Origin of the sequence: Streptomyces sp. NPDC048420, assembly GCF_040651535.1 — a bacterium.
Taxonomy (GTDB): Bacteria; Actinomycetota; Actinomycetes; order Streptomycetales; family Streptomycetaceae; genus Streptomyces.
Genome location: NZ_JBEZKG010000006.1, coordinates 232360 through 427492, shown reverse-complemented (window position 1 = coordinate 427492; position 195133 = coordinate 232360). Strand labels below are relative to the sequence as shown.

Sequence of the window (195133 nt, the reverse complement as noted above, 5' to 3'; positions counted from 1 at the left end):
AGGTGGTTGGCGGTCCGTTGTGGTGCAGGCCGGCTGCAACCCCTTAGGGGCGCGGGGAACTGCGCGACCAGCCCCCCACCGGGCCGCGGCCGCCATACGACATCGCGAGGCACTTCCCTGGGCGCCCGGCCCAAGCCCAGCGCAGCTGTCCGCGGGGAACTGCGCGACCAGCCCCCACCGACCCGCACTCGCCACACGACCTCGCGAGGCATTTCCCTGGGCGCCCGGCCCAAGCCCAGCGCAGCTGCCCGCGGGGAACTGCGCGACCAGCCCCCACTGACCCGCCCCCGCCCAACAACCAGACCCGGCACCCTCATAGGCGCCCCGCCCGAGCCCAGCGCAGCTGCCCTCACGCGCCGTCCCGCCCCACCGGCACCTTTGACGTACTCTCCGGTGCCCCGGGGGCGCTGCCGCGTCGGGCAGTGAACCTTGTTGCCAGTGGTTCCGTGTAGCGGGCCGTCAAGGGGCCCAGGATGACCAGGATGAGGACGTAGGCCGTGGCCAGGGGGCCGAGGGAGGGTTCGATGCCGGCCGAGACCGCCAGGCCCGCTATGACGATCGAGAACTCGCCGCGGGCCACCAGCGCGCCGCCCGCGCGCCAGCGGCCCCTGGGGGAGATCCCGGCTCGGCGGGCCGCCCAGTAGCCGGTGGCGATCTTCGTGGCCGCGGTGATCAGGGCGAGGGCCAGGGCGGGGAGCAGGACCGGGGGGATGCTCGCCGGGTCCGTGTGGAGGCCGAAGAAGACGAAGAAGACCGCGGCGAACAGGTCGCGGAGGGGGCTCAGGAGGGTGTGGGCGCCCTCGGCCACCTCTCCCGAGAGGGCTATGCCTACGAGGAACGCGCCCACCGCTGCTGAGACTTGGAGTTGTTGGGCCACGCCCGCTACGAGGATCGTCAGGCCAAGGACCACGAGGAGTAGCTTCTCCGGGTCGTCGCTGGAGACGAAGCGGGAGATGAGGCGGCCGTAGCGGACCGCGATGAACAGGACCAGGCCTGCTGCGCCGAGGGCGATGGCGAGGGTCACGCTGCCGGCCAGGAGGCCTGCTCCGGCCACGAGGGCGGTGACTATGGGCAGGTACACCGCCATCGCCAGGTCCTCCAGGACCAGGACGCTCAGGATGACCGGGGTCTCCCTGTTGCCGACTCTGCCCAGGTCGCCCAGGACCTTCGCTATGACGCCCGAGGAGGAGATCCAGGTGACGCCCGCCAGGACGACCGCCGCCACCGGGCCCCAGCCCAGGAGGAGGGCGGCCGCGGCGCCGGGGAGGGCGTTGAGGGCGCCGTCGACCAGGCCTGCGGGGTAGTGGGCCTTGAGGTTGGTGACCAGGTCGCCGGCCGTGTACTCCAGGCCGAGCATCAGCAGGAGGAGGATTACGCCTATTTCGGCGCCTATGGATACGAACTCCTCGCTCGCGCCCAGAGGGAGCAGGCCGCCCTCACCGAAGGCCAGGCCGGCCAGGAGGTAGAGGGGGATCGGGGAGAGGCGGAAACGGGCGGCGAAGCGGCCCAGGAGGCCCAGGCCGAGGATGATCGAGCCGAACTCGATCAGGAGGACCGCGGAGTGCATGCTTCCTACTCCCGACCGAGGATCGCTGCTGCCGCGTCCACGCCCTCGCGGGTGCCCACGACGATGAGGATGTCGCCGCCCGCCAGGCGGAAGTCCGGCGCGGGGGACGGGATCGCCTCGGCGCGGCGCAGGGCCGCCACGACGGAGGCTCCCGTGTCGGTGCGCATCTTCGTGTCGCCCAGGACCCGGCCGTTCCAGCGGGAGCCGGCCGCCACCTCGATGCGTTCGGCCACCAGGCCCAGGTCGGAGGTGTAAAGGAGGCTCGCGCTGTGGTGGGAGGGCTTCAGGGCGTCGATCAGGGCGCCCGCCTCCGAGCCCGTCAGGCGCAGCGACTGGGCGCAGGAGTCGGGGTCGTCGGCCCGGTACACGCTCACCGTGCGGGCGCCGTCGCGGTGCGCCACCACGGAGAGATGGCGGTCCTCCCGGGTCATGAGGTCGTACTGGACCCCGATCCCCGGCAGCGGCGTCGCCCTCAGGCGTGGAGCAGACACGTTTCTCCCTTGTGTTTCGCGTGATCACGGATGCGGTTTGCATGGTGCCAGTACCCCGTACGGTGGCGATATGGGTGACGTGACGGATATACGCGAGCGGCCGGACCCGGCGACGCTGGCTGCGGAGACGTCGTGCGGGGCAGAAGAGGGGAGCGGAGGTCGGGCCGTGTCGTTGTTCTGGCGGATCTTCTCGCTCAACGCCGCGGGCCTCGTCGTCGCCGCCGCGCTGCTGCTCGGGCCCGTCACCGTGTCCACGCCCGTCCGGCGGGGGGAGGTCGTGGTCGTCCTCGGGGGGCTGGTTCTGTTGCTGGCCGCCAACGCCGTCGTACTGCGGGTCGGGCTCGTTCCGTTGCAGCGGCTGGGGCGGGCCATGGCCGCCGCGGACCTGCTGCGCCCCGGGGTGCGTGCGCCCGTCTCCGGTCCTTCCGAGACGGCCGCGCTGATCACGACGTACAACACGATGCTGGACCGGCTGGAGGCCGAGCGCGCGACCGGCGCGGCCCACGCGCTCTCCGCCCAGGAGCGGGAGCGGCACCGCATCGCGCGTGAGCTGCACGACGAGGTCGGGCAGACGCTGACGGCCGTGCTGCTGCAGCTCAAGAGGGTCGCCGACCGGGCGCCCGAGGAGTTGCGGGAGGAGGTCGGGCAGGCGCAGGAGGCCACCCGGGCGGGGCTCGACGAGATCCGCCGGATCGCGCGCCGGCTGCGGCCCGGGGTGCTGGAGGAGCTCGGACTGCCCAGTGCCCTGCGGTCCCTCGCGGCGGAGTTCACCACGCACGGGCTGACCGTGCGTCATCACGTGGGCGGCGAACTGCCCCGGTTGACCGAGGAGTCGGAGCTGGTCGTCTACCGGGTGGCCCAGGAGGGGCTCACGAACACCGCGCGGCACTCCGCCGCCGACCGTGCCGAAGTGCGGCTCCAACCGGTCGCGGGGGGTGTCGAGCTGCTCGTGCGGGACAACGGGAGCGGTCTGCGCGGGGCGGCCGAGGGGGCCGGGATACAGGGCATGCGGGAGCGGGCGCTGCTGGTGGGGGCCGCGTTCTCGGTGGAGGCCGGGCCCGGGCGGGGGACCGATGTGCGGTTGCGGATACCGGTCGTGGCGGGGGTGCGGTGATGGCGGGGCCGACCCGGGTGCTGCTCGCCGACGACCACACGCTCGTACGGCGGGGAGTGCGGCTGATCCTGGAGGGGGAGCCGGATCTCACGGTGGTGGCCGAGGCCGGGGATGGCGCGGAGGCCGTGGAGATGGCACGCGCGCGTGAGGTCGATCTGGCCGTGCTGGACATCGCGATGCCCCGGATGACGGGGTTGCAGGCCGCGCGTGAGCTGTCCCGGCGGCTGCCTGACCTGCGGATACTGATCCTGACGATGTACGACAACGAGCAGTACTTCTTCGAGGCGCTCAAGGCCGGGGCCAGCGGGTACGTGCTCAAGTCCGTCGCCGACCGCGATCTCGTCGAGGCGTGCCGGGCCGCCGTTCGCGACGAGTCCTTCGTCTATCCCGGCGCCGAGCGGGCCCTGGTGCGCTCCTACCTCGACCGGCTGCACCGTGGCGAGGACCTGCCCGCTCGGGCCGTCACCGAGCGCGAGGAGGAGATCCTCAAGCTCGTCGCCGAGGGGCACACCACGAAGGAGATCGGGGAGCTGCTGTTCATCAGCGCGAAGACGGTCGAGCGGCATCGGGCGAACCTGCTGGCCAAGCTGGGTATGCGGGACCGGCTGGAGCTGACCCGCTACGCGATCAGGGCCGGGCTCATCGACCCCTGAGGCGTGAGTGCGAGTGGGGGTGCGTGCCGCGTCGCCGCCTCACGACATACGCACCCGCCAGGCCGAGCCCGCCGAGTGCCAGCGCCACTCCCACCGCCCGTTCGAAGGCGGCCGGGCCCACGCTGCCCCCGCTGCCGCCCTGGACGCCGAGCGTCGGAGCGACCGTCGCCACGCTCGCGACGGAGGTGTCCCTGCGGGGCAGCACCTCGCAGGCGAGGCCGTCGTCCACGCCCTGGTCCTCGTCGAGCCGGTTGGGGTCGGAGCGGTCGAGGTCGAACCTCGCCTGCGCGTCTTCCTGGTAGACGAAGTCGGCGCAGTCCAAGTCGTCTCCGGCGTGGGCGACGCCGGTCAGCGGTCCGGTGGCCAGGATGACCACCGCCGCGCCGGTGAGTGCGGTGCGTATTGCCATGGGTCGTGCCTTTCGGTGGGGCCTGAACAGCCGTCACCGCGACCCTAGGAACGCGCCCGGCGTTCGGCCCGTGGTGCTGGGCCGAACGGGCGCGCCTCGTCACAGAAGGGTGTCCCAGTCCTCGTCGAAGTCAGCGGCGTCCAGGAACAGCACGTCCGACGGCTGCTCCGATCCCCGCAGGGACTGTTCCGTCCAGATGCACTTGCCCGTGGGCGTGAAACGGGCGCCCCAGCGGGTCGACAGAGCCGAGATGAGCTGGAGGCCCCGGCCGCCCTCGTCGGTCTCCGTGGCGCGGCGGATCCGGGGCATGGTCTGGCTGCCGTCGTAGACCTCGCAGATCAGCTCGGCGGTGTGCAGGAGACGGAGGCGGACCGGGCCCCGGGCGTGCCGGACGACGTTGCCCACCAGTTCGCTGACCAGGAGTTCAGCGGTGGGGATCAACTCCTCCAGGTCCCAGGCCGCCAGCTGCTCACGGACATGGCGGCGGGCCAGGCTCGCGGCCTTCGGGTCCTCGGGCAGCGGCCAGGAGGCCATCCGGTCCGCGGGCAGCGCGTGCAGCCGGGCGACCAGGAACGCCGCGTCGTCGGCGGCCTGCTGGTCCGTCGGCAGCAGATCGGCCGTCAACGTGTCGCACAGGCGTTCAAGGTCTACGGCGGTCCCGTCGGCGTGGGCCGCGCCGAGCAGTCGCGCCAGATCCGCCATCCCCTCGTCCATCTCCCGCTTCGCCGACTCCACGAGGCCGTCGGTGTAGAGCACGAGCAGACTGCCCTCGGGCACCTCCAGTTCGACCGTCTCGAACGGCGGCTCGGCGGCGCCCAGCGGTGGATCGGCGTCCGGCTCCGGGAAGTGCACGGTGCCGTCGGGACGGACCAGGGCGGGCGGTGGATGGCCGGCCCGGGCGATGGAGCAGACCTGGGTCGTCGGGTCGTAGAGCGCGTACAGGCAGGTGGCGTACGACGCCTCGCCCATGCCGCCGACGATGTCGTTGAGGTGGCCCAGGATCTCGCCGGGCGGCAGCTCCAGGTCGGCCAGGGTGTGCACGGCGGTGCGCAGCCGGCCCATCGTGGCCGCCTCCGGCAGACCGTGGCCCATCACGTCACCGACGACGAGGGCGACCTGGCCGCCGGACAGCGGGATGAGGTCGTACCAGTCGCCGCCCACGTCCGCGCCTGGCCCGGCCGGCAGATAGCGGGCGGCCGCCGTGCACGCGGGCAGGTCGGGCAGCGCCTGGGGGAGCAGACTGCGCTGGAGTTCCCGGGACCGGGTGTGTTCGGCGTCGTAGAGCCGGGCCCGCTCCAGGGACTGGGCGACGAGCGCGGTGATCGTGGTGAGCAGGGCGCGTTCCTCGTCGTCGAGGACCCGCGGCCGGTCGAAGGAGACGACGCACACGCCGAAGGTGTGACCGGACGCCGTCAGCGGCAGGAACGCCCAGGACCGCTTGCCGCCGCGGGCCGGGAAGTCGGCCATCTCGGGGTAGAGCCGCGCGTACTCCTCGGCCGAGGACAGGAACAGCGGGACGTCGGAGGTGATGGTGTCCCAGGCGGGGTGGCCGGCGGCCGAGCGCGGGCGGCTGTCGAGCAGGGCGACGAACTCGTCGGGGTAGCCCACCGCGCCGACATGGTGGAGCCGGTCGCCCTCGACGGCCTGGACCATCAGCCCCGAGGCGGCGAACGGCGGCAGCACCCGCCGGGCGACCGCGTCCACCACGTCCCGCGAGGTCGTCGCCTTGGCGAGCTCCGTGGTCAACTCGGCGATCCGCACCGCGCGTTCGGCCGCGGCCCGCTCGGCGGCCTGCCGCTCCTCGGCCAGCCTGCGCTTCTCGGTGACGTCCTGGAAGTACAGGGTGCGCCCGTCGGGGCCCGGCACCAGCCGCACATGGAGCCGGGCGGGGCAGCTGTCGACGCGTACGTCGAAACCGGCGGGCTTCTCCTCGGCCGCCGCCTCAAGACAGCGGCGCTTGAGGTCCGGCACCTCGCGCGCGGCGGGCAGGTCCCACAGCAGCCGACCGAACAACTCCTCCTCGGAGAAGCCGAGGAAGCGTTCCGCCTCCAGGTTGGCGAAGGTGATCCGCCACTCGTCGTTCACGGCGAGGAAGCCGTCGCTCATGTTCCTGAGGGCACGGCTGAGCGCGTCCCGGGCGGTGCGCGACTCGTTGCTCTCCCAGCCGACGCCGATCATCCGCAGCGGCTCGCCCTGCTCGTCGTAGGTCGCCCGGCCGCGCGCCTGCGTCCAGCCCCAGGTGCCGTCCAGGCGCCGTACGCGGTACTCGGCCTCGTAGACCGAGTGGTCGAGGATCGCCTGCTGGGCCGCCGCGAGGGTGGGGGCCAGGTCGTCGGGGTGGACGATCCGCATCCAGTTGTCGATGCGACCGGTGAAGTCCGCGCGCCGGGTGCCGTACAGCTCCAGCGCCGCCTCGTCCCAGATCAGGTCGCCGCTGCGGATGTCCCAGTCCCACGAACCGACCTGGACCTCCTTCAGGGCCTGCCGCAGCCGCTCCCCGCTCAGCTCCGCCTGGGTGGGGCCCGACGGCGGCGGTGCCTGGGCAATCCGGTCCTCGGTCCAGGCGACGACGTCCCGCAGGAAGTCCCAGTGCTCCGGGGTGGGCTCGCCTCGCTCACCGGCGAGGACGGTCAGCGCGCCGATGCTGCGGCGGCCGCTGAACACCGGGAGGGCGGCGAGGCCGGTGCCGGGCCAGGCGACCTCCTCCGAGGTGTCCTGGGACAGCGGCACCCAGACGCCCTTGCCCTGCTGGAGCGCGCGGGCCGGGGCCAGCGGGCCCTCCTGGTCGACGATCTCCCAGGAGCGGGTGAGGGCGGGCGGCAGGCCGACGGACGACACCAGCCGCAGGGCGGACATCGGGCCGCGCAGATGCATGGTCCCGCCGAGCGCGCTCAACTCCCCCACCGCATGCCCGAGCGCCAGCCGGAAGACCTCGCTCTCCGTCGCACCAGGGGCCACCGTGCCGAGAAGAGTGAGCCGCGCGTTCATGGAGGGAACCTATCGTTCCCGTTTGTGTTCGAAACCTGCTTCACAGTTTCCGACCGGCCCGCCCCGTCACTTCCGCACTTCAACTGCCTGTGGAGCACGGCAAGTTGCTGACATCTCGGACGTGTACCGTGCCGTCGGACGGACAGTCTCCGATCATGAGGAGCGGCATGGACATCGGTGTCTTCATCCCCATCGGCAACAACGGCTGGCTCATCTCGAAGAGTTCCCCGCAGTACATGCCGACGTTCGAGCTCAACAAGGCGGTCGTCCAGAAGGCCGAGGAACACGGGTTCGACTTCGCCCTGTCGATGATCAAACTCAAGGGTTTCGGCGGTGAGACCGAGTTCTGGGACCACTGCCTGGAGTCGTTCACGCTGATGGCGGGCCTGGCCGCGGTGACCGAGCGGATCAAGCTCTACGCCTCGACACCGATCCTCGCCCTGCCGCCGGCGATCGTCGCGCGCATGGCGGTCACCGTCGACTCCATCGCCCCCGGCCGCTTCGGCATCAACATCGTCACCGGCTGGGCGCCCGGCGAGTACACGCAGATGGGCGTGTGGCCGGGCGACGAGCACTTCGGCAACCGGTACGCCCGGGCCGAGGAGTACGTGACCGTGATGAAGGAGCTGTGGAGCGAGGGCGTCAGCAACTTCAAGGGCGAGTTCTACGAGATGGACGACTGCGTGCTCTCACCGCGCCCGGCGGACGGGCACATCGACATCGTTGCCGCGGGGCAGAGCGGCACCGGCATGCGGTTCGCCGCGGAACACGCCGACTACAGCTTCATCCTGGGCAGCGGCGTCAACACCCCGCTCGCCTTCTCGGACAGCGCGGCCACGCTGGCGGACGCGGCGCGGGAGACCGGGCGGGACGTCGGGGCGCTGTCGCTGTTCATGGTCATCGCCGACGAGACCGACGAGGCCGCCCGCGCGAAGTGGCAGGACTACCACGACAACGCGGACCGCGCGGCGCTGGCCTACATGGCGGGGGAGTCGGCCACGGACACCACCGCCGACGACTCCTCCACGGCCCGCACCATCGTGCTCCCCGAGGGCGCCGTGAACTTCAACATGGGGACGCTGGTGGGGTCGTACGAGAGCGTCGCGGGGATGCTCGACGAGATCGCGGAGGTGCCGGGCACCAAGGGGATCATGCTGGTGTTCGACGACTTCATCGAGGGCGTGGAGAACTTCGGGACACGGATCCAGCCGTTGATGCGGTCGCGGGAGGGGCGGGTGGGGGTGGGCTGAGGGGGTGGGGTCGGGGGCGGTTCGGTGGGGTCGGGTGTGGGTGCTGGTTCGGTGGAGTGGGTGTGGCTGGGGCTGCGGCTGCGGCTTGCTGAGGTGAGGAGCGTCTTCGGCTGAGGGCCGGTGCGGGGGGCGGGCAGGGCTGGCCGTGCCTGTGGGCCGGTGAGGGGGCGGGGCTGGTGCCGTGCCTGAGTGCCGTGGCGACGGCGACGGTGTAGGCGCCTGTGCTGTACGACCGGGCTCACCGGCGGCGGGCTCGTACACGTGCCTGTGCGGCGAGGCAGGGGCGGGCCGGCGGCGGGCTTGGGTACGCGCCTTTCCGTACGGCCGGGGTATCGGCGCCTGCTCGTGCGCATGCCTGTGACCAGGCAGGGGCGGGCTCGTACACGTGCCTTTCCGTACGGCCGGGTCTCGGCGCTCCGCTCATGCGCATGCCTGTGCGGCGAGGCAGGGGGGCGGCGGGCTCGTGTGCAGGCCTTTCTGTACGGCCGGGGTTTCGGTGCCCGCTCATGTACATGGCTGTCCCCCCAGGCGGGGCGGACCGGCGGCGGGCTCGTACACGTGCCTCGCCGTACGGCCGAGTCTCGGCGTCCCGTTCGGGCACGCGCGTGTGCCGTACGGCCGGGGCTCACCGGTGCCCCGCTCGCGCACACGGCCGCGCCTGTGCATGCGGCGGAGCCGCAGGTGGCCGTGCCCCGCCGGCGGGCGGGCGCGCATCAAGCCCCTCGGTCGGTCGAGGCGCCGGTCCGACGCCCAGGTGGCTCGTCTCCACGGCCGAGAGGCCGTTCCCGTGCCTGGCGGCGGCACCGGAGCGGCCTCTCGGTCATGGACCACCCGCAGGGGCGTCAGTCCGTACCGAACTCCATCGCCGCCCGGTCCAGCAGGGCCTCGTCCTCCGAGACCTCGCCGCGGGACGCGATCGCCTCGGCGCCGCCCTCGGGGAGCTCCGGCATGGTGCCGATCAGCCCGGTAGCGGCGGCCTGGGAGGCGCCGATCGTGGGGCTGCCGGTGCCGATCAGGCCGAGGCCCGCGTACTGCTCCAGCTTGGCGCGGGAGTCGGCGATGTCGAGGTTGCGCATGGTGAGCTGGCCGATCCGGTCGACCGGCCCGAAGGCCGAGTCCTCGGTGCGCTCCATCGACAGCTTGTCCGGGTGGTACGAGAACGCCGGACCCGTGGTGTCGAGGATCGAGTAGTCCTCGCCCCGCCGCAGCCGCAGGGTGACCTCACCCGTGACCGCCGCGCCGACCCAGCGCTGGAGCGACTCGCGGATCATCAGGGCCTGCGGGTCCAGCCAGCGGCCCTCGTACATCAGACGGCCCAGGCGCCGGCCCTCGTTGTGGTACTGGGCGACCGTGTCCTCGTTGTGGATGGCGTTGACGAGACGCTCGTAGGCCGCGTGGAGCAGGGCCATGCCGGGCGCCTCGTAGATGCCGCGGCTCTTCGCCTCGATGATCCGGTTCTCGATCTGGTCGGACATGCCGAGGCCGTGCCGGCCGCCGATCGCGTTGGCCTCCATGACCAGGTCGACGGCGGAGCCGAACTCCTTGCCGTTGATGGTCACCGGGCGGCCCTGGTCGAAGCCGACCGTCACGTCCTCGGGGGCGATCTCGACCGACGGGTCCCAGAACTTGACGCCCATGATCGGCTCGACGGTCTCGATACCGGTGTTGAGGTGCTCCAGGGTCTTGGCCTCGTGCGTGGCGCCCCAGATGTTGGCGTCGGTGGAGTACGCCTTCTCCGTGGAGTCCCGGTACGGCAGCTGGTGGGCGACCAGCCACTCCGACATCTCCTTGCGGCCGCCGAGCTCGGTCACGAAGTCCGCGTCCAGCCACGGCTTGTAGATCCGCAGGTTCGGGTTGGCGAGCAGGCCGTAGCGGTAGAACCGCTCGATGTCGTTGCCCTTGAAGGTGGAGCCGTCGCCCCAGATCTGGACGTTGTCCTCCAGCATCGCCCGCACCAGGAGCGTGCCGGTGACGGCGCGGCCCAGCGGGGTGGTGTTGAAGTACGCCCGCCCGCCCGAGCGGATGTGGAACGCCCCGCAGGTGAGCGCGGCCAGTCCCTCCTCGACGAGCGCGGCACGGCAGTCGACCAGACGCGCGATCTCGGCACCGTAGGCCTGCGCGCGGCCGGGCACCGAGTCGATGTCGGGCTCGTCGTACTGGCCGATGTTCGCGGTGTAGGTGCAGGGGATGGCGCCCTTGTCGCGCATCCACGCGACCGCGACGGAGGTGTCGAGACCGCCGGAGAAGGCGATGCCGACGCGCTCGCCGGCGGGGAGGGACGTGAGGACCTTGGACATAGGAAGATTATGCATCAGAACGCATGGTCATGCAAAGCCCCTGATTGCCGCCCCTGACGTGATTCAGGTCATCCATGTTCAGGTCACCCGTCGGCCCCGCATGCCATCTTGCTCCTGCCTTCACGCGGCGCTTGCAACTTGCCGCAGCCTGCGTAGCGGCTGGTCCTGTCGGTGATGCGGTGCGTTCGTAAAGGTTCGGTGGGTGGGGTGCGTCCGCTGTCGCGCCGGCATGTGTGGCTGGCCGTGGTTCCGTTGCTGTTGTCCTTCTGGGCCCAGGAGGGAGCGGCGGCCTACGGGGCGACGCGGCCGTCGCCCTCGCTGGGCACCGGGCTGGACCACGTGTGGAAGTGGCTGTCGGGCTCGGACGGCCCGGGCCCGCGCTCGAAGACCGGCTCGGCGCACGCCGTCCGTGTCGCGAAGACGTGGCAGGGACATCCCGCAGGCAAGGCGCCCGGAAAGGGCAAGGGGCATCCGGCCGCCTGGAAGGCGCCCGACGGCACCCGGGCCGAGCGGTCGCGGTCCGGCACGGCGCGGTCTCCTGGACGCCCGTGCTACGTAGGCTCGGACGACAAGCTGCACGGCCACTGGTGGAACGTGAGCGGTTCGGGCAGCGCCGACTTCGGCTCCACGGCACGGCCACCGACAACGCCTGGCACGACGCGGTGCTCCGTTCCGACGGCTCCACCCAGACCCTGCACCTGGACGGTGCCCCGGCCGACCAGTCCAACACGCTCACCTACCTCGGCGCCGGCTTCGCCAAGGCCTGGATCGACTCGCCGGGCGAGGTCAGTCCCTGGGTCGCACCCACACCACGTCCGATACCAGCAACGACCTGCGCGACGACGTCATCAGGACGCTCCTGCCGGGCCAGACCGCGCAGACGGCCGGCTACGACGCGGCCGGCCGCCGTACGGCCACAGCGAAACTGGACTCCAGTGGCGCCATGCTGTCCTCGACCTCAGCGACGTACGACTACGACAACGACGGCCGGACGAAGACCGTCACCGACGCCCGCCGGCACACCACGAGCTACGACCACAACGCCCTCGGCGACCTGACCCGGCAGACCGAACCGGTCAGCGACACCGCCTCGATCACCACCGACTTCGGCTACGACGCCGCCGGGCACCAGACCGCGTAGACCGACGGCAACCGGGACACCACCTACTGCGGCTACAACTCCCTGGGCCTGCGGGCCACCAAGGAGGTCCCGGCCGTCACCTGCTACACCGGCTACACCGGCGCGGCGGACCGGACCACCGCGTACACCTACGACGAGCGCGGCCGCCTGGTGACGCAGACCGACCCCGGCGGCGTCACCGTCACCAGCCACTACGACGCCCTGGACGACCTGACCGCACAGACCGGCACCGGCGCCGCCACCGCCGACCGTCACTTCGCGTACTCCCTCATCGGACACCTGTTCGCCTCCGCCTTCGGCGGCACCTGGGAGTACTACGACACCGACGGCCGGCTGACCACCGACACCCTGTCCACATCCGCCGACGGCACGGTCGCCAAGGTCGCCTACGACTGGGACGAGAACGGCAACCTGGCCTGTTCCCCGGCCCGGACCAGGAGATCGCCGTGACCGGCCGAGCCGTCGTGGGTTCACGCCGAGGACGGAGGAGCCGCTCACCCCGGGACGGGCGCTCCCCGCAAGCGCCTACCCTTGACCCATGACCATCAGCAGCGACCGGAGCCCGGCAGTGGACGTTTCATCTCCGAAAACGTACGAAGTGCGCACCTACGGGTGCCAGATGAACGTCCACGATTCCGAGCGATTGTCCGGGCTGCTGGAGGAGGCCGGGTACGTGCCCGCCCCCGACGGCTCCGACGGGGACGCGGACGTCGTCGTCTTCAACACCTGCGCGGTGCGGGAGAACGCCGACAACCGGCTCTACGGCAACCTCGGCCGGCTCGCGCCGCGCAAGGCCTCGCGGCCCGGCATGCAGATCGCCGTCGGTGGCTGTCTCGCCCAGAAGGACCGCGACACCATCGTGAAGAAGGCGCCCTGGGTGGACGTCGTCTTCGGCACGCACAACATCGGCAAGCTGCCCGTCCTGCTGGAACGCGCGCGCGTGCAGGAGGAGGCGCAGGTCGAGATCGCCGAGTCCCTCGAGGCGTTCCCGTCCACGCTGCCGACCCGCCGCGAGAGCGCCTACGCGGCCTGGGTGTCGATCTCCGTCGGCTGCAACAACACCTGCACCTTCTGCATCGTCCCGGCCCTGCGCGGCAAGGAGAAGGACCGCCGCACCGGCGACATCCTCGCCGAGATCGAGGCCCTGGTCGGCGAGGGTGTCTCCGAGATCACCCTGCTCGGCCAGAACGTCAACGCGTACGGCTCCGACATCGGCGACCGCGAGGCCTTCAGCAAGCTGCTACGCGCGTGTGGCTCGATCGAGGGGCTGGAGCGCGTCCGCTTCACCTCGCCCCACCCCCGCGACTTCACGGACGACGTGATCGCCGCGATGGCGGAGACCCCGAACGTCATGCCGCAGCTGCACATGCCCCTGCAGTCCGGCTCGGACACGGTCCTCAAGGCGATGCGCCGCTCGTACCGCCAGGACCGCTACCTGGGGATCATCGAGAAGGTCCGCGCCGCCATGCCGGACGCCGCGATCTCGACCGACATCATCGTGGGCTTCCCGGGCGAGACCGAGGAGGACTTCGAGCAGACCATGCACGTGGTCCGCGAGGCCCGCTTCACGAACGCCTTCACCTTCCAGTACTCCAAGCGCCCCGGAACCCCCGCGGCGACCATGGACGGGCAGATCCCCAAGGAGGTCGTGCAGTCGCGCTACGAGCGTCTCGTCGCCCTCCAGGAGGAGATCTCCTGGGACGAGAACAAGAAGCAGGTCGGCCGCACCCTGGAGCTGATGGTCGCCGAGGGCGAGGGCCGCAAGGACGGCGCCACCCACCGCCTCTCCGGCCGCGCCCCCGACAACCGCCTGGTCCACTTCACCAAGCCCGACCAGGACGTCCGCCCCGGCGACGTGGTCACTGTCGAGATCACCTACGCTGCCCCTCACCACCTCCTCGCCGAGGGCGCCGTACTCGACGTGCGCCGCACGCGCGCGGGGGACGCGTGGGAGAAGCGGAACGCGGCCGAGGCCGCCCAGCCCGCGGGTGTCATGCTGGGCCTCCCGAAGATCGGGGTTCCCGAGCCGCTGCCGGCGGCCACGGGCGGCTGCGCGGCGCACTGAGCGACGCCGGGACTCAAGGGGCGGGGCATGGGGCGCTGGGTGGTGGTCGTCGACCGCAACATCGGCAATCAGAACGACGTCGACGAGGTGGCGCATTTCGAGGGCACCCAGGACGAGGCCCGGGCCCGCCTTTACGAGATCGCCTGCACCCACCGCCCGGGCGTCGCCCTGCGCCAGAAGCGCCGACAGGTCTACCGGATCGGCGACGGAGACGCCTACTACGTGAGCGTCGAAGGCGCGATGACCACGCACCGCCTGATGTACCGGCTCGCCGAGCTGGCGTGGAGCACCCATCCGGAGGCCTGGCCCTGGGCGTGGAAGTAGGCTCCCGACCATGCTTGTCGCCGCCGCCGTCTGCCCCTGCCCGCCACTCCTCGTACCCGAGGTCGCCGCGGGTGCCGCGCCGGAGATGGACGTCGCGCGAGCCGCGTGCACGGACGCACTAGGGGTGCTGGCCGCCGCCCGGCCCGACCTCCTCGTGGTCGTCGGACCCGCCGAGCGCAGCGGGCGCGGTGTGCTGCCGGAGGGCACCCGGGGGTCGTTCCACGGTTTCGGTGTGGATCTCGACGTACGGCTGGGTCGGGACGCGGAGTCCGAGCGCGAACTCCCGGCCTCGCTCGCCGTGGCCGCTTGGCTGCTGGACCACACCGGCTGGTCCGACGCCCCGATCGAGGGACTCGGAGTGGGGGAACCTCTGGAGCCCGAGCGGTGTATTGAGACCGGAAGGGGAATCGCCGCCCGGGCCGAGCGGGTGGCGCTGCTGGTGATGGGCGACGCCAGCGCCTGCCGCACGCTCAAGGCACCCGGTTATCTCGACGAGCGCGCGGCCCCCTTCGACGCGGAGGTCGCGCGTGCGCTGGGCACGGCGGACGTGGCGGCGCTGCAATCGCTGGACGCCGAGCTGGCGTACGAACTGAAGGCCTCCGGCCGGGCCTGCTGGCAGGTCCTCGCGGGCGCGGCCGAGGGCGCGGGCCTGGGCGGCTCGCTGCTGTACGAGGACGCGCCCTACGGCGTGGGGTACTTGGTCACGACCTGGTCCTGAGGACCGTAGGAAAGTCGTTTCGCACCCGGAAACGGCGGACGGCCGGGGGCGTCCTGCCCCGCGGCCGTCCGTCGGTGTGCCGTGCTGCCGTTCAGGAAGCGGGCGGCGGTGGGGCCGGTGGCGTGGTGCCGCCAGTCGGTCCCTCCGAGCCGTCCTTGTGCGCGAGTCGGTCCATGGCGTCCTTGGCCTTGCCCGTGCCCGTCTGGATCCTGTCGCTGTACTTGCCCTTGGTCTTCTCGTCCACGACCTTCGCGGCCTTGTCGAGGCCGTGCTGGATCTTGCCCCCGTGCTGCTGAGCAAGTCCGGAGACCTTGTCCTTGGCTGGGCTGAGCTTGGATTTCAGATTGTCCAGGAGACCCATCGTTCACCTTCCCACGCGGGGGCAGTTACGTGCGGGCGCCCTCGTCGGCCTCACGGTCGGCAGCCTCCTCGGTGGACTGCTGCTTGGGGATCTCGACGCCCTCGGCGGCGGCCTCCTCGACGGCCACCGTCGCCGTCGATCCGTCCGCGTCCTCGGCTGCGGCCTTCTCCGTGACGTCGGCCTCGGTCTCGTCCTTGTTCGTGGCCTCGGTCTCCGCCTCGCCCTCGGGCCCGGCCGCCCCCTTCGCGTCTGCCGCCTCGTCCGCCGCGGGCTCGGCCGTCGGGGTGGCGGCCTGTGTCTCGGCGGTTGACGCGTCCTCCGTAGCCTTCGACCTGCGGAGAAGTCGTGCGAAAACGCCCATATCCACTCCATACGTTACTCGTGCGGGGGAAATCCCGCGTCGTCCGGTGCGCCCGTTTGAGTCGGCCGGATCGCCGCCTCCAGGAACAGGGCGGCGGAAACCACGCAACTGGCAACGACCCCGGACGCGGGCCGTCACGTAACTCGTTCGAGGTGGCGCCCCGAGGTTTGCGAGACTGGGGCGGTGAGCAGCGCACCCCCCACCCCCCGCGTCATCGCCGTCGTCGGACCCACCGCGGCCGGAAAGTCCGATCTGGGTGTCTTCCTCGCCCAGCGCCTGGGCGGTGAGGTCGTCAACGCCGACTCCATGCAGTTGTACCGAGGGATGGACATCGGCACCGCCAAGCTGACGCCCGAAGAGCGCGACGGCGTCCCGCACCACCTCCTGGACATCTGGGACGTGACCGTCACGGCATCCGTCGCCGAGTACCAGAAGCTGGCCCGCGCCCGCATCGACGCACTGCTCGCCGAGGGCCGCTGGCCGATCCTCGTCGGCGGCTCCGGGCTCTACGTCCGCGGGGCCGTCGACAACCTGGAGTTCCCCGGCACCGACCCCGAGGTCAGGGCCCGCCTGGAGGAGGAGCTCGTGCTGCGCGGCTCCGGCGCGCTGCACGCCCGGCTGGCCGCCGCCGACCCCGAGGCCGGGCAGGCGATCCTGCCCAGCAACGGCCGCCGTATCGTCCGGGCCCTGGAAGTGATCGAGATCACCGGCAAGCCCTTCACCGCCAACCTCCCCGGCCACGACTCCGTCTACGACACCCTCCAGCTCGGCGTCGACGTCGCCCGGCCCGAGCTCGACGAGCGCATCGCCCGCCGGGTCGACCGGATGTGGGACGCGGGCCTTGTGGGCGAGGTCCGGGAGCTGGAGGCGCGCGGGCTCAGCGAGGGGCGCACGGCCTCGCGCGCACTCGGGTACCAGCAGGTGCTCGCGGCGCTGGCGGGGGAGTGCACGCTGGAGGAGGCGCGGACCGAGACCGTCCGTGCCACGAAGCGCTTCGCGCGCCGCCAGGATTCATGGTTCAGGCGCGACCCGCGGGTGCATTGGTTGAGTGGGGCTGCGGCACATCTCACAGAACTTCCGCAGCTCGCGCTGGCGTTGGTCGAACGACCGGTTACAGCCTGATCACGTCATGGCATCGGGACGCTCAGGCCGTCATCCCGGCCTCCGGTGCCGTGCCATCATCGAGCTTCGATCGACCAAGTGGAGTCCGAGTTGGGAGGGCGCGTGGCGATGGAGGCCGGCCCTCGCGACACCGCACAAGGCACCGAGCCCCTCACCGTCGAGAGCGGTGAACCGGAGCAGGACGGCGACCGCCTGAGCTCCGACGGGCCCGACGAGGTGCACGGCGGTGTGACCGACGACGGCCCCGAACCCGAGGAGATGTTCGCGGGCGGGGAAGAGGTCGAGGTCGAGCTGCGCCCACAGCGCCGCCTGCGCATCTGGCAGCTCGCTCCCATCGTGTCCCTCGCCGCGGTCGGCTCCCTGATGTTCGCCTTCCCGCTCGCCTTCGACTTCGGCGACAGCGGAGCGGTGATCGCGATGCTGGGCCTGCTGATCTGCTCCTGCGCGGCGGGCTCGGGAATGATGGCCGCGCGCCGGGTTGGTTACACGTGGCCGGGACTGCCGCAGCGGGGCTCCGAGCGTCGCGCGGACTGGCGCGTCGTACTGGCGTACGTGCTGCTGGTGGCAGTGGTGGTGGTTCTTGCCGTGTGGCGCGTAGCAAGGTTGCGCTGAGGGCTTTCCGCTTGTGAGGGGCGCGGGGCTGTGTCGGCATGAGGCTCCGCAGCGTGGGTGCGACCAGCCCCCTCCGGCGCGCGCCGTACGATCGATACATGAGCACCCGGATCGCCTTTCTCAAGGGCCAGGGCACCGAGAACGACTTCGTGATCGTCCCGGACCCCGAGAACACCCTCGACATCACGTCGGCCACCGTCGCCGCCCTCTGCGACCGCAGGGCAGGCATCGGTGGTGACGGCCTCCTGCACGTCGTGCGATCCGCGTCACACCCCGAGGCCAAGCACCTGGCCGAAGAGGCCGAGTGGTTCATGGACTACCGCAACGGCGACGGCTCGATCGCCGAGATGTGCGGCAACGGCGTCCGCGTCTTCGCCCGCTACCTCCAGCACGCCGGCCACGTCACCGAGGGCGACCTCACGGTGGCCACGCGCGGAGGTGTGAAGACCGTGCACATCGACAAGACCGGCGACGTCACCGTAGGCATGGGCAGGGCGCTGCTCCCCGAGGGCGACGTCACGGTGAGCGTCGGCGACCGCAGCTGGCCCGCGCGGAACGTGAACATGGGCAACCCGCACGCCGTCGCCTTCGTGGACGACCTCGCGCACGCCGGCGACCTGTACTCCCCGCCGCCCTTCAGCCCGGCCGCCACCTACCCGGACGGGGTCAACGTCGAGTTCGTGGTCGACCGCGGCCCCCGCCACGTCGCCCTGCGCGTACACGAGCGCGGTGCCGGTGAGACCCGCTCGTGCGGCACGGGCGCGTGCGCCGTCGCCGTCGCCGCGGCCCGCAGGGACGGCACCGACCCGGCGGCCACCGGCACCCCGGTGACGTACACCGTCGACGTGCCCGGCGGCACCCTCGTGATCACCGAGCGGCCCGACGGCGAGATCGAGATGACCGGCCCCGCGGTGATCGTCGCCGAGGGCGAGATCGACGCCGACTGGCTTGAAAACGCGGTTCGTTGACCATATGAATCACAGCGCTCGGAGCGTCGGAGGCGTGGAACCACAGCCTCCGGCCCGCGGCGCGATGCAAAACCACGGATGTCCGCAGTTCAGACGGCGCGAAATCGTAAACCTACAAACCTTCGCTCGAATGGGTGATCCGTTTCACGCTCGCCGAGAGGCGGTCTGCCGGAGGTGATGGGCTCGGTAGCATCAATTACCGGCCCGGACGGGGGACAGATGCCATCCCCTGAGCCGTGTCCGCCATGGGGCACCCCGTCCGCCGGTCCACAGCCGGAGGTGCCCATGAGTGCGGAGGCCACGAACCCCGCGACCCCAGGTCCGGTAACAGGTGCGGCCGCCCGCTGGCGGGCGCGGATCGACCTGCGCCGCCTGGGCCGCGCCGCGCTGCTCGGCCCCACCGCGCGCGACCGGCTGCCCGACGCCATCGGCCATGTCGCCGAGGCCCACCGCGCCCACCACCCCGACGCCGACCTCGAACCCCTGCGCCGCGCCTGGGTCCTGGCCGAGTCCTCGCACCGCGGCCAGATGCGCAAGAGCGGTGAGCCGTACATCACACATCCGCTCGCTGTGACGTTGATCCTGGCCGAACTGGGCGCCGAGACCACGACCTTGACGGCCTCTCTGCTCCACGACACCGTCGAGGACACCGAGGTGACGCTCGATCAGGTCGGCGAGGAGTTCGGCGCTGAGGTCCGCTTCCTCGTCGACGGCGTCACCAAACTGGAGAAGGTCGACTACGGCGCCGCCGCCGAACCCGAGACCTTCCGCAAGATGCTCGTCGCCACCGGCAACGACGTCCGCGTGATGTCGATCAAACTCGCCGACCGGCTGCACAACATGCGCACCCTCGGCGTGATGCGCCCCGAGAAACAGGCCCGCATCGCCAAGGTCACCCGTGACGTCCTCATCCCGCTCGCCGAGCGGCTCGGCGTCCAGGCCCTCAAGACCGAGCTGGAGGACCTGGTCTTCGCGATCCTCCACCCCGAGGAGTACGAGCACACCCGCGAGCTGATCGTCGACAACGCCTCCCGCGCGGACGACCCGCTCGCCGAGATCGCCGAAGAGGTACGGGGAGTGCTGCGCGAGGCCGGCATCCAGGCCGAAGTCGTCATCCGGCCGCGGCACTTCGTCTCCGTGCACCGCACCGCCCGCAAGCGCGGCCGACTGCGCGGCGCGGACTTCGGCCGGCTGCTGGTCCTGGTCGGCGAGGACGCGGACTGCTACGGCGTCCTGGGCGAGCTGCACACCTGTATGACGCCTGTCGTCTCGGAGTTCAAGGACTTCATCGCCGTACCGAAGTTCAACCTGTACCAGTCGCTGCACACCGCCGTGGCCCGTGGCGACGGCCAGGTCGTCGAAGTCCTCATCCGCACCCACCAGATGCACAAGGTCGCCGAGGCGGGCGTGGTCGCGCTGGGCAATCCGTATGTGAGCCCTCCCGAGGAGCCGAGCGCGGTCGACGGCGAGCGCGTGGACCCCACCCGGCCCGGCTGGCTCTCCCGGCTCCTTGACTGGCAGGCGGCCGCGCCCGACGCCGACACCTTCTGGTCCACCCTGCGCGAGGACCTCGCCCAGGACCGCGAGATCACCGTCTTCCGGCCCGACGGCGGCACCCTGGGCCTGCCCGAGGGCGCGACCTGTGTGGACGCCGCGTACGCGCAGTACGGCGAGGACGCGCACGCGTGCCTGGGCGCTCGCGTCAACGGCCGTCTGGCGACCCTGAGCACCGTCCTGAAGGACGGCGACACCGTCCAGCTCCTCATGGGGCAGGACCCGGCCGCCGAGCCCTCCAAGGAGTGGCTCGAGCACGCGCACACGCCCGCGGCCCGTATCGCCATCCAGCGGTGGATCGCGACACATCCGTCGCCCGAGGTGGCGCAGGAGACCCAGGAGCGATCCGGGGCGCTCGGGATGCCTGCCGAGGACATGCGGACCGCGCGGGACGAGGCGAAACCCCTTCAGCCGTCCGTCGTCGCCGAACCGGCCGCCGATGTGGACGACACACCCGACAGCGCGGGTCGGACCGCCGCCGAGTCGTCGGCTCCCGACGACCCAGCCGACCGCTCCGGCACCGCCAACGCCCTCGTCGACGAGCCCGGCGCGACCGTACGGCTGGCCGGCTGCTGCACGCCCGTACCGCCCGACGAGATCACCGGGTTCGCCGTGCGCGGGGGAGTGGTCACCGTGCACCGCGTCGAGTGCGCCGCGGTGGCGCGCATGAAGGGCGTGGGGCGCAGGGAGGTCGGCGTGCGCTGGGGCGACAGCGCCGAGTGCCGGGTCACGCTGTTCGCGGAATCGTTCGGCCGCCCGCATCTGCTGGCCGACCTCACCGAGGCCATGGCCGTCGAGGGCGCCGAGATCGTCTCCGCGACCGTCGAACCCCCGAGCCAGCAGCGCGTCCGCCACACCTACACCGTCCAGCTGCCGGACGCGGCCCTGCTGCCTTCGCTGATGCGGGCCATGCGGAACGTGGCCGGGGTGTACGACGTGAGCAGGGCCCAGACACCGGGAGCCTGAAACGGCGTTCCGGGGTCCGGGGCTGGGGCTCCGGGTTCGGACGATCGCGGTTGCGGTCGCGTCGAGGAACAGCCTTGACGTCCACCCGACCGGGTCGCCAGGCCGCCACGCGCGTGTGGTCGCTCACAGGGCCGCACGCGTCGTCCCGGCGAGACCGGAGGACCCCGTTCGAGTGGGCCGGTCGCGCGTCGTCGCTGTCGCGCACGCGCGCGCTGGTAGCGGTGGTGCATGCCGCTCACCTCCCACACCCACGCCAGCCCCGCCGACGCCGGCCGGCCCGGCTCCGACGCCTCCCGTCGCCGTACCGGAAGCGCCCGACGACGTAGGGCGGCCGCACTGCTCGCCTCCGCCGTCTCCGTCTGCCTGCTCGCCGCGAGCGCCCCGGCGGAGCCGCTCGGCGTGGGTGACCGCCTCTTCCCGTACCTGGGCAACCCGGGCTACGACGTGGCGTCGTACGACCTCTCCTTCACCTATCCCGGCAGCAACAGCAAGCCGCTGACGGCCGTCACCACGATCGACGCCTGGACGACGACCGAACTGGACCGCGTCAACCTCGACTTCGCGCACGGCAAGGTCGATTCGGTGGAGGTCGACGGACGGTCCGCGGCGTTCACCAGTGTCGGCGAGGACCTTGTCGTCACGCCGGACGAGCCGCTGTCCGGCGGCAGCTGGATGCGGATCACCGTCCGGCACACCAGCGACCCCGTCTCCGCCGACGGCCGCGACGGCGGCTGGGTACGCACCGCGGACGGCCTCGCCATGGCCAACCAGGCGGACGCCGCCCACCTGGTGTTCCCCTGCAACGACCACCCCTCCGACAAGGCCATGTTCACCATCCGGGTCACCGCCCCCGACGGCTACACGGCCGTCGCGGGCGGCCTGCCGACCGACGTGGACCGCGCGGGCCGGGCCACGACATGGACGTACCGCACCCAGCACCCCATGGCCACCGAACTCGCCCAGGTCTCCATCGGCCGCTCCACCGTGCTGCACCGCAGCGGCCCGCACGGACTGCCCGTCCGGGACGTGGTGCCGACGAAGGACCGCGCCGCCCTCGAACCGTGGCTCGAGAAGACTCCCGGCCAGATCGCGTGGATGGAGGACAAGGTCGGGCCGTACCCCTTCGAGACGTACGGCGTCCTCATGGCCGCCGCCGACACCGGCTTCGAGTTGGAAACCCAAACCCTCTCCCTCTTCGAGAAGGACCTGTTCACCGAGCCGGCCTACCCCAAGTGGTACGTCGAGTCGATCATGGTCCATGAGCTCGCCCACCAGTGGTTCGGCGACAGCGTCAGCCCCGCCGCCTGGTCCGACCTGTGGCTCAACGAGGGACACGCCACCTGGTACGAGGCCCTGTACGCGGAGGAGAAGGCGGGCCGCACCCTTGAGGCACGTATGAAGGCCGCGTACGGCGCCTCCGACCGCTGGCGGGCCGCCGGTGGACCGCCGGCCGCTCCGAAGCCGCCCAAGGCCGGCCAGAAGATCGGCATCTTCCGCCCCAACGTCTACGACGGCGCCGCACTCGTCCTGTACGCCCTGCGCCAGGAGATCGGCCGCAAGTCCTTCGACAGCCTGGAGCGGGCCTGGGTGCGCGAGCACCGGGACTCCACGGCGACCACCGACGACTTCGTCCGGCTGGCCTCCGAGATCTCCGGACGCGACCTCCGCGACTTCCTCCAGGACTGGCTCTACGGCGAGAAGACCCCGGCGATGCCCGGCCACCCGGAGTGGAAGGCCGTGGCACCGGTGAAATAAGGCGATGACGAGACGCCCCGTGCCGTGCGACCATCTTCAGGTCGGCGCGGCACGGGTCACGGGAATCTCCCGGGGCACTCGTGCGTTGAGCAAGATGACCGCGGTGGGGTTGTGACCACCACGGACCCGAGGCCGCCGTATCGGACTCCCCAACGACGTAAGGACCCAATGACCTCCTCTTCATCCCCTTCCCAGGACACGCAGCGCCTCGCGCACACATACGCCGAAGGTCTTCGGGCCGATGCCCTGATGGAAGAGGACGTCGCCTGGAGCCACGAGATCGACGGAGAGCGGGACGGCGAACAGTTCGACCGCTCCGAGCGCGCGGCCCTGCGCCGCGTCGTCGGCCTCTCCACCGAACTCGAGGACGTCACCGAGGTCGAGTACCGCCAGCTCCGTCTGGAGCGGGTCGTCCTCGTCGGCGTCTGGACCTCGGGGACCGTGCAGGACGCGGACAACTCCCTCGCGGAGCTCGCCGCCCTCGCGGAGACCGCAGGCGCCCTCGTGCTCGACGGCGTGACCCAGCGCCGCGACAAGCCCGACGCGGCCACTTACATCGGTTCCGGCAAGGCCGACGAGTTGCGGGACATCGTCCTGGAGACCGGCGCGGACACCGTCATCTGCGACGGTGAGCTCAGCCCCGGCCAGCTCATCCACCTCGAAGACGTCGTCAAGGTCAAGGTCATCGACCGTACGGCCCTGATCCTCGACATCTTCGCCCAGCACGCCAAGTCCCGCGAGGGCAAGGCGCAGGTCGCGCTCGCGCAGATGCAGTACATGCTGCCGAGGCTGCGAGGCTGGGGTCAGTCGCTGTCCCGTCAGATGGGCGGCGGCAAGGGCGGCGGCCTCGCCACCCGTGGTCCCGGTGAGACCAAGATCGAGACGGACCGGCGTCGGATCCGCGAGAAGATGGCGAAGATGCGCCGGGAGATCGCGGACATGAAGACCGGCCGCGAGATCAAGCGCCAGGAACGCAAGCGCCACAAGGTGCCGTCCGTCGCCATCGCGGGCTACACCAACGCCGGAAAGTCGTCCCTGCTCAACCGCCTCACGGGCGCGGGCGTCCTGGTCGAGAACTCCCTGTTCGCGACCCTGGACCCCACCGTTCGGCGGGCGGAGACCCCGAGCGGCCGTCTGTACACGCTGGCCGACACCGTCGGTTTTGTACGGCACCTGCCGCACCACCTGGTCGAGGCGTTCCGCTCCACCATGGAGGAGGTCGGCGAGTCCGACCTGATCCTGCACGTGGTGGACGGCTCACACCCGAACCCGGAGGAGCAGCTGGCCGCCGTACGCGAGGTGATCAGGGACGTCGGTGCCACCGACCTGCCCGAGATCGTCGTGATCAACAAGGCCGACGCGGCCGACCCGCTGACGCTCCAGCGGCTGATGCGGATCGAGAAGCGCTCCATCGCCGTCTCCGCCCGTACCGGCCAGGGCATCGCCGAGCTGCTCGCCCTGATCGACAACGAGCTGCCGAGGCCCTCCGTCGAGGTCGAGGCGCTCGTGCCGTACACCCACGGCAAGCTGGTCGCCCGCGCCCACGACGAGGGTGAGGTGATCTCCGAGGAGCACACGGCGGAGGGCACCCTGCTCAAGGTCCGGGTGCACGAGGAGCTGGCGGCGGACCTGGCGCCGTATGCGCCGGTGCCGGTTTCGGTGGCCTGAGTGCGGTAGCTCTTGCAGCAGCGCCGTAGTTCTGCTCAGGCTGAGGCCCGTCCCTTTCACGAGGGGCGGGCCTCAGGCGTGTATGGGCCACCGGCCGCCCCGTCCACTGCCGCTGTCGACCGGTTGATCGGTCGACCGAGGAGTCTCACTGCTCCGTGAACTTCGCGCTGACCGAGTCGTACACGCCCCGGGCCACGTCACCCAGCCGCGGTCCGGCCAGCCACCCCGCGTTCACCGGGCCGATCGAGGTGTTGGACACCAATGCGGCCTGGCCGTCCGCCCCCGTCGCGACCCAGCCGCCACCGGACGAACCACCGGTCATGGTGCAGCCGATGCGGTACATCGTCGGGTCCGAGGCGTTGATCGACAGCCGTCCCGGCCTGTCCTGGCACTGGTACAGGGTCTCCCCGTCGAAGGGCGCCGCCGCCGGATAACCGCTGGCTGTCATGCTCTCCACCTGCGGCACCGCCGGAGCGGCGAAGTTCACCGGCAGAGCCGAACCGACGGTCTCCTCCAGCGACTTGCCCGTGCCACCCTCCTCCGGCGTCACATGGATGACGGCGAAGTCGTACGGCGCACCGGCCCCGCCGGTCGGACCGCCCTGCGCGATCCACTGGTCAGAGGTCTGCGCCCAGTCGGCCCACCAGACACCGTAGGGAGCGAGCTCGTCCTCGGTGGCGGCCGCCAACTCCCCGTCCGACAAAGCCTGGTCGTTGTACGACGGCACGAACGCGATGTTGCGATACCAGCCACCGCTCCTGCCCGCGTGCACGCAATGCCCCGCCGTCCACACCATGTTGGACTTGCCGGGGTGAGCCGGGTCCTCCACGACCGTCGCCGAGCAGACCATCGTGCCTTCGGGGGAGTCGAAGAACACCTTGCCCGCCTCGGGCACGTTGTCGTGGTACGTAGGCGATACGGCCTTCGCGTCCACCGGCGCCGGCTCCGGGTCGGTCACACCCTGGTCACCCGAGAGGTCGCTCTCCTGGACCGCACGGTCGGGATCCTCGGCCTCCCGCATCCGGTCCGGGTCCCACAACCCCTCGATGATCGGGTTGATGTAGTCCTGCGCCTCGCGCAGCCAGTCGTCCTTGTCCCAGTCCTTCCAGGCGCCGTCCTTCCACTCGTCGACATCGATCCCATGCTCCTTGAGCCGGTCCCGGATGTCGTCCGGGATCGTGATCTTGCCGTCTCCCTCGGCCCCGGACGCGGAGGCCTGCGCATTCGCGTCAGTGCCCGCGTCGCCCGAGCCGCAGCCGGTGGCGGTCAGTGCCAGCACCGACGCGAGGGCCAAGGCGGCCAGCACAGGGGAGGTTCTGCGGCGCGCGCCCCTCTCGCCTTCGCCGCGAGCGGTCAACGACAGCGGTTCGGATCGCATGCTCTGCCTCCCCCTGGTGTGGACGAACCGGGTGCCGGAGCCGGCAAACTCCCGCAGACGTCCCGCGAGTTCGCCTTCAGGCACCGCGTCTTGGAACGGCATCACACACTATGCGCCCGCTGTGGGCTACTTCCGACGGAATCGCAACAGTTCCGTCACGCCAAAGATCTTCAGGAAACCCGTAACCCGGTGAACGGACCGGGGTTGGTAGCGGTGGGGGACCTGCTGCAGGCGGACGGTTCGGTCCCCCGCGCCCCAATCCCGGGAGATCTCCAGACATCGGTGCGTCGATGTGCCGAGATGTCGAGCAAAGGTTCCCGGGGTTCCGTATGTCGGGGCGGGCGAGTCCGCGATGGAACCGCTTGCCCCTGCGCAGCGCGACGACGGGAGAACCATGGCCGTGACGGAGACCGCACCCGGGGAAGCCATGGCGGGGTCCCCCGCTGTCGAGGAACCGTCGCAAGCCCGAACCGGGCGATCCGGGCAGGACGCGACGGCCCGCGCCGTGCAGCAGTCGGCGGCTCGCTCCGCGCACGAAGGGATCCTGCGCCGGCAGTCGGCCCGCGAGTCGGCCGCCCGCACCTACGCCCGAGCCCTCCCGATCGTTCCCGTACGCGCACGCGGCCTGACCATCGAGGGTGCCGACGGCCGCCGTTACCTGGACTGCCTTTCGGGCGCCGGCACCTTGGCCCTCGGGCACAACCACCCCGTCGTCCTGGAAGCGATCCGCAAGGTCCTCGACTCGGGCGCCCCTCTCCACGTCCTCGACCTCGCCACACCCGTCAAGGACGCCTTCACCACCGAACTGTTCCGCACCCTGCCGCCCGGTCTCGCCGACCGCGCACGCGTCCAGTTCTGCGGGCCGGCCGGTACCGACGCGGTGGAGGCCGCCTTCAAACTCGTACGGGCCGCGACCGGCCGCAACGGCATGCTCTCCTTCGCCGGCGCCTACCACGGGATGACCTCCGGCGCGCTCGAAGCGTCCGGCGACGCCTTCGACGTACGGGTCGCCCGGCTGCCCTATCCGCAGGACTACCGCTGTCCCTTCGGCGTCGGCGGCGCGCACGGCGCCGAACTCGCCGCCCGCTGGACCGAATCCGTTCTCGACGACCCCAAGTCGGGGGTGCCGCTGCCCGCTGGCATGATCCTTGAACCCGTCCAGGGCGAAGGCGGGGTCCTCCCGGCCCCGGACGAGTGGATGCGGCGCATGCGGCAGATCACGGCCGACCGCTCGGTCCCGCTCATCGCCGACGAGGTCCAGACGGGGGTCGGCCGCACCGGCGCCTTCTGGGCCGTGGAGCACAGCGGCATCACCCCCGATGTGATGGTCCTCTCCAAGGCCATCGGCGGCAGCCTGCCTCTCGCCGTCGTGGTCTACCGCGACGACCTCGACGTCTGGGAACCCGGCGCCCACGCGGGCACCTTCCGCGGCAACCAACTCGCCATGGCGGCAGGCACGGCCACGATGACCTACGTCCGCGAAAACGCCCTCACCGAACGCGCGGCGACGCTGGGTGCGCGGATGCTGGATCAACTCCGCGAGCTGGCTCGGGAGTTCCCTGTGATCGGTGATGTGCGAGGGCGGGGGTTGATGATCGGGGTGGAGATGGTGGAGCTGGAGGGGGAGGGGTGGGGGGTTGATGGAGTGGGTGGGGTACGTGAGCGTGGTGGGGCTGAGGGCGCCGATGGGGCCGAGGGCTGTGGTGGGCGTGGGGGGTTCGGTGATCCTGGCGGGCTCGGGCTCGGGCTCGGGCTTGGGCTCGGGCTTGGGCTCGGGCTCGAACTCAAGGCCGGTGGGCTTGAGGGTTCCGTTGGGCTGGGTAGCGACGCGGCTGTTGCGCCCGGCTCTGCGGGGCCGGGCACGGTTGCCTCCCCTCGGCCTGCCTCGCCGGAGCTTGCTGCCGCCGTCCAGAGGGAGTGCCTCCGGCGTGGTCTGATCGTCGAACTCGGTGGTCGACACGCGAGTGTCATCCGTCTGCTTCCACCCTTGACGATCACCGACGAACAGGCGACCGCCGTCCTGGACCGACTCGCCGATGCCGTGGCAGCGGTGGCGCGGAGTCATGGTCCAGAGGACGGGAGGCGACAGCAGCACGGTCGTCGGATCCAGGGTGAGCGGGCGAAGCGGACGGGGTAGCAGCCCGAGCCGAAGGGCCTGCGGCAACCGGTGTGTTGGCTGGAGATGCGTTGGGAACGGGAGCCGCGGCCTGACTCTCTGGCGTCGTGGCAGCGCTACCCGAAGCCGACGCGATGGCCTCACCCGGAGCCGGAGCCGGAGCCGGAGCCCAGCGCGAGTTCGTTGCCGGGCCCCGCGCCCGCGACCGAGCAGTGTCCTGCTTGCCTGTCCGTGCGAACGAGTGCCGCTGTCAAGCCGATTGCTCACCGAATCCCACCCGACGACCACCCACCTCCATCCGACTCGACTCCTCCACCAACCCGGCTCACGGCCAGCCAGCCCTAACCCAGTCACCCTGCTGATCAACCGGCCGACCAGACACCGACCCCCGGACACCAGACTCCCCTCCCGCCTCCCGCCTCCCGAGACCGACACCTAAAAGAACCACCCCCCGAGGCAGAACCACCCCCGAGGAACCCCGAACTTGAACACCACCTCCACCCCCACCCCCGACGGCCGCACGTCCACGCCCCCACAAATCTCATCCGCCACAGCCTCCTCCCCGCAGCGCCGCCCTCGTCACGACCGCACCCCGGCCCAAGGCGGCCTGCCCGAACGGGAACGCCTGAGCGGCGCCACCATCGACCTCCTCGACCACCCAGATCCACGCACCGCCGCCGAAGCAGCCACGGTGGAGAACCTGCTGCGCTGCTGGGTCCGAGAATCCAACCTCCCCGCTCCCGAAAACGGGATCCTCCTCATCCCCCTGCCCGCCAGCGGAACCTCCCTCCTCGTTCCCGTCCGCTACTGGTCCCCCACCGGATGGCACCGCTTCGGCCTCCCTCACCTCGTGGGCGCCCCGGAACAGGCCCCGCCTGCCGACGCGGTCACCGTCGCGTCACTGCTCACGCGCGAGTCGTTGCCCGCGGAAACGCCCGCCTCCGCAACCGGTGCCGAACTCGTGGCTCGTGTGGCCGACTCCGTCCGCCGTACTGCCACCTTCGTCCACGAGCGCCGCAGGCACAGCGACGACGGCCTGGACCTCTTCCTCTCCGCCGAACAGGCACTCGTCCTCGGCCACCCGTTGCACCCGGCCGCGAAGAGCCGTGAAGGTCTCACCGAGGCCGAAGCTGCCTCCTACTCACCCGAACTGCGCGGCTCCTTCCCTCTGCACTGGCTCGCTGTCGACCCCTCTCTTCTCGCCACGGACTCGGCCTGGACCGAACGTGGCCGCTCCGTCACCGCCCACCAACTCACCCAGCGCCTGGCCGGTCCCGACCTCCCCCTGCCCGACGGCCACACGGCCCTGCCGCTGCACCCCTGGCAGCTCCGCGAGATCTGGCACCGCCCAGAGACCGCCCCGCTGTTGGAAGCCGGCCTGCTCCGCGACCTCGGACCCCATGGCTCCCCGTGGTGTCCCACCTCCTCCGTACGCACCGTTCACCGGACCGATGCCCCCGCCATGCTCAAGCTCTCGCTGGGCCTGCGCATCACCAACTCTCGCCGTGAGAACCTCCGCAAGGAACTCCATCGGGGCGTCGAGGTGCACCGGCTCCTGCGCAGTGGGCTGTCCATGGAGTGGCAGGCCGCTCATCCGGCGTTCGACATCGTTCGCGACCCTGCCTGGCTAGCCGTCGACGGACCCGACGGCAGCGCCGTCCCGGGCGTCGACGTGGTGATCAGGCACAACCCGTTCGGTCCCTCGGACGACGTTTCCTGTATCGCCGGGCTCGTCTCACCTCGCCCTCACGCCCGGGCTGGCGCAACCTGGGACCGTCCGAACTCGGGCCGCCCGAATGTGGACCACACGAACCTGGACCACAGGAACCTGGACCACCCGAACCGGAGTCGGCCGGCCTGGCGTTCCCGCCTGGCCGAGGTCGTCACCCGTCTCGCCGCACGCACCGGCCGTCCCCGGGGGGCAGTCTCCGCCGAGTGGTTCCTGCGCTATCTCAAACACGTCGTCCGCCCGGTGTTGTGGCTCGACGGGGAGGCAGGTATCGCGTTGGAGGCACACCAGCAGAACACCCTGGTTCTGCTGGACGCCGACGGCTGGCCCGTCGGCGGTCGCTACCGCGACAACCAGGGCTACTACTTCCGTGAGTCCCGACGGGCGGAACTCGACGCCCGGATGCCCGGCATCGGCGTGCACAGCGACACCTTCGTCTCCGACGAGGTCACCGACGAGCGCTTCGCCTACTACCTCGCGATCAACAACGTTCTCGGTCTCATCGGTGCCTTCGGCTCACAGCACCTGGCCGACGAGCGGCTGTTGCTCGCCGCCTTCCGCCGTTTCCTCGACGACGTCGCCTCCGGACCCGCCCGACTACGCACGACCCTCCCCGGTCACTTGCTCGACTCACCCGTCCTGCGGTGCAAGGCCAACCTCCTGACCCGCGTACACGGCCTCGACGAACTCGTCGGTCCGGTCGACACCCAGTCCGTCTACGTCACCATCGCCAACCCCCTTCACACCTGAGGAACATGCCCCATCCCGCTCTCTGAGAGGAACGCCCCGATGTCTCCCACCGACGCGAGCGCCCACGCCGTTTCCACCCCCATGACCGATGTCGGAACCGGTACCTGTTCCGACACGAGCGAGGACAGCGCGGCCCGGGGCAACTGCCGGGGCACCGACAGCGAGGACACGCTGGATCTACACCTGCCTGAGGAACTCCTCGCACTCTTGGACGCGGGAGGAGCCGAGCAAGGCAGAGGCAAAGATGGGGACAGGCAAGAGCGCCAGAGCAACGGCACCGCACTGCCCGCCTTCGGCACCTCGACCGGCGATGACCTGCTCGACGACGTCGCAGGCTGTGGGCCCACCCCCACCCCGGCAGGTGTGTTCCAACTCGTGCCCGTACGCGTCGAGCGGGACCTTCCCCTCGTCTGCCGCTGGATGAATGACCCAGCCGTCACCGCGTTCTGGGAACTGGCCGGGCCCCAGAACGTGACGGAGGCGCACCTGCGATCCCAGCTCAACGGTGACGGACGCAGTGTTCCCTGTCTCGGGGTGCTGGAGGGCACGCCGATGAGCTACTGGGAGATCTACCGGGCGGACCTGGACCCGTTGGCCCGCCACTATCCGGTCAGACCACACGACACCGGTATCCATCTCCTCATCGGCGCCGTCACCGATCGCGGGCGCGGTCTCGGCAGCACTCTGCTCAAAGCCGTCGCCGATCTCGTGCTCGACCAGCGACCCGCCTGTGCACGCGTCGTCGCGGAACCCGACCTACGCAACATCCCGTCCGTCACCGCCTTTCTGAGCGCAGGTTTCCGCTTCTCCGCCGAGATCGACCTGCCCGCCAAGCGGGCGGCCCTCGTGATCCGAGACCGGTCCCTGCGCGACCTGCTGTAGCAGCGCGTCATCGCGCAATCACTTTTGGTACACCGCTCGTGCCGAACCGGTTCCCACTCGCACCGAGAATTTTTCCCGCTGCTTCCTCGGGCACCACGAGTCCACTCCGGACCCCCGAGTCCACGGACAAGTTCTTCAGTCAGTTCCGACCGTGGATGGGCGGAAGTCGCATCCGCTGGGATCGCACCCGACCGAAGCCGAACCGAACCGAGCGGATTCGACGGTCACCCCCTATTCCCCCGAGGAGCTCCAGGTCTTGATCCCGACCCTCGTCCTCGCCTTGATCACCCCTTTGTCAGTGTCGGGTCGTAGGGTGGTCGCGCTATGACGAAGCCCTCACTCCCCGAACTCCTGCATGCTGCCGTCACTGCCGTCGGCGGTACGGAGCGCCCCGGCCAGGTGACCATGGCCGAATCCGTCGCGGACGCGATCGACGACGGCTCCCACCTGTTGGTGCAGGCCGGCACCGGCACCGGAAAGTCGCTCGGCTATCTCGTGCCCGCACTCGCGCACGGGGAGCGGGTCGTCGTCGCGACGGCCACCCTGGCCCTGCAGAGACAGCTCGTCGAGCGGGATCTGCCCCGCACGGTCGAGGCGCTGCACCCGCTGCTGCGCCGCCGCCCGGAGTTCGCGATGCTCAAGGGCCGGTCGAACTACCTGTGCCTGCACCGGCTGCATGAAGGAGTACCGCAGGACGAGGAGGAGGGCCTCTTCGACCAGTTCGAGGCTGCGGCTCCCACCAGCAAACTGGGCCAGGACCTGCTGCGGCTGCGGGACTGGTCGCAGGACACCGAGACCGGCGACCGCGACGACCTCACACCGGGTGTCTCGGACCGCGCGTGGGCACAGATCTCCGTTTCCTCCCGTGAGTGCCTGGGAGCCACGAAGTGCGCCTACGGCGCCGAGTGCTTCGCCGAGATGGCCCGTGAGCGTGCCAAGCTCGCGGAGGTCGTCGTCACCAACCACGCCCTGCTCGCGATCGACTCCATCGAAGGGGCCCCTGTGCTCCCGCAGCACGAGGTGCTGATCGTCGACGAGGCGCACGAGTTGGTGTCCCGGGTCACCGGCGTTGCCACCGGCGAGCTCACCCCGGGCCAGGTCAACCGCGCGGTACGCCGCGCCGCGAAGCTCGTCAACGAAAAGGCGGCCGACCAGCTCCAGACCGCAGCCGAGGGCTTCGAGCGGCTGATGGAGCTCGCCCTGCCCGGCCGGCTGGAGGAGATCCCAGAGGACCTCGGCTACGCGCTGATGGCCCTGCGTGACGCCGCTCGCACGGTCATCTCCGCGATCGGTGCGACCCGCGACAAGTCGGTCCAGGACGAGGACGCGGTCCGCAAACAGGCCCTGGCCTCCGTGGAGTCGGTGCACGACGTGGCGGAGCGGATCACCAACGGCTCGGAGTGGGACGTCGTCTGGTACGAGCGTCACGACCGCTTCGGCGCCTCATTGCGCGTGGCTCCCATGTCTGTCTCGGGCCTGCTGAGGGAGAAGCTGTTCACGGACCGTTCCGTGGTCCTGACCTCGGCGACCCTGAAACTGGGCGGCGACTTCAACGGCGTGGGGGCGTCCCTGGGGCTTGCCCCGGAGGGAACCGAGGGCGAGGAGTTCCCCAAGTGGAAGGGTGTCGACGTAGGTTCGCCCTTCGACTACCCGAGGCAGGGCATCCTCTACGTCGCCAAGCATCTGTCGCGCCCCGCGCGCGACGGCGACCGCGTGGACATGCTCGACGAGCTGACCGAGCTCATCCAGGCGGCGGGCGGCCGCACCCTGGGGCTGTTCTCCTCGATGAGAGCCGCCCAGCTGGCCGCCGAGGAACTTCGCTCCCGCATCCCGGAGTTCCCGATCCTCCTCCAGGGCGAGGAGACCCTCGGCGAACTGATCAAGAACTTCGCGGCCGACCCCAAGACCTGCCTCTTCGGCACGCTGTCGCTGTGGCAGGGCGTCGACGTCCCCGGCCCCAGCTGCCAGCTTGTCGTCATGGACAAGATCCCGTTCCCGCGCCCCGACGACCCACTGATGAGCGCCCGCCAGAAGGCGGTGGAGGACGCCGGGGGCAACGGCTTCATGGCGGTCGCGGCCACGCATGCCGCGCTGCTCATGGCCCAGGGCGCCGGCCGCCTCGTACGGGCCTCGGGGGACCGTGGCGTGGTCGCCGTACTGGATCAACGGCTGGCCACGGCGCGGTACGGCAGCTATCTGAAGGCATCACTGCCGGACTTCTGGTACACCACGGACCGTAACCAGGTCCGGAGGTCGCTGGCGGCGATCGACGCCGCGGCGAAGGCCACGGAAGCGGCGGAGCTCGTGGCCGAAGCAGAGAAAGCGCAGGTAGAAGCCGGATGATGGCGGGGTTGGTCTGTCCCGGCCGCCGGGACAGACCAACCCCGCCACGCCGGGCACCCGGAGCTGGACAGCACAGGGCCCCGGAACCGGCGCAGGGGTTCCGGGGCCCGGTCGGATCGGCGAGGCCTGTCGCGGTGCTCAGACGCGCCGCAGAACCGCCACTACCTTGCCGAGGATGGTCGCGTCGTCGCCGGGGATGGGCTCGTACGCGGAGTTGTGGGGGAGCAGCCAGACATGGCCGTCCTCGCGCTTGAAGCGCTTGACGGTGGCCTCGCCCTCGAGCATCGCGGCCACGATGTCGCCGTTCTCGGCGACGGGCTGACGGCGGACGGTGACCCAGTCGCCGTCACAGATCGCGGCCTCGATCATCGAGTCGCCGACGACCTTCAGGACGAACAGCTCGCCGTCACCGACGAGCTGGCGGGGCAGAGGAAAGACGTCCTCGACGGATTCCTCGGCGAGGATCGGGCCACCGGCGGCGATCCGGCCGACGAGCGGGACGTACGATGCGGCGGGCTTGCCCGCGGTGTCCGTGGGCTGCGCCGAGGTGCCCTGGTCGGAGCCGCGGACCTCGTACGCGCGCGGGCGGTGCGGGTCGCGGCGCAAGAAGCCCTTGCGCTCCAGTGCCATCAGCTGGTGTGCGACGGAGGACGTGCTGGACAGGCCGACCGCCTGGCCGATCTCCCGCATGGACGGCGGGTAGCCGCGCCGCTGCACGGAGTCCCTGATGACCTCGATCACCCGGCGCTGGCGGTCTGTGAGTCCCGAGCTGTCCGCGCGGATGCCTGGAGGTCGGCCCGGCAGGGAGCGCTTGTGCCCCTCGGGATTCACGGCTTCGTTCATCGCATGCACCGGCTCGAGTCGGCCCTGGGAACGGTCCTGGGCAGTGATGGAAGCACTGTCTGCGGTCGTGGTCACGTCGGCCCCTCTCGATGGTCTCCCTGCTGGACAACGGTAGTTGCTTTCGAAAGGTTGCGCCAAACACACGTTCGAGTGAAAAATCGCGGATCGCCTGTCGCGATCGTGTGTCTGGGTGTATGGCTAACGCGCCGCCCGCCGAACATAAGGGTGCATTGCTGTACTCTTCACCGCCGGTGGCGACCTCGCGGGTTGTTGCCCCAGTCTGCCACCCGGTGCCCCGTCAGCCGGGCACCGGCTCTCATCTCTGCGGGAACCCCACGTCCCCTCCTTGTGGCGCCCACGGTATCTCCGCATGGGTGGCGGCGATACGGCTGCGCCTGGTGTTGGCCCGCGGACGGTATGGCCGTATGGCACATGCCAATACGCGCGCGACATGCGTGTACGGCGTGTATGTCGTGCCGATCCCTACATGTAGTGCTTGGATTGCTACAGCGGCCCAGAAGTTGTGGTCCCCCGGGTCTCCACGCCCGCTGCGATCGCCTATGCTTGGGGCTGCTTCGAGGGGCCCATGGGGCTCAGCGAGGCTATTGAGTCTGCTGTGAGGAGGGTTGGGAGTTCATGCACTGCCCCTTCTGCAGGCACCCCGACAGCCGCGTCGTCGACAGTCGTACGACCGACGACGGCACGTCGATCCGCAGGCGCCGCCAGTGTCCGGACTGCTCCCGTCGTTTCACGACGGTGGAGACGTGCTCGCTGATGGTGGTCAAGCGGTCCGGAGTCACCGAGCCTTTCAGTCGTACCAAGGTCATCAACGGTGTGCGCAAGGCATGCCAGGGACGGCCTGTCACCGAGGACGCGCTCGCCCAGCTCGGCCAACGGGTCGAGGAGGCGGTGCGGGCCACCGGAAGCGCCGAGCTGACCACCCATGACGTGGGGCTGGCCATACTCGGCCCGTTGCAGGAACTCGATCTCGTCGCGTATCTGCGATTCGCCTCCGTCTACCGGGCGTTCGACTCGCTCGAGGACTTCGATGCGGCCATCGCGGAACTGAGGGAACAGACGGGACCCCCCGCCGCGGACGACGAGGACCGTGGAGGGGCTGTGGGCGGCGAAGAGGCCGTCGTGGGGAGCCAGGAAGACGATCGCGGACCCGGAGGGACTGCTCAAGTCCCCGAGCCCGCCCGCGCCGCCGACTGATCGGCGGGCCGGACCGGGACTTTCACAACCCGGCCCGGTCGTACGGCGGCGATTCAAGACCTGTTGCGGGCGGAGCGAGTGGGCGCCCGCAACACCAGACAGAACACCGTGCCACGGGAACATCGGGGCACTTCAGGGCGTTTTAGCCCGTACAGGGAGGCGGCATGACAGAGACGGCGAGCGGTCCGGCACGGAGTTCCCGCGCCAAGGGCACCAAGGCGGCAGCGAACAAGGGCCTGCGCGTCGAGCGCATCCACACCACTCCCGGCGTACACCCGTACGACGAGGTGGCCTGGGAGCGCCGTGACGTCGTCATGACCAACTGGCGCGACGGCTCGGTGAACTTCGAGCAGCGCGGCGTCGAGTTCCCCGACTTCTGGTCGGTGAACGCGGTCAACATCGTCACCAGCAAGTACTTCCGCGGTGCCGTCGGCACCCCGCAGCGAGAGACCGGCCTCAAGCAGCTGATCGACCGCATCGTGAAGACGTACCGGAAGGCCGGCGAGGACTACAAGTACTTCGCCTCGCCCGCCGATGCCGAGATCTTCGAGCACGAGCTGGCGTACGCCCTTCTGCACCAGATCTTCAGCTTCAACAGCCCCGTGTGGTTCAACGTGGGTACGCCCCAGCCGCAGCAGGTCTCCGCCTGCTTCATCCTGGCCGTCGACGACTCCATGGAGTCGATCCTCGACTGGTACAAGGAAGAGGGCATGATCTTCAAGGGCGGCTCCGGCGCCGGCCTGAACCTCTCCCGCATCCGCTCCTCCAAGGAACTGCTGTCCTCGGGCGGCAACGCCTCCGGTCCCGTCTCCTTCATGCGCGGTGCCGACGCCTCCGCAGGAACGATCAAGTCGGGTGGCGCCACACGTCGCGCCGCCAAGATGGTCATCCTCGACGTCGACCACCCCGACATCGAGGACTTCATCGAGACCAAGGTGAAGGAGGAGGAGAAGATCCGCGCCCTGCGCGACGCGGGCTTCGACATGGACCTGGGCGGCGACGACATCACGTCCGTCCAGTACCAGAACGCCAACAACTCGGTCCGTGTGAACGACACGTTCATGAAGGCCGTCGAGACGGGCGGCAAGTTCGGCCTGACGTCCCGTATGACCGGCGAGGTCATCGAAGAGGTCGACGCCAAGGCGCTGTTCCACAAGATGGCAGAGGCGGCCTGGGCATGCGCCGACCCGGGCATCCAGTACGACGACACCATCAACCACTGGCACACCTGCCCGGAGTCCGGCCGTATCAACGGCTCGAACCCCTGCAGCGAGTACATGCACCTGGACAACACGTCCTGCAACCTCGCCTCGCTGAACCTGATGAAGTTCCTGAAGGACGACGGCAAGGGCAAGCAGTCCTTCGAGGTCGAGCGTTTCGCCAAGGTCGTCGAGCTCGTCATCACCGCGATGGACATCTCCATCTGCTTCGCGGACTTCCCGACCCAGAAGATCGGCGAGAACACGCGCGCGTTCCGCCAGCTCGGCATCGGCTACGCCAACCTCGGTGCCCTGCTGATGGCGACCGGCCACGCGTACGACTCGGACGGTGGCCGCGCGCTCGCCGGTTCCATCACCTCCCTGATGACCGGCACCTCGTACAGGCGTTCCGCCGAACTCGCCGCGGTCGTCGGCCCGTACGACGGCTACGCCCGCAACGCGCAGCCGCATCTGCGGGTCATGAAGCAGCACTCCGACGAGAACACCAAGGCCGTTCGCATGGACGACCTGGACACGCCGATCTGGGCCGCCGCCACGGAGGCCTGGCAGGACGTGCTGCGTCTCGGTGAGAAGAACGGTTTCCGTAACGCCCAGGCGTCCGTCATCGCTCCGACCGGCACCATCGGTCTCGCGATGTCCTGCGACACCACCGGTCTTGAGCCCGACCTGGCGCTGGTCAAGTTCAAGAAGCTGGTCGGTGGCGGCTCGATGCAGATCGTCAACGGCACCGTTCCGCAGGCCCTGCGTCGCCTGGGCTACCAGGAGGAGCAGATCGAGGCGATCGTCGCCCACATCGCCGAGAGCGGCAATGTGATCGACGCTCCGGGCCTCAAGCACGAGCACTACGAGGTCTTCGACTGCGCCATGGGCGAGCGCTCCATCTCCGCGATGGGCCACGTCCGCATGATGGCCGCGATCCAGCCCTGGATCTCCGGCGCGCTCTCCAAGACCGTCAACCTGCCGGAGACGGCGACGGTCGAGGACGTCGAAGAGGTCTACTTCGAGGCCTGGAAGATGGGCGTCAAGGCGCTCGCCATCTACCGCGACAACTGCAAGGTCGGCCAGCCCCTCTCCGCGAAGACCAAGGAGAAGGAGAAGTCCGCGGCCGACGCTGTCACGGAGAAGGCCGAGGCGACCATCCGCGAGACGGTCGAGAAGGTCATCGAGTACCGCCCGGTCCGCAAGCGCCTCCCGAAGGGCCGTCCCGGCATCACGACGTCCTTCACCGTCGGTGGCGCCGAGGGCTACATGACCGCCAACTCCTACCCGGACGACGGTCTCGGCGAGGTCTTCCTGAAGATGTCCAAGCAGGGCTCCACCCTCGCGGGCATGATGGACGCCTTCTCGATCGCCGTCTCGGTGGGTCTCCAGTACGGCGTGCCGCTGGAGACGTACGTCTCGAAGTTCACCAACATGCGCTTCGAGCCGGCCGGCATGACGGACGACCCGGACGTGCGGATGGCGCAGTCGATCGTCGACTACATCTTCCGTCGCCTGGCGCTGGACTTCCTGCCCTTCGAGACTCGCTCCGCGCTCGGCATCCACTCCGCGGAGGAGCGCCAGCGACACCTGGAGACCGGCTCCTACGAGCCGTCGGACGACGAGGTCGACGTCGAGGGCCTGGCCCAGTCGGCACCGCGTGCCCAGGAGCTCAAGGCCGTCGCCACTCCCAAGGCCGAGGTCGAGGCGGCCAAGCCCGCCCCGAAGCAGGCTCACACCAGCGCCGAGCTGGTGGAGATGCAGCTGGGCATCCAGGCCGACGCCCCGCTGTGCTTCTCCTGCGGTACGAAGATGCAGCGGGCCGGTTCCTGCTACATCTGCGAGGGCTGCGGCTCGACCAGCGGTTGCAGCTGACGCTGAACTAGCCGCGTAGGGCGATGCGGTCGGGACACCGACCGCACCGCCCTTGGTCTTTTCCGTATCTCCACGCGACGATCACACGCTAGGCTCCCTCAGCGCAGGTCCGACGCGAAGAGCAGGGTGGGGCCACGGGGGACATGAGCGACCAGCAGATCGTCGGTGCCGCGACGAGCGCCGAGAGGCCCGAGAAGGGCATGAACGAGTGGGGCCAGGCGCTGCTGGCCCTGGTGGTGGCCGGGGGTCTCGCCGCCTTTCTGTTGTCAGGGACCTTTCAGCAGAAGTCCAGTGACCCCGAACCTGCCGTGTGCGAGGCATCGGACGACGCCCGGCCGTCGAGGCCCGTCTCCGGGGTGCAGCTGTGCACGGCGTTGAACCGCGTGGACCTGCCCACGCTGCTCGGCACACCGACCGAGTACGCGATGACCGCCAGCGGCAAAGAGAGCATGAGCAAGTGGGCCGACGGCGCCAGGACCGTCACACCCGAGGCGGAGATCCAGCTGGCCACCTACTCCGTCAAGCTCTCCACGTCCGACGACGACATCCCGGTGGCCGAGATGGCCGACTTCCTCGGAAGTTCGGTGCAGAACCGGACGATAGGCGGGCACCCGGCGGTCCTCTACTCGAGCCGGACCATCGCCCTCGAGTTCAACCTCGGCGGTGGCAAGGTCGACACCGGTCCCGGCGGGATCGCCCGCAGCCTGCTGGTCGCCAAGGGCACCAAGGACGGCGGCGGCTACTACGAGGTCTCCATATGGCGCCAGGACGACGTCTTGCCCGATGATTTCGCCCTGACGCGCGTCGCCGAGACGGTGCTGCCGACGATCCCAGGCTGGACCGCCGGCTGACACCTCACGCCCGACCCATGCTCCTGGTGAACGTCGCAGGGTCGTCCTCGAAGCCGCTGATCCCGGGATGGAAGTCCCAGGTGCCGGATTCCTGCCGGACGAACTCCCCGACCGTCGCAGCCGTCGCGCCGAGGACGCCGCCGAAGTCGTCCTCGGCCAGGACCGTGTAGCCCTCACGGATCCGCAGGGCCGGGTTGATCACACCGACGAAGGTGCGGCGCCCGGAGCGCTGCTGTATGACGGTGCCGACCACCACGCGCGTGTACCGGGCGTCCAGACGGTCGAGTTCGAGGGTCATGACCTCGTCCCAGCCGAAGCCCTTGCCGTCCTTGCTGTCCCGGTTGAGATAGATGGTGCCGTCGGGGGAGCGGCTGTCGAAGTGCACCACATAGGCGGGATCGCCGTGTGGATCACCCGCCATATAGGTCGCGGCGACGATGTCCAGGTCGGTGGCCGGCTGCCCCGCCGGACTCGGATCCCACTTGAGCGCGACTTCGACCTTGCGGATCCCCTTGTTGATGCCGCTCACCAGACGTCCCCTTCCCCCTGTGTCCACGGCCCGAACTGCCGGTCAGGCAAGACCGGTTGTCCATCCTGCCATGCGTGTCTGTCAGTTGTGGGTCGGCTCTGCCGCCGAGCGTGACCGGCGCCACGCTCCGTGGCCTTACCATGGCGCGGTGCTGGTCAAGTGGATTCGCTGCACCGTGGTGGACCGCCGCGGCTTCGAGCGGGGGCAGCGAAAGTGGGCGGGGCTTCTGGGAGAGCCGGGGTTTCGGGGACAGGGCGGAGGCTGGAGCCGGGGGCGGCAGGGCGTGGCGCACATCTTTTCCTTCTGGGAGAGCCGTTCCTTCTACGACTCCTTCATGGCGCGTTCCCACGACCGGCTCGCGGCGGCCCAGTCGGGCACGTTCAAGGACATCCAGGTCAAGCTGTTCGACTACCGCTTCGACGTGAAGACGGGCTTCGAGCCCCGCTTCACCGACGCAGACCTGGTGCGCTTCGCCCACTGCCGCGTCCACGAGGAACGGGCTGAACACTTCACCCTGATGCAAGAGAAGGTCTGGAACCCAGCGATGGCGGGGTCGCCCGGCATGATCCGTGGACTTTTCGGCGAGGCTCCCGGGCACGAGTTCCTGGTGCTCTCCATGTGGCGGTCGGCCGCGGAGCACGGCAAATACCGCACCGAACGAGTGGAACGACTCGCCCTGCGTGCCCAGACGGATGCCGACGTCGCAGCCCTCACGGGCGACCTCGTGGACCTCGAACCGGCCTGGACAGTTTGAGATCCGAACCTGCGGTACGTGTTCCTCCCTGCGGTTCGTGGTGCGGAAACTGTGTGACCTACGCCGTATGGAGCCCGTACGAGTGCTCGATACGGGTCCACTCGATCTAGGGTTTTGGCATGGCACGACCACGGCGCATCGTCCTTGTCCGGCACGGGGAGTCAACGGGCAATGTTGATGACACCGTCTATGAACGCGAGCCCGACCATGCTCTGGCCCTGACGGAGCAGGGCTGGCGGCAGGCAGAGGAGACCGGTAAACGGCTGCGTGAGGTGTTCGGCCGTGAACGCGTCAGTGTGTACGTCTCTCCTTACCGCCGTACACATGAGACGCTCCGCGCCTTCCATCTGGATCCCGAGCTCATACGGGTGCGGGAGGAGCCCCGGCTGCGGGAGCAGGACTGGGGAAACTGGCAGGACCGGGACGACGTACGTCTCCAGAAGGCGTACCGGGACGCCTACGGGCACTTTTTCTACCGGTTCGCCCAGGGTGAGTCCGGGGCCGACGTGTACGACCGGGTCGGCGGCTTCCTGGAGAGTCTGTTCCGCAGCTTCGAGGCGCCCGACCATCCCCCGAACGTCCTGATCGTCACGCACGGTCTGGCCATGCGGCTGTTCTGCATGCGCTGGTTCCACTGGACGGTCGCGGAATTCGAGTCACTGTCGAATCCGGGGAACGCGGAGATGAGGATGCTCGTTCTCGGGGACGACGACAAGTACGCGCTTGACCGGCCCTTCGAACGCTGGCGAGACCCGGAATCGTACGGGAGTACCGGCTAGAGTGGCACTTCGATGACCGCTGACTCCTCTCCCGAAGGGCGCTTGGACCGCGCTCTGGCAAGCCTGCGTGGCTTGGCCGTCGGGGACGCGCTGGGCTCGCAGTTTTTCGTGCCAGTGAACTACCCCTTGCTGAAGAACCGTGAGCTGCCTCCCGACCACTGGCAGTGGACGGACGACACCGAGATGGCCTGCTCCGTGGTGGCCGTCCTGGCCGCCCACCGCCGCATCGACCAGGACGCCCTGGCCCACTCCTTCGCTCATCACCACGACTTCGACCGGGGCTACGGCCCGGCCGTCAACCGCCTGCTGCGGCTGGTCAGGGAGGGCGGTGACTGGCGCGAGCTCGCGGCGGCCCTCTTCAACGGGCAGGGCTCCTGGGGCAACGGCGCCGCGATGCGCATCCCGCCCCTCGGCGCGTACTACGCGGACGACCCGGAGCAGGCGACCCACCAGGCCGAGATCTCCGCCTACCCCACGCATCAGCACCGTGAGGCGGTCGTCGGCGCCATGGCGGTCGCCGCGGCCGCCGCTCTGGCCGCCGACCCCGGCGGTCCGCCCAGCCCTGGTGCACTTCTCGACGGTGTCATCGCGCTCGTCCCGAGGAGCGCCGTCGGAGCGGGGCTGCGGCGGGCCCGGGACATGCTCGACTACGGCGACGCCTCCACCGTGGCGGCCGTGCTGGGCTGTGGGCGCCGCACGACGGCCCACGACACGGTGCCGTTCGCGCTCTGGTCGGCCGCCAGGTCCCTGGGCGACTACGAAGAGGCGTTCTGGACGACCGCTCAGGTCGGCGGCGACGTGGACACGACCTGCGCCATCGTGGGCGGTGTGCTCGCCGGCGGGAAGGCCGGGGCACCGCCCGCCGAGTGGGTGGAGCGGACCGAGGTCTATCCGGAGTGGTTGCGGGCCGCGGTCTGACAAGTCCGCCGAAACTCTCTGTGCATGCCGGGAACTCTGCGTGACGGTGCGTGCGTTGTCGTGGCAGTTGCTGTGTGGCCGAAGGGTCGCCATACGCGGAAGTCGCGCGAGAGACGCAGGGGGTGTGGCCATGGGGCTGTTGTCGGCGCTCGCCGTGTTGTTGTCGGTGGTTGCGCTACGGATGGCCGGGCCGCTGTCCTCGCTGTCGGTCCCCCGACCTCGGCCCGGCCGTCCGCGGTTCAACGTGAGCCCGGCTCGATCAGCCGAGGCCCGGCCCCGCCGTGCCGGCGAGCGCCTCCAGGTCGCTCTTGCGGACCTTGATCACCAACCAGGCGCTGGCCAGGGCGAGTACGGCCATGGAGGCAGCCGCGACGAAGCCCGTCGAGATGCCCTGGGCGAGCACCTCGTGTCCCCAGGGGGCGGGGAGCTGGTGTGTCCTCGCGAACTCCGCCTTCTGCTCGGGCGAGCCGTCGGACATGAATTTCGGCAGCTGCTTCTCCGCCTCGTCCTTGCTGGCCGACCCGAACACCGTCGTCAGGATGGACAGACCGAGCGAACCACCCACCTGCTGTGTGGCGTTGAGCAGCCCGGAGGCCGCACCGGCCTCGTGCTGGGCGACGCCGGAGACCGCCGTGATCGTCAGCGTCACGAAGTTCAGCCCCATGCCGAAGCCGAAGATCAGCATGGGGCCCAGGACTCCGCCGGCATAGGAGCTGTCGGAGCTGATGAGGGCCTGCCAGGCGAGCCCGATCACTGCGAGCGCCGAGCCCGTGAGCATGAACGGCTTGGGGCCGAGTACCGGCAGGAACCGCTGCGAGAGGCCTGCTCCGAGCGCGATCACGACGGTCACGGGCAGGAAGGCGAGTCCGGCCTCGATCGGGCTGTAGTCCAGTACGTTCTGGACGAAGAGCACGATGTAGAAGAACATCCCGAACATCGCGGCAGCGAGACTCAGCATGATCACGTACGTGCCCGAGCGATTCCGGTCGGCGAACATCCGCAGGGGAGTGATCGGCTCCTTGGCGCGCGATTCGATGAATGCGAAGGCGAGCAGGAGCACCACTGCGATGACGAACGACCCGATGGTCAGGCTGTCGCGCCAGCCCTCGTCGGCGGCACGGATGAAACCGTAGACGAGCAGGGCCATGCCTCCCGTGGAGGTCAGCGCGCCCGCGATGTCGAAGCGGCCCGTATGGCGCTCGGACTCGCTGATGTACAGCGGCGTCAGTACCGCGATCAGTACGCCGATCGGCACGTTGACGAAAAGCACCCATCGCCAGTCCAGCCATTCGGTGAGCATGCCTCCCGCCAGCAGGCCGATGGCACCGCCGCCCGCGGAGACCGCGGCGAAGACGCCGAAGGCGCGGTTCCGCTCGGGACCCTCGGGGAACGTGGTGGTGATCAGCGCCAGCGAAGTGGGCGAGGCGATCGCGCCGCCCACGCCCTGCAGGACGCGAGCGGCCAGCAGTTGCCAGGGCTCCTGGGCGAGTCCGCCGAGCAGCGAGGCGAAGGTGAACAGCAGGATGCCGGTCATGAAGACCCGGCGGCGCCCGAGGATGTCACCTGCCCGGCCGCCCAGGAGCAGCAGCCCGCCGAAGGTGAGCGTGTAGGCGCTGACGACCCATGTGAGGTCGGTCGTGCTGAACTTGAGGGCGTCTTGAATGTGCGGCAGCGCGATGTTCACAATCGTCGCGTCGAGGACCACCATGAGTTGGCAGGCCGCGATGACGGTGAGCGCAATGCCGGGACGTCCTTCCCGGCGGGCCGCACCCGGTTTCTGATCCTTGATCAACTGAGAGGTTGTCACTATGGGTCCCCCACGGGCGCTTTAGTGAACGGTGGCGTTCACTGTCGCTTCAACGGTAGTGAGTCCCCACTAGTGAACGCAAGCGTTCACTTAAGTTTGTCGGCGCGTGGCGTATCCCCCTATGTCGCCGCGCGGCGCTTGATTCGTCCCCCGAAATCCCGCTTCATTGTTCGCTGGAGACACTCAGATGGTTACCTCGCGCTGGACGGCCGCCCCCGCTCAGACGGCCTCCCTGCGTCGGCGTGGCGCCGTGCTGGAGCGTGCGATCCTGGACGCCGCACTGGAGCAGCTCAGTACGGTCGGCTGGAACGGCCTCACGATGGAGGGCGTCGCCGCCGGCGCCCAGACCGGCAAGGCCGCGGTCTATCGCCGCTGGCCGTCCAAGGAGGATCTGGTCGCGGATGCCCTCCGGGCGGGACTGCCGCGCTTCGAGGAGGCGCCCGATCTCGGAGCTGTGCGCGAGGATCTGCTCGAACTGTGCCGACAGGCGCGTGAGGCGATGTTCTCGCGCCCCGGCTTCGCGCTTCGCTCCGTCATTCACGAATGCGACCAGGTTCAGGCGGAACGCTTCCATGCGGTGATCTACAACGGGGTGGTGGAGCCGAGTGTCAAGCTCTTGCGCGAGATCATCACTCGTGGAATAGAGCGGGGCGAGGTGCGTCCTGACGCGGCGAGCGACTACGTCTTCGATGCCATCCCCGCCATGATGATGTATCGATCGAAGATGCGCGGCAGCGAATGGAGCGACCGTGATGTCGAAGAGATGATCGACCAGTTCATGCTGCCGCTGCTGCGGCCGAGCCATCCGTGACCGCTGCCCGTGGATGTTCCGGCACCGGCTGGGGAACCGGGGTGTCGCAGGGTGATCCAGGCGGCGTAGGCTAAGGGCGCCATGCCGTACGAACCGCCTACTCACGCCGTCGAGCGCTCTCTCCGCGCCACGACCGGAGCGAAGATCATTGCCGGCGTCGACGAGGTGGGGCGAGGTGCCTGGGCCGGCCCCGTCACCGTCTGCGCAGCGATCACCGGACTGCGCCGACCACCCCAGGGCCTCACTGACTCCAAGCTGCTCAGTGTCAAACGCCGCAACGAACTCGACGAGCAACTGCGGAAGTGGGTGACGTCGTACGCCCTGGGACACGCGACTCCGGAGGAGATCGACGACCTGGGGATGACGGCCGCCCTGCGGATCGCCGCCGTGCGCGCCCTGGAGGCGCTCCCGGTCCGCCCGGACGCGGTGATCCTCGACGGGAAGCACGACTATCTCGGGACGCCCTGGAAGGTCCGGACCGTGATCAAGGGCGACCGGTCCTGTGTGGCGGTCGCGGCGGCCTCAGTGATCGCCAAGGTTCAGCGCGACAAAATGATGGCCGAACTGGGTATCGACCATGCAGACTTCGGTTTCGCGGCCAATGCCGGGTATCCATCACCTGTGCACAAGGCCGCGTTGGAGGTGCGGGGCCCCACTCCGTACCACCGGTTGTCGTGGGCGTATCTTGATGCGCTGCCCCAGTGGCGGCACCTCAAGAAGGCCCGCAGCTGGGCGGACGGAAGCGTTCCGGAGATCGAGGGCCAGCTCGGCTTCGATTTCTGACGCCTACGCTCGCACTGATGTGCCACCCGCTGACGCGAGCCGTACCAACGTTTGATAAACATCAGCTCATGCCTCTCATTCCCGAGGAGCCTCAGATTCACGAGAGTGCCCAGGGTCCCCGCGCCACTCCGGCCAGCGGCCGCATCGCGCCGACCCCCCGTCCCGTACCCGGTCCACGTCCTGCGGCTCCGCCGCGCCCCGGTCGTCCCGGCCCGCTGCGGCCCGCGCCGCCGGTGCAACGTGCGCCGCACGACGTGGCCGTGGCCAAGCCCGGACTTCCGGGCCCCACCGCCCCCGCCGTCTCCGCTCCGACTCCGGCCACGGCTTCAGCTTCGGCGACCCCGCAGGTCCAGCTCATCCCGGCCTCGGCCGCCGGTGCGCTCGACGCTGCCGAGGAAGCCGTCGACCTTCTGCTGGACTCGGGCCGCGCCCCCGGTGACGTGCTGGTGATCACCACCGGTGAACAGCATCCGTGGGCCGCCCATGAACTGTCCTTCGGCGAGGACGCCTACTGGGCGCAGCACGACGCCGGTGACGACGTGTTCTACGCGGATGCCACCGCTGTTTCGCGTGCCGCGCCCCGTCCGGTGGTCGTGGTCGCCGTCAATGGCGGTTCTGCCGTCGCTGTTGCTGACGCTCTGCCCCTGGCCCACGCCCGGGCCGGAGCCCTGCTGATCGTCTGCGGCGACCCGCAGCAGATCAACTCGGTACTGGGCGCGGGAGTCTGAGCCCTTTCCGGTACGTCCGGGGGACACCGAGGGATGACGAAAGGTGCCGCCTGTGCGGCACCTGCACAGTGGGCATTTCCTCGTGCCCGCGTCGGCACGAGGTGCCCCACCCTCGGTTCACTCTGCCTTTCTCAGGGATGCGTTCGCCCGGCGCACAGGGTGCTGCCACGGCATCGGTGCCGGAACGGACCGTACGTCGGGGACGTACGGCCGGCGGACGTGGACCGAGCGGGGTCTCAGCTCTCAGCGAGCCGCTGCGCGGCGCAGGACCTCCGAGGCTGCGCCACCGGTGCGTGGCAGCAGTGGTGGCGACTCGGACGTGGCGAAGGGTTCCGGCGCGGAGTCCGCGTTCGGGCGGCGTCCGCCGCGTCCTTCGCCGAGCACCTGCCAGCCGTCACGTGTCAGCGTGATGTATGCCCCGCAGCGCAGCCCGTGCAGGGTGCAGGCGTCGCGCAGGCCCCACATCCAGGCTCCGTCCTCCTCCGTCCAACGCGCGTCGCCCTCACGGCAGTAGAGCAGCACCGCGGTGCGCACGGGGGTGCGGCGCCGCAGGTCGTGTGGGATCACCCGGCGCAGTTGGGCGAGCAGCGTGTTCCGGAACATCCAGCCGTCGGCCGGTGCATGGCGCCGTGTGAACGAGGCGCTCGCGCACAGCCGTTCATCCGGGTCGAGGACCGCCACGATCGCGGTCGCCGGTTTGGGACGGTGCCGGGAGTGCAGCCCACTGACGACCTCGCGCGGATTGCGCAGCAGTGGGATGCCGGCCTCGGCCCACTCGGCGGGTTCGAGCAGACGGGCGAGAGGGTTGGCGGATGCGGCGGACAGGTCGGCTGACGACGTGGACGCCGCGGAGGACGGAGCGAATCCGAAGGTCACGGTCCTCCCTTCGGCTACGCGCCCATACTTCGGGCGGGGTCGGATTCGGGGGAGCGCGCACCGCAGCAGAGCCCTACCGGTCCACGGACGAGCCGTGCGGGGAGCGGACCTCAATTCTTCCTGTCGAACTTGGTTGCGGCAACGAGCAATTGGGGCCACCGACCCGATTCATATGGTTCGTGGCTTATATCCCTACCCAGTGTTTTCCCGGTCGACGCATGAGGCCATCGGCCCCGGCTCTCAAAGGCTGCGCGGGAACGTGCGCGCGTTCTCCGGTGGCTGCTCAGCCTCGTACGGCCAGCACGAGAGGCAGCACCCCCTGGGCACCCGACCGCAACAGCAACCGGGCTGCGACCGCGAGGGTCCAGCCTGTCTCGGTCATGTCGTCGACGAGCAGCACGGGACCGCCGGCGGCCTGCAGCGCCTCCAGCAGGGGAGGCGGCACGGTGAGTGCGCCGTGTAGGGCGCGCAGACGCTGGGCGCTGTTGGAACGCGGCAGGGAGAGGTCGTCGGAGTGGGCGGTGTACGCGAGGGAGCCCAGGAGCGGGATGCGGCCGACCGCGGAGATCCGGCTCCCGAGCGAATGGACCAGCTGGGGCCGACTGCGTGAGGGCACGGTGACCACTCCGACCGGGCGGGCCGGTGCGTCCGGCGCGCCGGAGGCCCAGCCGTCGGGCGCCTTGGCCCAGTCGGCCAACACGGTCACGACGGCGTTCGCGACGTCGTCGGGGGCAGGGGCGTCCGGCGTCTGGGGTGCCAGCAACGGGCGCAGCCGGTTGCCCCAGCCGATGTCCGACAGCCGTCCGAGTGCCCGGCCCGGGGAAGCCTGTTCGCCGGGCGGAATACGGCCCTTGAGGTCGACGCCGATGGCCGGCAGCCCTGTGGGCCACATCCGGCGTGGCTCCACCACGACACCGGCGCGAGCCAGAGAGCCGCCCGCCGTGTCCAGGGCTGCCGGGGAGATGGCGGCGGTGAAACGGGGCCCGAGGCAGTTGTCGCAGCGGCCGCAGGGAGCCGCCTGTTCGTCGTCCAGTTGCCGACGGAGGAACTCCATGCGGCAGCCCGTGGTGTTCGCGTAGTCGCGCATGGCCTGCTGCTCATTGGCCCGCTGTTTCGCGACCCAGGTATACCGCTCGGTGTCGTACGACCAGGGCGTTCCGGTGGCGATCCAGCCGCCCTTGACCCGGTGGACCGCGCCGTCCACGTCCAGGACCTTGAGCATGATCTCCAGGCGCGTGCGGTTCAGCTCCACCAGCGGTTCGAGCGCGGGCAGCGACAACGGGCGGTCCGCGTGGGCGAGGGCGTCGAGCGTGCGCCGTACGGCCTCTTCGGGCGGGAATGCGACGGAGGCGAAGTAGGACCAGATCGCTTCGTCCTCACGGCCGGGCAGGAGCAGCACCTCGGCATGCTCGACGCCGCGTCCGGCACGGCCCACCTGCTGGTAGTAGGCGATGGGGGAGGACGGCGAGCCGACATGGACGACGAAGCCGAGGTCGGGCTTGTCGAATCCCATACCGAGCGCGGAGGTGGCCACCAGCGCCTTGACCTTGTTCGCGAGGAGGGCTTCCTCGGCCTGCTGGCGTTCGGCGTTCTCCGTCTTTCCCGTGTACGAGGTGACGGTGTGCCCGCACTGCCGCAGGAAGGCGGTGATCTCCTCGGCGGCGGCCACTGTGAGCGTGTAGATGATTCCGGAGCCCGGCAGGTCGTCCAGGTGATCGGCGAGCCAGGCCAACCGGTGGGCCGCGTCGGGTAGTTGAAGCACGCCGAGGCTGAGGCTCTCGCGGTCGAGTGGACCGCGCAGCACCAGCGCGTCCGAGCCGGTACCGGTGCCCAGCTGCTCCGCCACGTCCGCGGTGACCCGGGCATTGGCCGTGGCCGTGGTGGCGAGCACCGGTACGCCGGACGGCAGGTCGGTCAGCATGGTGCGCAGCCGACGGTAGTCGGGCCGGAAGTCGTGACCCCAGTCGGAGATGCAGTGCGCCTCGTCGACCACGAGGAGGCCGGTGGTGGCGGACAGTTCGGGCAGGACGTTGTCGCGGAAGTCGGGGTTGTTGAGCCGCTCGGGGCTCACGAGCAGCACGTCGACGGTGCCCGCGGCGACCTCGGCCCGGATGGTCTCCCACTCCTCGGGGTTGGAGGAGTTGATGGTCCGGGCGTGGATGCCCGCTCGAGCGGCGGCCTCGACCTGGTTGCGCATGAGCGCGAGCAGCGGAGAGACGATCACGGTCGGGCCGGCGCCGCGCTCACGCAGCAGCGCCGTCGCCACGAAGTACACCGCGGACTTGCCCCACCCCGTGCGCTGCACGACCAGGGCGCGGCGCTTGTCGGCGACCAGCGCCTCGATCGCCCGCCACTGGTCCTCGCGCAGTCGCGCCGATCCTGTGCCGTCCCCGACGAGCCGCGCGAGGATCCCGTCGGCAGCCTCGCGCAACTCCGCCTTGCTCGTGTGCGTCATGCCCCCATACAACAGGACGCCTCCGACACCGGGCCGCCACGGAAGCCGAGCTGTGGACAACGGGATCTTGCTTGTCGTGACCCTGATCGGACTTATCCACAGGCGCAAACGGAAGCTCGCGATCTGCGAGATCGTCTGCGCATGACGAATCACAGCGAAACGACCGGATCGGCAGCAAACGGCAACAATGGCGGACGCGGCGGCGGGCAGGACGGCGGAGACGCAGGGATCGGTGACCGCGTCGGATTCGAGGCACACGGCGCCGAACACCAGGTCACTCTGCGGACGCCGGGTGAACTGGCCGACGCTCTGCCGTACCTGCTCGGGTACCGGCCCGAGGACAGCATCGTTCTGGTCGCCCTGCACGACCGGGACGGACGCGGCCGGTTCGGCGGACGGGCCCGGCTCGGCATCCCCGCGAACAAGGACGACTGGGCGGCCGTGGCACGGCAGTTGGCCCACGGACTGATCACCGGGAGTGAGCGCAGGGGCGGCCGCCCCGAGCAGATGGTCGCCTACCTCTGCCAGGAACCGGCGGCCGGTGAGACCGGAAGGCAGATCACGGAACGGCTCGCCCCGCTGGCCGGGCTGCTGCGCACGGAGTGCGGCCGACTCGACGTTCCCGTGATCGAGGCATTGTGCATCTCCGACGGCCGCTATTGGTCGTACTGTTGTCCGAGCGGGGAATGCTGCCCCGTGGAGGGACTCCCGATGGGTCTGCCCGGCACATCCGTACTCGCCGCCGCGGCCACATACGCGGGGCTGCAGGTTCGCGGCACACTCCGCGAGTTGCGGGCCAGGCTGCAGCCCTGGGAGACCGCGGCCGCACTGGAGCAGGAAGTCGCTCTGGACACCGCAGGCATGGCCCTGCTCCCGAGGATGCTCGACCTGACGAGCCGGGCGGACGTCGCCGAGGAGACGGTCCGCCTGGCCAGGCGGACCATGAAGCGTTTCGGCGAGGCCCCGCCCGTGTCGGGCGCACTCCAGGCAGACCTGCGCGACGACGAACTGCTGGGGCACGACGAGGCAGCGGAACTCATTCTCGGCCTGCAGGACCGCACGACCCGGGACCGCGCGGCCGAATGGATGGAAGCGGAGGAGGCCGGGCCGGCCCTGCGGCTGTGGCGCGCACTGGCACGTCGGTGCGTCGGACCCTACGGCGAACACGCGGCGGCGCCGCTCACTCTGGCAGGTTGGGTCGCGTGGTCCGCCGGCGACGAGATCGAGGCCAGGGAAGCGCTGGCCATGGCGCTGGGCGCGGACCCCGGCTACCTCTTCGCCCGGCTCCTGCACCAGGCCTGCAACGAGGGTCTGGACCCGGAGTCGATCCGCCGCTGCCTGCGCGCGGAACGCGAAGGGCGTGAGGTGCGCGGGCGGGCGGTAGCCGCGGATTCCGCCGTCGCGGGGTGGAGCGAGGACATGGTCCGGTCGGACGCACCCGGTTCTGAAGGGAGTCAGGCGGTACCCCCGCCTGGAGCCGATCGGGCGCCGTCGGCGTGCGCGTCCCCTGCGGAAGGGGCAGCGCCGTCGTGCCCGACCGACACCGACGGGACGCAGGCCGCGCCAGCCACTGCGTCCCGTCGGCGTAAGCGGACACGTTCAGGTGCGCGCATCGATGGCCGGCCCCTTCTCATGGAAGCGGGACGGGATGCGGACCAGGACGGACGACCGTCCGGTGCGGAGGAATCCCGCCCGCGCTCTCGGTCGGGCGCCAGCACGCGTCCCGGCGCTGTCCGCCGACGCACCACCGGCAAGGACGACGCGCGCCACCCCGAGGGCACGCGGCCCGGGACCGGAGCCACCGAGGGGGAGGGATGAACGGCCGCTGGAAACGTGTCGCGCGCGGGTGGTCCCGCCTGTGCCGCCGGGGCACGATTCCGGGCCGCCGCCATGCGGTCGGCTTCCGCGGCTGTGGGCGTGACCCCGAGCAGGCCCGTCCCGTTCACCTGAGTGGCGGAACGCCTGACCGGGCCGTGCCGCCGTATCACCCTTGTCCTTCAGGAGCCCCGCACCGGGCGCCCAACACGCCCGAGCCGCGCAGAGAGCAGAGGAAGCGCCCCTTGCATCAGCCGACTCCGCCCTCCGCCGGCGACGGCCGTCCCGTCCTCGGCGGGCCTGCGACGGCCGGCAGAGGAAGCGCCGGTCCGCCCAAGCGGGCCACGGACACCGGGATGCCTGAGCCGAGGTTCCCCAACGGCACCCGGCGCACCTCGGCGGCCTCGGAGCACCGTCGGCACCCGACTCCGGAGCCGGACCGGTCGGACACCGTGCCCTCGGTGCCGTGGGGTGATGGGCCGTCTCCCTCGGAGCCGCGGAGGCGTGAGTTGTCTCCCTCGGAGTCGCGGGGCCGTGGGGTGTCTCCTGCGGAGTCGCGAAGCAGTGCCCCGTCCCCTTCGGCGTCTTGGGACCGCGGTCCGTCCCCCTCGGCCGAGTCCGCACGACGCCCGGCGACATCGACGGGCCAGGACTGGACTCCGCCTTCGACCGGGTCCCCCTTCTCCCGCCCGCCTTCACCTGCCCCGCCAGTGCCGCCACCGCAGGGTTCTTCCTCGGGCGGCCCCCACGGCCCCGCCGGCCTCCCCCCGGCGCACTCGGTTGTCATCTGTGTGGCGCTTCCGGGCCTGGCCATCTCCACGGACCAAGGGCAGTTGGGCGGTCAGGGGCTGGAAGGGTTCTACCGCTCGGGCCGGCGCGTGCTCTCCCGGTGTCAGGTCCGTGTCGCCGGCCGAGAACCGCTTCCGGTCCAGGCACGGCCGACCGCGGCAGACCGCGCACGCTTCGTGGCCACGGTGCGCGTGTCTCCGGGCGCGGGTCCGGACCCGGACGTCGTCGTCGAACGCACGCGCCATGCCGACGGGACGGAACGCATCACGTTGCACAGCGCTGTTGCCCGCCCGCTGCGGGTGCCGGTGGAGGTGGCACTCGGCACCGACCTGGCGGACCTGGGCGCGATCGCGTCGGGCCGGGCGGGGCCCGAACTGCCCGCGAGCGTCCACGACTCCGGCCTGCGCTGGTCCGCTGCGGTCGGCGGGGCTTCGGTCACGGCCGACCCGCCACCCACCGACGCGTTGGCTTCAGCGGGCCTGCTGCGCTGGGAGTTCGACCTGTCCCCCGGTGGTACGGCCCAGTTGGAGCTGCGCGTACGGCTGGACGGCGCCGGACCAGTCCGGGCCATGGGGCGAGCGGCTACCAACCCCCTGGCCGCCGCGCGTGCGACAGGCGACCACCCCGCTGTCCAGCCGCTCCTGCACACGAGCATCGAGGACCTCCAGGCGTTGCTGCTACGCGACCCGGCACACCCCACCGACACCCACCTCGCGGCCGGAGCCCCCTGGCGCTGCGGCCTGGCGCCGGCCGATGCACTCGTCGCGGCCAGGATGACGCTGCTGCTCGGCACCCGGCTCGCTGCAGGGACGCTCCGCACCCTCGCGCGCACCCAACTGCGGCGGCAGGACGGGCAGTCCGGCATGATTCCCGGGCCGCGACGGGACGCGGGCGCCCATCTCCCGGCCGGGTGCACGGGCACCGAGGCCACCCTGCTCTTCCCCGCACTGCTGGCCGAGGCGTTTCGATGGGGGCTCTCGCGGCAGGAGACGGAAGAGCTCCTTCCGACGGCCGAGCGTTGTCTGAGCTGGCTGCGGGCGGCCGTGGGGGAGGGGACGTACCTCTGCGACCCGCAGCCAGGAGGCCCGGTCCGCTGCGAGACGCAAGCCCATGCCCATCGCGCGGCCGTCCTCGGCGCCGATCTGCTCGACGCCTTCGGCAGACCGGGCGGCACGGTGCTCCGGCAGTGGGCCCGGCAACTGCGGACGGTCTTCCGTGAGGACTTCTGGGTGGACGACCGCGGCGGTGGCCGCCCGGCGGCCGCACGTGCCCCCGACGGACGTCTCGTACCGCAACTAGGGGCCACAGCGGTCCATCTCCTCGACACCGGTCTGCTGGGCGGCGGTGAGCAGGCGCCCGGGCTGCTCGACAGAGTGCAGACCGAACAACTCGCCCGGCTGTTCGGGAGCCCGGCTATGGACTCGGGCTGGGGGCTGCGCGGACTGGGCACCAAGGAGGCGGGATACAACCCGTTCGGCCACCGTTCCGGAGCCGTACGAGTCCACGAGACAGCGGTCGCCGTCGCGGGGCTGGCCGCCGCCGGGTACGAGAAGGAGGCAGGCTCGCTCCTGAGGGGGCTGCTGGCGGCGGCCGAGACCTTCGGCCACCGGCTCCCCGAGATGTACGCCGGTGAACAGCGCACCGACGGCAGCGCACCCCTCCCACACCCGGCGGCCTGCCGTCCCGCGGCCACGTCGGCTGCCGCTGGAGTCCTGCTGCTGAGCGCCCTCGCGGGAATCCGCCCCGACGCCCCGGCAGGGACCGTCACACTGCGCCCTGTGCGGAGCGCGCCTCTCGGAGAGATCGGTCTGACCGGGCTGAGGATCGCTGGGGCCCCGTTCTCTGTGCGGGTCAGCAGACTCGGCCTCGCCATGGTCGAGGAAGCCGCTGAAGGGCTGCAACTGGGCTCGTGACCCCTAAGGACACCGCATCCGGCAGTGGCCGGGACGGAGGGAAGGGACAGCTTCTTACCGCTGTGGATCAGCCACCGGTGCGGCCGACGAAGGGAGTGTTTATCGTCAGGCAGACGACTATGATCGCCGCATGCCCTACGACCCGTCAGCGTTTCCGCCCTTCGCCGTCACCGTGGACCTGGTCGTACTGACCGTGCGACGCCACGCCCTGTGTGCGCTCGCGGTGCGCAGGGGCGAGCCGCCGTTCCAGGGACGCTGGGCACTTCCCGGTGGCTTCGTGAGGGCCGACGAGGACCTGGCACAGGCAGCGGCCCGCGAGCTGGCCGAGGAGACCGGGCTGCGCGCCCACGACCCTGCCGTACCCGTGCAGGACAACGGAGCACACCTGGAACAGCTCGCGACCTACGGCGACCCCAAGCGTGATCCGCGGATGCGCGTGGTGAGCGTCGCGCACCTCGCCCTGGCCCCCGACCTGCCCGCACCGCGAGCGGGCGGCGACGCCAGCAACGCACGCTGGGCGCCCGTCGAGGAGCTGCTGCAGCAAGGCGGTTACGGCCGGGACGGGGAGCCGATTGCGCCACTCGCCTTCGACCATGCGCAGATCCTGGCGGACGGGGTGGAGCGCGCCCGTTCCAAGATCGAGTACTCCTCGCTGGCCACGGCGTTCTGTCCGCCCGAGTTCACCGTCGGCGAGCTGCGCCGCGTCTACGAGGCGGTGTGGGGCGTGGCACTGGACCCGCGCAACTTCCACCGCAAGGTGACCGGCACACCGGGCTTCCTGGTCCCCACCGGCGGTACGACCACACGACAGGGCGGCCGCCCTGCCCAGCTCTTCCGGGCCGGCGGCGCCACTCTTCTCAATCCTCCGATGCTGCGCCCCGAAGTGTGACGCGCCAGAAAAACGGACATAACGCGCTATCTTGCTGCGGGTGATCCAGGCCTTCGGACTGACCAGTATCTCCCGCAAGGACCTCCCGCCCGCGGTCGACGACGTGTCCTTCGAAGCCCTCGCGGGCCGCGTCACCGCGCTTCTTGGGGCGACGGGCGCAGGCAAGACCTCGGCGCTCAGACTGATGCTCGAACTCCAGCAGGGCCGTGGCATCACCTACTTCAGGGGGCGGCCGTTGCACCGCATCGCCCATCCCTCGCGTGAGGTCGGCGTACTCATGGGCGATGTGCCGGGCCATCCCGCGCGCACGGTCCGCGGCCATCTGCGCATGCTGTGCGCCGCGGCGGGCGTGCCGGTCCGGCGTGCCGACGAGGTGCTGGAAGTGGTGGGCCTCGTCAGCCTGCGCGACGAGCGGCTCGGCACCCTGTCGCGCGGCATGGACCGACGTCTGGGCCTGGCCTGCGTCCTGCTGTCGGACCCGCACACACTCGTCCTGGACGACCCCGCCGACGGGCTCTCCGGCCGTGAGAGCCAGTGGCTGCACGGCATGCTGCGAGCGCACGCCGCCCAGGGTGGCACCGTCCTGTTCACCACGGCCGAGCCCAAAGAGGCCGCGCGTGCCGCGGATCGCGTCGTCACGCTCGAACAGGGCAGACTCGTCGCCGATCAGGAGGCCGTGGAGTTCGCCCGCACCAGGCTGCGCCCCCGTGTCGCAGTGCGCACTCCTCACGCCACCCGCCTCGCCGCCCTGCTCGCGAAGGAGGCCCGCACGGCGCGTCGCTCCGTCGAAGTCGTCCAGGAGGGAGGCAACCGTCTGTACGTGTACGGCAGTACCTGTGCCGACATCGGCGAGACAGCCTTCCGCCATGGTGTGCTGGTCCACCAACTCGCCGACGAGACCGGGGACATGGGGCCGGGCGCGGGGCTACTTCCCGGCGAGGCCGCGCGGGCCGCCGCAGCCACGCCGACAGGTGTCACAGGGTCGAAACCATGCGATCTCCTCGATGGCGGTGAAACCGAGGTCGTCGGGACGGAGACCCGAAGCGGTCAGGAGGCCCATGACGGCCTGGAATCGCCGAGCGGTTCGGAGGTACGCGGCGACCGGGGCGCGCCCGCCAGTCCTAAAGCGCGCGACGAGCAGGCGCCACACAGGAGTCGGGCAAGCCATGGCGGCCCGGCGGCCGGAAGTGGTCGTGTCGTGTCGAATCCCGGCGGGGCCTCCAAAGCCCCCGCCCCCCTCCCCCCTCTCCCACCCCCCATCTCCGTCAGGTCCGCTCCCAGCCCCTTGCGTCCCCTGCGCTATGAACTGCGTCGCGCGGCAGGGATCGGCACCGGCTTCCTCGCCGGCGGCGCTGTCCTCGTCGTGTCCGCCCTCACCGCCGTACTCCTCGCACGAGTCGGTCACACTCCGCAGGCGCGCCTGCTGGCCGCGTGGCCCAGGGAGTTGCCGCTGCCCCCCGCTGCACTCGGGGCGGGCCTGCTGGGCGCGCTCGCGTTCGGCGATGAGTTCCGCCACCCCGCCCTGGCCGCGGACCGCGGCACCGTGCCCCGTCGGTTGGGGCTGCTCACCGCGAAACTCGTCGTCGCCGCGGCCACCGCGCTGCTGCTGGCCTTCCTCACGCTGGGCTGCGACGCCGAAGTGCTCTATCTCGTCTACGGACAGGAGCTCACGGAAGTTCCCGCCGACTGGTTGGCGCTGGGCGCGAGTTGGTTCGGGCTCGTGGTCGGGTGCGCCTGGGCCGGTGTCCTGGCCGCCGGCATCTTCCGGTCCACCACGGCCGGGCTCGCGGCGGTGGTCGCGGTGCCCGTCGTCGTCGTACCCCTCGTACAGAAAGCCCTGGAAGGAGCGTCCGTGCGAGCGGCAGCCGGGCTGCCCGCACGCGCGCGTGAGGTCCTCCTGTTGCAGTGGCCCTTCGGTGGAGAGCGCTATCTGGCCGGAGCGGTGCGTGTGATCGCCCAACCCGTGGGCGGCGCGCTGACGTTGTCGCTGACCGCCCTGCTCTGCGCATATCTGCTCACGACCCTGCGCAGCAGAGTCCGATGACGACCGTCCGGGCCCTTCCGGTCCCGACCTGTGCACAACTCCCCGACGAAAGCGCATTTCTTTCCGATAAGGCGTCAATTGCGACGGGGTGAGCGATCACCCTTTCGTGTGCTTTTCAGCAAAGACCTCAAGGGAGTTGGAAGCGACGCCGACAAAGGATCCGTGAGTACCCTTGCGCACACCATGATGACCGCCGCCCGCTCCGCCGACTCCGGTCTGGCCGGCCCGGGCGAACTCGACCGCTACCCCTACGGCGGGGCCCAAGCCGCCGACCGCGTCGGAGCCTCCGTCTGGGATGGCTCGGACCCGGAGCTGGGCCGCGTGGGCCGACGTGCCGCAGGCAGCCGCGGGCGCGGACTGCACGGCCAACTCGTCCAGCAGCTGGGCCAGATGATCGTCTCCGGTGACCTGGGAGCCGACCGGCCGCTGGTCCCGGAGGAGATCGGCCAGCGCTTCGAGGTCTCCCGTACCGTCGTCCGTGAGTCGCTCCGCGTCCTGGAGGCCAAGGGCCTGGTCAGCGCCCGGCCGAACGTGGGCACGCGCGTGCGTCCCGTCAGTGACTGGAACCTCCTGGACCCGGACATCATCGAGTGGCGGGCCTTCGGGCCGCAGCGCGACGACCAGCGCCGCGAGCTGAGCGAGCTGCGCTGGACGATCGAGCCGCTCGCCGCGCGGCTGGCCGCCGGGCACGGCCGTGAGGACATCCAGCAGCGTCTCGGCGACATGGTCGAGATCATGGGGCACGCCATGAGCCAGGGCGACGCGCTCACCTTCTCCCGGGCCGACGCCGAGTTCCACTCCCTGCTCATCCAGGTCGCGGGCAATCGCATGCTGGAGCATCTTTCCGGGATCGTTTCGGCCGCCCTTCAGGTCTCCGGAGGCCCGGTCACGGGCTGTGACCGGCCGACCGAGTCGTCGCTGGTGTATCACGGCCGGATCGTCGACGCCCTCGCCACCGGCGACGGAGCGGCCGCCGAGGCCGCCATGCGTCAGCTGCTCACCGTCCATCCCGAGGTCGAGCGCGTGGTGCCCGCGCCGCGCGAGCACTGACCGCACACCGCGGGCGGCGCGGCCGAGGATGTCCTTCCCCTCCTGCGGCATCGTTCGGCCGCCGAACCGCCACCGTCGGACCCCGCAGGATCACCGGTGATCCTGCGGGGTCCGACGGTGCGCGTGGTGACGGCACCCCGGGCATCGCTGGTCGGGACGGGCTGGTGACCTTCTATGTCCATGCCTGACCGTTTTTGGTCGCTTACGGGGTGTGACTCGGGCCACGCAGATTGGGCGTAACGCTCGTGGGAGCAGCGCGATGACCTAAGAGGTGACAGCCGCGGAGGGAATACGGACGCCGTTTCAGGCGCTGTGCATCTTCCCGGCCCCCCGCCCGCGCCGTCGGCCACTCCCAGGCCGGTGGTCGGCTCCTGTCCGCCGTGGACGGGGCCGGAAGCCGTTTTCCAACGTTCCGAGAGGTTGTTCGTGTCGGCCAGCACATCCCGTACGCTCCCGCCTGAGATCGCCGAGTCCGTCTCTGTCATGGCTCTCATTGAGCGGGGAAAGGCTGAGGGGCAGATCGCCGGCGATGACGTGCGTCGGGCCTTCGAAGCTGACCAGATTCCGGCCACTCAGTGGAAGAACGTACTGCGCAGCCTCAACCAGATCCTCGAGGAAGAGGGTGTGACGCTGATGGTCAGTGCCGCGGAGCCCAAGCGCACCCGAAAGAGCGTCGCAGCGAAGAGTCCGGCCAAGCGCACCGCCACCAAGACGGTCGCGGCGAAGACGGTGACCACGAAGAAGGCCACCGCCACCGCAACCCCGGCGGCTCCGGCCGCTGAGCCCGCCGTCGAAGGTGAAGCGCCCGCGAAGCCCGCCGCGAAGAAGGCGGTCGCCACCAAGAAGGCGGCCGCGAAGAAGACCGTCGCCACCAAGAAGACCGCGGCGGCGGCGAAGAAGACGACCGCCAAGAAGGACGACGCCGAGGCCGTCGAGGACGAGGTCCTCGAGGAGATCAAGCCCGGCGAAGAGGAAGAGGAGGGGGCCGAGAACAAGGGCTTCGTCCTCTCCGACGACGACGAGGACGACGCGCCTGCCCAGCAGGTCGCCGTGGCCGGTGCCACCGCCGACCCCGTCAAGGACTACCTCAAGCAGATCGGCAAGGTCCCGCTGCTCAACGCCGAGCAGGAGGTCGAGCTCGCCAAGCGCATCGAGGCCGGTCTGTTCGCCGAGGACAAGCTGGCCAACGCCGACAAGCTCGCGCCGAAGCTCAAGCGTGAGCTGGAGATCATCGCCGAGGACGGCCGCCGCGCCAAGAACCACCTGCTGGAGGCCAACCTCCGTCTGGTGGTCTCCCTGGCCAAGCGCTACACCGGCCGCGGCATGCTCTTCCTGGACCTCATCCAGGAGGGCAACCTCGGTCTGATCCGCGCGGTCGAGAAGTTCGACTACACCAAGGGCTACAAGTTCTCCACGTACGCCACCTGGTGGATCCGTCAGGCGATCACCCGCGCCATGGCCGACCAGGCCCGCACCATCCGTATCCCGGTGCACATGGTCGAGGTCATCAACAAGCTCGCGCGCGTGCAGCGTCAGATGCTCCAGGACCTGGGCCGCGAGCCCACTCCGGAGGAGCTGGCCAAGGAACTCGACATGACCCCCGAGAAGGTCATCGAGGTCCAGAAGTACGGCCGCGAGCCCATCTCCCTGCACACCCCGCTGGGCGAGGACGGCGACAGCGAGTTCGGTGACCTCATCGAGGACTCCGAGGCCGTCGTCCCGGCCGACGCGGTCAGCTTCACGCTCCTCCAGGAGCAGCTGCACTCCGTCCTCGACACCTTGTCCGAGCGCGAGGCGGGCGTCGTCTCGATGCGCTTCGGTCTCACCGACGGTCAGCCGAAGACCCTCGACGAGATCGGCAAGGTGTACGGCGTCACGCGCGAGCGCATCCGCCAGATCGAGTCGAAGACCATGTCGAAGCTGCGTCACCCGTCGCGTTCGCAGGTGCTGCGCGACTACCTCGACTAGGTCGTAGTCGTACGTCGCGAAAGGCCCGGCCCCTCTCCAGGGGCCGGGCCTTCGTGCTGCGCGCACAGGCGCCCTGCATGACTCTGGGTTTCCGATCACCACCCCGGAGTGAGGAGCCTGCATGCGTCGTCCCATTGCCCGAGCGCTGGCCCGGCCGCTGGTTCTGGCAGCCGTGGCGGCGGCCATACCGCTGGTGTCGGCCGCCCCAGTGGCCGCCGACAGCATCGTCGTCGGAGGATTCCCGGTCGAAGTGTCCAACGCGCCCTGGACAGTGGCTCTGTCCAGCCGTGACCGGTTCGGGGGTACGCGCGCCGGGCAGTTCTGCGGCGGTGTGGCCGTCGGCCGGACCACGGTGCTCACCGCGGCCCACTGCATGGGCGAGGACGTTCTGGGAGGACCGCCTGAGCAGGTGAGTGACTTCCGTGTCATCGCGGGCCGTACGGACCTGCTCTCGGACCAGGGTGCGGAGATCGCCCTACGCGAGGCCTGGGTGAATCCGGGCTACGACCCGGAGAGCAACGCGGGCGACTTCGCGGTCCTCACCCTCGCCGAGCCGCTGCCGCAGAGTGCGGTCATCACTATGGCGGCCGCAGGCGACCCCGCCTACGAACCGGGAACCCGCGCCACGGTCTATGGCTGGGGGGACATCACGGGTGGCGGTGACTACGCACGCAGTCTGCGGGGCGCGCGCGTCCACGTGCAGGCCGACGCGCGGTGCAGTGAGGCATATCCGGGAGGCGGCGACGGCACCTATCTCGCCGACAGCATGCTGTGCGCCGGTGAGGAGCGGGGCGGTCGTGACGCCTGTCAGGGGGACAGCGGAGGACCGCTGGTCGCCGGGGGGAAGTTGATCGGGCTCGTGTCCTGGGGCAACGGCTGTGGGCGAGCGGGCTGGCCCGGCGTCTATACCCGTGTGTCCGACGTCACGCAGACGTTGGACCGGGACGGCCGCAACGGGGTCGACGGGCGCCACGACATTGGCTGAGAGGGCCTCTGTGGTGCTGAGCGCCTCGTGGCCCATGAGCGAGGGCGGTCATCCCTGTCACCAGGGGCGACCGCCCTCGTGCCGGCCTGTGCCGGAGCTGCTCGTCGTGGACGCGAGGTGTCAGCGCTCTTCTTCGGAGGCGGATACCGGAACGGACGTAAGCCGCTCCGTCTCGTCCTGTATCTCAGCGGCGATCTTCTTGAGTTCCGGCTCGAACTTGCGACCGTGGTGGGCGCAGAAGAGCAGTTCTCCGCCGCTGAGCAGGACCACGCGCACGTACGCCTGGGCGCCGCAGCGGTCGCAGCGATCAGCGGCCGTCAGCGGGCTCGCGGGGGTCAGAACAGTAGTCACGTCGCCTCTTCTCTAGCTCGACGAGCTGTCGTACCAGGGTCAACATCCAACCAGCCCCAAAACGTTCCCGCTCGTGGCTTCACTCAGAGAGAAATTTCTCCGGGGTGGCTGACTGCTGCCGGTTTGGCGGCGAATGTGCCGTATTGCGTGTCTGTGTGTCTTACGGTTTCGCGCTGTCGGTCAAGGTCTGTCCGGCCGGCTGGGTTGCCGGTTGTTCATGAGGACGTGCCCGGAGCCTAAATGGTTCATGCCTGTAAGGGAACGTGATATGTACTTCACCCCATCGAGGGATCGAACAGGTATGCGACCCTGGATTAGTCTGTGTTCCACACGAGGGTGGCGTTACACCGGCCCTACCAGGCCTCGGTACCCTCTTGGCGGCGACCGAAGCCGTGCCCTTACCCAGAAGGGCCCCACCTGAAATTCAGCGAGGAGCGAACCGCGTGACCGCCGAGACGTCCGTGCCGTCCACAGCTCTGCTGGCAGGAGCAGACCGGGACGGTTCCAACTACACCGCGCGGCACCTGCTCGTCCTCGAGGGGCTCGAGGCCGTACGCAAGCGCCCGGGAATGTACATCGGCTCGACCGACAGCCGTGGTCTGATGCACTGCCTGTGGGAGATCATCGACAACTCCGTCGATGAAGCCCTCGGCGGGTACTGCGACCACATCGAGGTGATCCTCCACGACGACGGATCCGTGGAGGTCCGGGACAACGGCCGGGGCATCCCGGTCGACGTCGAGCCCAAGACCGGTCTGTCCGGCGTCGAGGTCGTCATGACCAAGCTGCACGCCGGCGGCAAGTTCGGTGGCGGCTCGTACGCCGCCTCCGGCGGTCTGCACGGCGTGGGTGCCTCCGTGGTGAACGCCCTGTCTGCCCGGCTGGACGTCGAGGTGGACCGTAGCGGACACACGCACGCGATCAGTTTCCGGCGCGGTGTGCCGGGTGCTTTCGCGGCCGGTGGCCCCGACGCCAAGTTCGATGCCACGAGCGGCCTGCGGAAGGCCAAGAGGATCCCCAAGACCCGCACCGGCACGCGCGTGCGCTATTGGGCGGACCGCCAGATCTTCCTCAAGGACGCCAAGCTCTCCCTGGAGAACCTCCACCAGCGTGCGCGCCAGACCGCGTTCCTGGTCCCCGGCCTGACCATCGTCGTTCGCGACGAGTTCGGCCTGGGCGAGGGCGGAAGCAAGGGCGAGGAGTCCTTCCGCTTCGACGGCGGCATCAGCGAGTTCTGCGAGTACCTGGCCACCGACAAGCCGGTCAACGACGTCCTCCGCTTCTCCGGACAGGGCGTCTTCAAGGAGACCGTTCCGGTTCTGGACGAGCACGGGCAGATGACCCCCACCCAGGTCACCCGTGAGCTCGACGTCGATGTCGCGATGCGGTGGGGCACGGGCTACGACACGACCCTGAAGTCGTTCGTGAACATCATCGCCACCCCCAAGGGCGGCACTCATGTCGCGGGCTTCGAGACGGCCGTGACAAGCACGATCAACGAGGTCCTTCGCGCCAAGAAGCTGCTGCGCGTCGCCGAGGACGACATCGTCAAGGACGACGCTCTCGAAGGCCTCACGGCCGTGGTGACGGTGCGGCTGGCGGAACCGCAGTTCGAGGGCCAGACCAAGGAGGTCCTCGGTACCTCGGCGGCCCGCCGCATCGTGAACACCGTGATCTCCAAGGAGCTCAAGGCGTTCCTGACGTCCACGAAGCGGGACGCCGCGGCCCAGGCACGGGTCGTCATGGAGAAGGCGGTGGCCGCGGCACGCACGCGTATCGCGGCCCGTCAGCACAAGGACGCTCAGCGCCGGAAGACGGCCCTGGAGTCGTCCTCGCTGCCTGCCAAGCTCGCCGACTGCCGCAGCGACGACGTCGATCGCAGCGAACTCTTCATCGTCGAGGGCGACTCCGCGCTCGGCACCGCGAAGCTCGCCCGGAACTCCGAGTTCCAGGCGCTGCTGCCCATCCGCGGCAAGATTCTCAACGTCCAGAAGTCGTCCGTCACGGACATGCTGAAGAACGTGGAGTGCGGTGCGATCATCCAGGTCATAGGGGCGGGATCCGGCCGGACCTTCGACATCGACGCGGCCCGCTACGGCAAGATCATCATGATGACCGACGCCGATGTCGACGGCTCGCACATCCGGTGCCTGCTGCTGACGCTGTTCCAGCGCTACATGCGGCCCATGGTCGAGGCGGGCCGGGTGTTCGCCGCGGTGCCGCCGCTGCACCGGATCGAGCTCGTGCAGCCGAAGAAGGGCCAGGACAAGTACGTATATACCTACTCCGACCGTGAGCTGCGCGAGAAGCTGCTGGAGTTCCAGAGCAAGGGCGTCCGGTACAAGGACTCCATCCAGCGCTACAAGGGTCTGGGTGAGATGGACGCCGACCAGTTGGCCGAGACCACGATGGATCCGCGGCACCGGACTCTGCGGCGGATCAACCTCGCCGACCTGGAGGCCGCCGAGCAGGTCTTCGATCTGCTGATGGGCAACGACGTGGCGCCTCGGAAGGAGTTCATCTCGGGGTCGGCGGCGACGTTGGATCGGTCGCGCATCGACGCGTAGCGCTGGGCGGGTGCCGGCTTTCTGGTCGGCCCTCGGCCCCGCCTTCAGGTTCGGGGGCCCGGTTGGGGGTTGGAGCAGGGGCCGGGTCGGGGTCGGGGTCGGGGTCGGGGTCGGCGAGATGGTTCGGCGCCCGAAACCGTCCGTGCGGCTTGCGGCGCCGGTGCCTTGTGAGGGAGCGGCTTGTAGTCGGTCGGTCGGTCGGTGGCCGGGCCGACGGCTGGGCGGCAGACAGCGTCGGGCCTGGGTTCTCCACCCGTGGGTGGACGGGCCCGGGCCTCGGTAATCCACCCGTGATCCACCCTGGCTCCGATCTCCCGACCTGCGGAATTCCGTAGCTTCGAAGGTGTCGGCGGCATCCGCTGCCGACGGTCCCTTCTTCGCTCACGGAGGCTGTGATGTCCGGGCTCATCGACGCGTTGCTGATCGTGTTCGCGGTGGTCGTGGTGATCGCCCGGCAGTTCCGCGCAAGCCGGATAGACACCGGGCGGCGCTGGTGGCTGCTACCCGTAGTCCTCGCCGTCGTGGCACTCCGCGAACCTGGACTGGTGGATGCCCATCACCGCACGGCATCGATCGCCCTGCTCACCGCCGAGCTGCTCACCGGCCTCGCCATCGGGGCCGGCTGGGCCTGGACGAGCCGCATATGGACGGAGCCGGACGGGGCGGTGTGGAGCAAGAGCACCAAGGCGAGCGGGGCCGTCTGGGGCGTAGGCATCGGTTTGCGCGTCGGCCTCTTCGCGCTCGGCGCGGCACTCGGCGTCCATCAGGACTCCTCCGCCCTGCTGCTCGCCCTGGCAGCCACCCTGCTGGTGCGCTCCGGGACACTGGTCTGGCGTGCGCAGTCGCTGCGCCCTGCCACCTCACCTGCCCCGGCGTACGGTGAGCCCATGTTCCGGTCCACGGGGAAGGAACGCGTGTGACGGAGAACGCCTGGACCCGTTGGCCCTCCCGTGAGGCGCTCAAGCGTGAGGCGGCCACGCGTCCTCGGCGTGTGCTCGGCTGGGTCACGCGCTCACTGGTGCTCACCATGCTCCTCTGGGGCGCCTTCAACAGCACTGATGTGCGCGGTTGGGGCGTCTTCGGAGCAGTGGCCGCAGTCCTGGTGTCGGCCGTCGTCGCCTGGGCGATGTTCCGCACCACCTTGGCGCACCGGCTCTGGCCCTCCCTGGCGTTCTACGGCATCCTCCTGGCGATCGCGGCCGCCGCGCAGGTCGCAGATTTCCGGGTCATCGCCCTCGTCCTGTGGTGCGGCTGCGCCATCACCGCGCTGGAGCGGCTGCCCATCGCCGCTGCCCTGCCGGTGACCGTGGTCGCCCTCGCCCTCTACGCCGCCATCGACGACGACGTGTGGCTGACCACCGTGGCCACCACGGCGGGGCTCGCCCTAGCGGGCTATGTCCTGCGGCTGGATGCCGAGGCCCGTGGCAGCGCCCAACGGCTGCTCACCCAGGAGCGGGCCGCACATGCAGCCGAGGCGGAGTCGGCGGCACTCGCGGAGCGGGCCCGTATCGCCCGGGAGATCCACGACGTGCTGGCGCACAGTCTCTCGGCCCAGCTCGTGCATCTGGAGGCGGCCAGGTTGCTGATCGAGCGCGACGCGGACCGCGACCAGATACTGGAAAGGGTGGTGGCGGCACGGGGGATGGCCCGCGACGGTCTCGCCGAGACTCGGCAGGCGCTGTCGGCTCTGCGCGGGGACATGACTCCGCTGGAGGACTTCCTGACCGAGCTCTTGGGTACGGCCGACGGAGCCGAAGCCACCATTTCGGGTAGGCGCAGACCGCTGCCGGCCGAGGCGTCGCAAGCCGTGCGCAGGGTTGCCCAGGAGGCCCTGACCAACGTCCGCAAGCATGCGCCGGGGGCCAAGGTGGGTGTGCGGCTGGAGTACGGCGAGGACCAAGTGACGCTGGTCGTGCGGGACTCGGGCGGTTCGCCGGGTGAACTCACGGCCACCGGAGCCGGGTACGGTCTCCTGGGAATGCGGGAGCGCGCCGAACTGCTCGGTGGTTCGCTGGACGCCGGGCCGGACGACGAAGGGTTCGTGGTGACGTTGCAGGTGCCCGTATGACGCAGGGGGTGGAGACGAAGCCCGCGCGGGTGCTGGTCGTCGACGACCAGACCGTGGTCCGCGAAGGCATCGTGATGCTGCTCGGTCTCCTGCCCGGGCTCGAGGTCGTGGGCGCAGCGGGGGACGGGGAGGAGGCGGTGAGACTGGTCGCGGAACTCGCCCCGGACGTCGTGCTGATGGACCTGCGCATGCCCCGCTGCGACGGGGTGGAGGCGACCCGGCGGATCCGGACCGAGCACCCCGGGACACAGGTTGTCGTGCTGACGACGTACGCGGACGACGATTCGCTGTTTCCCGCGCTCAAGGCGGGGGCGCGCGGGTATCTCACCAAGGACGCGGGCGGTGACGAGATCGTGCGGGCCGTGCACAGCGTGCTCTCGGGGGACGCGGGGCTGTCGCCGAGCATCCAACGGCGGCTGCTGGAGCGGCTGTCGGACCCCGAGCCTCCGCAAAAGGTCTCCGCAGAGGCGCCGGACGGGCTCACCGCACGGGAGATCGAGGTGCTGGCGCTGATCGCCGAGGGGCTCAGCAACCAGGAGATCGCCCGCAGGCTGCATGTCTCCACCGCCACGGTGAAGACCCACATCAACAACCTCTTCGCCAAGACGGGTCTCAAGGACCGCGCGCAGGCGGTGCGTTACGCCTATACCAAGGGACTTGTGCGGCCACCGACGGGAGGAATCACCTGATGGGGTGAAGAGCGCGGGGAAGAAGAGTCGGGGATCTTCCCGTTCTGTCCATCCTTGGGCATGCAGTCAAGCAACGCTCGTCCTCGCGGAAGCGGGGGTGATGCCGAGAGTTCGGCCGAGAACCACGACGGTGACCATGTGGCCCGCGCCGAGGCGTCCGCCGGTGTGCGGTACGACGATCCCTGGTACGACGCGCTCGCCTCGGGTTGGGGCGAGACGGGCGGTGACGGCACATCCGTGCCCACGGCTGCGACGGCACGCGGGCAGCGCGAGGAACGGGCCGCCGCGGCGGCCGACGTCTACCTCGAGGTGCAGCGCAGCGCGGCTTTCCAGGAGGTGCGCAGCCGGTACCGGAGGTTCGTGGTGCCGGCGGGCATCGGGTTCTTCGCCTGGTACGTGGCCTACGTCGTGGCCGCGACGAGCGCGCCGGGGTTGATGGCGCGGCCCGTGGCGGGCGCGGTGAACGTGGCGATGGTCGCAGGACTCGGGCAGTTCCTCACGACCTTCCTGCTGACCTGGGCGTACGCCCGGCATGCGAGGTTGCGCCGGGACCGGGCCGCGCTCGAACTGCGGTGGGACACCCAGGAACTGACCCGTACGGCCCGGGGCGGTGCGTCGTCATGATGGGGGATCACCAGACCCTGGCGCTGCTGCTGTTCAGCGTGTTCGTCGCGGTCACGTTGGGGATCACGACGTGGGTGAGCCGTCACCGGCACGGTTCGGCCGAGGAGTTCTACGCCGGCGGGCGGTTGTTCTCGCCGATGGAGAATGGTTTTGCCATCGCGGGCGACTACATGTCGGCCGCGTCCTTTCTCGGTATCTCCGGGCTCATCGCGCTCTTCGGGTACGACGGGATGCTCTACTCGGTGGGTTTCCTCGTGGCCTGGCTGGTGGTGCTGTTCCTCGTGGCTGAACTGGTGCGCAACTGCGGGCGGTTCACGCTAGCCGACGTGGTCGCCGCGCGGATGAGTGAGCGGCCGGTGCGGATCGCGGCGGGAACTTCCTCGGTCACCGTGTCCGTGCTGTATCTGGTGGCCCAGATGGTGGGTGCGGGGAGCCTGGTCGCCCTGCTGCTCGGGGGCACCAGCGAGGCGGCGCAGTCCTGGACCGTCATCGCCGTCGGGGCACTCATGGTGATCTACGTGTCCCTGGGCGGGATGCGGGCGACGACATGGATCCAGATCGTCAAGGCGGTCCTGTTGCTCGGCGGGACCGTCGCGCTGACCGTGCTCGTGCTGGTGCGGTTTCACGGCGACTTCGACCAGTTGCTGCTCACGGCCGCGGAGCGCAGCGGCCACGGTAAGTCGTTCCTGGCACCTGGCCTGAAGTACGGCGGTGACTGGACCGCGCGCTTCGACTTCATCAGCCTGGGACTCGCCCTCGTGCTCGGTACCGCAGGGCTGCCGCACATCCTGTCCCGCTTCTACACCGTGCCCACGGCACGCGCCGCACGGCGTTCGGTCGTCTGGTCGATCGGGCTCATCGGCGGCTTCTACCTGATGACGATCGTTCTCGGCTTCGGCGCCGCGGCGATCGTAGGGCCCGAAGCGGTACGAGGGTCGAACGCGGCCGGGAACACCGCGGTGCCCCTCCTGGCCCTCGATCTGGGCGGTGGCGCGGACTCCACGGGAGGAGCGGTTCTGTTCGCGATCGTGGCCGCCGTGGCATTCGCCACCATCCTCGCCGTGGTCGCCGGGATCACACTCGCCTCCTCGGCCTCCGTCGCCCACGACCTGTACGCCTCACTGCGGAGGAGGCGGGCCAGGCCGCACAGCGAGGTGGCCGTGGCCAGGACCGCCGCAGTCGGGATCGGGGTGATCGCGATCGCCCTCGGCCTACTGGCCCGCGACCTCAACGTCGCCTTTCTGGTGGGTCTGGCCTTCGCTGTCGCCGCGTCCGCGAATCTGCCGGTGCTGCTCTACTCGCTGTTCTGGCGCGGGTTCACCACCCGGGGTGCCGTCTGGTCCGTCTACGGCGGGTTGATCCCTGCCCTGGCCCTGGTCCTGCTGTCGCCCGTGGTGTCGGGCAGCCCCGAATCGCTCTTCCCCGGCATCGACTTCCAGTACTTCCCGCTGCAGAACCCCGGCCTGATCTCCATCCCGCTGGGCTTCGTCGCGGGCTGGCTCGGCACGGTCACCTCCGCGGAGGTCGCCGACGAGGCCAAGCACGCCGAGACCGAGGTGCGGTCGCTCACGGGGGCGGGGGCCGTGTAGAGGCGGCACCTGGGACCGGGCGGCGCCTACGGCGTCGCAGGGCAGACGCGCAAGTGGATGTCCACCCACAGCGCGACCCAGATCGCCGACAGGATGCCCGCCGACTACTCACAGGGCAACAAGCTGCTCCACACGGTGGCCATCAAGAACACGCTGCCCATGTTCACCAAGACGGCGTGATGCCCAAAAACGGCCCCGAGACCGTGGAGAAGGTCCTCAAGGCGTTCAACCCCACGATCCAGAACGCCGACGTCGGCTTGGAGAAGACGTACACGACGGAGTTCGTCGAGAAGGCCGCGCAGAACGCCGGCTGAGACTCCTCACGCGCGGGTCGCCCAGACGTAACGGTGTTCAGGGCGGCCCGCGTCGCCGTACTTGAGGGTGAGCCTGGCCCGTCCCGTGCGCTCCAGGAGCTTCAGATAGCGCTGGGCGGTCTGTCGGCTCACCCCCGTCCGCTCGGCGATCTCCTGGGCGGACAGGGGCCCTTCGGCGTTCATCAGGGACCTGCGGACCAGTTCCACCGTGGTGGGGGAGTGCCCCTTGGGCAGGTCGGGCTCAGTCGGCGAGGACAGGGCGCCGAAGATACGGTCGACCTCCGCCTGTTCCGCCTCGCCGCCCCCGTCCAGGGTGCGGCGGAGCTCGGCGTACGCCTCGAGTCTGGCTCTGAGGCCCGCGAAGGCGAACGGCTTGACCAGGTACTGCAGTGCGCCGTGCCGCATCGCCGCCTGTACGGTCGTCACGTCCCGCGCCGCCGTCACCATGATCACGTCGGTCTGGTGGCCGCGCCGACGCATCTCCTGGACGACCGCGAGACCCGTCTCATCGGGCAGATAGTGGTCCATGAGCACCAGGTCCACGTGAGGCAGCGCCTCCAGCTGGCGCAGGGCTTCCGCGGCGCTGTGCGCCTCGCCGGCCACGCGGAAACCGGGCACCTTCTCGACGTAGGCGGCATTGACCTGCGCCACGCGGGTGTCGTCGTCCACGACCAGGACCTCGATCATCACGACTCCTCCTCGGCGGCGGTCTGCTGGGCGGGTGGTGCGGTGAGAGCCGGCTCCGGCTGTGTCTCGGTCAGCGCGTCGGGCAGTACGACGGTGAACTCGGCGCCTCCGCCGCCCGCCTCCCCGACGGTCGCGCTGCCACCCTGCCGCTCGGCGAGCTTGCGCACCAGCGACAGTCCGAGGCCGCGCCCTCGATGCGCGGGAGGCTCCTTGGTCGACCAGCCCTCGGTGAAGATCAACTCCCGCTGTTCCGCCGGGATCCCAGGGCCGGTGTCCCGCACTCTGAGGACGACCGCACGGCCTTCCGTACGCAGTTCGACCTCCACGCGCGCGTGCGGCGCGCCGGCGACGGCGTCCAGGGCGTTGTCCACGAGGTTGCCGACGATCGTGACCAGGCCGCTCGGATCGACCAGCCGATCCGGCAGCAGGGTCCGGTCCGAGACCCACAGTGCGACTCCGCGCTCGGCCGCGACGGTCGCCTTGCCCACCAGCAGCGCGGCGAGCAGCGGGTCCTCGATCTTCTCGGTGACCTGCTCAGCGGTGGCCCGGTGGTCGCCGACGACCTCCCCGACGAACTCCACGGCGTCGTCGTACATCTCCAGTTCCAGCAGCCCAAGGAGCGTGTGCATCCGGTTGGCGTGCTCGTGGTCCTGGGCGCGCAGGGCGTCGATCAGACCGTGGGTCGAGTCGAGCTCCCGGCCGAGCTGCTCCAGCTCGGTGCGGTCGCGCAGGGTGGCCACGGCGCCGCCGTCGTCGGTGGGCATGCGGTTGGCGACCAGGACGCGCTGCCCGCGGACCGTGACCAGGTCGGTGCCCGTGACTCGTCCGGCCAGGACGTCGGCCGTACGACCGTCCCCGAGGGCCTCGTCGGGGGAGCGGCCCACGGCCTCGTCGCCGATGCCCAGCAGGCGCCGTGCCTCGTCGTTGAGCAGGCGGATGAGCCCGGCGCGGTCCAGGGCCACGACGCCCTCGCGGATGCCGTGCAGCATGGCCTCCCGCTCCGAGAGCAGGGCCGAGATGTCGGAGAAGGCCAGGTCACGTGTCTGCCGCTGAACCCTGCGGGAGATGAGCCAGGCGGCCAGCGCGCCGACGGCGAGGGCCCCGCCGGCGTAGGCGAACAGCCCCGGGATCGCGTGGATCAGCCGGGCGCGGACGCTGTCGTAGGCGATACCGACGGAGACCGCCCCGACGATGTTGTGCTCGCTGTCGTACAGCGGGACCTTGCCGCGGGCGGTGCGGCCCAGGGTGCCGCTGTCGATCTGCATGACCTCCTTGCCCGCCAGGGCCTGGCCGGGGTCGGTCGAGACGTTCCTGCCGATCTCGCTGCGGGTTGGGTGCGACCAGCGCACGCCCCGCCAGTCCATCACCACGATGTACTCGGCCCCGGTCGCCTCGCGGATCCGCTCCGCCTCCTTCTGGACGGGTCCGCCGGGCAGCGGGGGCGTGTCCTTGACCTGCTCGGCGATCTGCGACTCGGCGGCGGTGGTCTGCGCGATGGCGAGCGCCCGGCGCATCGCCTGGTCGTCCAGCTGTTTGCTCAGCGGCGCCAGGAAGAGACCGGTCGCGAGCACCGCGACTCCCGCCGCGATCGCCAGCTGCATCAGAAGCACCTGCGAGAACGCACGGCGCGGGAGTCCGAGGCGCAGGCGGCGTGCGGGAGGAGTGCGGCTCATACCCATGACGGTACGTGGACCCGCCGGATCGGCCGCAGGGGGTGTGGCATGGATCTCTTGATCAATACGTTGACTGGCCCTGTAGGGCCTGCAGGCCGCGTCAGCTCGCCAGCGCTGCCGATGGCCTCAGCTCGTGAACCGCTGTGACATCCATCCGCGCGGGTGAGCCGAGCACCGACGCCCCGCAGCTCTCCGGGCGCGGCGGCTGGGACGCGGTCTGGGCCACGAGGACACGCCATTGGCGGCCGTCGACGTGTGCGACGGTCACTTCCCAGCGCGGGGCCTCGCCCTCTGTCCGTACGACCGTCAGCGCCTCGGCCCTGTGTTCGCCCACCGTCGTACGCACGGCCAGCTCGGCTGCCTGGCCGGGGCGCTCCCAGGCGGAGTTCCCGCGGCACCCTTCGATCACGATCCGGCCTTCCTGGACGCTGTGGAGGACCTGCTTGACGGTGTGGGCCTCGGCGCGGCCGTAGGCATAGCCGTACGGCAGCACGAGCAGTGTCGGGGAGAAGCGGTGACCACCCAGATGGGTGACCTCCCAGGCGCCCGCGACACCCGAGGCGGCCAGTTCGGCGGCGAGCGGGCGGCCGAGGAGCGCGCAGCAGCGGTCCCGCTTGCCGTTGGTGCAGACGAGGGCGAGCGGATCGCCGGTGTGACGCCGTCCTCGGAGCAGCGCGTCGAACGAGGTGTGCTCGCCCCTGCCGAGCGCGGCGAAGTCCAGGCCGAGCAGATCCTGCGGGTCGCGGATCGTCGCGCTGTGGAGCCACACGTTGCCGGGCGTGGTGTGGGCGGCATACACCTGCCGGTCCGTGGGCGTTCCGCTGTCGGCGTGCCGTCCGGGGCGGCGGATGAGCGCGACGCGCACGCCCGTGTCCTGGGCGGCGGCCTCCAGGGCTCGGCCCAGCACGGGGTCCAGGTGGCTCGAAGTGAGCGCCTTGACGCCCCAGGGACCGGGCTGTTCCAGCAGCAGCCAGGTCCGCGCGGTGGCCGCGGTTCCGGAAACGGGCTCGGCGAGGTCGTGCGAGACCGTTGAGCAGGTACTCACAGAGGTGAGCCTAACCTGACTTGGGGCGCGGCGACTTCCGGTCGCCTCCTTGTCGGCGTTCCGGGAGTGTGGCGTACCGCTCGCGCAGGGCCGCTCAGTGCTCCGGCAGTGGCTGTGGCGGCTTCGGTCCCACATAGATGCCGCTCGGGCGCATGCGCAGCGGGCGTTCCCCGTACTCCTCGAGCGCATGGGCGATCCAGCCCGCCGTACGGGCGACGGCGAAGACCGTCTCGCCTGCGGTGGAGGGCATGCCGGAGGAGGCGGTGAGCACGGCGAGGGCCAGGTCCACGTTGGCGTGCAGGGGAGCGTGGCGGGCGGTGGTGAGCACGATGTCGCGGGCCGCGAGGAGAGCGGGCTCGGCGCGCGGGATCTCCTCCAGGAGAGCGAACAGAGCACGCGCGCGTGGGTCTTCGCCGGTGTAGAGGCGATGACCTAGGCCCGGGATACGGCGGCCGGCCCGCAGCTCCTCCGCGATCACGGGGGCCGCGTCGCCCCGGTCGAGCACGTCGAGCAGCAGCTTGTGGGCGAGTCCGCTGGCCGCGCCGTGCAGGGGGCCCTCCAGGACGCCGAGTCCGGCGGAGACGGCGGCGTACGCGGGTGCGTGGGCCGACGCGGCGACGCGCACCGCGAGGGTCGAGGCGGCGAGGTCGTGGTCGACGAGCAGGCCGAGCGCGGTGTCGAGGGCACGCAGGGCGGCCTCGTCGGGCTTTCGGCCGCTGAGGCGGGTCCACAGCCGATGGGCCAGAGGGCCGTCGTCGCGGCGGCGGTCGTGCAGTACGGGTGGCAGGGCGGCGACGAGGGTGGGGATGAGGGTCCGGGCGGTACCGAGCACGGCCTCCTCTGACAGGTCGAAACGCAGTGGGTCGGCGGCCGCGGCGGCGATCGCGGCGACCCGCAACCGGTCGGTGGGGCCGGTGTGTTCGGGCAGTGCGTCCACCGCGCGGCGGGCCGCGTCGACGGCGGTGTCGGGCGCGGTGAAGGTGGCGCCGGGGCGCAGGTGGCCGGTCCAGAGCCACTCCGCGATCTCTTCGTAGGAGTGGCGGGCGGCGAGCTCGGTCGCGTCGACGCCCCGGAAGTAGTAGCGGTCCTGGTCGATGAACGTGAGGCGGGTCCTCACCGACAGCTCGCCGCCGGACGCCGGACTCCCGCCGCTCTCCCGGCGGTTGCGCCGGGAGAGGGCCTCCACCTCCTTGGCATCGAAGGTGCTGCCCCGGCCGCCGGGGACGCGTCGGCTGCTGAGCTGGCCGCGGCTCACATAGGCGTAGACGGTCTCGGGCTTCACTCCCAGCAGTTCGGCGGCTTCCTTGGTGCTGAGCCGGTCTTCGGCGGGGCCGGGGAGGGGGGCTTGATCGCGCATAAGAGGTCACCGTATCCGCAGCCGGGTGGGTTGATTGGTGTGCATTGATTAAATCAATATTGACAGCACTTGAGTCAACCATGGACAGTCGAATCAAGTCCAGGGAGGAATCATGTCGGTCAACAGGTCAGAAAGCGCGCTCGTCGACGTACCGCGAGGGCTAGCCGGAGTCGTCGTCACCGACACGGAGGTCGGGGACGTCCGGGGGCGGGAGGGGTTCTATCACTACCGCCAGTAAATCTGCCGCACCCTTTCTGACCTGGGCTTATGAGGGTTAAAGCGGCTGTGACCTGCTAGGACGGGTTGCAGAGGCGATCGGAGGCAGTCAGAGGAAAACGCTCTGATTCGACCCCGGTACGACCCGGGTCGTTCGGAGGCAGTCAGAGGCAGTGCCTCTGCAAGCTGCTTCTGGGAGACCCGAGTTGACCGGACGGATCAGGAGCGGTGGCCTCGACGGCTCTCTGTTCCTGCCTTGGTCGAGTTGCGATGGGGACGCCTGCCTCCAGAGTGGGGCCAGGCATACGAATGCCTCCAGGACGGCAATCCTGGAGGCATCGCTGGCACCGATTGGAGGTCGGTTCCGGGTACCACCCGTGGTTTTAGCGGGCCTGGGTGGCGCCCTTGTCTTTGCGAGACGACCTCACCGTGCCACACCACAGTCATCAGGCAGAACCACAGCGGCGGATCCCTCACTCGTTCAGCCGACTGGGCCTTCATCACCTTCGTCCGGCTGCGGCCGAACTGGTCCTGCTCGGGGATCTCACCGGCCGGTACGCGACAGGCAGTTACAGCAGGCTCGGCTCCGACGGCCGCACCGTGGCCGTGCGCCCCAACCGGGCGGGCGCCGCCGAGCACGGACACCGCGTCACAGCGGCCATCGCCTGCCACGTCGCTCGCGCCGGCGGCACCATCGACGAGCTGACCCAACTGCTGCTGCACCCCGACCACGAGGGTGGCCGGCACGCCCGGCACATCGCGCTGCGCTCAGGGCAGGCGCGGGCCCTGGACTACATCCGCCGGGTGTGGGCCAGCGCCTCGGCTGTGGTCGCCGGAACCCGAGTGCTGGACTCACGTCACCACGCCTACGAGGCCCTCGCCGCACTGCGGGACCGCATCGAGACCACGCCCTGGCGCGGCGAGCGGGGACGGACCGCGCTACGGGTGCTGCGGGCCCATCTGAACTTCGCCGAGACCGCCGGCGGCCCGCTGCACCATGCCAGCGAGCGGCAGACCGCGGAGGAAGCAGGGGTCTCGCGGACGACGCTGCGCGTGGTCTACGACACCGTTCTCAAGCCTGAGGGCTGGCTGCGTCGGCTGCGGGTCGGTCACGGCCGGGAAGGCTCCACCTGGTACCTCGACCACGGCAGCACCGGGAGCCGTCGTGGCTACGCTTCGCTGTCTCGTTCCTGGACCACTCAGTACCCCCCCGACCTGGCACTTGAGGAGTGGACCAGCCCTGAGACGGCCATGACCGCCGACATCGACTCCACCGTCATCGCCCGCCTGATGGGCCACGACGCCTTCGCCCACCGCGGCCTCGGCAGCTCCGCCCTCATGATCATCGGGGCGCTGCACGTCCGGCCTGCTCAGACGGTCAGCGATCTTGTCGGTACGGCCTCCGTGTCCCGTGCCACTACCTACCGGACCTTGCGGCGCCTGGCCGACCACGGTCTCGTGCACCACGACGCTGAGACCTGGACCCTCGCTCCCCGCGCCGTGGAGGGCTTCGGCAACGGCTCTCAGGATGCCACCACGGCACCGGGCACACGGCCGGCGCAGGGCTGGGACAGCATCGCCCAGTTCTACGCCACGGCGGGCGTCGCGGTCCGACGTAAGGCATTGCATGCGGTCGAGCGGGCGGCGTACCAGGAGGCGCTGGACCGGCGCTCGGAGCACCGCAGCAAGGCCACGGTGATCGTCCGCGACGGGCGCCAGGTCCTGGTCCCGGTACCGCGGCCCGATGAGATCCCGTCCGCGTGGCAGACCCCGGGCGGCAGCGTCCTCGACCCGGTCACCGGTCGGCCTGCCGCCGATTGGCGCCTCGCCACCGACGGCCGACTGATCCTCATCACCCTCGCTGACCAGCGCAGTTACGACGAGCTGGCCGCTGCCCATGCTGAAGCCCTCAGGGAATGGAACTCCGCCGCGTGACTCCACAACCTCCACCTGCCGATGCCGAATCTGTCACTTCTCAGAGCCTGTGCGAGCAGTACGAGTCCGGTGCCACAGTGGCCGAACTCGTCGCCACGAGCGGGCTGTCGTACGGCACGGTCCTCAACCGTCTGCACGAGGCCGGAACCGTGATGCGCACCTCGTGGCAGACACGCAGAATGCGCGACGGGCAAGCCCGCCACAATCTCGCGGCCCGTCTGCGCCGCCTCTACGAGCAGCAAGGCGCCACGCTCACGGAGTTGGCCACGGCGGCGTCCGTGACGCGACGTGCCGCACGGCGGCTACTGATCGAGGCCGGGGGCACGCCCCGCACCGCCCAGCAGACCCTCCGTATCCGTTCTGCAGCCAATGCCGCACGGCGAATGAAGCTCGCGTTGTCCCTGAGGGCGCGGTACGAGGCTGGCGCCACCGTGCCGGACCTCGCTGCGGAGTGCAGCTACTCCGTCGGCACGGTCTATCGGCTCCTGCACCAAGCAGGCACCCGGATGCGACCCAAGCACAACCACGGCCCGGCCCGCGCCCCTAGGAAGCGGCCATGAGTGCCCCCGCAGGTGTACCCGACTGGGCCCGGCAGCTCACTCGACCGATGGCACGCCATCTCGGACACGGTATTGCAGCACGGGCCCCTCCTTCGTCCGCGGTCAGCCGCCTCCGACGTCGGCCTCCTCGCCGACGCGCCCAAGTCAACGCACCCTTCCCGATTCTGGAGATCAAGCACACGTGAGTGAGAACACCCGTACCAAGACCCTGGCCGCGGCCGCGGCCGCGGCCAGCGCCTGGGACGCCTTCGTCATCGTTGTCGGCATGCTCAAGGGCGGCACCGGCAAGACCACCTCCGCCTGGTTCATCGCCCTCTACTACGCCATCGTCCTCAACCTGCCGACGCTGCTGCTGGACGCCGACGCGACCAGCCAATCCGCCTACGACTGGTTCAAGGTCGCCCAGGCCGAGGGCTTCGACATCCCCGCCAACCTGGTGGTCGAGCGGTACCCGTTCGACGACATCGCCGAGTACATCCGCACCAAGCGTGCCGAGTTCGGCGCGATCGTGGTCGACGCCGGCGGCGGCAGCGCCCGGATCTTCCACGAGGCCGTTACCGAGGCGAACCTGCTGCTCGTGCCGGTCGCCCCCACCAAGATCGAGCGCCGCAAGCTCGTGGCCACCTTCGACGAGGCCGAGCGCGCCGCAGCCCGCAACGAACAGGGTGTCACCGCCCACGTGGTCATGGTCAAGGCCGACGACCGCACCAGCCTGCCCAGCCGGGCGAAGGAGCAGCTTCTGGAGCCCGCCGCAGGTGAGGGCATCGGCCCGGACCGCGACGAACCGTTCCCGCTCGCCGAGACCACCATCCACTCCTGGGTGCACTACATGGAGGCCTTCGGCGAGGTCCCGACCGAACTGAGCGAGTACGCCAACCTGATGAAGGAGCTGACCCAGGCATGAGCGAGAAGAACGAGAGGCCGAAGCCGCCGGCCCGCCGCACGGGAGGTCGTGCCCTGGGCGGGGCGAAGAAGGCGACCCCGCCGCCTGCCGCCGAGCTCACGCCCGAGCAGTTCGCTGCTGAACAGGCCGCTCGCCAGGGCGAAGACGGTCGTACCACTGGCGAGCAGGAGGTTCAGACCGTCCCTTCCAACGTTCCCACCGAGGGGTCAGCGGACGACCGGCCCGAGGCAGCACCCGAAGTGGCGCAGCCTGCCGCACAGCTGACCGTTGAGGTCGCGCCGAGCGACCTCCGGCAGGAGCCGCTCGCAGTCCTGGCCCCCGAACGCGCAGTACCCGGGATCCAGCCCATGCATTCAGCCGAACCTGTGGCGCAGCACGATCCGTCCCACTCCACGGTCGTGGCTTCTGGTGCGGTCCCGACGACCGAGGTTGCCGTTCGCCCGGAAGTTCCTCCGATGGCAGGCGGTACGGCATTCCCGGTGAGGACCGATGTCCCGGGGCCTCACCGGGAACAGGCCGTGCGAGCGCAGGAGTCGCCGAGTGAGGGAACGCCGTACGCTCACGGTCCCGGTCGGCCCAAGGACGTTCCCGATGCCGCCGTCGTTCTCAACCAGCGCATCATCGCGCGCGAGAGTCTCGACTCGTCGGTCCCCGCCGCCCTGAGGCTGAAGAAGCGGATCAAGCGCTTCGCGCTGGACAACGAACTCGACCACCTGCCGATCGGCGACATCGTCTCGGTCGCGCTGGACGAGTGGCTCACCACCCGCGGCTTCTAACGCGCGCGTCCCCTGGGTGGCCGCGAGCGCTCAGCTCGTTCGCGGCCGCCCGTCCTCACGACTATTCCACTAGTCCTCTAGGCGGCTAGCTAGTCGCTTGGGGGATTTGACTGGAGCCCTCAGTGCCCGATCTCTCGCACCACGCCCGTCAGCTGCGCGCCGTAGCTGACGCCATCGAAACGCTATCCGACTCCACCGACGACCCATTGGCCTCGCATCCCGACACCTTGGGGATCATCAACAGCCGTTACACCAGTCGAGGACAGATCAACTATGCCGTCCCCGATGCTCTGCAACTTCAGCGGCGCATTCGCCGCTACCATGCGGACTACGGCATCCAGCACGGCGACATCGTCGCCCTCGCGCTCGATGCTTTCCTACGGGCCAGGGGCTACCCACCCGATCTCACCCCATCCGCGGCGGGAGCATCATGATGAGTGCGGCCGCTTGCTACCCCGAGCGATGTTCGTCCCAAGGCCGCCGTTCGCCTCGAGCCCTCCCCGCCATCGGCTGCCGTCCCGTGGGGCTCGACCAGCTGGCCAATACCCTGTTGCCACCACGCCGAGCGTCAGATGCATGCCAATTCACACTTTCGTGCGATCACATGGGTAGCTATTGATCAGCCTGGACCGATCTCCCTACAGTGTCGGCCATCGTGACAGAGAAAATGCCTCATTCAGCAGCCGGCCAGATGCTGGGCTACCTCTACCAATGCGAGTGGGCGCTGGTGGAGTTGGCCAGGCAGTGGTTCAAGGAGCCGGAAGCCGAGCTACGCATGGAGATGCTCGACGACATTGACATCCTCCACGGCGATGTGCCAGTGGAGTTGGTTCAGTCCAAGCATCACGGTGGCCAGGGCGAGCTCGGCCCCACCAGTGCCGACCTCTGGCGCTCGATCAATTCCTGGTGCGATGCCCTGGAGTTGATCGGCGATGGTCCGCTACCACTCCTCCGTCTGGTGACGACCCAAAGCGTGTCGTCCGGCAGCCTGTTGGAGAAGCTGCGTGCGGACAGCAGTGTTCGCGACGTCCCTTCGGCCTTGCGTGCTCTGGAAACGCTTGCTGGCGACTCGGAGGGCCCCAAGTCGACGCGCGCCTGGCGGGAACGCTTCCTGCGCTGCACTCCTGTGACGAGAGAGGCCCTGGTCGGCCAGGTCGTCGTCGACGATCTGGCCCCCCGAGTGTCAGAGGTGGACTCTAAGCTCCGTGAAGTGATCGGCGTATGGAAGACACATGAAAGCCAAGGCCAAGACATTCTCGCTGAGTTGAAGGGCTGGTGGTGGGGGGTATCGAAGGAGATGCTTGACCGCTCGGGCTCCCCTCGAACCTCGGTAAGCGCGGAGGAGCTCCGCACGAAGATCGACTATGTGCTGAGCAAGTACGCACAAACCTACTTGCCCTTTGACGACCGCCTTGAGCGGTTGACGGAGGATGAGCTCGCGCAGTATCAGGATCGAGTCTTCGTTACCCAGCTGCGTATCCTGAAGCTGGGCAGGCGTTCTGTCCGCTTTCACCTCGGCGAATATCACCATGCCTGGGCGCACCGGGCTCGGTGGTTGCGCCATCACTATGTGGATCAAGACGAGCTCAAGCAGTTCGAGTCAGATCTCCGCCGTGAATGGGAGCGTGTGTTCTCCAAGTACGCGGATGCGGTGGAAGCAGGCTCCTATGCCGGGGATGCAGTCGCAGCAGGAAATGAGATCCTGGACAGGGCCATGGCTGCCGCCGAGGGGATCCGACTGCGCCCTGGCGTCGATAAGCGATGGGTGTCCCGGGGAACGCTGCACGCGCTGGCGGACCTTGCACTCAAGGATCCCGACCCTGTTGGTTGGCATCCTTCATTCGAGGATCTCCTCCAGGATCTCATCGCGACAGCGGATGCGGAGGACTAGTCCATGTCGACACCGCTGACGCGCCAACTTCCCGAAGTTGCGGCTCTGTTCAATCCGGCCTTCGGCGCGTTCGTGCTGGCGCACTGTGTCGCTGCTCATATGGCCGCCAGCCCAAGCCTTCCTCTTCCTTTTCCAAGTAGTTTTCTCGTTTTGCCTCTTGTGCTACCGCCAGATACTCGTTCAGCTCTGCCGCGTGACGTCCGCACACCCCTGTCCGGGTGGCTCGCCGATAACCCGGTGCTCCGCGCCTCGTTTCCACGCCGAGCCGTGTCATTGACCGAGTACACCCGCACCGCTGAGCGCTTCGGCATTCGACACGGAGCTTTCGTCGTTCGCTCCGGTGGTCTGGTCGTGGAAAGTCAGCCGCGCCGTCCCAATGAGTCCGTTCATGGCGTCGAGCTTGTCGAGTGCACTCGTAAGGCGGCCCTGGTCGGGCGGTGGTTGGCTTCCATGAACCCGGCTACCGCGTTCACTCTACTTGGCCTTCGCCCCTAGCTTGAAGGAAGCCGCTTCAGTATGCACTTGCTTTCCCTTGGCCTCTATCATCGTGATGGCAGGCCCGATCCTCGCACCATCGACTTCAAGCCTGGCGCCCTTAACGTACTCACCGGAGAGTCCGAGACCGGCAAGTCCGCCGTTTTGGACATCATCGAATACTGTCTCGGCCGACAGCAGATCTCGCTTCCTGAGGGAGTGATCACTCAGACTGTAGGTTGGTACGCGCTTCTCGTAGAAATCGGCCCAACACGCCTAATTCTGGGACGTCCTCGCCCTTCAGGGGCCTCCACGAACAAGGCCATGCTGGTCATCGGGGACCACACTCTGAAGCTCCCTACGGCGAATGGGATGACCGTCAATGCCGATACCGATGGCCTACGCACGGAGCTGAGCGCCCGGCTGGGAATCGACGACTTCCGTTTCGAGCCTCCTCCCGGGGCAGAGCGTTATGCGTTTAACGTTTCCGTCGCTCAAGCCGTCTATCTCTGCTTGCAGAAGCAGACCGAGATTGCCAATCAGCAGCTCCTCTTTCATCGCCAGTCCGAACAGGGCATGGCGCAGATGATGAAGGACACACTGCCGTACTTCCTGGGTGCTGCCGGCCCGGAACAGGCTGCCCGTCAACGACAGCTGGTGGAGGCAAACAGGTCGTTGAGACGGATCCAGCGACAGCTTGAAGACGTCGACCGGAATCAAGAGGCAGCCAGTGTAGAACTGCTGGGTCTGGCACGACTGGCCCAGGATGCGGGCATGCTCGCCACCGTCCCGACCGCGCCCAGTGCAGCCGTGCTGGACACTCTTCTGCGAGAAGCGGCTGACGCGGTCACTGATCCATCGATTGCCACCGAAGTCGGCGACGACGGTCTACAGGAACGACTGGCGAACGAGCGCCAGTCTCTTCGTGAGCAGCTACAGGATCTCAATGAAGCCCGTGCCCTCCTCGACACCTGGCAGCAACAGAGCCAGGACCTCACTGGGGAACTACACACGCAGCTCAGTCGGTTGAATTCCTTGCAGCTGCTCAACACCGAATCCGATGCACAGTCCGATACATGTCCGCTGTGTAACCAAGAGCTGCCCGAGCCTGATCCTGATATCGCTCAGCTTAATACTCTGACGCGATACCTTCGAAACGAACTTGACGACGCAGCGGCTGTCCAGCCAACACGCACTCGTCACCGGCAGGAGATTGACGCACAGATCGCGGAGGTGCGGCGAAGCCTCCAAACCAATGCATCAGCCCTCGCGACCTTGCAAGCCAGCAACCAACGCTTGCAGCAACTCAGTGATCAGCGCGCGCGTCGAGCGCATGTCCAGGGGAGAATCCTCCAGGAGTTGCAGCGATCAGCCGCCGAACCAGCCCAGGAGGCGGCAGGTCTACGTCGTCAAGCGGCGCGCATGCGAGAACGCGTCGCTGATCTCCAGGAGCTTGTAGACGCTGATGACGTAGCAGCAGAGACAGAAAGCCGCCTCAGCCGCATCGCCCAGGACATGACCCAGTGGGGACGCGACCTAGACCTGGAGCACGCTGCTGATGCCGAAGAGGTCCGTATCAGCCTTTCTCTCTTGAACGTTGTGCTTCGCACCGAGAATGGCCGTATCCCCCTGACTCGGATTGGCAGTGCCAAGAACTGGATCGGTTACCACCTCGTCGCCCATCTGGCCATCCACACGTTCTTGCTCAAGCATCGACGCCCAGTCCCGCACTTCGTCATGTTCGACCAGCCCACCCAGGCGTTCTTCCCGGAGGAAGTTCATGACGCCGACGCACTCACGGACGCGGACTGGGAAGCAGTGCGCAGCTACTTCTCTCTCATGCGTGACGTGGTCGAGGACAACGGTCGCGGCCTCCAGATCATCGTGTGTGACCATGTAAATCTGCGAGACCAATGGTTCAGGGACGCTGTCGTCGAGAACTGGCGGCAAGGAAAGGCCTTGATCCCGACCGACTGGATCAGCGATACATAGGCATCCATCAGCGCCGAATGCGACTGACCACCGGATCACTCATCTGACTCACTTGGTCGCGCCGACCACCGGCGGGGGGTCGGCGCGACGTTGACGAGAAGTTTTCACAAGGAACCGGGCAGGTCGCCGCGCGAGGTTTCGCTACGGTCCAAAATCGTCTTCTGGGAACCGGGCACACTGGATGTCGTGGTATTTGACTTGGGCCTGACCCTGCACCTCAAGGTCCAGGGACTGGTCGAACAAGCCATCTCCACTCTTAATGCCTCCCACCCAAGGTCCGCGCCGGCGTCGAGTAGGCCTTCGACTGCATGAAGGCCTGGAAGATCCTCCTACGGCCAGGCTGTTAACGCGGTTCCTACTACGCCGTGTGCAGTGACCTGTCTGACTCCGGCTCTCCTTCACGTCTCACTGATCCCAGCTGAAGAAATCCTGCAGCCCTTGAGGTCTGCTAGATCCCGCAGTTAGGAATGGACGATCACCTGGAGGGCGCTGTTGGCAGTATCCACCGCGTACACCTCGGCGCAGGCGAGCAAATGGAGCTGGTCTTCGGAAACACGGGCTTTGGAGACACCGGGCTGAACGATGGTGATCGTGAACTTCGGCTCCAGGAGCGGAGCACGTTGGGCGAGTTCGTAGAGTGTCTGCTCCGTCCCCTTTTCCAGTCCAGACCTGCCTTGGTCTCGGCGGTTCCCTTCGCGGCGGATCAGGTTGTTGAAGAGACGGCCTGGGCGGTGCCTCCATTTAGTGGATTTATGGACCTGGCCGCATACTTCGTACAGATCGATGACTCGGGCACCGGGGGCGTCGCCGTGCGAGTACTTGCAGTGGACGAGGTTCACATGAAGTTGGTTGCCCTCGACGCGGGCGGCGACGATGTCTGCCACTTCACCGGCGCCGTCGTCGTCGATGACGAGGTCCCAGTCGGCCTCGCCAAGGAGGTGTTGAATGGTCCGTGCCTGGATGGAGGTGGGGTCGCGGTCGGGGCCCTGGGACTCCTTGTGCAGGTTGATGCCCGTCCAGTCGATGGTCAGGAGCCGTTCGGGGCTGAATGGTGCCACAGTTCCTGACGGGCGAATGAGGAGCATGTCCGGTTCCAGGATCGCCTCGTCTTCGAAGAGGATCCGTAGACCGTGTTGGTTCAAGTATTCGCTGAAGGGCTGGGTTTGGCGGCTCGTCGCGACTGTTGGTTCGGGACCTTCGCATGTGAAATTGAGGCGGCCGTCCGAGATGATGATCTGGTAGTCGACGCTCCAGTGCGGTGTGTGCAGGGTGAAGCCGATCCGGCCTTCGCGGGTGAAGGTGGTGATGGTGAGGTCGGTGTCGATCACTGGCCAGCTGAAGTTGTCGCGCTTGACTTCCACGCTCTCGGTGGTGTCGAGGAAGAACTGGATCGGCCACTCCAGGGCCAGCGGGACGAGCTCAGGACGTTCCTCGATTTCGGTGGGGATGATGAACCCCTTGAGGACGTCTGCTGGATCGACAGTCTCATCGGTGAGTTTGGCGCCGACTTCGTCGCACCAGTCGACCCAGCGTTTGAGGTTGTGTGCCACGCCGTAGTTCCAGACGCGCCCTTTCAGTGAGGCGCCCACGTTGACGCGCTCGCCGCCTTCGTAGCCGCTGACGAAAATGTTGGTCTGGCTCTTGTTGCGTCGTTCGGCCTCGGGATAGTCGAGGAGGACGTCGGCGCCGACGGCGAGCTGAAAGCGGCGGCTGCGGTTGCGGGCATCGAGGGTGCCTACGTTGGTGGGCACGCACCGCCGGATCTTCGCCATGATCCGGTAGACGACTGACCCCTTGATCCGGATGGCGTCCGTGCCGGCCACTGCTTGGGCGAGTTCTTCGTGAACACTGCTGGTGTTGGAACTGTTGATGTAGAGCAGCCCGTGTGTCTTGTCCCAGTACAGGATGTAGAGGTCGTGCGAGACGTCCTCCAGGCTCTTCACCGTTCCCCAGACGACAGGCTTCCGCTCGCGTGCCACGAGCCAGGCGACCCGGTCTCGTTCGTTGATAGCAACCGGGTAGGTGAGCAGCCGGTCGTCGAAGAACGGCGTGAGTGCTTCGGGCTTCCATCGCAGAGTGCTGGTGCGATAGACGACGGTGCTCATCCGCGGTGCGATGTTCCGGAGTGAGACCTCTTCGGGCAGGCTGGAGAAGGCCTCTTCGAAGTCGCTGAGTTCTTCCTGCTCGCCGACCGCGTGCGCGGAGAGGATCTCGATGACGTCATTCCAGTCGGCGTCCTCGGCATACAGCTTCTTCAAGTTCTCATCGAACTGAGTCTCGGTGCGGTTGACGACGACGGTTGCCGGCCCGACCGAGGTGCCAGCGGTCACGCGAGCGAACCTGCCGATGAACTGCAGTGTGATGCCCAGGCTCTTGTGCTGGTCATGGATTGCCGCGATCTTGAGCGAGGGCAGGTCGAAACCTTCGCCGAGCATGTCGACACAGACGACGATCTTGCTGCTCCGGTCATGCAGCGCATTCAGCGCGGCTTGAAGGTCCGTCTTGCGGCCTTTGCTGTGCAGGATGACAGGGTTCAGGTCGGGGGCGAGCTCCTGGTAGAGCGGCAGGACATCCTCGGCGCGGCCGATCCGTTTGACCCGAGCCATGAGGAGGTGGTCGTAGCCAGCGGCCAGGTCCTCGCGGAGCAGTTCCACGGCCCGCTGCGCAATGGCCCGGTCCGGGTCGAACAGGTCGACCACGGGAGCGTATGTGATCTTCGAGAAGTACTTCTGCTGGTATGCGTCCTTCAGTGAGAAGCTGAACACGAAGCGGCCGCCGAGGTCGGCTCCGTCGCTGCGGAACGGGGTGGCCGTGAACTGGACAACGCGCTTCCCGTCAAATTGATCGCGAATCTCGCGCCAAGTCTGTGCGGTCACATGGTGGGCCTCATCCACGAACAGATGGGTGCATGTCTCGATCAGGGCATCCCGTGCTGCTGGAGAGAAATGCTGCATGACGGATGGCGTCGCCACGATCACATTGCAGTGCGTCGCAAACTCGTGAGCCAGTGCAGAGTCTTGCATCCCGCGTTTGACCCGTCCGACGATCGGCTTGAGTGCCGACTCGGCGACGTTGCCGAAGGCTTGTAGCAGCCCCAGTCCCTCGAACTTGTTCGCCACCTGGTCCCGCAAGGCGTCGGAAGGAACGATCACCAGAAGGCGCTCAACTCGCCCGGCGACCAACAAGGCCACCATAGTCTCGGTCTTGCCCGTCCCCGTAGGCATGACGACCGTAGCGGGCTGAGGCCTCCTTGACGCCCAGTGCCCAAGAACTGCATGTACGGCTCCAAGCTGTGGCTCGCGCAAGCCAGCTACGCCCCGCTGCAAGTCCTCTTGGCGGAACCGGAAGGCTTCATCGAACGAGGCATGCACCTCGGCTGGGTCGACAAGGTCGGCCGCACCATTCGGAGTCACGAGGCGCCAGGCAATGTTGCCTTCAATAGTGCAATGCCTGAGCCGGCCGGAGGGATCCACTCCCATGACGCCTCGCACGAAGTAGGTGACTCAAGAAGCTACTTAAGGATCATTCACCAGCAATTTTATCAGCAGTCACAACTTGCCCTTGGCATCGCCGTGATGAGCGTGGCGCCCCAGCTGATCGAGCTGAGGAGAGGTCGGTGCTGGGCAGCGCCGACCTGGCGTCGTGCGGTCGGGCTACCTGAGTGAAATTGCCGAGCTTGCGACCGCCCGGTTTGAGGGCCGAGTCGCTGAGATGGAGGCTATGGCCGAGTTCGCCGCTGCACCTGACAGTGGGTAGTAAGGGCAGACAGGTCTACGGTCCCCGACTACTGGCGATGGCTAGCGCCTGCATGGTCGGAAAAGACCGCGCTCATGGTACAACTCGCGCTGCACCCTCCACAGGGCTGAGACAGGGACCGGGTGTGGACCACATGGTTGGCTGCCCCGGCTGTGTGCACCCTCTCTCTCCTGGGCATTCCCCACGTCACTAGCCGTGGGTTGCTGTTGGCGCTTGGCGGAGCCATCCGCCGCATGCGCTCATCGAGCAACCGCCCGGAGCTAGCAGGCAGTAGCCGTTGCCTCCGACGTGCTGCGGGGCGGGGTTCTCCCCTGGGTGGTCACCGTCGGCGAAGCAGCACGCACGACTTGCCTTCAAGTCGCTCCGCGCGACGCTTACTTGAGTAACATGGTGGGCACTAAGGCTCTTCACTTGGATCACGCCCGGCGGGAATCGGTGCATGTCCAGGCGAAGCCCTTAGGGGTGCGGGAGAGCAACCCGTGCCACCTGGGCCCAGACCAGGCGTTAGCTTCCAAGACGCAGAGCTGATGACTAGTCCCCCGGGAATCCCCAACGCTCCGAACCAACCAGGGACATAGCCGCGAGGAGGATCGTCGTCGGTAGGCGCTGACACCGCTCAGAGGATTTTGCTAAGCGTCGGCAGTCTCTCAGTCATGACCGCGAATTCGCCGGTCGAACTGAGGCTGCCCAGCACCGGTTTGACCGCCAAAGAGAGAAAGGCGCTCCAACCGGTGGAGTGGTACTCATTCACTCGCTTCTTCGTCGAGGGCTTTAGCCTGCTCGGCCTCGTCATCATGCTGGCGACGGGGCTCCTGCGCCAGATTCCTGAGCTTGCCCGCGAATGGCGGAAGGCTCGAAGAGCGCTCCGCCATTCGCCCGCAGAAGACCAAGATGACTCTGAGCCCTCTTGAGGCGCTTGGGGTGCCGATTGCGTTGAGCAGAGAGCACAAGTGCAACGGCACCAGCGCGGCCAGTCTGAGAACAAGCACGCCCAGCCCGCCCGAACCCGGGACGCCCGTCCAGGGAGCCTGAGAGCCGTTCACAGTCCCACTGACTGGATGCGCTGGCCGCCGTTTTGAAGAAGAGTTCCTCGCTCGCGAGGATCAGAGTCTCATCCGCGACAATAGGCTCGGATGTCACGATTCTCTGAAGTGCTTCCTCAGCTCAATCGACCGATCCTGCCCGTTCTTGGTGCCGCTTCCCCGTCGAGGGAGCGGCACCGGACCCGGATCCCAGCGGAACACTTGGTTAGGAGGGCTCCGCTCATTGCATTTCGTCGCCGGGATCTTCGGCGAGGTGTCCGTGGTGGCGGTACACCATTTCGTCGGGATGCCGTGTCACCCGTGCGAGCCGCCAGGCCGCGTCGTAGGACATGCGGCGGGGTTCTTGAGCACGTAACCGCAGGGCCAGGAGGCTGGTTGCCGGGTCGAGCAGCCAGCGCAGGGCGATCAGTTTCATCGTCCTGCGCCCGTCCCGGCGAGGGGGTCGGACGTGCCCGTGTCGCCACTGCTACCAGGTGCGTCGGTGGTGGCCGGGTCGTCCGACGCTGCCCAGGGGGCATCGGTCCATCCCATCTGTTCTGCGACGGTGCGCACGGTGGTGGTGAATCGTGCGTGCTGTCCGGGGTCGTTGCCCAGCTTCTCCCAGACGTACAGGACTGTTCGGGCGATGCGTTCGGCCTTGGACTGGATGTCGTCCGCTGCACCGACCAGCGGGAGGATCTTCTCGTTGAAGTCGCCCCAGTCGAGGGTCTCCAGCTGGTCCAGGTGGCGTTCGAGCCACCACATCCGTGTGGTGTCCGGGGTGTTGAAGACTGCCTGGCGGAACAAGTCGCGGCGCTCCTGCTCCTGTTCGAGCTGAAGTGTCACGTCACGCAACGCGTCCTGGAATCTCTGTGCCCGGCCGGCGTCCTGCTCGGTGAGCATCAGGGTGATGCGTGCTTTCAGCCAGAGTCCCGGGGCGTCCTCGGTGGTGTGCCAGTGGGCAGCCGCGAGCGTGAGGTTCTCCTGTGCGGTGTCGAGCTGTTCAGGACGGTGATCTTGGGTGATGCCGCGTCCGAGTTTGTCCAGGGCAAGTCGTGCTGCGGCTCGGGCGGAAGCGGTGCCGTTGGCTCTGATGTGGGCGGGGGCCTGGTAGGTGAGGGTGCCGCGGGCGCAGAAACGGATACCGGGCAGCGAGGTGGGCCACTGCGATCTGATCCGGCAGCGCCGCCTGCTCCACCAGGGGGCAGGTCCTTGGCTCAAGGAGACGATGCCTCCTTGGAAGCCTCGTAGCGGTTGACTGCTTGCACGAGGACGTCCGTCCAGAACGGGTGGATGGCCGCTTCCTCCGTCACCATGAGGCGATCCAGACGGGGGCGCAGGCTCGGCGGGGTAAGGATGTCGGCGAGCACGTCCAGCAGCTGCTCCCTGCGCTCGGGGTCGTCCTCGAAGCGCTGGTGCCACTGCTTCAGTTGCGAGAGGGCCACGTCCACGGCGTCATCGGTCAGCAGCAGGCTCTGCCACGCGTGGACGATGCGCAGTCGGGTCTCGGGGCTATCGGTGTTGAGGATCAGGTCCGTTCCCTCGCTGCTGGAGACGAGGGCCAGGAAGGCGCCGAGGGTCTGTCGGCGCAGGTTCGCATCCGCCGGGCGGCGTTCCATGTCGCTGAGCCATTGATCGATGGCCTTGAGTACCTCCGCCGGCCGGTGCACGGTCAGCTCGCGGAAGGCGTTGGCCAGGGTGACGGAACCGTAGCCGGCGCGGCCTGCCGCCTTGCCCAGCCTCGTCAGGGCGAGCGCTGGGTACTCAACACCCCAGGTACCGCCGCAGATCTCGATGACGAGCTCGACCTTGGACTCGGACGGGCTCCTGGCATCCATCCACGTACGCAGACGGTCCCTGACGTAGCGACCGAGTTCGGCATCACCGGCGGCTTCGGTCAGCGCCTCCACAGCCAGCCAGCGTCGGGCGCCGACGAGGCCGTCGGCCAGGCCGTCAAGGATGGTCCGGTCGTGGCGGTCCACCGCGAGGCGCAGCAGGGCCTTGGCGACCAGGCGGGCATCGTCTTCCGGGATGATCCGGTCCGCGGCGATGCCAGTGGCCCAGGACCGAAGCAACTCATGCTGGGTGGGGAACTCGTCCCACAGGTGCCGCAGGATGGCCGAGGGCAGGCCGTCCTTCTTCTCGTCGTGGAGGGCCAGGTTTCCGTTGCTGGTGATTTGTGCGGCGGTCAACCGGCTTGAGGTCGTGGCGTCCGTCAGGACGTTGGCAGGGGTGCGGGCAAGTCCCAGTCGGGTCAGGAGGTCGTCGGCTGCACGGATGACGGAACTGCGTTGTCCTCCGTGCAGGAGGGCACCGGCCCAGACCGTGACCCGGATGGACAGCAGTTGGGCGTCGCTCTGATGGGTCCGGTCTTTGCGCAGGAGCCTTTCGACGTCGGTGTGCCAGTCGCCGAACTCGATGATGATGTCCGGGATCTGTTCGGGGCCCGACGCCTGGATGAGCTTTCCGGCCAGAAGCCACGCCGCGCGCGCGGACGGATTGGCCTCCCAGATGCCGGTGAAGGCGGTTTCGTTCAGCCAGGTCACCCGCTCGCCTCGGCGGTGGGCGGTGAGTTCCGCCGTCACGAGTGCCTTCGCGTCGGGTGATTCCAGGCGGACGGTGAACGGCAAGGTGGGTTCGGCCCAGTGGCCGAACCAGTCCGCGGGGGTGGCCAGGATGACGAGGAAGCAGCCCTTCTTGCGGAGGTCCTCCCCGTGGCGGACGAGGCCACTGCCCAGGTGTTCCTCGGGTTCCTCGGGGAGATCGGAGAGATCGAGGACGTATCCGGCCGCACTGTCTTGCGGCAGCGGCTGCACCGACGGTTTGGACCACTCCGGGTCGAGTTCGAACAGGGCCAGCGGGCTGTTCGTCGCGGTGCGCAGCAGGCGTACCGCGGCAGTGCGGCGGCCGGTGCCGGGGGGTGCGCACAGGACGACGATGCCGTACTCGTCCAAGTGCTTCGAGGCAGCTACCCAGGGTTGTGCGGTCCGCGGTGGAACAAACCGGCCCTCCTGGCTCGCCTTGTAGGCCGGGTCGGTCTCGGTGATGGGGACGGGGATGACCTGCTCACCGTTGAGGTGCAGGTTGTAGGCCTGGATGCCGTGCTCACCAGAGTGACTGAAGCTCACTGAGCGGGACTGCGGCTGGCCGTTCGGCTCGCCGCCTTCTGACGGTGGAGGAGAGCCTGCGGGCGCGGTCGGCTCGGTGCGCTGCGCTGACGGTGGCTCCGCCATCGGGAATGTGGTCTCCGCGCCTTCTTGCTGGCCCTGCTCGTTGTCGATCATCACTGCCCCCGCCCAGAGCCGAAGTGGTTGTATGCCTGGATGCCGTGCTCGCCCGTGTGGCTGAAGCTCACCGTGCCCGGGGCCGTGGAAGCCGGCTGAGGGGATGCTCCGTGTGCCGGGACCGGCGGCTCTGCGGGCGCGTCCGTGGTGTCGAGGGGTTCGAAGATGTCGGGGTCCGCGAGTCGCCAATCGAAGCCGGGGATGTGGACATAGGCCGGCTGCTGGAACTTCTTCACCTTCACCAGGTGGCGCATGAACTGGTTGGGCAGGACGTCGCCGTTGACGCAGCCGCTCTCGAAAACGTCCTCGTAGACGCGTTGCGAAATGATCACTGCGGTGTTGGTGATCTCCGGGTTCGCACGGTTCAGCAGGGTGCGCAGTGCATCGTCGTCCAGGAGCCGGTGGGTGTGCACCATCGGTACGCCCAGTCCGCTGTGCGGCAGCGGGCCGACATGGATGCTGACCCGGAGCTGCAGGGGCGTGCTGGCGGGGCTATCCGCGCGGCGGCGGCCCAGCGCCTGCCTCAGGGCACTGGGGAAGCAGCCCACCAGCGCGGGCAGCACCTCCGGGTCCATGCCGGCGACGTAGCTGTCTCCGGCATGTTGGCCGAACACCCGCAGGTGCCACTGAGCGCTCACGTTGCTGGCACTGAGAGCCTCGGACAGCAACGGCAGGATGTCGGCGTTCACTTGCTGCATGCCCTTGCTGTCCAGCGCACTGAAGTTGCGGGCGTCCACGGCCAGGACGGCCCGGTAGGGCCACAACGGTTCCCAGGACGGCAACATGTGCCGCTCCTCTCGTCACGTGGGGTGTGTGCCGCCGCGTAAGTCGCGGCGGACGCCACACTCGTGGAGAGGCGAGGGCGCAATAGTCCAGCGTTGGACGGTACGGGGGTGCGGTGGGTCACATCGCGGCTGTGGCGTCCTTGCGGCTTTTGCCGCGGGGCGGCTCTTCGCCCCGGGCAACTGCCCTGAGGCGATCCATGTCTGTGATGACGAGGCGCCGGCGGCCGAGTGTGAGGATGCCGGCTGCCTGAAGCTCAGCCAGGGCCGCAAGCGCGGATGAGCGGCGCATGGCTGCCATGGTGGCCAGTTCCTCGCGAGGCATCCCCAGTTCCACCAGCAGGCCCATCTCCCCCTGGGGACGTCCGACTTCGTCCGCGAGGTGGCTCACCACGCGGGCCACGCGTGGCGTACAGGGCAGATGCACGAGGTCCGCCCGTAAGCGTTCGTGGTTGTGCAGCCGTTCGACGGTCAGCTCGTAGATGACTGACTCCAGGCGGTGGCGTTCCACGTAACCGCGGAAGGCATGCGCGGGCAGAACGACTCCGGTACAGCGGCGTGCCGCCGTGACGGTGGCTGAGCGTGGGCGACCGAGCAAGGCGCCCATTTCCCCGAGGACCTCGCCCGGTCCACGCACCATCAGAGTCAGCTCGTCGCCGCACTCGTTGCTCTGTACGACCTTGACCAGGCCATCGACCAGTGCGATCACGCAGTCGGGTGACTCGCCCTGGGCGAGGAGCACGTCGTTGGACGGGTAGGTCCGGCGGCGTCCGCGCTCGATCAAGTCACGCCATACGTCGGCGGATACCAGGGAGCGGAAGTTCATCGTGGTGCCCTCCTGGTGTGTCATGCGATGACGGTTGCCAGGCCGAAGGCGGCGCAGCCGGCAACGGCCAGCATCAGGGACCACTGCACTCGGCGGTGCTTGTTCCAGGCGATCTCGCTCATCACCACCACCTGCCGGGACAGCGACGACAGCGGGTCCTTGTTCCGCAGTGCCGCTTCCAGTACCGCGGGGTCCATGTGGCGGACGTGCCCGAAGTACAGGAAATCGTCGTCGTGCTGTGGCCCTCGTCGTTCCTTGCGGAGGTTGGGTGAGATCGCCCAAGCCGCGCAGCTGACTCCGGCCACCATGAACAGGACGCCGATCCACAACAACAGCCGCGGCACCGGGGAGTCGAGATCACCGGCGGCTCGCTTGGACGTCGCAAGCAGCCCCAGGACAGCCAGTGCCGTGGACTGCATCGTCAGGGCGAACGACGCTTTCGAATCAGCCTTGGCCGTCCAATCCGCCACAGCTGTCTGAATACGCCACGCGGTCTCCGTCGGCTCGTCCGCCATCTAGCCATCCCCCCCAGCTGTCAACCGGGCATTCACTCGCCCGTCCCGGGCTGAAGTCTGAGCGCAGCGAGCGGGCGGAAAACTTACTTATGACACTTTGGCCGAGAACGGGCATTCGCCCGCGCGGAGCCAGAATCCCCCAGGTCCCGACGGAACAGCAGCAAGTTGGAACCCGGCTCAGGCCGTCCGGCTCCGTGAGCGCCGAGACCCGCAGCAGACAGGGAGGGCGTAGATCCGACGAGCTCGGAAGCAGGGACAGCGGCCCACCATGCCGGATTCGGCAGCGCCTTGCGGCTCACCGTTCCATGCGTCAGGACCGGGTTTGCAGCATCTCGCTCGCGGCCGGTCCCATAAAGCAGGAGAGCCGCTCAATTCCCGGTGTCCGCCCCGTCGGTCGCCCCAACGACACCTTCGAACAACCGGGCCGGCGCGACGTTCAGGCCGGAAGTGATGCTCAGGATCGTCAGCACGCCCGGATTGCGCCGACCGTGCTCGATGTAAATCAGTCCGCGAAAGCTCAATCCACTGCGTTCGGCGAGCTGTTCCAGGCTGTAGCCGTGCTCTTCTCGAAGACGCCGGATTTGCAAGCCGAGAGACACAAGTCGCGGATCCGGCAGCGATTGACTTTTGGGCACACAGTGACTCGACCGTCACACTATCGAGCTGCACCATGAACAGCTGTGCATAACTACTGCGTGTAGCGGAAAGTATCGCTCCAGCTGGTCCGAACCGAGCCTTTACGCACCGTGCGCGAGGTACGCCTCGACAAGGCACCCGTCACCGAGGTGGACCTCGGACGCCCCCGGGACACCAGGTCGCCCGTCGGCGCGAGCGCCGAGCGACTTACTCAGGATGTAGCAGGCAATACCGATCTATGGGCGGAAAATTTGAGCAAGCCAACCGAGCCATTCGATCGCTGGCACAAGAGATATCCGAAACCGGAACGCGGTGACGAGCCCTGCCGGTGCGGAACCAGAAAGCGCCCGCTGTATCCGTCTGCGGACCACGGCCGAGGCCGTCGCTGGCAAGCGCGCTACACCGATGTTGCCGGCAAGGAGCGACGAACTTGCCTGGTCACATGGCAGGAAGCGCGCGACCACCTGGAGCGGGCGCTCGCAGACATCGACAGTCAAAGATCATCAAGTTCCATCGGGGGCAGGCGCGTTGCATTCTTCGCGACCCAGATGATTGAAAGGAGGCGCAAGCGACAGAAGAACGCCAATACGTCCGATGCCTACGAAAGTCATCTCCGCAACCACGTTCTGCCGTTCGCTGGAAAGCGGAGGGCCGACACCCTGTGCCGTCGGGATTCCGTGTCATTCGTCGACTATCTGCTCGACAAGCCTGGAATCCATTCACCCAGCACGGTCAGACAGGTCTTCAAGACCTGGCGCATTCTCATGCACTACATGGTCGATGAGGACGTCCCGCTCCCGCCCAACATCGTTGCGCGCATCGAGCTCCCGGAGGTCACACCTCGGGTCGAGGTGGCGCTGTCGCCCGTACAAGTCGCAGCAGTCGCAGTGGCGATGCGCCAGGTAGCGCCCCGCTACGAGGTCCTGATCTGGCTCGGAGCGTGCGCCGGCCTGCGTCAGGGCGAAGCCTTCGGACTGAGGCGAGGTCAGGTGGTGTGGGAGCGAAGCCTGCTGCGCGTCGTGGAGCAGCGACAGCATGGCAAGGCTGTCCGCCTCAAGACCAGAGCCAGCTACGCCACGCTGCCAGTGGATCGATTCCTGATCGAACGGCTGGCTGAGCACGCGGTGCAGTGGTCCGGGCCGGAATCCGCTGCTCCGTACGCGGGGCGCGGCGGGCATCAGCGCGCCTCAGCTGATCCGACGGACGAAGACCTGATCGTTACCAATCGGTTCGACCGCCCTGTCCTGCGTGCCGACTTTTATCGGAGATGGCGAAGGGCTGTGGTGCAGGCGGGACTGCCGGAACGGACCCGCTTCCATGACCTCAAGCACTTCTACACCAGCATGCTCGGCGCCTCCGGCGACCACGACCCGAAGACCGTACAGGCGCTCTCCCGGCATGCCGAGTTCTCCGAGACCTGGGACACCTACGCCCATCCGCCACTGGCGGTGGAGGACGTCACCGTCACTGCGTTCGGGGCCGCGTTCTCGGACGTCGCTGACGTCGATCGGGCCGCTTGAGGATCTTGCCCTTGGTGAGGGCGGCATCAGAACGCTGCCCTCACCGCCCGGGATAACTCGCTGGCCTTCCGGCGATCCAGCCGGCCCCCTTTTTTTTGACGCAGCCTTCTTAGGGCGCGCTACCGACCAGCCGGAGGGCCGGCCGGTCTTCCTCGGCGCCGAGCATTCGACGAACCTGGGGCACACTCCAGGCTAGTTCACGTGCCAGTTCTGTGATTGTCATGCCGTGGTCGCAGGCAAGGGTGAATGCCTGAGATAGCAGCGCGGGCTGCTCGCTGGGGTAGCCGGCGAGGGGGTCCGGAGCGAATCCGGGTTGCCCCTGCAGACCGTGCAGGCGCTGATAGGCGCGGCTCGCCGCTGAGTCCGACAGGAGGCCGAGTTCTCGGCAGCGGTACAGCAGGGAGTGCACCGATACCCCCCAGGCGTCGCGCAACTGCGACAGCTTGTGTAGGTCAGCTCGTGCTGGCAGTTCGGGCAGGATCGACTCGCGAGGTGTGAGGAACTCCGCCGCGAAGGCATCGGCTTCACGTTCTTGGGGGATGTCACCAGGGCTGGCGTCGCCGTGCAAGATCAGATGGCCCAGTTCGTGGGCCGCGCTGAAGCGGTGGCGGTAGACGTCGTCGGTCCTGTTCGGAGTCAGTACGATCAACGGTCGAGGAAGGCGTGATGTGGAAAAGGCGTCGACGGATCGTAGATCCTCGTCGCGCTGCGGGGTGATCACCACTATTCCGCGCGCTTCCAGCCGCCGGATCAGGTGGGTGATCGGCCCGGCGCCCAGCCCCCACGCGACTCGTAGCGCTCGGGCGGCGGAAGCTGGGTCGCTGGGTAGTTCGGTGCCCGAGAGGACCTCCCCACCGGCGAAGCCGGGCAGGTCGACCACCGGGAGCCGGACACGCTTCTCCAGTGCGTAGGTCAGCTCCCATGCCTGTTCGGTGAACGCGATGGCTTTAGCGCGTTGGTAGGACCGCGTGTTGCGCAGGCTGCGGAAATGCGCAGCCGAGGGATCCAGCCGTGCGTGGGGGCGTCCCGACAGGAAGTACGTCAACGGCACCTCCAAGATCTCCGCCAACCGGGGCAGGAGGTCAGGGCGAGGCCGGTTGGTGCCCATCTCGTACTGACTCACTGCGGCCGGGGTGACGCCAAGCTCGTCGGCCAGACGCCTCTTCGTCATCCCCAGGAGGTTGCGCGCCTGGGTCAGCCGGGCGGGATCGAATACCTCGTGTACTGCGGCTGGGGAGGGCTGTTCCAGACCGGCGCGGCCTTTGCGAGCGTTGCGGGTGCCGGGTGCGGTGAACAGCGGTGGCTGGGTCTTTTCACTCATCGCCGTCTTCTGTTTCGGGGGTCGTCGGTTCCTGTTCGGCGGACGGCAGCTTGGTGACCTCGAAGCGCGGTGTGACATCCAGCGAAGGCACCTCGCCCCCGGCGAAGCCCTGTGTGGGGATGGCGGTGCCCGCATCGTGCAGATCACCGCGAGAGCTGCGGGAGCCTTGCACGGTGGCGATGCTCAGGTCGAGCCGCTCGGGCTCCCACAGCATGGTGCCGTCGTCTTCCAGCGAGTACGGCGTACCCCACCAAGCAGCCAGAATCTCGTCGCTGTCGGCGTTGGCCGCATACGCGACGTAGATCACCGTCAGCTTCTCTGCTTTGGCCGCCGCGGCGGCTTCGGCCACCGTTGGATTTGCCTCCGCTTCGGTGGTGTCGGGGGTGTCAAACAGGGTCGGAGCGGGGTCTACGCCGTTGTCACGGGACACCTTCTGAGGGATCTTCGTGGTCAGCTTCGCGCTGGAGATCGGCTCCTTCAGCGATGTGGCGTGCCGGAAGGGGATCAGCACGCGCCCGTTGACCACCGCCAGGCTGTACGACGCCCCCTTGGGCTTGCGGGCCTCGTACCCAGGTAGCGAAGCCAGCTCGAATTGCGAGACGACTTGGTGGTAGCGCGTGGCCCACATGCTGCCGTAGGGACGCTTGTCCTCAGCCCCCGCTGCCTCGGCCGTCACCTGAACCAAGCGGGCCGCCTTTTGGCCACGTGTCAGCCCGGTGACGACATGCCGCATCACCTCCGCGGCGTGCTCACCGAATTGCTCGACGGCCCACCGCGACGGCGTGACGTCACCAGCCATGATCCCCTCCCAGGGTGCGAGCCACTTACCGAACAGGCGTCAAAATAGCACAGACGCTTAATTTCCGTCCGCCAAATGCCCGCAGTGTCAGGCGGCTTGCCTGCGGCGCTCATGGCCAGAATCGGCACCCGGAGACGGTCAAGCCGCAAGCCGACGAACTCCGCGACCAACTGCGGCAATACGACCAGCAACGCGTGCGCGTCGGCACCGTGCACACCTTCCAGGGCGGCGAACGCGACGTCATGGTCTTCACCCTCGTCGCGGGCGAGGGCATGCACGCAGGCGCCATCGGCTGGGTATACCGCCAGCTCAACCTGTGGAACGTCGCCATCACACGCGCCCGCAGCCACCTCATCGTGGTCGGCGACATGAACCTGTGGCGCGAGCGGGGCGGTGTCGCCGCCGAGCTCCTGAACGCCGCCACCGCAAGCGGCCCCCGCGCCGACGACCGCGCAGCAGACGACCTGATCCGGCGCCTCTACCAGGCCATGTCCCAACAGCCCGGAACGACAGTGGCACTCGGCGAAACCGTCAACGGTCACCCGGCCGACCTCCTCGTGCAGCCCCACGATGCTGCCAGCCCGTACGCGGTCCTGCTCGATTCCGGCCCGGACGACGGCGTTGACGAAGCCCGCCACCTGCGCGTGATGCTGCGGCGCCGCGAACTCCTGGACAGCGGTGAACAAGATGGCCAGGCCCTGCGCTACCCGGCATGGAGGCTCTACGACACCAGCATCGGCTGATCTCGCGGCGCTCCTGCGGTGCGGGTTACTTCCCGTACGCCTGCTTCCAGCGTGCCCGGTGACGGGCGTCCCCCTGGCCGCGACCGTTCACACTGCCCAGCGACAGAAGGAGCGTGCCGTTGTTCCACAGGACAAGGTGATCGCGGTGCTGGCGAGAATGCCATGCTCCACCGCGACTTTCTCCGACACCCCGCTGAATCTCGTGGGTCGTCACGAACACCGCCACATCGGCCTGGAAGTGCACCCTGGTGCCCAGCAGGTCGGGCAGCTACGACTGGCGATGCTGCTGCTGGGCGCATACCGCTTGCACTGGACCACCATCGTCCGGCCATCCGGCAGACGCCCACGCCTGGTAACCGCACCAGCGAGGTGGTCACCGCCGTCGTCGCCACTTGCGTGGCCGCCGGGCAATCGTTGTTGGTGGCCTCCACCAACAACGAAGCCGTGAAGCGCAAGGTCGGCGCGCGACCGACGCGGTGCATCGCAACGGTCGTCCTCGGGCGCATTCCACTGACGCCGCTGGTGCATAGGTGCCGTCCCGGACCGAACCCGGCGTACAGCCCTGCTCGTCTGCTGCTCTGCATTTCCGCACCCATGAGGGCTGGGGCTGTCAAGGCCGTGGAAGACCGTCCCAGCGTGTGGAATGCGCGTGCGCTGGGCAGTTGGCGCCGTTGGGCGGGGTGCCCAGCGCCGTGGTCCCCCGGCTGCGGTCGTGCGGAGAGGACTCGCATGCACCCATTCGATCCCGCCCGTGAGGCTCGATCAGCCAGCCCCAGCCGAATGCGGCCTCGAACGCCACCGGCGTGCCCGAGGGAAGGTCCCCGATCACGCCCAGCACGGCCTCCCGGCCGTTGGGCACGTTCCTGTTTACCGCTGTCCGGCCGCCCTCGTCCATCACGGCGATCTGCGACCGGCGGCGGTGCACATCGATTCCGACGTAAGCCTGCATCGCGGGCCTCCCAACCCCGACTCGGCTCCCCCTCCGAAGGGTGCTCCGAACGCACCGGAAGGGGAAGCCCCAGCCCTCATAGGGTCAGGTCAGAGGCCATGATTGTCGGCTAAACAAATCATCGGGGTCGGGTATCGGGGTCGAATCCGCGCCACCGGTATCGTCCATTTCGTCTGCTGCCTATCCCGCATATCCAGGCATTCCGGGTGTCAAATGCGGTCCGGTGCCGCTCCGTAGCAGACATCTCGGATGCTGATGTACTCGGAAGTACATGTACGAGCTGTCTCCTTGCTGACCCGCCCGGTCGGAATCCGCGCATGGATGGCGCGCGCCCTGCGGTGCGGCATATCGAGGCAGCTAGACTGCAGCGGAATCTGGCAGTGATCATTGGCGGGAGTGCCTGGCTGAATGCTTCTGCCGCGAAATACCACTGGTTCCTGGGGTGTCGCTCCTTATGCCGAGATTGGGATCAGGGCCGTGAAGTCCTTCGACAGCCGACGGTACCGTCCCGGCAAGGCGAACGCCCGCTCTGCCACCCCATGCCGCGGGACCACCGGAAGAGGGGAATGTCGGAGGCGGTTGCCCCGCCCGGGGCCAGGCATGGAAGCCTGCGCCCGCGGTATCCCTGGTCCGCCCCCACGTGCCGAAGGGGCACGGGAAGGCATCGGCCGCCCGGGGAGACCAGCCCCGCGGCGCCGTCGCGATCGCCGACGCTCGCAGGGCTCATGCAGACCACTCCCGCTTACTGACCCCTGTTGATTTTCATCCTGCGGTCGGCCAGGGGAAGGGGATGGCCGCTCCCTGGTATCGGTAGCGCATCGTGTGTACCTTGCCGGGATCGAACAGTGTCCGTTCCTCCCCTGCTGGCCACCATTGCCCACCGCGCACCCTGTTGCCGACGCCCGGGGAGCATCCGTGCGCCCCCTGCACAGCTACCGAACAGTGCAGTGCCCGGGACGTGTGGCGGCCATGGTGGCCCGGCTTCGTGCGGGTGGCCTGCCATGCGTCTCCCTGTCATGCGGAGACGGCCCGCGAGGAGTTCCTCGCGGGCCGTCCCTGGCTGCTTCTCACATGTGGACGACGGGTGCCGCGTCGGGGTCCTGCTCGGGCACTCCGCGCCGGTAGAGGACGACGCTGACGACCAGGCCGGCGGCGAAGAAGACGGCCGACCACCAGTACGCGGTGGAGTAGGCCTCAAGGCTGGCGTGCGCTTGGACGAGCGGGTCCTTGGGGTCGCGACCGATCATGTAGTCGGTGGCGGCGCTGGTGGCGAGGGTGTTGAGCAGGGCTGTACCGATCGAACCGCCGACCTGCTGCATGGCGTTGACGGTGGCGGAGGCGACACCGGAGTCCTCGGTGTCCACGCCGGCGACGGCCAGGCTCATGGCCGGGGCGATCACCAGGCCGAGGCCGAGGCCCGCGACGATGAGCGCCGGCATGACGTCGGCGGTGTAGCTGCTGTTGAGGCCGAGGGCGGTGAGCCAGGCCATACCGGCGGCGGCCAGGCCCATGCCGAGCGGGACCACCGGCTTGGGGCCGATGCGGGGGACGAGCACGCTGGTGGCGAGGGTGGAGGCGACCATGAGCGCGGCGACCATGGGCAGGAAGGCCAGGCCGGTCTTGACGGGGGTGTAACCGAGGCTCTGTTGCAGGTAGTAGGTGAGGAAGAGGAAGACGCCGAACATACCGGCACCGCTGATCAGGACGGCGACGAAAGAGGCGCCGCGGTTGCGGTCGAGCAGGATGCGCAGGGGGAGCAGGGGGTGGGAGGACCGGGTCTGCCACCACGTGAACACGGCGAGCAGGACGGCTCCGGCGATGAGGAAGCCCCAGGTCTGCGGGGAGCTCCAGTCGTGGGACTCGGCGTTGGAGAAGCCGTAGACCAGGCTGAAGAGGCCGGCGCCGACGAGAACGGCTCCCGGGATGTCCAGGGAGGTGGTCTTGCTGCGGGCGGTGCGGCGCAGCAGCATCATGCCGCCGATGAAGGCGACGGCCGCGAAGACGAGGTTGACGTAGAGGGTCCAGCGCCAGTCGAAGTACTCGGTGAGCAGGCCGCCGAGGAGCAGGCCGATGGCGCCGCCGGCGCCGGCGATGGCGCCGTAGACGCCGAAGGCCCTGGCACGTTCCTTGGGGTCGGTGAAGGTCGTGGTCAGCAGTGACAGTGCGGCGGGGGCGAGCAGGGCACCGAACAGGCCCTGCCCGGCGCGGGCGATGACGAGCATCTCGAAGCTGGTGGCGGCACCGCCCAGGGCGGACATACCGGCGAAGCCGACCAGGCCGACGAGGAATGTCATCTTGCGGCCGAACAGGTCCGCTATGCGTCCGCCGAGCAGCAGCAGACTGCCGAAGGCGAGGGCGTACGCGGTGACGACCCACTGCCGGTCACCGTCGGAGAAGCCCAGATCCTTCTGCGCGGAGGGCAGGGCGATGTTCACGATGGTGGCGTCCAGGACGACCATGAGCTGAGCCACACCGATGATGGCGAGGATCCACCAGCGATGGTGGGGCGGTGACTCGGCCGCAGGGAGTGGGGACACGTTGGTCGTGCCGTCACGGGCGTCGGTGCTGGTTTGGGACATGGCGGGGCTCCAGACGAATTGAGGAGGAAATCGTGGTGGTGCGTTGCGGGACGGCTGCGTCGTCGGAGCTCGTCGCGTGGTTCGGGTCGGTGCGCGGCAGCCGGTGAGCCGGCCGGTGCTCCGCGCGACCTGGAGGCGCGAGAAATCAGGCAGCCGGGAAGTTCGAGAGACCCGCTCCTGAGCTCCGCCGACGACGGGTGCCACGGCGCGGGACACGTGGGACCACGTCAGGGCCGGGTTCCCCGAGTGCCCGGCGGTGGGCTTCTCGCGCCGAGGCCGGGGAGAAGGTCTGCCAGTGCCGGGCCTGCCGGTTGAGAGTGCCGATCAGCGGCATGAGATCCGGCGTGGCCGGGGCCGGAAGGCCCATGCGGTCCGACGCCGGTTCCCCGAAGGTCTGCCGCAGCACTGTGTGCATCAGTGCGCTGAGCTGTTCCTCGGACAGGGCCATTCCCGGCGCGCCGGCCATGGCGTGAGCCTGTCCCTCGACCATGGCGGTCGTCAGGGTGCGTGAGTTCTCGTCCGGTGAAGGTGTCACGGAGTCCAGCAGGTCCTGCAACCGGCGGGCTCCGGTGTGGTCGGCGACGTTCTGGTGAAGGCGTTCGTCGAGTCCCAGCAGGTGGGCCACGTACGACCAGTACCGGTAGAGGTGGCGCTCTTCATCGGGACTGATCTCGATGCCGACGGCGGTCAGGGCTCGGTAGGCGATCAGGGTGAAGCCGAGCCAGGTGCGGACCATGTCGTGACCGATCGGCAGACCGGGGGCGCCCGTGTCCCAGTCCGCGAGCGACCTGGCACGCATACGGGCGTGGCGCAGTCGAAGCTCGGCGGTGGCCACATACCCCTGCCCTCCGCGCAGTAGCCCGCCCGGTCGGACGACCTGACGGGCCCACACTGCGCTCTCCACGAGGCTGCGCGAAGCCGTGTCCGTGGGCGTGCCGCTCCCGGCCAGGAGCCGCGCGACGGTCGGGGAGGCGTAGGTGTGGGCCAGCGCGCTGGTGATCGAGCAGAGCCCGGACCATATGGGCGGTACGGACTGGCTCACGACATCGCCGCGGTGCAGCGTCAAAGGGGCGACCCAGGACGGAGTGGCCTCCAGGTCCTTGAGCAGCGCGGTGATGGCTGTGGGGGAGTGTTCGCCGAGGCTCGCCAACCCTTCCTTGAGGCCCATGTCGAGGGCCTGTCGTGCCGGCGTGCCGTGGAGGTCCAGTTCGGCGACGGCGGCGTCGGCGAGCGGATCCCCGGCCGTGAGCAGGACGACAAGGTGCTCGGTCTGCGAGGTGTGCCGCTGTCGCGCGGCTTCCAGGTCGATCACTCGCTCGGGGGCTTTGCGGGGTGCTTGGTTCGCAGTCATGTGGCTCTCACTTCCGAGAGGGCGAGGCGGACCGGCGATCATGAGGGGAAGCCGTCTGACACATGTCAGATTACCTTCAATCTGACATGTGTCAAGTAAGCTGTTCCCGGTCCACCGGACCGCCGCGCAGCAGCACAGGGTGCGCGGCGCGCGGGCACGAACAGGCAGTCATGGAGGCAGGAAATGGGAGCAAGCGCCGAATCAGCTCGCCGGCCGGGGCGCCCCGGCGCGAACACTCCCGCGGTGCCGGGGGAGGAGAGCATCCTGCAGCGCGGGCTCGAAGCCTTCGCGGAACTGGGGTACGACCACGCATCGGCAAGAGAGTTGGCCCGCCGCCTGGGTGTCAGCCACAACTTCATCAACGACCGGTACGGGTCCAAGGCCGCGTTCTGGCGGGCGGTGGTGGAATTCGCCCTCGGGGCGCGGCTGGCCGGTATGCCGCAGGTGGACCCCTCGGTGGCCGATGCCGAGCGGTTGCGGCAGATCATCAGCAACTTCTACCGAACGGCGGCGGACGCGCCCCTCGTCGGACGGCTGTTCGTCGACGAGCTCAACCGGGACACGGAACGGCTGGACTACCTGTACGCGCACTACATCGGCCCGGTCCTGCAGACCATCACGGCCTGTATCGATCGACTCGTCGCCTCCGGGCGCATGGCGCCCATCCCGATGGACGTGTTGTTCTTCGCCATCATCCCGCCTGTCTCGGGCATGGTGGACGTGCCCCTGGCTCGACGCCTGGGCCGACCCGTGCCGTCCTCACCCCAGCAGCTCACCGCCACGGCGGACGCGCTAGCGGCACTCGTGGTCAATGGCATGCTCGCGACGGGAGCGGATAGTCGCCGCTGAGACCCACGCCGCGGCGTGGGACCCCTCACGGGCCGTTCGTTTCCGTGCCGGCCGTGACCGGTCGCCACGGCCGTGCCGGGATGTGCCGGGACCGGGTGTCATCCCGCGGGCCGGCCCCGTTCACGTGTCGGGTTCCGGGCCGCGGAAGGCGTCTGATGCAGGCCGCGTGTCCGGGTGTGTGCGCCGGAGCGTGTGGCGACCGCCCCGATTCGCATGGGCCTGGTGCCTGGACGGCGGGGATCGGCTCGGCGTGCAGGGGTTCAGGGCGTGGGCGGCATCGATGGGGGTGTTCAGCGCCCTCCAGCGCTCCGCCCATCAGCCTCTGGCGATTTCTGTCTGACGGCTGAAGGAATGGTCAAAATACTACTGAGGCGCTCGCCTGCGAGATCTCCTGAGAAACATCCCAATGCTCCACGAGCCTGCCTTTTTCGACGCGCCATATATCGACAATCGCCAGATCAGGGCTCCCGTCCGCGAATTCCATGTGCAGGTGAAGGGCAACCATCTCCCCGTCGCTGATGATCCGCTTGACCGTGGCCCGACCGCCCCTGGCTGCTTCTTCTTCCAGATAGGCGATGGCACCTTTCCGGCCTTTCCCGGCTTTGGGGTTGTGTTGGACATAGTCCTCAACGGCGTACTGCTCGAAGGCCTGGCGAGCGCCATGAGCCTCCAGGGCCGAGAGGAAACCTTCAAGCACCTCACGGCTTGTTGGGACCGTCATTTCTTTGCCCTCCTGGTGCGACATTCTGTCGAACGGGCGGCATTCGTCCGATCCGCCTACAGCCTCCAGTCGCGACAGGGATGGCCGGTCGGTCTTCCGGTCATCACTCGTCACCCCTCAGCGAGCGTTCCAGCCGCGTCGTACCTGGATGGTGCACAGCGAAGTCGGCGATAGGGGTGACATGTTCGTCCAATGAACATGCCCCTTGAGCGTGACGCCGGTCACTTCCTACCTTGACGCTGCTCGTCGGCCGGTCACCGTGCCGAGTGTTCTGAATCAGGTCGGTTGAAGAGCCGCGCGGAGGAACTCCGCGAAGGCCCATGGGGCGGTTCGGCAGGGGTGTTGCCGGGATGGCCGCGACAGAAGCACCCACATCAGGGGCCGGCGGCGAACGTCGGTTCCGACGGCAGCGCTTTGCGCGCAAGGAGTCATCCATGGTTCAGACCGATTCACCCAAGGAGGCGCAGGGAGAGGGGGGCAGATACCCCCTGATCTCAGGCACTCTGCCCGCCATGATCCACGCCGTCCGCCTTGCTCGGTCACCCCTTTCCGCCCTCGGCGGCGTCGTGGAGACCAACCCTGCACGGCACGGGCGCTAGCCATGGCCGGTGAATCCGCGACCCCGCCGATCCCGCGACTCGAGGTCCGCAATCTCTCCAAGACGTTCGCCGGCGTCACGGTTCTCGAGAACGCGAGCCTGACGATCGCCCCAGGGGAGGTGCACGGCCTCGTCGGGCAGAACGGCTCCGGCAAGTCCACGCTCATCAAGCTGATCTCCGGTGTCTACTCGGCGGATCCGGGGGGCGAGATCCTCCTCGACGGCGAGCGGCTCGGCCCGCCCGTCAAAGCGAAGGCGCTGCACGGCCAGGGCCTGTCATTCGTGCACCAGGATCTCGGTCTCGTGCCCGACCTCTCGGTACGTGACAACGTGCGGGTCGGCCGGCACTCGGTCAACCAGATCACGCGCTGGATCCGCACCTCCCAGGACGCCGTCGCCGTGAGCGCGACGCTGAAGTACCTCCGCACCGACATCGATCCGTCGGCCAAGGTCTCGACCCTCCTGCCCAGCGAGCGGGTCGCGGTCGCGGTCGCACGCGCACTTCAGGACCGGACCCCCGGCGCGGGTGTCGTGGTCTTCGACGAGTCCTCGCGCGCCATCCCGCACGTGGCGCTGCCGGCGTTCTACGACATGATCCGCCTGCTCAAGAGCCAGGGCACGGCCGTGCTGTTCATCAGCCACAACCTCAAGGAGGTACTCGAGATCGCCGACCGGGCTACCGTTCTACGCAACGGCCGCGTCGTGGAGACGGGCATTGAGACGGCAGGGCTCGACGAGGCCAGGCTGGCCGGCCTCGTCCTCGGGCGCGCCGCTGAACTCGGCGACATCATGGAGAGCCTGCCGCCCGAGCCCCGGCCCGACACGGTCGAGTTTGTCGACGTCCGCGGCGGACGGGTCGAGGGGGTGAGCGCGGCCATTCGTCGCGGCGAGGTCGTCGGCTTCACGGGCACGGTGGACTCCGGCCTGTCGGACCTCGGGCCGCTTCTTGGCGGTGACCGGCGCGGCACCGGCAAGGTCAGGCTCGGCGGACGCGTCGTCGACCTGGCCCGTGCCAAGGTCGTCGACCTCCTCGACGCCGGGATCGCCTTCATCCCCGCCGACCGGCACGACAAGGGCGTCGCGCTCGAACTGACGGTTGAGGAGAACGCGACCCTCCCACACCTGCGCAGCAGGGGAAAGCCCTGGTGGACCGGGTTCAAATGGCAGCGTGCCGAGACCGAGGGCATCATCGCGCGGTTCGACATCCGGCCGCCGAACCCCACGATGCCCGTGGCCTCGATGTCCGGTGGCAACCAGCAGAAGGTGCTGCTCGGCAAGTGGCTCCTCGGGACGCCCGATCTGCTCGTGCTCGACGACCCCACCCAGGCGGTCGATGTCGGCGCGCGGCACGCGATCCTCACGGCGAGCCGGCAGGCAGCCGCCGACGGATCGGCGGTCATGGTCTGCTCCGCCGAGGTCGAGGATCTCGCGGCGATCTGCGACCGGGTTCTCATCCTCCAGGACGGCCGGATCGTCCGCGAGATGACGCGACCGTTCGACGCGGAAGCCCTTCTCTCCGCGATCTTCGCCGTCGACGACGCGGCGCGTACTCCCACCTTCGCACCGACTCCTGCAAACGAGGCCTGATGGCAACCACACGGTCACAACCCACCATCGCCTCGGGCGTCGCACCACAGAAGACGGGCTTTCCGTTCAACCGGGCGGCCTCCTACGTGCTCCAGCGCTACAGCCTCGTGCTGCTCTGGATCATCATGGTGGTGCTCTTCCTGATGCTGCTTCCGAACGGCGTCGACCTGGCAAGCGCCTCACGCGCGGTCTTTGGCCAGCAGACACCGGTGGTCTTCCTCGGCCTCGCGGTCATCGTCACGATCGCCGTCGGCGAGTTCGACCTGTCGTTCGCGTTCATCTACGGCCTGGCAGGAACCACGTTCCCGGCCCTGGTCGTCCTGCACGGCTGGCCGGTTCCGCTGGCGATCCTCGCGGCCCTCGCCGCCGCGGTGCTTGTCGGCCTCCTCAACGCGGTACTCGTGGTCGTCGTCGGGATCAGCTCGATCGTCGTCACCCTCGGCACGGGGAGCCTGGCCCTGGGGATCGCGCTGTTGATGTCGAACCAGACGAACGTGAGCGGCCTCGACCCGGAGCTCGCGCAGGTCGCGATCGGCGGCTTCCTCGGCCTCCCGGCGGTGTTCTGGTACGGCGTCGCGCTCGTCATCATCACCGCGTACGCCATGACAGCGACCCCGCTCGGCCGATCGATGCTGTTCGTCGGCTCGAACCCGAACGTCGCGAGGCTCGCCGGCATCCCCGTCCGCCGCATCCGTTTCGGCGGTTACCTGATGGCCGCCCTGCTCAGCGGCGTCATCGGCGTCATCCTCGCGTGCGGCGTCGGCGGGTTCAGCACCGCGACGGCCCAGGTGCAGATGATGCCGGCCCTCGCCGCGGTTTTCCTCGGAACGATCGCGGTGGTCCCCGGGCGCTTCAACGCGATCGGCATGTTCATCGCCGCCTACTTCCTGCTGACGGGCATGTTCGGGCTGCAGCTGCTCGGGCTGTCCGGATGGGTGACGAACGTCTTCTACGGTGCGGCGCTGATCATCGCCATCACCGTGTCGCTTCTTCTCCGACGCCGCACACATACCTGAACAGGCTCCTGCACGGCACTTCCCTCCAGCCAAGAAACGCTGCGCAAGGCAGGTGGGTGAAGTCACGCGGCCCATGATGGGCAGGTCGCCGCGCGGCCGCCTTCGTGACCGCCTCCTGCAGCGCAGGAGTCCTCGGCCGGCCGACAAGCTCCTTGTCGGCTTTGAGATCGTCCGATTCATGTCGCGGTTTCACTCGACGACGGGGTTCGGTTCGGGATGCGCGACACGCGTCTGCCCGAACGGGAGCGAGGCCGCTGACGCCAACACGCCGTTGTCCGACGTCTGCCCGTCGCGTGCATCGCGACACACCCGGGCCGGGCCCTGACGCCACTCGCCCGCGGACGGGACAGCGCTCTGCTCTCGAAGGCGAGAGCCAAGTGATCACACATCCGAAGAAGAGAGGCAATCTCATGCTGAATGGGCGCAATCGGTCGCGCGGACTTCTCGCGGCCTGCACGGTGCTGGCACTCGCCCTCGTCGGCTGCGGCAGCACGAACACGCACTCGAGCTCGGCGGGAGACGCGGCGGGCGCCGTGGCACCCAGCGTCGCGGGGGCGGTCACGTCTGCGAGACAGCCGATCGACACGTTCGTGGCACCGGGGCCGGCCATCGACACGTCGAAGATCACCGGCGGCAAGGTCTACGTCATCGTGCCGGCGCTCGAGGTGCAGGACTTCTCGGTCGTCGCGAACGAGATCAAGGGCGTGTTCTCGCGCTTCGGCGTCGACGTGGAGGCGTGCGGCACGACCGGCGGCTCACCGGACGGCGTCGCCAACTGCCTTCACCAGGCGATCAACGCGAAGGCCATCGGCATCGTCACCGTCGGCATAACTCAGAACACAGCCCCGAGCGCGATCGCCGAGGTCGCGAAGGCGGGTATCCCGCTGGTGAACGGCATGACGACGTCCTCCGGCCCCGGTGACCCGAAGCTCGTCAGCTACGTGGCCCCGGACTTCGTGAAGCTCCACTCCTGGCTGACCGATCAGTTCATCGTCGACTCCAAGGGCTCGGCCCATGTGCTCGCGATGCGCACGACCTCGAACGACATCACGCCGACCTGGGCCAACGACGGCGTCGTCAAGGTCCTGAAGGACGACTGCAGTGGCTGCTCGTCGAAGGTGATCGACGTGAACACGGTCAACCAAGACAAGATCTCCACCGATGTGTCGACGTCGCTGGTGTCGGACTCCGACATCAAGTACATCGTGGCCGGTACGAACAACTACGTCCCCGATGTCGTCTCGGGAGCGCAGGCTGCGGGCCGCAGCGCCGCGGACACCCGGATCGGCACCGTGGGCGGTGCCCTGGCCGTGATGCAGCAGCTCAGCCAGTCCCAGTGGGTCGGCGCGGTCGCCGCGTTCAGCCTTCCGGCACTGTCCTGGTACATGTCCGACTCGCTGCTGCGCCTCATGGTCGGTCAGCCGCGTGCGGGCGAGCCGCACTTCTCGTTCCAGCGTCTGTTCACGTCCGCCGACGTCACCGGCCTGGACCTCACTCAGAAGGGGTGGTCGAGCGGTTCGTGGTACGGCAAGGCCGACTATGTGCACGGGTTCCTCAAGCTCTGGGGCAAGAAGTAGATGACAGGCGACGAAACCACCGAGCGGAACAAAAGGGTTGTCGAGGCGTTCGTCAACGACGTGGCGATCGCCAAGCGACTCGACCGTCTTGACGACCTCGTCGCGGTCGACTACATCCAGCACAATCCACACGCCGGGCAGGGGCGAGAGGGCGTCCGTGCTTACTTCGCCGGATTCCATCGCGCACGCGAGAAGGATCTCGATCCATCCGGGACTGTCGAAGTCCACCTGATGGGCGAGGGGGATCTCGTGGTGCGTCACGAGATCCGCGTCAACGGGATCCACATCGACATATGGCGGGTTCGGGACGGCATGCTCCAGGAGCACTGGGACGCGTGGCGTTCGGCACCGGGTTACGACCCGCCGGCGGGCTCGTGATGGCGGGAGTCGGCCCCGGTGAGGCGGCCGGATCGGAACCCGAGCGGCTGGAACGGAACAAGCGGCTCGTCGAGGATTTCCTGGCGGTCGCCCACGGCGATCTCGCGGGTCTGGGCCGGCTCGGCGAGTTCGCGGCCGCGGACTATGTCCAGCACAACCCGAACATCGGGCAGGGACTCGACGGCCTCCGTACCTTCTTCACGCACATCCTCTCGCTTCCGCCCTCCGAGCGCCTTGACCCCTCCAAGGAAATCGAGGTGCACCTCATCGCGGAGGGCGACTTCGTCGTCAGGCACGAGATCCGCGAAGACGGGTTGCTCATCAACGTCTTCCGCCTCGAGGACGGCCTCGTCAAGGAGCACTGGGACGCATTCCGCCCGCCGCCCGGCGGCACGATCATCCACGGTCTCGAATGAGGTATCAGCACCAGGAGGGAAATTCATTTCGTCCAGAGCAAGTCGTTCGCAACGAGGACGTTGTCGAGGCGATCGTCGCGGAGACCGAGATCGGCCAAGATCCAGGCCCCTCTCGACGACCAATCCTCACGCCGGCCAGGGCCGCGAGGGCGTCCGTGAGTCCTTCGCGGGCGTCCCCGCCAGGGAATGAGCTTCTTCCGGAATTCTGATCCAGCGAAGGGGATAGGAATGGCTGACGAGACCTACGACCTCGAGCGCAACAAGCAGATCGTCGCCGAGTTCTTCGACATCGCCCACGGCACGGTGGAGGGACTGGAGCACCTCGACCGGTATGTGGCCGCGGACTACATCCAGCACAACCCGAACATCGAGCAAGGTCGCGAGGGGCTCCGGAAGTTCTTCACCTACATCCTCTCGCTACCCCCGGAGGAGCGTCTCGACCCGGCGAAGGAGATCGAGGTGAACGTCATTGCCGACGGCGAGTTCATCGCCCGTCAGGCAATCCGCGAGGACGGGATGCTGATCGATGTCTTCCGCATACGCGACGGGCTGCTCGTGGAGCACTGGGATGCATTCCGTCCTCCGCCCGGTGGGAAGGTCATCCACGGACTCGAGTGACCCCGCCGGACTCGAGCGCCGACGTCCATCCGGTCCCAGCAGGGACCGGATGGACGTCGGCATCTCCGCGTCAGTGACGAGGATCGATCGTGTGCGGCCCAGGCCGTCGCGATGTCGGCGAACGTATAGGCCTGCATCGTGTCGAAGGGGAAGCTCCCCTGTCTCCAGAACTCGATCAGCTTCGGGATGAACGTCACCTGGATCGCGGAGCCCCCGATGATGCCTGAAGATTTCGGCTACCGTGAGCAGGCGGGCGATGTAGGGCGGCCATTCGCCGTGAGCGGCCCGAAGCCGCAGGTGCCCTCGACTTCGAGACAGGCGAAGCGAGAAGCCGGGCGCACCAGTATCTCTTCGCCGCCGGCGCCTCGAAATCGACCCTTTCGATCCGCGGGACCAGCTTCCCTGGACGCGAGACGGTCACCCCGCCGATCACGGCGCGGACCGTGTCTCTGGGGCGGCGCCCGCGCGAGACGCTACAGGTTGCCGGGTGCGGAGGACGCCAGCGCCGCTCCCAACCCGCTCAGCACCCGCGGGTCCGCCACCGGCTCGCCGTGTCCGGGGCACAGAAGCATGACGTCGTGGGCGGCCATGGCCGCGGCGGAGCGACGAGCCGAGACTGCATCATCGTTGAAATGGCCAAGCGTTGGCCCTTCCGGCGTGGTGACGATGAGGTCACCGGTGAACAGGACACGGGGCTCCCTCACCAGGAGGCCGATGCTGCCCTCCGTGTGCCCCGCTCCGCTGATCACCGCCGCCCCGCCCCCGATCGCGACGATGTCTCCCGCCTCCACCTCGGAGTCGACGCGACACGGAGGGGCGGGTGGGATGCCGGCGGACAGCCGCTCGAATACCGCGCGCTCCTCGGCGGTGAGCGTCCGGCTTGGGGGCCAGCGCTCCCCGCGGATGATCGGAGCGTCCGCGCGATGCGCGATCACTTCGACATCTCCCCAGCGCGCCACGTCCGCGGCCGCGCCTGTGTGGTCCTCATGGTGATGCGTGAGCACCAGCCGCCGGAGGGCCGTGGTACGGAAGCCCAGCTCGGCGAAGGCGGCGGCGAGCGTGGGCTCGTCGCCGGGAAACCCCGCGTCGATCATCGTGACCTCTGACCCGTCACACCAGAGGTAGACCTGTGGGAAGCCCGTCCGGATCATGAAGAGACCGGGAGCAAGCTTGCGGATCTCCGTCGCTCGATCGCCCATGGTCTGTCTCTCCCTTTTCCTCATACCTCATACGCGCGCGGGGGCGAGGACTGTGTCGAAGCGATCCCGGCTCCATGTCCCGTCAGAACTGACCACCAGGCGGACGGCGGAAAGCCCGACCACCCGAGACGGGAGACTCACCTCCACTACGCGAACTCTCTTTCGTCGACGCCCCGTTCTGAAGCCTTCTGTCCGTTCATCGAACAACGGCGCCAGGGGGAGGCTGTTGGTCTTCCAGGGCGTTGAACCTGGAGATCCCCCTGGGGACGGAGGGGCGGACGTGCCGGATCCCGCGCCGGTTGCTGAAGGAGAACGAGAGCTGTCATCGCCGGTGCGATGTGGCTGTCCTGGTGGACGGCCGTCGTCGCCCACCGGGACATATCCGCGACGTCTGATCTCGGCGAGGTCAGGTTCCGTTGGCGGGCTGGGTGTAGGCGTGGCCGTCGACGGTGGTGGTCAGCGTGCCGGTCGCCTGGAACTTGTTGGTTCCCACGGTGATGTCCAGGTGGAATCCGTCGGGGCTGGTCTTCTTCGTCGTGTGGACGCGGCCGGTCCCGATGTCGGTCTGGAGCATGTCGGAGTACCAGTCGATCCTGTTGTGGAAGGGAGTCTCGTTCTGCAGGGTCACGCTCTCGGTGCCGTTGATGACGTAGCGTCCGTCGTCGGAGTAGTCCTTGTAGGTGACGGCGAGGGTGCTGATGGCGGTGTGCGCGCTGTTCTCGGTGACTGTCACCTCGGCCGAGCCGGACTTCTTGCCGTCCAGGGTGTAGGTGCCCGACGCCAGATGCGTCCTTGCGGGGATCGCGCTGCCCGGCTCGTACGGTACGCCCCAGGGGACGGTGTCGGAGATGGGGGCGACCGGCTTCCGCTTCTGCGGCTTGCGGCTGGTGAGGTCGGCGATCATCAAACGTTCGGTCCGGCCGCCGGGGGCGGTGGACAAGGGGCAGGGCAGCGGGTTCTGGCCGCCGCAGTCGGGCGCGACGGCCAGCGACTGCCAGTACGCGATCTGCGTTCCGTCGGGCGACCACTTGGGGTCGGCCCGGCCGTTCCACAGCGGATCGTTGATGCTGCCGGGGCTGCCGTCGCCGGCGGCGTTGAGCTGCTGGCCCGCGTAGGAGCCGCGGTCACCGTGCGCGTCGATGAGGTACGGCTGGAAGAACCGGCGCTTGCCGTTGTTGCGGGCGGCCGAGATCGCGCTGGCACTCAGCAGGTCGGTGATGCCCGGCACGCCGCGCATGGCGGACAGGAATGACAGCCGGTCGGTGCCCCGGGTGTCCATGACCACCGTCCACTTGCCGTCGGGCGAGAGGTCGACCGGATCGACGTACTCGGGATCGGCGGTCAGCCGACGGACCTTGCCAGTGGTCAGGTTGGCCGCGAAGACGTCGATGTTGGACGAATCCGCCGGGTAGCCGACGTAGGTGACCTCGCGTCCGTCGGCGGAGAAGCCCCGCACTTCGCCGACCGAGGGGAGGAACGGGTCGAACCGCAGCTTGCCGGGGTCGCTGGGATCGGTGTCGACCGGCTTCGTGGCGTTCGGGTCGAACAGCCGGCTGACCTTCACCAGGTCAAAGCGAGGCACCAGCGGCGTGCCCGTCGTCGGGGACGGGTTGAACTGCAACCGGCCCAGGTACGAGAACTGGTCGAGCCTGCCGCCCGTCACGGTCATCGAGCTGAAGCCCAGGTGTGTGTCGTCGGGGTTGAGGCGCAGTTCGCGGATGCTTCCGCCGGGCCCCGAGCCGTCCACGGTGTTGTTCCACCGGATGGGGTAGATGTGGACCCGCTGTGGGGTGCAGGCCCGGTCGGCCAGCTTGTAGGGGCCGCAGTCGATGATGTTCGTCCCGGCGAGGACCCGCTTGCCGTCGCCGAAAGCCTGGGGGTAGTCCATCGCGTCGGAGGGTCCCGGCGCATTGCCCGGGGGGATGCCGCAGGTGACGCACTTCCACGCGTCCCCGTTGGGGAAGGTGGTCCCATCGGCCCTCACGAGGATCAGCTGCTGGCCCGTGTAGATGCTCGACGGGTCGGGTGCCGCCGGTGCGCCTGTGAAGAGCACCGTCGCGACGATGTTCCGGCTGTCCGGCAGGAAGTTCCCCGAGAACAGGCCGGGGGATTGTCCGATGCATCCGGTGCCGCGCGGGTTGATGTCCCTGGTGCAGGAACCGGCCGCGGTGCTCGGCGTGACCGGCGGCAGCGGCAGCTCCCTCACCTTGATCGGCTCCGGCCTGGGCGGCGGCGGGACGGCCTGCCCGCTGTCCGCCGCCGGTGAGGCATGCGCGGGCTGCCATGAGGTGCTGGTCACGGCCAGGGCGAGGATCAGCGCCAATACCGGCCAGACTCGCGGAATTCGTGTTCTTCTCCGCAAGAGCATGCTCATCTCCTCCTTGAGTTGGGCGTCATATGGGTGGAGGCGTCCTTGGCTGGGAAGGTCATGTCCTCCTAGCTCGACGACAGGTGTCGCCCGGCGCCAGAGCGGTCGGCGTGAGCGGGACCCCGCCATGTGGGCGAGGTCAGCTCCGATCACTCGGTGATGAACTGCTGTGGATTCCTCGTGCTCGGCACAGCCACAGGGTTTCCTCTCGGTTCGGTGTCATCGGTGCCCCTCCCGGCACGCATGCCGACTCCTTCGGATGTGGTGGTGGTTCTGCGGGGAGGCAGAGAAAGGGGTCGCCGCCCGGCCCGGGCACCGCGTGCCGCGAGGAGTGCCCTGGGTGAACGGCGCGCGGGACGCGTGTCGCGCTCACGGAGCGGACGGGCTCGCGCGGGCCGACGGGTGGCCCGCACATCGAGCGGTCCTCGGATGAGGACGGGGAGGGAACGCGAGAGGGGCGACTCGTTAGAATGTAACCACGGTGGTGGCAGTTCGGCGATTAGACTCCCCGATCGCGGTGGATGGCAAGACCCTGAACACGGTTGCTCTCGCCGGTAGTTGTCCTCAACGGCGCAGGAGGTTGCATGAGTTCCGCCCCTTCCGCACGTCGATGTGGGCCGCTTGCGCAAGGCATAGGTCGGCCCTGACCTGATCGTCGACGTGGGAGTGACCGCGGCGCACGCCACTGCGGACAGGGAAGCTCTCGTGTCCGGATGAGCGTTTGAACGTTTCAATTTCTTCTGATTGACCTATTGACCAAATGTCGTAAGCCGATCAGTATTCCCGTGACTCGAACAGGCGGGAGGCGCCATGGATGATCGAATGAGCAATCTGACGGTGGCGTCGTCCGCGCCCGAAGGAGCTGGAATGCCGGACAAGACCCACAGCGTCGGTTTCCTCTGGGGAGCCGCCTCCGCGCCGCACCAGATCGAGGGCAACAACACCAACAGCGACTGGTGGGTACGCGAGGGCCAGGTGCCCGGCCTGGAACGCAGCGGGGACGCCTGTGACAGCTACCACCGCTACGCGGAGGACATGCGGCTGCTGGCGGAGGCGGGGCTCAACTCGTACCGCTTCGGCGTGGAGTGGGCACGCATCGAACCCGTCCCAGGGGAGTTCTCGCGGGCCGAACTCGCCCACTATCGCCGGATGATCGACACCGCCCACGGGCTCGGTCTGACGCCCATGATCACCCTGCACCACTTCTCCAACCCACGCTGGTTCGCCGAGGAGGGCAGCTGGGCCGGCGAGCGGGCGGTCGACCGCTTCGTCGCCTACGCGGAGCGGGTGACCGACATCCTCGGCGACGTTCCGTACATCGTCACCATGAACGAGCCCAACATGCTCGCGATGATGTTGACCAGGGACCGCCTGACGCTCAAGGAGCAGCAGCGGTCGGGGATGTGGCAGAGCCCCACCGTGGACACCGACCGTCGCGTGAAGTGGCCGACCCCGGACACCGACATCAGCGACGCCCTGGTCAAGGCGCATCACGCGGTCCGCGACATTGTGCGCGCCAACACCGACGCGGCCGTCGGCTGGACGGTGGCCAACCGGGCCTTCGCCGCTCGCCCCGGTGCCGAGGAGCGGAAGCGCGAACTGGAGTACATCTGGGAGGACCTGTACCTGGAGGCCGCGCGCGGCGACGACTTCGTCGGCGCCCAGGCCTACTCCAGTGTGTGGGTCGGCAAGGACGGCATCGAACCGCACCCGCCTCACCCCGACAACACCCAGGTCGGTTCGGCGTACCGGCCGGACGCGCTGGGCATGGCGGTGCGCCACACCTGGGAGGTCACGGGCGGCATCCCGATCCTGGTGACCGAGAACGGCATCGCCACCGCCGATGACACCCGCCGTATCGCGTACACGGACGAGGCGTTGCGCCACCTGTTCGCGGCCATGGACGACGGCGTCGACGTACGCGGTTATCTGCACTGGTCCGCCCTGGACAACTTCGAGTGGGGCCACTGGGCACCCACGTTCGGGCTGATCGCCGTGGACCGGGAGACCTTCGAGCGCCGTCCCAAGCCGAGCCTCGCCTGGCTCGGCGGCGTGGCCCGCCGCGGCCACCCCTGAACATCTCCGAGCCCCCGCGGGTGAGGGCGAGCATCCCGCCGCCTTGCGTACAGCCTCGCGCGGCGTCAGCACATGAAGGAAGCACGTATGTCCGCCCAGCACACCACCCCGGTCCGCCGTCGTCCCGTAGTCACTTCGCAGGCCGGCTCCCGTGAGGGAGCCCTCACATGACGCTCGATCGACGCGGGCTCGTCCGCCGGCACAATCCCGTCCTGACGGCACCGCACCCCACCGACGTCCTCACTGTCGGCAACGGCGACATCGCGATGACGGTCGACCTGTCGGGCCTTCAGACGTTCCCGGAGTTCCACGAGCTGCGCCCGGATCCGCGGCGCGTCGTCGACGGCGGCGAGACCGGCCTGCCCGCTCACCTCCCCCGCCCGTTCGACCGCGACGACCACCAGATACCTCTGCGCACGCAGTCGACCTGGGGGTGGTACCGCACCCGGACCGAGCGCGCGTTCTTTTCCGGCGAGGCGACGACCGCGTACGAGACTTCGCGTGGCACGGTGCCCTACCTCGACCGTAAGAGACTGCACCGCGCCGGCGACCCGATCCCGGACGAGTTCGCTCCCGGAGCCTGGCTCGCCTTCAACCCCCGCCGCGCGCACCTCGGGCGCCTCGCGCTCGACGCAACACCCGAGGGGCCCCGGTTGGACGGCCCGCACCGGCTCACGGACACCCGCACCGAACTCGACCTGTGGACCGGGACCGTGCATGCCACGTACCGCCTGGACGGCGTCCCCGTGACGGTCACGACCGTGGCGCACCCCGGCGTCCATCGCTTCGCGGTGCGCCTGCGATCCCCGTTGCTGGCGCGGGGCCTCGGCGTGGCCTGGTGCTTCGACCCACAACCCGACGACCTGGCGCCTTTCGAGCTTCCACTCGACGAGCGCGTCAGCTGGGCCCGGCTGGGCCCCGGACACTGGGAAGCACACCGCGCCGTGGAGTCGTCGGCGTACGTCGTCACGATCGAGACGACCGGTCACCTCACCCCGCACGACGACGGCACTCGCGCCCTGGTGACGACCGATCAGCCGGAACTCGATGTGATCGTCACCCTCCGGCCCGAGGAGCGAGACGCCAACGCGACGCCCTCGTACGGGCTGCCGAGGCCGGACGCCGACATGACCGCTTCTGACTTCGAGTCCGTCCAAGAGGCTTCAGCGCGCTGGTGGGAGCACCACTGGGTCGGTGGCGCCGCAGTGAGCTTCCAGGGCAGCACCGACGAGCGGGCCGCGGAACTGGAACGCCGCGTCGTGTTGTCGCAGTACCTGACGGCGGTCAACGGCGCCGGCGCCACACCGCCCGCGGAGACCGGACTGACCTACAACACGTGGACGGGCAAGTTCCATCTGGAGATGCACTGGTGGCATGCGGCGCACTTCCCGCTGTGGGGTCGCGGCGAACTGCTGGAGCGCAGCCTCGGCTGGTACCACGGCGCCCTCACCGCCGCACGAAGCACAGCCCGGCGTCAGGGCTACCGTGGCGCACGCTGGCCGAAGCAGACCGACAACTCGGCGCGTGAGTCGCCCAGCCACATCGGCGTGTTCCTGATCTGGCAGCAGCCTCACGTCATCCATCTGCTGGAGTTGCTGCACGACGAAGGACGCTCGACCGAGTTCCTTGGGGAGCACTATCCGCTGGTCGAGGCCACCGCCGACCTCATGGCCGACTTCGTCGAGGAACGCGACGGTGTTCTCACTCTGCCGCCTCCGCTCATCCCCGCGCAGGAGAGCTACCTCGCCGACCGCCTCACCAACGCCGACCCGACCTTCGAACTCGTCTACTGGTCCTGGGCTCTCGACGTCGCGAACGCGTGGAGACGACGTCTCGGACTCCCGCTCCGCCACGACTGGGACCGCGTCGCGCGCGGCATGCGGCGTCCGCTGGTCCTTCCGGACGGCACGTACGCCGCGCTCGCGACGCCGCCGTACCTGATGCGCAAGGACCATCCGTCGATGCTGATGGCGCTCGGCTGGCTGCCCGACACCGGAATCGTGGACCCCGACGTCATGGGCGCGACTCTCGACGCGGTCTGGAACCACTGGGATTTCCACACCAGTTGGGGCTGGGACTACCCGGTCATGGCGATGACCGCCGCGCGCCTGGGCGACGTGGGCCGCGCTTTGGACGCGCTGCTGTTCCCCTCACCCAAGAACCAGTTCCTGACGAACGGCCACAACCCTCAGATGCCGGGCTTCCTCACGCTCTACCTTCCGGCGAACGGCGGACTGCTCGCCGCGGTCGCCCACGTCGTGGCCGCCGTAGACGGCGGAGCGAAGCCTCCCGAGGGCTGGACCGTCGTGGCCGAGGGTTTCGGATGACGGCCTGGTGACTGCCTTACCCGGACGGCCCGGCCACGCTTCCGTGCCGGGGCGTCCACTTCCCCCACACCTCCAGCACCACCGCACACCCCATCTGCCAACAGCGCACGAATCAAAGGTGATAACCATGCGCAAGAATCCCACTCAGCCCGTGTCCCGGCGCATGAACCGCCGCTCCTTCATCGGGACGGCCGGATCGCTGAGCATCGCCGCGTCGCTCCTCCTCCAGGGGTGCGGGTCGGACAGTGACTCCGGGTCCGACGGCGGCCGGGTCGAGCTGACCTTCATGAACCAGTCGCGAGGCCAGGAAGCCGCCCTCAACGCGCTCGCCAAGCAGTACACGAGGCAGACGGGGATCGCCGTCAAGGTCGAGTCCCCCGGGCCGTCCGACTACCTGGCGAAGCTCCAGGCCAAGGCGCAGTCCCGCAACATGCCCGATGTGTACTCGTCCTTCCTCGCCGTCGACATGGCCCCGTTCTACAAGGCCGGCTGGGCCATGAACCTTCAGTCCGAACTCAAGGGAGCGTGGGGCGACCAGTTCGCCCCGGGAGTCGTCGAGCAGTCGACCTTCACCAAGGACAACAACCTCGGTGTGAAGGCGGGCATCTACTCGGCGCACTGGGAGACGCAGTCCTACGGCCTGATCTTCGATCCCACCAGGACCAAGATCGACCCGAAGGCGCCGCCGAATACCATGGACGACCTCATCACCGCCCTAAAGGCCTCCAACAAGGACGGCAAGGGGAACTTCTCGGTCGCCTCGACGCTCACCCCGGCGCTGATCCAGCAGTTCGCCTCCAACTGGCTCACCGACCAGCAGATCTCGGACACCTTCGCCGGCAAGTCGAGCTGGAAGTCGGACGGCTGGCGCAAGGCGTTTCAACTCCTCCTCGATCTGAAGAAGGCCGGCGTCATATCCAACGGAGCGCTCCCCGGCGGTCAGGGCGACAACCCCGCGGTCGAGACATCCTTCTTCAACAAGCGTGAGGTCGGCGCCATCTTCGACGCCTCGGCAGGCGTCTCGGTCGGCAAGCGCACGGCCCCCGACTACACCGACTACGCCTCGATGCCCCTGCCCGCCGCCACGGACGGCACGCTCACCCCCCGGTCCCCGGGCGTCCCCGGCAAGGGCGCGGTCGTCAACCCCCGTGGCAAGCACCCCAAGGAAGCCCTGGCCTTCGTCAAGTGGCTGACGATGCCGGAGCAGCAGAAGGTGTTCGCCGAGGAGGCCCGCATCGTACCGACGAGCAAGCAGCTCCTGGCCGGCCGCAATCTTCCTCCGCAACTCACTGGCTTTGCCGCGGCCACCAAGAACCAGCAGAAGGTGACCACCAGCCTCACGTCCGACGTCAACGCGGCGCTCACCCGCGACACCCAGAGCCTGGTCCTCGGCGAGAAGACCGTCGACCAGGTCCTCGACGACCTCCAGTCGGCGCAGGAACGCGGCTGATGGCGTCGCTGACGGCGCGCGTCCGCGACCGACGCACCCTGCGCCGCAACATCACAGCACTGACGTTCCTCGCTCCCGCGATCGTGCTCATCGGTGTGTTCACCATCGCACCGTTCGTGCAGGCGATTCTGCTGAGCTTCCAGTCCTGGGACGGGATCAGTCCTGACACCCCCTGGGTCGGCCTGCAGAACTACGAGTTCGTCTTCGGGGACGACGAATTCTGGGCGTCGATGAAGAACGTCGCGATATTCGGCGTGGTCGGCTTCTTCCTGGGCAACGCTCTTTCCCTGGGCATGGCCATCGCGGTGAACCGGATCAGGCGCTTGAAAACCTTCTTCCGCACCGTCTTCTACCTGCCGGGCATTCTCTCCGTCGTGGTCGTCGGCGTGATCTTCCTGTTCATGTTCGAACCACGCTCCGGGGTCCTCAACCGGCTGCTCGACACGGTCGGCTTGGAGTCCCTTCAGCAGAACTGGCTCGGCGACCCGACATTCGCCCTGCCGTCCGTCGCCGCCGTCTTCATCTGGTTCCACTGGGGTTTCGGATTCCTCCTCTTCCTCGCCGGTCTCCAGGACATTCCGGAGGAACTGTACGAGGCGGCGGAACTCGACGGCGCGCGTGACTGGGCCAAGTTCCGGTACATCACCTGGCCACAGCTCGCCCCCGTCACCACGATCGTCAGCCTGCTGACTCTCCTCGCGGCCCTGCAGATCTTCGGCACGGTCCAGGTCCTCACCAACGGCGGCCCCGGCTCGCACACCCTGGTGCCCACCCTGCTCATCTACGACGAGGCCTTTACAAACAACCGCTACGGCAGCGCGGCGGCGATGTCGGTGCTCTTCGGCGGCGCCCTCGTGGTGCTCTCCTTCCTCCAGCTCACCATCGCGCGACGGCGGGCCGACAAATGACGACGAAAGCAGGTGACCGGGCAGACATGGCGACGTCGCTCGTAGGCACCGAGAAGAACGGTGGTGCCGAAGGACCGTCCGGCAACTCCCTCCGGGACCGCTCTCCCCGGCCGCGTCGACGCCGGATACGGGCCGACCGGGTGGGCCTCTACGGCCTGCTCGGCGTGGCGGCACTGACCGCGCTCTTCCCGCTTCTGTGGATGCTGTCCGGATCGCTCCAGACCCAGGACGAACTGCTGTCCGGGGACAGCCTCATACCGAGCGTGTTCCACTGGCAGAACTACGCCACCGCCTGGACCGAAGGTGACCTCGGTACGTATCTCTCCAACAGCGTGCTCTACACGCTGACCGCCGTGCTGGGCATCCTCGTCGTGTCCAGCACGGCGGGATACGTCCTGGCCCGGGTCGAGTTCTGGGGGAAGGGGTTCTTCACCTTCGTGATCCTCGCGGTCATGATCATCCCCGCGCCGGCGATGTTCCTCGCCCAGTACCGGCTCCTCCTCGACCTCCAACTGACCAACAGCCGAGTCGGCTACATCCTGATCCTGATCACCTCCGGGGTCCCGATGGCGACGCTGATCATGCGCAGCTTCTTCGTCGGCCAGCCCAAAGAACTCGAGGAGTCGGCGGCACTCGACGGCGCGTCACCGCTCAGGATCTTCGCGAGCATCATCCTCCCGCTGGCCCGGCCGGGTCTCGCCGCCGTCGCCGTGATCCAGGGACTCCACGCCTGGAACGAGTACCTCATGGCCCTGGTCCTCTTCGACGACAACAAACTCATGCCGGTCCAGCGCGGGCTGACGAGCTTCAACTCGGCGGAGACACCGCAACAGCAGGTCCTGCTCGCCGCGACCGTGATCTCGGTGGTGCCCGTGATCGTGTTCTACCTGCTCGCGCAGCGGAACATCGTGAACGGCCTCGGCGCCGGCGCCCTCAAGTAGCCCGGCCGCGCGCGGCAGTCGGCAGTTTCCGGCCCCGGGCGCCGAGGACATGGCTGCCGGGGCCTGGGCATTCGGTCCTGTGGATGGTTCAGCCTCTGCCAGGTGGGCCGGGCAGAGGGCTGGACGATGAAGCGTCTCGCGAAGCCGACCGCGAGCCGCCCCTGGCCCGGGAAGCGTGAGGGGCGCCGCACTTAGCTCGTGATCCTCCGAGTGCCGAGCTCGATGGTTGCTACTGCTCAGGACGCGGCTTGGCCTTCGTGGCGTGACGGGCGGCCTTGTAGGTCTCGGGCAGGAAGCGGTGTTCGATGGCGGTGCGCTTGGTGGCGGCGTCGCCGCCGACGACCTCGGCGCGTCCGTTCATCAGGGCGAGGAAGCCCTGGCGGGCGACTTCCTTGCGGCTGTTCTTCTTCATGCTGGGGCCGAAGGCGGTGTTGTTCATGCCGGCGCTGGCGTGGAAGTTGCTGTCGGTGGCTCCGGGCATGAGGCAGGTGACGGTGACGCCGTGTTCCTTGAGTTCCTCGCGCAGTCCGAGGGCGAACATGCGGGTGAACGCGCGGGAGGGCCCGTACACGGTCTCGTAGGGGGTGGGCAGGGTCGCCGACAGCGACGAGGTGATCAGGATGCGGCCGCGGCCGCCCGCGGCCATGTGCCGGGCGACGTGCTTGGCCAGGTGGACGACGGAGGCCACATTCAGCTGGATCAGGGAGAGTTCGTCGTCCAGGTCGGTGTCGAGGAAGGCGCCGCCGATGCTGCGGCCGGCGTTGAGAACCGCGGCGTCGAGCGGTCGGCCGGTCTCCTGCACCGCCCGCCACACCGCCTCCACGCCCTCGCTCTGGGAGAGGTCGGCGCGTACTGGTGTGACGTGGACGCCGTGCCGGGCGAGGTCGGCCGCTGCCTGGTCGGTGTGCTCGCTGCGGCCGGTGGCGATCAGGTCGAAGCCGTTGATGGCGAACAGCTTCGCGAGTTCGTAGCCGATGCCCGCGGAGGCCCCGGTGACCAGGGCGAGCCGGCGGTGGGAGGCGGTGCTGCTCATGAGAGGTGCTCCTTGTCCGTGTACTGGGGGTGGGGTTACCAGTCCTGGCGGGTGGGGTGGATGACGATGTCATTGACGGTGACGTCGGTGGGCTGGTCGAGGGCGTAGACGACGGCGTCGGCCACGCGCTCTGGGTGGATGGCACCCTCGTTGAGGTCCTGGGCGATCTGCTTGCCCTCGGTGTTGGAGACCTTGTCGGCCCAGCCGGTGTCGATGACACCGGGGCTGATCATGGAGACCTGGATGCCGTGGGTGATGCCGACTTCCTGGCGGAGGCTGTCGGTGATGCCGCGGATGAAGAACTTGGTGGCGCTGTAGACGCCGCTGGCGTCCCCGACGCGGATGCCGGCCACCGAGCTGAGGTTGAGGATGTGGCCGCACTGGCGGGCGATCATGCCGGGCAGGACGGCGCTGATGGCGTGCAGGTAGCCGCGGAGGTTGGTGTCGATCATCTTGTCCCAGTCGTCGACGGCACGGTCGGACCACTTGGAGAAGAGCATCAGGCCGGCGTTGTTGACCAGGTGGTCGACGGGGCCGTACTCACTGGCGGCGAACTCGATCAGGCCCTCGACGTCGTCGCGGCGTGTGACGTCGGTGATGCGGGCGGTCGCGGTACCGCCTGCGTCGCGGATCTCGGTGATCAGGGTGTTGAGCTTGTCGGCGTTGCGGGCGGCGAGGACGACGCGGGCGCCGCGCGCGGCCAGGGCGCGGGCCGTGGCCGCGCCGATGCCGGAGGACGCGCCGGTGATGACGCTGACCCGGCCCTGAAGGTGGTTGTCGTGGCTGTCGGCCATGGTGGCTCTCTCCTTCTGCGAACCTTCTGGGCAGCGGTGTTCAGTCGGTGCGTGCGCGGGTGTCGAAATCGAGGAACGCGCGCAGGAACCCCTCTGGGTTCTCCTCGGGCACCCAGTGGCCGGCGCCCTCCACGAGGTGGCTGGTGACGTGGTCGGCGATCTCCTCGCACATGGCCCGGTAATTGGCGGCCAGCGTTTGGGTGGCGCCGCCGGAGGCGAGCACGGGGACGGTGAGCTTGCCGTCGGAGGCGATGGCGTCACGGTGGATCCGGGCGTCGTGGTCGAGTTCCCGGTAGATCTCGCACAGGGCGCGCATCGCGCCGGGGGCCTGGAAGGCGCGGGCGTAGACGTCCACATCGGCGTCTGTGATGGCGTCGGGCTGGTAGGTCAGGTCGTCGAAGAACCGTGTGATGTACCAGCGTTCCCGGCCGTGGGTGAGGTGGACGGCGATGTCGGGGTGGGCGTGGAAGTCGAAGTGCCAGGCGCTCTTGGCGACCTTGCGCTGCTCGTAGTAGTCCGTGCCGGGCAGCGGGGCTTCCATGGTGGTGAGGCTGACGACGTCGTCGCGGTAGCGCAGGGCATATCCGAACGCCAGCATCGAGCCGAGGTCGTGGCCGACCACGGAGACGGGCCCCGGGATGCCGAGGTGGTCGTGAATGAGGGTGTGCAGGTCTGCAGCCATCGTCCACTTGTCGTAGCCGTCGCGGGGCTTGGTCGACGCGCCGGCGCCGCGGTAGTCGGGGGTGATGACGCGGTAGCCGGCCTGTGCCAGCGGGGTGAGGACCTTGCGCCAGGCGTGCCGGGTCTGCGGGGCGCCGTGGACGAGGACCACGGTCTTCGGCGCCGCGCCCTCGGGCAGAGGGGACGGTTCGGCGAGGGTGTAGCCGATGCGGACGCCGGCGTCCTGGTCGATCCAGGCGCGTCCGTGGCTGATCCGGACCTTGCCGTGGTCGATGTCGGTGGCTGCTGTGGGGTGCGCGTTCATCCTTGCGCGCCTTTCGTCGTACGGGTGCGGGCGGTGGTGGAGGGTCCGGCTGTGGGGTCACCGGCGGCTCGGGCCGACCGCTGCGGGTGGGTAGCTCGGCTCAGGCTGTTGAAGGTGTTGGGGGTCCGTCGCTCCGGCCGGGCCGGTGATCACCGTGCGGGGGCGGCGGCCTGCAGGCTCTCCCGGGTGAGGGTGATGTGCGTGCTCATTGGTTCGGCCTCCGTGCGGGGTACCGGGCAGGCAGCGCAGCTGCCCGGGCCCACCGGCCGGTGACAGGGTCAGGGGTACGGCGTTGTCACCGGCCGACGGATTCTGTCGCTGGGTCAGGCGGCGGAGGCGTCGAAGTCGGCAGACTTCGTCAGAGCCTCGTTCGCGCGGAACTCGGCGAGCATCGACTCCAACTGCTCGATGGCCATGCTGTACGCCGGAGCGCCCAGCAGTAGGCGCTGCGGGTGGGTGTCGGCGGAGAGGGCGGTGATGATCGCCCGGGCGGCGGCGTGGGGATCGCCGGGCTCCTTGCCGGTGTCCGCGCGGAACCCGGCACGCGCCGCGCCGACCGTGTCGGCGTAGTCGGCGATCTCCCGCTCGGGCAGCGTCTCGTTGGCGGACCGGCCGGCCCAGTCGGTGCGGAAGGGGCCGGGCTCCACGAGCAGCGTGGTGATGCCCAGCGGGGCGACCTCCTGGCGCAGGGCGTCGGTCAGGCCCTCGACGGCGAACTTGGTGGCGGCGTAGTAGCCGACGGCCGGGAAGGCGCGCAGTCCTCCGATGGAGGAGAAGTTCACGATCGTTCCCGAGCGGCGTGCGCGCATGCCCGGCAGGACGGCGCGGATGACGTCGGACAGGCCGAAGACGTTGATGTCGAAGATCCGGCGGATCTCGTCGTCGGTGCTCTCCTCCACGGCGGCGAAATAGCCGATGCCGGCGTTGTTGACCAGCACATCGATGCCACCGAAATGCTTCTCCGCAACCTCGACGGCCTCCCTGACCTGCGCGGCGTCGGTGACGTCGAGGGACAGGGCCAGCGCCTGGTCGTTGCCCTCGACGAGATCCTTGACCTGGGAGACATCACGGGCGGTGACGACCGCCTTGTGGCCTGCGGTGAGGACCTCCTGGGCCAGAGCGCGGCCGAAGCCGGTCGAGCAGCCGGTGATGAACCAGACCTTCTGCTGGACAGTCATGTTGGGGATCTCCCTCAGAACGGGCGCACCCCTCCCACGGCAATCACAACAGGTGACCGCGACAGGGGTGCTGTGTACGGGGTGAAGCGGCGCCCGCCCCGGCCTGTGCCACGCACACGGCAGGCGGGCCGCGGACCTTTTGAAGGTCACTGCGATGGCCGCCTCACCATTCATGCACGGCGAGAACACGGGGGCCAAGCCACCTGTGGGGGCCATTGCTGCCGGGGAAAGACCTTCCCCCTCACGCCGGTGGATCTCCGTCGCAAGCCGGGGAACACTGGTGCCCATGGCGAACAATGCCGAGGAGATCAAGAAGTTCCTGCGCACCCGGCGTGACGCGGTCCGCCCCGCCCAGGTCGGCCTGGCCAACTACCCGGGTCGGCGGGTACCTGGTCTGCGCCGTGAAGAGGTCGCGCAGCTCGCCGGGGTCAGCGTGGACTACTACACCCGCCTGGAACAGGGACGGCTCACCAGCGCCTCCGAAGGCGTCATCCTCTCCATCGCCGAGGCCCTGCGACTGACCCAGGCCGAGACCCAGTACCTGCGCGACCTGCTGCGCCCCCAGCCCCGCCGCAGCGTGGAACCGGCGCCAACCCAGCAGGTGCGGCCCGATCTGCTGCGCATGCTGAACGGGCTGCACGACCAGCCGGCCTTCGTCCTCGGTCGCCGCAACGAGGTCCTGGCCTCCAACGACCTCCTCGACGCCCTGTTCACCCCGTTCAACCACCGCCCGCCAGGCGAGCGCAACCTGCTGCGCTGGATGCTCCTCGACCCCGCCGCCCGCTCCCTGTACCTCGACTGGGCGCAGGTCACCTCCGAGGTCGTCGGCGTGCTGCGCGCCGAGGCCGGCCGCAACCCCCACGACCCGCAGATCGCCGAATTCGTCGCCGAACTGCGCTCCGCATCCCCCGAGTTCCGCACCTGGTGGGCCGAGCGGACCGTCGTCGAACGCACCTGGGGCACCAAACGCTTCAACCACCCCGTCGTCGGCCGCCTCGACATCACCTACGAAGCCCTCTCCCTGCCCGGCGACCCCGACCAGATCCTCTTCGTCTACGCCGGCAAAACCGACGACGACCTCGAAAAGCTGCGCATCCTCGCGAGCTGGTACGCCCAGTCCGCCCCCCACCCCACCGCTGCGGGCGATCAATCTGCCCAGCCGCAACGGCACGGGACGGGCGAACAAGATCCCCGCCACGCGTAGGCCCGCTGCAGTTTTGCGCCCGGGCTGGCATGGGCTTCCAGGGGTGTCGTCGGCCCGGATCGGCCATAAGAGGGCCGCCCATCAATTCAGCAAGGACACCGTCACCGGTTCGAACCCGATCACCGAACGGGCCCCGTCCAGCGCCCAGACCACCTGCACTCGGCCGTGCTCGACGACGAGTTCGGTGACCGCGTCCTCCAGCGAGACCGGCTCGGCGGTAAGGGTGGCCAGGCTGACGTGCACCGTGGTGCCCCCGGCCTGCCCGGTGAGCCGGGGCATCCGGGCCCAGCGGGCGTAGGCCGTGCCCTGGGGGGCGCGGAGCAACTCGAAGCCGTCGTCCCAGCCGTGCAGACCGTGCAGCGCCGAGACGACGGAACCGTCGGGGCCGGTGGCCCAACCCGTATGGATGACACGGGAGTCGGCCGGCGCGCCAACCACGCGGTGGACGCGCAGTTCGTACGGACCCCTGGCGATCGTGACACTCTCCACCCGCAGTCCCGGGACCATGGGCGAACCCGCGGTGAAGACCGGCCGGTGCCAGGAGGCGGCCCAGCCCCAGCCTTCGTCGGCGCCCGCCCCCAGCGGATGGATGCGACGCCGTACGCTGCCCCGTCCGCCGACCTCGATGGACAGATGGTTGTCGGCGGTGTTCCCGCTCGCGGTCGGTCCGGTGTGCGTCGAGTACGCCTGCCGACCGTAGAGCGGATCGTCGGCCGCGTTTTCGCCGTCGTGGGGGCGCACGTGATCACTGCCGTGGTTGTGCAGTCGTACGATCCCGTCGGCGCGCGTCGACTGGATCAGCAGCCCCGGTGCGGGCAGGGCCAACACACGGTCGGCCGTCTCGGCCGGTGCGGCCTCCTCGGGGTCGGTCCACAGCGGATGGTCCGGTGGAGCGAGGAGGGCGACGAACGCCTTCGAGGCCCAGTACGGCGAGGAGGGGCCGGAGTAGGTCTGCAAGGTCGCCTCGTGCGGGCCGTACCAGCCGGGGCTGAGCAGACCGTCCTCGGTGAGGGCGCCGCGGTCCAGGAAGTGGTGCAGGTTGCCGTTGATGAGGCGGCGGGAGGTGCCCGGGGTCAGCGGGGTGTGGCCGGTGACGGCGCCCAGCGCGACGGCCGCCGAGGCGGCGAAGCGGTACGTCAGTGAGCGGCCGAAGTACAGAGGCGCACCGTCCGCGGCGAACATCAGGCCGAAGCCTTCAAGGTGCTCGCGCAGCCGGGTGCCGTACGGCTCCGCGTCCGCCGCCGCGAGGTGGGCGTCGAGGACCGGATACAGGTGCAGGGCCCAGCCGTTGTAGTGGTCGAAGGCGCGTCCGTCGCCGTCGCTGTACCAGCCGTCGCCTACGTACCAGCCCTCCAGCAGTCCGCGCACGCGCTGGCGTACGGCGGCCGTCTCGGCGTCGCCGCGGCCCACCGACTCCAGGAACCCGGCGACGGTGTAGGGGAAGAGGTACCAGTTGTTCGGCGCGGGCGTGTGCCGCAGTGCGCCGCGCAGCCATTCCTCCGTGCGGTCCTGCACGCCGGCCTCGAGGTTCTTCCACAGCCACGGTGCGGTCAGCCGCAGGCCGAGCGCCACGGATGCCGACTCGACCATGGGCTGACCCGCGACCAGGTGGTCGAGGATCAGCGGCCAGGACTCGGTGTCGTCACGGCCGGGGGCGCCGGTGCCTGCGGCGAGACCGCTCGCGTAGCGCTCCAGCCAGCCATGTGGGTCGTTGCCACCGGCGCCCGCCACACGGAACGCTGCGGCGAGGAATGTGCGGGCGAAGCCCTCCAGACCGTCGGAGCGTACGCCCGCCGCGGAGGGGCGGCCGGGCAGGTCGAGCAGGGCGCCGCCCGGGGTGCTCCAGTGCCAGGCGGAGGCCAGCAGACCGTCGGCGACGGCCTCCCAGTGGGCCCGGGTCCAGCCGGTGTGAGGGCTCGACTCCCTGTCCTCCGGGGGGAGTTGGAAGGGGGCCCTCATGCCGAGTACGCCAGCCTCTCGCGTCGTACGGGATGCAGGAAGCCGGCGCCGGAGGACCAGCGGGCGATCTCGGCGACAGCGTGTTCGGCCAGGCGGCCCCATTCGTTGCCCTGTGAGCCGGCCAGGTGGGGAGTGATGAGAACGTTGTCGCAGTCCCACAACGGGTGCTCGGGCGGCAGGACTTCGGGGTCGGTGACGTCGAGGACGGCCCGGATGCGGCCGGCCCGCGCGGCGTCGGTGAGTGCGTCCTGGTCGATGACCGCGCCCCGGGCCGTGTTGATCAGTACGGCGCCCGGACGCATCGACTCGATCAGCGCGCGGCTGACCAGGCCGCGGGTGGCGGGCAGCAACGGCGTGTGCACGCTGACGGTGTCGCTGCGGGTGAACAACTCCGTCAACTCGACTCGTGTTGCGCCGAGTTCGGCCGCCTCGGCGTCGGTGACGAACGGGTCGTGGAGGAGGACCTCCATGTCGTGCTCACGCAGCAGTTCGATGACCCGGCGGCCGATGAGCGACGCGGACAGGATGCCGACGGTGCGGTGGTGGTTGCCGAGGGTGCGCGGAATCCGTACCAGGCGTTCGAGGGTTCGGGTGGCGCGGAGGACGTGGGCGCGTTCGAGGGCCTGTTTGCCGGTGAGCAGGATCATGGCGAGGGTGTACTCGGCGACCGGCAGGGCGTTGGGGACCGCGGCCGAGGACACCTCGATGCCGCGCTCCCAACAGGCCTCGGTGATGTGCCCGCGCACGCTGCCCGCGGCATGTACTACCGCGCGCAGACGGGGCGCGGCCGCGAGGACGTCCGCGTCCAGTGGTGGGCAGCGCCAACTGGTGACCAGCAGGTCGACCTCGGCGAGGACCTCACGGGCCCTGGGTGTGCGGAGGTCGTCCAGGACGGGGAGCGGGGCGAGGTCGCAGACGGTGTTGAGCCGGGCGAGGGCGTCGGGGGAGAACACGACGGTGGCCGCGTCCTGGGACATGGCCAGGGCTACCCTGGGGCGGCGTTCGGAGTCGGTCATCAGAGTGCGGGAACTCCTCAACGAGGCGGTGGAGACGGCTAGTTGACGGCCCACAAGGACCACAGGGGCGGTAACCGGAAGGCGGGAGCGGCGCGACGTTGTCGGTGAGTCGCTGCGCCCTGTTCGATTCTCGGAAATCCTGATGCCCTGGGTTCAAACAGTCAAGATGTCGATCAGAAGTAATTCAAACGTTCAAATGCTCACGAGATGGAGCGTGTAGACCCTCGCACGGTCAGCCTCGGCAGCAGCTCGACGCGCTGCACCGGCTGCGCGTCCGCCTCGCCCGCGTCCTCGATGCGGCGCAGCAGCAGCTGGGCGGCGAGCTGGCCGACCGCGCCCTTGGGAGGCGAGACGGCCGTCAGGGGCGGGGTGCCGAGGCCCGCGACCACGTCGTCGTAGGCGACGACCGAACAGTTCTCCGGCACCCGTACCCCGTTCTCGGCGAGCTGCTGCACCAGCATCAGGGCCTCCACGTCGCCGTGCAGGACGGCGCCCGTCGCCCCCACCTCGCGCAGCACCTCCGTCAGGTCCGCCACGTCGGCGGGCTCCCGGTCCGTGCCGGCACGGGAGGAACTCAGCGTCCAGGCCCACTTCTCCACCAGCGGATGTCCCTCGGCGATCTCCGACAGTGCGGAGCGCAGAGTGCGCGCGGTCGGGCTGTCGTCGCGGGTCGCGAACACCAGCCGCCGGTGACCGAGCCCTACGAGGTGCTCGACGGCGAGCTGGGCGCCGTACCAGTGGTCCGAGCAGACCGAGTCCAAGGCGTGCAGCGCACTGCCTCTGGGCGGTCGGCGCTCCATCAGGGCGGTCGGCACGTCCAGTGTGGCCAGCCAGCTGTAGTCGGCTTCTTCGGCGTCCGGGCTGCGCCACCGCGGCGCGAGCAGCACACCGCACGCGCCGTCCGCCAGCGCCCGTTCCACCTGGGGGCGTTCGGCGCCCGGACCTGGAGGAGCGATGTGCAGGGCGACGCGGACGCCTGCGGCGTCGAACACGGCGCGAGCCCTGTGCAAGGCCTCGTTCAGGTAGGAGTGCCGCTCCGGCACCACCACGGCAACGGTGTCACCGTCCTTGACGCCGCCCACCTGCGACTCACGCTGCGCCTCCTGCGCCGACAGCGGTGAACTCACCACCCCGTGCCCGCGCCGCAGCTTGCCCTCCAGGGCCAGTTCCTCGATGTCCCGGCGGATCGTCACCCCCGATACCTGCAGCTCGGCGGCGAGATCCCGGACGCGCGCGAGCCCGCGCTCCTGCACCGCGGCCAGAATCCGCTGACGCCTGACATCGACCGGCTCACGCATGTTGGTTCCCACCCTGGATGTTCATTTGAGCGATCAGGGTGGTCAGCATACGATCGTTCGAAGTGTGACGACAATGGACAGCGAAGATGACCCTGGGCTTAGCGTGGGTACAGGCCGCCGTCGAGCGTGATCACCTTGTTGGTCAGATAGCCGTTGGTGACCATCGAGGCGGCCATGGCGGCGACCTCGTCCGGCGTGCCGAGGCGTCCGACCGGGATGGGCGCGGGCAGTTTCCCGCCCTCGCCGGCGTCGGCGGGCAGGATCCGGGTGCCTCCGATGAGCGCGGGAGCGAGGGCGTTGACCGTGACACCGGCGGCGGCGACGCCGGCCGCCAGGGAATGGGTCAGCCCGTGCAGGGCCGCCTTGCTGGCAGCGTAGTGCGGGCCGATGATGCCGCCGTTGAGGGCCGCGATCGACGAGACGAACAGGACCCGGCCCCAGCCGCGCTCGACCATGCCGGGAAGGGCGGCCTGAGCCATGAGGAACGGCGCCCGCACATTGACGGCCATGGTGGCATCCCAGGTGTCGACGTCGATGTCGGCCCAGGCCAGCTGCTTTCCTATCCCCGCTCCCGCGATGAGCAGGTCGACGGGGCCGAGTGCGCGGGAGGTCCGGTCGACCAGCTCGACGGCGGCCGTCGCCTCGGACAGGTCCGCCTGGAGCGTGACCGCCCGGCCGGAGCCGTGGAGCGTGTTGATCCGGGTGGCGGTGTTCTCGGCATCCTCGCCGTGGCTGCTGTGGACGAGAGCGATGCGGGCTCCGGCGTCCGCGATACGCAGGGCCACGGCTGTTCCGATTCCGCCGGAGCCTCCGGTGATCAGCGCGGTGCGGCCGGCGAGCGGGGTGGGGGAGATGTCGTTCATCGAACGTCCTTTGATGGTGGGTAGGGAGGGGTTTCCGGTCGTGTGATGGTCAGCTGCCGTGGACCTGGGCCTGGAAGGCGGCGCGGTCGAAGTAGGCCCTGGCCTCGCGGATGCGGCCGGTGCCGTCGAGATCGAAGACGCTGATGCCCGACCAGTTGACCGGCCTGAGATCCCGGGTGATGGCGGCACCGTGCCAGGTGACGGCCACGCTGACTCCGGCGATGTGTGCCTCGGTCGGGGTCAGCCCGAGGAAGGGGCTGAAGCTCGTGAGGACGGAGGCGACGAGGTCATGGATGGCGGCGCGGGGCCCGTGAGGGGTGGCGTGCCGACCGGGTCGTGGAAAAGCGCGTCCTCGGCGAAGGCGTCGCTCCAGGCGTCGGCGTCACCGTTCTGGGAAGCCTGGAAGAACTGCAGAACGGCCGGGGTATGGCGGGGACGGACATGACGGGTCCTTCGTTCGAGAGGGATGCGGTGGTGGACGGGGAAGGATCGAGGGCGGTCACCGGGACCCAGGTCATTGAGGTCACCGGGAGCGGATCGTCGGCTCGGACTCGGTCGCGTCCTTCGCACCGGCCCCGGCGATACGGCGCCCGCCGCCCCCGACCACGTTCGTGACCACGGCCGACGCCACGGAGACTGCGATGAGAGCGCAGACCGCCCACCAGCCGAAGCGGGTGTAGGCACGGGTACCGAGCCACGACCCGGCGCTCGCGCCGAGGAACGAACAGGTCATGTAGGCCGTGTTGAGCCGGCTGTGAATCTCTGGGCGCAGCGCGAAGATGCGGGCCTGGTTGGCGACCTGTCCGCACTGCACCGCCACGTCGATCAGCAACAGCCCGGCGACGAGAGCGACGATCCCGGCGGCACCGCCGAGCGCGCCGGCCGTCAACACGCCCGCCGCGGCGAGCCCGGCCGCGACACACCAGAGGTTGACGCGGTCGGGGCCGTACCGGTCCACCCACTTCCCGGTGGAGGGAGCGAGGAACATGCTGCCCGCGCCGACCACGGCGAGCACGCCCACGGCCTGAGTGCCCATGCCGTAGCGCGGTCCGGTGACCAGCAGTGCGACCGCGGTCCAGGCGGCGCTGAACCCTCCGAAGACGGTGACCTGAAAGAGCACGGACCGGCGCAGCTCCTTCTGCGTGCGCAGCATGCGCAGGGTGTCGGCGAGTAGGCCCGGGTAGCCGTCGCGGACGGCCGGGACGGTCGGGGGCAGGAGAGCGCCGAGCACCACCGCGAGAAGCGCGGTGAGCAGGGCGGCGACCAGATACGGGGCCCGCCAGCCCAGTTGTTCGCCGAGAACACCGCCGAACGCGCGGGCCAGCAGGATGCCGCCGATCAGCCCGGCCTGGAGGGTGCCGATCACGCTGCCGCGCCGCTCGGGTGCGACGAGACCGGCCGCCATGGGAAGGAGGATCTGCGGCACCACGGTGGCCAGGCCGACCAGGGTGCCCGCAGCGAGCAGCAGACCGATTCCGGGGGCCAGCCCCGCGGTCAACAGCGCCACGCTGGTCACCGCGAGCAGCACGGTGATCAGTGGCCGACGGGGGAGGCGGTCCCCGAGCGGGACGAGCAGGAAGATCCCGACGGCGTAACCGAGCTGGGTCACCGTCGCGAGGGTGGTGGCCGTGCCGTCGGAGACGTCGAGACTCCGGGCGATGAGGGGTGTGACGGCTTGCGGGAAGTAGGCGTTGGCCACGGTGACACCGCAGGCCAGCGCCATGACGAGGGGGAGCCCGCGGCCGAGGGTAGGCGGCGCGGGGGCTGCCGGTGGCCTGGTCTGGGGCATGGCGGCCAAGTACTCCTTTCGACGGCGTTCAGTCCGTTGCAGATTCGAACGAACTAGATGGTTCGGTTGCCTGAAATCAGCGTTGCACGCCATCTCGCGAAGGGTCAAACGAACCAGTTCGTTACCCTGACCGCATGGCATATGACTCCGCGGCGACCAAAGAGCGCATCATCACGGCGGCGACCGCCGAGTTCGCGGCGCATGGGGTCGCGGGCGCCCGCGTCGACCGCATCGCCGCCGCGGCCAGAGCGAACAAGCGCGCCATCTACGACTATTTCGGCGACAAGAACAGGCTCTTCGCCGTCGTCCTGGAGCGTCGCCTCGCCGAACTGGCCAAAGCCGTCCCGCCCTCGGAGGATCTGGCCGGCTACGCGGAGCGGCTCTTCGAGTACCACCGAACCCACCCCGAGGCCCTTCGCCTGGTGATGTGGGAGGCTCTGGAGATCGGCGACGGTCCCGTCCCCGCCGAGGAGGAGCGCACCGCGCACTACGGCGACAAGGTGACCGCCGCGCAGGCCGGTGAACCGGACGCCGACGCCCGTACGCGCGTGTTCTTCACCCTCGCCCTGGCGAGCTGGAGCGTCGCCATGCCGCAGCTGCGGCGCATGGTGCTCGGCCCCGACTTCGGTATGGACCGGCTCGGGCAGGAGATCGCTCGTGCGGTGGCCGCGCTTCCCTCGCAGGGTTCGCGCGGCGGTGCCTGATGCCCAGGTGACCGGATGCCGGGTTATTCGCTCCCGGCCGGAGTGATGACCATGCGCATGAAGGGCTCCATCAGGCGCAGCGGATTGTGCGAGGGATCGAGAAGGGCCTGAATCCTCAGTCCGTCCATCATGGCGAGCACCATGACCGTCCTGTCGTCATCGGTCAACTCCGTACTGCTGTGGGCGCTGGGCGTAGAACTGTCCTGCAACCGCCTGCGCAACCGCTCGCCACGACGGACGAAGAACTCGTGCGCTGGGTGGGCGGGATTCGTCGCCGCGATGGAGAGAGCGAGCCAGTGGCGCAGGTAGTCGAGGTCCGCGAACTCATCGGCCAGGACCTGCCCGAGTACGGCGGCACCGGCGGTCCCCGCCGCGAGGATCCGGTCGGCCTGTTCCTCGTCGCGCTCCTCCCGCTGGGCGAGGGCGGTGAGGAGAAGTTCCTCCTTGCCGGAGAAGTGGCGCAGGAGTGCGGCGTGCGTGACGCCCGCACGGGCGGCGATGTCACGGAGTGAGGCCCGCTCGAACCCGTGCTCGGCGAAGCTCGCCAGCGCGGCGCGGACGATCTGGGCCCGCCGGGCCGGCGTGGTGGCGTACGGGCCCCGACGCCGAGCGGCGGCGTTGTCGCTCATGGTGCTTCCTCTGCCCTGACTGTGCATCCGACGACGACCGAAGGCCGGGTCTCTCCGCCTTGGCGGGGAGTTTAGCCGCGCCGCTGCGGGCTTCCGTCGGGCGCACGGCAAGGCAATCGACTTTCAGAGCATGGTTCTAGTACTGTGTTCTACAATTGGGATGGACCGTCATGGTCTGGCCGATTGCCAACATGTGCTTCGACGATGGGGATGTCCTGTGTCGGAACCGAGTCCAGCCAGCACCCCCAGATCCGCTTGGGTGACCCTGTGGGTCGTCCTCGTCGGCGGCTACTGCGCGATCCTCAACATCACCGTGATCAGCGTGGCGTTGCCGGACATCCAGACGGACCTGGGCGGGAGCATCGACGTCGACTGGGTCGCCACGGCGTTTCTCGTCGGCGTCGTCTTCGGGCTGCCGGCCACGGGTTGGCTGGCCGACCGCTTCGGTCGGAAGACCGTCTACTCGGCCTGCGTCGTCGTCTTCGGTATCGGCTCGCTGCTGTGCGCCTGGGCGCCCGACATGTCGCTCCTGGTCGGCGGCCGTTTCGTGCAGGGGACAGGTGGTGGCGCGCTGATTCCCGTCGGCATGACGATCGTCCTGGAGGCTTTCCCGCCGGAGAAACGGGGCACGGCGATGGGCCTGTGGGGCATCGGCACCGCCGGCGCACCGGCCGCGGGACCGGTCGTTGGCGGCTGGCTGGTCACGTCTGTCGGCTGGCGGTCGATCTTCGTGGTCTTCGTGGCGCTGGCCGCCGTGGCGCTGGTCTTCGCGCTCGCGCTGTTGCCGTCCTCCGGCTACCGGCAACGCCGCCGGTTCGACGCGCTCGGCTGGTGCATGGCCTCCGCGGTCGCGGTTCTCGCCGTGATCGCGGTCCGCCAGGCCCCTTCACTGGGCGGCACATCCCCGGTTCTCTGGGCCATGGCCGCAGCCGTGGTCGTGTTGTCCCTCTGGCTTGTCTTGCGGTCGCTCAAGGTCAGCGATCCGATCATCGATTTCCGGATGTTCGGGAACTGGACCTTCAATCTCACGGTCGCGCTGACCGCGTTCATCAACGTGGCGCAGTACGCGCGGGTGAACTTCCTGGCCGTGGAACTGCAGACGGTGCGCGGCTTCGACGCGCAGTACGTGGGACTGCTCCTCGCGCCGGCCGCCATCGGTGTCGCCCTCGCCGGCCCGCTCGGAGGGCGGCTGACCGACCGGGTGGGCGCCCGGACACCGGTGATCTGCGGGCTCGTCGCCATCGTGGTCAGCATGTGGATGTTGGCGACCCTGCGCACCGACACCCCCTCGTGGCAGATCGCGGTCGCCCTCGTGCTCCAGGGCTGCGGCATCGGACTCGCCAACATGCCGGTCACCGTCGCTTCGATGAACAGCCTTCCCCAGCGGTACGTCGCGCAGGGCAGCGCCATCACCAATCTTGCCGGACAGTTCTCGGCGGCGGCGGGCGCGGCGATGTTCGGTGCGTTGCTGGTGGCCCAGGTGGGCAACGCGACCGGCGAAGGCGTGCCGGCCGGCACGGCCCAGGAAGCCTTCAACAACCTTTTCCTAACGGCGTTCTGGGTCGCTGTCGGCGGGTTGCTGGTGGCGTTTCTCCTTCCTGGAAAGCGCAGGTACGCCGTACTCAGCCGACTCCGTGCCGACGAGGCTGCGGCCGAGACTCCTTCACGGAGCTGAGTCCGAGCAGGACGGCCCTGGGCGGGCGGCCTCTTCACCTGGCGACCGGCACGCAAGGGCACGACACAAAACGACACAACGCGGTGCCGGTCATATCGACCGGCACCGCGTCGTTGCGGTCTTCCCCAGATGCCGTCAGGGACGTTCGGCCGCCAGCACCAGTGAGGCTGCTGTGGAGAACATGCCGCCTACACCCTGGGCGAAGCTCAGCTCGACGTCCGGGACGGGCACGGCGGCGGTGCCGCGCACCTGACGTACCGCCTCCTGTATGGCGAACATGCCGTACATGCCGGTGTGCGTGTACGAGAGGCCGCCGCCGTTGGTGTTCATGGGCAGGACGCCACCCGGTTCGGTGTTGCCCTCCGCGACGAACGCCGCCGCCTCGCCGGGCTTGACGAAGCCCAGGTCCTGCAGCCCGTACAGGGGGACGTGGGCGAACGCGTCGTAGACCATCAGGTGGTCGATGTCGGCCGGACCGACGCCCGCCTCGCGGAACGCGTCGGCGCTGGAGTCGCGGAAGGCTCGTGACGAGGTGAAGTCCTCCATCTGCGACACCATCGAGTGCGTCGTGCTCTCGCCGGTGCCGAGGATGTACACCGGCCGTGACGGCAGGTCCGCCGCGCGCTCGGCGGAGGTCACGATGAGGGCGCCGCCGCCGTCGGTGACCACGCAGCACTCGGCCTGGTGGAAGGGGTACGCGATCGTCTTCGACGCGAGCACGTCCTCGACAGTGATGAGGTCGCGGCGGAACGCCCGTTCGTTGGGATGGGCCCACTTGCGCTGCGCGACCGCGACGCCGGCCAGTTGCTCGTGGGTGACGCCGAACTCCTTCATGAACCGCAGCGCGGGCACCGTGAACATCGTGACGAAGCCCGCGGTCCCGTACGGCATCTCGAACTGGCCCATCGCACTGCTGCGGGAGAAGTTCAGCCCAGCCTCTCCCACCCGGGAACGGCCGGACTCGCCGTGTGTAATGAGGACGGCCGAGGCCATTCCGGCGGTGATGGCGGCGGCCGCGTGGCGCACGTGCAGGAAGTAGGAGCATCCGCCGACGCTGGTGGAGTCGACCCAGCGGGTGCGGATCCCCAGCGTCTCGGCGACCTCGCCGGCCGCGAAGCCGGTGCTCGCGATCCCGTCGATGTCCGCCGGCGTCATACCGGCGTCGTGCAGGGCGTTGCGGGCCGCCTCGATGTTGAGGTTGAGGGCGGAGTGGTCGGGCAGGACGCCGAGACGGTCGGTCTCGGCGGCGCCCACGATCGCGATCGAACCGGGCTTCATTCGGTGACCTCCGCGGGGGTGAACACGGGCACGGTGATTCCGTCGCGTTGCTGGAACCTGACCTTGAGCGGCATGTCCAGGATCAGGTTCTCGGGGGTGTTGTCGATGCCGACGATGTTGGTCATCATCCGGGGGCCCTCGGCGAGTTCGACGACGGCGATCGCGTAGGGCGCGTCCTCCTCGAAACCCGGCGCCGGACGGTGGTTGATGTTGTACGAGTGCAGCGTGGCGTCACCGGACACGGTGACCCACTCCACTTCTCCGTCGAAGACGTAGGGGGAACAGGGCCGGGGGTGGAAGAAGTACTTGCCGGTGGTGACGCAGCGCTGGATACGCAGTTCGCCCTGTGCGGCGGCGTCCCAGAACGGCTGGGTCTCGGGAGTGGGTTTCGGCAGGAGTTTGGGCCTGGGCATGGTGTCCTCTGGATTGGTCAGCGGTAGAGAGGCGTGAACACGAGATTGAGCGGAAGTCCGGTCGCGACGACGCTGTCGCTCGCCAGCGTCTGGATCCGCTCGGCGGTGTAGCCGACTTCGGTGAGCAGTTCCTGGGTGTGCTCGCCCAAACCGGGTGCGTCGAAGCCTGGATGCTGGGGGGTGCGCGAGAACTTCGCGAACCGGCCGGGCTGGGTGTAGGCCGTCCCGGACGCGCTGACGGCCCGGTGCAGCAGACCGTGTTCGTGCAGGTAGGTATCGGCGCACACCTCGCTTGCCGTACGCACCTTCACTGCGGCGATCTGATGCGAGTCGCACCAGGCGATCGCGTCGTCGGTCGTTCGGCCGGCCAGGGACGAGGCGAGCGTGGCGGGGTCGATGTCGACCCTGCCGGGATCGGCCTGGACGCGCACGAACCCGTCACTGGTCGGATGGATGTGGTTCAGGGCGTCCGGCCCGGTGAAATCGTCACCGCCCGTGACGGGCGCCGGCCGGCCGGCGTAGTCGGTCAGCGCGTCCAGCTGCAGGAAGGCGGACGTCGCTGCCAGTGAGGTCGACAGCTGGCGCACGATGCCGAAGCGGGCCCGGTCGAGCAGGCCGAGCACCATGGTGAAGGCGCCCACCACGGCGGTCGTGTGGTCGTTCACCGGCTGCGACAGGACCACCGGCTCACCGTCGCCGCCCTGCGCGGTCATGATTCCGGCCGCCGCCTGCAGGACCGTGTCGTAGCCCGGTCGTGCGGCCAGGGGACCGCTCTCGCCGTAGGCGGTCACGCCGACACTGATCGCACGCGGGTTCAGCGAGGCCAGCCGGTCGAAGCCGTATCCCAGGCGCTCCATGACGCCGAGCCGGAAGTTGTTCACGACGACATCGCTGCGGCGCACGACCTCGTCGAACGCCTCCCGTCCGGCGTCTTTGGACAGGTCTATGGCGAGGCTACGGGTGCCGCGGTTGTAGACGAAGCCGACCATCCGCCAGGGATCGCCGGCCGGCGGTTCCACCTTGACGACGTCGGCGCCCAACTCGGCCAGCAGCGCGGCGGCATAGGGGCCCGCGACGAACGTGCCGAGCGAAGTGATGCGCACACCGTCGAGGGGACCGTTCCCCTGGGCCGCCACCGGCACAGTCGGATCGGTGCGGCGCTCCCGGACCGTCGCGACCGGCAGGCCCGGCATCCGCACACGGCCCAGTTCGGGATGATCGATCTCCCGGATCATGCCGTTGGCCGCCAACTGGGGCCCCGAGAACCACTCTTCCCTTCCCTGCACGATCGTGCAGGGGATGTCGGCTGCTTCGAGTGCGGCGATCCAGTCGGTTGCCGGTTTCGACGCGAAGTACTCGGTGAAGTGTTCGCGCACCCAGGCGTGGTTGGCGTTGCTCCACAGCGCGTCGAGCCGTCCACCGACTCGGTCGTCGTCCAGGAGATGGAGCGACCCCGTGGCCTCCAGGGCGGCCCGGGCGAACTTGGGGCCCAGGGCGCCCACGAACACCCATCGGCCGTCCGCGGCCCGATAGCGGGTGTAGAGCGGGTTGAGCCCGCCCGGTCCGATCGCGCGGGACGGATCCGGAGAGCCCTCGTCACGTGCGTAGAGGAAGCCGAGGAAGACGTTCGCCGCGTGGACCCCGTTCACCTCCACGGTCTGGCCGAGTCCGGACGTCTCACGTTCGAGGAGCGCGGCCGTCGCGCACGTCGCCGCCCACACCCCTTGGACGACGGTGATGTACGGGTACACGTGGTCGACAGGGCGACCGGAGAACGAGGCCTGGACGGCGGCGAATCCGAAGTAGGCGTGCAGCAGCTCCGCCGACTCCCCGCCCCCTTCCCACGGCACCCGGTCGGCTGTGTAAGGAGGCGTGACGACCACGATCAAACGGTCGTGGACACCTGCCGGTACCTGGTCGGGGTGGTCAACGAAGCAGACGTCCGCACCCGCGAACTCGTCGGCGGGGGGAGTGCCGTTCGCCGTCAGGTGTTTGACGGTCTTGGCATGGTCGGTGAACACGAATCGGGGTGCTCGCGTGGCACTCTCGCCGGCGGTCTCGAACCGGACGACGTCGGCGCCGAAGTCCGCCAGCAGTCCACTGGCGAGACGGCCCGCCAGACCGGCGGTGAGGTCGAGGATGCGGAGTTTTTCGAGCGGCTGCATAGGGCGCCCTCCGTAGGTGACCGTGAGTCGACAGACGAGCCGAGGCGGTCGGCGAACGTGGCGGCGTGCCACGTGGGCGGTGCCCGGCTTTTAGAACCGCGCTCTGATACTGACATGTGGAAGAGGGTCAGTCAACAGGAGCGTTATGCCTCTGACCTGCTACGCTTCCATTTCTAATAGAATGATGCTCTAGTGATTCGAGCTGGGGCAGTCGTGCAGGAAGGGGGTGTTCCGCGTGCAGGGAATGCGTGCGGGAGAACCGGTGAACGGCTATCGCATCGAGGCGGATGCCGAGCTGTGCATCGCTGCTCACCAGTGTTCGGCGGTGGCACCGGCACTGTTCGGTCACGACGAGGACGGTGTCGTCGTGGTCACGGACCGGGAACCGGCTGAAGAGTTGCGTGAGTCGGCCGAGTATGCGGCCCGAATCTGCCCGTCCCGGGCGATCCGGGTGCTGCGGGATTGAGAACCGCGGGGACTGGTGCGCGTCGGTCGGCGCACCCTCGGCCCTCCGGCGCGCGGTTCCGCGATAAGGGCGTCCGGCCTGGGCGGGAGTCGGGCCGGGCAGTGGCTGGCCGGAGACTCATTGACTAGAGTGACATTCTAGGATTCAATTCTTGAAAATCGAGATGGTGGCACGGCGGGAGCGCGGCGGGCGCACCGCCCGGACATCTGGAGGCGCGGCATGACGGAGACGGTCGTCGTCATCGGCGCCGGGCAGGCCGGCGTTCAGGCCGCGGTCTCGGCCCGGGAACGCGGATACGGCGGTCGGCTGGTCGTCGTCGGCGCCGAAACGCACCCGCCCTACCAGCGTCCGCCCCTGTCCAAGGAACGCCTCCGCGACGGCCTGGACGACATCGCCGGGCTGGTCGGCGAAGGCGACGAGATCGTGACCCGCGGCGATCCGGCTGTCGGCCCCTTCACCGCGTTCCACCTGCGCGGGGGGACCCTCGTCGCCGCCGAATCGATCGACGCGGCCTCCGACCACGTGGCCGCGCGCCGTCTGTTGGGTCCATCCGGGCTTCGTGGCGAACAGATCGACCGTGAGTTGCTGGCCGACCCCACCACCAACCTTCGTACCTATGCCGCGCACCGAGCCGAGGAGACCGTGCGATGACCGTGACCACCTTCTCCGATGTCAACGACATCGACCTCACCGACATCAGACTCTGGACCAGCGATCCGCATCCGGCACTGCATTACCTGCGTGAACACGACCCGGTGCACTGGCACGAGGCCGACCCGGCGAACCCCTTCGCCAACCACTCCTTCTGGGTGCTGACACGGCACAGCGACATCGTCCACGTCTCGCGCCACCCGGAGCTGTTCTCCTCGGCCCACGGCGTGACCGAGGCCACCCTCGAATCCCCCATCAGCGACTTCGACACGTTCGCGATGCTCGGCGCCGACGATCCGTACCACGGGTGGATGCGGGGACTCGTCAGCGCCGCGTTCACCGCCAAGCTGGTCCGCGACTCCGAGCCGTACATCCGGGAGAGCACCGTCGACGTGCTGGACGAGGTGGCCGGACGCCGCGACCCGTTCAACTTCGTTCACGGGGTCTCCGCGAAGGTGCCGATCCGCGTCATCGGCGACATACTCGGCGTCCCCCGCAGCGACCAGCACCTCCTGACGGAGTGGACCGACGGGGTCGCCGATCTCGACGACCTGGCCATCGACTTCGAGAGCGGCACCGCGCACTCGGCGAAGGCCGCCGCGGCCGTGACGGAGATGTTCGCCTACCTGGAGCGCATGCAGCAGCAGCGGGCCGAGTCACCCACCGAGGACCTGGTGTCCAAGCTGATGGGCGCCGAGATCGAAGGGGAACGGCTCAACTGGCAACAGCAGCGGGAGTCCTTCTTCATCCTCGCGACGGCGGGCAACGAGACGACCCGCAACACCACCACCGCCGGCGTCCGCGCACTGGCCGAACACCCCGACCAGCGACGCGAACTGATCGAGAATCCGCAGCTCATCAAGAGCGCCGTCGAAGAGATGCTCCGCTGGGGGACCGTCGTGTCCCACTTCCGCAGGACCGCCACCGAGGACACGGTGATCGGCGACAAGCGCATCTCCAAGGGCGACTGGGTCGTCATCTACTACAGCGCGGCCAACCGCGATCCGAGCGTCTTCCCCGACCCGGACCGGTTCGACATCCACCGCCGGCCGACCGAGCACCTGGCCTTCGGCGGTGGGGGCCCGCACTTCTGTCTCGGCGCTCCGCTGGCGCGTCTGCAGCTGCGGGTCATGTTCGAGGAACTGCTGCAGCGGTTCCCCGACTACCGCGTCGTCGGCGAGCCGGTGTTCAACGAGAGCAACTTCTTCCACGGCATCAAGTATCTGCCCGTCCAGCTCTACTCCGAGTGAGGGGAAACCATGTCCAGTAGTTTGGCAGGCCGGGTCGTCGTCGTGACCGGCTCCGGGCGCGGGCTCGGCCGGGAGCACGCGCTCCTGCTCGCCCGCGCGGGGGCCTCGGTGGTCGTCAACGACCTCGACGAGGACGGCAAGGGACCCGCGCACGACGTCGTGGACGAGATCCACGCGCTCGGCGGCAAGGCGGTCGCCGACTCGCACTCGGTGACCACCTGGGACTCGGCGGCCCAGATCATCGAGACCGCGACCTCCGCCTTCGGCCGGCTCGACGGGATCGTGTGCAACGCGGGGTTCCTGCGCGACCGCATGCTGGTCAACATGTCCGAGGCCGAGTGGGACGACATCGTCAAGGTCCACCAGTACGGCACCTTCTACATCCTGCGGCACGCCGCCGCGTACTGGCGCGGCCTGCAGAAGGCCGGTGAGAAGGTCGACGCCTCCGTGGTCACCACGACCGCCATCTCCGGCCTCCACAGCAACGTGGGACAGGTCAACTACGGAGCCGCCAAGGCGGCCATCGCGCTGATGACCGTCTCCATGTCACGCGAACTCGAACGGTACGGCGTCCGGGTCAACGCCATCTCGCCCGTGGCCATGACCCGCCTGACCATGGCCGGCCTCGGCGGCGGTGACCATGTCGCGGAGCTGGAGGACGCACTCGCGCCGGGCCATGTCTCCCCCCTCGTCGCCTGGCTGCTCAGCCCGGAATGCACCTCCAACGCGCAGGTGTACGGCGTGTTCGGGCGCGAGATCCACCGCTACACGGGCTGGACGCCGGCCGAGTCCGCCGTCGCCGACGAGGACTGGACCGTCGACTCGGTGGCGAAGGCGCTGCGCGGCTGGCCCGACCACTACGATCCGGGCTTCGTCCCCGGCATACCGCAGCAGACCGTGGGGGGCTGAACCGTGCCGATCAACGACGAACTCATCGGGCGGCGGCTGGGTGTCGTCGAGACGAGCTGGACCAGCCGGGACACCCGGCTGTACGCACTGGCCGTGGGCGCGGGCGGCGTAGACCCCGAGCAGGAGTTGCAGTTCACCACGGAGAACAGCGCCGGGATCAACCAGCGCGTACTGCCCACCTTCGGGGTGATCGACGGGGGCAGGGTCGGAGTCGGCGGCCTGCTGAGGGAACTCGAAGACGTGGACCTGTCGCGCATGCTGCACGGTGCTCAGGAGGTGGAGCAGCACCGGGAACTGCCGGCGTCGGCCGAGGCGGTCACGTCCGGGCGGGTCACCGCGGTGTGGGACAAGGGCAAGGCCGCGGTCATAGAGACCGAATCGGTCACCTCCGACGCGGTCTCCGGTGAGCGCTACGTCACCTGCCGCCAGAGCCTGTTCTTCCGAGGCTACGGCGGTTGGGGCGGCGAGCGGGGACCCGGTGCCGGAAGCCCGGTGCCCGAGGCCGAGCTGGACCGCTCCCTGAAGGCCACCACGCGCCTCGACCAGGCGCTGCTCTACCGGCTCACCGGTGATGCCAACCCGCTGCACTCGGACCCGGCCTACGCGCGCGGTGCGGGCTTCCCCAGGCCCATTCTGCACGGCATGTGCGTCTACGGCATGGTCGGACGGCTGCTGCTGAACGAGTTCGCCGACGGCGATCCGGCCGCCTTCCACAGCCTCAGGGGTCGGTTCTCGGCTCCGACGTACCCCGGTGACGACCTTGTCGTCTCGATATCAGGCCGAGGCCCCGAGCACCGGTTCGTCGTGGACAACCAACGAGGCGAGCGGATCCTGTCCGACGGCCGTTTCGTCACCGGCTGACCGCTCGGAATCCCAACAACAACACTGATCTCAGCTGAATGGAGGAGCCGCCATGGCTGGGTCCCTACCTTCCGTGGTCGACGCCGCGGTGATCCGGGGCGTCGACGAACCGTTCGCGCTGGAAGCGCTGAAGCTCGGCCCGCTCGGCCCGCGTGACGTCCTGGTGCGGATCGCAGGTGTCGGCATCTGCCACACCGATCTGGCCCTGCGCGGTCCGGCCGGACAGGAACTGCACCCCGTCGTACTCGGCCATGAGGGCTCCGGAACCGTCGCGGCCACAGGAGCGGAGGTCGACGGCGTCGCGGTCGGCGACTCCGTCGTCCTGAGCTACGACAGCTGCGGGCACTGTGCCAGGTGTCGCACGGGCCGGCCGTACTTCTGCGCGACCTGGTTCGACCTGAATTCCGGGAAGGCCGAATCCAGAACGCATGCCACGCTGACCGATGCCACGGGCGCGCCCGTCAACAACACCTGGTTCGGGCAGTCGAGCTTCGCGAACTACTCGGTCGCGACGGCCCACAACGTGGTGAAGGTCAGCCCCGACCTGCCATTGGAGATCCTGGGCCCGCTCGGTTGTGGCCTGCAGACCGGTGCCGGCGCCGTCGTCAACGTGCTGGGGCTCCGGCCCGGTCAGTCCCTCGTGGTCTTCGGGGTGGGCGCGGTCGGTCTCGCCGCGGTGATGGCCGCCCGGATCTCCGGCGCGGGCGCGATCGTGGCCGTCGATGTCGTGCCCGAGCGCCGCGAGCTGGCACTCACGCTCGGTGCCACGCACGCGGTCGACGGAGCATCACCCGAACTGTCCGTGCAGCTCCAGAGCATCACTGGAGGTGCTGATTTCGCCTTCGACACCACCGGCAGGTCGGCGGTGGTCGCCACGGCGATCGACGCGCTGGCACAGGGCGGCACATGTGCTCTGGCCGCCCCGGGGGAGGAACTGCGACTCCCCGCCCAGCAGATCGTCTTCGGGCGTCGGCTGACCGGAGTCCTCGAAGGCGATGCCGTCCCCGGTGTCTTCATCCCGCAGATGATCGAGTGGTGGCAGTCCGGACTGTTCCCGTTCGACAAGCTCGTCGAGCGCTTCCCCCTGCATGAGATCAACACCGCTGTTGACGCCGCCGCCTCCGGTCGGGTGGTCAAGCCGGTGCTCATTCCGTAGTCGCACACCCCCGCAGCCGGCCGTTCCGGCGGTATGTGACCGGCACCGGCGCCGTTCGTCCACAACCAACCTCGAAAGCGGGTGCGCCATGCGCCAATCGCTCATGACCATCGACGGCGAGGCCGTCGGCGGAGACGAATCGTTCGAGATCATCAACCCGGCCACAGGCGCGCCCGTGGGACGCGCACCGCAGTGTTCCCCCGCTCAGCTGGACGCGGCCATGAACGCCGCGCAACGGGCGTTCAGCACGTGGCGGCAGGACGCGGCCGAGCGGCGCGAGGTTCTGCACCGCGTGGCGAGCGTGGTCCGCAAGTCCGCCCAGGAGCTCGGCCCGTTGTTCACGGAGGAGCAGGGACGTCCGCTGGTCGCGTCGATCGGTGAGATCACGTACTCCGCCGACTGGCTGGACTACTACGCCGACCTGGAGATGCCCGACGAGGGCGTCGTGACCTACCCGGACCGCACGCTTGAGATCTCGCGGCGGCCCGTCGGTGTGGTCGGCGCGATGACGCCGTGGAACGCGCCGATCCTGCTCGCGATGTGGAAGATCGCTCCCGCCCTGGCAGCCGGCAACACCGTGGTCCTCAAGCCGTCACCCTTCACGCCCCTGACGACCCTCGCCCTGGGCCGGATCCTGGCAGACACCCTGCCGCCCGGCGTACTCAACGTGCTCAGCGGCCTGGAGCCGCTCGGCCGCGACCTCGTGGCACACCCGATCCCGCGCAAGATCAGCTTCACCGGCTCGGTGCCGATCGGCAAGACCGTCGCGGCGGCAGCCGCCCAGGACCTCAAGCTCATCACCCTCGAACTCGGCGGCAACGACGCGGCGATCCTGCTCGACGACGTCGACATCGACGACGTCGTGGAGCCGCTGTTCTTCTCCGCCTTCGCCAACACGGGACAGATCTGCGAAGCGACCAAGCGTGTCTACGTCCCCCGCGGCCTCTATGGCAAGGTGCTCGACGCCCTGGCCGAACGAGCTCGCTCCGCACGAGTCGGGAACGGTCTGGAACCCGGCGTCGAACTCGGACCGCTCACCACGCCGTTCCAGCGCGACCACATCGAGGAGCTCGTCGACGACGCCCGTGCCGCGGGTGCCACGATCGCCGCCGGCGGACGGCGGCTGCCGGGCGACGGGTACTTCTTCGAGCCGACCGTCGTCGGTGGCGTCGAGGACGGCACCCGGCTCGTCGACGAGGAGCAGTTCGGTCCGGCGCTGCCGGTCATCCCGTACACCGACCTGGACGAGGCGATCCACAGGGCGAACCGGTCGCCGTACGGGCTCGGCGGTTCCGTCTGGACCAAGGACCTGGACCGTGCACGAGCGGTGGCCAGCCAGCTGGACACCGGGCGGGTCCGTATCAACACGGCTGGTCAGATCCCACCCCCGGAAGCCCCTTTCGGCGGAGTGAAGTGGAGTGGGATCGGTGTGGAGAACGGTCCCTGGGGGCTGGCCGCGTACACCGAACTCCACGTCACCGAGATCGCGAACCCCTGAACCGGGGGAGCGACATGGGCACCCCGCGCGAGATGTGCGGGTGCCGGACGACGATCTCCGTGGAGCGAATCCCCGGAGCCGACTGCTGAAATGCTGAGGAGAACCAACCATGGGTAATTGGCTCAAGGACCGAGTGGCAGTTGTGACCGGGGGCGGTCGCGGTATCGGAGCCGCCATCGCCACGATGTACGCCGCCGAGGGTGCGGCGGTGCTGGTCAACGACCTCGGCGGGTCCGGCGCGGGCGAGGGCAACGACACCGCGCCCGCCGACCTGTTGGTCCGTGAGATCACCGAGTCCGGTGGTACCGCCATCGCCGACTACACCGACATCAGCGACCACGAGGCCACGGCGGCGATGGTCAACCGCGCGATAGAGGAGTTCGGTCGCCTCGACATCCTCGTGAACGTCGCGGGCATCCTCCGAGACAAAATGATCTTCAATCTGGAGGAGAAGGACTGGGACGCGGTCATCGCGGTGCACCTCAAGGGGCACTACAACACGATCAAGCCGGCCGCCCAGTACTGGCGCAAGCAGCGTGACGAGAACGCCCACAACCGGATCATCAACTTCACTTCCATCGCCGGCCTGCACGGGTCCGCCGGTCAGCCGAACTACGCGTCGGCCAAGATGGGCATCGTCGGTCTGACCTACTCCTGCGCGAACGCGCTGAGCCGCTACGGAGTGACCACTAACGCGATCTCTCCGGGCGCCGCGTCCCGGCTGGTCGCGACGGTCCCCACGGAGCGGCTCCACGACGACGCCGAGGACGTCATGCACGGCCCGGAGTACCTGGGCCCGATCGCGACCTACCTGGCGAGTGAGCGGTCCGCCTGGCTCAACGGCCGGGTCATCGGCGCCCGCGGAACCGAGGTGGAGCTGTACAACATCCCCGAACCGATCCGTTCGGTGGCCACACACGAACTCTGGGACATGGACACCCTCGCGAAGCAGGTCGAGACGCACTTCCGGGGCCCGGCCAAGGCGCCGTTGGTCGCACCGTGGTTCAACGACTAGCTAGTACTCCAGCAAGCGCAGCGGGCAGGGTGCCGTCACGTACGGCTTCTGCCCGCACACCCCTCGAAGGAGTGCCCACGACGGCGGTGGCGGCAGCATGGGCTACCGCGGGGCGTTGTCGGACTCGGCCAGGACCTTCCTCGGAGAGGCGCTTCAGCGCGTCTGTCATGACATACCCCGGGCAGCGGGATGCGCAGGCGGCGATGCGACGTACTCGGCAGTGAAGCCGAACTCGCGGAAGAGAACCTCGCCGTCGGCCGAAGCACCGAAGTGCTCCCTGGTCCTGCTCCTCGAACCACTCCACGGACGGCATGGACACCACCCGCGTCGGCACGCCCTGCGCCTGAAGTCGCTCACGCGCCTGAACGGCGATGTGCACCTCGGAGCCGGTGGCGATGAGGACCTTCAACCAGCTTCCAAGCCGCACGCCGCCGAGTTCCACTGCCGGCAGGGCAAGCGCGTGGCCTTCGTCTCCAGTGACTCCGGGTAGGCCGGCTGCCCGATCGCCGACCTCGCCCGCACGCTCGCCCTGTCGGCGGTGGAACTCGGCAGGATCAACGAAGGCGGACGCCTCATCGAGGTTCCAGGCGCACTGGTGCTGAGGAACTTCACCGAACAGCCGCTCACCTGGTTGGCCGTGTGCCGCTTTCCCCGGGCGGCGCGGCCAGCCCCCAGCCCCGACGGGCCGTCCCGCCTCAGCGTCTGCCCGTCACCGGCCATCGATGAGACCGCGCTTCGGCAACGCTCATGCGTGAGCAGCGAAACCCGCCGGAACAACCAGCCTCCACGGACGCCGGTCCCTCACAGCTCGGGCGGTCCGATCACTCTCCAGAAAGGCATGACCCGTGTTTGTCTTCGCCGCCGTGCTGAGCGTGCTGCTCGCCGTTGTCGGGCTGGCCGCCGGACTACCGAAAGCCCTGCTCAAGGGCAGTATCCCAGCCCAGTTGCAGTCTCCGGGAGGCCTCAGCGCCCCGCTGGTCCGGTTCATCGGGCTGGCCGAGCTGGCCGCAGCCGCAGGGCTCCTCGCCGGTCTCTTCTGGCAGCCCATCGGCGTTGCCGCCGCCCTGGGATTCGCAGTCGTGCTCGTCGGAGCCATCCGCTTTCACGCCACGTCCGGCGACTACGCCAACCCCGAGACCCGCGGTAAGGCGCTGGCACCCGCCATCCTCACCATCATCGCGATCGCTGCCGCCGTCACTCTCGCCCTTGCCTCCTGACCAGGGCCGGAATCCGCGGCGCCACAGCTCATCCTCCGCCCGGCAAACCGGTCAGGGTACTCGCGAGATCGCCTTTGCGCGCACCCTGACCGTTCATCCGTATCTGCGCCCCGGCTACCGCGACACCTGAGGAACATCCCATGGCCACTCTTCTGCACGTCGATTCGTAGCTGTTCCCCGGCGACGTCTCCTCCTCCCGCGCCACGACCGCCGCCTTCCGCCAGACCTGGCAGGGGCACCACCCCGAAGGCACGGTCGTCTACCGTGACCTCGCCACGAACCCCGTACCGCACCTCACCGCCGAGTCCGACACCGTCGGCCAGACCGATCCGGCCGCGCACACCCCCGCTCGGGCCGACGCCGTATTGATCGGTGCCCATCAAAGCGTGGCTCGACAACATCGTCCTCGTCGGCCCACTGCCGCCGTGGAAAACTCCAAGCTCAAGGACACCCCCGTCACCGTCGTCGCCAGCTGCTTGTCCCAGACGGCGCGGGCCTCACGGTCCCGTACGCCCAGGGCGCGGCGGAGAGGGCCGTCTTTGATGCGCCGTTCCCCCGGAGCGGTGGTCGGACGCGTGCGGGGCTCGGGGGCTGGTCTTGGGGCCGAGGCGCTACCCGAGGGGTCCGGCGTCGGGCGACTGACGCGCCTCAGCGGGGGAAGGCCCAGCTGCCGGGGGTGGGACGGGCAGGTTCGATCAGGGTGTGCCGGAGTCGCTCAAGGGACTCTCCTGTTCGTAACCGGAGATCGCCGCGACCTTGGCCGCGGAGGCGGAGCTGGTGTCGAAGCGGTAGTTGAGCCATTCGCGAGCAAGGCGGCGGGCGAGTTCCAGGCCCACGACACGCTGGCCGAAGCACAACACCTGTGCGTCGTTGGACAGTACGGCCCGCTCCACCGAGAAGCTGTCGTGCGCGGTCACGGCCCGGACACCCGGCACCTTGTTGGCGGATATCGCCATACCGAGCCCGGTGCCACAGACGAGGAGGGCCCGCTCTGCCTTCCCTGCCGCGACAAGCTTGGCCGCGGTTACCGCTACGTGCGGATACGCGGTGGTCTCGCCGGGGGTCACCCCCACGTCGATGACCTCGGCGATCCGGTCGTCGGCTTGCAGGTCGGCCTTGAGAGCCTCCTTGTACTCCAGGCCCGCGTCATCGCAGCCGACGACCAGTCGCAGGGGCTGCTGTGCGGTCATTCGACGTGCTCCTTCGTGCGTACGGAAAGGACTGAGCGGACACACAGGGCGTAGGACGTCGCCCCGGCATCGGGTGTGCCGATGCTGCGTGCCGCCAACGGGCGTGCCCGGCCCGTCTTCGGAACCAGGTCTGCGGTCGCCAGGGCAGCGGTTTGGGCCACGGCCGCTGCCTCGTCCCACGCGGTTCCCAGGTCCGCGCCACGGCCGATGGCGGTCTCCAGGGCATCAGCGAACGGCAGGGCCGCATCCAGCAGAGTCTTGTCACCCGGAGCGGCCTTGCCTATGGCGACGATGGTGTTCAGCCCTTGCCGAAGGGCGTCCGAGACATCCTCGGCGGTGATGGCGGACGCGGTGTCGCTCAGGAGTTCCCCGGCCGCACGCATTCCGGCACCCCACAGGGCACCGGACGTGCCACCCGCTTTCGCGGCCCAGGAGTCGCCCGCGCCGATCAGCACGGTGGACACGCCTGCCCCCCGCTCGGTAAGAGACGTGGCCGCCTCGACGGCGGCGGTCACGCCCTTGACCATGCCCCGTCCGTGGTCTCCGTCGCCGGCGACCGCGTCGATGCGGCCCAGTTCGTCGGCGGAATCGATCAGAGCGGTCCGCATGCTGCTCAGAGCCGCGACGACGGCGGCAGCGGCTTGCCGGGCCGCAGTCGTCGCCGGCGGGATCCGTGCCGCCTCGATGGACGAGCCACCCTGTACTGCTGGGGAGCGCCGTCGGTTCCCGCCTTCATCCTGGGCAAGGCGGGCGAGCCCCTTGCGGTAGGCGGGGGTGTCCGCCGGTGCGCGCCACAGTGACTCCAGTTGCTCGTCGAGGAACGTCACCGTGAGGGAGACACCGGCCATGTCGAGGCTGGTCACCAACTCGCCCACCTCTGGTTCGACGACGGTGAGGCCTCGCCCGGCGAGGAGCTGCGAGACCGTGGCCCACACGACGAAGAGTTCCTCGTACTTGGTGGTGCCGAGTCCGTTGAGGATCACCGCGATTCGCCCCGAGCAGTCGGCGGGTCGCTCGGCGAGAACACCGTCGACCAGCCGGTTGGCCAGTTCGGAGGCGGACGGCATGTCGGCCTCCGACACTCCGGGCTCACCGTGGATCCCCAGCCCGACGCCCATGCGCCCCTCGGGCACGGTGAACAGAGGCGTCCGAGCGCCTGGCAGGGTGCAGCCGGAGAAGGCCACCCCGAGGGTGCGGGTACGGTCGTTGGCGCGGCTCGCTGCTTCCTCGACCGCGTCGAGGTCGTAGCCGGCCTCGGCTGCGGCACCTGCCACGCGGAAGACCACGAAGTCCCCTGCGACCCCGCGGCGGCGCTCGGTTTCGGTGTCGGGTGCACTGGCGAGGTCGTCGGTGACGAACAGCACCCGAGCGTCCGTGCCCTCACCGGTCAGTCGTTGCGCGGCGCTGGTGAAGTTCAGGACGTCGCCCGCGTAGTTGCCGGAGAGGATCAGCACCCCTGCGTCACTCGTGGCGGCCTTCGCCACGGTGTAGGCCTCCTGGGCGGAGGGCGAGGTGAAGATGTTCCCGACGACGGCACCATCGGCGAAGCCGCGGCCGACGATGCCGCAGAAGGCGGGGTAGTGCCCGGAGCCGCCTCCGACGACGACGGCGACCTTGCCCCGTGGGGTCTCCTGAGCGCGGACCACGCCCCCGGGCACGCCGCTGACGTACTCGGAGTTGGCGTCGAGGAATCCGGCGAGCATGTCCTCTGTGAAGGCCGCCGGGTCGTTGAACAAATGGGTCATCGGTCGTTCTCCATGCTTGACGCGGAAGCATCCGCACCGGCTCGTCCCGTTCCCGGGCCAGGCCCGTCGGCGCGGTACGTGGTGATGACGCGGGAGTCGTCAGCGCGGCCGAGACCGGCAGTCGCGGCGGCATGGAACCTGTTTGCCGCTTCCGTGAGCAGCGGCGCGTCGAATCCGACCGCGTCGGCGGCATCGGCGACCAACGTCGAGTCCTTGACGAAGATGTCGATGGCGGAGCGGACCGGCGGATCCTCGGCGAGCATGCGAGGGCCGCGGTCGGACAGCATCCACGAGCCGGCCGCACCGCCCTTGACGATCTCGAGCACGGTGTCCGGGTCCAGACCGAGAGCCTCCGCGAAGGCCAGAGCCTCGGCGGCCGCGGCCAAGTGGACGCTGCACAGTAGTTGGTTGACGAGTTTGACCGCTTGCCCGTCGCCCACGGCAGGGCCGCACAGGACGAGCCGACCCATCGACGTCAGGAGCTTGGTGTGCCGGGCCAGCAGTTCCAGGTCGCCGCCGGCCAGCAGCGTCAGCGTGCCGGTCTCCGCTCGCGCCACCCCACCGGTGACGGGTATGTCCAGGACCCCGACCCCGTGATCGACGAGGGCCTCGGCGACCGCGCGGACACTGTCGACACCAACGGTGCTCATGATCACGCAGCATGTTCCCGCGGCGATCCCCTCGGCCACGCCCCCCTCTGCGAGGACCGCGTCGTGCAACTGCTGAGGCGTCGCCACCATCACCACGACGGCGTCGGCGTCCTTGGCCGCTTCTCCGGCGCCGGCTGCCGGGAGCATCCCCGCTGCCGCGGCCTCGTCCAGCCGCGCCGGGGACGCGTCGAAGGCGACGACGTCGAATCCGGCGGTGACCAGATGCTTCGCCATGGGCAGTCCGATGGCTCCGACCCCGACGAATCCCACGCGTGTCATCGGTCCTCCCGACCGTCGTGTCCGCTTTCGGAGGCCGCGAGGAACATGGCGGACAGGGCTGCCGCCACCTCGTCGTCCTTGCTGGTGTACGGGCTGTTGTGAGTCTCCAGCTCCAGAACATAAGCGCCTTGGTAACCGGCGGATTCAGAGGCGCCGAAGAACCGGGCGAAGTCGATGTCTCCGTGGCCGACAGCGCGCCGTATGTCACCTGGGACCGCGTCCCGCAACTGCACGTGCACGATCTGGTGGGCGCGCTGGGTGAACGCCTCCGCGGGGTCGGAACCACCCGCGGCGACATGCGAGGTGTCGAACACGAGCGGTAGCTGCGAACCCAGTTGGTCGGCCAGTTCGAGAGTGCGGGCCAGCCGGAGGTAGTGCGGTGCCTCGACAGCCACTCGCACTCCGTATCGCTGCCCGACGGCCGCCGCCAGGAGGGAGCCTTCGATCACCTGGGCAAGCCGATCCCTGACGTCACTGGCCGCAGCGTCGTTGTCGCCGGGATGCAGGGCAGCACCGCCAGGAAGGATGAGCAGAGGTGCACCGACGGTGGCGCAGAATTCAGTCAGTCTCTCCACGCGGTTCAGCACCACGGCGAAGTTCGTCTCGTCGAAGGACTCTGGATCCGCGTTCAGCGCGAGCGGCTTCAGACCGCCGGCCTCGACCGCGGCTGCGGCCTTCCGCAGCTGACCGGGCTCGCCGTCGGGAGAGATGTGCTCGCACAGTCCACGCAGCGCTACGAGGTCGACGGCTTCGGCGCCCAGCGCGGAGATCCGTTCCAACGCGGGGGCCAGCTCAAGGTGCCGGAAGCAGACGGTGGAGACACCGATACGCTCGGCGATGGTGCGCCCGTTGGGCGCGACGACAGACATGACAGGTCCTTCCGGACAGGTGTGCTAGGCGGGAGGTGAGAGAAAGTGGCGTGTTATGTCCGGGCGACCGTGAAGAAGGAGCGGAAGTGCCCGGCGAGTTGCTCTGGCTGCTCGTCGGGGACCCAGTGCCCGCACTCGTCGATCACTACCTCCGTGACGTCCTTGGCCATCGTTCGGCAGGAGACGGCCACTTCGGTCCCTCGTCCCCAACTGGTGCCGCCCCCGACGGCCAGGACCGGCATGTCCAGTGGCGGCAGCCCGGTGTTGTCCGCGACGTCCTGGGTGACGCTTCGGTAGTAGGCGAACCCGGCGCGGGTGGCGCCCGCGGAGGTGTACACGCGGAGGTACTCGGCGATGTGCGCGGGGTCGATGGCATCGGGCCGGTGTCCGTAGTTCCGCCAGAACCAGCCGAGGTAGTGGTGCTCGCGTCCTTCGACGAGCGCCTCGGGCAGGTCGAGGGTCTGCAGGAAGCGGTGGTGCCAACGGCGTCCGCCCTGGCCGATGTCGGGGGCGCCGTCGCCGGGGATGGCGACATCGACGATGGCCAGTCGGCTGACGGCGTCGCGGTGGTCGGCGGCCAGCCGGAAGGCGACCACTCCGCCCCAGTCGTGTCCCGCCAGATGGAACGTCTCGATACCGAGCCGGTCGTGGACGAGTTCCCACACGTCTGCCGCGACGGTCTTCTTGTCGTACCCGCCGGCCGGGCGGGAGGTGTCCCCAAGCCCGCGCAGGTCAGGCATGATCACCCGAAAGCGGTCGGTGAGGAACGGCAGGGTCCTCTGCCAGCACAACCAGGTCTGCGGGTAACCGTGGAGCAGCACCAGCGGCTCACCCTCGCCGGCGACCGCGTAGTGCATCTGCACCTCGGACAGGTGCGCATAGTGGTGTTCGACCTGTGTCATGGCCGGGCCCTCCTGCTGCCGTGCCGCCGACGACCTGGCTGCGTATCGGAAGTAACGACGGCGCTCATGCCGGCGCTCCGTCCGCCTCGGGCCGGGGCGGCCGGTCGGGGCGGCTTGTGGTGGCGCGCACTTCGTCCACGGTCAGCGGTGCGTGGTGGTAGTGGCCTTCGTGAGCCACCACCGGGGACCGGGGGGCCGAGAGTTCCGGGTAGCGCTCTTCGAGGTTGCTGCGCTGCTCCAGCGCTCTGCGCCAGCCGGTGACGACATCACGGTTGCCCCGGTGGGTGCCGAGCCAGGTCGTCGGCGCCTCGTGGCTGCTCGGCGGCAGGCTCGCGGTGCCCGTCAGACGGGCACCGGCGGCCGGCCGACGCCGGGTCTTGGTCCCGCATGCCGGGCACGCGGGGTGAGGTGAATTCCAACGGGGGACGAGTGCCTCGAAACGGTGCTCGTGGCTGCACTCGTAGTCATAGATCGGCATGGGGTGTCCTTCGGGCCGGGCGGCGGAATGGGCGCCGGTGCGGTCACGTGTAGTGGTCCGGGGCGGACCGCATGAGCTTCGACTGTTCGGCGTCGTGGCCGAAGATCACGGTCGCGTCGGTGCGTTCGGCGATTCCCCTGATCTTCTCGACCGATGCCAGCCACTTCTGGCTGTCGTACACGCTGCCCGGCGTGACGGTCGGCGGGCCGAAGTTGTCGCCCCGGAAGATGGCATCGGAGGTGAAGATCATGGTGCCGGTGTCCGGCAGATCCACCTGGAGCGACATGGTGCCCCAGGTGTGCCCGGGGGTCTGGAGCAGCTTGATTCCGGGCAGAATCTCGGTGTCCTCGCTGACGGTCTGGAAGGGCAGTTCCCCGTAGTCGCTGCGGATGAAGGGGCCGTCGCAGTAGCCCTCGAAGCCGAACGCGCCGTCGTACTCCGCCTGGCTGCACACGACCTTGGCGTCGGTGCCGTTGAACATCCAGCCGTTGCCCGCGTGGTCCCAGTGCAGGTGGGAGAAGACCAGGAAGTCGATGTCACCGGTCTCCACTCCGGCCTGTCGCAGACGGGAGTCGAACCACTCCTGCTCCTCGGCGACGACCGGCCAGTAGTCGGTCAGCCCGGTCGGCGCCCACTTGGTCTCCCAGTCACGCGGCAGCCCGGTGTCCCAGAGAAGGTTGCCGTCGGGGTGCTGGATCAGCACGGAATGAACGGGCACGTCCACCCAGGGCGCCGCCCTATGGGGTTCCTGACGGGTGCCGACCACGCGTGCCGGGTCGAACAGCAGCCAGCTCAGACTGGCCTCGAACTTGCCCACCGGCATGACGGTGAGCTTGATCTCGCCGCTGCTCATCTTCAGATGCCTCCCTCTGGTCAGATGTACCGGCTCAGGGTTTCTCCGCCGTCGACGCTCAGCAGGTGTCCGGTAACCATGCTGGATTCGTCGGAAGCGAGATAGACGGCGGCGTTCGCGACGTCGGCTGCTTCACCCCAGCGGCCGAGCGGCAGTCCTTGGGCCAGGGAGTTCTGGAATTCGGTGTCGTCGAATTCGTCACGCGTGAAGGAGGTCTTCACGAAGGTGGGGCAGATTCCGTTGACCCGGATACCCTTCGGGCCGTAGTCGGTTGCCAGGGACATGGTGAGCAGGCGGGTGGCGCCCTTGCTGGTGTTGTACAGCGCCTGGCGCGGATGACCGCGCAAGCCGGAAGTGGAGACGATGTTGATGAGATTTCCACCGTCCCCCTGGTCCAGGAACACCTTGATGGCTTCCACGGAGCCGAAGTACGTCCCCTTCACGTTGACATCGAGGATCTGGTTCAGATCGTCGTCGCTGTATTCGTGGGCAACCTTTCCGTAGCGGCGGACGGCCGCGTTGTTCACCCACTGGTCGAGCCTTCCGAACCGCTCTACGGCCGCGTGCGCCAGTGCCCGCACTTCGTCGTGCGCCGAGACGTCACAGGGGACGAACACGGCCTGACCACCGCGTTTGGCTATCAGGTCGGCCGTCGCGATGTCACCGTCCTCTTCGAAACCGCCTTCCCGCGGGGTCGCGCGCACATCGCTGACGACCACCTTGGCGCCTTCCTCGGCGAACCGTAGGGCGATGGCACGGCCGATGCCCGAACTGGAGCCGGTGATCACGGCCACCTTGTCCTGCAACCTGTTCATGACTGCTCCTTTTCTGGTCAGGCCTTCGCGTCGGTACGCGGAGTGCATATGGAGATGCGTACCGGAATCGCGATCAGGTGTCTGGTGACGCGGTCGTAGTCGGCGACATGCGGGGACTCGAGATGCCGCTCGAAATAGTCCCTGGATTCCCACTCCTCGTAGAAGAGGAAGTGATCAGGATTGTCCAGGTCCTGGAGTATGTCGTAGCTGATGTTCCCGGCTTCTTTCCGGGTGGGCTCCACCAGTTCGGCCAGATTCCGCCAGAGTTCTTCGGCCTGGCCCGGATGCGCCGTTACGTCGGCGACGATTCGAATCGGTTGACTGGGCATGTATTGCCCCTTTCACTTCTTGGCACTTCTCCGGTGTTCCCCTCTTACAGTCAAGAGGCCTTGGCCCGTCGGCGCGCGCTGAGAGAGTCGAAGGAAACCGCGATGAGAATGATGGAACCGATGACCACCTGGTGCCAGAACGTGTTGACGTTCAGCAGGTTCAATCCGTTACGCACCACTGCCATCAGCGCCGCGCCGATCGCTGTTCCGGCCAGAGACGCCTTGCCGCCGTTGAGGCTGGTGCCGCCGATCACGACAGCGGCGATGACATCCAGTTCGTAGTTGGTCGCCGCCTCCGGCATCGCGGCTTCGAGCCGGGAGGTCAACAAGAGCCCTGCCAGCGCGGCGGCGAAGCCTGTCATCACATACACCGACACCTGAATCCGCGAGATGCCGATCCCGACCAGTCGCGCGGCTTCCCGGTTGCTGCCGATGGACAGCACATACCGGCCGAACTTGGTGCGGTACAGCAGGTACCAGCAGACAGCGAAGACGAGGACCATCGCCAGCACCGGCACGGGAACCCCGGCAATGGCGCCCTGGCCGAACCACTGGAACTCCGAGAAGGCGAGCCCGGTCATGGGGACTCCCTGGCTGTACACCATGATCACCCCTCGGAGGATGATCATGGCTGCCAGGGTGCAGATGAACGGCGAGATGCCGAGTCGGTCGATGAGCAGGCCGTTGACGAGGCCTATCAGGCCGCCCAGCAGCAGGCCGGCGAGCACGGCGAGGTAGATGTTGACGCCCTGCAGTATCAAGTCGGCCATGAACAGACCGGTCAGGGCGGTTGTGGCGCCCACCGAGAGGTCGATGCCACCCATGCCGATCACGAACGTCGCCGCGAAGGCGATGACGGACACGAAGACCATCTGCCGCAGGACGTTGGTGATGTTGTCCACGGTGAGGAAGTCGTTCGCCGTCAGGCTCAGCGCCGCGACGATCAGCACGAAGACGGGAAGGATCCGCCCCCCGCTGCTCCCGAGCAGTGCGGATGTGAAGCCCACCGTTCGGGGCGGGCGGGCAGTCGCGGCCTGTGGTGCGGAGGAGGCTCCGGAAGCCGCGGGTGTCTGGGGGTACGTCTTGCTGTCACTCATCTGCGGCCTCTTCGGCACGTTGGACGGAATAGTGAGCGATAAGTTCCTGGGTGGCCTCGCCGGCGTCCAGGACCGCCGCGACGCGGCCTTCGTACATGACGAGAACGCGGTGGCAGATACCGAGCAGTTCGGGGCTCTCGGAGGAGACCACGACAAAGGACTTCCCGCGCCGCGCGTAGTCGGCGATGTGCCGGTAGACGTCGGCCTTGGCCGACACGTCGATGCCGCGCGTCGGCTCCTCGAGGATGAAGACCTCCGGATCGACCGCGAGCCAGCGGGCGAGCAGTACCTTCTGTTGGTTCCCGCCGCTGAGCAGGGTGATTTCCTGCTCCCCGGACGTGGCCTTGACGCCCAGCTCACTCGTGTAGCGGTTGGTCACCTGCCGTTCCTGCTCCCGGCGCAGGCGCAGCCGTGAGGTACGCCGCAGGCCCGCGATGGTCAGGTTCCAGCGGATGGAGTGCCCGGTGAACACTCCCTCCGTCTTGCGTTCGGCCGGCAGGAAGGCCAGGCCGCATGCCGTTGCGTCCTTGGGGCTGCGAATCGTGACCTGCCGCCCGGCGACAGCCACGGTCCCCTTCTCCGGTGGCCGGATTCCGTAGACAGACCTGACAAGCGCGTTCTTGCCTGATCCGTTCAGCCCGGCGATGCCGAGGATCTCGCCGCGCCTCACAGCGAAACTGACCTTCTCGAAGTTCCGTGCCAGGGTGAGGTCTTCCACCTGGAGAACGGCCTCCTCGGCCGGCGGTGGCAGCGTCGGATACTGCTGTTCGAGAGAGCCGCCGATCATCAGCGAGATGATGGTGGCGACGTCCACCTGATCCGTCGGAGCCGTCGACACGTGGTTTCCGTCGCGCAGCACGGTGATGCGGTCACAGAGGCCGACGACCTGGTCGAGCTGGTGCGACACGTAGATGACGGACTTGCCGGCGTCTTTGAGCCTGCGCACGGTGGCGAACAGTTGCTCGCGTTCTTCGGCCTCCAGCGCCTCGGTGGGCTCATCCATGATGATGATGTCCGCCCGGGAGTGCAGCGCCCGTGCGATCTCGATGAGCTGTTTCTCCGCCAGACTCAGCCTGCTGACCGGAACATCGACGTCGATGACGACCCCGAGATCCTCCCGGAGGAGGTCGAGCGTCCGGTCGCGCATGGCTCTGCGGTCAAGAGGGCTCAGGATCCACGGACGTCCGCCCCAGCACTTCTCGTGCCGGACAAAGATGTTCTCCACGGCCGTGAGGTCCGGGAAGAGCGACAACTCCTGGTAGATGATCGCGATGCCGAGCTCTTGCGCGTGCGCGGGTCCGCGGAGATCCACCGCCTTGCCCCGGATGCGGATTTCGCCGTCGTCCTTGCTGTACGCGCCGGAGAGGATCTTCATGATGGTCGACTTGCCGGCGCCGTTCTCCCCGACGAGGCCGAGGACTTCACCCGGGAAGATACTGAGATCGACATCGCGCAGAGCGTGCGTGGCACCGAAGCGCTTGGTGATGCCGTGCATGTCGAGAACGGGGCTCCGGCCGGACGGGTCTTGCTCCCCCGCGTGACTGCGTGCTGAGGTGGTCATCACTGATCACTTCTTCTTCGCCGGGGGCACGTAGATGTAGTCGTCGGGATTGAAGGTGCCGATGTTCGTCTTGTCGTAGACCGTGACCTTGCCGAACACCGTCCGAGGCACGCGCCGGCCGTCGGCCACGTACTTCTCGATGGTGCTGATGATGTTGCGGCCCTCTTGCTTGGCGCCGGTGTCAACGGTCGCGGCGAAGTCCCCCTTCTTGATCGCGGCGTTGGCCTCGCTCATGTTCTCGTAGCCGACGACCGCGACCTTTCCCTGCAGGTTGCGCGCCTTGAGCGCCTCCAAGCCCCCGAGCGCCATTTCGTCGTAGAGCGCGACCAGAACGTCGATGTCGGGATGGGCGGTGAGCATGTTCTCCGTCACGCTGAGACCCTGGGCCCGCGTCCAGCCGGCCGGTTGGGAGGCCACCACCTTGATGTTGGGGTACTTGGAGATCACCGAGTTGAAGCCGCGCATCCTTTCCGAGGTGTGCGGGCCCGGCAGCCCCTCGAGCATGGCGATTTTCACGGTGCCCTTGTTCTTGTAGTGGTCGACGATCCACTGCGCCTGGGCTCGGCCGCCTTCGCTCTGGTCGTAGCCGATGTTGCTGACGTAGTACGGGCTGCACACCACCGGCGAGTTGAAGGTGAAGATGGGAATGCCCTTCGCCGACGCCTTCTTGAACAGCGGTTCCAGGGCGTTCTCGTTGTAGAGCGCGACGGCGATGGCGTCGTAACCCTGCGAGATCCACGCCTCCACGCTGCGGACCTGGTCGTCGGTGGCCGACTGGCTGGAAGGAGCCTGAACGTCCAACTTGACCTTGGACTTGCCGCCTGCGGCGTCGATGCCCTCGTCTACGCCGGCCAGGACCCGCTTGTAGTACGTGTCCATCGCCGTCGGGCTGAAGCCGATCCGCAGCTGGCCCTTCTTCTTGGTGGGAGGAGCCTCCAGTCCCAAGGACTTGACGTTCCCCTCCTTGGTGGCGTCGCACTTGGCGGCGACACCCGGCTTCGTGTCGCCGGATGACGACGAGGCCTCATTGGAGGTCGCACAGCCGGCGGCGAAGAAGGAGAGAGCGGCCCCGAAGGCCGCGGCCCGCAGCCGTGTACGTCTGCTGGAGCGTTGGGTACGCGTCATGGCTTCGACTGCCTTTCGTATGCGGACACGCGAAGCGGACCTTCGGAGTGGGGCGGTGCACGGTGGCAAGGAGTGCGCCCCGTTGAGATGAAGGGAGCAGCAGTGACAGGAGGTTCGGTGGTCGCAGATATGACGTCTGCGTCACCAGCGCGTGTCGCGGCGGTCACCGTTGCAACGAAAGTAGGGACCGGTGTGGGCACTGTCAATGAATTGGTCCAACAAATTTTCAGGGAGCGTCCGTCCTGGACCCACGCCCGCATTGGCGACAAAGCGGTGCCGGCCTGGATCAGTCCGGCTCTCGCCGTGCTTGGGACACGCGGAAGAGCCCGCGCGCCGAGGGCGCGCGGGCATGACGCTTCAGAGAGGGGTGCCGGAGGTCCCGGCCGCTGTCAGTCCGAGGTCTTGCCGGTGATCTGCCGCCATACCTCGTAGTGGTGTTTCACGGCGAGCGTCGCGGCATCAGGGTCGTTCGCGGCGATCGCGTCCGCGATCTCCTCGTGGACCGCATCCGTCGCCCGGCGGCGCGGCGTGCCGCCGACCTTCAGGTCTTCGGCCTGCCAGGCGGAGCGGCGACGGTCGTGCAACAGCCCGCGCAGTGCCGCTGACAGGCCATCCGTGAGCAGGTCCAGCACCGGGTTGTCGGCGATCCGGTAGAGCAGGCGGTGAAATTCGTAGTCGGCGCTGTCGCCACGTTCGACGTCGTCGGCCGATGAGGCCGCGTACATCTCGTCGATCTGGGCGCGCAGCTTGCCCACGTCCTGGGTGGTCGCGCGTTCTGCGACACTTCGCACGACCGCGGTCTCCAGCATTTCCCTGGCGCGCTCCAGTTCGGGTGTGGAGATCTGGCCGAACCTCACGGCCAGGTTGAAGTACAACCTGGCGAAAGCCGGATCGGGCGCCTCAAGGTAGGTGCCGCTGCCCTGCCTGCGCCGCACCATGCCCATGGCCTCCAGGGTCGCGAGCCGCTCACGCAGGGTGCCGCGACTCACGCCCAGGCGGGCCCCGAGTTCACGCTCCGTAGGCAGTCGGCCGGAGTTCTCGTCTGCGGTGGCCTGGGTCAACAGGTTCACCAGAAGTTCGGTCTCCGCGTCCATGCCCAACCCCTCCTCGCCCTCGTGGGGCCCTGTCGCTGTACTTCCTGACCATGCCGGAAGCACAGCGCGCGCTGCCCCGACCGGAGCACGCTTCGTCCACTGATCCTCGCACGGCGAATATTTGTTGGACCAATGTATCGCCCGATCAGTCGGAGCAGGGTAGCTTTGACGACGATGAGGATTGGTCCAACGAATTTCAGAGATCCTCTAGCGGGTCTGGAGCCCGCCTGTTACCGCACCACGCGACCGAAGGAAGAACGCAGTCGCAGGCACTCCTTGGAGTCCCCTTGCTCTTTACACCATCGAAACGGTCGGCCTCGCGTAGCTGCGTCAAGCACCGGGGGCCCTGTGGCGAGCCGGATCGCCCGCGAGCGCGTTGGCCTTTCCGTCCTGCGGCGACGCTCGGAGAGGGAATCCCGCTGACGTTGACCGCCATCCTGTGCCTGGACGCCGGACGCCACCGCGAGGACACCAGCACCGCAGAAATGGTCGGCGACTGGCCATGAAACGTGAGCGCTTTCGCCGTGGATGGGCCAACCGCGAGGTCCTCGACCGTACCTTCGACCACAAGCGCTTCCGCCACCGGGTCGTCAGGTCCCTGACCATCGACCACCAGGCCGTCACCATGCCCGGTGACGAAGGCCAGACCCACTTTCTCCACTGCCTGCCAACGAGCGAGCTTCCAAGGGCACGTGCAAGTTGTCGAACAGTCGGAACGCCGACGGCCCTGCCAAGAACTGGGCTTCCGGGCACACGAGGACCACACCCCATAGGAGCACACCATGAACGGCGCCCCCTCCCGCCGACCGCTGGCACTGGTGACCGGCGCCTCCGCCGGCATCGGCTACGAACTCGCCCTGCTCTTTGCCCGCGACGGTTACGACCTCATCGCCACCGGTCGCAGCGACAACATCCACAAAGTAGCGGCCGACTTCGAACACCACGGTGCCCAGACCATCCCCGTTCAGGCCGATCTTGCCGACCACCAGGGAGTGGAGAACGTCTGGCAGGCTGTCGCGAAGACCGGCCGACCGCTGGAGGCGGCCGTCCTCAACGCCGGTCGCAGCATCGGAGGAGCCTTCCTCGACACCGACCTGGACGACGAGCTGGGCCTGATCGCGCTGAACGTCACGTCGGTTGTCCACCTCGCCAAGCATGTGGCCCGGCACATGGCCGAGCGTCGTAGCGGCCGTATCCTGATCACCTCTTCGATCTCCGCCACAACGCCCACGCCCTACGAGACCATCTACGGTCCCTCCCGGGCCTTCACCTTCATGTTCGCCGAATCGCTTCGTCACGAGCTCAAGGAACACAACGTCGGCGTCACCGCCCTGTTGCCCGGAGCCACCGACACCGACTTCCACTCCCGCGCCGGCATGGACAACACCGCGCTCGGCCCCGGAGCCAGGAAGAACAGCCGACGTGTGGTCGCACAGCAGGGATATGACGCACTCATGGCCGGTAAGGACCATGTCGTCGGAGGCGACCGTGCCACCAAGCGCACTGCGTTGATCAACCGCGTACTGCCCGAACCCGTCAAGGCCGCCCGCCAGGAACGCTTCACCAAACCCCGTACCTGACCACCGACTTCGCCTACCGGCGGAAACCGCCTGGCCCACAGACCTGGCATGCCAGGCGCCAGACCGTCGCGCCGCTGACCGGCCGTCGAACGCCGCCTCGTCATGCTGTGATGAGTTGCGCAGCCGGGAATTCAGGCTTGCGTGCCGGCGAGGCGTCGCCACCCGCTACGACAGGATCCCGGACAGCTACGTCGCCGGCCGTTTCCTGTGCGCCTCGGCGATCTGGATCAAGGACCTCGCTCGGACCACCGATGGATCATGACTCGATACGTGCCCTGGTGGCGACACCGACGGGACTACCGTGACTGACGTAGGGCCACCACCCGAGTGGGTGGTGGCCCTACGTCAGTCACGGAGTCCCGAGGTCGGCTCAGGGGATGTGCACGGGAAGTCGACGCATCGCGTTGAAGCGCTCATTGGGGGTGAAGAACTCGGGCTCTCCGACCTCCATGTCCGGCAGTTTGGTGAGGAACTGCCGGAACAGGGCGCGAAGCTGTGCCTTGGCGACCGCGTTGCCGAGGCAGTAGTGGATGCCGCCGCCGCCGAATCCCAGATGCGCGGTCCGGCCGCGGGTCAGGTCGAACTTCCAGGGATCGGGGAAAGCCGTCTCGTCGCGGTTGCCCGAGCAGTAGTACATGACGACCTTGTCGTGCTTCGTGAGGGACTTGCCCCCCAGCACGGTGTCCTCCAGGACCGTGCGTGTGAACAGGGTGACCGGGGTGGTGTGCCGTACGAACTCCTCGATGGCTCCCGCGATGCGGTTGTCGTAGTCGTCGGCGAGCCAGGCCTTCTGCTCGGGATGCGTCCACAGCTGGTGGGTGGCCCATGACGTCGTCTGCTTGGTCGTGTCGTTCCCCGCGGCGCTGAGCAGCAGCGTCACTCCGCCGATCTCCGTGTCGGTCAGGGTCCGGCCGTCGATCCTCGTCTGGCCGAGAGCTGTCGCCAGGTCGTCCGCGGGATGCTTACGGCGGTAGTTGACCACCTCCACGCCGAGGGGCAGGAGGACGTCGAACTGCTGTTGGACGAAAGCGGCGACGCTCACCCCTTCGGGTCGTACGGTCGGGTCGGGCGCGTTGGCGAAACGGTCCCCGGCTTCGACGAACTCCTTGACCAAGTGATCCGGGATACCGAACATGTCCGCGATGGTCAGCATCGGCAGCCGCGACGACACCTCGTCGACGAAGTTGATGTCGCCGGCCCCGACCACCCGGTCCACGATCTCCTCGGCCCGCTGATTGATCTTCTCGATGAGCCGGTTGACGGCCTTGGGGGTGAACGCGGAACTGATCATCTTCCGGTACTGGCCATGTTCCGGAGGGTCCGAAGTCAGCATGCCCGGCCCGGGCTGAAACGTGGGGCGTACGTCGACGCCGAGCGCCGAACTGAAGATCTCCGTGTGCTCGCTGACGTACCGGATGTCGTCCGCCTTCACGACGGCCCAGAAGCCGGCTTCCCGGTTCGGGAAGCCGTGCGCGTCCATGGGTGGGTGCCAGCTGACGGGAGCGTTCGCCCTCAGCCGGGCGAAGGACTCGTCCCGTACTCGCCACGGCTGCGTCCAGAAGGCATCGCTCGAGATGTCCACATCGGTGTCGAAGGGGTGTTCCGTCGTGAACAGCTCTTGCGGCTCATGATGCCGAACAGTCATCTCTCCTCCTTTGGAGTCGACTTCGACAAATTAGAAGCTGACTCTAATGTATGCGTCGGTAAGTGGGCGGTCAACCCGTGTTGTTCGCACATAATTACGAGGTCAAGCCATTGTAGCTAGAGTGCCCTTCTAGTATTGTCCTCGAACGTGAATGCAAAATTCAGCACGCAGGACGCAAGGGTGAGCGGCAACAGGGGCGCCTTCGTGGTCGTCGGCGCGTCGCTTGCGGGGCTCCGGGCCGTCGAGGCCGCCCGCGCCGAGGGTTACAAGGGGCGGATCGTCCTCATCGGCGCGGAGCCGCATCTGCCGTACGACCGTCCACCGCTGTCGAAGGACTACCTGCTGGCGGGTGCGGCGCCCGATTTCCTCTCGACGGAGACCGAGCTGCGCGAAGTCCTCGATGTCGACCTGAGGTTGTCGAGCACGGCGACAGCACTGAACGCCGACGATCGGACGATCACCGTCGACGGTGCCGAGATCCCGTACGGAAAGCTGCTCATCGCCACGGGCGCCACGCCGAGAAGACTTCCCCAACTCGCGCCCCTGCGCGGTGTGCACGAGCTGCGCACGCTGGACGACGCGGAGCGCGTGCGGAAGGAGATCTCCGCCGGTTGCCGTGTGGCCGTCATCGGAGCCGGCTTCATCGGCGCGGAGACCGCGTCCTCGGCGAAGCACCGGGGCGCGGATGTCGTCCTTCTCGAAGCGGCTGAGGCACCGCTGGTACGCGCCCTCGGCGAGACCGTCGGCAGCGCCGCCTCCGCGCTCCACGAGCGAAACGGTGTGCGGCTGGTCCTGTCCGCCCGGGTCGAGGGTTTCGTGGGACAGGACGCCGTGCGCGGTGTCCGGCTCGCCGACGGGGAGGTCGTACCTGCCGACGTGGTCGTCATCGGCGTCGGCGTGGCTCCGGCCACCAAGTGGCTGGAGGGCAGCGGTGTCGAGCTGCATCCTGGTGACGGCGGAATCCAGTGCGACCCGATGCTGCGCACGTCGGTGCCGGACGTCTACGCGGCCGGTGACGTGGTCCACTGGCCGAACGCCATCATGGACTCCACGATGCGGTTGGAGAACTGGACGAACGCGGCCGAGATGGGTCGTCATGCCGCACGCAACGCCCTGTGGCCGGAGACGGAAGTGCCGTACTCGACCGTGCCGTACTTCTGGAGCGACTGGTACGGGCAGCGGCTCCAGTTCGTCGGAACCGCCGACGCCGACCACGTCGAGTTCGTCTCCGGCGATCCGAAAGCCGACAGATGGGTCGCCCTGTACCGGCAGGGGGGCCGACTCGTCGGCGCGGCGGCTCTCAACGAGCGCCGCAAGATCATGAAGTACCGGCGGATGATCGCTGAGAGGCTGCCGTGGGAGGAAGCCCTCACGCGGTTTCCGCCGGATTCCCCGGGACGGATCGCAGGCGGGTCCACCCCATGACGGCGTCCGCTCTGATCTGGGCGGTGAAGGAGTCCTTCACCGCCTACGTCCGTTCCTTCGGCGCGATCGAGCTCACACGGCCTGCGGAGGAGACCGCCGACGGCTTCCGCTTCCCCCTCGCGACAGTGGAGGGGGACGTACTGAAGTTCGTCGGTGCGGCGATTTTTCGTGCGCACGCCGGGCTGCTCGATGTCGTCGTGGCCGATCCCTGGTTGCACACGTCCGGCACCGGTTGGTTCATCTCGGTCGCGGACGTCTCGCAGCCGACAGGCCCGCGTACCCGAATCGCTTCTCTGCCCGGCCCACCGGCCGCCGTTCTCGGAGCGCACGACGCTGTTCTGACGCGCGACGGCACCCCGTTGTTCGACCACCAGTACCGCACGGGCGAAACGTTGGCGCCCGTGCGGGTCGAATGACACGGTGGCCGCCTTCAGCTCTCGACCGGGACGGCGGGGGTGATGGCGAAGTTGCTCCGGAAGACGTTCTCCGGGTCATAGGCGGCTTTGGCCCGCCGCAGCCGTTGCAGGGTGGCCGCCGGGAAGGCCTTGGTCAGCGCCGCCGCGTGGTCATGTGTCTCGAAGCTCAGATACAGGCCGGACGTCGGAAGTTTCCGCCACTCGCGGTCGGCCCGCTCCTCATGGCGGCGCCGGATGACGGCGGTGAGGGAGAAGTTCTGGGTGCGATGGGCGTACGCCGTGGCGTCGGCCGGCACGTCGTTGACCGCTCCGCCGACCGAGCGGATCTGGACGTAACCGGTGTCCCCCCGCTCCAGCAGGCCCGCCAGGACAGCCGCGGTTGTGGCGTCGATGTGGTCCACCAGTCCGCTCCGGCTGCGGAAGAGGGACTGGCCCCCGTCGTGCGGGGCGTTCATCGGAGCCACGACCGCCGAGTACGGCAGGAGCCGTGCGGTCTGCTGGAGGACCGGGGCGATGGGCAGAAAGCGTTCCAGTATCTGAGCCGCCCGCTCGGTGTCGTCGCCGGCCCAGACGGCGTACGTCTGCGCGACCCGCCGTCCGCCCTGCTGCACCACCTGGAGGAACGGGGTCAGCTCACGCGGGGACGCCTCCACCAACTCGCCCCAGCTCCCGAGGAAGTCGGCGGCGTCGGTGGCGTCGTGCAGGATCTGGGCGAAGATGACGTCGCCGAGTTCGGTGGCCTCGATGTCGAACGAGGTGACGATGCCCATGTTGGCGCCGGCACCGCGCAGGGCCCAGAAGAGGTCGGGGTGGTGCTCGGAGTCCGCGCGCACGACGGCGCCGTCCGCGAGTACCACCTCCGCGCCCCTGACATGGTCGATCGTCAGGCCGTACGAACGGCCGAGCAGGCCCTGTCCGCCGGTGGTCGCGAGCCCGCCCACGCCCACGTCGCCGCTGTCACCGGAGCCGATCGCGAGGCCGTGCGGGGCGAGTGCGGCCGCGACGTCACCCCATCGGGCGCCGGGACCGATCCGCACCAGGCGCCGCTCGCGGTCGAGGATCTCGACGCTGTTCAGGGCGCCGAGGTCGATGACGGTGCCGCCGTCGTTGGTGGAACGGCTGCTGATGCCGTGGCCGCCACTGCGTACCGCCATCGGCAGGCCCTGCGCGCGGGCGTAGCGCAGGGCGTCCGAGACCTCGTGGACCGTGGTGGGGCGCAGCACGAGTCCGGGGGAGCCGGGCCAGAGGTAGGTGGAGCGCACCTTGGGATAGTCGCGGTCACCGGGTTCGACGGCCCGCTCGGCGAGGTTTGTGGGAACGCCGTCGTAGTCGATGCCGTCGCGTCGGTTGGCCAGGACGGAGGCCGGACGGACGCGGCCGGTGCGGGTGCCCGCGGATTCTCGCTCGGCGGCGACCTGTTCCCGCAGGGCCGGCGCCACCTCCTGGGCGAAGGTCTCCAGTGACACCGGGTCATCGGAACCGAAGACGAACGTGCTGAAGCCGCCCTCCAGCACGAGCGGCAGAAGCTGCTCCACCCACTGCTCGGGAGGTCCCTGGAACTGCTGGGCAGACGTGCCGAAGGTGCCCGAGACGTTGAGCAGCCGGCGGATCTCGCGTGGGTCGCGGCCGTGTCGCTCGGCGGCCTCGTCGATGATCGCGTTGGCCTCGGGAATGGTCGGTGAGGACACGTACCCGAGGCTGGGCAGCCAGCCGTCGGCCTTCTCCCCGACGAGGCGCAGCATGCGGGGCTTGTAGGCGCCCAGCCAGATCGGCACGTCGTGCGCCGGTGCGGGACCCCGCTTGGCGCCCTTGACCTGGTAGTACGTGCCGTCGACACGCAGTGCTCCGCCCTCGTCGGCCGCCCAGACTCCGCGCATGACGTCGATCGCCTCACTCAGCGCCTGGACACTCTCGCCCGGCGACAGCCGGCGCCCGCCCATCGCCTCGATGGCGTCCCAGAAGGCGCCCGCACCCAGGCCGAGGTCGACCCGGCCACCCGACAGTAGGTCGAGACTGGCCACGGAGCGGGCCAGGACCGCGGGGGGCCGCAGCGGCAGGTTGGTGACATTGCCCGACAGGTGGATGCGATCGGTGCGGGCGGCGACCCAGCTCATCAGCGTCCAGGCGTCGAGGAAGGTCGGCTGGTACGGGTGGTCCTGGAAGGTCACCAGGTCCAGGCCTACCCGCTCCGACAGGACTGCCAGGTCCACCACGGCCTGCGGGTCCTTGTTCTGGGGGGTGAGAAACGACCCGAAGCGCAGGTCGTGGCCGTAGTCGGTCATCGCGTGACTCCCGTCTCAAGTGCGCCGTACTGACGGCTCCAGCCCTCGCGGGGGCCCGTCTTTCATGGACGCTAGCAGATCATTGAACATCACCAACGATCTGCTCATTCCCATCATTGTCCTTGATTGATAGAATCGTGAAGTGATCATCGACCGCATCAGCTTCGCTCTGGCTCACTCCGGCAAGGTCGTCGAGACGGCGATCCGGCAGGTCCTCGCCGAGCAGGGCCTCAAGCTCAGTCACGCGCATGTGCTGGGCCTGCTGGCCGATCGCGAGCGGTTGAGCCAGCAGGCGTTGATCGAGGAACTGCGGGTCGATCCCAGCGTGTTGGTCACGCTGCTCAACGTCCTTGAGGGTGACGGGCTGGTCGCCCGTCGCCGCGATCCCTCCGACCGGCGCCGACATGTCGTAGAGATCTCCGATCGTGGGACGGCCCTGGTCGCCCAGGTCGACAGTGCCGTACAGGCTGCCGAGGCGGAGCTGTTCGGCGGCCTCGACGAACAGGAACTGTCCACCCTGCGCCGACTGCTCGACCGTGTGAAGGGTGCGAAGACCGACGCCTGCGCGGACTGAAGCGGCTGACGCCACCAGTTCGACACGTGCCGATCACGCATGCCTGCAACCGGCTCGCATGCCTCGTCAGCCGCTGTTCGCCGCCCTCTCCCGTCACCTCGGTGATGCCGGAACGGAGGTTCACTTTAGAGCGACCTTCTAGTACGCTCCTCTGGTATGACAGCTGACATCAGTGCAAGGATCGTTGTCGATCGCGACCGATGTACCGGTATCGGGATCTGTGAGTCGATCGCCGACGACTACTTCGAAGTCGGAGACGACGGGACGCTGGAACTGGCGCGTGATCAGGTGCCGCACGGCGATCTCGAGCGGTTGCGTGAGGCGGTGCTTGGATGCCCGGCCCGTGCGTTGACGCTGACAGAGCAGCCGTGAGTCCTGCGACGGATCGCACTTCTCAAGGGAGAGAAGCAGATGGCCGTAAGCGACGAAGTCACCCGGGGAATGCTGGGCGACGTGCGCGTTCTCGACCTGGCGGAAGGGGGAGCCGGTTCACTGGCAGCGGCGATCCTCGGTGACTACGGCGCCGAAGTCCTCAAGGTCGTGGCGCGGGACCCCCGCCGGGAGCCAACCGATTCGCTGCCCGACTGGCTGGTTCGGAACCGATCGAAAACCCTTGTCCACGCGGACGCCTCTGCTGCGGCCGACCGCGCCGAGATCGGGCGGCTCGCGGATTCCGCCGACGTGGTTGTCGTAGACACGCTGGACAGACTGACGGCATTCGGTGTCCATGCCGACAGCCTGGGCACGCGGCGGCTTGTCGTCCTCACGCCTCCCTACTTGCCCGACGGAGCACCATGGTCCGGGGAGGGCGAATCGGCGGAGCTGCTCAGCGCGATATTCGGACTGTCGGCCTACCAGGCGTCGTATCCGGGCAGTCCGGTCGACGCCGTCTATCCCTACCTCGTGCAGGCGCACGGCGTATGGACGGCGACGTGCGTCGTGGCCGCCCTGGTGGAGTACCGGTACACCGGCCTCGGGCAGCTGCTGACCGTGAGCGGGTTCAACGCGGCGGCCGTCTTCGGTGACCCCGTCATCACGCGGCCCGAGGACGAACCCGACCCCGACCGGGGTATCGGCCCCGAGGGCCTCAACCCGATGTACACGAGGTATCAGGCGGCCGACGGTGAATGGGTCTTCGTCGGCGGACTCGGCCCGAAGTTCGCCAACCTGGTGATCGACATCGTCGGTCTGCGTGAGCTCCTCGACGATCCGCGCATCGGGGGGAGGATCGAGCGCCTGTGGCACATCGACAACAGCCGGTGGGTGATGAAGGCGTTCCAGGAGCGGTTCCTGAACCGCCCGGCCGCGGCGTGGGTCGAACTGCTCGAACGCGGTGACGTTCCCTGCGTCCAGCTTGCCCGCCGCGAGGAATGGTTCCGGTCGGAGCAGATGAAGGTCATGGACCAGCGGATCAGCCTCTTCGATCCTGTGCTGGGCGGGATCCACATGACGGGTGCCGTCGTGGACTCGGTGACGGTGCCCGCTGCCGTCTCGGCCACGTCCGGCGCGATCACCGTCGCCGCCGCGCAGTGGCATGTCACCCCAGGCACTCCCGCCACGGCCCGGCCCGCGGCCGACGGCGGTCAGGGTCCGCTGGCCGGCTACCGAGCCGCTGTCTCCGGCTCCTACGTCGCCGGGCCCTACGTCGGCCGTCTGCTGGCCGAGCTGGGTGTCGACGTCATCAAGGTCGAACCGCTGGTCGGTGATCCGTGGCGCATGCAGGGCTTCAGCCTCAACCGCGGTTACCGGTCGATCGCGATCGACCTGTCCGGCCAGGACGGAAAGCAGGCGCTGGGCCGGGTGCTCACCTCCTGCGACGTGGTCGTCGACAACTTCCGACTCGGTGTCACAAAGCGACTCGGCATGAGCCATGAGGACCTCGCCGAGGACAGGAAGGACATCGTCACGGTTTCGGTGACGGCCTACGGCGAGCGGGGACCGTTGGCCCACAAGCCCGGCTACGACGTCGTCGTCCAGGCGGCGGCCGGGATGATGCTCGCGCAGGGCGGCGACGACGAGCCCGTCCCGTACTCGGTCCCTCCCAACGACATGACGACCGGAGTGTGCGGGACTCTCGCCTCGGTGCTCGGTATCTACCACCGGGCGATGACCGGGGAGGGACAGCACCTGTCGACCTCGCTCGCGACGACGTCCGTGTTCCTTCAGTCGGCGGATCTCGTCGAGTACGCGGACCGCCCGGCGGGCCGGTGGGGCGGGCGGGACTACGCCGGGCCGGGGCCCACGGACCGCTTCTATCCCGTGAGGGACGGCTATGTGCGCCTTCAGACAGCGGTCATGGAGCCCGAGAAGTGGCGCGCGGCCGGAATCGACCTGGACGACACGGCACTGCGATCGGACCCGGTGACGGAGATATCCCGGGTGCTCGCGTCATGTACCCGCGAGAGCGCGCTCGCGAAGCTCACCGCCGCCGGCGTTCCGGCCGTGCCGGCGCGGCGCGCGTCGGAAGTGGCGACGGACGCCGGGCTGCATGCCCGGAACCTCCTCGGCATGTTCACCGCCACGGACGGGCGCCGCTTCGTCACCAACGACCGGCTCGCGGGGTTCTCCCGCACAGCCGTGGACACGTATTTCATGGCGCCCGGTCTCGGCGAACACTCCGTCGAACTACTGGCAGAGAGCGGCGCGACCGCCGAGGAGACGGAGTCGCTCATCCGGTCCGGCGTCGTCATCGACGGTTCCCCGATCGACATCACCTACCTGCCGCCCTACCGATGAGACGGCCGTCGAGGCTCTCTCACGAGCTTCGTGTGTGGGTGTTCATTGAACGAACAAGATGTACTCGTCCGCCGCCTCGACGCACAAGATCTAAGAGTGACGGCCTTGCGGCACCGGGTGCTTCATGGGGCAGTGCCCGCTCTGGCTGTGTGCGAACGCCGACCAAGGAGACATGAGCCATGGCTGGACGACTGGCGGGCAGGACCGCCGTTGTGACCGGAGGCAGTACCGGCATCGGGCAGGAGATCGCCCGGAGGCTCGCGGCAGAGGGAGCGGACATCGCGGTCGCGGACGTCGATCCGGCGGACGAGACGCGGGAACTGGTCACGCGGACAGGCCGTCGGTTCTTCAGCGACAAGGTCGACGTCTCGGACGAGGAGGCGATCAACGGGTTCGCCGGGAGGGTCCGCAGCGAACTCGGCTCCGCCGACATCCTGGTGAACAACGCGGCCGTGGTTCTGCTGGCCGACCTCGACCATGTGACCTACGACGACTGGCGACGCACCTTCGCCGTCAACGTGGACGGTCCCTTCCTGGCCTCCAGGGCTTTCCTTCCGGACCTGAAGAAGTCCGGGTCGGGACGGATCATCAACATCACCTCGTCGAGCTACTGGACCGCGCCGCCGCCCTTCGTCTCCTACGTCTCCGCCAAGGGCGCGCTGAACGGCCTCACCTCCGTCCTGGCCGCCAACCTCGCCGCTCACGACATCACCGTCAACGGCGTCGCGGCGGGTCTCGTCCGGACCGCCGCGGCCCTGGAGAACACCAGCGAGGCCTTCTTCGAGCAGGCTGTGCAGGGGCAGAACATCAAGCGGGTGCAGATGCCGGACGACGTCTCGGGCGTCGTGGCGTTCCTCGCCTCCGACGACGCCGCGTTCATCACGGGGCAGATCGTCGTCGCGGACGGCGGCAGCACACGCCGCTGAAAAGCTCGGTGGAGACCTGGCGTCATGGGGCTGGACCTGAACCTGCTGGTGCCGTTGGAGGCGCTGCTGCAGGAGCGGAGCGTGAGCCGGGCCGCGCGGCGGCTCGGTCTGAGTCAGCCGACCGTGAGCGCGGCGCTGGCCCGGCTGCGCCGGCACTTCGGCGACGAACTGCTCACCCGGATGGGGAACGCCTACGAGCTCACCCCGCTGGGAGAGAGCCTGGCTGAGCACGCCGTACAGGCGCTCGGCTCGGCCGACCGGGTCTTCCAGGCCCGGTCGGCCTTCGATCCCGCCTGCGCCCGGCGGGAGTTCAGCGTGGTGGTGACCGACATTCAGCTGGCGACCTTCGGGCGCACCCTCGCCGCTCTGGTGCGCGACGCGGCACCGGAGGTGCGGCTGCGGTTACAGCACGCCACCTCGCACCTCGTCAGGAACGCCCAGGAACATCTGCGCATCGTCGACGGGATGCTGCTGCCGCAGGGAGCGCTGACGAACGTCCCGGCCATCGACCTGTACGAAGACCGCTGGGTGTGTGTCGTCTCCGTCGACACCGTCACGCCGACGCCGCCCGCCCCCGAGGAACTCGCCGCCCGCCCCTGGGTGGTGCCGTATCCCTTCCTGGCGACGGGGTTCCCGGCTTTGCGTCAATTGTTCGCGCACGGCACCGAACCACGGGTCGAGATGACCACCGAGAGCTTCCTCACGATGCCGTACCTCGTCGCGGGCACCGACCGGGTGGGCGTGGTCCCCGAACGAGCCGCCCGCCTGTTTCCCGCCGACAGCGGGACGGCTGTCGTGGACTGGCCCTCCCACACGGGGACGTTGGTCGAGTCCCTGTGGTGGCACCCCGCGCACGCGCGCGACCCCGCGCACATCTGGTTCCGGCGGACCGCGGCCGAGGCCGGCCGACTCATCGCCGCCGGCATGGCGCGGAGCGCTTAGCCCGAGCTCGGCACACACTGCCATCCTTGGGTACGGCGGGCGCCGACAGCCATCCCCCCACTCTTTCCTTCACATGGGGATACAAGTGATGAGCAGCGAGTTGGAGAGTTGCAGGCGCCACGTCCAGCACCCAACCTCCGAACGATCGAGGTCGTCGTCGACCGGGACGCCGTCGCCTCTGGCGCCGCGGTCGACGGGAAGCCCTGACAGCCCTACAACCTCGGGTACGGCTACGGGCGGAGAATCCCGCTGTCGCACGACCTGTTGCAGGCCTTCCCGCCACCGGCTCGGCACAGCCGTCGGTCGGCAGATTTGTTTAGCCGGCCCGAGTACGCGTCAGATCAGCCAATGCAGTTGTAGTGCGCCAGGGCGTATACATTGCCCGAGCTGTCGGTCAGGATGCTGCCGTCAAGGTACTGGACCGACTTGGTCCCCGGGTAATTGGCTTTGCACACGGCCAATGCCAGGTCCTTGGTCGCGTCCTCGATGTTATTGGGGAATCCGTAGGCCGTGGCGGGCACCTGCCCGAGGACAGCGGCGCTGGCAGGGGCGGCCACAGCGATACCGCCCACGGTGGCGACAGCGGTGAGGGCGAATGCGGTACCCGCTGTCCGCATCCTTCGGCTGCGCCGCGTATTCGATGTGCTGGTGGACCGGCGCTTACTCAAATTCATGTCTGTAGGCTCCTTGTGATGACACGAAGGTCCCGCGATATGAGGACTCGTGTCCTCGTTGCGTGGGGGGCTTTCATGGTCAAGTCTCGCTCTTGAAGCTGCCCTTGCGGAACAAGAGATCGCCGATGGTGTGCATAGACAAGATCGATATCCCTGTGAGGGCTAAACAGTTGAGCGGCTGGCACCGGATGAGTTGTGGGAGTCGCCACTGCCGCCAACCGAACCACGGTCGAGATGACCATCGATAAGCCGACTCGTCGCCGCGAACGTGGCGGGGAGGCACAGCCCGAGCGGCCAGGGCGGTATCGGGCCGGTCTATACCCGCCATAGATGATCTCTCGTTCCCCAAAGTGCTGGTCAGCGGCGATAGTTGGGTCTGCGGACACGGTGTGCACGTGCAATGGATCTCCTCCGGTACGGCGGGCACCGACCGCCATCCCCCCACTCTTTCCTTCGCATGGAGATACAAGTGACGCGCAGCGAGTTGCAGGCGCTACGTGCAGGACACGTCTTCGACGGCGTCGACGTCAGGGGACCGGGCATGGTCCTCGTCGAAGACGGTGTCATCCGTGACGTCGACTTCACGGGAGCGGCGCCGCCGGAGCACGCAGCCGTGACGGACTTCGGGCCGGACGGCTGGCTGCTTCCCGGACTGATCGACGCGCATGTGCATCTGTGCTGGGACGGCACCGAGGACGCTGTGGCCCATGTGCCGTCCGACGACCGCGAGACCGTACTGAAGACCGCGCATGCTGCGGCGGCGACCACACTTCGGGACGGCGTCACCAACGTCCGGGACGTCGGAGACCGCGACTATCTCTCCCTCGCGCTGCACGAGCAGATGTCGCCCACGGAACGCCCCGAGATCGTCGCCGCGGGCCCGCCGATCACCACCCGGGGCGGGCACTGCCACTTTCTCGGCGGCGAGGCCGAGGGCCCCGATGCGCTCCGGGCCGCCGTACGAGAACGCGCCGAGCGCGGCTGCGAGCTGGTGAAGGTGATGGCCAGCGGTGGCAACGTGACCCCCGGTTCCAACTCGCTGCATCAGCAGTATGACCGGTCCGACCTGCGGCTCATCGCCGACGAGGCGCACCGGTACGGGCTCCGCGCGGCCGCCCACGCGCATGCCGTCCAGGCGGTCACGGACGTGGTCGAGGCGGGCTTCGACACCGTCGAGCACTTCTCGTTATTCACTCCCGAAGGTGTCGAACTGCGCCAGGAGGTGCTGGACGAGGTCGTACGGCGAGGGACGTTCGTCAGCCTGACGGTGGGGATGCTGCCCGGGCTGCCGGTGCCCGCTCCGGCCCTTGCCGCTCGCTTCGCCGCCATCATCGAGGTCATGAGCAAGATCATCGCTTCGGGCGCCCGGGGCGTTCCCGGGACCGACGCCGGCGTCGGCCTTGGGAAACCGCACGGCATCTATCCGCACGCGCTGACACACCTCGCCGAGCTGGGAATGCCCGCCCGCGGTGTGCTCCGGGCCGCGACCTCCGAGGCGGCCGAAGCGGTGGGCCGGGCCGGGGAGCAAGGGCGTGCTGCGTCCCCGCACCGATGCCGACCTCCTGGTGCTCGGCGGCTCACCCCTCGACGACATCGCCGCCGTCACCAATGTCCGCGCGGTGTACCGGGCAGGCCACCCAGTCCGCTGACCCACTCGACTCCGCACGCTACGAAAGGACCGCAGCACATATGCGCACGACCCGCCGGGCAGCCCTCATAGGCATGTCCGCCCTGCCCCTCGTCCTGGTACCGGGAGTGGCCCATGCCACGCCGAGTTCGGGAGTCTCGTCAACCACCCTCTACGAGCGGACGGTTGACGGCACGACGTACACACTGAAGCGGATCACGATCAGCCCCGGCGGCACGACCGGATGGCACTACCACCCCGGGACGGTGCACGGGATCGTACTGGAGGGCACGCTGACCCACTCGGACGCGGACTGCTCGACCGACGGCGTGTACTCCTCGGGCGACACCATCACCGAACCGGCCGGACCGGACCACATTCACATCGGCCGCAACCTGGGCAGTGCCCCTGTCGTCCTCGACGCGCTGTACGTCGATCCGGTCGGCGCCCCGCTCACGGTGGACGCGCCCAACCCCGGGTGTGACTTCCAGTGACCGGACGTACCCCTTGGGATCGGACGGCGTGGGTCTGAACTCCGCTTGCTGGCGGGCCAGTTGGGTGCACTGCGCCCGCTGGCCCGGCCGGTGGAGTAGGCCGATGACCTGTGCGTCAGTGCCAGCTCTGCTTGGTGGGCTGCTCCTCCAGAGCTGAGGCCGGGTCGAACAGGCACATGAGCAGATCGATGAAGTAGTCCGCGACCCGCTTGGCGGTCCGGCGGTTCTCGACCTGCACGATCTGCAGGGCCGCCGCGTGGAGCAGCCCGGTCACCGCGAACGCTGTCGAGTCCGGCAGCGGCGGCGTGCCGATGGTGAGGCCTTCCGTGCCGTGCTTGAAGCGCTCCAGCGCCTCTCGCCGCATGGGAGAGAATCCGGCCGGCCCGTCATCGCCGATCATGATGCGGGTGATGCTGCGTTCTTTCCATGTACTCATGAGGTAGGCATGGGCCCCCGCGAGATAGATGGTGGCGGGGCTGGCCGATTCGGCGTCGGCGGCCCGTTTCGCGGCGCGGGCCGAGGCGGCGGCGTGGATGCTCGACAGCTCGTTCGCCAGAGCGATGAACACCTCGAGTTTGCCGCCGAACTGGTGGTAGATACTGCCGACGCTCACGCCCGACGTCTGGACGATGTCGTTGATGCTGGTGTTCTCGTAGCCGCGCTCGGAGAACAGTGTCCGCGCCGCGTCCAGCACCGCACGCTGTGTCGTCGCCGACCGGGGCCAGCGGGTCGAACGGCCTCGTCGACCTCGTGGTCCGACGGCTGGATCCTCGGCGTGGCTGACGTCGGAAGTCATCCGCTTAGCACTCTTCTCGTCGACACAACTGCTGATGGGGCCGGTCCGCTCCATTCTAGACTCTAGAGCGAGCTTCTAGGTTGTGTTTCCTGGCACCCTGCGGCGGCTAGCTGATGGCTGGTTCGCCCAACCAACACGCCGGCGAGCAGCACTTCCGGTTGCCAGCGACGCGGATCTTGCTGGTTTACCCGCCCGTGGAACGCCCGAGCAGGGCGGCCTTCAGCCGGAGCTTGCGCCGACTGCCGGATGCGCCGCCGCTCTTCCCTCTCGGTGTCGTCTTCGGTCTCCTCCACGGCTCGCTCGTCACAGTCACCACTCTTGACCTGGCCTTCTTCGCCTGGACGGCGGATTTCTCCGGAGCGGTGAGGACGTCTTCGTCCATGGGCATCCCGGCAAACGTCGTGGTGGGCCTGGGCGGTGGTGGAGTCGATGCCGACCAGAGGCATGTCCACCTCACCCCGCTTCGCGGCTTCCGCGATCAGGCCGTCCAGTAGGGCCTCGAAGGCTCCGGCGTCACGCCCTCGAATTGCTGTCGCAGCCGCTCGCGGTACGGGCCGTACTCGCCGATCGGCAGGTACGGCCCGATGAACTCCCAATCCGCATCCGTCAGTTGCACTCGCGTCACCCGCAGAGGTCTACCGGTGCAGACGCTGCGGCGCAGGCAGACCTCGCAGATTGATCACGACGCAATACGCTCCCTAGTTTCCGTCAGCGGCCTTGGACAGGTGCTCCCATTCGGCCCAAGTCTCCAGACGCCTCTGGTATGCGGCGGGAACCAGCTGGGTGGGCGCCTCGCCGAAGAGCACGCGCAGCGGGGGCTTCTCCATATCGGAGAGTTGGAGGAGTACGGCAGCGGCACCCTCGGGTCCGGCGGCCGATCGGACGAGCGTGCCCACCATGTCGGCCAGCGACGCACGCAGGGGTTCGTAGGCAGCCAGTGGGCGCGCAACGGAGACCGGCGCATTGTGAATATTGGTGGCAAAAGCGCCGGGCTCGATCAGGGTGACCTTGATCCCGAACGGCGCTACCTCCTGGGCGAGTGCTTCGCTGAGGGCTTCCAACGCCCACTTGGAGGTGCTGTAGGCGCCCATGCCGCCTGCGGCGACCATCCCAGCGACCGACGAGATCTGGAAGATGTGGCCGCTACCCTGCTCGCGCAGGATCGGCAGGACCGCCTGCGTGACATGGAGCACGCCGAACAGGTTGGTTTCCAGTTGGTCGCGCAACTCCTTAACGCTGAGTTCCTCCACGGCGCCGTACAGGCCGTATCCGGCGTTGTTGACCACCACGTCGATCCGGCCGAACCGTTCCTTGGCGGCGGCGACCGCCTCGAACACCTGGGTGCGGTCGGTGACATCGACACGTATGGGCAGCAGGGCGTCGCCGAACCGGTCGGCCAGGTCGCCCACCGCGGCGGTGTCGCGAGCGGTGGCCGCGACCCGATCACCGCGTTCCAGCGCGGCGCGTGCGAACTCGCGCCCGAACCCCTTCGAAGTGCCCGTGATGAACCAGACCTTGTTCATGATCTTTCCTCTGCGTGGGGGGGGAGGAGGAGGTCAGGCTTCGCGGCGGTGTCCGGTCCGCGACAGCCGAACGTCTCAGACGGTGAGGTACTGCTCGACGGTGGTCGGCCGGATCGAGGGGTAACGGTCGTTCGCCAGCGCATCGAGCTTGCCTTCGCCCGCCAGGTTCGCCCGGAGGTACATCAGCTTGAGAAACTCCAGGAAGTTGCCGGGGCCGCCGGCCTGAAGTTCGGTGATGCGGTCGTCGAGGTCCGCCAGCGATCCGAGACGCTCTACGCGCAGCTTCGTACCGGTGGCCTTCTCGTAGGCCGCGACCAGACCATGGAAGTCGACTCGGTCGCCGGCCACCGGAAGGACTCGACCGATGGAGTTGTCGTCGAGGGCCGCCGCGGCCGTGTATCGGGCGGTGTCCTCCCAGGTGGTGTAGTCGACCGGTTGTTCGCCGTCGCCCCAGACGTACGCGATCCGCTCCACCGGGTCGATGATGCGGTGGAAGTCGAACAGCACGTCGCGGGCGAGGAAGCTGCCGTTGAGTACGTGAACCACTTCCACCTCGCCGCGCTCGGCGTCGGCCAACTCCGCGAACTGGCGACGCCAGTCGGCTGCCACGATCCGCCCGGGCCGCAACTTGAACAGGTCCATCGTGAAGGTCGAGGGAATGAGACGTCGCACGCCCGCGGAACGGGCCGCTCGCAGCAGCGCCGCCTGCCCGTCGACGATGACGTCGGGGCCGCCCTGCACGGCCGAGACCACGGTGGTCGCGTCGGCGGTGAACGCGGCCAGCGTGTCGTCGCTGACCGCTCCGAATGCTCCTTCCATGATCTGAGCGCCGCGGCTCTCCAGGCCGGCGACCTTGGCCCGGCTCTCGGGCCGCACGAGCAGCCGTAGCTGCGCGTCCGACTGCGCGAGGACTTCGTCGGCGATGAGACCGCCCAGGTGTCCGCTTGCGCCCACAACTGCGATGACTTTGGTGCTCATGGTGTCTCTCCAGGGTTTCGGGATGGCGATGTTCGCCAAAGGCACGCAACGCTCGGCACCGAGCAGCTTTTCGAATGCTAGGTGCTAGGAAAAACCTAGCACCTTGTGGGATGAGTGCAGTAGGTAGACTCCGTCACATGGCGAAGACGGAGCACCTCGGACACCTGGGACACGACGCATCCGGGTGCGAGGCCGCGCTGGGTCGGGCGTTCGGCGTGCTCGGCAAGCGGTGGAACGGTCTGGTCATCGCGATGCTGGGCAGGGGACCGATCGGCTTTGCCGAACTTCGCCGGAGGATCGGTGCGATCAGCGATTCGGTGCTGTCGGACCGACTCGCCGAGCTGGCAGAGGCCGGGGTGGTCGAGCGGCACGTCACCGACACGCGGCCGCCCGGCGTCCAGTACGGCCTCACACCCTCCGGGGAGGCGCTGCTTCCGATCCTCGAACAGATCGCCGTGTGGGCGGGAGATCACCTGGACTGACGGGCGCGGTCAAGGTCACCGGCGACTCGTGTGCGCGGTGGTCGATCCGTCCCTGCGGTCGCCGGGGCGCCCGCGCTGATCACGGGTCTGATCCGGCCGGACGAACGGGCGCCTTGTCCCGATCGCGGGCGCGCGGGCCGGATGGTTTTCGTGAAACCCTCGTCGGCAGGCAGCCTCAACGGCGTCGCGGCGGGCCTCGTCCGGACCGCGGCGGCCGTTGCCGGCCGATGTCTCGGGCGCCGTGGCGTTCCTCGCTTCCGACGAGGCGAACGGAGGGGGCGCGGTCCAGTGGCTCGATGACGTGATGTCGACGATCCGGCCGGACCCGGAGGCTTCCAGGTCCGGCCGGAACGCCTCGGAGGCCAGGAAGGCGCCGTCCACGTCGACGGCGAACGTGCGACGCCTCTGGTCGAAAGGCACGTGCTCGATGTCGGCCAGGAGCACGGCGGCGGCGTTGTTCGCCAGTATGTCGGTGGCGCCGAGTTCGCTGCGGACACGTGCTGCGCATGCGTGGATCGCGTCCTGGTCCGAGCTGTCGACCTTCTCGCTGAAGAAAGGTCGGCCGGATTGCTCGACGAGTTCCCGTCTGTCGCCGGCCGGATCGACGTCCGCGACCGTGGTGTCCGCTTCCTCCGACGCGAGCCTGCGGGCGATCTCCTGCCCGATGTCGGTGCTGCCCCCCGTCACGACGGCTGTCTTGCCCGTCAGTCTTCCAGCGATGACTCGTCTTCCCTGTCGGCGCTCGAAGGAACCGGGGCGGCGCACGGCCTCCTGCGGCGGACGGTCCCGGTAAGGCGATCACTCACGAATGGTGCAGGCAGAGATCGTCGCCGAGGGGTGTTCTGTTCGTCTGATGAACATGTCCATTGAGCGTGACGGGGGTCACTTCCTACGTTGTCGCTGCTCGGTAGGTCGGTCCCCTCGCCGAGCGACCTGAATCAGGGTTGGTCGCAGAGCCACGCGGAGGTGGTCCGCGCTGGCCCCCGGGGCTGTTCGGCAGCGGTGTCTCCGCATGGCCGTACAGAAGCACCCCCCCCCAGCAAGGTCCGGCGGTGAACGCCGGTTCCGACAGCAGCGCGAGCCGCGCGCAAGGAGTCGTCCATGGTCCAGATCGATTCACCCGCCGAGGCAAGCGGGGAGAGTGGCAGATACACCCTGAGGCCGGGCACGCTGGCCGCGGTGGTGCTCGCCGTGTGCCTCTCGCAGATGGCCCTTTCCGTCCCCTCGCTCATCACCGGGCTGATCCAGCAGGATCTCGCGCCGTCCTCGGCGCAGCTGACGTGGATCGTCGACGCCTTCTTCATCCCCGTCGCGGCGCTGGAACTGGGCTTCGGCGTGTTCGGTGACCTGTTCGGCCGCAAGCGCCTGCTCGTCTGGGGAGCCGCGCTCATCGTCGTGGGCTCGACCGTCGCGGTCCTGGTGCCGGGGGAGGGGGCGTCGACGGACACCCGGGTCACGATGCTGATCATCGGTCAACTCCTCAGCGGAATCGGGGCCGCGGCCATCTTCCCGACCAGCCTCGCCATGGTGGCGGCCGGCACGCACACCACCGCCACCCGCGCGCGTGGCGTGGCGGTCTGGGCCGCCGCGCTCTCGATAGGCGGCTTCCTCGGACCGCTGCTGGCAGGCGTCGCCGCCAAGATCCACACCGGCTGGGACGGGACCGGGAACTGGCGCTGGGCCTACGTCGGTGTCCTGGTCATCGCCGCGGTCAGCGCGCTGCTGTCACTGACCCTCGCCCAGAACTCCGCCGCGCCCGAGGGCCGGTCCCTCGACTGGCCGGGACAGATCACCGCCGCGCTCGGCCTGTTCGCTGTGCTGTACGCCGTGATCCAGGGTCCCGAGAGCGGCTGGGGGAGCCCTCAGATCGTCATCGCGTTCGTCGCCGCGGGTGTCTTCCTCGTGTTGTTCGTCTTCGTGGAGGGCCGCGTCGCCCAGCCGCTCCTCCTCCTGAGCGCCTTCAAGAACCGGGCGTTCGCCGTCAACTCGGTCGTCACCCTGGTCGGCATGTTCGGCTTCCTCGCGATCATGTACTCCACCAGCATCCGGCTCACCACCGTCCAGGGATTCAGCCCGCTGAAGAGCTCCATCGCCTACCTCTTCTTCGGAGGCATCGGCCTCGTGCTGTTGCCTCTCACGTCGAAGCTCCTGGAGCGCTACAACCCCCGCTGGGTGCTCTTCGCGGGCCTGACCCTCATCGGGGTCGGCGGGCTCTGGTTCGCCGGAGTCCCGGCGAGCGACCGGGCGCTGGGCTCCATCGTCGGGCCGCTGATCCTCGCCGGCACCGGTTCGGGACTCGCCTTCGCCGCCATGAGCGCGGTCGCCGTCAACGCACTGCCCAACCACCTCGCCGGAATGGCGAGCGGCGCCACGAGCACCTTCCGGGACCTCGGGTTCGCCTTCGGCCCTGCGATCGCGGGTGCTGTCGCACTGGGCCAGGCCGCCAAGGAGATGGCCCGCGAGGTGGCCGGCGATCCCGGCCTGAGCAAGGCATACGCGGCTTTCCAGGCCGCTCCGGCCCACGCCCCCGCGGACCAGAGACCGCAGCTGGAGGCCGCGGTGCATGCCGTTGCCTCGGGACCGCTCGGCGCCAACTCCGTGCCGGCGACCGTCACTTCGCCGGACGGTCAGGTCATCCCCTTCAACCCGCTCAAGGACGTCGCGTTCGACGCCCTCAGCAACAGTTACTCCCACGCGTACGTGCTCGGCGGCGTGGCCGCTCTCGTGGCCGCGGCACTCACCCTCGCGGGCGGGCGCGGTGGTTCGGGAGAGACGCATCTCGACGACGATCCGCACACCCTCGACGACTGACCGCTCGACGTACCGGCCGGTGCCTGACGAAGGCAGCAGGCCGGGGCGACCGCCGCGACTCCTCCCCGGGAGGAGCCACCGCGGCGGGCGACGCCGTACCACGCACAAGGCTCAACACGAACCACTCGGACAGGAGTCGCACCATGACCACCACACAGTCAGCGCCGGACAGCAAGGACGACGTCCTCGGAACGGGCACGGTTTCCCAAGCGGAGGCGGCGTGGCTCGTCGCGATCACGAAAGGGGACGAGGAGCAGCGTGCGCTCATGCTTCCCGACTGCGTGATCGTGCACGGGCCGGTCGGGAACGTCCACGACCGCGAGGGCTTCCTCGCCTACAACGCGTCGATGGGAGCCACCCTCGAGGCCGAGACCAGCGAGGTGGAGTGCCGGGAGCGAGCGGGGCGGGCGATCGTGACGTGCTTCCAGAAGATGAGCAGCCGGCGCGTGCCCGACCTGCCGCCGTTCCTGGTGCAGGCGGTGGTCACCCGGGTGTGGTTCGCGACCGACGAGGGATGGCGGCTCGGCCACATGCAGCTCTCCCGGCGGCAACCCGCGGTATGACGCGCCGGTTTCCCCGCCGCGCGCGAGGTCACGACGTACGAATGGGAATGCCGGGCCGCCAGCCGAGACTCCGGGACAGCCCCAGTCCGCTCGCGACCAGCGAGGGGACGGCCGCCTGCAGTTTGATCGAGCCGGCGGCCACCACGACGGACAGTGCCGCGACGACCTTTCCACGGCCGTCGACGATGCGTGTGGCGACGGACTCGGCGCCCTCGCTGAGCTCCTCCTTGACGACCACCGTTCCGGTGGAGCGACAGGACGCCAGTTCGCGGCGGAGTTCGGCCGGGTCCACGATCGTCTTGGGCGTGAAGCGCCGCAGCCTGCCCGCGAGCACCTCGTCGATGAACTCCGGACTGCTGTGGCTCAGCAGCACCTTGCCGACACCCGAGCAGTGCAGCGGCAGATGGCCGCCGACCTGCGAGGTGAGCCCGACGGCGTTGACCGCCGAGAGACGTTCGATGATCACGGCCTCCTCGCCCTGGAGGACGGCCAGCTGTACATGCTGGCGCAGAGCCGTGTACAGGTCCTCCACGAAGGGCTGGGCGGCGCTGCGGAGCGTCTCGGCGCGCGGTGCGAGCGTGCCGAGACGCCACAGCCGCAGGCCGACCGCGAACCGGTTGTCGCTGGTGCGCTCCAACGCGCCGGCCTCCACGAGTTCGAGCGTGAGGCGCCGCGCGGTGGCGTGCGGCATGCCGGTGCGCCTGACCAGGTCGGCGAGGCTCAGCTCGGTGTGGTCGGGGTCGAAGGCGAACAGCAGGTCCCACAGCCGGGAGCTGACCGTCCGGCCGGGCTCGTTCGCGCGAGGCATGGGCCTCTCCTTCATCGTTTCTGAGTCCGGCCATTCTACCTGTCATGTTCGTTGGATGGATATAGGAGTTCTAACAACGCGCAGTTTGCCGGACTCTTGCACGCAGCCAGTCACCACCTCGCTTCGAGGTCCACGGGAGTGAAAGACCATGAGTACTGACAACGGCCCCAAGATCGCGATCCTCGGTGGTGGCATCGGAGGCCTCGCCGCCGCGGCGTTCCTGCGCGAGCAGGGGTTCGACAGTGACGTATACGAGCAGGCGTCCGCCCTGACCGAGGTCGGCGCCGGCCTGGTGATCGCGCCCAACGCGGCCCGCCTGCTGCGACGTCTCGGCGTCCTGGACCGGTTCGTCAAGCGCGCGGTCCGGATGGGGATCGGCTGGGAGTTCCGGCGTTGGCAGGACGGCACGGTTCTCTCCGCGGAGAACCTGGAGGAGGGGTGCATACGCCTGTACGGCGAGCACACCTACGCCGCCCACCGCGCCGACCTGCTGGAGGCGCTGAGGTCGGCCGTCCCCGAGCGCTCGATCCACCTCGGCCGGCGTTGCGTCTCGGTCGAGTTCGAAGGCGACCAGGCTGTTCTTCGGTTCGAGGACGGCGAGACGGTTCGCCCGGACATCCTCATCGGCGCCGACGGGGTCCACTCCCGTGTGCGCGGCGCGATCGTCGGCCCGACCCAGGCGAGGGAGTCGGGCATCTGCGCCTTCCGGGCTCTCGTACCGGCCCACAAGGCCCCCGAGTTCGCCAAGCGGCGAGCCCAGACTCTCTGGATCGGCCCCGACCACCACCTCGTGCACTACCCGGTCTCCGGAGAGGACTACGTCAACCTCGTCGCCTTCGCACCGGCCGGCGCTGACAGCGTGGAGTCCTGGACGGCCACCGCGACGGTCCAGGAACTGCTCGACGAGTTCGCCGGCTGGGATCCCCGCCTGGTGGAGCTGATCAAGTCGGCCGAGACGCCGGGGCGCTGGGCGCTGCTCGACCGCGAACCCCTCGACCACTGGAACCGCGGCAACGCCACCCTGCTGGGCGACGCGGCCCACCCGATGTTCCCGTTCTTCGCCCAGGGCGCCGCCCAGGCGATCGAGGACGGCGCCGTCCTGTCCCTGTGCCTCGCCGCGGACCCGCACAACCCGATCGCGGCCCTGGCCCGCTACGAGGAACTGCGTCGGCGCCGCACGGCCCGCCTCCAGGAGGTCTCGCACGGAAGGTCACACATCAACCACCTCCCGGACGGCCCCGAGCAGCAGGCCCGCGACCTGCAGTACTCGCAGGCCGACCCGCTCAGGGAGAACGGCTGGATCTACGAGTACGACCCGGAGGTCGCCGTCTCATGAGGATCACCGCGGCGGTGTCACGCGAGAGCGGGACCGTCCCCGGGCTGGAGCAGGTCGACCTCGGTGAACCGAGGCCGGACGAGGTTCTGGTGCGCATGGTGGCGACGGGCATCTGCCACACCGACATCAATGCGCACCACGGCCGTGGGGTTCCCGTTCCCCGCCCGATCGTGCTCGGGCACGAGGGCGCGGGCGTCGTGGAGGCGGTCGGGGCCGGGGTGACGCGCCTCGTGCCCGGTGACCACGTGGTGCTCTCGGGCAACTCCTGCGGTGTGTGTCCCCGCTGTCTCGACGCGCGGCCCACCTACTGCCGGGAGGCGATGCGGGTTGCCTTCGGCGGCGCGCGACTCGACGGCAGCTCACCGATCTCCCGGGACGGTGACCGGATCGCGGCGATGTTCTTCGGACAGTCCTCCTTCGCGACGTACGCGCTGGCGCCCGCACGCAGCGCGGTCCTGCTGCCGAAGGACCTCCCGCTGCACCTGATGGCACCGCTCGGCTGCGGTGTGATCACGGGGGCGGGTTCGGTCCTGGAGTCGTTCCGGCTCCGCCCCGGACAGTCGATCGCGGTGTTCGGCACCGGAGGCGTGGGGCTCGCGGCCGTCATGGCGGCCCGCCTCGCGGGTGCCCGGCACATCGTCGCCGTCGACATCAACCCGTCCCGACTCGACCTCGCTCGGGAGCTGGGAGCGACGGACACCGTGCTGGGCGGCTCCGGAGCCGAACAGGCGCTGCGGGACATCGACCCCGAGGGCTTCGACTTCGCGTACGTCACCGCGGACGTACCGTCCGTCTACGCGACCGCGACGGAGTGCCTCGCTGTAGAAGGCACCCTTGGCTACGTGGTGGCACCCGCGGGCGAATGGGTCCCGGACACCGGGTTTCTCCTTGCCGGCGGCCGCAGGCTCCAGGGGATCATCGGCGGCTCGGCCAACCCTCACGTGCTGATCCCCCAACTCGTCGAGTACTGGCGGGCGGGTCGGTTCCCGTTCGACCGGATGATCGAGGAGTTCCCGTTCAGCGACTTCGCTCAAGCGTGGACGGAGACCCGTTCCGGGCGGGTGATCAAGGCCGTGCTCAGGATGCCGGAAAGCGATGCTCGGGATGCCTGAAGCCTGATATCGCCTCCGCGACCATCCCGGTCGGCGGGGTCACGACCGGGCGATGCCGATCAAGACATTGGCCGTCCAACGAACACAGCCATTGTCGTATCCCACGACCCCACGAAGACTGCGGCACGGGCGGCCCGAGACGCGGCCCGGCCTCAGCCCCCTTGTCGAAACCCCGAGTACGTCCAGAGAGGCGGACCATCGCATGGCAACCGCAACCGGTAGTGGGCTCGTCGTCAGAACGCTGCGGCGAGCCGGGGTCGACGTGGCCTTCGGTCTGCCCGGAGCGCACATCGACGGCATCCTCCAGGACGCCCTGGACGCCAAGCTGCGGGTCGTCGACGTACGGCACGAGATGAACGCCGGCCACGCGGCCGAGGGATACGCGCGGGTCACCGGGCAGCTGGGCGTCGCCGTCGTCACCGCCGGGGGTGGCTTCACCAATGTCCTGACCTCGGTGGCCAACGCCTACCTGGACCGGACCCCCGTCCTCTACATCGCGGGGTCGGCCCCGCTGGAGATGGACGAGGTCAACGACCAGCAGGCCGGTTTCGACCAGGTCGCCATGGCGGCCCCGGTGACCAAGTTCGCGCACCGCGTCACCCGACCCGAGCTGATCCCGCGTCTGGTCGCCCAGGCGATCCGTATCGCGCAGTCGGAGCCCAAAGGCCCGGTGCTCCTGGACATTCCCTGGGACGTCCTGCGCCAGTCGGTGGACGTCGACGATGTCGACGACCACCGCGTCGAGGTCGACGGCACCGGTGTATCCCCAGCCGGTGTCGTCGACCGCATCATCGAGGCGCTCAGCACCGCCCGCCGCCCGGTCGCGCTGGTCGGCAAGTCCTTCGTCACCGCCGAGGCGCGGGCCCGGTTGCACGAGTTCGCCGCCCGTACCGGAGTGCCCCTCTTCTCCGACTGGGAAGGCCTCGGGTCGATCGCCGGCTCCGCACAGCACGTCGGCCTCCTCCAGACCCTGGCCACCGTCCCCGAGGACGAGCGTCCCGACCTGGTCCTGATGCTCGGGCTGCGCTTCGGAATGGCCACACAGTTCGGCACCGGACGACTGCTCCCGAAGAGCGCGCGGATCTTCCAGGTCGACCCGGACGGCCGTGAGCTGGGCCGTCTGCAGGATGTCGAACTCGGCGTCCAGGCCGATCCGGTCGGCACGATCGGCCTGCTGAACGACCGGCTGAACGACAGGCTGGGCGACAGCGGCGTGCCTTCGGGGCGCGAGGACTGGCTCACGGCCCTGCGGCACATCTCCGCCACCCGGCGCTCCGCGCTCGCCGACGAGACCGAGCAGCACGAGGACGCCGCGATCCACCCGTACCTCGCGGTCCGTACGATCGCCGAGAGCGTCCCCGACCAGGCCACCGTCGTCGTCGACGGCGCCCTGACCGAGCTGTGGCTCTCCGAGACGATCGCGCTCGCGCCGCTGGCCCACTACCTCGGACACGGCTACCTCAGTGCGATGGGGAGCAACTTCGGCGTGGCGCTCGGAGCCCAGTACGCGCACCCCGACAAGGCGACGATCCTCGTCACCGGCGACGGCGCCGTCGGCTACAGCCTCGCCGAGTTCGACACCCTCGTCCGGGCGGGACTCCCGGTCGTCGTGATCGTGCTGAACAACCGGGCCTGGGGAGCCACCCTGCACACCCAGCAGTTCATCTTCGGACAGGACCGCGTCACCAACAACCGCCTGGAGAACGGCTCCTACAGCGCAGCGGCGCGAGCCCTCGGCGCGGACGGCGTCGACGTCACCGACCTGGACCAGCTGCGCCCCGCGATCGAGGCGGCCCTCGCCGCCCGCCGCCCGACCTGCATCGACGTGCGCGTGAGTCTCGCGCCCATTCCTCCGGAGGAGCGCGTGCTGAACGGCGGAGCTCCGTTCGGCGGCGTCGAGATCGACGCGTGAACCGCCACTTCTGATCTCCCACTCCTGACCCCCATGAAGGAGAACCATGAACGACGCGACTGACACCGAGCCTCGCGACCCCGCCGTCCGGGACCGGCGGCAGCGCTTCCTCGGCAAGACCTGCCTCGTCACCGGCGGCAGCAGAGGACTGGGTCTGGCAGCCGCACAGGCCTTCGCGCGTGAGGGCGCGCGCGTGGTCATCATCGCTAGGGACCCGGACCAGCTGAAGGTCGCGAGCGGTCTCATCGGTGACGGCACGATCACCGTCGCGGCCGACCTCTCCTCGGTGGCCGGAATCAAGGCCGCTCTCGCCGAGGTCGCCGCGGAGGTCGACCACGTGGACGCGGCCTACATCAACGCGGGGCACGCCGGCATGAAGCGCCTCGACAACATGGACGAAGCCACCTGGGACAGGGTGTTCGACACCAACGTCAAGGGCTCGTTCTTCCTCATGCAGGGGCTCAGGCCCTTGCTCACACCCGGCGGTGCCGTCGTCTTCTGCGGCTCGGCGGCCGGCCGAAGGGCCAGCGCCGGAACCGCCGCCTACGGAACCAGCAAGGCCGCACTGGAGCACCTGACGCGCATTCTCGCCGCCGAGGTCGTCGCCGACGGTATCCGCGTCAACATCGTCGTTCCGGCCGGCATGAACACCGATATCGCCTCCCGTACGACGGGCCTGGCGCCCGGGGGAGCGGACGCCTTCCGAGAGCGGATCAGGCTCAGTACCCCCATGCTCCGCGAGGGGGAACCGGACGAGCTCGCCGACGCCGTGCTCTTCCTGGCCTCGTCCGAAGCCGGCTACATCACCGGTGCGTCCCTTCTGGTGGACGGCGGCCTCACCAGCTTCCTCCGCCCGTCGGCCTAGGAGGACGACCGTGGAGTTTCCCTTCGGCCAGCCGACCGACGCCGTCGTCCAGTTCGCGTACACGGTCCCCGACCTCGCCGTCGGAATGCGCTGGTGGACCGACCGACTCGGCGTCGGTCCCTGGTTCGTGAACCAGAGGATCGGCGGCGAGGGTTCCACCTACCGCGGTGAGCCAGGGAAGGCCGAGTTCACCCTCGCGCTCGCCTTCTCGGGGCACATGATGATCGAGCTCGTCCAGACCCTCGACGACGAGCCTTCCATGTACAAGGACGCCTACGAACGCCACGGTTACGGCTTCCACCACGTCGCCAAGATCGTGCCGGACGTCAAGGCAGAGGTCGAACGCCACGAGGCGAGCGGCGCGGTGGTGCGTTTCCACGATGTGGCCCCGGGCGGCGACGTCTTCTTCCTGGACGGTGGTGGAGACGCCCCGGGGATGATCGAACTGGTCCAGGACAACGAGATGACCCGGCAGATGTTCACCTCTGTCTGGCGGGCTTCGGTCGACTGGGACGGGTCGCGCCCCGTCCGGGACTTCGCGGAGTTGCTGCCGGACTGACCATGCGGCCATCACGACGGAGGGGCGGTCCGACCGGACCGCCCCTCCGTCACATGTTCGGGGTCACACACCCGTGGGCGCGAGGACGATGTCGAAGCGCACCCGGCTCCAAGTGCCCTCGATGGCACGGCCGTCGGGCGCTGGGGCGCCCGCGGGCTGCCGTTCGAACCGTTTGACCAGGGAGTCCTTGACGCCGAAGACGGTGTCCCTGTGTCCGATCGGGTCACCCTCGGGGAAGATGTGGGTCACCAGCGTGCGCGTGTGCTCGTGGGAGACCATGAAGTGCAGGTGGGCGGCGCGCAGCGGTGAGCGGCCCACCGCGTCGAGCATCTTGCCGACCGGCCCGTCGTTCGGAATGGGGTACGGCGTCGGCGTGAGCCCCCAGAAGCGGTAGGTGCCGTCGGCCGCCGAGAACAGATGCGCCCGGCCCGCGCGCTTTCCGGCGTCGTACTGCACGTCGTAGAGCCCGTCCTCGTCGGCCTCCCAGACCTCGATCCGCGCACCGGCGAGCGGGGTGCCGTCGGTGTCGGTGACGGTGCCCTCGACCCAGCAGGGCTCGCCGGGGGCGCCGAAGGCCATGTCCTCGCCGAGTTCGATCCGTGGGGCGTCCTCGACGAAGAACGGTCCGAACACGGTTGCCTCGGTGGCGCCTTTGTACGCCTGGTTGTTGACGTTGATCGTCTGCATGCTCGCGCCGAGAGTGTCGGACAGCAGGATGAACTCCTGACGGACGTCATCGGTGATGTGCCCGGCCCGGGTGAGGAAGTCGATCGCCTTTCCCCACTCGTCCTCGGTCAGCCGGACCTCACGGATGAAGGAGTGCAGGTGTTTGACCAGACCGACCATGAGTTCCTTGAGCCGTGCGTCGTCGCAGGCGTCGAAGGAGGCGATGACGTTGTCCACCAGCCGCTGCTCGACCGTCTGTTGCTCCGGCGACACCTCGCGGTGGATCGTGTCGGCGTCGTCGGTCCGGGCCGAGTCGGGGTTGACGTAGGTAGCCATGGCGGCCTCTTTCAGCTGATCGGTTCGCCTGCCCACGCGGCCTGCAGCAGCAGGGTCAGGTTCGCGTAGGTGACGGGAGTGGGGTTGTTGGCCGGGATCGCTTTGATGATCGGCGCCAGCGCCTTGGCGATGCCGTCCTCGGGCATGCCGTAGTCGCGCAGTGCCCGCGGCCCACCCAGCACCTTGCGCAGGGCGGCGAGCCCGGCGCTCGCCGTGCGGGTGCCGCAGTCCGTGCCGAGGGCCTGGGCGATCCGCGCCTCCGCCTCCGGGGCGTGCGGGGCGTTGAAGGCCAGTACGTAGGGCAGGACGACCGCGTGGGTCTGGGCGTGGGGGAGGTTGAACATGCCGCCGAGGACGTGGCAGATCTTGTGGTGCATGCCGGAGCCGGCCGAGGCGAAGGCGACGGCGGCGAGGTAGGCGCCGTACAGCGTCTGCTCGATGCCCTGGACGCTCGTCGAGTCCACCGCCACCGTGGGCAGGCCGGCCGCCAGTGCGCGGATGCCCTCCTGCGCCAGCGCCCGGTCGATCGGGTCGGCGCGCGGTCCCCACATCGAGTCCACGCAGTGGGCCATCGCGTTCAGACCGCTGGCCACGGTCATCCCGCCGGGCAGCGTGGTCAGCAGACCGGCGTCGTACACCACCGAGGCGGGCAGCACCTTGTCGTCCACACCGGTCGTCTTGGTCTCACCCTCGGTCAGGCCCCACACGTTGGTCGCCTCGGAGCCCGCGTAGGTGGTGGGGACCGCGACGATCGGCAGCCCGGTGGCCAGCGCCACGGCCTTGGCCAGCCCCGTGGTCGAGCCGCCGCCGACGCTGACCAGGACGTCCGCGCCCACGTCGGCCGCGGCCCGACGGGCTCGCTCCGCGACCTCGACCGGTACGTGCATCACGACCTCCTCGTGACGCAGGACGACCGGGATCTCCTTGTCGATCGGGTCGGCCAGTTCCTTCTCGCGGTCCGACGCGATCAGCATGACCTTGGTACCGCCGAGTGCCGCGACCTCCGCAGCCACTGCGGCAGGCGATCCGCCCGCCGCGAACACGACCCGTTGGGGGAGGGTCTCGTGGGTGAACCGCATCAGGCTTCCGTCAGCCACTGCTTGCCTTCCGAGTAGAGCTGCTCGACTGCTGGGCCGGTGAGGCCGGGGAGTCCTTGCTTCACCGTGAAACCCGCCTTGGTCTGCAGGTAGGCCAGGTGTCGGTAACCGGTCGGGAACCGGTTGAGGAGGTCGGGGTCCAGCGTGAGTGAGGCAGCGGGGTCGACGAGGTCGAGCCGGTCCTTTTCGTAGATCGGCTGTCGGCGTGCGAGGGTCCAGCGCCCGGCGTGGCGGGAGAGGAAGTCGTAGAAGCGGCCGGTGCAGACGACGTCGACCTCCACGTCGTCGATGCTCGCGCGCTGGTTGATGGTCATCTTGGTCTGGGCGATGGCCCGGTCGCCGCTGATGTCCGCGGTGTGGCCGCCCAGGAAGTGGAGGATGCTGACTCCGTTCTCGAAGCCCTCACGGCTGGCCTTGATGAAGTCGGTGGCGCTGCCCTGGAACCAGGTGGCGCTCATCCAGCCGTCGCGCGGATGCCACACCGTGGCGAAGCGCTCCCAGTGCCCGGCGTCGCGCCACAGCGCCCAGTTCTCGACGAGCTGCCGGATCTCGTGGCGGTCCTTGTCGCTCTGCGACATTGCTGACTCCTTGGAGGGGCGGAGATCCCGGTGCAGGGGTCTCGTCAGAGAGACCGGAAGAACTCCTCCAGTTCCCGGTCGAGCTGTTGGGAGGCTTCTGTCTCCCGGACGTCCG

General features: G+C 68.8%; 168 protein-coding genes and 5 pseudogenes. 98 read left to right on the top strand and 75 right to left on the bottom strand.

Translation table 11 applies throughout. The annotated features are described in order from the left end of the window. Window positions 1-349 precede the first annotated feature (349 nt). Both AB0D34_RS13605 and AB0D34_RS13600 read right to left on the bottom strand, forming a co-directional pair. Window positions 350-1567, bottom strand: coding sequence for a cation:proton antiporter (locus AB0D34_RS13605; RefSeq protein ID WP_362661000.1), 1218 nt, complete (start codon window positions 1565-1567; stop codon window positions 350-352). Between the two features lie 5 nt (window positions 1568-1572). Further along, complete coding sequence (locus AB0D34_RS13600; protein WP_059207261.1) at window positions 1573-2058, bottom strand: TrkA C-terminal domain-containing protein; 486 nt, start codon at window positions 2056-2058, stop codon at window positions 1573-1575. A gap of 166 nt (window positions 2059-2224) precedes the next feature. On the opposite strand from AB0D34_RS13600, the gene AB0D34_RS13595 reads away from it, so the two are divergent. After that, entirely contained in the window at window positions 2225-3172 is a 948-nt protein-coding gene (locus AB0D34_RS13595; RefSeq protein WP_362660998.1) for a HAMP domain-containing sensor histidine kinase, read from the top strand. Continuing rightward, on the top strand, window positions 3172-3825 hold the full coding sequence (locus AB0D34_RS13590) for a response regulator transcription factor (RefSeq protein ID WP_362660996.1): 654 nt from the start codon (window positions 3172-3174) through the stop codon (window positions 3823-3825). Before AB0D34_RS13595 ends, AB0D34_RS13590 begins: the two co-directional genes overlap by 1 nt. Here the strand turns inward: AB0D34_RS13590 and AB0D34_RS13585 are convergent. Both AB0D34_RS13585 and AB0D34_RS13580 read right to left on the bottom strand, forming a co-directional pair. Further along, on the bottom strand, window positions 3812-4234 hold the full coding sequence (locus AB0D34_RS13585; protein ID WP_362660994.1) for a hypothetical protein: 423 nt from the start codon (window positions 4232-4234) through the stop codon (window positions 3812-3814). The two genes, AB0D34_RS13590 and AB0D34_RS13585, sit on opposite strands and share 14 nt — an antisense overlap. A gap of 99 nt (window positions 4235-4333) precedes the next feature. After that, a complete protein-coding gene (locus tag AB0D34_RS13580; RefSeq protein WP_362660993.1) occupies window positions 4334-7222 on the bottom strand; it encodes a SpoIIE family protein phosphatase in 2889 nt (962 codons plus the stop codon). 167 nt (window positions 7223-7389) lie between these two features. Here AB0D34_RS13580 and rutA point away from each other — a divergent pair, with 167 nt between their 5' ends. Then, window positions 7390-8472, top strand: a complete 1083-nt coding sequence (gene rutA, locus AB0D34_RS13575) for a pyrimidine utilization protein A (protein WP_362661025.1) — start codon at window positions 7390-7392, stop codon at window positions 8470-8472. 842 nt (window positions 8473-9314) lie between these two features. Here the strand turns inward: rutA and argG are convergent. Next, window positions 9315-10769 carry an argininosuccinate synthase gene (gene argG, locus AB0D34_RS13570; RefSeq protein WP_362660991.1) on the bottom strand — a complete coding sequence of 485 codons (1455 nt, stop codon included), beginning with the start codon at window positions 10767-10769 and terminating at the stop codon, window positions 9315-9317. A 943-nt stretch (window positions 10770-11712) separates the two neighbouring features. Here argG and AB0D34_RS13565 point away from each other — a divergent pair. From AB0D34_RS13565 to AB0D34_RS13545, 5 genes are all read left to right on the top strand, one after another. After that, complete coding sequence (locus AB0D34_RS13565) at window positions 11713-11910, top strand: hypothetical protein (protein WP_362660989.1); 198 nt, start codon at window positions 11713-11715, stop codon at window positions 11908-11910. A 42-nt stretch (window positions 11911-11952) separates the two neighbouring features. Continuing rightward, window positions 11953-12360, top strand: a complete 408-nt coding sequence (locus tag AB0D34_RS13560) for an RHS repeat domain-containing protein (protein ID WP_362661024.1) — start codon at window positions 11953-11955, stop codon at window positions 12358-12360. Window positions 12361-12448: 88 nt separating this feature from the next. Further along, window positions 12449-13975: a tRNA (N6-isopentenyl adenosine(37)-C2)-methylthiotransferase MiaB gene (gene miaB, locus AB0D34_RS13555; RefSeq protein WP_362660987.1), complete on the top strand. Its 1527-nt coding sequence runs from the start codon at window positions 12449-12451 to the stop codon at window positions 13973-13975. Window positions 13976-14002: 27 nt separating this feature from the next. Further along, a complete protein-coding gene (locus AB0D34_RS13550) occupies window positions 14003-14299 on the top strand; it encodes a hypothetical protein (RefSeq protein WP_362660986.1) in 297 nt (98 codons plus the stop codon). A gap of 10 nt (window positions 14300-14309) precedes the next feature. Beyond that, window positions 14310-15017, top strand: coding sequence for a class III extradiol dioxygenase subunit B-like domain-containing protein (locus AB0D34_RS13545; RefSeq protein WP_362660984.1), 708 nt, complete (start codon window positions 14310-14312; stop codon window positions 15015-15017). Between the two features lie 91 nt (window positions 15018-15108). On the opposite strand, the gene AB0D34_RS13540 is transcribed toward AB0D34_RS13545, so the two are convergent. Together AB0D34_RS13540 and AB0D34_RS13535 are read right to left on the bottom strand one after the other, a co-directional pair. Beyond that, window positions 15109-15378, bottom strand: a complete 270-nt coding sequence (locus AB0D34_RS13540) for an antitoxin (protein WP_362660982.1) — start codon at window positions 15376-15378, stop codon at window positions 15109-15111. A 25-nt stretch (window positions 15379-15403) separates the two neighbouring features. Beyond that, entirely contained in the window at window positions 15404-15739 is a 336-nt protein-coding gene (locus tag AB0D34_RS13535; RefSeq protein WP_362660981.1) for a hypothetical protein, read from the bottom strand. A 183-nt stretch (window positions 15740-15922) separates the two neighbouring features. On the opposite strand from AB0D34_RS13535, the gene miaA reads away from it, so the two are divergent. The 6 genes from miaA (at window position 15923) to hflX (ending at window position 24384) form a co-directional block, all read left to right on the top strand. After that, window positions 15923-16861, top strand: a complete 939-nt coding sequence (gene miaA / locus AB0D34_RS13530; RefSeq protein ID WP_362660980.1) for a tRNA (adenosine(37)-N6)-dimethylallyltransferase MiaA — start codon at window positions 15923-15925, stop codon at window positions 16859-16861. Window positions 16862-16969: 108 nt separating this feature from the next. Then, window positions 16970-17473: a hypothetical protein gene (locus AB0D34_RS13525; protein ID WP_362661022.1), complete on the top strand. Its 504-nt coding sequence runs from the start codon at window positions 16970-16972 to the stop codon at window positions 17471-17473. Between the two features lie 98 nt (window positions 17474-17571). Next, window positions 17572-18441, top strand: coding sequence for a diaminopimelate epimerase (gene dapF / locus AB0D34_RS13520; protein ID WP_362660978.1), 870 nt, complete (start codon window positions 17572-17574; stop codon window positions 18439-18441). Window positions 18442-18726: 285 nt separating this feature from the next. Then, window positions 18727-20961 carry a RelA/SpoT family protein gene (locus AB0D34_RS13515; RefSeq protein ID WP_362660976.1) on the top strand — a complete coding sequence of 745 codons (2235 nt, stop codon included), beginning with the start codon at window positions 18727-18729 and terminating at the stop codon, window positions 20959-20961. A gap of 228 nt (window positions 20962-21189) precedes the next feature. Next, a complete protein-coding gene (locus AB0D34_RS13510) occupies window positions 21190-22716 on the top strand; it encodes a M1 family metallopeptidase (protein ID WP_362660974.1) in 1527 nt (508 codons plus the stop codon). A gap of 168 nt (window positions 22717-22884) precedes the next feature. Further along, on the top strand, window positions 22885-24384 hold the full coding sequence (gene hflX, locus AB0D34_RS13505) for a GTPase HflX (RefSeq protein WP_362660972.1): 1500 nt from the start codon (window positions 22885-22887) through the stop codon (window positions 24382-24384). A 145-nt stretch (window positions 24385-24529) separates the two neighbouring features. Here hflX and AB0D34_RS13500 read toward each other — a convergent pair whose 3' ends face one another. Further along, window positions 24530-25762 carry a hypothetical protein gene (locus AB0D34_RS13500; RefSeq protein ID WP_362660970.1) on the bottom strand — a complete coding sequence of 411 codons (1233 nt, stop codon included), beginning with the start codon at window positions 25760-25762 and terminating at the stop codon, window positions 24530-24532. Window positions 25763-26156: 394 nt separating this feature from the next. Between AB0D34_RS13500 and AB0D34_RS13495 the strand changes: the two genes are divergently transcribed. The 4 genes from AB0D34_RS13495 to AB0D34_RS13480 all read left to right on the top strand — a co-directional run bounded on the left by AB0D34_RS13495 (window position 26157) and on the right by AB0D34_RS13480 (window position 33582). Continuing rightward, window positions 26157-27899, top strand: a complete 1743-nt coding sequence (locus tag AB0D34_RS13495) for a diaminobutyrate--2-oxoglutarate transaminase family protein (RefSeq protein WP_362660968.1) — start codon at window positions 26157-26159, stop codon at window positions 27897-27899. 586 nt (window positions 27900-28485) lie between these two features. After that, window positions 28486-30357, top strand: a complete 1872-nt coding sequence (locus AB0D34_RS13490; protein WP_362661020.1) for an IucA/IucC family protein — start codon at window positions 28486-28488, stop codon at window positions 30355-30357. A 39-nt stretch (window positions 30358-30396) separates the two neighbouring features. Continuing rightward, on the top strand, window positions 30397-31239 hold the full coding sequence (locus AB0D34_RS13485) for a GNAT family N-acetyltransferase (protein ID WP_362660967.1): 843 nt from the start codon (window positions 30397-30399) through the stop codon (window positions 31237-31239). A 324-nt stretch (window positions 31240-31563) separates the two neighbouring features. Then, complete coding sequence (locus AB0D34_RS13480) at window positions 31564-33582, top strand: ATP-dependent DNA helicase (RefSeq protein ID WP_362660965.1); 2019 nt, start codon at window positions 31564-31566, stop codon at window positions 33580-33582. Window positions 33583-33720: 138 nt separating this feature from the next. Here the strand turns inward: AB0D34_RS13480 and lexA are convergent, their stop codons facing one another. Beyond that, entirely contained in the window at window positions 33721-34500 is a 780-nt protein-coding gene (gene lexA, locus AB0D34_RS13475) for a transcriptional repressor LexA (RefSeq protein WP_362660963.1), read from the bottom strand. A 561-nt stretch (window positions 34501-35061) separates the two neighbouring features. On the opposite strand from lexA, the gene nrdR reads away from it, so the two are divergent. From nrdR to AB0D34_RS13460, 3 genes are all read left to right on the top strand, one after another. Next, a complete protein-coding gene (nrdR, locus tag AB0D34_RS13470) occupies window positions 35062-35640 on the top strand; it encodes a transcriptional regulator NrdR (protein ID WP_362660962.1) in 579 nt (192 codons plus the stop codon). A gap of 164 nt (window positions 35641-35804) precedes the next feature. Then, window positions 35805-38714 (top strand): vitamin B12-dependent ribonucleotide reductase, encoded by a 2910-nt coding sequence (locus AB0D34_RS13465; RefSeq protein WP_362660960.1) that lies wholly within the window; start codon window positions 35805-35807, stop codon window positions 38712-38714. 143 nt (window positions 38715-38857) lie between these two features. Then, on the top strand, window positions 38858-39565 hold the full coding sequence (locus tag AB0D34_RS13460; protein WP_362660958.1) for a DUF6215 domain-containing protein: 708 nt from the start codon (window positions 38858-38860) through the stop codon (window positions 39563-39565). 4 nt (window positions 39566-39569) lie between these two features. Here AB0D34_RS13460 and AB0D34_RS13455 read toward each other — a convergent pair whose 3' ends face one another. Continuing rightward, window positions 39570-40094, bottom strand: a complete 525-nt coding sequence (locus AB0D34_RS13455) for a TerD family protein (protein WP_362660956.1) — start codon at window positions 40092-40094, stop codon at window positions 39570-39572. A gap of 148 nt (window positions 40095-40242) precedes the next feature. Between AB0D34_RS13455 and AB0D34_RS13450 the strand changes: the two genes are divergently transcribed. The 3 genes from AB0D34_RS13450 (at window position 40243) to AB0D34_RS13440 (ending at window position 42545) form a co-directional block, all read left to right on the top strand. After that, window positions 40243-40848 carry a YdbC family protein gene (locus AB0D34_RS13450; protein WP_362660954.1) on the top strand — a complete coding sequence of 202 codons (606 nt, stop codon included), beginning with the start codon at window positions 40243-40245 and terminating at the stop codon, window positions 40846-40848. Window positions 40849-40967: 119 nt separating this feature from the next. Then, on the top strand, window positions 40968-41627 hold the full coding sequence (locus tag AB0D34_RS13445; protein ID WP_362660952.1) for a histidine phosphatase family protein: 660 nt from the start codon (window positions 40968-40970) through the stop codon (window positions 41625-41627). A 12-nt stretch (window positions 41628-41639) separates the two neighbouring features. Next, complete coding sequence (locus AB0D34_RS13440; RefSeq protein ID WP_362660950.1) at window positions 41640-42545, top strand: ADP-ribosylglycohydrolase family protein; 906 nt, start codon at window positions 41640-41642, stop codon at window positions 42543-42545. A 259-nt stretch (window positions 42546-42804) separates the two neighbouring features. Here the strand turns inward: AB0D34_RS13440 and AB0D34_RS13435 are convergent, their stop codons facing one another. After that, a complete protein-coding gene (locus AB0D34_RS13435; RefSeq protein WP_362660948.1) occupies window positions 42805-44352 on the bottom strand; it encodes an MFS transporter in 1548 nt (515 codons plus the stop codon). Window positions 44353-44539: 187 nt separating this feature from the next. Here AB0D34_RS13435 and AB0D34_RS13430 point away from each other — a divergent pair, with 187 nt between their 5' ends. From AB0D34_RS13430 to AB0D34_RS13420, 3 genes are all read left to right on the top strand, one after another. Beyond that, window positions 44540-45163, top strand: coding sequence for a TetR/AcrR family transcriptional regulator (locus AB0D34_RS13430; protein ID WP_362660946.1), 624 nt, complete (start codon window positions 44540-44542; stop codon window positions 45161-45163). An 81-nt stretch (window positions 45164-45244) separates the two neighbouring features. Continuing rightward, window positions 45245-45946 carry a ribonuclease HII gene (locus AB0D34_RS13425; protein ID WP_362660944.1) on the top strand — a complete coding sequence of 234 codons (702 nt, stop codon included), beginning with the start codon at window positions 45245-45247 and terminating at the stop codon, window positions 45944-45946. 68 nt (window positions 45947-46014) lie between these two features. Next, on the top strand, window positions 46015-46674 hold the full coding sequence (locus AB0D34_RS13420; protein ID WP_362660942.1) for a hypothetical protein: 660 nt from the start codon (window positions 46015-46017) through the stop codon (window positions 46672-46674). Between the two features lie 243 nt (window positions 46675-46917). Here AB0D34_RS13420 and AB0D34_RS13415 read toward each other — a convergent pair whose 3' ends face one another. Further along, window positions 46918-47550: a hypothetical protein gene (locus AB0D34_RS13415; RefSeq protein ID WP_362660941.1), complete on the bottom strand. Its 633-nt coding sequence runs from the start codon at window positions 47548-47550 to the stop codon at window positions 46918-46920. A gap of 283 nt (window positions 47551-47833) precedes the next feature. Continuing rightward, the gene (locus tag AB0D34_RS13410) at window positions 47834-50005 is read right to left on the bottom strand and encodes a RecQ family ATP-dependent DNA helicase (RefSeq protein WP_362660939.1); all 2172 of its coding nucleotides are present in this window, start codon (window positions 50003-50005) and stop codon (window positions 47834-47836) included. Window positions 50006-50146: 141 nt separating this feature from the next. On the opposite strand from AB0D34_RS13410, the gene AB0D34_RS13405 reads away from it, so the two are divergent. The 7 genes from AB0D34_RS13405 (at window position 50147) to AB0D34_RS13375 (ending at window position 61458) form a co-directional block, all read left to right on the top strand. Next, window positions 50147-51823 (top strand): DUF4192 family protein, encoded by a 1677-nt coding sequence (locus AB0D34_RS13405; protein WP_362660937.1) that lies wholly within the window; start codon window positions 50147-50149, stop codon window positions 51821-51823. Window positions 51824-52611: 788 nt separating this feature from the next. Beyond that, window positions 52612-54522 (top strand): glycogen debranching N-terminal domain-containing protein, encoded by a 1911-nt coding sequence (locus AB0D34_RS13400; protein ID WP_362660935.1) that lies wholly within the window; start codon window positions 52612-52614, stop codon window positions 54520-54522. Between the two features lie 130 nt (window positions 54523-54652). Further along, the gene (locus AB0D34_RS13395) at window positions 54653-55411 is read left to right on the top strand and encodes an NUDIX hydrolase (RefSeq protein ID WP_362660933.1); all 759 of its coding nucleotides are present in this window, start codon (window positions 54653-54655) and stop codon (window positions 55409-55411) included. 40 nt (window positions 55412-55451) lie between these two features. After that, on the top strand, window positions 55452-57455 hold the full coding sequence (locus tag AB0D34_RS13390) for an ABC transporter ATP-binding protein (protein WP_362660931.1): 2004 nt from the start codon (window positions 55452-55454) through the stop codon (window positions 57453-57455). Window positions 57456-57617: 162 nt separating this feature from the next. Then, window positions 57618-58505: a FadR/GntR family transcriptional regulator gene (locus tag AB0D34_RS13385; protein WP_362660929.1), complete on the top strand. Its 888-nt coding sequence runs from the start codon at window positions 57618-57620 to the stop codon at window positions 58503-58505. Window positions 58506-58931: 426 nt separating this feature from the next. Next, a complete protein-coding gene (locus tag AB0D34_RS13380; protein ID WP_362660927.1) occupies window positions 58932-60473 on the top strand; it encodes an RNA polymerase sigma factor in 1542 nt (513 codons plus the stop codon). 121 nt (window positions 60474-60594) lie between these two features. Then, window positions 60595-61458, top strand: a complete 864-nt coding sequence (locus AB0D34_RS13375) for a serine protease (RefSeq protein ID WP_362660925.1) — start codon at window positions 60595-60597, stop codon at window positions 61456-61458. Window positions 61459-61578: 120 nt separating this feature from the next. On the opposite strand, the gene AB0D34_RS13370 is transcribed toward AB0D34_RS13375, so the two are convergent. Further along, complete coding sequence (locus AB0D34_RS13370; RefSeq protein ID WP_217211359.1) at window positions 61579-61809, bottom strand: hypothetical protein; 231 nt, start codon at window positions 61807-61809, stop codon at window positions 61579-61581. Window positions 61810-62252: 443 nt separating this feature from the next. Here AB0D34_RS13370 and AB0D34_RS13365 point away from each other — a divergent pair, with 443 nt between their 5' ends. The 7 genes and pseudogenes from AB0D34_RS13365 to AB0D34_RS13335 all read left to right on the top strand — a co-directional run. Further along, on the top strand, window positions 62253-64376 hold the full coding sequence (locus tag AB0D34_RS13365) for a DNA topoisomerase IV subunit B (RefSeq protein WP_362660923.1): 2124 nt from the start codon (window positions 62253-62255) through the stop codon (window positions 64374-64376). A gap of 395 nt (window positions 64377-64771) precedes the next feature. Further along, a complete protein-coding gene (locus AB0D34_RS13360; protein ID WP_362660921.1) occupies window positions 64772-65296 on the top strand; it encodes a DUF1453 domain-containing protein in 525 nt (174 codons plus the stop codon). Beyond that, window positions 65293-66444: a histidine kinase gene (locus AB0D34_RS13355; RefSeq protein ID WP_362660919.1), complete on the top strand. Its 1152-nt coding sequence runs from the start codon at window positions 65293-65295 to the stop codon at window positions 66442-66444. The genes AB0D34_RS13360 and AB0D34_RS13355 overlap by 4 nt, the downstream gene beginning before the upstream one ends. Further along, window positions 66441-67133 carry a response regulator transcription factor gene (locus tag AB0D34_RS13350; RefSeq protein WP_362660918.1) on the top strand — a complete coding sequence of 231 codons (693 nt, stop codon included), beginning with the start codon at window positions 66441-66443 and terminating at the stop codon, window positions 67131-67133. Before AB0D34_RS13355 ends, AB0D34_RS13350 begins: the two co-directional genes overlap by 4 nt. 60 nt (window positions 67134-67193) lie before the next feature. Further along, window positions 67194-67757 carry a DUF485 domain-containing protein gene (locus AB0D34_RS13345; protein ID WP_362660916.1) on the top strand — a complete coding sequence of 188 codons (564 nt, stop codon included), beginning with the start codon at window positions 67194-67196 and terminating at the stop codon, window positions 67755-67757. Continuing rightward, window positions 67754-69346 carry a cation acetate symporter gene (locus AB0D34_RS13340; protein ID WP_362660914.1) on the top strand — a complete coding sequence of 531 codons (1593 nt, stop codon included), beginning with the start codon at window positions 67754-67756 and terminating at the stop codon, window positions 69344-69346. The genes AB0D34_RS13345 and AB0D34_RS13340 overlap by 4 nt, the downstream gene beginning before the upstream one ends. Window positions 69347-69388: 42 nt before the next feature. Then, window positions 69389-69660: pseudogene (locus tag AB0D34_RS13335) on the top strand (ABC transporter substrate-binding protein); the annotation flags it as partial. A 6-nt stretch (window positions 69661-69666) separates the two neighbouring features. Here the strand turns inward: AB0D34_RS13335 and AB0D34_RS13330 are convergent. The 4 genes from AB0D34_RS13330 to AB0D34_RS13315 all read right to left on the bottom strand — a co-directional run bounded on the left by AB0D34_RS13330 (window position 69667) and on the right by AB0D34_RS13315 (window position 74422). Beyond that, window positions 69667-70347 (bottom strand): response regulator, encoded by a 681-nt coding sequence (locus AB0D34_RS13330; protein WP_362661019.1) that lies wholly within the window; start codon window positions 70345-70347, stop codon window positions 69667-69669. Next, window positions 70347-72020: a sensor histidine kinase gene (locus AB0D34_RS13325; protein WP_362660912.1), complete on the bottom strand. Its 1674-nt coding sequence runs from the start codon at window positions 72018-72020 to the stop codon at window positions 70347-70349. Before AB0D34_RS13325 ends, AB0D34_RS13330 begins: the two co-directional genes overlap by 1 nt. A gap of 100 nt (window positions 72021-72120) precedes the next feature. Further along, window positions 72121-73065, bottom strand: a complete 945-nt coding sequence (locus AB0D34_RS13320) for a sucrase ferredoxin (RefSeq protein WP_362660910.1) — start codon at window positions 73063-73065, stop codon at window positions 72121-72123. Window positions 73066-73159: 94 nt separating this feature from the next. Next, window positions 73160-74422 (bottom strand): citrate synthase, encoded by a 1263-nt coding sequence (locus AB0D34_RS13315; protein ID WP_362660908.1) that lies wholly within the window; start codon window positions 74420-74422, stop codon window positions 73160-73162. A 112-nt stretch (window positions 74423-74534) separates the two neighbouring features. Between AB0D34_RS13315 and AB0D34_RS13310 the strand changes: the two are divergent. From AB0D34_RS13310 to AB0D34_RS13295, 4 genes and pseudogenes are all read left to right on the top strand, one after another. Continuing rightward, window positions 74535-74657 (top strand): annotated as a pseudogene (locus tag AB0D34_RS13310) (citrate synthase/methylcitrate synthase); the annotation flags it as partial. A gap of 410 nt (window positions 74658-75067) precedes the next feature. After that, window positions 75068-76573 carry a transcriptional regulator gene (locus tag AB0D34_RS13305; protein ID WP_362660906.1) on the top strand — a complete coding sequence of 502 codons (1506 nt, stop codon included), beginning with the start codon at window positions 75068-75070 and terminating at the stop codon, window positions 76571-76573. After that, entirely contained in the window at window positions 76555-77133 is a 579-nt protein-coding gene (locus AB0D34_RS13300; RefSeq protein WP_362660904.1) for a helix-turn-helix domain containing protein, read from the top strand. Before AB0D34_RS13305 ends, AB0D34_RS13300 begins: the two co-directional genes overlap by 19 nt. Window positions 77134-77314: 181 nt before the next feature. Continuing rightward, window positions 77315-78037 (top strand): ParA family protein, encoded by a 723-nt coding sequence (locus tag AB0D34_RS13295; RefSeq protein ID WP_362660902.1) that lies wholly within the window; start codon window positions 77315-77317, stop codon window positions 78035-78037. 206 nt (window positions 78038-78243) lie between these two features. Here the strand turns inward: AB0D34_RS13295 and AB0D34_RS13290 are convergent, their stop codons facing one another. Further along, window positions 78244-78390 carry a hypothetical protein gene (locus tag AB0D34_RS13290; RefSeq protein ID WP_362660900.1) on the bottom strand — a complete coding sequence of 49 codons (147 nt, stop codon included), beginning with the start codon at window positions 78388-78390 and terminating at the stop codon, window positions 78244-78246. A gap of 165 nt (window positions 78391-78555) precedes the next feature. Between AB0D34_RS13290 and AB0D34_RS13285 the strand changes: the two genes are divergently transcribed. From AB0D34_RS13285 to AB0D34_RS13265, 5 genes are all read left to right on the top strand, one after another. After that, the gene (locus AB0D34_RS13285) at window positions 78556-78813 is read left to right on the top strand and encodes a hypothetical protein (protein WP_362660898.1); all 258 of its coding nucleotides are present in this window, start codon (window positions 78556-78558) and stop codon (window positions 78811-78813) included. A 122-nt stretch (window positions 78814-78935) separates the two neighbouring features. Further along, window positions 78936-79247, top strand: a complete 312-nt coding sequence (locus AB0D34_RS13280) for a hypothetical protein (protein WP_362660896.1) — start codon at window positions 78936-78938, stop codon at window positions 79245-79247. A 221-nt stretch (window positions 79248-79468) separates the two neighbouring features. Continuing rightward, a complete protein-coding gene (locus AB0D34_RS13275; protein WP_362660895.1) occupies window positions 79469-80704 on the top strand; it encodes an ABC-three component system protein in 1236 nt (411 codons plus the stop codon). A 3-nt stretch (window positions 80705-80707) separates the two neighbouring features. Continuing rightward, window positions 80708-81199: a three component ABC system middle component gene (locus AB0D34_RS13270; RefSeq protein WP_362660893.1), complete on the top strand. Its 492-nt coding sequence runs from the start codon at window positions 80708-80710 to the stop codon at window positions 81197-81199. A 21-nt stretch (window positions 81200-81220) separates the two neighbouring features. Further along, the gene (locus AB0D34_RS13265; RefSeq protein WP_362660892.1) at window positions 81221-83170 is read left to right on the top strand and encodes a DUF3732 domain-containing protein; all 1950 of its coding nucleotides are present in this window, start codon (window positions 81221-81223) and stop codon (window positions 83168-83170) included. 461 nt (window positions 83171-83631) lie between these two features. Here AB0D34_RS13265 and AB0D34_RS13260 read toward each other — a convergent pair whose 3' ends face one another. Then, window positions 83632-86541 carry a DEAD/DEAH box helicase family protein gene (locus tag AB0D34_RS13260; protein WP_362661017.1) on the bottom strand — a complete coding sequence of 970 codons (2910 nt, stop codon included), beginning with the start codon at window positions 86539-86541 and terminating at the stop codon, window positions 83632-83634. On the opposite strand from AB0D34_RS13260, the gene AB0D34_RS13255 reads away from it, so the two are divergent. Together AB0D34_RS13255 and AB0D34_RS13250 are read left to right on the top strand one after the other, a co-directional pair. After that, the gene (locus AB0D34_RS13255) at window positions 86446-86835 is read left to right on the top strand and encodes a hypothetical protein (RefSeq protein WP_362661027.1); all 390 of its coding nucleotides are present in this window, start codon (window positions 86446-86448) and stop codon (window positions 86833-86835) included. The genes AB0D34_RS13260 and AB0D34_RS13255 overlap by 96 nt on opposite strands. Window positions 86836-87579: 744 nt before the next feature. Next, window positions 87580-87837 carry a hypothetical protein gene (locus AB0D34_RS13250; protein ID WP_362660890.1) on the top strand — a complete coding sequence of 86 codons (258 nt, stop codon included), beginning with the start codon at window positions 87580-87582 and terminating at the stop codon, window positions 87835-87837. Window positions 87838-88189: 352 nt separating this feature from the next. Here the strand turns inward: AB0D34_RS13250 and AB0D34_RS13245 are convergent, their stop codons facing one another. The 7 genes from AB0D34_RS13245 to AB0D34_RS13215 all read right to left on the bottom strand — a co-directional run bounded on the left by AB0D34_RS13245 (window position 88190) and on the right by AB0D34_RS13215 (window position 93990). Next, window positions 88190-88384 (bottom strand): hypothetical protein, encoded by a 195-nt coding sequence (locus AB0D34_RS13245; RefSeq protein ID WP_327667340.1) that lies wholly within the window; start codon window positions 88382-88384, stop codon window positions 88190-88192. Beyond that, on the bottom strand, window positions 88381-89169 hold the full coding sequence (locus AB0D34_RS13240; protein ID WP_362660888.1) for a hypothetical protein: 789 nt from the start codon (window positions 89167-89169) through the stop codon (window positions 88381-88383). The genes AB0D34_RS13245 and AB0D34_RS13240 overlap by 4 nt, the downstream gene beginning before the upstream one ends. After that, the gene (locus tag AB0D34_RS13235; RefSeq protein WP_362660887.1) at window positions 89166-91076 is read right to left on the bottom strand and encodes a hypothetical protein; all 1911 of its coding nucleotides are present in this window, start codon (window positions 91074-91076) and stop codon (window positions 89166-89168) included. The genes AB0D34_RS13240 and AB0D34_RS13235 overlap by 4 nt, the downstream gene beginning before the upstream one ends. 155 nt (window positions 91077-91231) lie before the next feature. Further along, a complete protein-coding gene (locus tag AB0D34_RS13230; protein ID WP_362660885.1) occupies window positions 91232-92017 on the bottom strand; it encodes a hypothetical protein in 786 nt (261 codons plus the stop codon). A gap of 118 nt (window positions 92018-92135) precedes the next feature. After that, a complete protein-coding gene (locus tag AB0D34_RS13225; RefSeq protein WP_362660883.1) occupies window positions 92136-92864 on the bottom strand; it encodes a Crp/Fnr family transcriptional regulator in 729 nt (242 codons plus the stop codon). Further along, window positions 92861-93355, bottom strand: a complete 495-nt coding sequence (locus tag AB0D34_RS13220; protein WP_362660881.1) for a Pycsar system effector family protein — start codon at window positions 93353-93355, stop codon at window positions 92861-92863. The genes AB0D34_RS13225 and AB0D34_RS13220 overlap by 4 nt, the downstream gene beginning before the upstream one ends. A 368-nt stretch (window positions 93356-93723) precedes the next feature. After that, the gene (locus tag AB0D34_RS13215; protein WP_362660879.1) at window positions 93724-93990 is read right to left on the bottom strand and encodes a helix-turn-helix transcriptional regulator; all 267 of its coding nucleotides are present in this window, start codon (window positions 93988-93990) and stop codon (window positions 93724-93726) included. Between the two features lie 111 nt (window positions 93991-94101). Between AB0D34_RS13215 and AB0D34_RS13210 the strand changes: the two genes are divergently transcribed. After that, window positions 94102-95511 carry a site-specific integrase gene (locus AB0D34_RS13210; protein ID WP_362660877.1) on the top strand — a complete coding sequence of 470 codons (1410 nt, stop codon included), beginning with the start codon at window positions 94102-94104 and terminating at the stop codon, window positions 95509-95511. Between the two features lie 109 nt (window positions 95512-95620). Here AB0D34_RS13210 and AB0D34_RS13205 read toward each other — a convergent pair whose 3' ends face one another. Then, on the bottom strand, window positions 95621-96832 hold the full coding sequence (locus AB0D34_RS13205; protein WP_362660875.1) for an XRE family transcriptional regulator: 1212 nt from the start codon (window positions 96830-96832) through the stop codon (window positions 95621-95623). Beyond that, window positions 96825-97631 carry a hypothetical protein gene (locus AB0D34_RS13200; protein ID WP_362660873.1) on the bottom strand — a complete coding sequence of 269 codons (807 nt, stop codon included), beginning with the start codon at window positions 97629-97631 and terminating at the stop codon, window positions 96825-96827. Before AB0D34_RS13200 ends, AB0D34_RS13205 begins: the two co-directional genes overlap by 8 nt. Before the next feature lie 14 nt (window positions 97632-97645). Here AB0D34_RS13200 and AB0D34_RS13195 point away from each other — a divergent pair, with 14 nt between their 5' ends. Next, window positions 97646-98374, top strand: a complete 729-nt coding sequence (locus tag AB0D34_RS13195; RefSeq protein WP_362660871.1) for a C-terminal helicase domain-containing protein — start codon at window positions 97646-97648, stop codon at window positions 98372-98374. 610 nt (window positions 98375-98984) lie between these two features. Here the strand turns inward: AB0D34_RS13195 and AB0D34_RS13190 are convergent. From AB0D34_RS13190 to AB0D34_RS13180, 3 genes are all read right to left on the bottom strand, one after another. Continuing rightward, window positions 98985-99323 (bottom strand): hypothetical protein, encoded by a 339-nt coding sequence (locus AB0D34_RS13190; protein WP_362660869.1) that lies wholly within the window; start codon window positions 99321-99323, stop codon window positions 98985-98987. Between the two features lie 1067 nt (window positions 99324-100390). Beyond that, window positions 100391-101902 carry an MFS transporter gene (locus AB0D34_RS13185; RefSeq protein ID WP_362660867.1) on the bottom strand — a complete coding sequence of 504 codons (1512 nt, stop codon included), beginning with the start codon at window positions 101900-101902 and terminating at the stop codon, window positions 100391-100393. A 145-nt stretch (window positions 101903-102047) separates the two neighbouring features. Next, window positions 102048-103253: an oxygenase MpaB family protein gene (locus tag AB0D34_RS13180; RefSeq protein WP_362660865.1), complete on the bottom strand. Its 1206-nt coding sequence runs from the start codon at window positions 103251-103253 to the stop codon at window positions 102048-102050. 243 nt (window positions 103254-103496) lie between these two features. Between AB0D34_RS13180 and AB0D34_RS13175 the strand changes: the two genes are divergently transcribed. Beyond that, complete coding sequence (locus AB0D34_RS13175; protein WP_362660864.1) at window positions 103497-104102, top strand: TetR/AcrR family transcriptional regulator; 606 nt, start codon at window positions 103497-103499, stop codon at window positions 104100-104102. Window positions 104103-104457: 355 nt separating this feature from the next. Here the strand turns inward: AB0D34_RS13175 and AB0D34_RS13170 are convergent, their stop codons facing one another. Beyond that, window positions 104458-104937: a nuclear transport factor 2 family protein gene (locus tag AB0D34_RS13170; protein ID WP_362660862.1), complete on the bottom strand. Its 480-nt coding sequence runs from the start codon at window positions 104935-104937 to the stop codon at window positions 104458-104460. 487 nt (window positions 104938-105424) lie between these two features. On the opposite strand from AB0D34_RS13170, the gene AB0D34_RS13165 reads away from it, so the two are divergent. From AB0D34_RS13165 to AB0D34_RS13140, 6 genes are all read left to right on the top strand, one after another. After that, window positions 105425-107008 carry a sugar ABC transporter ATP-binding protein gene (locus tag AB0D34_RS13165; RefSeq protein ID WP_362660860.1) on the top strand — a complete coding sequence of 528 codons (1584 nt, stop codon included), beginning with the start codon at window positions 105425-105427 and terminating at the stop codon, window positions 107006-107008. After that, entirely contained in the window at window positions 107008-108024 is a 1017-nt protein-coding gene (locus tag AB0D34_RS13160; RefSeq protein WP_362660858.1) for an ABC transporter permease, read from the top strand. Before AB0D34_RS13165 ends, AB0D34_RS13160 begins: the two co-directional genes overlap by 1 nt. A 410-nt stretch (window positions 108025-108434) precedes the next feature. Then, the gene (locus AB0D34_RS13155) at window positions 108435-109601 is read left to right on the top strand and encodes a substrate-binding domain-containing protein (protein ID WP_362660856.1); all 1167 of its coding nucleotides are present in this window, start codon (window positions 108435-108437) and stop codon (window positions 109599-109601) included. After that, on the top strand, window positions 109602-109979 hold the full coding sequence (locus AB0D34_RS13150) for a nuclear transport factor 2 family protein (protein ID WP_362660854.1): 378 nt from the start codon (window positions 109602-109604) through the stop codon (window positions 109977-109979). After that, on the top strand, window positions 109937-110395 hold the full coding sequence (locus AB0D34_RS13145; protein ID WP_362660852.1) for a nuclear transport factor 2 family protein: 459 nt from the start codon (window positions 109937-109939) through the stop codon (window positions 110393-110395). Before AB0D34_RS13150 ends, AB0D34_RS13145 begins: the two co-directional genes overlap by 43 nt. Before the next feature lie 228 nt (window positions 110396-110623). Then, window positions 110624-111013 (top strand): nuclear transport factor 2 family protein, encoded by a 390-nt coding sequence (locus tag AB0D34_RS13140; protein WP_362660850.1) that lies wholly within the window; start codon window positions 110624-110626, stop codon window positions 111011-111013. Window positions 111014-111486: 473 nt separating this feature from the next. Here AB0D34_RS13140 and AB0D34_RS13135 read toward each other — a convergent pair whose 3' ends face one another. Together AB0D34_RS13135 and AB0D34_RS13130 are read right to left on the bottom strand one after the other, a co-directional pair. Continuing rightward, complete coding sequence (locus AB0D34_RS13135; RefSeq protein WP_362660848.1) at window positions 111487-112212, bottom strand: MBL fold metallo-hydrolase; 726 nt, start codon at window positions 112210-112212, stop codon at window positions 111487-111489. Window positions 112213-112618: 406 nt separating this feature from the next. Continuing rightward, the gene (locus tag AB0D34_RS13130; protein WP_362660846.1) at window positions 112619-114511 is read right to left on the bottom strand and encodes a hypothetical protein; all 1893 of its coding nucleotides are present in this window, start codon (window positions 114509-114511) and stop codon (window positions 112619-112621) included. A gap of 936 nt (window positions 114512-115447) precedes the next feature. Between AB0D34_RS13130 and AB0D34_RS13125 the strand changes: the two genes are divergently transcribed. The 5 genes from AB0D34_RS13125 to AB0D34_RS13105 all read left to right on the top strand — a co-directional run bounded on the left by AB0D34_RS13125 (window position 115448) and on the right by AB0D34_RS13105 (window position 122282). Continuing rightward, the gene (locus AB0D34_RS13125; RefSeq protein ID WP_362660844.1) at window positions 115448-116656 is read left to right on the top strand and encodes a family 1 glycosylhydrolase; all 1209 of its coding nucleotides are present in this window, start codon (window positions 115448-115450) and stop codon (window positions 116654-116656) included. Window positions 116657-116823: 167 nt separating this feature from the next. Further along, complete coding sequence (locus tag AB0D34_RS13120) at window positions 116824-118983, top strand: hypothetical protein (protein ID WP_362660843.1); 2160 nt, start codon at window positions 116824-116826, stop codon at window positions 118981-118983. 127 nt (window positions 118984-119110) lie between these two features. After that, complete coding sequence (locus tag AB0D34_RS13115) at window positions 119111-120433, top strand: ABC transporter substrate-binding protein (protein ID WP_362660841.1); 1323 nt, start codon at window positions 119111-119113, stop codon at window positions 120431-120433. Continuing rightward, the gene (locus tag AB0D34_RS13110) at window positions 120433-121341 is read left to right on the top strand and encodes a sugar ABC transporter permease (protein WP_362660839.1); all 909 of its coding nucleotides are present in this window, start codon (window positions 120433-120435) and stop codon (window positions 121339-121341) included. The genes AB0D34_RS13115 and AB0D34_RS13110 overlap by 1 nt, the downstream gene beginning before the upstream one ends. A gap of 26 nt (window positions 121342-121367) precedes the next feature. Then, on the top strand, window positions 121368-122282 hold the full coding sequence (locus AB0D34_RS13105) for a carbohydrate ABC transporter permease (RefSeq protein WP_362660838.1): 915 nt from the start codon (window positions 121368-121370) through the stop codon (window positions 122280-122282). Window positions 122283-122511: 229 nt separating this feature from the next. On the opposite strand, the gene AB0D34_RS13100 is transcribed toward AB0D34_RS13105, so the two are convergent. From AB0D34_RS13100 to AB0D34_RS13085, 4 genes are all read right to left on the bottom strand, one after another. After that, window positions 122512-123315, bottom strand: a complete 804-nt coding sequence (locus tag AB0D34_RS13100; RefSeq protein WP_362660836.1) for an SDR family NAD(P)-dependent oxidoreductase — start codon at window positions 123313-123315, stop codon at window positions 122512-122514. Window positions 123316-123350: 35 nt separating this feature from the next. Further along, window positions 123351-124109 (bottom strand): SDR family oxidoreductase, encoded by a 759-nt coding sequence (locus tag AB0D34_RS13095; protein ID WP_362660834.1) that lies wholly within the window; start codon window positions 124107-124109, stop codon window positions 123351-123353. A 40-nt stretch (window positions 124110-124149) separates the two neighbouring features. Continuing rightward, on the bottom strand, window positions 124150-125094 hold the full coding sequence (locus tag AB0D34_RS13090; RefSeq protein ID WP_362660832.1) for an alpha/beta hydrolase: 945 nt from the start codon (window positions 125092-125094) through the stop codon (window positions 124150-124152). A gap of 323 nt (window positions 125095-125417) precedes the next feature. Then, the gene (locus AB0D34_RS13085; RefSeq protein WP_362660830.1) at window positions 125418-126272 is read right to left on the bottom strand and encodes an oxidoreductase; all 855 of its coding nucleotides are present in this window, start codon (window positions 126270-126272) and stop codon (window positions 125418-125420) included. Window positions 126273-126558: 286 nt separating this feature from the next. Between AB0D34_RS13085 and AB0D34_RS13080 the strand changes: the two genes are divergently transcribed. Continuing rightward, the gene (locus AB0D34_RS13080) at window positions 126559-127476 is read left to right on the top strand and encodes a helix-turn-helix transcriptional regulator (RefSeq protein ID WP_362660828.1); all 918 of its coding nucleotides are present in this window, start codon (window positions 126559-126561) and stop codon (window positions 127474-127476) included. An 81-nt stretch (window positions 127477-127557) separates the two neighbouring features. On the opposite strand, the gene AB0D34_RS13075 is transcribed toward AB0D34_RS13080, so the two are convergent. The 6 genes from AB0D34_RS13075 to AB0D34_RS13050 all read right to left on the bottom strand — a co-directional run bounded on the left by AB0D34_RS13075 (window position 127558) and on the right by AB0D34_RS13050 (window position 134401). Continuing rightward, the gene (locus tag AB0D34_RS13075; protein ID WP_362660826.1) at window positions 127558-129435 is read right to left on the bottom strand and encodes a DUF2264 domain-containing protein; all 1878 of its coding nucleotides are present in this window, start codon (window positions 129433-129435) and stop codon (window positions 127558-127560) included. After that, window positions 129432-130451: a hydroxyacid dehydrogenase gene (locus tag AB0D34_RS13070; protein WP_362660824.1), complete on the bottom strand. Its 1020-nt coding sequence runs from the start codon at window positions 130449-130451 to the stop codon at window positions 129432-129434. Before AB0D34_RS13070 ends, AB0D34_RS13075 begins: the two co-directional genes overlap by 4 nt. 200 nt (window positions 130452-130651) lie before the next feature. Continuing rightward, entirely contained in the window at window positions 130652-131749 is a 1098-nt protein-coding gene (locus AB0D34_RS13065; RefSeq protein ID WP_362660822.1) for a substrate-binding domain-containing protein, read from the bottom strand. Between the two features lie 98 nt (window positions 131750-131847). Then, window positions 131848-132612 carry an SDR family NAD(P)-dependent oxidoreductase gene (locus AB0D34_RS13060; RefSeq protein ID WP_362660820.1) on the bottom strand — a complete coding sequence of 255 codons (765 nt, stop codon included), beginning with the start codon at window positions 132610-132612 and terminating at the stop codon, window positions 131848-131850. A gap of 49 nt (window positions 132613-132661) precedes the next feature. Further along, window positions 132662-132820 carry a hypothetical protein gene (locus AB0D34_RS13055; RefSeq protein ID WP_362660818.1) on the bottom strand — a complete coding sequence of 53 codons (159 nt, stop codon included), beginning with the start codon at window positions 132818-132820 and terminating at the stop codon, window positions 132662-132664. Between the two features lie 315 nt (window positions 132821-133135). Continuing rightward, window positions 133136-134401: an MFS transporter gene (locus AB0D34_RS13050; RefSeq protein WP_362660816.1), complete on the bottom strand. Its 1266-nt coding sequence runs from the start codon at window positions 134399-134401 to the stop codon at window positions 133136-133138. Between the two features lie 134 nt (window positions 134402-134535). Between AB0D34_RS13050 and AB0D34_RS13045 the strand changes: the two genes are divergently transcribed. After that, entirely contained in the window at window positions 134536-135105 is a 570-nt protein-coding gene (locus tag AB0D34_RS13045) for a TetR family transcriptional regulator (RefSeq protein ID WP_362660814.1), read from the top strand. Between the two features lie 23 nt (window positions 135106-135128). Here the strand turns inward: AB0D34_RS13045 and AB0D34_RS13040 are convergent, their stop codons facing one another. Further along, complete coding sequence (locus AB0D34_RS13040; RefSeq protein WP_362660812.1) at window positions 135129-135734, bottom strand: helix-turn-helix domain-containing protein; 606 nt, start codon at window positions 135732-135734, stop codon at window positions 135129-135131. 259 nt (window positions 135735-135993) lie between these two features. Between AB0D34_RS13040 and AB0D34_RS13035 the strand changes: the two genes are divergently transcribed. Then, window positions 135994-137409: a DHA2 family efflux MFS transporter permease subunit gene (locus AB0D34_RS13035; protein WP_362660810.1), complete on the top strand. Its 1416-nt coding sequence runs from the start codon at window positions 135994-135996 to the stop codon at window positions 137407-137409. 135 nt (window positions 137410-137544) lie between these two features. On the opposite strand, the gene AB0D34_RS13030 is transcribed toward AB0D34_RS13035, so the two are convergent. The 3 genes from AB0D34_RS13030 to AB0D34_RS13020 are packed head-to-tail and all read right to left on the bottom strand — an operon-like array spanning window position 137545 to window position 141265. Then, a complete protein-coding gene (locus AB0D34_RS13030; RefSeq protein WP_362660808.1) occupies window positions 137545-138687 on the bottom strand; it encodes a thiolase in 1143 nt (380 codons plus the stop codon). Next, on the bottom strand, window positions 138684-139100 hold the full coding sequence (locus AB0D34_RS13025; protein WP_362660807.1) for an OB-fold domain-containing protein: 417 nt from the start codon (window positions 139098-139100) through the stop codon (window positions 138684-138686). Before AB0D34_RS13025 ends, AB0D34_RS13030 begins: the two co-directional genes overlap by 4 nt. A 17-nt stretch (window positions 139101-139117) precedes the next feature. Next, window positions 139118-141265: a CoA transferase gene (locus AB0D34_RS13020; RefSeq protein ID WP_362660805.1), complete on the bottom strand. Its 2148-nt coding sequence runs from the start codon at window positions 141263-141265 to the stop codon at window positions 139118-139120. A gap of 262 nt (window positions 141266-141527) precedes the next feature. On the opposite strand from AB0D34_RS13020, the gene AB0D34_RS13015 reads away from it, so the two are divergent. From AB0D34_RS13015 to AB0D34_RS12980, 8 genes are all read left to right on the top strand, one after another. Continuing rightward, on the top strand, window positions 141528-141731 hold the full coding sequence (locus AB0D34_RS13015; RefSeq protein ID WP_362660803.1) for a ferredoxin: 204 nt from the start codon (window positions 141528-141530) through the stop codon (window positions 141729-141731). Between the two features lie 219 nt (window positions 141732-141950). Beyond that, window positions 141951-142382, top strand: coding sequence for an oxidoreductase C-terminal domain-containing protein (locus AB0D34_RS13010; RefSeq protein ID WP_362660801.1), 432 nt, complete (start codon window positions 141951-141953; stop codon window positions 142380-142382). Further along, complete coding sequence (locus AB0D34_RS13005; RefSeq protein ID WP_362660797.1) at window positions 142379-143632, top strand: cytochrome P450; 1254 nt, start codon at window positions 142379-142381, stop codon at window positions 143630-143632. Before AB0D34_RS13010 ends, AB0D34_RS13005 begins: the two co-directional genes overlap by 4 nt. A gap of 9 nt (window positions 143633-143641) precedes the next feature. Next, complete coding sequence (locus AB0D34_RS13000) at window positions 143642-144541, top strand: SDR family NAD(P)-dependent oxidoreductase (RefSeq protein WP_362660794.1); 900 nt, start codon at window positions 143642-143644, stop codon at window positions 144539-144541. A gap of 3 nt (window positions 144542-144544) precedes the next feature. Further along, complete coding sequence (locus AB0D34_RS12995; protein WP_362660791.1) at window positions 144545-145402, top strand: MaoC/PaaZ C-terminal domain-containing protein; 858 nt, start codon at window positions 144545-144547, stop codon at window positions 145400-145402. Between the two features lie 52 nt (window positions 145403-145454). Then, window positions 145455-146558 carry an NAD(P)-dependent alcohol dehydrogenase gene (locus AB0D34_RS12990; protein ID WP_362660789.1) on the top strand — a complete coding sequence of 368 codons (1104 nt, stop codon included), beginning with the start codon at window positions 145455-145457 and terminating at the stop codon, window positions 146556-146558. Between the two features lie 88 nt (window positions 146559-146646). Further along, entirely contained in the window at window positions 146647-148056 is a 1410-nt protein-coding gene (locus AB0D34_RS12985) for an aldehyde dehydrogenase family protein (RefSeq protein ID WP_362660786.1), read from the top strand. A gap of 109 nt (window positions 148057-148165) precedes the next feature. Further along, window positions 148166-149071 (top strand): SDR family NAD(P)-dependent oxidoreductase, encoded by a 906-nt coding sequence (locus AB0D34_RS12980; RefSeq protein WP_362660783.1) that lies wholly within the window; start codon window positions 148166-148168, stop codon window positions 149069-149071. A gap of 165 nt (window positions 149072-149236) precedes the next feature. Here the strand turns inward: AB0D34_RS12980 and AB0D34_RS12975 are convergent. Further along, a pseudogene (locus AB0D34_RS12975) lies at window positions 149237-149474 on the bottom strand (transketolase C-terminal domain-containing protein); the annotation flags it as partial. A gap of 442 nt (window positions 149475-149916) precedes the next feature. On the opposite strand from AB0D34_RS12975, the gene AB0D34_RS12970 reads away from it, so the two are divergent. Together AB0D34_RS12970 and AB0D34_RS12965 are read left to right on the top strand one after the other, a co-directional pair. Then, on the top strand, window positions 149917-150288 hold the full coding sequence (locus AB0D34_RS12970; RefSeq protein ID WP_362660781.1) for a DoxX family protein: 372 nt from the start codon (window positions 149917-149919) through the stop codon (window positions 150286-150288). A gap of 170 nt (window positions 150289-150458) precedes the next feature. Next, window positions 150459-150761, top strand: a pseudogene (locus AB0D34_RS12965) (NAD(P)H-dependent oxidoreductase); the annotation flags it as partial. Between the two features lie 222 nt (window positions 150762-150983). On the opposite strand, the gene AB0D34_RS12960 reads toward AB0D34_RS12965, so the two are convergent. The 13 genes from AB0D34_RS12960 to AB0D34_RS12900 form a co-directional block, all read right to left on the bottom strand. After that, window positions 150984-151478 (bottom strand): ribose-5-phosphate isomerase, encoded by a 495-nt coding sequence (locus AB0D34_RS12960; RefSeq protein WP_362660778.1) that lies wholly within the window; start codon window positions 151476-151478, stop codon window positions 150984-150986. Next, a complete protein-coding gene (locus AB0D34_RS12955) occupies window positions 151475-153223 on the bottom strand; it encodes a dihydroxyacetone kinase family protein (protein WP_362660775.1) in 1749 nt (582 codons plus the stop codon). The genes AB0D34_RS12960 and AB0D34_RS12955 overlap by 4 nt, the downstream gene beginning before the upstream one ends. Then, entirely contained in the window at window positions 153220-154152 is a 933-nt protein-coding gene (locus tag AB0D34_RS12950) for an NAD(P)-dependent oxidoreductase (RefSeq protein ID WP_362660773.1), read from the bottom strand. The genes AB0D34_RS12955 and AB0D34_RS12950 overlap by 4 nt, the downstream gene beginning before the upstream one ends. After that, the gene (locus tag AB0D34_RS12945) at window positions 154149-155021 is read right to left on the bottom strand and encodes a sugar phosphate isomerase/epimerase (protein ID WP_362660770.1); all 873 of its coding nucleotides are present in this window, start codon (window positions 155019-155021) and stop codon (window positions 154149-154151) included. The genes AB0D34_RS12950 and AB0D34_RS12945 overlap by 4 nt, the downstream gene beginning before the upstream one ends. A 53-nt stretch (window positions 155022-155074) precedes the next feature. Next, on the bottom strand, window positions 155075-155923 hold the full coding sequence (locus AB0D34_RS12940) for an alpha/beta hydrolase (RefSeq protein WP_362660767.1): 849 nt from the start codon (window positions 155921-155923) through the stop codon (window positions 155075-155077). A 64-nt stretch (window positions 155924-155987) separates the two neighbouring features. Continuing rightward, entirely contained in the window at window positions 155988-156401 is a 414-nt protein-coding gene (locus tag AB0D34_RS12935; RefSeq protein ID WP_362660764.1) for a zinc ribbon domain-containing protein, read from the bottom strand. Between the two features lie 43 nt (window positions 156402-156444). Then, window positions 156445-157254: an N-acyl homoserine lactonase family protein gene (locus AB0D34_RS12930; protein WP_362660761.1), complete on the bottom strand. Its 810-nt coding sequence runs from the start codon at window positions 157252-157254 to the stop codon at window positions 156445-156447. A gap of 20 nt (window positions 157255-157274) precedes the next feature. Further along, a complete protein-coding gene (locus AB0D34_RS12925) occupies window positions 157275-158060 on the bottom strand; it encodes an SDR family oxidoreductase (RefSeq protein WP_362660758.1) in 786 nt (261 codons plus the stop codon). Window positions 158061-158086: 26 nt separating this feature from the next. Beyond that, the gene (locus tag AB0D34_RS12920) at window positions 158087-158398 is read right to left on the bottom strand and encodes a putative quinol monooxygenase (protein WP_362660755.1); all 312 of its coding nucleotides are present in this window, start codon (window positions 158396-158398) and stop codon (window positions 158087-158089) included. A 50-nt stretch (window positions 158399-158448) separates the two neighbouring features. Further along, the gene (locus AB0D34_RS12915) at window positions 158449-159348 is read right to left on the bottom strand and encodes a ribose ABC transporter permease (protein WP_362660752.1); all 900 of its coding nucleotides are present in this window, start codon (window positions 159346-159348) and stop codon (window positions 158449-158451) included. A gap of 139 nt (window positions 159349-159487) precedes the next feature. Next, window positions 159488-161056 carry a sugar ABC transporter ATP-binding protein gene (locus AB0D34_RS12910; RefSeq protein ID WP_362660750.1) on the bottom strand — a complete coding sequence of 523 codons (1569 nt, stop codon included), beginning with the start codon at window positions 161054-161056 and terminating at the stop codon, window positions 159488-159490. 6 nt (window positions 161057-161062) lie between these two features. Beyond that, window positions 161063-162181, bottom strand: coding sequence for a sugar ABC transporter substrate-binding protein (locus tag AB0D34_RS12905; RefSeq protein ID WP_362660747.1), 1119 nt, complete (start codon window positions 162179-162181; stop codon window positions 161063-161065). 389 nt (window positions 162182-162570) lie between these two features. Further along, the gene (locus AB0D34_RS12900; RefSeq protein WP_362660745.1) at window positions 162571-163275 is read right to left on the bottom strand and encodes an FCD domain-containing protein; all 705 of its coding nucleotides are present in this window, start codon (window positions 163273-163275) and stop codon (window positions 162571-162573) included. Between the two features lie 502 nt (window positions 163276-163777). Between AB0D34_RS12900 and AB0D34_RS12895 the strand changes: the two are divergent. Together AB0D34_RS12895 and AB0D34_RS12890 are read left to right on the top strand one after the other, a co-directional pair. Beyond that, window positions 163778-163894, top strand: a pseudogene (locus AB0D34_RS12895) (transcriptional regulator); the annotation flags it as partial. 163 nt (window positions 163895-164057) lie between these two features. Further along, a complete protein-coding gene (locus AB0D34_RS12890; protein WP_362660742.1) occupies window positions 164058-164855 on the top strand; it encodes an SDR family NAD(P)-dependent oxidoreductase in 798 nt (265 codons plus the stop codon). A 370-nt stretch (window positions 164856-165225) separates the two neighbouring features. On the opposite strand, the gene AB0D34_RS12885 is transcribed toward AB0D34_RS12890, so the two are convergent. Next, on the bottom strand, window positions 165226-166500 hold the full coding sequence (locus AB0D34_RS12885) for a cytochrome P450 (RefSeq protein ID WP_362660739.1): 1275 nt from the start codon (window positions 166498-166500) through the stop codon (window positions 165226-165228). 180 nt (window positions 166501-166680) lie between these two features. On the opposite strand from AB0D34_RS12885, the gene AB0D34_RS12880 reads away from it, so the two are divergent. After that, window positions 166681-167925 carry an FAD-dependent oxidoreductase gene (locus AB0D34_RS12880; RefSeq protein WP_362660736.1) on the top strand — a complete coding sequence of 415 codons (1245 nt, stop codon included), beginning with the start codon at window positions 166681-166683 and terminating at the stop codon, window positions 167923-167925. Next, window positions 167922-168341 (top strand): HtaA domain-containing protein, encoded by a 420-nt coding sequence (locus AB0D34_RS12875; RefSeq protein WP_362660733.1) that lies wholly within the window; start codon window positions 167922-167924, stop codon window positions 168339-168341. The genes AB0D34_RS12880 and AB0D34_RS12875 overlap by 4 nt, the downstream gene beginning before the upstream one ends. 14 nt (window positions 168342-168355) lie before the next feature. On the opposite strand, the gene AB0D34_RS12870 is transcribed toward AB0D34_RS12875, so the two are convergent. Further along, window positions 168356-170623, bottom strand: a complete 2268-nt coding sequence (locus AB0D34_RS12870; RefSeq protein ID WP_362660730.1) for an LLM class flavin-dependent oxidoreductase — start codon at window positions 170621-170623, stop codon at window positions 168356-168358. A gap of 142 nt (window positions 170624-170765) precedes the next feature. Between AB0D34_RS12870 and AB0D34_RS12865 the strand changes: the two genes are divergently transcribed. From AB0D34_RS12865 to AB0D34_RS12845, 5 genes are all read left to right on the top strand, one after another. Beyond that, window positions 170766-171197, top strand: coding sequence for a MarR family transcriptional regulator (locus tag AB0D34_RS12865; protein WP_362660728.1), 432 nt, complete (start codon window positions 170766-170768; stop codon window positions 171195-171197). Between the two features lie 156 nt (window positions 171198-171353). Next, window positions 171354-171569 (top strand): ferredoxin, encoded by a 216-nt coding sequence (locus AB0D34_RS12860; protein WP_362660725.1) that lies wholly within the window; start codon window positions 171354-171356, stop codon window positions 171567-171569. A gap of 39 nt (window positions 171570-171608) precedes the next feature. Continuing rightward, window positions 171609-173933, top strand: coding sequence for a CoA transferase (locus tag AB0D34_RS12855; RefSeq protein WP_362660722.1), 2325 nt, complete (start codon window positions 171609-171611; stop codon window positions 173931-173933). A 179-nt stretch (window positions 173934-174112) separates the two neighbouring features. Beyond that, on the top strand, window positions 174113-174859 hold the full coding sequence (locus tag AB0D34_RS12850; RefSeq protein ID WP_362660719.1) for an SDR family oxidoreductase: 747 nt from the start codon (window positions 174113-174115) through the stop codon (window positions 174857-174859). Between the two features lie 24 nt (window positions 174860-174883). Continuing rightward, window positions 174884-175801 carry a LysR family transcriptional regulator gene (locus tag AB0D34_RS12845; protein ID WP_362660716.1) on the top strand — a complete coding sequence of 306 codons (918 nt, stop codon included), beginning with the start codon at window positions 174884-174886 and terminating at the stop codon, window positions 175799-175801. 341 nt (window positions 175802-176142) lie between these two features. Here AB0D34_RS12845 and AB0D34_RS12840 read toward each other — a convergent pair whose 3' ends face one another. Continuing rightward, window positions 176143-176475 (bottom strand): hypothetical protein, encoded by a 333-nt coding sequence (locus AB0D34_RS12840; RefSeq protein ID WP_362660714.1) that lies wholly within the window; start codon window positions 176473-176475, stop codon window positions 176143-176145. 469 nt (window positions 176476-176944) lie between these two features. Between AB0D34_RS12840 and AB0D34_RS12835 the strand changes: the two genes are divergently transcribed. Together AB0D34_RS12835 and AB0D34_RS12830 are read left to right on the top strand one after the other, a co-directional pair. Further along, window positions 176945-178195 carry an amidohydrolase family protein gene (locus AB0D34_RS12835; protein WP_362660711.1) on the top strand — a complete coding sequence of 417 codons (1251 nt, stop codon included), beginning with the start codon at window positions 176945-176947 and terminating at the stop codon, window positions 178193-178195. Continuing rightward, on the top strand, window positions 178165-178596 hold the full coding sequence (locus AB0D34_RS12830) for a cupin domain-containing protein (protein WP_362660708.1): 432 nt from the start codon (window positions 178165-178167) through the stop codon (window positions 178594-178596). The genes AB0D34_RS12835 and AB0D34_RS12830 overlap by 31 nt, the downstream gene beginning before the upstream one ends. 115 nt (window positions 178597-178711) lie before the next feature. Here the strand turns inward: AB0D34_RS12830 and AB0D34_RS12825 are convergent, their stop codons facing one another. The 4 genes from AB0D34_RS12825 to AB0D34_RS12810 form a co-directional block, all read right to left on the bottom strand. Further along, window positions 178712-179290 (bottom strand): helix-turn-helix domain-containing protein, encoded by a 579-nt coding sequence (locus AB0D34_RS12825; RefSeq protein WP_362660705.1) that lies wholly within the window; start codon window positions 179288-179290, stop codon window positions 178712-178714. Window positions 179291-179870: 580 nt separating this feature from the next. Continuing rightward, window positions 179871-180017: a hypothetical protein gene (locus AB0D34_RS12820; protein ID WP_362660702.1), complete on the bottom strand. Its 147-nt coding sequence runs from the start codon at window positions 180015-180017 to the stop codon at window positions 179871-179873. Between the two features lie 73 nt (window positions 180018-180090). Next, entirely contained in the window at window positions 180091-180915 is an 825-nt protein-coding gene (locus tag AB0D34_RS12815; RefSeq protein ID WP_362660699.1) for an SDR family NAD(P)-dependent oxidoreductase, read from the bottom strand. 75 nt (window positions 180916-180990) lie between these two features. Continuing rightward, window positions 180991-181893: an NmrA family NAD(P)-binding protein gene (locus tag AB0D34_RS12810; protein WP_362660696.1), complete on the bottom strand. Its 903-nt coding sequence runs from the start codon at window positions 181891-181893 to the stop codon at window positions 180991-180993. Window positions 181894-182030: 137 nt separating this feature from the next. Here AB0D34_RS12810 and AB0D34_RS12805 point away from each other — a divergent pair, with 137 nt between their 5' ends. Continuing rightward, the gene (locus AB0D34_RS12805; RefSeq protein ID WP_362660693.1) at window positions 182031-182375 is read left to right on the top strand and encodes a helix-turn-helix domain-containing protein; all 345 of its coding nucleotides are present in this window, start codon (window positions 182031-182033) and stop codon (window positions 182373-182375) included. Between the two features lie 15 nt (window positions 182376-182390). On the opposite strand, the gene AB0D34_RS12800 is transcribed toward AB0D34_RS12805, so the two are convergent. Beyond that, on the bottom strand, window positions 182391-183062 hold the full coding sequence (locus tag AB0D34_RS12800) for an SDR family NAD(P)-dependent oxidoreductase (RefSeq protein ID WP_362660690.1): 672 nt from the start codon (window positions 183060-183062) through the stop codon (window positions 182391-182393). Window positions 183063-183476: 414 nt separating this feature from the next. Between AB0D34_RS12800 and AB0D34_RS12795 the strand changes: the two genes are divergently transcribed. Both AB0D34_RS12795 and AB0D34_RS12790 read left to right on the top strand, forming a co-directional pair. Further along, complete coding sequence (locus tag AB0D34_RS12795) at window positions 183477-185186, top strand: MFS transporter (RefSeq protein ID WP_362660688.1); 1710 nt, start codon at window positions 183477-183479, stop codon at window positions 185184-185186. Window positions 185187-185329: 143 nt separating this feature from the next. Then, window positions 185330-185749, top strand: a complete 420-nt coding sequence (locus AB0D34_RS12790; RefSeq protein WP_362660685.1) for a nuclear transport factor 2 family protein — start codon at window positions 185330-185332, stop codon at window positions 185747-185749. 28 nt (window positions 185750-185777) lie between these two features. Here AB0D34_RS12790 and AB0D34_RS12785 read toward each other — a convergent pair whose 3' ends face one another. After that, entirely contained in the window at window positions 185778-186557 is a 780-nt protein-coding gene (locus AB0D34_RS12785; protein ID WP_362660682.1) for an IclR family transcriptional regulator, read from the bottom strand. Between the two features lie 148 nt (window positions 186558-186705). Here AB0D34_RS12785 and AB0D34_RS12780 point away from each other — a divergent pair, with 148 nt between their 5' ends. From AB0D34_RS12780 to AB0D34_RS12760, 5 genes are all read left to right on the top strand, one after another. Then, window positions 186706-187893, top strand: a complete 1188-nt coding sequence (locus AB0D34_RS12780; RefSeq protein ID WP_362660680.1) for an FAD-dependent monooxygenase — start codon at window positions 186706-186708, stop codon at window positions 187891-187893. Beyond that, the gene (locus AB0D34_RS12775) at window positions 187890-189005 is read left to right on the top strand and encodes an NAD(P)-dependent alcohol dehydrogenase (protein WP_362660677.1); all 1116 of its coding nucleotides are present in this window, start codon (window positions 187890-187892) and stop codon (window positions 189003-189005) included. Before AB0D34_RS12780 ends, AB0D34_RS12775 begins: the two co-directional genes overlap by 4 nt. 202 nt (window positions 189006-189207) lie before the next feature. Beyond that, entirely contained in the window at window positions 189208-190917 is a 1710-nt protein-coding gene (locus tag AB0D34_RS12770; protein WP_362660674.1) for a thiamine pyrophosphate-binding protein, read from the top strand. A gap of 46 nt (window positions 190918-190963) precedes the next feature. Beyond that, window positions 190964-191782: an SDR family oxidoreductase gene (locus tag AB0D34_RS12765; protein ID WP_362660671.1), complete on the top strand. Its 819-nt coding sequence runs from the start codon at window positions 190964-190966 to the stop codon at window positions 191780-191782. 10 nt (window positions 191783-191792) lie between these two features. Next, window positions 191793-192341 (top strand): VOC family protein, encoded by a 549-nt coding sequence (locus AB0D34_RS12760; protein ID WP_362660668.1) that lies wholly within the window; start codon window positions 191793-191795, stop codon window positions 192339-192341. 63 nt (window positions 192342-192404) lie between these two features. On the opposite strand, the gene AB0D34_RS12755 is transcribed toward AB0D34_RS12760, so the two are convergent. Genes AB0D34_RS12755 through AB0D34_RS12745 form a run of 3 tightly spaced genes read right to left on the bottom strand, consistent with a single transcriptional unit; the run spans window position 192405 to window position 195018 of the window. Continuing rightward, window positions 192405-193343: a dioxygenase gene (locus AB0D34_RS12755; protein WP_362660665.1), complete on the bottom strand. Its 939-nt coding sequence runs from the start codon at window positions 193341-193343 to the stop codon at window positions 192405-192407. 11 nt (window positions 193344-193354) lie between these two features. Continuing rightward, window positions 193355-194422, bottom strand: coding sequence for a maleylacetate reductase (locus AB0D34_RS12750; protein ID WP_362661015.1), 1068 nt, complete (start codon window positions 194420-194422; stop codon window positions 193355-193357). Then, complete coding sequence (locus tag AB0D34_RS12745) at window positions 194422-195018, bottom strand: nuclear transport factor 2 family protein (RefSeq protein ID WP_362660662.1); 597 nt, start codon at window positions 195016-195018, stop codon at window positions 194422-194424. The genes AB0D34_RS12750 and AB0D34_RS12745 overlap by 1 nt, the downstream gene beginning before the upstream one ends. Between the last annotated feature and the right edge of the window lie 115 nt (window positions 195019-195133).

Excerpts from the sequence above, each read along its gene's own strand:
- AB0D34_RS13230 (WP_362660885.1), bottom strand. The coding sequence starts at position 92,017 with ATGTTGCCGTCCTGGGAACCGTTGTGGCCCTACCGGGCCGTCCTGGCC.
- AB0D34_RS13300 (WP_362660904.1), top strand. The coding sequence starts at position 76,555 with ATGGAACTCCGCCGCGTGACTCCACAACCTCCACCTGCCGATGCCGAA.
- AB0D34_RS13510 (WP_362660974.1), top strand. The coding sequence starts at position 21,190 with ATGCCGCTCACCTCCCACACCCACGCCAGCCCCGCCGACGCCGGCCGG.
- AB0D34_RS12795 (WP_362660688.1), top strand. The coding sequence starts at position 183,477 with ATGGTCCAGATCGATTCACCCGCCGAGGCAAGCGGGGAGAGTGGCAGA.
- nrdR (WP_362660962.1), top strand. The coding sequence starts at position 35,062 with ATGCACTGCCCCTTCTGCAGGCACCCCGACAGCCGCGTCGTCGACAGT.
- AB0D34_RS13185 (WP_362660867.1), bottom strand. The coding sequence starts at position 101,902 with ATGTCCCAAACCAGCACCGACGCCCGTGACGGCACGACCAACGTGTCC.
- AB0D34_RS12885 (WP_362660739.1), bottom strand. The coding sequence starts at position 166,500 with ATGACTGTTCGGCATCATGAGCCGCAAGAGCTGTTCACGACGGAACAC.
- AB0D34_RS13440 (WP_362660950.1), top strand. The coding sequence starts at position 41,640 with ATGACCGCTGACTCCTCTCCCGAAGGGCGCTTGGACCGCGCTCTGGCA.
- AB0D34_RS13410 (WP_362660939.1), bottom strand. The coding sequence starts at position 50,005 with ATGACGCACACGAGCAAGGCGGAGTTGCGCGAGGCTGCCGACGGGATC.
- AB0D34_RS13580 (WP_362660993.1), bottom strand. The coding sequence starts at position 7,222 with ATGAACGCGCGGCTCACTCTTCTCGGCACGGTGGCCCCTGGTGCGACG.
- AB0D34_RS13330 (WP_362661019.1), bottom strand. The coding sequence starts at position 70,347 with ATGATCGAGGTCCTGGTCGTGGACGACGACACCCGCGTGGCGCAGGTC.
- AB0D34_RS12875 (WP_362660733.1), top strand. The coding sequence starts at position 167,922 with ATGACGGCGTCCGCTCTGATCTGGGCGGTGAAGGAGTCCTTCACCGCC.
- AB0D34_RS12855 (WP_362660722.1), top strand. The coding sequence starts at position 171,609 with ATGGCCGTAAGCGACGAAGTCACCCGGGGAATGCTGGGCGACGTGCGC.
- AB0D34_RS12950 (WP_362660773.1), bottom strand. The coding sequence starts at position 154,152 with ATGACACGCGTGGGATTCGTCGGGGTCGGAGCCATCGGACTGCCCATG.
- AB0D34_RS13050 (WP_362660816.1), bottom strand. The coding sequence starts at position 134,401 with ATGCCCCAGACCAGGCCACCGGCAGCCCCCGCGCCGCCTACCCTCGGC.
- AB0D34_RS13265 (WP_362660892.1), top strand. The coding sequence starts at position 81,221 with ATGCACTTGCTTTCCCTTGGCCTCTATCATCGTGATGGCAGGCCCGAT.
- AB0D34_RS12930 (WP_362660761.1), bottom strand. The coding sequence starts at position 157,254 with ATGAGCAGCGGCGAGATCAAGCTCACCGTCATGCCGGTGGGCAAGTTC.
- AB0D34_RS13070 (WP_362660824.1), bottom strand. The coding sequence starts at position 130,451 with ATGACCGACTCCGAACGCCGCCCCAGGGTAGCCCTGGCCATGTCCCAG.
- AB0D34_RS12770 (WP_362660674.1), top strand. The coding sequence starts at position 189,208 with ATGGCAACCGCAACCGGTAGTGGGCTCGTCGTCAGAACGCTGCGGCGA.
- AB0D34_RS12890 (WP_362660742.1), top strand. The coding sequence starts at position 164,058 with ATGAACGGCGCCCCCTCCCGCCGACCGCTGGCACTGGTGACCGGCGCC.
- AB0D34_RS12900 (WP_362660745.1), bottom strand. The coding sequence starts at position 163,275 with ATGGACGCGGAGACCGAACTTCTGGTGAACCTGTTGACCCAGGCCACC.
- AB0D34_RS13270 (WP_362660893.1), top strand. The coding sequence starts at position 80,708 with ATGTCGACACCGCTGACGCGCCAACTTCCCGAAGTTGCGGCTCTGTTC.
- AB0D34_RS12805 (WP_362660693.1), top strand. The coding sequence starts at position 182,031 with ATGGCGAAGACGGAGCACCTCGGACACCTGGGACACGACGCATCCGGG.
- argG (WP_362660991.1), bottom strand. The coding sequence starts at position 10,769 with ATGTCCAAGGTCCTCACGTCCCTCCCCGCCGGCGAGCGCGTCGGCATC.
- AB0D34_RS12905 (WP_362660747.1), bottom strand. The coding sequence starts at position 162,181 with ATGACGCGTACCCAACGCTCCAGCAGACGTACACGGCTGCGGGCCGCG.
- AB0D34_RS13010 (WP_362660801.1), top strand. The coding sequence starts at position 141,951 with ATGACGGAGACGGTCGTCGTCATCGGCGCCGGGCAGGCCGGCGTTCAG.
- AB0D34_RS12765 (WP_362660671.1), top strand. The coding sequence starts at position 190,964 with ATGAACGACGCGACTGACACCGAGCCTCGCGACCCCGCCGTCCGGGAC.
- AB0D34_RS12745 (WP_362660662.1), bottom strand. The coding sequence starts at position 195,018 with ATGTCGCAGAGCGACAAGGACCGCCACGAGATCCGGCAGCTCGTCGAG.
- AB0D34_RS12775 (WP_362660677.1), top strand. The coding sequence starts at position 187,890 with ATGAGGATCACCGCGGCGGTGTCACGCGAGAGCGGGACCGTCCCCGGG.
- AB0D34_RS12945 (WP_362660770.1), bottom strand. The coding sequence starts at position 155,021 with ATGTCTGTCGTCGCGCCCAACGGGCGCACCATCGCCGAGCGTATCGGT.
- AB0D34_RS13020 (WP_362660805.1), bottom strand. The coding sequence starts at position 141,265 with ATGCAGCCGCTCGAAAAACTCCGCATCCTCGACCTCACCGCCGGTCTG.
- AB0D34_RS13325 (WP_362660912.1), bottom strand. The coding sequence starts at position 72,020 with ATGAGCCGCACTCCTCCCGCACGCCGCCTGCGCCTCGGACTCCCGCGC.
- AB0D34_RS13030 (WP_362660808.1), bottom strand. The coding sequence starts at position 138,687 with ATGAAGCCCGGTTCGATCGCGATCGTGGGCGCCGCCGAGACCGACCGT.
- dapF (WP_362660978.1), top strand. The coding sequence starts at position 17,572 with ATGAGCACCCGGATCGCCTTTCTCAAGGGCCAGGGCACCGAGAACGAC.
- AB0D34_RS13135 (WP_362660848.1), bottom strand. The coding sequence starts at position 112,212 with ATGGGCGATCGAGCGACGGAGATCCGCAAGCTTGCTCCCGGTCTCTTC.
- AB0D34_RS13165 (WP_362660860.1), top strand. The coding sequence starts at position 105,425 with ATGGCCGGTGAATCCGCGACCCCGCCGATCCCGCGACTCGAGGTCCGC.
- AB0D34_RS13085 (WP_362660830.1), bottom strand. The coding sequence starts at position 126,272 with ATGACTGTCCAGCAGAAGGTCTGGTTCATCACCGGCTGCTCGACCGGC.
- AB0D34_RS12955 (WP_362660775.1), bottom strand. The coding sequence starts at position 153,223 with ATGACCCATTTGTTCAACGACCCGGCGGCCTTCACAGAGGACATGCTC.
- hflX (WP_362660972.1), top strand. The coding sequence starts at position 22,885 with ATGACCTCCTCTTCATCCCCTTCCCAGGACACGCAGCGCCTCGCGCAC.
- AB0D34_RS13375 (WP_362660925.1), top strand. The coding sequence starts at position 60,595 with ATGCGTCGTCCCATTGCCCGAGCGCTGGCCCGGCCGCTGGTTCTGGCA.
- AB0D34_RS13535 (WP_362660981.1), bottom strand. The coding sequence starts at position 15,739 with ATGGGCGTTTTCGCACGACTTCTCCGCAGGTCGAAGGCTACGGAGGAC.
- AB0D34_RS13160 (WP_362660858.1), top strand. The coding sequence starts at position 107,008 with ATGGCAACCACACGGTCACAACCCACCATCGCCTCGGGCGTCGCACCA.
- AB0D34_RS13340 (WP_362660914.1), top strand. The coding sequence starts at position 67,754 with ATGATGGGGGATCACCAGACCCTGGCGCTGCTGCTGTTCAGCGTGTTC.
- AB0D34_RS13360 (WP_362660921.1), top strand. The coding sequence starts at position 64,772 with ATGTCCGGGCTCATCGACGCGTTGCTGATCGTGTTCGCGGTGGTCGTG.
- AB0D34_RS13345 (WP_362660916.1), top strand. The coding sequence starts at position 67,194 with ATGCAGTCAAGCAACGCTCGTCCTCGCGGAAGCGGGGGTGATGCCGAG.
- AB0D34_RS13090 (WP_362660832.1), bottom strand. The coding sequence starts at position 125,094 with ATGAACGCGCACCCCACAGCAGCCACCGACATCGACCACGGCAAGGTC.
- rutA (WP_362661025.1), top strand. The coding sequence starts at position 7,390 with ATGGACATCGGTGTCTTCATCCCCATCGGCAACAACGGCTGGCTCATC.
- AB0D34_RS13350 (WP_362660918.1), top strand. The coding sequence starts at position 66,441 with ATGACGCAGGGGGTGGAGACGAAGCCCGCGCGGGTGCTGGTCGTCGAC.
- AB0D34_RS13420 (WP_362660942.1), top strand. The coding sequence starts at position 46,015 with ATGCCTCTCATTCCCGAGGAGCCTCAGATTCACGAGAGTGCCCAGGGT.
- AB0D34_RS13005 (WP_362660797.1), top strand. The coding sequence starts at position 142,379 with ATGACCGTGACCACCTTCTCCGATGTCAACGACATCGACCTCACCGAC.
- AB0D34_RS13290 (WP_362660900.1), bottom strand. The coding sequence starts at position 78,390 with ATGCATGGGCTGGATCCCGGGTACTGCGCGTTCGGGGGCCAGGACTGC.
- AB0D34_RS13500 (WP_362660970.1), bottom strand. The coding sequence starts at position 25,762 with ATGCGATCCGAACCGCTGTCGTTGACCGCTCGCGGCGAAGGCGAGAGG.
- AB0D34_RS13515 (WP_362660976.1), top strand. The coding sequence starts at position 18,727 with ATGAGTGCGGAGGCCACGAACCCCGCGACCCCAGGTCCGGTAACAGGT.
- AB0D34_RS13315 (WP_362660908.1), bottom strand. The coding sequence starts at position 74,422 with ATGCGCGATCAAGCCCCCCTCCCCGGCCCCGCCGAAGACCGGCTCAGC.
- AB0D34_RS12790 (WP_362660685.1), top strand. The coding sequence starts at position 185,330 with ATGACCACCACACAGTCAGCGCCGGACAGCAAGGACGACGTCCTCGGA.
- AB0D34_RS12830 (WP_362660708.1), top strand. The coding sequence starts at position 178,165 with ATGCGCACGACCCGCCGGGCAGCCCTCATAGGCATGTCCGCCCTGCCC.
- AB0D34_RS13550 (WP_362660986.1), top strand. The coding sequence starts at position 14,003 with ATGGGGCGCTGGGTGGTGGTCGTCGACCGCAACATCGGCAATCAGAAC.
- AB0D34_RS12780 (WP_362660680.1), top strand. The coding sequence starts at position 186,706 with ATGAGTACTGACAACGGCCCCAAGATCGCGATCCTCGGTGGTGGCATC.
- AB0D34_RS13585 (WP_362660994.1), bottom strand. The coding sequence starts at position 4,234 with ATGGCAATACGCACCGCACTCACCGGCGCGGCGGTGGTCATCCTGGCC.
- AB0D34_RS13100 (WP_362660836.1), bottom strand. The coding sequence starts at position 123,315 with ATGAGCAGCACCGCCTCCCACCGCCGGCTCGCCCTGGTCACCGGGGCC.
- AB0D34_RS13060 (WP_362660820.1), bottom strand. The coding sequence starts at position 132,612 with ATGAACGACATCTCCCCCACCCCGCTCGCCGGCCGCACCGCGCTGATC.
- AB0D34_RS12840 (WP_362660714.1), bottom strand. The coding sequence starts at position 176,475 with ATGAATTTGAGTAAGCGCCGGTCCACCAGCACATCGAATACGCGGCGC.
- AB0D34_RS13155 (WP_362660856.1), top strand. The coding sequence starts at position 108,435 with ATGCTGAATGGGCGCAATCGGTCGCGCGGACTTCTCGCGGCCTGCACG.
- AB0D34_RS12960 (WP_362660778.1), bottom strand. The coding sequence starts at position 151,478 with ATGACCGCACAGCAGCCCCTGCGACTGGTCGTCGGCTGCGATGACGCG.
- AB0D34_RS13205 (WP_362660875.1), bottom strand. The coding sequence starts at position 96,832 with ATGAGTGAAAAGACCCAGCCACCGCTGTTCACCGCACCCGGCACCCGC.
- AB0D34_RS13045 (WP_362660814.1), top strand. The coding sequence starts at position 134,536 with ATGGCATATGACTCCGCGGCGACCAAAGAGCGCATCATCACGGCGGCG.
- AB0D34_RS12935 (WP_362660764.1), bottom strand. The coding sequence starts at position 156,401 with ATGCCGATCTATGACTACGAGTGCAGCCACGAGCACCGTTTCGAGGCA.
- AB0D34_RS12850 (WP_362660719.1), top strand. The coding sequence starts at position 174,113 with ATGGCTGGACGACTGGCGGGCAGGACCGCCGTTGTGACCGGAGGCAGT.
- AB0D34_RS12815 (WP_362660699.1), bottom strand. The coding sequence starts at position 180,915 with ATGAACAAGGTCTGGTTCATCACGGGCACTTCGAAGGGGTTCGGGCGC.
- AB0D34_RS13465 (WP_362660960.1), top strand. The coding sequence starts at position 35,805 with ATGACAGAGACGGCGAGCGGTCCGGCACGGAGTTCCCGCGCCAAGGGC.
- AB0D34_RS13445 (WP_362660952.1), top strand. The coding sequence starts at position 40,968 with ATGGCACGACCACGGCGCATCGTCCTTGTCCGGCACGGGGAGTCAACG.
- AB0D34_RS12785 (WP_362660682.1), bottom strand. The coding sequence starts at position 186,557 with ATGCCTCGCGCGAACGAGCCCGGCCGGACGGTCAGCTCCCGGCTGTGG.
- AB0D34_RS12940 (WP_362660767.1), bottom strand. The coding sequence starts at position 155,923 with ATGACACAGGTCGAACACCACTATGCGCACCTGTCCGAGGTGCAGATG.
- AB0D34_RS12990 (WP_362660789.1), top strand. The coding sequence starts at position 145,455 with ATGGCTGGGTCCCTACCTTCCGTGGTCGACGCCGCGGTGATCCGGGGC.
- AB0D34_RS13220 (WP_362660881.1), bottom strand. The coding sequence starts at position 93,355 with ATGGCGGACGAGCCGACGGAGACCGCGTGGCGTATTCAGACAGCTGTG.
- AB0D34_RS13250 (WP_362660890.1), top strand. The coding sequence starts at position 87,580 with ATGACCGCGAATTCGCCGGTCGAACTGAGGCTGCCCAGCACCGGTTTG.
- AB0D34_RS13540 (WP_362660982.1), bottom strand. The coding sequence starts at position 15,378 with ATGGGTCTCCTGGACAATCTGAAATCCAAGCTCAGCCCAGCCAAGGAC.
- AB0D34_RS12985 (WP_362660786.1), top strand. The coding sequence starts at position 146,647 with ATGCGCCAATCGCTCATGACCATCGACGGCGAGGCCGTCGGCGGAGAC.
- AB0D34_RS13430 (WP_362660946.1), top strand. The coding sequence starts at position 44,540 with ATGGTTACCTCGCGCTGGACGGCCGCCCCCGCTCAGACGGCCTCCCTG.
- AB0D34_RS12920 (WP_362660755.1), bottom strand. The coding sequence starts at position 158,398 with ATGCCCAGTCAACCGATTCGAATCGTCGCCGACGTAACGGCGCATCCG.
- AB0D34_RS13040 (WP_362660812.1), bottom strand. The coding sequence starts at position 135,734 with ATGAGCGACAACGCCGCCGCTCGGCGTCGGGGCCCGTACGCCACCACG.
- AB0D34_RS13425 (WP_362660944.1), top strand. The coding sequence starts at position 45,245 with ATGCCGTACGAACCGCCTACTCACGCCGTCGAGCGCTCTCTCCGCGCC.
- AB0D34_RS13000 (WP_362660794.1), top strand. The coding sequence starts at position 143,642 with ATGTCCAGTAGTTTGGCAGGCCGGGTCGTCGTCGTGACCGGCTCCGGG.
- AB0D34_RS12870 (WP_362660730.1), bottom strand. The coding sequence starts at position 170,623 with ATGACCGACTACGGCCACGACCTGCGCTTCGGGTCGTTTCTCACCCCC.
- AB0D34_RS13495 (WP_362660968.1), top strand. The coding sequence starts at position 26,157 with ATGGCCGTGACGGAGACCGCACCCGGGGAAGCCATGGCGGGGTCCCCC.
- AB0D34_RS13150 (WP_362660854.1), top strand. The coding sequence starts at position 109,602 with ATGACAGGCGACGAAACCACCGAGCGGAACAAAAGGGTTGTCGAGGCG.
- AB0D34_RS13180 (WP_362660865.1), bottom strand. The coding sequence starts at position 103,253 with ATGACTGCGAACCAAGCACCCCGCAAAGCCCCCGAGCGAGTGATCGAC.
- AB0D34_RS13110 (WP_362660839.1), top strand. The coding sequence starts at position 120,433 with ATGGCGTCGCTGACGGCGCGCGTCCGCGACCGACGCACCCTGCGCCGC.
- AB0D34_RS12750 (WP_362661015.1), bottom strand. The coding sequence starts at position 194,422 with ATGCGGTTCACCCACGAGACCCTCCCCCAACGGGTCGTGTTCGCGGCG.
- AB0D34_RS13225 (WP_362660883.1), bottom strand. The coding sequence starts at position 92,864 with ATGACACACCAGGAGGGCACCACGATGAACTTCCGCTCCCTGGTATCC.
- AB0D34_RS13590 (WP_362660996.1), top strand. The coding sequence starts at position 3,172 with ATGGCGGGGCCGACCCGGGTGCTGCTCGCCGACGACCACACGCTCGTA.
- AB0D34_RS13460 (WP_362660958.1), top strand. The coding sequence starts at position 38,858 with ATGAGCGACCAGCAGATCGTCGGTGCCGCGACGAGCGCCGAGAGGCCC.
- AB0D34_RS13025 (WP_362660807.1), bottom strand. The coding sequence starts at position 139,100 with ATGCCCAGGCCCAAACTCCTGCCGAAACCCACTCCCGAGACCCAGCCG.
- AB0D34_RS13255 (WP_362661027.1), top strand. The coding sequence starts at position 86,446 with ATGTACGGCTCCAAGCTGTGGCTCGCGCAAGCCAGCTACGCCCCGCTG.
- AB0D34_RS12845 (WP_362660716.1), top strand. The coding sequence starts at position 174,884 with ATGGGGCTGGACCTGAACCTGCTGGTGCCGTTGGAGGCGCTGCTGCAG.
- AB0D34_RS13480 (WP_362660965.1), top strand. The coding sequence starts at position 31,564 with ATGACGAAGCCCTCACTCCCCGAACTCCTGCATGCTGCCGTCACTGCC.
- AB0D34_RS13080 (WP_362660828.1), top strand. The coding sequence starts at position 126,559 with ATGGCGAACAATGCCGAGGAGATCAAGAAGTTCCTGCGCACCCGGCGT.
- AB0D34_RS12755 (WP_362660665.1), bottom strand. The coding sequence starts at position 193,343 with ATGGCTACCTACGTCAACCCCGACTCGGCCCGGACCGACGACGCCGAC.
- AB0D34_RS13405 (WP_362660937.1), top strand. The coding sequence starts at position 50,147 with ATGACGAATCACAGCGAAACGACCGGATCGGCAGCAAACGGCAACAAT.
- AB0D34_RS13105 (WP_362660838.1), top strand. The coding sequence starts at position 121,368 with ATGGCGACGTCGCTCGTAGGCACCGAGAAGAACGGTGGTGCCGAAGGA.
- AB0D34_RS13395 (WP_362660933.1), top strand. The coding sequence starts at position 54,653 with ATGCCCTACGACCCGTCAGCGTTTCCGCCCTTCGCCGTCACCGTGGAC.
- AB0D34_RS12980 (WP_362660783.1), top strand. The coding sequence starts at position 148,166 with ATGGGTAATTGGCTCAAGGACCGAGTGGCAGTTGTGACCGGGGGCGGT.
- AB0D34_RS13545 (WP_362660984.1), top strand. The coding sequence starts at position 14,310 with ATGCTTGTCGCCGCCGCCGTCTGCCCCTGCCCGCCACTCCTCGTACCC.
- AB0D34_RS13115 (WP_362660841.1), top strand. The coding sequence starts at position 119,111 with ATGCGCAAGAATCCCACTCAGCCCGTGTCCCGGCGCATGAACCGCCGC.
- AB0D34_RS13125 (WP_362660844.1), top strand. The coding sequence starts at position 115,448 with ATGCCGGACAAGACCCACAGCGTCGGTTTCCTCTGGGGAGCCGCCTCC.
- AB0D34_RS13140 (WP_362660850.1), top strand. The coding sequence starts at position 110,624 with ATGGCTGACGAGACCTACGACCTCGAGCGCAACAAGCAGATCGTCGCC.
- AB0D34_RS13065 (WP_362660822.1), bottom strand. The coding sequence starts at position 131,749 with ATGCGTGAGCCGGTCGATGTCAGGCGTCAGCGGATTCTGGCCGCGGTG.
- AB0D34_RS13605 (WP_362661000.1), bottom strand. The coding sequence starts at position 1,567 with ATGCACTCCGCGGTCCTCCTGATCGAGTTCGGCTCGATCATCCTCGGC.
- AB0D34_RS13245 (WP_327667340.1), bottom strand. The coding sequence starts at position 88,384 with ATGAAACTGATCGCCCTGCGCTGGCTGCTCGACCCGGCAACCAGCCTC.
- AB0D34_RS13565 (WP_362660989.1), top strand. The coding sequence starts at position 11,713 with ATGCTGTCCTCGACCTCAGCGACGTACGACTACGACAACGACGGCCGG.
- AB0D34_RS12860 (WP_362660725.1), top strand. The coding sequence starts at position 171,354 with ATGACAGCTGACATCAGTGCAAGGATCGTTGTCGATCGCGACCGATGT.
- AB0D34_RS13485 (WP_362660967.1), top strand. The coding sequence starts at position 30,397 with ATGTCTCCCACCGACGCGAGCGCCCACGCCGTTTCCACCCCCATGACC.
- AB0D34_RS13525 (WP_362661022.1), top strand. The coding sequence starts at position 16,970 with ATGGAGGCCGGCCCTCGCGACACCGCACAAGGCACCGAGCCCCTCACC.
- AB0D34_RS13190 (WP_362660869.1), bottom strand. The coding sequence starts at position 99,323 with ATGCAGGCTTACGTCGGAATCGATGTGCACCGCCGCCGGTCGCAGATC.
- AB0D34_RS13120 (WP_362660843.1), top strand. The coding sequence starts at position 116,824 with ATGACGCTCGATCGACGCGGGCTCGTCCGCCGGCACAATCCCGTCCTG.
- AB0D34_RS13075 (WP_362660826.1), bottom strand. The coding sequence starts at position 129,435 with ATGAGGGCCCCCTTCCAACTCCCCCCGGAGGACAGGGAGTCGAGCCCT.
- AB0D34_RS13095 (WP_362660834.1), bottom strand. The coding sequence starts at position 124,109 with ATGGCCGACAGCCACGACAACCACCTTCAGGGCCGGGTCAGCGTCATC.
- AB0D34_RS12910 (WP_362660750.1), bottom strand. The coding sequence starts at position 161,056 with ATGACCACCTCAGCACGCAGTCACGCGGGGGAGCAAGACCCGTCCGGC.
- AB0D34_RS13200 (WP_362660873.1), bottom strand. The coding sequence starts at position 97,631 with ATGGCTGGTGACGTCACGCCGTCGCGGTGGGCCGTCGAGCAATTCGGT.
- miaB (WP_362660987.1), top strand. The coding sequence starts at position 12,449 with ATGACCATCAGCAGCGACCGGAGCCCGGCAGTGGACGTTTCATCTCCG.
- AB0D34_RS12810 (WP_362660696.1), bottom strand. The coding sequence starts at position 181,893 with ATGAGCACCAAAGTCATCGCAGTTGTGGGCGCAAGCGGACACCTGGGC.